Annotated in this window: 219 protein-coding genes, 2 tRNA genes, 5 pseudogenes and 3 riboswitches (1 of these 229 only partly in view); of the genes and pseudogenes, 171 read left to right on the top strand and 55 right to left on the bottom strand. The window is 37.8% G+C overall.

Going from position 1 to position 230,686, the window contains the following annotated elements:
• Positions 1 to 211: 211 nt before the first annotated feature.
• From IGI47_RS06040 to celB, 4 genes are all read right to left on the bottom strand, one after another.
• Positions 212 to 814: an alpha/beta hydrolase gene (locus IGI47_RS06040; RefSeq protein ID WP_438783628.1), complete on the bottom strand. Its 603-nt coding sequence runs from the start codon at positions 812 to 814 to the stop codon at positions 212 to 214.
• Positions 815 to 847: 33 nt separating this feature from the next.
• Positions 848 to 1,822, bottom strand: a complete 975-nt coding sequence (locus IGI47_RS06045; protein WP_438783629.1) for a ring-cleaving dioxygenase — start codon at positions 1,820 to 1,822, stop codon at positions 848 to 850.
• Positions 1,823 to 1,988: 166 nt separating this feature from the next.
• Positions 1,989 to 2,708: a GntR family transcriptional regulator gene (locus IGI47_RS06050; RefSeq protein ID WP_413120137.1), complete on the bottom strand. Its 720-nt coding sequence runs from the start codon at positions 2,706 to 2,708 to the stop codon at positions 1,989 to 1,991.
• 268 nt (positions 2,709 to 2,976) lie between these two features.
• Positions 2,977 to 4,248: a PTS cellobiose transporter subunit IIC gene (gene celB / locus IGI47_RS06055; RefSeq protein ID WP_438783631.1), complete on the bottom strand. Its 1,272-nt coding sequence runs from the start codon at positions 4,246 to 4,248 to the stop codon at positions 2,977 to 2,979.
• Positions 4,249 to 4,403: 155 nt separating this feature from the next.
• Between celB and IGI47_RS06060 the strand changes: the two genes are divergently transcribed.
• The 3 genes from IGI47_RS06060 to thiD all read left to right on the top strand — a co-directional run bounded on the left by IGI47_RS06060 (position 4,404) and on the right by thiD (position 7,548).
• A complete protein-coding gene (locus IGI47_RS06060; protein WP_311929683.1) occupies positions 4,404 to 5,795 on the top strand; it encodes a glycoside hydrolase family 1 protein in 1,392 nt (463 codons plus the stop codon).
• 268 nt (positions 5,796 to 6,063) lie between these two features.
• Positions 6,064 to 6,504 carry a universal stress protein gene (locus IGI47_RS06065; RefSeq protein ID WP_438783632.1) on the top strand — a complete coding sequence of 147 codons (441 nt, stop codon included), beginning with the start codon at positions 6,064 to 6,066 and terminating at the stop codon, positions 6,502 to 6,504.
• 213 nt (positions 6,505 to 6,717) lie between these two features.
• On the top strand, positions 6,718 to 7,548 hold the full coding sequence (thiD, locus tag IGI47_RS06070; RefSeq protein ID WP_311930007.1) for a bifunctional hydroxymethylpyrimidine kinase/phosphomethylpyrimidine kinase: 831 nt from the start codon (positions 6,718 to 6,720) through the stop codon (positions 7,546 to 7,548).
• Between the two features lie 177 nt (positions 7,549 to 7,725).
• Here thiD and cls read toward each other — a convergent pair whose 3' ends face one another.
• Entirely contained in the window at positions 7,726 to 9,177 is a 1,452-nt protein-coding gene (gene cls, locus IGI47_RS06075) for a cardiolipin synthase (protein WP_438783633.1), read from the bottom strand.
• 347 nt (positions 9,178 to 9,524) lie between these two features.
• Here cls and IGI47_RS06080 point away from each other — a divergent pair, with 347 nt between their 5' ends.
• On the top strand, positions 9,525 to 12,191 hold the full coding sequence (locus IGI47_RS06080; RefSeq protein ID WP_438783634.1) for a cation-translocating P-type ATPase: 2,667 nt from the start codon (positions 9,525 to 9,527) through the stop codon (positions 12,189 to 12,191).
• A 214-nt stretch (positions 12,192 to 12,405) separates the two neighbouring features.
• Positions 12,406 to 13,197, top strand: coding sequence for a Cof-type HAD-IIB family hydrolase (locus tag IGI47_RS06085; protein ID WP_438783636.1), 792 nt, complete (start codon positions 12,406 to 12,408; stop codon positions 13,195 to 13,197).
• A gap of 252 nt (positions 13,198 to 13,449) precedes the next feature.
• Here IGI47_RS06085 and IGI47_RS06090 read toward each other — a convergent pair whose 3' ends face one another.
• Positions 13,450 to 13,647 carry a hypothetical protein gene (locus IGI47_RS06090; RefSeq protein WP_438783638.1) on the bottom strand — a complete coding sequence of 66 codons (198 nt, stop codon included), beginning with the start codon at positions 13,645 to 13,647 and terminating at the stop codon, positions 13,450 to 13,452.
• Positions 13,648 to 13,923: 276 nt separating this feature from the next.
• Between IGI47_RS06090 and IGI47_RS06095 the strand changes: the two genes are divergently transcribed.
• Positions 13,924 to 14,643 (top strand): class I SAM-dependent methyltransferase, encoded by a 720-nt coding sequence (locus tag IGI47_RS06095; protein WP_438783639.1) that lies wholly within the window; start codon positions 13,924 to 13,926, stop codon positions 14,641 to 14,643.
• Positions 14,644 to 14,846: 203 nt separating this feature from the next.
• Here IGI47_RS06095 and IGI47_RS06100 read toward each other — a convergent pair whose 3' ends face one another.
• Complete coding sequence (locus IGI47_RS06100) at positions 14,847 to 16,001, bottom strand: hydroxymethylglutaryl-CoA synthase (protein WP_438783640.1); 1,155 nt, start codon at positions 15,999 to 16,001, stop codon at positions 14,847 to 14,849.
• A gap of 185 nt (positions 16,002 to 16,186) precedes the next feature.
• Here IGI47_RS06100 and IGI47_RS06105 point away from each other — a divergent pair, with 185 nt between their 5' ends.
• Entirely contained in the window at positions 16,187 to 18,625 is a 2,439-nt protein-coding gene (locus IGI47_RS06105) for a hydroxymethylglutaryl-CoA reductase, degradative (RefSeq protein WP_438783641.1), read from the top strand.
• Between the two features lie 94 nt (positions 18,626 to 18,719).
• Here IGI47_RS06105 and IGI47_RS06110 read toward each other — a convergent pair.
• A pseudogene (locus IGI47_RS06110) lies at positions 18,720 to 18,839 on the bottom strand (DUF3788 family protein); the annotation flags it as partial.
• A gap of 349 nt (positions 18,840 to 19,188) precedes the next feature.
• Between IGI47_RS06110 and IGI47_RS06115 the strand changes: the two are divergent.
• Positions 19,189 to 19,917, top strand: coding sequence for a hypothetical protein (locus IGI47_RS06115; RefSeq protein ID WP_438783643.1), 729 nt, complete (start codon positions 19,189 to 19,191; stop codon positions 19,915 to 19,917).
• 140 nt (positions 19,918 to 20,057) lie between these two features.
• Here IGI47_RS06115 and IGI47_RS06120 read toward each other — a convergent pair whose 3' ends face one another.
• Complete coding sequence (locus IGI47_RS06120) at positions 20,058 to 20,303, bottom strand: hypothetical protein (protein ID WP_438783644.1); 246 nt, start codon at positions 20,301 to 20,303, stop codon at positions 20,058 to 20,060.
• 20 nt (positions 20,304 to 20,323) lie between these two features.
• The gene (locus IGI47_RS06125) at positions 20,324 to 21,175 is read right to left on the bottom strand and encodes an aldo/keto reductase (RefSeq protein WP_438783646.1); all 852 of its coding nucleotides are present in this window, start codon (positions 21,173 to 21,175) and stop codon (positions 20,324 to 20,326) included.
• Between the two features lie 170 nt (positions 21,176 to 21,345).
• Here IGI47_RS06125 and IGI47_RS06130 point away from each other — a divergent pair, with 170 nt between their 5' ends.
• Entirely contained in the window at positions 21,346 to 22,350 is a 1,005-nt protein-coding gene (locus IGI47_RS06130; RefSeq protein ID WP_005878643.1) for a nucleoid-associated protein, read from the top strand.
• Between the two features lie 96 nt (positions 22,351 to 22,446).
• On the opposite strand, the gene IGI47_RS06135 is transcribed toward IGI47_RS06130, so the two are convergent.
• A complete protein-coding gene (locus IGI47_RS06135; protein ID WP_311929699.1) occupies positions 22,447 to 22,791 on the bottom strand; it encodes a YxeA family protein in 345 nt (114 codons plus the stop codon).
• 198 nt (positions 22,792 to 22,989) lie between these two features.
• Here IGI47_RS06135 and IGI47_RS06140 point away from each other — a divergent pair, with 198 nt between their 5' ends.
• The 8 genes from IGI47_RS06140 (at position 22,990) to IGI47_RS06175 (ending at position 28,867) form a co-directional block, all read left to right on the top strand.
• Positions 22,990 to 23,343: a PadR family transcriptional regulator gene (locus IGI47_RS06140; RefSeq protein WP_438783647.1), complete on the top strand. Its 354-nt coding sequence runs from the start codon at positions 22,990 to 22,992 to the stop codon at positions 23,341 to 23,343.
• Entirely contained in the window at positions 23,340 to 23,687 is a 348-nt protein-coding gene (locus IGI47_RS06145; RefSeq protein ID WP_311929703.1) for a DUF1048 domain-containing protein, read from the top strand. The genes IGI47_RS06140 and IGI47_RS06145 overlap by 4 nt, the downstream gene beginning before the upstream one ends.
• Before the next feature lie 10 nt (positions 23,688 to 23,697).
• Positions 23,698 to 24,006: a DUF1048 domain-containing protein gene (locus IGI47_RS06150; RefSeq protein WP_438783648.1), complete on the top strand. Its 309-nt coding sequence runs from the start codon at positions 23,698 to 23,700 to the stop codon at positions 24,004 to 24,006.
• 471 nt (positions 24,007 to 24,477) lie between these two features.
• Positions 24,478 to 24,858, top strand: a complete 381-nt coding sequence (locus IGI47_RS06155) for a VOC family protein (protein ID WP_438783650.1) — start codon at positions 24,478 to 24,480, stop codon at positions 24,856 to 24,858.
• 73 nt (positions 24,859 to 24,931) lie between these two features.
• Positions 24,932 to 25,336: a GNAT family N-acetyltransferase gene (locus IGI47_RS06160; RefSeq protein ID WP_438783652.1), complete on the top strand. Its 405-nt coding sequence runs from the start codon at positions 24,932 to 24,934 to the stop codon at positions 25,334 to 25,336.
• A 377-nt stretch (positions 25,337 to 25,713) separates the two neighbouring features.
• The gene (tuf, locus tag IGI47_RS06165) at positions 25,714 to 26,901 is read left to right on the top strand and encodes an elongation factor Tu (RefSeq protein ID WP_005878630.1); all 1,188 of its coding nucleotides are present in this window, start codon (positions 25,714 to 25,716) and stop codon (positions 26,899 to 26,901) included.
• Positions 26,902 to 27,162: 261 nt separating this feature from the next.
• The gene (locus IGI47_RS06170) at positions 27,163 to 28,074 is read left to right on the top strand and encodes an ABC transporter ATP-binding protein (protein WP_438783653.1); all 912 of its coding nucleotides are present in this window, start codon (positions 27,163 to 27,165) and stop codon (positions 28,072 to 28,074) included.
• Between the two features lies 1 nt (position 28,075).
• On the top strand, positions 28,076 to 28,867 hold the full coding sequence (locus tag IGI47_RS06175) for an ABC transporter permease (protein WP_311929709.1): 792 nt from the start codon (positions 28,076 to 28,078) through the stop codon (positions 28,865 to 28,867).
• A gap of 270 nt (positions 28,868 to 29,137) precedes the next feature.
• Here IGI47_RS06175 and mprF read toward each other — a convergent pair whose 3' ends face one another.
• Both mprF and IGI47_RS06185 read right to left on the bottom strand, forming a co-directional pair.
• The gene (gene mprF, locus IGI47_RS06180) at positions 29,138 to 31,726 is read right to left on the bottom strand and encodes a bifunctional lysylphosphatidylglycerol flippase/synthetase MprF (RefSeq protein WP_311929711.1); all 2,589 of its coding nucleotides are present in this window, start codon (positions 31,724 to 31,726) and stop codon (positions 29,138 to 29,140) included.
• A gap of 22 nt (positions 31,727 to 31,748) precedes the next feature.
• A complete protein-coding gene (locus tag IGI47_RS06185; protein ID WP_005878622.1) occupies positions 31,749 to 32,465 on the bottom strand; it encodes an alpha/beta fold hydrolase in 717 nt (238 codons plus the stop codon).
• Between the two features lie 210 nt (positions 32,466 to 32,675).
• On the opposite strand from IGI47_RS06185, the gene IGI47_RS06190 reads away from it, so the two are divergent.
• The 20 genes and pseudogenes from IGI47_RS06190 (at position 32,676) to IGI47_RS06285 (ending at position 54,471) form a co-directional block, all read left to right on the top strand.
• The gene (locus IGI47_RS06190; RefSeq protein ID WP_438783654.1) at positions 32,676 to 33,308 is read left to right on the top strand and encodes a lysozyme family protein; all 633 of its coding nucleotides are present in this window, start codon (positions 32,676 to 32,678) and stop codon (positions 33,306 to 33,308) included.
• Positions 33,309 to 33,429: 121 nt separating this feature from the next.
• Positions 33,430 to 34,212, top strand: coding sequence for a DUF368 domain-containing protein (locus tag IGI47_RS06195; RefSeq protein ID WP_311930008.1), 783 nt, complete (start codon positions 33,430 to 33,432; stop codon positions 34,210 to 34,212).
• 159 nt (positions 34,213 to 34,371) lie between these two features.
• Positions 34,372 to 36,717: a cation-translocating P-type ATPase gene (locus tag IGI47_RS06200; protein ID WP_438783655.1), complete on the top strand. Its 2,346-nt coding sequence runs from the start codon at positions 34,372 to 34,374 to the stop codon at positions 36,715 to 36,717.
• A 211-nt stretch (positions 36,718 to 36,928) separates the two neighbouring features.
• Positions 36,929 to 38,773 carry a DNA primase gene (gene dnaG / locus IGI47_RS06205; protein WP_438783656.1) on the top strand — a complete coding sequence of 615 codons (1,845 nt, stop codon included), beginning with the start codon at positions 36,929 to 36,931 and terminating at the stop codon, positions 38,771 to 38,773.
• Between the two features lie 23 nt (positions 38,774 to 38,796).
• Positions 38,797 to 39,906 carry an RNA polymerase sigma factor RpoD gene (gene rpoD, locus IGI47_RS06210; protein ID WP_016176834.1) on the top strand — a complete coding sequence of 370 codons (1,110 nt, stop codon included), beginning with the start codon at positions 38,797 to 38,799 and terminating at the stop codon, positions 39,904 to 39,906.
• A gap of 14 nt (positions 39,907 to 39,920) precedes the next feature.
• Positions 39,921 to 40,007 (top strand): annotated as a pseudogene (locus tag IGI47_RS06215) (DUF3788 family protein); the annotation flags it as partial.
• 345 nt (positions 40,008 to 40,352) lie between these two features.
• Positions 40,353 to 42,410: a cell division site-positioning protein MapZ family protein gene (locus IGI47_RS06220; protein ID WP_438783657.1), complete on the top strand. Its 2,058-nt coding sequence runs from the start codon at positions 40,353 to 40,355 to the stop codon at positions 42,408 to 42,410.
• Between the two features lie 208 nt (positions 42,411 to 42,618).
• The gene (locus IGI47_RS06225) at positions 42,619 to 43,482 is read left to right on the top strand and encodes a CvfB family protein (RefSeq protein WP_311929720.1); all 864 of its coding nucleotides are present in this window, start codon (positions 42,619 to 42,621) and stop codon (positions 43,480 to 43,482) included.
• Positions 43,483 to 43,586: 104 nt separating this feature from the next.
• The gene (fur, locus tag IGI47_RS06230; RefSeq protein ID WP_438783658.1) at positions 43,587 to 44,060 is read left to right on the top strand and encodes a ferric iron uptake transcriptional regulator; all 474 of its coding nucleotides are present in this window, start codon (positions 43,587 to 43,589) and stop codon (positions 44,058 to 44,060) included.
• Positions 44,061 to 44,153: 93 nt separating this feature from the next.
• Complete coding sequence (gene xerD, locus IGI47_RS06235) at positions 44,154 to 45,041, top strand: site-specific tyrosine recombinase XerD (protein WP_311929724.1); 888 nt, start codon at positions 44,154 to 44,156, stop codon at positions 45,039 to 45,041.
• Between the two features lie 18 nt (positions 45,042 to 45,059).
• Positions 45,060 to 45,431: a GNAT family N-acetyltransferase gene (locus IGI47_RS06240; protein WP_438783659.1), complete on the top strand. Its 372-nt coding sequence runs from the start codon at positions 45,060 to 45,062 to the stop codon at positions 45,429 to 45,431.
• Entirely contained in the window at positions 45,428 to 46,198 is a 771-nt protein-coding gene (locus IGI47_RS06245; protein WP_438783660.1) for a segregation/condensation protein A, read from the top strand. Before IGI47_RS06240 ends, IGI47_RS06245 begins: the two co-directional genes overlap by 4 nt.
• Positions 46,182 to 46,757, top strand: coding sequence for an SMC-Scp complex subunit ScpB (gene scpB, locus IGI47_RS06250; RefSeq protein ID WP_438783661.1), 576 nt, complete (start codon positions 46,182 to 46,184; stop codon positions 46,755 to 46,757). Before IGI47_RS06245 ends, scpB begins: the two co-directional genes overlap by 17 nt.
• A complete protein-coding gene (locus IGI47_RS06255; protein ID WP_438783662.1) occupies positions 46,757 to 47,473 on the top strand; it encodes a pseudouridine synthase in 717 nt (238 codons plus the stop codon). The genes scpB and IGI47_RS06255 overlap by 1 nt, the downstream gene beginning before the upstream one ends.
• Positions 47,474 to 47,555: 82 nt before the next feature.
• Positions 47,556 to 47,677, top strand: a riboswitch (FMN riboswitch).
• A 127-nt stretch (positions 47,678 to 47,804) separates the two neighbouring features.
• On the top strand, positions 47,805 to 48,413 hold the full coding sequence (locus IGI47_RS06260; protein ID WP_115235483.1) for an ECF transporter S component: 609 nt from the start codon (positions 47,805 to 47,807) through the stop codon (positions 48,411 to 48,413).
• Between the two features lie 350 nt (positions 48,414 to 48,763).
• Positions 48,764 to 49,360 (top strand): hypothetical protein, encoded by a 597-nt coding sequence (locus IGI47_RS06265; RefSeq protein ID WP_438783664.1) that lies wholly within the window; start codon positions 48,764 to 48,766, stop codon positions 49,358 to 49,360.
• Positions 49,361 to 49,373: 13 nt separating this feature from the next.
• On the top strand, positions 49,374 to 49,820 hold the full coding sequence (locus IGI47_RS06270; RefSeq protein ID WP_438783665.1) for a hypothetical protein: 447 nt from the start codon (positions 49,374 to 49,376) through the stop codon (positions 49,818 to 49,820).
• A 694-nt stretch (positions 49,821 to 50,514) separates the two neighbouring features.
• Entirely contained in the window at positions 50,515 to 52,038 is a 1,524-nt protein-coding gene (locus IGI47_RS06275; protein WP_311929736.1) for a YfcC family protein, read from the top strand.
• Between the two features lie 160 nt (positions 52,039 to 52,198).
• The gene (locus IGI47_RS06280; protein WP_311929738.1) at positions 52,199 to 53,539 is read left to right on the top strand and encodes a M20 family metallopeptidase; all 1,341 of its coding nucleotides are present in this window, start codon (positions 52,199 to 52,201) and stop codon (positions 53,537 to 53,539) included.
• Positions 53,540 to 53,742: 203 nt separating this feature from the next.
• Positions 53,743 to 54,471: an alpha/beta hydrolase gene (locus IGI47_RS06285; RefSeq protein WP_438783666.1), complete on the top strand. Its 729-nt coding sequence runs from the start codon at positions 53,743 to 53,745 to the stop codon at positions 54,469 to 54,471.
• A gap of 255 nt (positions 54,472 to 54,726) precedes the next feature.
• Here IGI47_RS06285 and IGI47_RS06290 read toward each other — a convergent pair whose 3' ends face one another.
• On the bottom strand, positions 54,727 to 54,945 hold the full coding sequence (locus IGI47_RS06290) for a ferredoxin (protein WP_104660876.1): 219 nt from the start codon (positions 54,943 to 54,945) through the stop codon (positions 54,727 to 54,729).
• Between the two features lie 31 nt (positions 54,946 to 54,976).
• Between IGI47_RS06290 and IGI47_RS06295 the strand changes: the two genes are divergently transcribed.
• The 10 genes from IGI47_RS06295 (at position 54,977) to IGI47_RS06340 (ending at position 65,842) form a co-directional block, all read left to right on the top strand.
• A complete protein-coding gene (locus IGI47_RS06295; RefSeq protein WP_438783667.1) occupies positions 54,977 to 56,002 on the top strand; it encodes a helix-turn-helix domain-containing protein in 1,026 nt (341 codons plus the stop codon).
• Positions 55,986 to 57,392, top strand: coding sequence for a RecQ family ATP-dependent DNA helicase (locus tag IGI47_RS06300; protein WP_438783668.1), 1,407 nt, complete (start codon positions 55,986 to 55,988; stop codon positions 57,390 to 57,392). The genes IGI47_RS06295 and IGI47_RS06300 overlap by 17 nt, the downstream gene beginning before the upstream one ends.
• A 69-nt stretch (positions 57,393 to 57,461) precedes the next feature.
• Positions 57,462 to 58,097: an SAG1386/EF1546 family surface-associated protein gene (locus IGI47_RS06305; RefSeq protein ID WP_311929746.1), complete on the top strand. Its 636-nt coding sequence runs from the start codon at positions 57,462 to 57,464 to the stop codon at positions 58,095 to 58,097.
• A gap of 185 nt (positions 58,098 to 58,282) precedes the next feature.
• Positions 58,283 to 58,960, top strand: a complete 678-nt coding sequence (cmk, locus tag IGI47_RS06310) for a (d)CMP kinase (RefSeq protein WP_311929747.1) — start codon at positions 58,283 to 58,285, stop codon at positions 58,958 to 58,960.
• A 135-nt stretch (positions 58,961 to 59,095) separates the two neighbouring features.
• A complete protein-coding gene (rpsA, locus tag IGI47_RS06315; protein ID WP_438783669.1) occupies positions 59,096 to 60,328 on the top strand; it encodes a 30S ribosomal protein S1 in 1,233 nt (410 codons plus the stop codon).
• Positions 60,329 to 60,660: 332 nt separating this feature from the next.
• Positions 60,661 to 61,971 (top strand): ribosome biogenesis GTPase Der, encoded by a 1,311-nt coding sequence (der, locus tag IGI47_RS06320; protein WP_311929751.1) that lies wholly within the window; start codon positions 60,661 to 60,663, stop codon positions 61,969 to 61,971.
• Positions 61,972 to 62,215: 244 nt separating this feature from the next.
• Positions 62,216 to 62,491, top strand: a complete 276-nt coding sequence (locus IGI47_RS06325) for an HU family DNA-binding protein (protein ID WP_002290178.1) — start codon at positions 62,216 to 62,218, stop codon at positions 62,489 to 62,491.
• 461 nt (positions 62,492 to 62,952) lie between these two features.
• On the top strand, positions 62,953 to 64,002 hold the full coding sequence (locus IGI47_RS06330) for a hypothetical protein (RefSeq protein ID WP_438783670.1): 1,050 nt from the start codon (positions 62,953 to 62,955) through the stop codon (positions 64,000 to 64,002).
• Complete coding sequence (locus IGI47_RS06335; protein WP_311929756.1) at positions 63,999 to 65,258, top strand: tetratricopeptide repeat protein; 1,260 nt, start codon at positions 63,999 to 64,001, stop codon at positions 65,256 to 65,258. The genes IGI47_RS06330 and IGI47_RS06335 overlap by 4 nt, the downstream gene beginning before the upstream one ends.
• A gap of 5 nt (positions 65,259 to 65,263) precedes the next feature.
• A complete protein-coding gene (locus IGI47_RS06340) occupies positions 65,264 to 65,842 on the top strand; it encodes a ReoY family proteolytic degradation factor (RefSeq protein ID WP_438783672.1) in 579 nt (192 codons plus the stop codon).
• Between the two features lie 89 nt (positions 65,843 to 65,931).
• Here IGI47_RS06340 and IGI47_RS06345 read toward each other — a convergent pair whose 3' ends face one another.
• Positions 65,932 to 66,807, bottom strand: coding sequence for a YitT family protein (locus IGI47_RS06345; RefSeq protein WP_311929758.1), 876 nt, complete (start codon positions 66,805 to 66,807; stop codon positions 65,932 to 65,934).
• 151 nt (positions 66,808 to 66,958) lie between these two features.
• Between IGI47_RS06345 and IGI47_RS06350 the strand changes: the two genes are divergently transcribed.
• The 8 genes from IGI47_RS06350 (at position 66,959) to IGI47_RS06385 (ending at position 75,567) form a co-directional block, all read left to right on the top strand.
• Positions 66,959 to 67,294 (top strand): nucleotide pyrophosphohydrolase, encoded by a 336-nt coding sequence (locus tag IGI47_RS06350; protein WP_146895631.1) that lies wholly within the window; start codon positions 66,959 to 66,961, stop codon positions 67,292 to 67,294.
• A 22-nt stretch (positions 67,295 to 67,316) separates the two neighbouring features.
• Positions 67,317 to 68,528: a CCA tRNA nucleotidyltransferase gene (locus IGI47_RS06355; RefSeq protein ID WP_438784453.1), complete on the top strand. Its 1,212-nt coding sequence runs from the start codon at positions 67,317 to 67,319 to the stop codon at positions 68,526 to 68,528.
• A 302-nt stretch (positions 68,529 to 68,830) separates the two neighbouring features.
• The gene (locus IGI47_RS06360) at positions 68,831 to 69,286 is read left to right on the top strand and encodes a hypothetical protein (RefSeq protein ID WP_438783674.1); all 456 of its coding nucleotides are present in this window, start codon (positions 68,831 to 68,833) and stop codon (positions 69,284 to 69,286) included.
• 245 nt (positions 69,287 to 69,531) lie between these two features.
• Positions 69,532 to 69,807, top strand: a complete 276-nt coding sequence (locus tag IGI47_RS06365) for a hypothetical protein (RefSeq protein WP_311929763.1) — start codon at positions 69,532 to 69,534, stop codon at positions 69,805 to 69,807.
• 12 nt (positions 69,808 to 69,819) lie between these two features.
• The gene (locus IGI47_RS06370; RefSeq protein WP_142421814.1) at positions 69,820 to 71,919 is read left to right on the top strand and encodes a cation:proton antiporter; all 2,100 of its coding nucleotides are present in this window, start codon (positions 69,820 to 69,822) and stop codon (positions 71,917 to 71,919) included.
• A gap of 269 nt (positions 71,920 to 72,188) precedes the next feature.
• A complete protein-coding gene (locus IGI47_RS06375; protein WP_311929764.1) occupies positions 72,189 to 74,075 on the top strand; it encodes an ABC-F family ATP-binding cassette domain-containing protein in 1,887 nt (628 codons plus the stop codon).
• 10 nt (positions 74,076 to 74,085) lie between these two features.
• Positions 74,086 to 75,033, top strand: coding sequence for a thymidylate synthase (locus tag IGI47_RS06380; protein WP_311929765.1), 948 nt, complete (start codon positions 74,086 to 74,088; stop codon positions 75,031 to 75,033).
• A gap of 18 nt (positions 75,034 to 75,051) precedes the next feature.
• The gene (locus tag IGI47_RS06385) at positions 75,052 to 75,567 is read left to right on the top strand and encodes a dihydrofolate reductase (RefSeq protein ID WP_438783676.1); all 516 of its coding nucleotides are present in this window, start codon (positions 75,052 to 75,054) and stop codon (positions 75,565 to 75,567) included.
• Between the two features lie 75 nt (positions 75,568 to 75,642).
• Here IGI47_RS06385 and trhA read toward each other — a convergent pair whose 3' ends face one another.
• On the bottom strand, positions 75,643 to 76,296 hold the full coding sequence (gene trhA, locus IGI47_RS06390; protein WP_438783677.1) for a PAQR family membrane homeostasis protein TrhA: 654 nt from the start codon (positions 76,294 to 76,296) through the stop codon (positions 75,643 to 75,645).
• A 127-nt stretch (positions 76,297 to 76,423) separates the two neighbouring features.
• On the opposite strand from trhA, the gene IGI47_RS06395 reads away from it, so the two are divergent.
• From IGI47_RS06395 to IGI47_RS06425, 7 genes are all read left to right on the top strand, one after another.
• Complete coding sequence (locus tag IGI47_RS06395; RefSeq protein WP_438783679.1) at positions 76,424 to 77,266, top strand: DegV family protein; 843 nt, start codon at positions 76,424 to 76,426, stop codon at positions 77,264 to 77,266.
• Between the two features lie 146 nt (positions 77,267 to 77,412).
• Positions 77,413 to 78,303, top strand: a complete 891-nt coding sequence (locus IGI47_RS06400) for an SGNH/GDSL hydrolase family protein (protein WP_311929771.1) — start codon at positions 77,413 to 77,415, stop codon at positions 78,301 to 78,303.
• A gap of 2 nt (positions 78,304 to 78,305) precedes the next feature.
• Positions 78,306 to 79,004 carry a YpmS family protein gene (locus tag IGI47_RS06405; RefSeq protein WP_438783680.1) on the top strand — a complete coding sequence of 233 codons (699 nt, stop codon included), beginning with the start codon at positions 78,306 to 78,308 and terminating at the stop codon, positions 79,002 to 79,004.
• A 21-nt stretch (positions 79,005 to 79,025) separates the two neighbouring features.
• Positions 79,026 to 79,544, top strand: coding sequence for a peptide-methionine (S)-S-oxide reductase MsrA (gene msrA, locus IGI47_RS06410; RefSeq protein ID WP_311929774.1), 519 nt, complete (start codon positions 79,026 to 79,028; stop codon positions 79,542 to 79,544).
• Positions 79,541 to 79,762, top strand: coding sequence for a YozE family protein (locus IGI47_RS06415; protein ID WP_005878529.1), 222 nt, complete (start codon positions 79,541 to 79,543; stop codon positions 79,760 to 79,762). Before msrA ends, IGI47_RS06415 begins: the two co-directional genes overlap by 4 nt.
• Before the next feature lie 389 nt (positions 79,763 to 80,151).
• Entirely contained in the window at positions 80,152 to 80,703 is a 552-nt protein-coding gene (gene lepB, locus IGI47_RS06420) for a signal peptidase I (protein WP_311929776.1), read from the top strand.
• A 346-nt stretch (positions 80,704 to 81,049) separates the two neighbouring features.
• The gene (locus tag IGI47_RS06425) at positions 81,050 to 82,075 is read left to right on the top strand and encodes a lipoate--protein ligase (RefSeq protein WP_438783681.1); all 1,026 of its coding nucleotides are present in this window, start codon (positions 81,050 to 81,052) and stop codon (positions 82,073 to 82,075) included.
• 364 nt (positions 82,076 to 82,439) lie between these two features.
• Here IGI47_RS06425 and IGI47_RS06430 read toward each other — a convergent pair whose 3' ends face one another.
• Positions 82,440 to 82,841: a VOC family protein gene (locus IGI47_RS06430; RefSeq protein ID WP_438783683.1), complete on the bottom strand. Its 402-nt coding sequence runs from the start codon at positions 82,839 to 82,841 to the stop codon at positions 82,440 to 82,442.
• Between the two features lie 820 nt (positions 82,842 to 83,661).
• Between IGI47_RS06430 and ylqF the strand changes: the two genes are divergently transcribed.
• From ylqF to IGI47_RS06480, 10 genes are all read left to right on the top strand, one after another.
• Positions 83,662 to 84,522: a ribosome biogenesis GTPase YlqF gene (gene ylqF, locus IGI47_RS06435; protein ID WP_311929779.1), complete on the top strand. Its 861-nt coding sequence runs from the start codon at positions 83,662 to 83,664 to the stop codon at positions 84,520 to 84,522.
• Positions 84,515 to 85,282: a ribonuclease HII gene (locus IGI47_RS06440; RefSeq protein ID WP_311929780.1), complete on the top strand. Its 768-nt coding sequence runs from the start codon at positions 84,515 to 84,517 to the stop codon at positions 85,280 to 85,282. Before ylqF ends, IGI47_RS06440 begins: the two co-directional genes overlap by 8 nt.
• A gap of 56 nt (positions 85,283 to 85,338) precedes the next feature.
• On the top strand, positions 85,339 to 86,196 hold the full coding sequence (gene dprA / locus IGI47_RS06445) for a DNA-processing protein DprA (RefSeq protein WP_311929781.1): 858 nt from the start codon (positions 85,339 to 85,341) through the stop codon (positions 86,194 to 86,196).
• Positions 86,197 to 86,317: 121 nt separating this feature from the next.
• Positions 86,318 to 88,396 carry a type I DNA topoisomerase gene (gene topA / locus IGI47_RS06450; RefSeq protein ID WP_438783685.1) on the top strand — a complete coding sequence of 693 codons (2,079 nt, stop codon included), beginning with the start codon at positions 86,318 to 86,320 and terminating at the stop codon, positions 88,394 to 88,396.
• A gap of 21 nt (positions 88,397 to 88,417) precedes the next feature.
• Positions 88,418 to 89,740 (top strand): FADH(2)-oxidizing methylenetetrahydrofolate--tRNA-(uracil(54)-C(5))-methyltransferase TrmFO, encoded by a 1,323-nt coding sequence (trmFO, locus tag IGI47_RS06455; protein ID WP_438783686.1) that lies wholly within the window; start codon positions 88,418 to 88,420, stop codon positions 89,738 to 89,740.
• Between the two features lie 356 nt (positions 89,741 to 90,096).
• Positions 90,097 to 90,996 (top strand): tyrosine recombinase XerC, encoded by a 900-nt coding sequence (gene xerC, locus IGI47_RS06460; RefSeq protein ID WP_438783687.1) that lies wholly within the window; start codon positions 90,097 to 90,099, stop codon positions 90,994 to 90,996.
• Positions 90,997 to 91,034: 38 nt separating this feature from the next.
• Positions 91,035 to 91,583, top strand: a complete 549-nt coding sequence (gene hslV, locus IGI47_RS06465) for an HslVU peptidase proteolytic subunit (protein ID WP_005878157.1) — start codon at positions 91,035 to 91,037, stop codon at positions 91,581 to 91,583.
• Positions 91,584 to 91,596: 13 nt separating this feature from the next.
• Entirely contained in the window at positions 91,597 to 92,997 is a 1,401-nt protein-coding gene (gene hslU, locus IGI47_RS06470) for an ATP-dependent protease ATPase subunit HslU (RefSeq protein ID WP_311929787.1), read from the top strand.
• A gap of 15 nt (positions 92,998 to 93,012) precedes the next feature.
• Positions 93,013 to 93,804: a GTP-sensing pleiotropic transcriptional regulator CodY gene (gene codY / locus IGI47_RS06475; RefSeq protein ID WP_005878161.1), complete on the top strand. Its 792-nt coding sequence runs from the start codon at positions 93,013 to 93,015 to the stop codon at positions 93,802 to 93,804.
• A gap of 112 nt (positions 93,805 to 93,916) precedes the next feature.
• Positions 93,917 to 94,792, top strand: a complete 876-nt coding sequence (locus tag IGI47_RS06480; RefSeq protein WP_311929788.1) for an aldose 1-epimerase family protein — start codon at positions 93,917 to 93,919, stop codon at positions 94,790 to 94,792.
• Between the two features lie 232 nt (positions 94,793 to 95,024).
• On the opposite strand, the gene plsY is transcribed toward IGI47_RS06480, so the two are convergent.
• A complete protein-coding gene (plsY, locus tag IGI47_RS06485; protein ID WP_311929790.1) occupies positions 95,025 to 95,663 on the bottom strand; it encodes a glycerol-3-phosphate 1-O-acyltransferase PlsY in 639 nt (212 codons plus the stop codon).
• A 106-nt stretch (positions 95,664 to 95,769) separates the two neighbouring features.
• On the opposite strand from plsY, the gene IGI47_RS06490 reads away from it, so the two are divergent.
• The 7 genes from IGI47_RS06490 (at position 95,770) to IGI47_RS06520 (ending at position 106,240) form a co-directional block, all read left to right on the top strand.
• Positions 95,770 to 96,207: a CoA-binding protein gene (locus tag IGI47_RS06490; RefSeq protein ID WP_311929792.1), complete on the top strand. Its 438-nt coding sequence runs from the start codon at positions 95,770 to 95,772 to the stop codon at positions 96,205 to 96,207.
• A 182-nt stretch (positions 96,208 to 96,389) separates the two neighbouring features.
• Positions 96,390 to 98,420 carry a DNA topoisomerase IV subunit B gene (gene parE, locus IGI47_RS06495; protein WP_311930009.1) on the top strand — a complete coding sequence of 677 codons (2,031 nt, stop codon included), beginning with the start codon at positions 96,390 to 96,392 and terminating at the stop codon, positions 98,418 to 98,420.
• An 11-nt stretch (positions 98,421 to 98,431) separates the two neighbouring features.
• Positions 98,432 to 100,882: a DNA topoisomerase IV subunit A gene (gene parC, locus IGI47_RS06500; RefSeq protein ID WP_438783688.1), complete on the top strand. Its 2,451-nt coding sequence runs from the start codon at positions 98,432 to 98,434 to the stop codon at positions 100,880 to 100,882.
• A 277-nt stretch (positions 100,883 to 101,159) separates the two neighbouring features.
• Positions 101,160 to 103,391, top strand: a complete 2,232-nt coding sequence (pflB, locus tag IGI47_RS06505; protein ID WP_438783689.1) for a formate C-acetyltransferase — start codon at positions 101,160 to 101,162, stop codon at positions 103,389 to 103,391.
• 102 nt (positions 103,392 to 103,493) lie between these two features.
• A complete protein-coding gene (gene pflA / locus IGI47_RS06510) occupies positions 103,494 to 104,255 on the top strand; it encodes a pyruvate formate-lyase-activating protein (protein ID WP_005878174.1) in 762 nt (253 codons plus the stop codon).
• 85 nt (positions 104,256 to 104,340) lie between these two features.
• A complete protein-coding gene (locus IGI47_RS06515) occupies positions 104,341 to 105,267 on the top strand; it encodes a manganese-dependent inorganic pyrophosphatase (protein ID WP_311929796.1) in 927 nt (308 codons plus the stop codon).
• 106 nt (positions 105,268 to 105,373) lie between these two features.
• Positions 105,374 to 106,240, top strand: coding sequence for a DUF1803 domain-containing protein (locus IGI47_RS06520; RefSeq protein ID WP_311929797.1), 867 nt, complete (start codon positions 105,374 to 105,376; stop codon positions 106,238 to 106,240).
• A gap of 175 nt (positions 106,241 to 106,415) precedes the next feature.
• Here IGI47_RS06520 and IGI47_RS06525 read toward each other — a convergent pair whose 3' ends face one another.
• A complete protein-coding gene (locus tag IGI47_RS06525; protein ID WP_311929798.1) occupies positions 106,416 to 107,054 on the bottom strand; it encodes a hypothetical protein in 639 nt (212 codons plus the stop codon).
• A 142-nt stretch (positions 107,055 to 107,196) separates the two neighbouring features.
• Complete coding sequence (locus tag IGI47_RS06530) at positions 107,197 to 107,739, bottom strand: DUF2179 domain-containing protein (RefSeq protein ID WP_005878182.1); 543 nt, start codon at positions 107,737 to 107,739, stop codon at positions 107,197 to 107,199.
• 154 nt (positions 107,740 to 107,893) lie between these two features.
• Between IGI47_RS06530 and IGI47_RS06535 the strand changes: the two genes are divergently transcribed.
• From IGI47_RS06535 to IGI47_RS06550, 4 genes and pseudogenes are all read left to right on the top strand, one after another.
• Positions 107,894 to 108,283 (top strand): hypothetical protein, encoded by a 390-nt coding sequence (locus tag IGI47_RS06535; RefSeq protein ID WP_311929800.1) that lies wholly within the window; start codon positions 107,894 to 107,896, stop codon positions 108,281 to 108,283.
• 4 nt (positions 108,284 to 108,287) lie between these two features.
• Positions 108,288 to 109,039: pseudogene (locus IGI47_RS06540) on the top strand (alpha/beta fold hydrolase).
• A gap of 192 nt (positions 109,040 to 109,231) precedes the next feature.
• Positions 109,232 to 110,179 carry a LacI family DNA-binding transcriptional regulator gene (locus tag IGI47_RS06545; RefSeq protein ID WP_438783691.1) on the top strand — a complete coding sequence of 316 codons (948 nt, stop codon included), beginning with the start codon at positions 109,232 to 109,234 and terminating at the stop codon, positions 110,177 to 110,179.
• 96 nt (positions 110,180 to 110,275) lie between these two features.
• Complete coding sequence (locus IGI47_RS06550; RefSeq protein ID WP_311929803.1) at positions 110,276 to 110,989, top strand: hypothetical protein; 714 nt, start codon at positions 110,276 to 110,278, stop codon at positions 110,987 to 110,989.
• Between the two features lie 90 nt (positions 110,990 to 111,079).
• Here IGI47_RS06550 and IGI47_RS06555 read toward each other — a convergent pair whose 3' ends face one another.
• A complete protein-coding gene (locus IGI47_RS06555; RefSeq protein WP_438783692.1) occupies positions 111,080 to 111,742 on the bottom strand; it encodes a YitT family protein in 663 nt (220 codons plus the stop codon).
• 107 nt (positions 111,743 to 111,849) lie between these two features.
• On the opposite strand from IGI47_RS06555, the gene IGI47_RS06560 reads away from it, so the two are divergent.
• The 8 genes from IGI47_RS06560 (at position 111,850) to IGI47_RS06595 (ending at position 120,019) form a co-directional block, all read left to right on the top strand.
• Entirely contained in the window at positions 111,850 to 112,137 is a 288-nt protein-coding gene (locus IGI47_RS06560; protein ID WP_311929807.1) for a hypothetical protein, read from the top strand.
• 460 nt (positions 112,138 to 112,597) lie between these two features.
• Positions 112,598 to 114,136, top strand: coding sequence for an ABC transporter permease/substrate-binding protein (locus tag IGI47_RS06565; protein WP_438783693.1), 1,539 nt, complete (start codon positions 112,598 to 112,600; stop codon positions 114,134 to 114,136).
• Positions 114,133 to 115,098, top strand: coding sequence for an ABC transporter ATP-binding protein (locus IGI47_RS06570; RefSeq protein WP_438783695.1), 966 nt, complete (start codon positions 114,133 to 114,135; stop codon positions 115,096 to 115,098). Before IGI47_RS06565 ends, IGI47_RS06570 begins: the two co-directional genes overlap by 4 nt.
• A complete protein-coding gene (locus IGI47_RS06575; protein ID WP_438783696.1) occupies positions 115,085 to 116,404 on the top strand; it encodes a dihydrolipoyl dehydrogenase family protein in 1,320 nt (439 codons plus the stop codon). Before IGI47_RS06570 ends, IGI47_RS06575 begins: the two co-directional genes overlap by 14 nt.
• Positions 116,405 to 116,451: 47 nt before the next feature.
• Positions 116,452 to 116,556: riboswitch (TPP riboswitch) on the top strand.
• 79 nt (positions 116,557 to 116,635) lie between these two features.
• Entirely contained in the window at positions 116,636 to 117,379 is a 744-nt protein-coding gene (locus tag IGI47_RS06580; RefSeq protein WP_438783697.1) for an ABC transporter permease, read from the top strand.
• 198 nt (positions 117,380 to 117,577) lie between these two features.
• The gene (locus IGI47_RS06585; protein WP_438783699.1) at positions 117,578 to 118,564 is read left to right on the top strand and encodes an ABC transporter substrate-binding protein; all 987 of its coding nucleotides are present in this window, start codon (positions 117,578 to 117,580) and stop codon (positions 118,562 to 118,564) included.
• A gap of 11 nt (positions 118,565 to 118,575) precedes the next feature.
• Positions 118,576 to 119,310, top strand: a complete 735-nt coding sequence (locus IGI47_RS06590; RefSeq protein ID WP_438783701.1) for an ABC transporter ATP-binding protein — start codon at positions 118,576 to 118,578, stop codon at positions 119,308 to 119,310.
• Positions 119,303 to 120,019 (top strand): TatD family hydrolase, encoded by a 717-nt coding sequence (locus tag IGI47_RS06595; protein ID WP_438783703.1) that lies wholly within the window; start codon positions 119,303 to 119,305, stop codon positions 120,017 to 120,019. Before IGI47_RS06590 ends, IGI47_RS06595 begins: the two co-directional genes overlap by 8 nt.
• Positions 120,020 to 120,215: 196 nt before the next feature.
• Here IGI47_RS06595 and IGI47_RS06600 read toward each other — a convergent pair whose 3' ends face one another.
• The 4 genes from IGI47_RS06600 to IGI47_RS06615 all read right to left on the bottom strand — a co-directional run bounded on the left by IGI47_RS06600 (position 120,216) and on the right by IGI47_RS06615 (position 123,333).
• Positions 120,216 to 120,608, bottom strand: a complete 393-nt coding sequence (locus tag IGI47_RS06600) for a VanZ family protein (protein WP_438783704.1) — start codon at positions 120,606 to 120,608, stop codon at positions 120,216 to 120,218.
• Positions 120,609 to 120,867: 259 nt separating this feature from the next.
• Positions 120,868 to 122,061: an ABC transporter permease gene (locus tag IGI47_RS06605; protein ID WP_438783705.1), complete on the bottom strand. Its 1,194-nt coding sequence runs from the start codon at positions 122,059 to 122,061 to the stop codon at positions 120,868 to 120,870.
• 14 nt (positions 122,062 to 122,075) lie between these two features.
• Positions 122,076 to 122,951, bottom strand: a complete 876-nt coding sequence (locus IGI47_RS06610; RefSeq protein WP_438783707.1) for an ATP-binding cassette domain-containing protein — start codon at positions 122,949 to 122,951, stop codon at positions 122,076 to 122,078.
• On the bottom strand, positions 122,920 to 123,333 hold the full coding sequence (locus IGI47_RS06615) for a GntR family transcriptional regulator (protein ID WP_311929825.1): 414 nt from the start codon (positions 123,331 to 123,333) through the stop codon (positions 122,920 to 122,922). The genes IGI47_RS06610 and IGI47_RS06615 overlap by 32 nt, the downstream gene beginning before the upstream one ends.
• 426 nt (positions 123,334 to 123,759) lie before the next feature.
• Here IGI47_RS06615 and IGI47_RS06620 point away from each other — a divergent pair, with 426 nt between their 5' ends.
• The 7 genes from IGI47_RS06620 to IGI47_RS06650 all read left to right on the top strand — a co-directional run bounded on the left by IGI47_RS06620 (position 123,760) and on the right by IGI47_RS06650 (position 130,117).
• Positions 123,760 to 125,223, top strand: coding sequence for a helix-turn-helix domain-containing protein (locus IGI47_RS06620; RefSeq protein WP_438783709.1), 1,464 nt, complete (start codon positions 123,760 to 123,762; stop codon positions 125,221 to 125,223).
• 356 nt (positions 125,224 to 125,579) lie between these two features.
• Positions 125,580 to 126,890: a helix-turn-helix domain-containing protein gene (locus IGI47_RS06625; protein ID WP_438783710.1), complete on the top strand. Its 1,311-nt coding sequence runs from the start codon at positions 125,580 to 125,582 to the stop codon at positions 126,888 to 126,890.
• Between the two features lie 9 nt (positions 126,891 to 126,899).
• Positions 126,900 to 127,052 (top strand): hypothetical protein, encoded by a 153-nt coding sequence (locus IGI47_RS06630; protein WP_438783711.1) that lies wholly within the window; start codon positions 126,900 to 126,902, stop codon positions 127,050 to 127,052.
• 219 nt (positions 127,053 to 127,271) lie between these two features.
• Positions 127,272 to 127,619, top strand: coding sequence for an LPXTG cell wall anchor domain-containing protein (locus tag IGI47_RS06635; protein WP_224784393.1), 348 nt, complete (start codon positions 127,272 to 127,274; stop codon positions 127,617 to 127,619).
• A 32-nt stretch (positions 127,620 to 127,651) separates the two neighbouring features.
• The gene (locus IGI47_RS06640) at positions 127,652 to 128,254 is read left to right on the top strand and encodes a hypothetical protein (RefSeq protein WP_311929831.1); all 603 of its coding nucleotides are present in this window, start codon (positions 127,652 to 127,654) and stop codon (positions 128,252 to 128,254) included.
• Positions 128,255 to 128,449: 195 nt separating this feature from the next.
• Positions 128,450 to 128,977: a hypothetical protein gene (locus IGI47_RS06645; protein WP_311930011.1), complete on the top strand. Its 528-nt coding sequence runs from the start codon at positions 128,450 to 128,452 to the stop codon at positions 128,975 to 128,977.
• Between the two features lie 402 nt (positions 128,978 to 129,379).
• On the top strand, positions 129,380 to 130,117 hold the full coding sequence (locus IGI47_RS06650) for a plasmid recombination protein (RefSeq protein ID WP_438783713.1): 738 nt from the start codon (positions 129,380 to 129,382) through the stop codon (positions 130,115 to 130,117).
• 38 nt (positions 130,118 to 130,155) lie between these two features.
• On the opposite strand, the gene IGI47_RS06655 is transcribed toward IGI47_RS06650, so the two are convergent.
• Together IGI47_RS06655 and IGI47_RS06660 are read right to left on the bottom strand one after the other, a co-directional pair.
• Positions 130,156 to 130,764, bottom strand: a complete 609-nt coding sequence (locus tag IGI47_RS06655; RefSeq protein WP_311929833.1) for a LysM peptidoglycan-binding domain-containing protein — start codon at positions 130,762 to 130,764, stop codon at positions 130,156 to 130,158.
• 486 nt (positions 130,765 to 131,250) lie between these two features.
• Positions 131,251 to 131,460: a DUF378 domain-containing protein gene (locus tag IGI47_RS06660; RefSeq protein WP_438783714.1), complete on the bottom strand. Its 210-nt coding sequence runs from the start codon at positions 131,458 to 131,460 to the stop codon at positions 131,251 to 131,253.
• Between the two features lie 345 nt (positions 131,461 to 131,805).
• Between IGI47_RS06660 and IGI47_RS06665 the strand changes: the two genes are divergently transcribed.
• From IGI47_RS06665 to IGI47_RS06675, 3 genes are all read left to right on the top strand, one after another.
• Entirely contained in the window at positions 131,806 to 132,081 is a 276-nt protein-coding gene (locus IGI47_RS06665) for a hypothetical protein (protein ID WP_311929835.1), read from the top strand.
• A gap of 453 nt (positions 132,082 to 132,534) precedes the next feature.
• On the top strand, positions 132,535 to 132,732 hold the full coding sequence (locus IGI47_RS06670) for a cold-shock protein (protein ID WP_005876389.1): 198 nt from the start codon (positions 132,535 to 132,537) through the stop codon (positions 132,730 to 132,732).
• Positions 132,733 to 133,046: 314 nt separating this feature from the next.
• Positions 133,047 to 133,379: a putative quinol monooxygenase gene (locus IGI47_RS06675; protein WP_438783715.1), complete on the top strand. Its 333-nt coding sequence runs from the start codon at positions 133,047 to 133,049 to the stop codon at positions 133,377 to 133,379.
• A 189-nt stretch (positions 133,380 to 133,568) separates the two neighbouring features.
• On the opposite strand, the gene IGI47_RS06680 is transcribed toward IGI47_RS06675, so the two are convergent.
• A tRNA-Leu gene (locus IGI47_RS06680) sits at positions 133,569 to 133,652 on the bottom strand.
• Positions 133,653 to 133,767: 115 nt separating this feature from the next.
• Between IGI47_RS06680 and IGI47_RS06685 the strand changes: the two genes are divergently transcribed.
• The 6 genes from IGI47_RS06685 to IGI47_RS06710 all read left to right on the top strand — a co-directional run bounded on the left by IGI47_RS06685 (position 133,768) and on the right by IGI47_RS06710 (position 139,954).
• A complete protein-coding gene (locus IGI47_RS06685) occupies positions 133,768 to 133,923 on the top strand; it encodes a hypothetical protein (RefSeq protein WP_167592120.1) in 156 nt (51 codons plus the stop codon).
• Between the two features lie 170 nt (positions 133,924 to 134,093).
• Positions 134,094 to 135,311, top strand: coding sequence for a pyridoxal phosphate-dependent aminotransferase (locus IGI47_RS06690; RefSeq protein WP_005876395.1), 1,218 nt, complete (start codon positions 134,094 to 134,096; stop codon positions 135,309 to 135,311).
• Positions 135,312 to 135,506: 195 nt separating this feature from the next.
• Entirely contained in the window at positions 135,507 to 136,343 is an 837-nt protein-coding gene (locus IGI47_RS06695) for a helix-turn-helix domain-containing protein (RefSeq protein WP_438783716.1), read from the top strand.
• A 74-nt stretch (positions 136,344 to 136,417) separates the two neighbouring features.
• Positions 136,418 to 137,566 carry an N-acetylglucosamine-6-phosphate deacetylase gene (gene nagA / locus IGI47_RS06700; RefSeq protein ID WP_311929841.1) on the top strand — a complete coding sequence of 383 codons (1,149 nt, stop codon included), beginning with the start codon at positions 136,418 to 136,420 and terminating at the stop codon, positions 137,564 to 137,566.
• Between the two features lie 511 nt (positions 137,567 to 138,077).
• Positions 138,078 to 138,497 carry a MarR family winged helix-turn-helix transcriptional regulator gene (locus IGI47_RS06705; RefSeq protein WP_438783717.1) on the top strand — a complete coding sequence of 140 codons (420 nt, stop codon included), beginning with the start codon at positions 138,078 to 138,080 and terminating at the stop codon, positions 138,495 to 138,497.
• An 80-nt stretch (positions 138,498 to 138,577) separates the two neighbouring features.
• Positions 138,578 to 139,954, top strand: coding sequence for an MATE family efflux transporter (locus IGI47_RS06710; protein ID WP_438783718.1), 1,377 nt, complete (start codon positions 138,578 to 138,580; stop codon positions 139,952 to 139,954).
• 240 nt (positions 139,955 to 140,194) lie between these two features.
• Here IGI47_RS06710 and IGI47_RS06715 read toward each other — a convergent pair whose 3' ends face one another.
• Both IGI47_RS06715 and IGI47_RS06720 read right to left on the bottom strand, forming a co-directional pair.
• Positions 140,195 to 140,572 (bottom strand): hypothetical protein, encoded by a 378-nt coding sequence (locus IGI47_RS06715; protein ID WP_311929846.1) that lies wholly within the window; start codon positions 140,570 to 140,572, stop codon positions 140,195 to 140,197.
• Positions 140,573 to 141,259: a DNA/RNA non-specific endonuclease gene (locus IGI47_RS06720; RefSeq protein ID WP_311929847.1), complete on the bottom strand. Its 687-nt coding sequence runs from the start codon at positions 141,257 to 141,259 to the stop codon at positions 140,573 to 140,575.
• A 141-nt stretch (positions 141,260 to 141,400) separates the two neighbouring features.
• Between IGI47_RS06720 and IGI47_RS06725 the strand changes: the two genes are divergently transcribed.
• Together IGI47_RS06725 and IGI47_RS06730 are read left to right on the top strand one after the other, a co-directional pair.
• A complete protein-coding gene (locus IGI47_RS06725) occupies positions 141,401 to 141,925 on the top strand; it encodes a hypothetical protein (protein ID WP_438783719.1) in 525 nt (174 codons plus the stop codon).
• A gap of 14 nt (positions 141,926 to 141,939) precedes the next feature.
• Positions 141,940 to 143,421, top strand: coding sequence for a flotillin family protein (locus IGI47_RS06730; RefSeq protein WP_438783721.1), 1,482 nt, complete (start codon positions 141,940 to 141,942; stop codon positions 143,419 to 143,421).
• A gap of 112 nt (positions 143,422 to 143,533) precedes the next feature.
• Here IGI47_RS06730 and IGI47_RS06735 read toward each other — a convergent pair whose 3' ends face one another.
• On the bottom strand, positions 143,534 to 144,136 hold the full coding sequence (locus tag IGI47_RS06735) for an FUSC family protein (RefSeq protein WP_438783722.1): 603 nt from the start codon (positions 144,134 to 144,136) through the stop codon (positions 143,534 to 143,536).
• A gap of 109 nt (positions 144,137 to 144,245) precedes the next feature.
• Between IGI47_RS06735 and IGI47_RS06740 the strand changes: the two genes are divergently transcribed.
• Entirely contained in the window at positions 144,246 to 145,199 is a 954-nt protein-coding gene (locus IGI47_RS06740) for an aromatic acid exporter family protein (RefSeq protein ID WP_438783723.1), read from the top strand.
• A 206-nt stretch (positions 145,200 to 145,405) separates the two neighbouring features.
• On the opposite strand, the gene IGI47_RS06745 is transcribed toward IGI47_RS06740, so the two are convergent.
• The gene (locus tag IGI47_RS06745; protein ID WP_438783724.1) at positions 145,406 to 146,365 is read right to left on the bottom strand and encodes a Gfo/Idh/MocA family protein; all 960 of its coding nucleotides are present in this window, start codon (positions 146,363 to 146,365) and stop codon (positions 145,406 to 145,408) included.
• 186 nt (positions 146,366 to 146,551) lie between these two features.
• On the opposite strand from IGI47_RS06745, the gene IGI47_RS06750 reads away from it, so the two are divergent.
• From IGI47_RS06750 to purB, 9 genes are all read left to right on the top strand, one after another.
• Positions 146,552 to 147,088 (top strand): hypothetical protein, encoded by a 537-nt coding sequence (locus tag IGI47_RS06750; protein WP_005876441.1) that lies wholly within the window; start codon positions 146,552 to 146,554, stop codon positions 147,086 to 147,088.
• Positions 147,089 to 147,101: 13 nt separating this feature from the next.
• Entirely contained in the window at positions 147,102 to 147,905 is an 804-nt protein-coding gene (locus tag IGI47_RS06755) for a M15 family metallopeptidase (protein ID WP_311929854.1), read from the top strand.
• Positions 147,906 to 147,914: 9 nt separating this feature from the next.
• A complete protein-coding gene (locus IGI47_RS06760; protein WP_438783725.1) occupies positions 147,915 to 148,529 on the top strand; it encodes a glycoside hydrolase family 73 protein in 615 nt (204 codons plus the stop codon).
• A gap of 21 nt (positions 148,530 to 148,550) precedes the next feature.
• Complete coding sequence (locus IGI47_RS06765) at positions 148,551 to 149,234, top strand: hypothetical protein (protein ID WP_005876447.1); 684 nt, start codon at positions 148,551 to 148,553, stop codon at positions 149,232 to 149,234.
• A gap of 355 nt (positions 149,235 to 149,589) precedes the next feature.
• A riboswitch (purine riboswitch) is annotated at positions 149,590 to 149,687 on the top strand.
• A 135-nt stretch (positions 149,688 to 149,822) separates the two neighbouring features.
• Complete coding sequence (locus tag IGI47_RS06770) at positions 149,823 to 150,404, top strand: xanthine phosphoribosyltransferase (protein ID WP_438783727.1); 582 nt, start codon at positions 149,823 to 149,825, stop codon at positions 150,402 to 150,404.
• A 2-nt stretch (positions 150,405 to 150,406) separates the two neighbouring features.
• On the top strand, positions 150,407 to 151,723 hold the full coding sequence (locus tag IGI47_RS06775; protein ID WP_311929857.1) for a nucleobase:cation symporter-2 family protein: 1,317 nt from the start codon (positions 150,407 to 150,409) through the stop codon (positions 151,721 to 151,723).
• A gap of 162 nt (positions 151,724 to 151,885) precedes the next feature.
• Complete coding sequence (purE, locus tag IGI47_RS06780; protein WP_311929858.1) at positions 151,886 to 152,374, top strand: 5-(carboxyamino)imidazole ribonucleotide mutase; 489 nt, start codon at positions 151,886 to 151,888, stop codon at positions 152,372 to 152,374.
• Entirely contained in the window at positions 152,367 to 153,491 is a 1,125-nt protein-coding gene (gene purK, locus IGI47_RS06785) for a 5-(carboxyamino)imidazole ribonucleotide synthase (protein ID WP_311929859.1), read from the top strand. Before purE ends, purK begins: the two co-directional genes overlap by 8 nt.
• 13 nt (positions 153,492 to 153,504) lie before the next feature.
• Positions 153,505 to 154,800, top strand: coding sequence for an adenylosuccinate lyase (purB, locus tag IGI47_RS06790; RefSeq protein ID WP_005876456.1), 1,296 nt, complete (start codon positions 153,505 to 153,507; stop codon positions 154,798 to 154,800).
• A 144-nt stretch (positions 154,801 to 154,944) separates the two neighbouring features.
• Here purB and IGI47_RS06795 read toward each other — a convergent pair whose 3' ends face one another.
• Positions 154,945 to 155,319: a hypothetical protein gene (locus IGI47_RS06795; protein WP_311929860.1), complete on the bottom strand. Its 375-nt coding sequence runs from the start codon at positions 155,317 to 155,319 to the stop codon at positions 154,945 to 154,947.
• Between the two features lie 254 nt (positions 155,320 to 155,573).
• Between IGI47_RS06795 and purC the strand changes: the two genes are divergently transcribed.
• The 34 genes from purC (at position 155,574) to IGI47_RS06965 (ending at position 196,260) form a co-directional block, all read left to right on the top strand.
• Positions 155,574 to 156,290 (top strand): phosphoribosylaminoimidazolesuccinocarboxamide synthase, encoded by a 717-nt coding sequence (gene purC / locus IGI47_RS06800; RefSeq protein WP_438783729.1) that lies wholly within the window; start codon positions 155,574 to 155,576, stop codon positions 156,288 to 156,290.
• Positions 156,291 to 156,319: 29 nt separating this feature from the next.
• Complete coding sequence (gene purS, locus IGI47_RS06805; RefSeq protein ID WP_438783730.1) at positions 156,320 to 156,574, top strand: phosphoribosylformylglycinamidine synthase subunit PurS; 255 nt, start codon at positions 156,320 to 156,322, stop codon at positions 156,572 to 156,574.
• A 1-nt stretch (position 156,575) separates the two neighbouring features.
• Positions 156,576 to 157,250, top strand: coding sequence for a phosphoribosylformylglycinamidine synthase subunit PurQ (purQ, locus tag IGI47_RS06810; RefSeq protein ID WP_311929862.1), 675 nt, complete (start codon positions 156,576 to 156,578; stop codon positions 157,248 to 157,250).
• Between the two features lies 1 nt (position 157,251).
• Positions 157,252 to 159,474 (top strand): phosphoribosylformylglycinamidine synthase subunit PurL, encoded by a 2,223-nt coding sequence (gene purL, locus IGI47_RS06815; RefSeq protein WP_311929863.1) that lies wholly within the window; start codon positions 157,252 to 157,254, stop codon positions 159,472 to 159,474.
• Positions 159,459 to 160,898: an amidophosphoribosyltransferase gene (gene purF, locus IGI47_RS06820; protein WP_123862460.1), complete on the top strand. Its 1,440-nt coding sequence runs from the start codon at positions 159,459 to 159,461 to the stop codon at positions 160,896 to 160,898. The genes purL and purF overlap by 16 nt, the downstream gene beginning before the upstream one ends.
• Before the next feature lie 23 nt (positions 160,899 to 160,921).
• On the top strand, positions 160,922 to 161,968 hold the full coding sequence (gene purM / locus IGI47_RS06825; RefSeq protein WP_438783731.1) for a phosphoribosylformylglycinamidine cyclo-ligase: 1,047 nt from the start codon (positions 160,922 to 160,924) through the stop codon (positions 161,966 to 161,968).
• Entirely contained in the window at positions 161,965 to 162,555 is a 591-nt protein-coding gene (gene purN, locus IGI47_RS06830) for a phosphoribosylglycinamide formyltransferase (protein WP_311929866.1), read from the top strand. Before purM ends, purN begins: the two co-directional genes overlap by 4 nt.
• Positions 162,552 to 164,087 carry a bifunctional phosphoribosylaminoimidazolecarboxamide formyltransferase/IMP cyclohydrolase gene (purH, locus tag IGI47_RS06835; protein ID WP_438783732.1) on the top strand — a complete coding sequence of 512 codons (1,536 nt, stop codon included), beginning with the start codon at positions 162,552 to 162,554 and terminating at the stop codon, positions 164,085 to 164,087. The genes purN and purH overlap by 4 nt, the downstream gene beginning before the upstream one ends.
• A 16-nt stretch (positions 164,088 to 164,103) precedes the next feature.
• Complete coding sequence (gene purD / locus IGI47_RS06840; protein WP_311929868.1) at positions 164,104 to 165,378, top strand: phosphoribosylamine--glycine ligase; 1,275 nt, start codon at positions 164,104 to 164,106, stop codon at positions 165,376 to 165,378.
• Between the two features lie 114 nt (positions 165,379 to 165,492).
• Positions 165,493 to 166,407 (top strand): aldo/keto reductase, encoded by a 915-nt coding sequence (locus IGI47_RS06845; protein WP_438783733.1) that lies wholly within the window; start codon positions 165,493 to 165,495, stop codon positions 166,405 to 166,407.
• Between the two features lie 69 nt (positions 166,408 to 166,476).
• Positions 166,477 to 166,656, top strand: coding sequence for a hypothetical protein (locus tag IGI47_RS06850; RefSeq protein ID WP_438783735.1), 180 nt, complete (start codon positions 166,477 to 166,479; stop codon positions 166,654 to 166,656).
• Positions 166,657 to 166,752: 96 nt separating this feature from the next.
• Entirely contained in the window at positions 166,753 to 167,751 is a 999-nt protein-coding gene (locus IGI47_RS06855; protein ID WP_438783736.1) for a hypothetical protein, read from the top strand.
• A 228-nt stretch (positions 167,752 to 167,979) separates the two neighbouring features.
• The gene (gene guaC, locus IGI47_RS06860; protein ID WP_311929871.1) at positions 167,980 to 168,957 is read left to right on the top strand and encodes a GMP reductase; all 978 of its coding nucleotides are present in this window, start codon (positions 167,980 to 167,982) and stop codon (positions 168,955 to 168,957) included.
• Positions 168,958 to 169,199: 242 nt separating this feature from the next.
• Entirely contained in the window at positions 169,200 to 170,633 is a 1,434-nt protein-coding gene (locus IGI47_RS06865; protein WP_438783738.1) for a PLP-dependent aminotransferase family protein, read from the top strand.
• Positions 170,634 to 171,077: 444 nt separating this feature from the next.
• Positions 171,078 to 172,187 (top strand): pyruvate dehydrogenase (acetyl-transferring) E1 component subunit alpha, encoded by a 1,110-nt coding sequence (pdhA, locus tag IGI47_RS06870; protein WP_311929873.1) that lies wholly within the window; start codon positions 171,078 to 171,080, stop codon positions 172,185 to 172,187.
• Positions 172,188 to 172,189: 2 nt separating this feature from the next.
• Positions 172,190 to 173,167, top strand: coding sequence for an alpha-ketoacid dehydrogenase subunit beta (locus IGI47_RS06875; protein ID WP_104660269.1), 978 nt, complete (start codon positions 172,190 to 172,192; stop codon positions 173,165 to 173,167).
• A gap of 22 nt (positions 173,168 to 173,189) precedes the next feature.
• Entirely contained in the window at positions 173,190 to 174,827 is a 1,638-nt protein-coding gene (locus IGI47_RS06880; RefSeq protein WP_438783740.1) for a dihydrolipoyllysine-residue acetyltransferase, read from the top strand.
• A gap of 7 nt (positions 174,828 to 174,834) precedes the next feature.
• Positions 174,835 to 176,241, top strand: a complete 1,407-nt coding sequence (lpdA, locus tag IGI47_RS06885) for a dihydrolipoyl dehydrogenase (RefSeq protein ID WP_311929875.1) — start codon at positions 174,835 to 174,837, stop codon at positions 176,239 to 176,241.
• 237 nt (positions 176,242 to 176,478) lie between these two features.
• Positions 176,479 to 177,048, top strand: coding sequence for a hypothetical protein (locus IGI47_RS06890; protein ID WP_438783742.1), 570 nt, complete (start codon positions 176,479 to 176,481; stop codon positions 177,046 to 177,048).
• 467 nt (positions 177,049 to 177,515) lie between these two features.
• Positions 177,516 to 178,262 carry a hypothetical protein gene (locus IGI47_RS06895; RefSeq protein WP_438783743.1) on the top strand — a complete coding sequence of 249 codons (747 nt, stop codon included), beginning with the start codon at positions 177,516 to 177,518 and terminating at the stop codon, positions 178,260 to 178,262.
• A 423-nt stretch (positions 178,263 to 178,685) separates the two neighbouring features.
• Positions 178,686 to 179,162, top strand: coding sequence for a hypothetical protein (locus tag IGI47_RS06900; RefSeq protein WP_438783744.1), 477 nt, complete (start codon positions 178,686 to 178,688; stop codon positions 179,160 to 179,162).
• A gap of 40 nt (positions 179,163 to 179,202) precedes the next feature.
• Positions 179,203 to 180,477, top strand: a complete 1,275-nt coding sequence (locus IGI47_RS06905; protein ID WP_438783745.1) for a hypothetical protein — start codon at positions 179,203 to 179,205, stop codon at positions 180,475 to 180,477.
• A gap of 345 nt (positions 180,478 to 180,822) precedes the next feature.
• Entirely contained in the window at positions 180,823 to 182,436 is a 1,614-nt protein-coding gene (locus IGI47_RS06910) for a hypothetical protein (protein ID WP_438783746.1), read from the top strand.
• A 163-nt stretch (positions 182,437 to 182,599) separates the two neighbouring features.
• Complete coding sequence (locus IGI47_RS06915; protein ID WP_438783747.1) at positions 182,600 to 183,169, top strand: hypothetical protein; 570 nt, start codon at positions 182,600 to 182,602, stop codon at positions 183,167 to 183,169.
• A gap of 641 nt (positions 183,170 to 183,810) precedes the next feature.
• The gene (locus IGI47_RS06920; RefSeq protein ID WP_438783748.1) at positions 183,811 to 184,086 is read left to right on the top strand and encodes a UPF0223 family protein; all 276 of its coding nucleotides are present in this window, start codon (positions 183,811 to 183,813) and stop codon (positions 184,084 to 184,086) included.
• A 4-nt stretch (positions 184,087 to 184,090) separates the two neighbouring features.
• Complete coding sequence (locus tag IGI47_RS06925) at positions 184,091 to 184,873, top strand: inositol monophosphatase family protein (protein ID WP_438783749.1); 783 nt, start codon at positions 184,091 to 184,093, stop codon at positions 184,871 to 184,873.
• Between the two features lie 151 nt (positions 184,874 to 185,024).
• Positions 185,025 to 186,854, top strand: a complete 1,830-nt coding sequence (gene typA, locus IGI47_RS06930; RefSeq protein WP_104661573.1) for a translational GTPase TypA — start codon at positions 185,025 to 185,027, stop codon at positions 186,852 to 186,854.
• Positions 186,855 to 187,554: 700 nt separating this feature from the next.
• The gene (gene recQ, locus IGI47_RS06935) at positions 187,555 to 189,318 is read left to right on the top strand and encodes a DNA helicase RecQ (protein ID WP_438783750.1); all 1,764 of its coding nucleotides are present in this window, start codon (positions 187,555 to 187,557) and stop codon (positions 189,316 to 189,318) included.
• Positions 189,319 to 189,446: 128 nt separating this feature from the next.
• Positions 189,447 to 189,749: a DUF1507 family protein gene (locus tag IGI47_RS06940; RefSeq protein ID WP_005876504.1), complete on the top strand. Its 303-nt coding sequence runs from the start codon at positions 189,447 to 189,449 to the stop codon at positions 189,747 to 189,749.
• A 2-nt stretch (positions 189,750 to 189,751) separates the two neighbouring features.
• Positions 189,752 to 190,918, top strand: a complete 1,167-nt coding sequence (locus tag IGI47_RS06945) for an FtsW/RodA/SpoVE family cell cycle protein (protein WP_438783752.1) — start codon at positions 189,752 to 189,754, stop codon at positions 190,916 to 190,918.
• Between the two features lie 21 nt (positions 190,919 to 190,939).
• Complete coding sequence (locus tag IGI47_RS06950; RefSeq protein WP_438783753.1) at positions 190,940 to 194,368, top strand: pyruvate carboxylase; 3,429 nt, start codon at positions 190,940 to 190,942, stop codon at positions 194,366 to 194,368.
• 15 nt (positions 194,369 to 194,383) lie between these two features.
• Positions 194,384 to 195,511, top strand: coding sequence for a CAP-associated domain-containing protein (locus tag IGI47_RS06955; RefSeq protein ID WP_311929886.1), 1,128 nt, complete (start codon positions 194,384 to 194,386; stop codon positions 195,509 to 195,511).
• Entirely contained in the window at positions 195,498 to 195,944 is a 447-nt protein-coding gene (locus IGI47_RS06960; protein WP_438783754.1) for a YlbF family regulator, read from the top strand. The genes IGI47_RS06955 and IGI47_RS06960 overlap by 14 nt, the downstream gene beginning before the upstream one ends.
• Positions 195,919 to 196,260 carry a YlbG family protein gene (locus IGI47_RS06965; protein ID WP_311929887.1) on the top strand — a complete coding sequence of 114 codons (342 nt, stop codon included), beginning with the start codon at positions 195,919 to 195,921 and terminating at the stop codon, positions 196,258 to 196,260. Before IGI47_RS06960 ends, IGI47_RS06965 begins: the two co-directional genes overlap by 26 nt.
• A gap of 421 nt (positions 196,261 to 196,681) precedes the next feature.
• Here IGI47_RS06965 and IGI47_RS06970 read toward each other — a convergent pair whose 3' ends face one another.
• Positions 196,682 to 197,254: a hypothetical protein gene (locus IGI47_RS06970; RefSeq protein ID WP_311929888.1), complete on the bottom strand. Its 573-nt coding sequence runs from the start codon at positions 197,252 to 197,254 to the stop codon at positions 196,682 to 196,684.
• A 967-nt stretch (positions 197,255 to 198,221) separates the two neighbouring features.
• Between IGI47_RS06970 and rsmD the strand changes: the two genes are divergently transcribed.
• The 7 genes from rsmD to holA all read left to right on the top strand — a co-directional run bounded on the left by rsmD (position 198,222) and on the right by holA (position 205,703).
• Entirely contained in the window at positions 198,222 to 198,782 is a 561-nt protein-coding gene (gene rsmD / locus IGI47_RS06975; protein ID WP_438783756.1) for a 16S rRNA (guanine(966)-N(2))-methyltransferase RsmD, read from the top strand.
• Positions 198,779 to 199,270, top strand: coding sequence for a pantetheine-phosphate adenylyltransferase (coaD, locus tag IGI47_RS06980; protein ID WP_438783757.1), 492 nt, complete (start codon positions 198,779 to 198,781; stop codon positions 199,268 to 199,270). Before rsmD ends, coaD begins: the two co-directional genes overlap by 4 nt.
• A complete protein-coding gene (locus IGI47_RS06985; RefSeq protein WP_311929889.1) occupies positions 199,260 to 200,303 on the top strand; it encodes a SepM family pheromone-processing serine protease in 1,044 nt (347 codons plus the stop codon). Before coaD ends, IGI47_RS06985 begins: the two co-directional genes overlap by 11 nt.
• 451 nt (positions 200,304 to 200,754) lie before the next feature.
• The gene (locus tag IGI47_RS06990; RefSeq protein WP_438783758.1) at positions 200,755 to 201,453 is read left to right on the top strand and encodes a helix-hairpin-helix domain-containing protein; all 699 of its coding nucleotides are present in this window, start codon (positions 200,755 to 200,757) and stop codon (positions 201,451 to 201,453) included.
• A 373-nt stretch (positions 201,454 to 201,826) separates the two neighbouring features.
• Complete coding sequence (locus IGI47_RS06995; RefSeq protein WP_005878694.1) at positions 201,827 to 202,360, top strand: ComE operon protein 2; 534 nt, start codon at positions 201,827 to 201,829, stop codon at positions 202,358 to 202,360.
• Entirely contained in the window at positions 202,353 to 204,623 is a 2,271-nt protein-coding gene (locus IGI47_RS07000; protein WP_438783759.1) for a DNA internalization-related competence protein ComEC/Rec2, read from the top strand. Before IGI47_RS06995 ends, IGI47_RS07000 begins: the two co-directional genes overlap by 8 nt.
• 36 nt (positions 204,624 to 204,659) lie before the next feature.
• Positions 204,660 to 205,703, top strand: a complete 1,044-nt coding sequence (gene holA / locus IGI47_RS07005; RefSeq protein ID WP_311929892.1) for a DNA polymerase III subunit delta — start codon at positions 204,660 to 204,662, stop codon at positions 205,701 to 205,703.
• 136 nt (positions 205,704 to 205,839) lie between these two features.
• Here the strand turns inward: holA and IGI47_RS07010 are convergent.
• The 9 genes and pseudogenes from IGI47_RS07010 to IGI47_RS07050 form a co-directional block, all read right to left on the bottom strand.
• Positions 205,840 to 205,959: pseudogene (locus IGI47_RS07010) on the bottom strand (DUF3788 family protein); the annotation flags it as partial.
• A gap of 55 nt (positions 205,960 to 206,014) precedes the next feature.
• Positions 206,015 to 206,269 carry a 30S ribosomal protein S20 gene (gene rpsT, locus IGI47_RS07015; RefSeq protein WP_005878687.1) on the bottom strand — a complete coding sequence of 85 codons (255 nt, stop codon included), beginning with the start codon at positions 206,267 to 206,269 and terminating at the stop codon, positions 206,015 to 206,017.
• Between the two features lie 398 nt (positions 206,270 to 206,667).
• Positions 206,668 to 206,937 (bottom strand): hypothetical protein, encoded by a 270-nt coding sequence (locus IGI47_RS07020; RefSeq protein ID WP_005878685.1) that lies wholly within the window; start codon positions 206,935 to 206,937, stop codon positions 206,668 to 206,670.
• Between the two features lie 269 nt (positions 206,938 to 207,206).
• Positions 207,207 to 207,335, bottom strand: a complete 129-nt coding sequence (locus tag IGI47_RS07025; protein WP_005878682.1) for a hypothetical protein — start codon at positions 207,333 to 207,335, stop codon at positions 207,207 to 207,209.
• A 67-nt stretch (positions 207,336 to 207,402) separates the two neighbouring features.
• Positions 207,403 to 207,858: a DUF441 domain-containing protein gene (locus IGI47_RS07030; protein WP_005878680.1), complete on the bottom strand. Its 456-nt coding sequence runs from the start codon at positions 207,856 to 207,858 to the stop codon at positions 207,403 to 207,405.
• A gap of 82 nt (positions 207,859 to 207,940) precedes the next feature.
• Complete coding sequence (locus IGI47_RS07035) at positions 207,941 to 209,860, bottom strand: heavy metal translocating P-type ATPase (RefSeq protein ID WP_438783762.1); 1,920 nt, start codon at positions 209,858 to 209,860, stop codon at positions 207,941 to 207,943.
• A 275-nt stretch (positions 209,861 to 210,135) separates the two neighbouring features.
• Positions 210,136 to 210,969, bottom strand: a complete 834-nt coding sequence (locus IGI47_RS07040) for an undecaprenyl-diphosphate phosphatase (protein ID WP_005878677.1) — start codon at positions 210,967 to 210,969, stop codon at positions 210,136 to 210,138.
• Between the two features lie 318 nt (positions 210,970 to 211,287).
• Positions 211,288 to 211,992 (bottom strand): histidine phosphatase family protein, encoded by a 705-nt coding sequence (locus IGI47_RS07045; protein WP_438783763.1) that lies wholly within the window; start codon positions 211,990 to 211,992, stop codon positions 211,288 to 211,290.
• 24 nt (positions 211,993 to 212,016) lie between these two features.
• Positions 212,017 to 212,649 (bottom strand): MBL fold metallo-hydrolase, encoded by a 633-nt coding sequence (locus tag IGI47_RS07050; RefSeq protein WP_142421745.1) that lies wholly within the window; start codon positions 212,647 to 212,649, stop codon positions 212,017 to 212,019.
• Between the two features lie 298 nt (positions 212,650 to 212,947).
• Between IGI47_RS07050 and IGI47_RS07055 the strand changes: the two genes are divergently transcribed.
• Complete coding sequence (locus tag IGI47_RS07055) at positions 212,948 to 215,299, top strand: helicase C-terminal domain-containing protein (protein WP_438783764.1); 2,352 nt, start codon at positions 212,948 to 212,950, stop codon at positions 215,297 to 215,299.
• Between the two features lie 272 nt (positions 215,300 to 215,571).
• Here IGI47_RS07055 and IGI47_RS07060 read toward each other — a convergent pair whose 3' ends face one another.
• Positions 215,572 to 216,063: a YajQ family cyclic di-GMP-binding protein gene (locus tag IGI47_RS07060; RefSeq protein WP_438783765.1), complete on the bottom strand. Its 492-nt coding sequence runs from the start codon at positions 216,061 to 216,063 to the stop codon at positions 215,572 to 215,574.
• A gap of 171 nt (positions 216,064 to 216,234) precedes the next feature.
• On the opposite strand from IGI47_RS07060, the gene IGI47_RS07065 reads away from it, so the two are divergent.
• Positions 216,235 to 217,155, top strand: coding sequence for a YitT family protein (locus tag IGI47_RS07065; RefSeq protein WP_025481339.1), 921 nt, complete (start codon positions 216,235 to 216,237; stop codon positions 217,153 to 217,155).
• Between the two features lie 140 nt (positions 217,156 to 217,295).
• On the top strand, positions 217,296 to 217,640 hold the full coding sequence (locus IGI47_RS07070; protein WP_005875052.1) for a metal-sulfur cluster assembly factor: 345 nt from the start codon (positions 217,296 to 217,298) through the stop codon (positions 217,638 to 217,640).
• Positions 217,641 to 217,964: 324 nt separating this feature from the next.
• On the opposite strand, the gene IGI47_RS07075 is transcribed toward IGI47_RS07070, so the two are convergent.
• The 3 genes from IGI47_RS07075 to IGI47_RS07085 form a co-directional block, all read right to left on the bottom strand.
• Positions 217,965 to 218,300: a hypothetical protein gene (locus IGI47_RS07075; protein ID WP_438783766.1), complete on the bottom strand. Its 336-nt coding sequence runs from the start codon at positions 218,298 to 218,300 to the stop codon at positions 217,965 to 217,967.
• Between the two features lie 210 nt (positions 218,301 to 218,510).
• Positions 218,511 to 219,086: a helix-turn-helix domain-containing protein gene (locus IGI47_RS07080; RefSeq protein ID WP_311929899.1), complete on the bottom strand. Its 576-nt coding sequence runs from the start codon at positions 219,084 to 219,086 to the stop codon at positions 218,511 to 218,513.
• Between the two features lie 630 nt (positions 219,087 to 219,716).
• Entirely contained in the window at positions 219,717 to 220,196 is a 480-nt protein-coding gene (locus IGI47_RS07085; RefSeq protein WP_095443829.1) for a DUF3955 domain-containing protein, read from the bottom strand.
• Between the two features lie 451 nt (positions 220,197 to 220,647).
• Between IGI47_RS07085 and IGI47_RS07090 the strand changes: the two genes are divergently transcribed.
• Positions 220,648 to 221,412: a class I SAM-dependent methyltransferase gene (locus IGI47_RS07090; protein ID WP_311929900.1), complete on the top strand. Its 765-nt coding sequence runs from the start codon at positions 220,648 to 220,650 to the stop codon at positions 221,410 to 221,412.
• A gap of 307 nt (positions 221,413 to 221,719) precedes the next feature.
• On the opposite strand, the pseudogene IGI47_RS07095 reads toward IGI47_RS07090, so the two are convergent.
• Positions 221,720 to 222,544, bottom strand: a pseudogene (locus IGI47_RS07095) (dihydrodipicolinate synthase family protein).
• 164 nt (positions 222,545 to 222,708) lie between these two features.
• Positions 222,709 to 223,446 carry a D-amino-acid transaminase gene (dat, locus tag IGI47_RS07100; protein WP_438783767.1) on the bottom strand — a complete coding sequence of 246 codons (738 nt, stop codon included), beginning with the start codon at positions 223,444 to 223,446 and terminating at the stop codon, positions 222,709 to 222,711.
• Between the two features lie 219 nt (positions 223,447 to 223,665).
• Here dat and IGI47_RS07105 point away from each other — a divergent pair, with 219 nt between their 5' ends.
• On the top strand, positions 223,666 to 224,196 hold the full coding sequence (locus tag IGI47_RS07105; RefSeq protein WP_438783768.1) for a ClbS/DfsB family four-helix bundle protein: 531 nt from the start codon (positions 223,666 to 223,668) through the stop codon (positions 224,194 to 224,196).
• 162 nt (positions 224,197 to 224,358) lie between these two features.
• On the opposite strand, the gene IGI47_RS07110 is transcribed toward IGI47_RS07105, so the two are convergent.
• Positions 224,359 to 225,345: a hypothetical protein gene (locus IGI47_RS07110; RefSeq protein WP_438783769.1), complete on the bottom strand. Its 987-nt coding sequence runs from the start codon at positions 225,343 to 225,345 to the stop codon at positions 224,359 to 224,361.
• Positions 225,332 to 225,940, bottom strand: coding sequence for a LysM peptidoglycan-binding domain-containing protein (locus IGI47_RS07115; RefSeq protein WP_438783770.1), 609 nt, complete (start codon positions 225,938 to 225,940; stop codon positions 225,332 to 225,334). Before IGI47_RS07115 ends, IGI47_RS07110 begins: the two co-directional genes overlap by 14 nt.
• Before the next feature lie 343 nt (positions 225,941 to 226,283).
• On the opposite strand from IGI47_RS07115, the gene IGI47_RS07120 reads away from it, so the two are divergent.
• Positions 226,284 to 226,718 carry a universal stress protein gene (locus IGI47_RS07120; RefSeq protein ID WP_142421735.1) on the top strand — a complete coding sequence of 145 codons (435 nt, stop codon included), beginning with the start codon at positions 226,284 to 226,286 and terminating at the stop codon, positions 226,716 to 226,718.
• Between the two features lie 18 nt (positions 226,719 to 226,736).
• Complete coding sequence (locus IGI47_RS07125) at positions 226,737 to 227,033, top strand: hypothetical protein (protein WP_438783771.1); 297 nt, start codon at positions 226,737 to 226,739, stop codon at positions 227,031 to 227,033.
• Positions 227,034 to 227,263: 230 nt separating this feature from the next.
• On the opposite strand, the gene IGI47_RS07130 is transcribed toward IGI47_RS07125, so the two are convergent.
• Positions 227,264 to 227,521 (bottom strand): glucose uptake protein, encoded by a 258-nt coding sequence (locus tag IGI47_RS07130; RefSeq protein ID WP_167592146.1) that lies wholly within the window; start codon positions 227,519 to 227,521, stop codon positions 227,264 to 227,266.
• Positions 227,522 to 227,686: 165 nt separating this feature from the next.
• Here IGI47_RS07130 and IGI47_RS07135 point away from each other — a divergent pair, with 165 nt between their 5' ends.
• The 3 genes from IGI47_RS07135 (at position 227,687) to IGI47_RS07145 (ending at position 228,829) form a co-directional block, all read left to right on the top strand.
• The gene (locus tag IGI47_RS07135) at positions 227,687 to 227,950 is read left to right on the top strand and encodes a hypothetical protein (protein ID WP_005877059.1); all 264 of its coding nucleotides are present in this window, start codon (positions 227,687 to 227,689) and stop codon (positions 227,948 to 227,950) included.
• Between the two features lie 19 nt (positions 227,951 to 227,969).
• Positions 227,970 to 228,158 carry a hypothetical protein gene (locus IGI47_RS07140; RefSeq protein WP_438783772.1) on the top strand — a complete coding sequence of 63 codons (189 nt, stop codon included), beginning with the start codon at positions 227,970 to 227,972 and terminating at the stop codon, positions 228,156 to 228,158.
• A gap of 299 nt (positions 228,159 to 228,457) precedes the next feature.
• A complete protein-coding gene (locus IGI47_RS07145) occupies positions 228,458 to 228,829 on the top strand; it encodes a YxeA family protein (RefSeq protein ID WP_438783774.1) in 372 nt (123 codons plus the stop codon).
• 151 nt (positions 228,830 to 228,980) lie between these two features.
• Here the strand turns inward: IGI47_RS07145 and IGI47_RS07150 are convergent.
• From IGI47_RS07150 to IGI47_RS07160, 3 genes are all read right to left on the bottom strand, one after another.
• A tRNA-Gln gene (locus tag IGI47_RS07150) sits at positions 228,981 to 229,053 on the bottom strand.
• Between the two features lie 48 nt (positions 229,054 to 229,101).
• Positions 229,102 to 229,527 carry a hypothetical protein gene (locus tag IGI47_RS07155; protein WP_311929908.1) on the bottom strand — a complete coding sequence of 142 codons (426 nt, stop codon included), beginning with the start codon at positions 229,525 to 229,527 and terminating at the stop codon, positions 229,102 to 229,104.
• 59 nt (positions 229,528 to 229,586) lie between these two features.
• On the bottom strand, positions 229,587 to 230,339 hold the full coding sequence (locus tag IGI47_RS07160; protein ID WP_438783775.1) for a C39 family peptidase: 753 nt from the start codon (positions 230,337 to 230,339) through the stop codon (positions 229,587 to 229,589).
• Between the two features lie 315 nt (positions 230,340 to 230,654).
• Between IGI47_RS07160 and IGI47_RS07165 the strand changes: the two genes are divergently transcribed.
• Positions 230,655 to 230,686, top strand: partial view of a hypothetical protein gene (locus IGI47_RS07165; RefSeq protein WP_005877067.1) — the beginning only. 166 nt of this gene lie beyond the right edge of the window; only the first 32 of its 198 coding nucleotides appear in the window; its start codon is at positions 230,655 to 230,657; its stop codon lies beyond the right edge, outside the window.

A 230,686-nucleotide genomic window follows, 5' to 3' on the forward strand; every position in this document is an offset into this window, starting at 1 on the left:
GTTGGACGAGGCTGGACCAAAAATGTTTAACTCCGAGAAATACATCTGTTTCAACTTTTTTGTACGAATGTACCAGCCACTAAATTTTTCTGTAGCGTTTCAAACCAATAATATTAAGGAATGACTTCACATCAAAAAATTCGCCAGAAGAAAACAGGGTTAGTTGTTTTTCTTCTGGCGGATCATTCTTAGTAATTCCCTATTCTAGGGATCAACTATTTTTATCTAGCCACTCTTTAGCAATGGTTAACTCTTCCATTGTCAATTGATGTCCTGTATTTGTGTTGGTTACCTTAAGTTGGGCATGACGAGTTTCAAATTCGTTGATTAAAGTCGAAATAGCTGTGGAAGAGACAATAGGATCGTCTTCACTGTAGGAAAGCCAGATTTTTTTGTCCGTCAATGAAAAGGATTGCTGATGGTTACCTAATGACATTGGATGGAAAAAGAGACCTTTTTTTAGACCCGTTTGACTTTCTAACATCAAATGTGCAGCAATATTTGCACCGTTTGAGTAACCGACAACGATCCAGTCACTCAAAGGGATTCGTTCGTTTTCACTGATTTTTTTGATTTCTTCGTGCAAGTTTGTTGACTCTTCTTCTAAATTTTCATAATCAAATTGATTCAATCCATTTCGTTTGAAAAAACGATTCATACCGTCTTCATTAATGGAACCGCGAAAAGAGAGAAGTGTGCTATTGGGAGCTAAAAAGTGGGCGATATCAATTAAAGAGTATTCATCTCCACCTGTACCATGAAGCAAGAGTAACTTTTTGCCATTAGGGCTATCTTTTTCGAATAAATAGTGCATGGGGTGCCTCCTTTTTTCACTCATAGAAAATAGTTACTCACGTTTTTTATTGGCATCGCTAGTATCGAATGGACGGACATATTCTTCGATCTCTGCTCGTTTCTCTTCTAAGAAAGGTGGTAAGGACAATATTTCTCCTGCGGTTTCAGTTGGTTCATCCCAAAAAAATCCAGGACCATCTGTAGCTAATTCGAATAACACGTGAGAAGCGGCTAAGAAATATTCTGATTGGAAATAAAAACGGTCAACAAAGCCTGAATTTGGTAAATCAACTTTATTGATCAAGCGAATCCAGTGTTCCAACGCTTCTTTATCTGCGACACGTAAAGCTAAGTGATGAATATTGCCAAATCCTTCTATTGCATCTGGAAGATCAGTCCGGTGTTCGATGATGATACTAGCCCCATTACCACCTTCGCCTACTTCAAATTGATAAAAAGCATCTGAATGAGCTGTTTCTTTAAATCCTAAGATGTTTTCTAGGATCACGCGGAGATGGTCTAAGTTTTTGACCCGAACAAAAACAGGGCCTAATCCAGTAATTCCATATTTTGATGGAACGTTACTGTTTTTCCATGGGATACCAGAAGCGACTCCGTGGTTATTTTCGTCTGAGATCAGTTGGTATGCTTGACTGTCAAAATCTTCAAACTCTAAATACTTTTTAGAAAAGCGTTCGTTGATCTCAGAATGAGTGATACCATATTTTTCAAATCGCTCGAGCCAAAATGTTAATGCTTCATCGTTTGGAACTCTAAACGAAGCTCTTGAAATCGTATCAGTACCTTTTTTTCCTTTTGCCTGATTTGGAAAATCAAAAAAAGTCATATCAGTTCCTGGTGTTCCATGTTCATCTGTGAAGTAAAGATGATAAGTTTCGATGTCGTCTTGATTGACGGTTTTTTTCACTAAACGCATACCCAAAATGTCAGTAAAAAAACGATAGATTTTTGTGGCACTAGAAGTCATTGCTGTAACGTGGTGAATTCCTCTGATTTGTGTGTCCATACTGCTTCCTCCTGTCAACTTACAAAAAGTAAGTAAATGATGATAGATACAGTATAGTGGGAGAGGGGAGTTAATGCAATTATTTTGTCTTTGTGTTTTATTGGCTGAATGATATAAAAAAAGTCCCTTACACGAAACGGCTGTTTCTTGCAAGGGCTATATGATTTTAATTAGAACGGACATCAAGTACAGAATAATTACGAACATCGAACCGATTACGACTTGAGGAATATTCAATAGGTTGGCCGTCTTTTAAGTAGACGACTTGTTGGACTTCCAGTACAGGATCGGTTTCACTACAATTTAAATATTCTTGGTCGAAAGTGGTGCTTTTATCTGCAGAGATTGCGCGATAGGCTCCAGCAAAGTGAATATTCAATTCTTTATGCAAGTAATCATAAATAGAAGAAAGCAAGTGTTCTCTTTTTAAACCAGGTACTAAGTTAACAGGCATAAATGTGTGTTCCAAAATGTAAGGTTCATTGTCCAGTATGCGTAGGCGATGGATGTTATAAACGGGCTGTTCCGCATCGACCATCAAGCGCTCCTGGATATATTCATTCGGAAATTCCACGTCGAAATGGATCACTTGACTTGTTAGAGAACGATGGCGTTTATGCATTTGATAGCTTAGGCCTTCGTATTCATTGGCAGGAGAAGTATCTTTTTCCATAAAAGGATGATTCAATATTTTTGTCCCAGAACCTCTTTGAGAGTAAAGTAAACCTTCCATTGCTAGGATATTGATTGCTTTTTTGATCGTCATGCGGCTGGCGCCGAATTCTTTCACTAAGTCCACTTGATTCGGTAAAAAACTATTAGGCGGGTATTGTTTTGAACGAATCCGTTCTCTTAATATATGGGCTATTTCTTCATATTTTGGCACGTTATTCACCTCACAATTGAGTATAACTAAAGATATGTTTTTCGACAACAAGTAATCGAAAAAGAAGGTCGATAGTTAAAAAAGCTGTGGGAAAAATTTGAAAATCAGTTTTACTACAGACTCTCGAATAAACGGTGTCCAAAAGTCTGGCTTTTCGGAAATTAAAAAAACGAGCAATACAAAAAATGTATTGTTCGTTTTTCTCCCCAATTTCTCAAACCTAAATGACTTTTGTCTCGACCTTTTTTCAATGTAGTAAAAGTAGTTATTACAAGACATCCAAGTCTGGTTGTTTATCCAAGATTTTAAGGAACGGATACCAAATGAAAGCTACAATCACGAAGTCAACAACTTGAAGGAGCCCGCCTAACCAAGAATTGGTTGCTAGCACACCACTTGCGATGATTGGAACAGTCCAAGGCACCGAAACTCCGGTTGGTGGTGGTACGATCCCAGCTGCCATGATCAAGTAGTTGAACGTAGTGACAATCAGTGGTGCAATTACCCAAGGAATCAAGATCGTTGCGTTTAAAACGATTGGTAACCCAAAGATCACAGGTTCATTCACATTGAAGATCCCGGGAGCTAGAGCAAGACGACCAACATCACGATATTGTTTTTTCTTCAAAATAAATGCCATCAAAAGGACAACGGCCAGTGTCATACCTGAACCACCGATACCAACGGTAAATGTTTCCATGAATGGTTTAGTGATGATGTGTGGCAATTCTTTCCCTTGTTGATAAGCTTCAAGGTTATCAAGCATCAAAGTGTTCCAGATTGGATCCATTACAGAGTTGACGATGATTTGACCATGAAGTCCGAAGAACCATAGGAATTGAACAAAAAACAAAGCAATCAATGTAGCTGGTAAGCTACTTCCCAATCCAGTCAATGGTTTTTGGATTACTTCATAAACCACATCATGAAGATTTGCATGGAAGACACCAGTCATAATCGCGTTGATAATTAAGAAAACAGTTAATGTCACAACGGCTGGAATCAAAGCAGCGAAAGATTTTGATACTGCTGGTGGTACACCGTCAGGCATTTTGATCTGCCAACCGCGTTTTGTGATACGGCAGTAGATTTCACCTGCAATAAATGCAGCAATCATACCAATGAACATCCCTTTAGCGCCAAGTCGATCAAGCGACAAGACACCAGAAACCTCTTCGCCTCCAGGTGTAGTCATGACAAAAGGAGTGAGAATCAAAAAGCTCGCAAAGGAAACTGCTCCGCCAAAAATACCTTCAACGTCATAGGATTTCGATAAATAATAGCCGATACCAAAAGTAACAAAAATAGACATGATACTCATTGTTGCATTTTGACCGTTTCCAAATAGAGTGGTTAAAGTTCCTTTCGTGCTATCACTGAAAAATGGAAGATTATTGATAACTACCACTATAGAACCAAACATCGTTAATGGAAAAGACAGCATAAATGCGTCTCTTAAAACCGTCAAGTAACGATTTCGCCCCAACATATTTGCTAGAGGCATGATTTTTTGAGCAAGCTTATCCATAAAACCGTTCATTATTTTCACCTCAAATTTATTTTTGTAATCGATTACAAAAAATAGTATAACCGGTATTTTATTAAATGTCTAGTCATTTAATATAAAAGTGTTGATTTATTTTTTAGTATTCGTTATCATAACGGTATCAAAAGAAAATAAGCGAGGGCAAAAAAATGAAGAAGTATAAATTTCCAGAGAATTTTTGGTGGGGTTCGGCAGCTAGCGGGCCACAAACAGAAGGAAGGATCCAAGGCGATCACAAAGGAGAGAATATTTGGGATTACTGGTATGAACAAGAACCAGAAAAGTTTTTCAATCAAGTTGGGCCGGAAAAAACGAGTCAGGTTTATACTAAATACCGTGAAGACGTACAATTGATGAAGAAAACAGGCCATAATACTTTTCGGACGTCTATCCAATGGAGCCGTCTACTACCAAATGGAACTGGGGAAGTAAACCAGACTGCAGTTGCTTTTTATCGTGCGTACTTCAAAGAACTATTAGACAATGGTATTGAACCTTTTGTGAATCTCTATCATTTTGATATGCCGCTGACACTTCAAAAAAATGGTGGTTGGTTAGACCGAAAAACTGTCGATGCATATGTCGATTATGCGACTACTTGTTTTGACTTGTTCGGTGACCTTGTAAAAAAATGGTTTACCCACAATGAGCCGATCGTTCCAGTTGAAGGAGGGTACCTGTATCAATTCCATTATCCAAATCATGTCAATATGAAAGAGGCTATTCAAGTTGGCTATCATGAGAACCTGGCGAGTGCCAAAGCGATCAAGGCATATCACCAATTGGCACAAGATGGAGAAATCGGGATCATCTTAAATCTGACACCAAGCTACCCGAGAGATGAAACAAATGAAGAAGATGTGAAAGCCGCAACGATCGCGGATGCTTTCTTTAATCGTTCGTTCCTTGATCCAGCTGTAAAAGGCGAGTTTCCGCAAGACTTGATCAAGATTGTCAAAGAATTGGATTTATTACCTGAGATAAAAGAAGGTGATCTGAAAACAATCAAAGAAAATACGGTTGATCTATTAGGGATCAATTATTACCAACCGCGACGGATCAAAGCGAAAGAAACCCCAGTGGATACAAAAAATAGTCCTATGCCAGATGATTATTTTGATAATTATGATCTGCCAAATAAAAAAATGAATCCTTATCGTGGATGGGAAATCTATGAAAAAGGAATTTATGATATCTTGACAAATACTAGAGAAAATTATGGAAATATCAAATGCTATATTTCCGAAAATGGTATGGGAGTTGAAGGAGAAGAGCGTTTTATCAATGAAAACGGCGTGATTGAAGATGATTACCGCATCGAATTTGTTACGGATCATCTAAAATATGTTCATCAAGCAATCGAAGAAGGCACAAATTGTGTCGGTTACCATATGTGGACGTGCATGGACAACTGGTCATGGACAAATGCATATAAGAATCGCTATGGTTTTATTGCGGTAGATCTTGCTCAAGATGGAAAACGGACGATCAAGAAATCTGGTCATTGGTTCAGCGAAGTCGCTAAGAACAACGGATTCTAGAAACGAACTTCTAATAAAAAGAAACAAGGACAGAAGTAAAAGCGTTTCTCGTATGCAAGAAATTTGAATAAATGGTGGGAATAGAAATTACCTCCTAAAAAATAAACATGAATCTTCAAAAATTTGAAAAATGATTTTCGTGAGATTTGGCTTATTTCTTGAGGGTAGGTTCATTTCTGTTCTGGCCTTTTTTATATAAAAATGATACAAGTAAATATTTGTTATGGGCACTCAATAGTGCTAGAATTAAAGCAAGGAGGCGGTTACAATGTTAGATGCGTATAAAAATATTTTAGTTGCAATTGATGGTTCGGAAAAAGCTGAAAAGGCTTTTATGGAGGCAATTGCAGCTGCTAAGAGAAATCAAGCAACTTTGCACATTTTGTATGTCAATGAGGTGACTGGCAACTATTTCGGTGACTTTGGGTTCCTGACACCAAATCTTCAAGAAGAATTAGATGAAGTAGCGGAAAAACAAATGAATGAGCATCGAAATCTGGCAATTGAAAAAGGATTGACAGATAACGAGACATATATTTTATATGGTTATCCAAAAACATTGATCGCAAACTTCAATGAATCCAAAGAACCAATCGATTTGATCGTGATGGGTGCGACAGGATTAAATGCAGTGGAACGAGCGTTAGTTGGTTCAACAACTTCCTATGTAGTAAACCATGCACCATGTAATGTGCTCGTAATTAAATAACATTATCAATTAATACTAATGCTTTTAAGGAATTGCTTCTTGCTCTTCCTTAAAAGTTTTTTTAGTGTCTACTTCTTTATCATTGGTATGAAAACGCTAAATACAAAGTATTTTCAAATAAATTTGATTGTAGGAGTAAAGTAGTGGTATAGTAACTGCAAAAGAAAAAATCAATCAAAAATGATAGATAAAAGAACGAAGGGAATGATCATGATGGAAGAACAATATTTACAAGTAATGACCATCGCTGGTTCAGACAGTGATGGTAGTGCCGGGATGCAAGCAGATATGCATACTTTTTTTACTCGAGGCGTTTATGGTGTCTCTGTAATGACTGCTTGCGTGGCAGGAAACTCATATGGCATTGGAGCAAGTGTGACGCTGCCAACTGACTTTATTGATAAAGAGTTTGCATTGATTGCAGAAGATTACCAAGTAAGAGCAGCAAAAACAGGGATGTTAGCTGATTCTACATTGATCGAAACAGTTGTTGAGAATTACCAAAAGTATGACTTCGGTCCTTTAGTCGTTGATCCTGTGATCGTGACCAAACATGGCAATCTGTTATTAGAGGAATCTGCTTTACAAAGCTTGAAAGACAAACTTTTACCTTTAGCAACAGTTTTGACGCCTAATTTTTATGAAGCAGAAAAATTGACTGGTCGATCATTGTCAGAAGAGGAAGATTACGTTCAAGCAGCAAAGGAACTCCAACAAATGGGGGCAAAAAATGTCATGATCAAAGGGCATCATTTAAAGGATGCAGACCAAAAAGACGTAAAAGATTATGTCTTGCTTAAATCCGGAAAGTCATTTTGGTTAAGTGCACCTTTTTATCCTACTGATCGTATCAACGGCACAGGGGATTCTTTATCCGCTTGTATTGCAGCAGAATTAGCTAAAGGAAAATCTGTTGAGGAAGCCATTCGTTTTGCGAAAGAATATGTGAATGTTGCGATACGAGAAGAAATCAACGTAGGGCATAAATATGGACCAATCAATCATTGGGCAGCTGGATCATTGAAGGAATCTGCAGATTTCTAACATATATCTGGGTCGAAAATGAAAATAAACCAATAGAAAAAAGTTGACTACTTTGAAAATAGGCTTTCCTATTTTTTTGAGTAGCCAACTTTTTTTACGAACAGCTGATCGTTTTGATACGTGATCTATGAGAGCCAAGAGTATTAGATAAAAAATACTGGGGATAACTTATCCAGACTATAAAATTGGTGAGAACAAACGTGAAATTTGTTGTTTGAACAATAACCACTTGGACATTTCTTTGACTGTTTCAGTTGTCATCGGTGTACACTTTTCTTCATCAACCAAAAATTGGTCTGCTAATTGGTTCAAGAAATCTGCATCATAAATGACAGCACTAGTTTCAAAGTTCAGACGGTAACTACGAATATCTTGATTGGCAGAGCCCACCATACAGATTTCATCATCCATGATCAGTGTCTTTGCGTGTAGAAATCCATTTTCATACACTAGGATCTGCACATTCTCTTTGATCAATTGTCTAGCATAATATTGAGTAGCACGATAGATGAAGGGATGATCTGGTTTATTTGGAATCATGATCTTGACTTCGACACCTGAGGCAGCTGCAATTTTTAAAGCTGCAAGTACACTTTCATCAGGTACAAGATAGGGCGTTTGGATCCAAATCTGTTTTTTCGCTGAAGTGATCAGTTTAATGAAGGATAACTTAATCTGCTCACGTTCATTATTCGGACCGCTTGACACTAATTGAATAGATGTATTTTCATGTTTATAGTCTTTCCCTGGTTCTTTTTGGAAAAAGTAATTAAGATGATAACCGACTTTTTTCTGTTCAGGAACTGAAACATTCCAATCTGTTAGAAAGCGTAATTGCAAGAGCGATGCTGCGGCTCCATAGATTCGAAGATGTGTGTCACGCCAGTACCCAAATTTTTTGGTGACGTTGACGTATTGATCAGCGATATTGAAACCACCGATATAACCGATTTTTCCATCGATCACTACAATTTTGCGGTGATCATGATAGTTTAGGCGAAAACGGAGCAATGCACGTTGAGAAGTAATAAATGTGTGAACGTGTCCACCATTTTTAATTAGTTTATTGAAGTCCTTTGGTTTTGTTCCGTTGGAGCCAAAGGCATCATACAGTAAACGGACTTCTACTCCTTCTGCAGCTTTTTCTTCAAGTAACGACAAAATCTGCTGGCCAATATTGTCTGTTACAAAGGCATAATACTCAATATGGACGGAATGTTTGGCCGCTTTGATATCTTTTAATAGAGCGTCCAGTTTTTCTTGTCCATCTGTCAATAAAGTGACCGAATTTTTTCGAGTCAGTGGCATACGATTGAGGGAAGAGAAAAAATCAACGAATTGTTGATGTTCCAGATTTTCCATCAATGGATCGTAGTGATCGATCGTGTCTCCTTTGAAATCTTGAAAATTTTCTAATTCTTTCAAGTCACTTTGTCTTAAATAGAATTTTTTCTTATCTGTCAGGCCACGCCCAAAGAAAAGGTAGAGTACAAACCCAATACCGGGAAGCGCAAAAAGCACAAGTAACCATGCCCAGATAGCAGCGACATCACGTGGTTTGATCAAAATAATAACTAAAGCAATGATGACATTGATCAAATAAAGGACATAAATAATATTTGTTCCCACAGTCAAATCCTCCTTTTTTACTATAACAATAGTATAGCATGAGAACAAAAAGAAGCCTACAAATGAAGAACGCTATTTTTGTAAACAAGGTTGAAAATATCCAGTAAACTAAGCTAAATTGGTTGCTTTTTGGCATATATTCAGGTAGGATAATAGTACAGTTGAATATCTCCTTAGGGGAGTAACCGACAACATTTGTTGTGATAATATCAACAGTAAGTTAACCAAATGGTTATCTGGTATTGTATGAAATGGTGAGACCTAAGACAAATCCGCATTTGTCTTAGGTCTCTTTTTTTCAGTCAGGACAATTGCCGATAACTAAAAATCAAAATGGGGGATGAAATTTGGAAAACAAGGAACAGGCTCAGCAAGCCGTCTACAAGGAATCAATCGACTCGCTGATGCAAAAAACGCAGAGCTCGACCGAAGGATTGAGTACGACGCTCGCAAAAGAAAAGTTAGAAAGAGATGGATTGAATCAGCTAAAGGAAGCACCTAAGAAACCGACATGGAAATTGTTCTTAGAAACATTCAAAGATGCTATGGTCATCGTGTTGCTGATTGTCGCATTGATCCAAATGGTCATGGGTGACTACATCGAATTCTTAGTTATTTTTGCCGTGTTGATGTTGAACTCCGTGATCAGTGTTATCCAAACAAAAAAAGCAGAAGGCTCTTTAGAAGCATTAAAAAGTCTTTCCGCACCTGATGCGCGTGTTATCCGTGACGGAAAAGAACGGACGATTCCAGCAAATGAGTTAGTTGTTGGGGATATCGTCTTATTAGATGCAGGGGATTATGTACCTGCTGATGGGCGGCTGTTAGAAGCTGGTTCATTAAAAGTAGATGAAGGAATGCTTACTGGTGAATCGACAGCTTCAGAAAAAGAGGTTGTGTCGATTGAGCAAACAGTACCAATCGGCGACCGTATAAATATGGTGTTTAGTGGAACGATCATCACTTATGGCCGCGGGAAATTCTTAGTAACTGCTACTGGGAACAATACAGAAATCGGAGAAGTTGCTGGGCTTCTTGAATCAACAACGGAACAAGTCACTCCTCTACAACGCGGATTAGACAAATTCAGTAAAAAATTAAGTTTGGCAATCCTAGCTTTATCACTAGTTATTTTAGGTATCCAATTGTTCCGTATCTATTTAGGTGAGGGAACAGGGGATCTAACTGCAGATATCGTTAGTGCAGTCATGTTCGCAGTTGCTGTTGCCGTAGCAGCTATTCCAGAGGCATTGCAATCGATCGTAACAATCGTTTTGTCTTTAGGAACAAACAAAATGGCAAAACGTCATGCGATCATTCGTAAGCTACCTGCGGTCGAAACACTTGGATCAACAAGTATCATTTGTACCGATAAGACTGGTACGTTGACTCAAAATAAAATGACCGTGGTTGATTATTATTTGGCAAATGGCGCTACAGGAGACTTCACGAATGATCCAGCGAAATGGTCCGATGATGAACGCCGTTTGATTGAGATCAGTGTCTTAGCAAATGATGCTTCGATCAGTGAAGATGGTACAAAACTAGGTGATCCAACAGAAGTGGCATTCATTGATTTCAGTGAAAAGCTGAATCAGCCTTATCAAGAAATCCGAAATACCTATCCAAGACAAGCAGAATTACCATTTGATTCTGACCGTAAATTAATGTCAACAGCACATAACATTGACAATGACCAATACCTATTTGTCAAAGGTGGACCGGATATCGTCTTTGGTCGCAGTAAAAAAGCTTTAGTTAATGGTGAAGTTGTGCCAATGACAGAAGAACTGATGACAAAATTCAAAGAACAAAATGAAGCTTTTTCAAATCGTGCGTTACGTGTTTTAGCTTTTGCGTATCGTCCAATCGAAAGCACAGAACTTTCATTTGAAGATGAAAATGACTTGATCTTAGTTGGATTGCTTGCAATGATCGATCCGCCAAGAGAAGAAGTGACACAAGCCGTCAAAGAAGCAAGAAGTGCTGGTATCAAGACGATCATGATCACAGGTGACCATAAGACGACTGCTGTAGCAATCGCCAAAGAAATCGGCATCTTTGAAGAAGGCGATCAAGCGTTGACTGGTACAGAATTAGATGATCTGACAGAAGACCAACTGAACGAAGTACTAGAAAAAGTGACCGTATATGCGCGCGTTTCACCAGAAAACAAGATTAGGATCGTACGAGCATGGCAAAATAAAGGCCATATTTCAGCGATGACCGGTGATGGTGTCAATGATGCGCCAGCCTTGAAACAAGCAGATATCGGTATTGCAATGGGAACAGGTACGGATGTTGCGAAAGATGCTGCTGCAATGGTCTTGACTGATGACAACTTTGCATCGATCGTCAGTGCCGTTGAAGTAGGACGAAATGTCTTCGATAACATTAAGAAGGCCATTTCTTACCTATTTTCAGGTAACTTGGGTGCAATCATTGCGATTATCTTTGCTTTAGTTGCTGATTGGTCAAACCCATTTACTGCATTACAATTACTATTTATCAACTTAGTGAACGACTCTCTTCCTGCTATTGCTTTAGGAACAGAAAAAGCGGAACCAGCAACGATGGATAGACCACCAAGAGATCCAAATTCCGGTATTTTTACGGATAAAACGTTGATCTCAGTAACTTATCGTGGGGTGTTGATCGGGATCGCCGTTATTTTTGCTCAATGGTTAGGAATGCAACACTCACCGGAATTCGGTGTAGCAATGTCCTTTTCTACATTGATTTGGTGCCGAACGTTACAAACATTTCCAGCACGCTCCAATACACAAACAGCGATTCAAGCTGGATTCTTCTCAAACCGTAGTGTCTTGTTAGCTGTTGTCGTATGTAGTGCGCTATATTGTTTGACCATGATTCCTGGGTTAAAACAAGTCTTCTCAATTCCAGCTGCTTTTGGCTTGACTGAAGTCTTTACATGTATCGGAATTGCTTTAGTGACGGTCATTTTGATGGAGATCACAAAAATGATCCTTATCCACGTACAAAAGAATAAATAAAATAAAAAAGAGACTGAGACAAGTTTTGTCCTAGTCTCTTTTTTTAAACAAAGAGAGAAAAACGAATCGCCTTTGATAAGCTGATTGCTAAGACAATTTTCAATTCCCATTTATCAGCCAGTTTGTGTTAAAATTATTTAAATAGAAATCGAAATAAAGGCATAGAATTAGTAGAAGTTTAGATTTACGACTATGTCAGAAGAAGGTGAGCAAGATGAACGACGTGAAAATTATTTTTTTTGATGTTGATGGTACTCTGATTGATATGAACAAAAAACAAATTTCAAGAAAGATGCTAGCAACGCTGAAAGCACTAAAAGAACAGAATATTATTCTCTGTATTGCAACAGGTAGAAGTCCAATTGCTTTACCACAGTTTGACGACTTGACATTTGATGCTTTTTTGACTTTTAACGGGTCATACTGCTTTGACCAAAAAGGAAGTATTCATAAAAATCCAATTCCACAAAAAGATGTAGAACAGATCATCAAAAATTCGAGAGTCTTGAATCGCCCAGTAGCTATTGCAACGAGCAATCAGACCATTACAAACGGTAAAGATGAAGATCTAGCTGAATACTTTTCTTTTGCTCATCAAGAGATAATTGTGTCGAAGAGCTTCGATGAGGTCATGAAGAATGAGGAAATTTTCCAATTAATGCTAGGTGCTCGCCGAGAGGAATATGAAGAAGTAATGAAGAATACTACTGCGTCAAAGATTACTGCATGGTGGGATCGTGCGGTTGATATTATTCCTAAAAGTAGTGGTAAGGGAATCGGCATAAAAAAAATACTAGACTATTATGGTTTCGATAAGAACCAAGCTATTGCATTTGGAGATGGGAATAACGATATTGAGATGCTAGAAGCGGTTGGTTGGGGAATAGCAATGGCCAATGCTTCCGAGGATCTAAAGAAAATTGCTGATGAAGTGATTGGTCATGTAGCAGAAGAGGGAATCTATCATTATTGCCTAAAAAGAGGATTAATTGTAGAAAATGAATAGAAACCTTTGAAGTAAAAAAGTATGGAACTCTCTGCTTGGCGTAAGGAATTGAGAGTAGATTAGCTAAACGTCATAAACAAAATTTTTATGAGATGACTTAGATAACTAAGATTTATATGCGTGACTGTTTTATGAGGTTCGATCGTCTTAAGTGGACGATTGGGCTTTTTTTACTAAGAGTACCAAATATAAATTATGAGAAAAGTATAATAGAAAATTGCAAAAAATTGTACGGTTTACTTCATTTCAATTTTACATTCGAGAGCCATCAACCTTATGTCCACCAGATAATTGAATCGCATCAAGAGAATAAGCAAAAAAAACAAACAACAAAGTAATTTTTTCGTTAAGTACTTCTTCAAAATAAATATTTTTCTTCATTCGGCTGATTCTTAGTTGTTTAGAAAGCAAAAATCCATTTATATCTTTGTGTACCCAATAGTCTAGCATAAATATTTGTACCACTTCGCAAGGAAGCTATGTTGCTAAGAATAACAATTTAGTTGTAGTACATAAACTGTATAAGGGGATAGCCAATTTTGTCTAACGCGATGAACTAGGGAATGAAGGCAATAAACGCAATATTTTTAATCTTTATATGATTGATTTTTTAGATTATCTTTTTGAAAAATAGATCAATGTGTTAGAATCTCAAGATAAGAATGGAATTTGTTAAGAGATATTATTTATTCCGAAATGTGAAAATTTTAAATAGGAGAATCAACTATGGACGAATTAGATTGGGATGAATTTGCCCCAGCGTATTATCAAAATCAACTGGAATCACGCACGACAGTCGTAGAAGATGTGATCGCCTTTTTAAGAAGCAAGAAAGTATTACCCGTATCAGACTTGATAGATGTAGCAGGTGGTGCTGGGCGCTATTTACCTATGGCGAAAGAAGTAGAAAGTTACAAATTGCTTGATTTTTCAACCGAAATGTTGAGGTTTGCTCAACAAGAAGCAGATAAGTTAGGTGTGAAAAACGTCCAAATGATGAAGCGTTCTTTCGAAGATTTTTTAGAAAATGAAGAAAGTGTTGAAGTGATTTTTACTGCTGCAAATCCTGCATTAGATAATACCCAAAAATTAGAACGTATGCTGAAAAAGATGGATCAGGCATGTGTCATCATCAGAGTCGTGAGTTCAAAAGATGACTTGTTTTTACCCTTGGAAAAACGATTAGGGATATATGAAGATGATCCTATGACTTCTAAAGATCTGATGGATCAATTTGAAGCATATCTAGATCAAAGCGACTATTCTTATCAGGTCAAAGAATTTATGTATGTTCTCAAAGAAAGAATCACTCGTTCCTTAATGGAGGTCTACTATGAGGGGTATGAAGAAGACCAACGATTGGCTGATTTTCTTGACCAACATTTTCTCCAAGATGAACAAATCAGTACAACCCGTTTGACCTACCGCTTGTTGCTGATCCAATAAAAAGTAAATTGAGATAGCAAAAGTAGTACTGGATACGTAAAAATTGGAGAAGTTACCCCCATTATGCAAATAAACGATCAGCCGGAGGAGCTCAAAATAAAGAATATTATTTTGGTTTCTCCGGCTGATCGTAGTCATTTATTTTAGAATCTTTGGTTTTATACAACTCACTGCTTTAATTGATAAAAGCCAAGTCTTACGTATTACTGTTTGTAGTAGCGGATATCATTTTCTACTTTATAGATTGAAAAAGGTACATCAGAAGTATATTCTGCAGATTCGCCATTTTCTGGTAATTTTTCGCTAAAGATCGTTTCGTATTCAGCAACAGTGACTTGTTTTCTTGCATCTAGCATTTCTTGATGGCTCTCGGTCATTAGGAATTCTTGGTAGCCTTCGACTAGATAGCCTGTAAAGAATTCACTGACTGCGCCAGAACCGTAACTGAATAGGCCAATACGATCACCAGATGATAAAGTTTGAGAATTTTCCAAAAGAGAAATCAAACCTAGATAGAGCGAGCCAGTATATAAATTACCGACTCGGCGACTATACTGAATGCTTTCTTCATAACGTTCTAATAAACGCGTTTGGTTTTCTTCGTCTGTCTGATCTAATACACTTTGCAACGCTTTTTTTCCCATTTTTGTATAAGGGATATGGAAACTCAATGCGTCATAATCTTCTAGTTTAAGACCAGTGAGTTCTTTATGATGATTCCAGACTTTTTGGAAGGATTCAATATAAGTTGAATTTGATAATGGCCCGTCTACTATAGGAAATTCACTATAATCTGGGCGCCAAAAATCGTAGATATCTTCTGTCAAGAAGGTACTATCATCTTCGATTGTAAGGATTCTTGGATCAGCAGTGACCATCATTGCAACAGCACCAACGCCTTGTGTGACTTCGCCGCCACTTGCCAAACCATAACGAGCCATATCACTAGCAATGACCAAAACTTTACGATCTTGATGATTTTTCACATATTCTTTTGCCATATGCAAAGCTGCCGTTCCGCCGTAACAAGCTTCCTTGACTTCAAAGGAACGAGCAAAAGGTTGGACTTTAAGCAAATGGTGGATGATCACAGCACTTGCTTTTGAGTGATCGATACCTGATTCTGTTCCAACGATCACCATATCGATGAGTTCGCGGTCTTGTTCCGTCACGATTCTGCTGGCAGCATTTGCACCCAATGTGATGATATCTTCTGAAATGCGGTTAAGAGCCATCTGATCTTGACCAATACCGATATGGTATTTAGCAGGATCATCCCCACGATGGTTGGCTAATTCTGTCATATCTAAATATAAATTTGGAATAAAGAAGGAAAGACGATCGATCCCTATTTTCATTTCAACACCTCTTTATTTATGATAAAAAAACTTACTTTACTAAAGTATCATAAAATGATTAAAAGAAATACAAAAAAGCGAATATTTAAGGATTGTTAAAATTTGTTTCTCGTTTATTTTGAAGAAGTAATGTACTATTTGTTTTTAGCGAAAACAATGGTATATTTTTGTAGGAGGTGGCTTACTTGAAGGAAGTCGTAATTATAGATGCTGCAAGAACGCCAATTGGTAAATATAAAGGTAGTTTGAGCAGTTTTTCTGCAGCTGAATTAGGGACAATGGTTACTAAAAAATTGCTAGAAAAAGCAAGTATCAAAAAAGATGAGATCAACCAAGTGATTTTTGGAAATGTCTTACAAGCGGGAAATGGACAAAATGTTGCCCGTCAAATCTCGATCAATAGTGATATTCCTGTAGATGTTCCTGCAATGACTATCAATGAAGTCTGTGGTTCAGGGATGAAAGCAGTGATTTTAGCGCGTCAGCTGATTCAATTAGGTGAGGCAGATCTAGTAATAGCTGGGGGAACAGAGAGCATGACCCGGGCGCCTTTACTACAACAATTTGATTCTGAAACCACTTCATATAATGGACCAATTTCAAGCATGGTCAACGATGGTTTGACCGATACTTTTTCAAACACGCATATGGGTTTAACCGCTGAGAATGTGGCAGAACAATTCGGAGTGACTAGAAAAGAGCAAGACCAATATGCATTAGACTCACAATTGAAAGCAGCCAAGGCAACGGAAAACAATGTATTCAAAGAAGAAATCATACCTGTTTTACTACCGAATGGAACATTGATGGAAAAAGATGAAGCAATACGTGGCAATAGTTCATTAGAAAAACTTGGAACATTAAAAACGGTATTCTCGGAAAATGGGACGGTCACAGCTGGAAATGCTTCTCCTTTAAATGATGGTGCATCAGTAATGGTTTTAGCTTCAAAGGAGTATGCACTAAAAAATGATCTTCCGTATCTAGCAACGATCAAAGGTGTGGCGGAAATCGGTATTGATCCTAGTATTATGGGAATCGCACCGATCAATGCGATCAATTCTTTGTTAGAAAAGACAGAGGTTCCATTAGGTGCGATTGATCGATTTGAGATCAATGAAGCATTTGCTGCCTCGTCCATCGTTGTCAATCGTGAACTTCAACTTGATCCAAAAAAAGTAAATAGTGATGGTGGAGCTATTGCTCTAGGACACCCGATTGGCGCTAGTGGTGCAAGAATCCTGACGACATTGAGTTATGGACTGCAGAGAAATGAGCAAAAATACGGCGTTGCTTCTTTATGTATCGGTGGAGGTCTGGGACTAGCAGTCTTACTTGAGGCAAATCAAGAAAAAGCAGGATCATTTGACGAAAAAAAAAAGTTCTATCAGCTGACACCAGAAGAACGTAGAAGTCAGTTAGTTCGCGGAGGCGTGATTGCTGAAAAAAGTGCGGATCAACTAAAAAATGAACACTTGTCTGAAGACATTGCGAACCATTTGATTGAGAATCAGATAAGCCAAGTGGAGATTCCTATGGGCGTTGCCCAAAATTTTCAGATCAATGGTGAAAAAAAATGGGTTCCCATGGCAACAGAAGAACCATCCGTTATAGCAGCAGCTAGCAATGGAGCAAAAATTTGTGGGGATATCACTGCAAAAACGCCACAAAGACTGATGAGAGGCCAGATCGTGTTGACAGGTAAGCCTGAATATCAGGCAATCATCGAAGCAATAGACACACGAAAAGATGAACTGTTTTTGTGTGCAAACAATAGCTATCCCTCCATTGTTAAACGCGGTGGAGGAGTCAGGGATATTTCCACGAGAGAATTTATGGGAAGTGACCATGCGTATGCGTCAATTGATTTCTTGATCGATGTTAAAGATGCAATGGGGGCGAACATTGTCAATACGATTTTAGAAGGAGTTGCCAACCAATTACGAATCTGGTTCCCAGAAGAAGAGATTCTATTTAGTATTTTGAGCAACTTAGCAACTGAGTCTCTTGCTACTGCTTGTTGTGCGATCCCTTTTGAACGCTTAGGTAAAAGTAAAGAAATTGGAAGACAAGTTGCCGAAAAGATCCAACAAGCAGCGGAATATGCAAAGCTAGATGTTTATCGGGCAACGACGCATAATAAAGGCATTATGAATGGAATCGAAGCAGTTATTTTAGCAACTGGTAACGATGCCAGAGCGGCATCCGCAGCTATTCATGCATATGCTTCAAGAAATGGCTTTTACCAAGGATTGACAGATTGGAAGATAGTTGATGGACAGTTAGTGGGTAAATTGACTGTACCTTTAGCTGTTGCGACCGTAGGAGGCGCTTCAAAGATTTTACCTAAAGCGAAACTTGCGATTGAAATACTTGATGTCTCTTCTGCAAGAGAATTGGCACAAGTAATTGCGGCTGTGGGCTTAGCTCAGAATTTAGCGGCATTGAAAGCTTTAGTAACAGAAGGCATTCAAAAGGGGCATATGTCCTTACAAGCACGAGCATTAGCCATTACTGTTGGTGCAACTGGGGATGAAATCGAACAAGTTGCGGCATATTTAAGGAAAGCAGATACCATGAATCAACAGCTTGCAAGTGATTATTTGCTAGAAATCCGTTCTTGATTGTCTAGTAAAATTTATATGGATTGGGCGTCGATTAGCGTGTTCGTATGGGGGAATGTGGGACAAATCTAAAAATCAGTTTTGTTACAGACGCTCGAATAAACGGCGGGAGCAAAAGCAAATCCTTCTTAAATAAGCCGAAATTCACAAAAATTTGAAAAGCAATTTTCGTTCCTTTCTTCTTATTTCTCGGAGTTAAACACTTCTGTCCCAGCCTCTCTCAAATAAACGGCGTCCAAAAGTCAGTCTTTTCGGAAATTTCAAAAAAAAACGAGCAATACAGAAAACGTATTGTTCGTTTTTTTCTCCAATTTCTCAAAACTAAACGACTTTTGTCTCGACCTGTTTGAACTGTTACATGAATGAGAAAGCGTTGTTTGACACCTGTCCAATCAGAGAGCCGAGGCAAATAAATGCCTTAGGTTCTTTTTTCTTAAAAAATAGTTGGAAAACGGCTTATTTTTAATGATTTTGCGTATATATCTAAGTTTTTTTTGTATAATCCTTTTCATTTGTCTTTTTTTTTCTTATAATCGTAAAGGTATGAGCGAAGGAGAGAACATATGAAGAAAAAACAAAAGCAAAAATTACTCAATCAATTCCGTCCTTCTTTAGACGGCATCAGAAGTCAATTGTTCCATTCTTTGGAAGAGGAAAGCTTACGACGTTACGGATTACCTTTACAAGTGATGCTTGATCCTAAAAATCGACAAATATTGACTATTGGGTTAGCAGGACAATCAAACGAAGATACACGTATCAATGTACCTATCGATGATAATTTTACTACTGTGTTAAAACGTATTCGTTCAGGTGAAAAGGATATTTTTGATCGCTTCCGCGACAACTTATTGATCGAAATCGTTTCTTACTGGAACGATCAACGTCTTAAAAATGATGAGCCAACTGCTCAAACCGTTTCTACACCAGTAAGCGATAAGACTGTCGAAGAAACGAACACAGCCAAAATGGAAGAATCAGTGAAAGAAGCAGAAGACAAACCAACAGCGGAATCAACTGAAAAAGAACGCTCAACGAACACTACCGCTTTGACTTTTGCTGATTTTTCAAGTGAAGTAGCTGAATATCCAAAATTCTATACAGAAAAAACAGAGCAATCCGTAGTGATTTATGAAAAAGCAGCGGATGAACCTCGCAAACTAGCTGAGATCTCTATGACAGCTGAAAACGAGTTTACGATCGAAAAAGCGTTAGAACGTAAATATAAAGTGAAATTGACTTTGATCCCACTGATCGAACAATTTGCGGCAACAGCTATCAATGATCGCTAAGCAATGAATGAGGGTAAAATAAAATGAGGTGCCTTGAAGAAGTAGCGCATATTGCGAACTTCTTCAAGGCACCGTTTATTCGTTTTTAAAGAAAGAATGAGACAAAAGTGTTTCTTACTTTTGTCCCACGCTCTACATCATTATCCTCTTGGGATCAAAGCGAATTGTTCAAGGTCAGGGGAATAAATCACTTTATGACCTTGCCAAGACTTGACCATCAAAGAATGATCGAATCTATTTTTAACTTCTGCTAATTTTTGTTCATAAGTAGCATTCCTCAATGGAAAATGCTGGATTTTGTCTGGTGTGATCAAAAAAACAAAATCAGGATGAAACGTTCGTGTGATTTCTTCAGGAAGAGCGTCTAAACGTTCGATTGGGTCCATAGCTATCTAACTTCCTTAACTTAGAATTGAGCAGTATCTGGATCTTTTGCTTTTCCAACTACGCCGTCCAATTGATCGATTTGTTTCATTTCTTCTTCTGACAATTCAAAATCAAATAGTTCAGTATTTTCTTTGACACGGCTAGGTGTTACTGATTTAGGCAATGGTAAAAAGCCGTGTTGTAAAGACCAGCGAAGAGAAACTTGAGCGATGCTCTTGTCATGTGATTTTGCAATTTCTTGCATTTCAGGAACATCGAAAATTTTCCCAGTTCCTAGTGGGCTGTAAGCCTCTAAGATCATATCGTATTTTTTAGCATAATCCACGACTTCAGGTTGTAACTCTCCTGGAGCAAGGAAGATCTGATTGACCATTGGCATTATTTTTGCTGTTTTAGCCAAAGTGTCTAAATGGTGAGGTAAGAAGTTGCTGACACCAATCGCTTTGATTTTCCCAGCTTCATATAATTCTTCAAATGCACGCCATGTTTCTGCATTTGCTTCTTCCCAATTGTCTCGAAATGCAACGGGATTAGGCCAGTGGATCAAGAATAGATCAACATAGTCTGTTTGCAATTTTTTCAAGGATTCTTCAAAGGAAGACATCACTAAGTCATAGCTGTGATTTGCATTCCACAATTTTGTAGTAAGAAAAATTTCTTCTCTAGGAATGCCACTTTCTTTTATTGCTTGTCCTACACTTTCCTCATTTTTATAGCCTTGTGCAGTATCGATGTGACGATACCCTGCTGCTAATGCTTCTTTTACTGATGCAACGGCAACATCTCCATCTGGTGTTTGCCATGTGCCAAAACCAACGACTGGGATCTTATAGCCGTTTGCTAAACGATACGTACTTGTTAATGAATCCATACTCTCAACTCCTTAATTTTTATTTCTTCTTAATTCTAGCTCATTTTTCCAAAAAAAGAATCCATTTTGTTTCTTCTTTTTTTATTTTAGTAAAATCAATAAAAAAATGTTTTTTCATTCTAGTATTTTGCCGGTAAATTACGTAAACTAAATCAGAAGGGAATGAGAGAATGGATATCTATTTAAAAAAAGCAATTTTGCATATTATTGATCGCGAAACTGGTTCTCCAGTTTTTTCTCAAAAAGAATTGGATTTGACAAAAGATTTTACCCGAGAGTTTTTACAAAAGAAAATCCAAAAAATTTCTTCTGCACAAACAAAGACCGGCCAGTTGACACAAGAAAGTGTAATCGGTACGCATTTAAAAAACTGTGAAGAAAATTTTGTTGAAGCGAGTGAATTGATTGTACAACGGTGGTTTGACGTCTATCAAGAAAGTGAAGAGGCACCAAGCGCGGATGTTTTTGTTGTCTTGTACGAGATGGATACCGTCATGTATTTAGCTTTGCTAAAAGTAAATTATCGGGAATCGTATACTCACTTTGTCGAAGCAGATGAAACAGGAATCGATAATCGTTTGATTTTGAACAGAGCGATCCTTGGTTCAAAATCACAGAAAGCGGATGAAGCACTTGCTGTGAACTTAACTGACTTGACGTATGAATTGATCGAAAAGAAATATGAATTCTCTGGGAAAAAAGAACTTTACTTTTCTGGAAGAGTGATCGAGAGTGTTCCCGCTCCCTCATTAGAAGAAAACGTCAAGGTTATCCAAAAGGTTGCCAAGAGTCTAGGTAAAAAATTTGAAACGGAAGAGTTTGATATCATGGCAGATTTGAAGGAAGCCGTTTATGATACGATCGAAGAAAAGGGCAGATTAGATCATGAAATGATTGCCGAAAAGGTGTTCAAAGAAAACATCACAGCAAAATTGGCGTTTCAAGAAGAAGTACAGGAACAAGGTTTTGTTCCAGAAGCGCCACCTGTTAAAGAAGTACAAGAAATATCCGAGAAAAAATTTGGAAAACAAAAATTTAAACTATCAAATGGAATCGAATTGATTGTCCCTGTCGATGTTTACCGCAATCCTGATTTGATCGAATTCGTAAATAATCCAGATGGAACGATTTCAGTCATGATCAAAAATGTCGATGAAGTTTTAAATCGTTTATAGGATACGACTGAGCGATTCAAAAAATCGGTTAAATTTTCAACAAATAAGCCAGAACACTGCGGAAATACTTATTTTCGTAGTGTTCTGGCTATTTTATCATTCTAACTGTTGCGCTGCAGCTTTTGGAATCTCATTGACCTTTACTTCTTCCCAATTCAAAACGCCTTTTCTCTCGTTCACTTCTAATTTGAGATATGCATTCATCTTCAATGGTCTTTCTCTTAGTTCGTTAAAAGAAACTTCTTTTTCTTGACCTTCTTCATTATAACCCGGTTGTTTATACGTATAATACGTGTTTTTTCGGTCGCCCTCTGTATGTCTTTCGCCATTTGTCGTGATCTTTGTATAATAGGTTTCTCCCATGTAGTAATAACGATAAGTAGCAAAACTACCGCCTAAAAAAATCGCAACTACGATGAGTGCGCCAAGCCATTTTTTCATCATCCATTTCACCTCAATCTTATTATTCATGAAAATAGTCGATTCGTCTATTGAATCAATTGGAATGTAAAATTTTATAAAGAAAAATTAAATCTTCTACTTTTTAATACTAGGTAGTTGTTTCTTTTTGATGATGGTGTTATGATACTCCAGTACTAAGTGTTACAAAGTATTTTTACACATAGAAGGTGACAGAAGTTGAAAGGGATAACCGAGTTATTAAAAGGCTCATTAGAAGGTATCGTCCTGCAAATCATCAAGAACAAGCAGGAAACATATGGATATGAGATCACGAATGAGCTAGTGGCTACTGGCTTTTCAGAAATCGTGGAAGGAACAGTGTATACTGTTTTATTGCGATTGGAAAAGAAGGGGTTAGTAACGACTGAAAAGAGAAAATCAGAACTTGGTCCAGCACGGAAGTTTTATCAGTTGAATGATAAGGGTGATAGATATCTAGAAGAATTTTGGGAAAAATGGCGTTTCTTAGTCTCTCAATTGGCAAAAGTAAAGACAAATGAAGCAAGTGAAGAAAGAAGAGATGAAAAATGAAATTTTATGACAAAATCACAGGTAATGATATTAGAAGAGCGTATCAGGAATTTGATGTGCGTTCAGATAAACTGCCGCTAGATTATCAGATAGCATGGAAAGAGATCCAAAGTAGTTTATGGGACTATTCGAATTTTTCCGGTAGGAACCTAGTCCCTATTTTAGATGGGATTCTGGGACTGCTAGAGGAATCTGCAATGGATGGAATTCCAATCGATCAAATCGTTGATGGGGATGCGAAGAAATTCAGTGCAGCGGTCGCAGGAGTTGAAGGTGTAGAAAATTACCGCGATAAATGGCGGAAGCAATTAAACGAATCTGTAGCTGAAAAACTGAAGAATTGAGGGATAAACTATGGGAATCCAAGAAATGATCGATGAAAAAAAAGAGTGGCGTGTCCACATGATCCGTGTCAAGAGTTTACCGAAAGACTATCAAATCGTTTATAAAGAGATCCAAAAATATTTTTTTAAAGTAGCGCCGATTGGTGTAACTGAAAAGGATGGTGTACTTTCTGAATTAGTAGAGTTATTCGAAGAAGGGGCACAAAGCGGGAAAGCAGTTCTTGATATCACAGGAGAAGACGTCGCTTTATTTGCAGATCAATTAATTGAAGGAAAACCAACATTGATCGAAAATCGTCAAATGAAACAAATACATTAGATAGAGCGATAATCCGTGTAACTTTTGTATTACATTAGTAGATAGGAAGAGGCCGAGACAAAAGTCGTTTAGGTTTGAGAAATTGGAGAGAAAAACGAGGCTGAGACAGAAGTGTTCAACTCCGAGAAATAAGAAGAAATGAACGAAAATTGCTTTTCAAATTTTTGTGAATTTCGGCTTATTTAAGAAGGATTTGCTTCTGCTCCCGCCGTTTATTCGTTTTTAAAGACTGAGACAAAAGTGTTTCTTACTTTTGTCCCACGCTCGTTTTTTTGAAATTTCCGAAAAGCCTGACTTTTGGACTTTCGTTTATTCGAGCGTCTGTAGCAAGCCTAATTTTTAGATCTGTTCCACATTCTTGTTCATTTTAGTTTATCATAGAAAAATAGAATAGGAAGATGACGCTTTATGGGAATTATCAAGCGTGGTATAAATAATCATATAGATTTAAAATATAAAGGAGTGGAATTCATGCATATCGAGCATATTGCGATTTGGACAAAGGATTTAGAAAAAATGAGAGCGTTTTACGAGTGCTATTTTGGCACAAAAAGTTCAGAAAAATATACCAATCCCAAAACGAGGTTCCAATCTTATTTTTTAAGTTTTCCTACTGGTGGCAGAATCGAATTGATCACTAAACCATTTTTATCTGATCGATCGGTAGATACGTTAGGCTATGCGCATCTTGCATTAGCAGTCGGAACAAAAGAAGATGTGGATTCATTTGCGGAACGATTCATCGCTGATGGTTATCCACTACTAAGTGGTCCAAGAACGACGGGAGATGGTTATTATGAGGCAGTGGTCCAAGATCCAGAGGGGAATTTTATTGAACTTACAGCTGATTGAGAGTTCGAAAGTCGTTGAAGGTTTTTCGCTAAGCACAATAAATAATGGTATATACGATGAAGGAGGTGTAGTTATGCATTTTCATGAACAAAAATGTATTGGTGAACAATCATTACTAGAACTTTATGGCGCTGTAGGCTGGACGGCATATACAACAGATAGCAAACGACTACTGAAGGCGGTGGAGCAGTCACTTAAGGTCATCACTGTTTGGCAAGAGAAAGAATTGATTGGACTGATCCGCAGTGTGGGGGATGGTGAAACAATTCTTTACATTCAAGACTTGTTGGTACACCCTGCCTATCAAAAGCAAGGCATTGGGACAGAACTGATGAAGAAGATGGTAGAAGCTTATACAGATGTGAGGGAAAAAGTATTACTGGCAGAAAATGACCCTGTGATAAAAAGATTCTATGAAAAAAATGGGCTCCACCTAGCAGAGCAACAAGAAGCAGTTTGCTTTTATAAAGAATATTAAAAAGAATATTAAAAAGAATATCAGTATTCAGTTGATCCCAACGAACCGATCAGTGTGTTTTTGTCACAAGCAGATTTGGTAATCACGAAATACCCCTTACTTTTCCAAGTGATCATTGATGAATGGCAAGGTTATTTTTAAACGACTTAATTGCTGAAAATTCAACGGTTGTGTCTGTGTGCTCTTCGAATACTGAACTGGTCAACAAGGCGAGTGTTCTTAGTTGACTTTGACCAATTTTGACGTATAATAGGGTTCGTTCGATGCTTATAAAAAGTAAGGCGGACATAATCTTTTTTATTTAAGCTAAAAAAGACTATAATAAACAAGTGAGAGCGAAAAATCGAGCTCTAAAACATTTAGGAGGTTTGTTAATTATGGCAAAAGAACATTATGATAGAAGTAAACCACACGTAAACATTGGGACTATTGGTCACGTCGACCATGGTAAAACCACTTTGACTGCTGCAATCACTACAGTATTAGGTAAAAAAGGCTTAGCAAATCCTCAAGACTATGCTAGTATCGATGCGGCACCTGAAGAACGTGAACGTGGGATTACAATCAATACTGCGCACGTAGAATATGAAACTGAAAAACGTCACTATGCACACATCGATGCACCAGGACATGCGGACTATGTGAAAAACATGATCACAGGTGCTGCTCAAATGGACGGAGCCATTCTAGTTGTATCTGCAACAGATGGACCAATGCCACAAACACGTGAACATATTTTATTGTCACGTCAAGTAGGTGTTAAATATTTGATCGTCTTCTTGAACAAAATCGACTTAGTAGATGATGAAGAATTGATTGATCTTGTCGAAATGGAAGTTCGTGAATTATTAAGCGAATATGGTTTCCCAGGTGACGATACACCAGTCATCAAAGGTTCAGCATTAAAAGCTTTACAAGGAGATCCTGATGCAGAAGCAGCTATCATGGAATTGATGGATACTGTTGATGAATATATCCCAACACCAGAACGTGATACAGACAAACCATTATTGTTACCAGTGGAAGATGTCTTCTCAATCACAGGTCGTGGGACTGTTGCCTCAGGTCGTATCGATCGTGGTGCAGTTCGTGTAGGTGATGAAATCGAAATCGTCGGTATCAAACCTGAAACACAAAAAGCTGTTGTAACTGGGGTCGAAATGTTCCGCAAGACATTAGACTATGGTGAAGCAGGTGATAACGTTGGGGTATTGTTACGTGGTATCCAACGTGAAGATATTGAACGTGGACAAGTAATCGCAAAACCAGGTTCAATCACACCACATACAAAATTCAAAGCAGAAGTGTACGTATTGACAAAAGAAGAAGGTGGGCGTCATACACCATTCTTCAATAACTATCGTCCACAATTCTACTTCCGCACGACTGACGTAACAGGAACAATCGTTTTACCTGAAGGCACTGAAATGGTTATGCCTGGAGATAACGTAACGATCGATGTTGAATTGATCCATCCAGTTGCCATCGAAAACGGAACAACTTTCTCTATTCGTGAAGGTGGCCGTACAGTAGGTTCAGGTATCGTAACAGAAATCGAAGCCTAATTTGGTCATTAAAGAGAATCTATTTAAATAAAAGACTGCAGACAAAGAAAAAATTCTTTGATCTGCAGTTTTTTTGTTATAATAAAAGATAACGTTTGCTTTTTACGAACAGCCAGTTCTGTTCAAGATGCGCAGATCAAGATTGTCGTTTACAGCTTGATCCAGGTGTATCCAGTCAGAGTGAATAGTTTTATAGAATAAAAAGCAATGATGAACGTAGGATGCGGAGGAACTCAAAATAGTTGCAGGAGGGAAGAAACGATGAAAGCAGTTTTGCTTGAGAATGTATCAAAAGTATTTCCTGATAAAAATAAAGCGATAGACAATATAACGATTAGCATTGAACCAGGAGAAGTGTTTGGATTCTTAGGTCCGAATGGTGCGGGGAAAACTACTACTGTGAAGATACTCAATGGTATGCTTCAACTATCAGGAGGGCAGTGCCGGGTATTCGATATCGATCCTATGGAAAATCCTGAAAAAGTACATGCGTTGGCCGGTGTAGTCACAGAGCATGCACAAATGTACGATAACTTGTCAGGTATTGACAATCTTATGTTTTATGGAGCAGCATTCGGTATAAATAAGAGTGAGAGTTTCATGCGTGCTACTGCACTTTTGGAAAGACTGAATCTGACTGAAGCAAAAGATCACAAGCTAGGGTCTTATTCTACTGGGATGAGACAAAGACTTTCTCTTGCGCGTGCAATGATCCATCAACCTAAAATTTTGTTTCTAGATGAACCCACTTCTGGGTTAGACCCTGAAAGTGCCCAAAGTGTCAATCACATGATTCGAAAATTGGCCCAGGAAGAAGGGATGACGATTTTCTTATGTACACATCAATTGCGTTATGCTCAGGAGATTTGTACTTCTTATGGTTTGATTGACAAGGGATCACTACTTGCAATAGGCACACTTGAACAGCTTCGCGTAAAGATCCATTCTGGTATGACGGTAAAAATCGAGACGAATTATATGCCGGATAGTGTGTCTTATCGAAAAATCGAACAAGGGATGTTTGAAGTTGACGTTCAGACAGAAAAAGAAATCCCTTCACTTGTGAAGCAGATCGTGGAGGTAGGTGGAGATATTTACCATGTTTCTGCCGAGCAGCCAACATTGGAAGATATCTATTTCAGCTTGATCGAAAAACGAAAGGGGAACGAGTAAAATGTTGCATACTATGCAGTGGGCCATCATCAAAAAAGATTTGCAAAGTATCATGACCAACAAACAGGTATTTGTTACCATATTGATGGTTCCTTTGGCATTGACGATTGTTCTACCCACTATTTTTATTATGATGGTCCATTTTGTCCCATTAGATTCTCTCAATTTACAAGCACTATTAGAGATGATCCCAAGCACGGGTGTAGATCAGGATGTCAAACAGAGTTTGATCAAGCTATTGATGAATAACATCATGCCTGTGTTCTTTTTGATGATACCCATCATGGCTTCGTCTGTTATGGCGGCAAGCTCATTCGTGGGAGAAAAGGAAAAACAGACCTTGGAAACATTGCTTTACTGTCCTCTTCCACTAAAAAAAATTTTCCAATCAAAAATAGCGGCAGCATTTCTATTAAGTATGATCGTTTCCTTTACTTCATTTTTTGCCATGCTGATCGTGACGCAAGTTGAAATACTTGTGTTGATGGGTACCATGTTCTTACCTAGTATAAGTTGGCTAGTCATTCTGTTATTGGCGTCACCTGCAATATCTTTTATCGCAATCACGATTACTGTACGCGGTTCTGCAAAAGCGCAGACTGTAGAAGAAGCACAGCAACGCGCTGTTTTTCTGATTTTACCTATCTTACTTTTTATCATTGGACAGTTTATGGGAATCATGCTTGTAAACACTTGGATCACATTAGGATTGAGTATTGCTTTGATCCTCCTTGCTTGGTTGCTTGTACGAGGAGTTACGAGGAAGTTAAGCTATGAAATGTTATTGAAGTAGAAGCATCTTTCAAGGAGATTAGTTCAATCAAGAATGAAACTAGAAGTGACGATTAGGATCAATAGAAGATATTCTGCGGAGTGAAATGAGAGGAGTGCGCTAGAACGAATAGTGACGGGGGATAGTAAATAGACAAAAGAGGCTGGGACAGAAGTAAGAAACACTTCTGTCCCAACTTCTTTTGATTTACCGTCTCCTATGGAAGGCGGTAGATATTTTCAAAATGAAGTTTTTGAAAAACAATACTTTTTAGATTTCTTTCTATTCACATCAACGTCTGCGCAGCCATTTCTTTAATCCGAATAATCGGTTTTTTGGAGTTTCAACAGGCGCATTATCGATGATCAACAAGGCAATCATGACATAAGCGATCCAACTATCTCTTGAGTAAAGCGTATAGCGTGGAATCCAGTTGGTTGCATATTTATCTTTGTATTCACGTAACCCATGGAATGAGTAGAAGTGAGAACCAAATTCATAGACAAGATAAGCAATTCGTTCTTGAATGAAACTTTTTCTAGAAGTTCCTACATTTGCTAAAGGTGCCATTCCCAAATTAAAGTACTCGATCTGTTCTTCTTTCATATACTCGAAGAGATGTAAGAAGAGAAAATCCATACTTCCAGATGGTGCTCGGTCTAGATCGTAACGCATCAAATCGATCGTGCCGATTCTATTATCTGTATAGGTAGGCATAATGGAGGCGAAAGCGACCATTTCTCCTTCTGGGCTATTCACAATAGCAATCGGTGCTCGTTGCAAGTAATCTTCTGAAAAGAATCCTAAGGAAAAACCTTTTTCTTTTCGTGTACCTAACCAACTATCAGAAATTTTCTTCAAGTCAGCCATTTGACTAGCTGAAAAGGGTGGTTGGATGACTTCAAAGGTAAATCCTTCACGTTCGATTCGGTTTAAGATTGCCCGAGATCCCTTCATTTTTTTGCCGGAAGTAGTGAAATCGGCTAATTTTACGTGAGCTTCTTCGCCCATTTTAATGAAGTCGTACCCAAATTCATGAAGGATCATCACGATCTCTTCACTTGTCTCATAGAAAACAGGGAGGTAGCACAAGCGGTCTGTTTCTTCGATAAATGCCTCGATTGCTTCAGCAAAATCTTCTTTTTTCCCAGAAGGATCACCCATCACGATACATTTATTGTTATAGCAAGCAAATTGCAGTAAGACAGTTGGCTGCCCATCTTTTTCATAAATGAACATCCGCTTGTCTTTTAAGAAAATCAGTTGACTATCTGAATTTCCGCCAAAAGAATGTAATACTGACAATGCTCGTTCCTCGTTAAATGGTTCGCCGATCTGCTGTTTCTTCCCTTGTAAAAAATGAACGAGGAGAATGATGATGAAACTTACAGCGATAATTGCAAGTAATCCAGAGAACCAAATCTTTTCAGAAGGGAAAAGGAAAAACGAGATAAAGTGATGCTTCCGATGGGGAAATTCCGGCATGTTGTATACCCCAATAATAATGTAAAGAAGGGATAAGGTGCCGGTGATCAGACCATCTACTGTCAGCCATTCCCAAGAATAGATGATTTGTTCCCGAAATAATTCATTTTTGGAAGCAACGATGATCAACAATAGGATCGTTAGAAAAACAACTGCTGTTAGGCTAAGATCTGTGATACCAACGTAGATCAGTGAAAGGAGGATCAAGCCAATCGTTGGCCAGTAAGCTCTTTTTACGCGAGCTGCCATTGCTCTTCCCATGACTACAAATAAAAAGCCTAATAAGATACTTGGAAATTGAATGATCAAGTGCAACCTCAAAGGATTCAAGCTGTGCAACCAGCGAAACTCAGTAAAAGCTTGTGGGATCGTTGCAGAGAGAACCAACATGATTCCTGAAAAATATAAAAGAACAACAACGATTTTATGCGCGATTTCTGTCGCTAATTGCCTTGGGATACCTGAGTAACGTTTATCAAAAGTTGAGCCGATATTTTTAAAGAAAAAGACGATTCCGATCAAGAAAGGGATAATATAATAAAAGACCCGATAAAGTAAGATCCAAACAACGACAGTTTCTTTAGGTACGCCAATCGCGGATAAGCCGATGATCATCATGACGTCAAAACTACCGATTTCACCTGGTATCATGGAGACGATCCCGATAACCGAAGCGGCAATAAACAGAGGAATCGTTTGCCAAAGATCGATCCTGATTTCCATCAAATAGCCTACTGCTAGGAAACTAAATAATACCCCTGACCATTCAAGAAAAGATACGAGCAATAATTGACCTTGTGTTTTTAAGGAAAGCCCGCCGACATAACCTTCTTTTTTCAGCGTAGTGACAAGGAACACGATCGGGAAATACAATCCTCCGCCAATCAACCAGATCCAGTATTGTTTAAGGAATGGAGCGACAGGACTAAATAAGACCATGAAAAAGGAAATCAGACTGTAAACCGAAAGACCAGCCATCAAGAAAAGAAAGATCTTAGAGAGGGCTTGCATCAACTGTTTACTTTCTTTTTTGTTGCCATAAAGTTCAGAACGCAAGCCGATACTGACGAATCCGCCAAATCCTGCGATATTGTTGATGGTATTGATCAGCCAACTTGTCTCAAATAAATATTGCGGTTTTTGCTTTTGTCCAAGTAATCGATTTAAAATAAGATCATAACCAATCATAGGAAGTACCGCGACTAAGCCGATGAGTAGCATCAATCCGGTTTTCCAAAGAGGAATGGTGGCGAATGTCTCTGCTAACTGGTCAACAGATAATGTTTTTCCAATTGAAATTAGTTCACTAACGATAATTACGATGACTGAAATCAAAAATATCATTTTAAAGAGACCTAAATGGTTTTTGATCCACTGCACGGTCTGTTTTATCAAAAAAATCACCTACTATTCTTTATTATTCAGCTAAAAATTCTAGTACTTCTTGATTAAATCGTTCTGGATCTTTTCTAGCGAGTTGATGCCCTTGCTCTTTTACAAGAACGAAGGAAGCATTTGGGATCGTTTTGGCTAAGTAAAGTGAATGCTTTAATTTGATCACATCTTTTTTCCCAACAATGATCAATGTCTTCGATTTGATTTTTTCCAAATCTGCTGTAGAAAGTCCCACATCTTGCAATAATAGATTTATTACTAGTAGATTTCTTCTAAGCGTTGGACGAAAGATCGATAGCAGCCAAACCCATGCATAATGCAAGTAACTAGCTATTCTTGCAGAAAAAAGAACACCTTCTACTAAAGTATTTCCTGAATTTAAAATCAGCCGATGCACTTTTTCGGGATAACAACTTGAAAATACTAAAGCGAGGTTTGCACCATCACTAAATCCTAAAATGTTTGCCTTTGTAATCCCTTCTAACAACATGATGGTATAAAGATCTTCAGCCATTAAACGGAAGCTCAAGGTATTTGCATTGTTCGTTGATCGACCGTGTCCGCGACTATCGATCAGATATACTGTATAAAACTGTTTAAAAACAGGTACTTGTTCTGAAAAAAAGCGGCCACTGCCGTCATTACCATGAAGTAAGAAAAGCGGAAATCCTTTACCGCATTTTTCGTAATAAATCTCACTACCATCTGCCATTTTTGCATATTTCTTTTCATTTTCCACATAATCACCTACTGGTTAAATTATAACGACTTTTCTTTGATAAGGACAATGCTTTTCCTAAAAAAACAACGATCAATTTCGTAAGATAAGAAAAAATAGTGAATTTTTCATTTTTTATTAAGAGAAGCAACGAATTTTCTCTCTTAAATAGCCAAGGAAGATAATAAATAGTAAGATAAATAAGATGTCAAAATAACTAGGTGAGTTTTTATGAAGAAAAAAAGAAAATCGATTTTTCGATGGCCGCTACGGTTGCTTGCCATTGCGGTGCTTGTAGGTATCCTTTTTATCGGAGGAAGAACCTATACATCCATCAAGCAGGTGGAACAATACGATTCTGAAATTGCGGTAGCTACAAAAAAATATCAAATGGAAAATTACAAAAATCTGATCAAAGGGATCATTCTCACAGAATCAAAGGGTAAGGGTACTGATTTGATGCAAAGCTCGGAAAGTGCCTATGGAAAAGCAAATATGATCAACAACCAAGAAGAAAGTATTGATCAGGGAGTTAGCTATTTGGCCGAAATGATCACTGAGGCAAACGAACAAGGCTGTGATCTTGCTACGGCTATCCAGGCGTATAACTTTGGCAAAGACTATATTGCTTACGTCAAAAAGCATGGAGGCAAAAATAGCATAGAATTAGCAGAAGAATATTCCAAAAACGTACTAAGCCCGTTACTAGGTAACAATGGGAAGACGAAATATCGTTATTGGCGAGTCCAGTCCTTGCTTTACAATGGTGGGTATCTCTATCATAATGGAGGTAACATGTTCTATTCAGATGTTGTGGATATGAATGGAAAACTAATCGAATTATATGAAAAAGTATGGAAATAGTTCCAAGTATTGAATAATTAAGAAAGAAGGAGTGCTACTATAGGTGGAAAATAGACAAGAAGCAACAGAAAATGTCACTAGAAATGGATCAAAGGATTGGCTTTTACGTTTTATCAAAGGAATGTTTATTGGCTCTGGATTTATTTTGCCAGGGGTAAGTGGTGGCGCATTAGCTGCTGTTTTTGGTATGTATGAACGGTTGATTTCTTTTTTGGCTCACATCACGAAGACTTTCAAAGAAAATGTTTGGTTCTTTTTGCCTGTGGGACTTGGAGGTGTCACGGGTGTTTTCTTACTTTCATTTTTAGTTAGCTTTTTATTAGGGGCGTACGAAACAACCATTCTCTGGTTTTTTGTCGGGTGTATCGCTGGAACAGTTCCTACGTTGTGGAAAGAGGCAGGGAAAAAGGGACGGCAAACGACGGATGTCGTGATCATGGTCGTCACTTTTGTAGTTGCTTATCTTTTTCTATTTTATGGGGCACAACTTTTCGATGGTCAAGTGGAGCAAAATACGGTTACTTGGATCATCGCAGGCGGACTGATCGGTCTTGGAATGATCGTTCCTGGACTTAGCCCTTCTAATTTCCTTGTATACATGGGTCTTTATAAAGCAATGGCAGATGGTTTTAAAGAGATGCGTTTAGACGTGATTTTGCCGATTGCATTGGGCGGAATTGTTTGTGTGTTGGGATTATCAAAGATCATGGACTATATTTTCTCTAAAGCCTATAGTAAACTGTTCCATTTTATTCTAGGTGTCGTCTTTGCTTCAACGATCATGATCATTCCAACAGATTATTCTGGACTTGGACTCTTGGGAATCTTACTTTGTCCAGTTTTATTCATTGTCGGAGCACTGCTCGGTTGGTGGATGAGTCGTCTGGAAGAACGATATAAATAGAAACGGTTGCTTTACACATGATTGGTCAGACCAGCAACAAATGCTTGGTGTTCGATCGTGTGTTTTTGTTTTGTTTAAAATATAAAAAAATAAGTTGTTTTTGCTACTGGAACAAGCTAGACTTAATTACGTTGATTATTTTTTGAAAGTTGGCTAAAAATGGAAAATAAAGAAATAAGAGGTCTCTCTCAGAAAGAAGTGAAAGAAAGAATTGCCTCTGGACAACAAAATGATTATCAAGAGGATGCTACGAAAAGTACTGGGCAGATCTTTAGCGATAATATTTTGACGCTTTTTAATTTTTTGAACTTTGGTATTGGGGTATGTTTACTCTTTGTCGGTGCGTACTCGAATATGGCATATCTAGCAATCATCATGGTAAATATCATCATTGGTATTTATCAAGAAATCCATGCCCGAAATCTCGTGCGAAAATTATCGATTGTTTCACAATCGGAAGTCTTAGTTATCCGCGAAGGAAAAGAGTTATCCCTTAGTACAAAAGAATTGGTATTAGGTGATATCGTCAAAATCGGTGCAGGGGAACAAATCCCGTCAGATCTGCGGGTGGTATCTGGTCGCGCTGAAGCAAATGAAGCGTTATTGACAGGTGAATCAGATTTGATCGTAAAAACAGCAGGTGATGAATTACTGTCAGGTAGTTATCTGACAAGTGGCTCCGTCTTTGCAGAAACGATTCGAGTTGGTGCAGACAATTATGCAGTCCGCCTGACCAGTGAAGCAAAAACACACAAAGCAATCCATTCAGAATTGGTGGATTCGATCCGTAAGGTTTCAAAATTCACTAGTTTTGTCATTATCCCACTAGGTATTATTTTATTTTTAGAAGCATTGTTCATTCGTGATGCATCGATCAAAATATCAGTTATTGCATCGGCAGCTGCTTTATTAGGAATGTTGCCAAAGGGCTTAGTCCTTTTGATCAGTATTGCCTTAACGACTGGTGTCACAAAACTGGCAAAAAAGAGAATCTTAGTCCAAGATATGTATTCGATCGAAACACTCGCACATGTCGATACGCTTTGTCTAGATAAGACAGGAACGATTACAGAAGGTAAAATGAGTATCCAACGAGTTGAAGCACTTCATCCTGTCTATGAAAATGCCATTTCTGAGATCATGGGTACTTATTTAGCTGAGAGCAGCGACAATAATATCACGATGCGCGCATTAAGAGATTATTTTGCCGTTTCAAATCGCTACGATGTAACGGAAAAATTAGCTTTTTCATCTGACCGTAAATGGGGGGCGATGGAATTCCCTGAGTTAGGAGTCATTTATGTTGGGGCGCCTGAGCGTTTAGTTACAGAGGAACAACTACCAGAAAGTTTATTGTCGGCACAAGCCAACGGATATCGTGTACTAATGCTTGGACTTGCACCAAATCAGCGGCTGACGGATGATGCACCACATGGCGTGGAGCCACTCGCATTGTTTGAAATTGATGATCCGATCCGTAAAAATGCTAAGCAAACTTTGGCTTACCTGCATAATGAAGGAGTCGATCTAAAAGTCATCTCAGGTGATAATCCATTTACAGTATCGAATATTGCCAGACGTGCAGGCCTACCAAACTATGATTCTTATATTGATCTTTCAACGTTGACGGAAGAATCAGAAGTTCGAAACGCCGTACATGAATATTCCGTCTTTGGACGAGTGAGTCCGCAACAAAAGAAAATTTTAGTGAACGAACTAAAAGAAAGTGGACGTACAGTTGCCATGACAGGCGATGGCGTCAATGATGTTTTAGCTTTGCGAGAGGCCGATTGTAGTATTGCAATGGCGGAAGGTGACGGTGCAACTCGTCAAATCGCTAATTTGGTCTTGTTGGATTCCGATTTTACTACTTTACCAGAAGTTTTGTTTGAAGGGCGACGAGTAGTGAATAACGTGACGAAAGTTTCAGGGATCTTCTTCATCAAGACGATCTATTCGTTTATCTTGTCTATTATATGTGCAGTGACAGCGATTGGTTTTCCTTTCATCCCAATCCAAATCACTCTGATCGATCTAGCCATTGAAGGATATCCTTCTTTCTTCCTTTCGTTTGAACAAGATCGAAAAAAAGTCACTTATCGCTATTTACCAACCGCTCTGATCAATGCATTACCGAATGCGTTGTTAGTTGTATTAAATATCATTGTGGTGTACTTGTTAGGCGACATTTTATCGTTTACGAATATGGAAACAACGACACTGATGTATTATTTGTTGATAGGGATCAGCTGTATGGCAGTAATCAAAGCTTGCTACCCATTCAATCCGTTACGTATATTCTTAGCAGTCACGACAGTGATCGGTATATATGTTGCAGCAATGCTTTTCCATCATTTACTAGAAGTCAATCTTGGTCTAGGAACGACTTGGCCATACTTTGTCGGGTTCATGGGGATAAATATCGTCTTACGTTTGTTTTATTGGAAGGCAGATATTCAAAGTTATTTACTCAATAAATTTGCAACAACTAAAGTTTTTGAGTAAGCAATAGTGCTACTTTCTGTAGGAGTAGATGGGCAAAAAATGAATCGTGAGTATAATGCTTGAAAAAGTATTGGATTATGGTACAATGAATGATGTATAATTGTGTCCTTTAAAATCGCACTGATTTTCGTTAGTGCGATTTTTTACCGGTTATTCTCCTGAGAGTATCTCTCTTAAGATACTACAAGTATTGCTTACAGGGGGTGAAAACATGGCTCAGCGAATACCTCAAGAAGTCATTGAATCGATCCGAAGTCAAACGAACATCGTTGAGGTAATTGGGCAATATGTCCAATTAAAAAAATCTGGAAAAAATTACTTAGGGTTATGTCCATTTCATGAAGAAAGAACGCCATCTTTTTCAGTGGCTGAAGATAAGCAGATTTTTCATTGCTTTGGTTGCGGAAAAGGAGGAAATGTCTTTACCTTTTTACAAGAGCTAGAGGGGCTTAATTTTCCGGAAGCAGTGATAAAAGTTGCTGATTTTGAACAAATCCCTTTGGAAGAACAGTGGCGTAATCAAACGTTACCTGTTGAAAACAGTGACTCAATAAACGGAAAACTGATTTTAGCCCATGAAAAAGCAGAAGAAGTGTACCACCACATGTTGCTTCATACAAAAGCAGGTGAACAAGCTTTGAACTATCTGCTCCAACGAGGGCTGACAGAGGAACTGATTGCCGAGTTCAAAATTGGATTTGCACCAAATGAGCGGTCATTTTTAAATCAAGTATTTAAAAATGAAAACTATGATCAAGAAGTTTTGGAACGTTCTGGTTTATTTGTATCCCATGATGATGGCCGATTATCAGATCGGTTTTATCAAAGAGTCATGTTTCCGATCAAGAATCCACAGGGACGAACGATTGGTTTTTCTGGGCGCTGGCTCGCACCGGAAAAAGGACAAGAAAAAGACCAGCCTAAGTACTTAAATAGTCCTGAGACAGAGTTGTTCAATAAAAGACAAGTGTTGTTTAATTTGGACAAAGCCAGAAGTGAAATCCGAAAAAGTGGTGAAGTTCTTTTATTTGAAGGTTTCATGGATGTGATTGCAGCATGGCAAGCAGGCATAAAAAATGGCATTGCTTCTATGGGGACCAGTTTAACAAATCAACAGATCCAGCATATCGAACGTTTAACAAAAGAGCTAATCTTTTGTTATGATGGTGATAAGGCAGGTTTTGAAGCAACAAATCGAGGAATTGAATTGCTTCGGCAAAATAGTCGATTACGCCTATCGATCATTGTGATACCAGAAAAACTTGATCCGGATGAATATTTACGTAAATATGGAAACGAGTCTTTCAATGAATTGCTTTCTCATGGTCGAGAAACGGTATTTACATTTAAAAGCCGCTATTTGAAGCAAGAAAAGAATTTAGATAATGAAAAAGATAAAATAGAATATCTTGAAGATGTGATCACTGAGTTAAGTAAGGTCGTATCACCGATCGAACAAGATATGTATCTCTCGCAATTAGCAGCTGAATTTCAAGTGAACCGTGAAACGATCCAGACGCAATTGAGAGAACTTCGACGAGAAAATCAGCGAAGTCGTACAGAACAACAGCCAACGGTGGTCCCAGAAAGACAAGCTGTCAAAACAAGTACAGCGAAAAAAAGACCACTGACCCAGGTTGAAAAAGCAGAACAAATACTTTTGTATCGGATATTCAAAGAGGTTTCTGTTCGTAATCTTCTAAAAGAGCAGAATTTCCAGTTTATCCATGATACTTATGCAGAGGTCTATTTTTTATTCGATGCATTTGTATCACAACATGATGAATTCAACCTTGCAGAATTTTTAGACTTTTTGCAAGATGAAAAATTAAGGCGGTTAGTGGTGGAGATCGAATACTTGCGCGTGTCAGAAGAAAGTACGCCAAGGGAGATCCAAGACCTATTGCGAGTGATCAGTAAATCTGGTTTAGCTGATGAAATAATGATAAAAAAACAGATGCAGCAAGAAGCTAGAAGAACTGGTAATAAGCAGTTGGAGTTGGAATTGACGATTGAAATCATTGATTTAACAAAACAGTTAAAAAAAGCCGAATAGCTACTCAAGGGGGGCCTTCTTTTATGGCAAATGTAACAGAAAAGAAAAAGTATGAAGCAGCGGTAGCAGCTTTTATCAAAGAAAACAAACCAAAAAAACAAGTTGTATATGATGATCTTTCAAATAAACTTGCGACACCATTCACGTTGAATGCAGACGAAATGGATAAATTGATCCAAAAAGTGGAAGATGCAGGAATCAGTGTCGTTGATGAAAATGGCGAACCATCTGTTCACAGTTTAAAGAGTGCAGAGAAAAAAGCAGAACAAGCGAAGACCGAAGATCTATCTGCGCCAACGGGTGTAAAGATCAATGATCCTGTAAGAATGTATTTAAAAGAAATCGGCCGTGTGTCCCTTTTAACAGCAGAAGAAGAAGTAGCTCTAGCACTGAAAATCGAAGAAGGCGACCAAGAAGCAAAGCAGCGTCTAGCTGAAGCAAACCTTCGTTTGGTTGTAAGTATTGCTAAAAGATATGTAGGACGAGGTATGCAATTTTTAGACTTGATCCAAGAAGGTAACATGGGCTTGATGAAGGCTGTTGAAAAATTTGATTACCGTAAGGGATTTAAATTTTCTACGTATGCTACTTGGTGGATCCGTCAAGCAATCACTCGTGCCATCGCTGACCAAGCGCGTACGATCCGTATCCCAGTGCATATGGTTGAAACGATCAACAAATTGATCCGTATCCAACGTCAATTACTGCAAGACCTTGGAAGAGAACCAACGCCTGAAGAAATCGGTGCAGAAATGGATCTCCCTACAGAAAAAGTACGTGAAATATTGAAAATTGCGCAAGAACCAGTTTCTTTAGAAACACCAATCGGTGAAGAAGACGATTCACATCTAGGTGATTTCATTGAAGACCAAGAAGCAACGAGTCCTGCGGAACATGCAGCGTATGAATTATTGAAAGAACAATTAGAAGATGTATTAGATACCTTGACTGACCGTGAAGAAAATGTTTTGCGTTTGCGTTTTGGCTTAGATGACGGACGCACTAGAACATTAGAAGAGGTCGGAAAAGTGTTTGGGGTTACAAGAGAACGTATCCGTCAAATCGAAGCGAAGGCATTGAGAAAACTACGCCATCCTTCTCGCTCAAAACAATTGAAAGATTTCTTAGAATAGTATCCGCAACAAGGTTGGGACAGAAGTGTTTAACTCCGAGAATTTCGTCTTATTTTCGAAGGAGTTGCTTCTGCTCCCACCGTTTATTCGTTTTTAAAGAATGAGACAGAAGTGTTTCTTACTTTTGTCCCATACTCTTCGTGGAATTCATTCAAAGTAGAGCAACCAGGACAGAAATTATACATTTCTGTTCTGGTTTTTTGCTTTTTTGCTTCAGTATTGAATATCCATCTTTACTGAATAAATAAGAATTTCTCGATCACATACCATCAAATTACATCAAGCATTTTTTAGAATCAATTGTTGGAAAAACCAATAATTCTAAAAAAGAAAATAATTATTTGCAGCATTTTTATGGAAATCATAAAAATAGGCTATTGGCGTGAGGTTCAGAATATGGTAGATTTAATGATAGCGTAAACCTAACAAAAGGAGCCGATCCCTAAGTGATAAAAAAATGTCCAAAGTGTGGATCAGATAAAATCGAGGACAAATCAACTTGTCCTGATTGCGGTTATCAAATCGAAGAGATAGATCAACACACCAATGAAGAAAACGAATCAATTTCCCAGTCACACGAGGGTTCTTCAGAAGAAGTTTTTCCAGATAGTGAATTAAATGATCCAATCGAGTGGTCAGAACTAAAAGATCTACCTTTGGAATCTGTGATGGAAATCTTTAAAAATGATGTAACCCCTAAAGAAAACACAATGTCGCAAACGGCAACGAACATGAAGGATAAAGAAGAAAAGCAACCGCTGACGATAGATAAAAAGCTGGTGAAAGAAGAACAAACAAAAAATCAGCCAAAAGACCAGTCTCTTGAAAAAACAATAGATAATGAACAGAAAAAACGAGTGGCTGAACTAAAGGAATTTGTGGATCAGGAAGAAGAAAATTCCATCTTAGCTGCCTACATCAAAGCCCATCGTGAAGATACGACTGAAGAGCATGCAAAAGAATTGATGAAGATGATCAACGATAAAATCGCAGCAAAAGAGGGTCAATCGTCAGATCAAATGCAAGAAGTCACAGATGCATCTGTATCAGAAAAAGCAGAAGTATCAAAACCGCTAGAAGCAAAAGCTCGGTTGGAAGAAGATGTGTCGCCAATAATCGAATCCATAAAGGAAGAGGAAAAGGCGGAAAAAGAAGAAAATAGTGAACCAGCAGAGCCAATAAAAACGAATAAGCCCCTCTCTGATTTGGAAAAAGAGATTGACACACCTATTGCTGCTTCTATCAAGACGAGCGAAGACGCAACTGATACGAAAGAAAATGAAATACAACAGCCGACTCCTGAAACGGTGATTCCTGAAACAGAGCCTCAAAAGGAAGAAATTCCATTACCAGAAGAAAATGAGGATAACAAAAAAGCGGCTAAAACGAAAAAATCAAGAAAAATCCCGTATATAGTATTGGCGGTTGCGGTACTGATTGGAGCAGGTGGTTGGGCGTATTATGATCACCAGCAAACGGTTCAAGCACAAATTGCAGCAGAAGCGAAAAAGCAACAGCAAAAAGTGAATGAGTTGAAGAAGACACTCGCTACTTTTTACTATGATGGGGCGCATCAGTTTTTACGTACTTCTATGATCAATCAAGATTTGACGAAGTTAAAAACAGCGTTGAATGAGGTCAAAGGAGAAAAAGGCTATGCTGATCTAGAAAAAACGTATGAAGATATCCAAACAAAGGTAAAAGATATCAAGGGTGTCAACGAACTGTTTACTACTGAGGCGATCATTGATGATCACTTAGCTGATGATCTGAAATTAAAAGCGGACCAAGAAATCCAACGTTTCGCAACAGACGATTCTGATTTTGGACAACTGCTGAAAAAAGCGCAAGATGAAGCTGAGGCACAATACGATCAACTGCAAACAGCAAAAGAGAAAACCAATATCGTTTTCGCTGATGATAAAGTCGCAGACTCTGCAACTCGTGAGCAATATACAGATGCACAAAAGACTGTAGATCAGGTGAAAAATCAAGAGCTAGCTGTGACTCTAAAAGATCAGTTAAAACAAGTAGATGATATATTGACCAAGAAAGAGGAACAACAGAAAAAAGAAGAGGAAGCGAAAAAGGCAGAAGAATCGAAGAAAGCAGCAGAGGCAGCAGAGGCAGCAAGAAAAGCACAGGCTGTGGCACAAGCTGCACAGCAAGCAGCGAATTCTTCTTCAGTAAATAAAAATTCTGCGAATCAGCCAATCATGGCTACACGTCCAAGTGATGTAGCAGATACAGCAAATGCAGCTTGGAATTGGGCACCCGGTGTTCAAGAAAGCGTGATTAATACATGTATTCAGCGAGGCTACATCGTTCAAGGCGGTTATCGGTTGGAAAAAGTTAGAATTGAAAATGGCCAAGGGTATTACAATCTTTATGCAACTTCTACCAAATCTTCATTAATGAATGGAATCGGTGAAAGTGCGTTACCATTTTATATTGTGACGATCAACTGTAAAACAGGCTGGTTTGGCGGTAACGGCAGTCGTTAAAAGGATACGCAGAACAAAAACTTAGGTTTACTTTATTTTTCTATTCAACATGAGTAGGGGATCTCTATTCAGTATGTTGGGAAATGAGGGACCTAAGTTTTTTTGTAGTTATTGCCGGGTAACACGCTACTAATCAAAGTGACATTATGGTATGATAGCAAAGAAAGTTGGCAGAGATAACCTGTTTTTCGTATAAAGGAGAAATAAAATGAATGAATTATTAGCAACGATATTTACCGGTATGGTAATTGATGAAAATGAAAAAAATTATTTTGTTCAAAAAAATGGACAAACTTTTGGATTAAGTAAAATGGAAGGTGAACATCGGATCGGTGAAACAGTTGAGGGATTCGGCTACCAAAATCAAAAGCACGAAAACCGTTTTACAACAGTGATCCCGAAAAGCCGGATCGGACATTACGCGTTTGGCACAGTCACTTCTTCCAGAAAAGATCTAGGGGTTTTTGTAGACATTGGCTTGCCTGATAAAGATTTTGTCGTTTCACTAGATGAATTACCTACAATGACAGAACTCTGGCCTAAAAAAGGCGATCGTTTGATGATTTCTCTAAAAGTGGATGCGAAGGATCGTATTTGGGGTAGTTTAGCGGATGAAAAAATCTTTAAATCATTAAGTAAATTTGGAACAGAAGAAATGAAAAACAAAGATATCACTGGGACAGCTTATCGCTTAAAATTAACTGGTACCTATATATTGACAGATGATTTTTACCTAGGATTCATCCATCCATCTGAACGATACAATGAACCAAGACTCGGAGAACAGGTAAAAGGCCGGGTAGTCGGTGTCAGACCAGATGGGGTACTAAACATATCTTTGAAGCCAAGAGCATATGAAGTAATTTCTGATGACGCACAAATGATTTTAACGATCATCGAACGATCTGCCGATCAGCAAATCAATTTTACAGATAAATCAGATCCAGAAGAAATCATGAAAGCATTTGGAATCAGCAAAGGAGCATTCAAACGTGCACTAGGTAATCTATTGAAGCAAGGATTGATCAAGCAAGAAGATGGTGTAACGAAACGAAATAAAAATTCTAATTGAGAATGGCTTGCATGTTTTTCTTAACTAGCTTATAATTATTTTAATTTAGAGAGTAAAAATAGTCTGGTTAATTATAATTATTATAAATTGTTGGGGTTGAAAAAATGGTTATGAACGCTATGTCAGTAATGAAAAAAACAAAACAGCAATTACACGAATCTGGGTTTAAACTGACCCCACAAAGAGAAGCAACATTGCTTGTTCTGTTAGAAAATGAAAAAGAACACTTATCCGCAGAAGAAGTTTTTTTTCTAGTAAAAAAGAAAAGCCCAGAAATTGGTTTAGCTACAGTGTATCGTACATTAGAAATATTAACTGACCTAAACGTCATTGATAAGGTGAACTTTAATGACGGTGTTGCACGATATGACTTGCGAAAAGAAGGGGCTAAACATTTTCACCATCATTTATTATGCTTGAAATGTGGAACGATCGAAGAAGTGGAAGAAGATCTATTGATTCAGGTAGAAGAAGTAGTAGAGGACCGCTATCACTTTTTGGTAAAAGATCATCGCTTAACTTTTCACGGTATCTGCCAAAAATGTTACAATCAGGAAAAAGAAAGTAAAACCGTCTAATGGAACAGACGGCTTTTTCTTTGTCTGCACTTAAAAGAGACTATCGAAAATGAAGGCTATCTGATATGATAGAGTAGCACGAGGTGGATTATTATGAAAGAACAACTCAATGATTATCTCCACTATCTGACGATTGAACGAGGATTATCATTAAATACTAGAAAAAGTTATGAACGTGATTTAGCACAATATCTTCATTTTTTGGAGGAAAAAAAAATTACTGCATGGCAAGATGTCGATCGTTTCATAGTGATCAGTTATCTAGAGAAGATGCATGATGAAAAAAAAGCACCCGCGACTGTCACACGGATGATCACAAGTTTAAGAAGATTTCATCAATTCTTACGCCAAGAACGTATTACTGATCATGATCCGATGCAGCATATCGATACACCTAAAAAAGCCCAAAAGTTACCTAGCACACTGTCTTTGAAAGAAGTTGAACGTCTGATCGAAGCTCCGGATACAACTAAAAATCTGGGGATCAGAGATCGCGCAATACTGGAAGTCATGTATGCTACAGGAATGCGGGTAAGCGAACTGATCGGTTTGAAATTGAGCGATCTGCATTTATCTTTAGGGTTAGTACAGACGATCGGTAAAGGAGATAAAGAAAGAATCATTCCTTTAGGTGATTATGCAATCCAATGGTTGGAACGTTATTTAGACGAAGTGAGACCATTACTTGTCAAAGACACTACTGAGGTCCACGTTTTCGTGAATAATCATGGTTCAGGATTATCACGGCAAGGTATTTGGAAAAATTTGAAACAATTAGTGCGTGATGCCGGTATCACAAAAGAAGTGACGCCACATACTTTACGCCATAGTTTTGCTACTCATTTACTTGAAAACGGTGCGGACCTCCGAACTGTTCAAGAATTGCTAGGCCATGCGGATATATCAACGACACAAATCTATACACATATCACGAAGAAAAGAATGACGGATGTTTATAAGCAGCATTTTCCAAGGGCTTAGTCATAGGAAGGTGAAAAAATGTTAACACATTACCGAAAAGAAAATCGCAAAATCGCTATGGGACTTTTAAGTTTCCACAAGAAATTAGCGGATAAAGAAAACCGGCTGAAAGAGATTGATACGTATGAAACAGAAGAAAAGTATGAGATTTTCTTCTTCACTCCTGAAGGCTCAACCAATATTCAAGGGATCATTGGCGTTTATTGGGGAGATGAAAAGGAACTAGTCATTCATGATGTAGCGCTGAATCCTTCTTATCGTGGAGAAAAGATGGGCTTTCTAATGTTGGATGAACTTGAACAGAAATATCCTGAAAAGAAAATTCGTGCCACAGAGATCACAGAATCCTATTTTACCAAATGGCTGAATGAGAAAAAGAAGAAAGAGTGAACACGGTGACAGAGATCAATATCAAATTAGATGTATTTGAAGGACCATTGGATCTCCTTCTTCATTTGATCCAGCAGATGGAAATCGATATTTATGATATCCCTATTGCGACGATCACGGAACAATACATGAATTATATTCATACCATGAAGACGCTAGAACTTGCAGTTGCGGGAGAATACCTAGTGATGGCTGCTACCTTGATGGCTATCAAAAGCAAGACTTTACTGCCTGTTCAAGAAACAATCATTGAAGAAGACGGCTATTGGGAAGAAGATCCGCGTGAAGAGTTAGTGAATCAGTTGCTTGAATATCGGAAATACAAATATGCCGCTGAAAAACTAACAGAAAAAGCACAGGAAAGAAGCTTATATTTTACAAAAGAACCACTAGCCGTTGATGACTTGATCGGACAGGAAAGGCCGTTGAAACGTGGACAAGTGAAGCAAGTCGATTTGTTTCGTGCAATGCAGAAGATTTTGGAACGAAAGCAATTTTCGAAAAAAATTGAAAAGACCATTGCGCCAGATGATACAACGATCGAGGAGCGGATCATCTTTGTTGAAGAGCGTTTAAAGAGAAACAAACAAGGTTGCACTTTTGCTTCTTTTTTTGAATCGCCCTCAAAAACAGAGATCGTGACAACCTTTATGGCAATATTAGAGATGATGAAAAATGGCCAGATCGTTGCCCAACAAGAAGAAAATTATGAATCAATCATGCTTTATCCAGCAATAGGAGATACCAAAAATGACGAAATTAAGTGAACTTGAAGCGATTCTTTTTATAGTCGGTGAACAAGGAATCGCCTTAGATGAAATCAGCCATATTTTAGCAATCGACAAAGTGGAAGCACTACGACTGGTCGCAGAGCTAGAAGAGAGATATGAAAATGACTCAACGAGTGCATTACATATTTTGGAGACAGAGGCGCATATCGTTTTGACGACCAAAAAAGAGCTAGCACCGTTGTTGAAACGGTATGCTCAAGGAACGTCAAATACGCTTTCGCAAGCAGCTGTTGAAACTTTGGCAATCATTGCCTACAAACAGCCAATCACAAGAGTCGAAATCGAACAAATCCGAGGTGTACAAGTTTCAGGGGCCGTTCAACGTCTATCTGCCCACAATCTAATTGAGGAAAAAGGGAGAGTAGAAGGACCGGGACGTCCGATATTATACGGGACAACTTCTTATTTCTTAGATTACTTTGGTCTCAAATCGCTGAAAGAATTACCGGATATACAAGAAATGGAACTTTCATTAAAAGAAGATGCACCATTAGATCTATTTTTTGATGGAACGAATGAAGGAGAACAATCGTAATGGAAAGACTACAAAAAGTAATTGCCCATGCTGGCATAACTTCACGACGCAAAGCAGAAGAATATATTTTAGCTGGCAGAGTGAAAGTCAATGGCCAAGTCATCAAAGAACTAGGGGTCAAAGTAGCGAAAAATGATGTGATCGAAGTAGATGAAGTGCCGATCTATCAAGAAGAATTTGGCTACTATCTATTGTATAAACCAAGAGGGGTCATTTCAGCAGTCGCTGATGATAAAGGACGTAAAGTTGTGACCGATCTTCTTCCGATGGTCAAGGAACGGATCTACCCAGTTGGACGTTTGGATTATGATACATCAGGCATCCTATTATTGACAAACGACGGTGATTTTGCACAACGTTTGACCCATCCAAAACATGAAGTAGATAAAGTATATGTTGCTAAAGTAAAAGGTATTGCCACGAAGTCAAACCTAGCACCGATCACTAAAGGTGTCAAAATCGAAGGAAAATGGACTTCTCCAGCTAGATATCAAATCTTGTCTGTAGATCCAAAGACGAACCATAGTATCGTGGAATTGACTATCCATGAAGGCCGCAACCACCAAGTCAAAAATATGCTACAGGCAGTAGGGCTTCCTGTCCAAAAACTAAAGCGTGAAAAATATGGTGATTTGACGCTTCAAGGCTTGCGTCCTGGAGACTATCGTGAGTTGAACAAAAAGGAAGTAAGTAGTTTATTGAATCACTCAAAATAATTACTTACTAATTATAAGTATAAAAGATTGCATTTTTTCTAAAGGTATGTATAATGAAAGGGTAAACAAAAAATCATAAATGGTTCGTCTTCAGGGGCAGGGTGAAATTCCCGACCGGTGGTTAAAGTCCACGACCTACTTTTCAAGTAGCTGAACCGGTGAAATTCCGGTACCGACAGTACAGTCTGGATAAAGAAGATAGAGCTTATTTGACGCAGACTTTTGCCAAATAACTCTAACTCTCCCTGTGCTAAGGAGAGTTTTTTTATTTGCAAATGGTCGAGTCGTTAAAAAAGTTCGCTGAAGAGGAGTCCTAACAGGAGGATTTCAAATGAAGAACACCCGTGTACAAAAAATGGTCGCTGTAGCAATGTTTGCTGCGATCGGTTTGGTTTTGCAATATTTTGCATTTCCAATCATGCCAGCTTTTGGTTTTCTAAAGATCGACTTTAGTGATATCCCAGTACTGATCAGTATGTTTTTATTTGGGCCACTAGCAGGCGTAGTCACAGCATTCTTGCGTTCAATCCTACATCTAGTGACCACTGGCTTTTCACCAGATAATCTAGTAGGAGATGTGGCAAGTTTCTTAGCAACATCGATCTTTACATTACCGATATTCTACTTCTTTAGAAAGAAAAAAAATGAAGGTAGAAATAAATTTGCTGGAGTGATTTCTGGTACTCTTGCGATGACTTTGTTCATGAGCGTAGCCAACTATTTCGTGATTACGCCATTATACCTGATGTTTCTTGGTTTAAATGCGAATCAGATGTTGGGGATGCCTTTAACAAATTACGTGTTGATTGGTATCGTACCGTTTAATTTGATCAAAGGATTTATCGTTAGTGCAGCGTTCCTAGTGTTGCACGCAAAACTACTCCCTTGGTTAAGTCGCAAACAGCACAAACTGGAACAGCGACATACGGTAATAAAATAGCTGCTCAATTATTAAATAACTTATAAAATATAAAGCTTGGAAGAATCTCATGTAGATAATGATGTTTCTTCTAAGCTTTTTTGCTATTTTTAAATTACATATGCCTTGTTATTATAGTAAAGATACAGAGGGTGAATTATACTGTACATATAAACTTGATAAGGGAAAGATCAGATAAATTCTATTTTAAATAACGACTATTTCCTTTGGCTGGTGATTAGCATTCTTGAAATAGTCATTCGAGGTACGAGGAATGGTTGAACTTAGCTAAATTGAAAAAATAAATCAGGAAGGAGTATAGCAAAAAGAAGTAGCTAATGACAATAAATTGGGTAAGTGGAAGACTTGTTATGTCAAAAATAAAAGGAATCATCTTGATTTGTTTAAACTTTTTGATTATTGGTTTTTCAGAGTATGCGTTTGCAGATATCGCTATCAGTGAGAGAGGACAAAATCGAACGATGACGAAGAAACTAACGATTGAAGAAACAATCAATGAAGTAAGCCAAACATTTTTCATTGATTCAAACGTGCCACTAACAGAAACAGAAAAGCACGAGTTATTAGAGAAATTAAATGAGCGGAGAAGACAGCTCTTACCGAGAGCAACTGGTGTTGCCTTGACCTATTTCATTATTCGCAGTGGCAATACAACAAATTGTGAGCTACTAACAAGATTTAATGCGACTAGTCCGATCAAGACTCTTTGGTGGGACCAAGTAAAGGTGCAAAACATGAATTTGATCAATAAACAAACGTACGCTACCTTCCGTTCAGTACTACGAAGTTTAACTGTAGATCGTTATGGAACGGAAAGAATCGGCTATTTGTCCATACCATTAGGAGAAACAAGAGGGGATGTGACAACTACAGGTACGATGGTTGAATCAATGAAAGATGGCTGGGGAACCTTAATGAACTTTTCAGGCGGAGCAACGATCAATTAAGGAGGGACGATACATGAAGGGACTTGTGCCACAGGCATTAAAAATTTTGAACGAGCGATTTACCTTAACAGAGATCAACTCAGAGATGATTCCAAAGTCTACTTATGAAGGAGAATGTTTCAACGCTCTTGTCTCAATGAAAAATACGCAAAAACTCTCGTGGATGGAGCTACATGTCAAAGTGTATCAAATCAAACGAGAAACAGCATCAGAACTGTATTTTTCGGTTGGTCAGAGTCATTTTAATCCGATTCCTTCATTGGAAAATAAGGAAGAACTTTTATTGGTTTTTGTGGAAGAACAAGTCGACTACTTTCACCTCAACTGTGTACGTCTTTTTCTAGAAACATATGTAGCGATCGGTGTTACAGAAAAAGATCGGCAAGAAAAAAATGATTGGTATTTAGAATATCAGCGCAGTAAAGAACTATTGGATAATTTTCATTTGTATACGTATTGATCGGAAGAATTACCGACAGTGAAAAAAACGATAGCAAGATTTGAGAAAAACATGAATAAACGTAAAGACCAACGTTTTTAGTGGACCCAAGCAGATCTCCCGGTGAGCGTGAGACAAAAGTAAGAAATACTTTTGTCTCATTTCTCATTCTTTAAAAATGAATAAACGGTGGGAGCAGAAGCAACTCCTTCTTAAATAAGCTGAAATCCACAAAAATTTGAACAGCAATTTTCGTGAATTTATTCTTATTTCTCGGAGTTAAACACTTCTGTCCCAACCTCAATTTTTTTGTTGGAATTGTGAATAGAATAGTTATCAACAAATAAAATGAAAATTTTCTCGCATTATTTTTATGAAAAAAAATACATTATACAAAATAATGTAAGCGTTTTATAGACGGTGTTTGAGTATTTTCTTCTTTAATGTATAAAAATGTATTTTATGCAAACAAGTGTGAAAATCCTCACTTTTTGAATGATAAATAGGTTTATTTATTAGCTGAAAGAAACCGCTACAATAAAGTTGAAAAAGCTTTCCAATAATTTTATAGAAGGAGGTATAGAAAAAACGAACCTTTTTGAATAAAACTTTTCGATTCCACGAGTTATTATTTTTGTTATTCAGCTATTTTTGATAAAATAACATTTGGATCGAAACTAAAAAGATTCTAAAGAAATAAGAAAGGAAGAAGAACATGGAACAAACAAAAAAGAAAAAATTTCAGATGCCTTCAGCGTATACGGTCTTATTCATCATTATTGCGATTATCGCTGTATTGACATGGTTCATCCCGGCAGGACATTATGCTGTTGATGCTGATGGGAATATTATTGCTGGATCTTATGAACGAGTGCAACAAAATCCCCAAGGACTATGGGATATTTTCATGGCACCAATCAATGGAATGTTAGGGGTTCCTGCTGGAGAACTAACAAAAGAAACACCAGCGGCTATTCCGATTTCTTTCTTTATCTTGGTTGTTGGGGGATTCCTAGGGATCATCAACAAGACAGGGGCACTAGATGCAGGGATTGCTTCTGTAGTGAAAAAATTTAAAGGCAAAGAAAAAATGTTGATTCCTGTATTGATGATCTTGTTTGCTCTAGGCGGATCAACTTATGGGATGGCAGAAGAAACGATTCCATTTTATGCGTTGCTTATTCCAGTAATGATGGCAGTTGGTTTTGATACTGTAGTTGCTGTTGCAATCGTTTTAGTAGGCTCACAAGTGGGTTGTTTGGCTTCAACAGTTAACCCATTTGCAACAGGGGTTGCTTCACAGGCTGTAGGTATCTCTATGGGTGAAGGAATTGGCTTGCGTTTCTTGATGTTCGTTGTATTAATCACGATTTCTATTCTATATGTTTATCGTTATGCATCAAAGATCGAAAAAGATCCGACAAAATCACTGGTTTACAACCAACGCGACGAAGACATGAAACATTTTGATATCGATTCGATCGGTCGCCAAGAAACGATCACGAAACGTCAAAAACATGTAAACGTTCTATTCTTTATTACATTTGGTATCATGATCATCAGTTTGATTCCTTGGACGACTTTGAATTCAAACTTCACTATTTTTGAATCGTTGACAAAATGGATAACAGGTATACCTGTTGTTGGTACAGTTTTAGGTAAGAACATGCTTCCGCTAGGTGATTGGTACTTCCCTGAAATCACAATGCTATTCTTAGTAATGGCAATCGTTGTGGCATTTACTTATGGGATGAAAGAATCAGATTTTATCTCTGAATTTTTAGCTGGTGCTTCTGACTTGATCGGTGTAGCGATCGTTGTAGCAGTCGCTCGCGGTATCCAAGTCGTAATGAACAATGGTTTGATCACAGATACGATCTTACATTGGGGCGAACAAGGACTAAGTTCATTATCATCAAGTGTCTTCTTGATCTTGACATTCATCTTCTATATCCCAATGTCATTCTTGATCCCATCAACTTCTGGTTTAGCAGCTGCTACGATGGGAATTATGGGACCAATGGGTGAATTTGCTGGAGTCGGAAAAGACTTAGTTATCACGGCTTATCAATCTGCATCAGGTTTAGTCAACTTGATCACACCAACTTCTGCAATCGTGATGGGTGCGGTAGCAATTGCCCGCTTCGATATCTCAGTGTGGTGGAAATTTACTGGTAAGTTGATTGCTATCCTTTTTGTAGCCATTTGTGTTATCTTAGGTGTAGCAGCAATGTTATGATCCTCTCCTAACAAATTTTAGATTTGTAGAGGAAATATGGGGTGTAGCAATAACCTACACGTTACAAGATCCAAGCTCTTGTAGACTAATTATTTTTGAAAAAAGAGGTTGTGTCTGTTGTTTTGACATGACCTTTTTATTATATTAGGAGGCTAAAAACATGAAACAATTTGTAACTGAACAACATCGTGAACAAGCAGTAGAATCTTTAAGTGAGTTGATTCGAATCCCGTCTGTTTTAGATGAAGGGGATTCTGGTGAAGGTCATCCGTTTGGTAAAAAAGTTGTTGCGGCTTTAGACAAAGTGTTAGAAATCGCCGAAAGTTTAGGATTCAAATCATTTAAAGATCCTGAAGGTTACTATGGCTATGCAGAAGTTGGTTCCGGAGATGAACTATTCGGTATTTTATGTCATATGGACGTGGTGCCTGCCGGAGATGAAAATAACTGGAAAACAAAACCATTTGATCCAACTGTAAAAGATGGTTTCATCATCGGACGTGGATCAGAAGACGATAAAGGGCCTTCTATGGCGGCGATGTATGCTGTTAAAGCTCTGATGGATGCAGGTGTTGAATTCAAAACGCGTATTCGTTTCATTTTCGGAACAGACGAAGAAAATCTATGGCGTTGCCTAGAAAAATACAATGAAAAAGAAGAAGGCGTTACACAAGGTTTTGCGCCAGATGCTGTTTTCCCATTGATCTATGCAGAAAAAGGTCTATTACAAGCTTATTTAACTGGACCTGGAACAAGTGAATTCTCTGTTCATGCTGGTGGAGCATTAAATGTTGTTCCTGATGAAGCACCTTATTCAGGTGAAAAATTAGCGGAAGTTAAAGAAGCATTGAACAAACATCACTTCGATTTTGAAGACAAAGGTGATGGCATCGTGGTCCTTGGTAAGAGTATCCATGCAAAAGATGCGGCAGAAGGCGTCAATGCTATCTCACGTTTAGCCATTGCTCTTTCAGAAGTATTTGATTTTGCACCTATCCAATTTTTAGGTCAATTAGTACAAGAAAATGCGACTGGTGAAAAAGTGGTAGGTAAAACAATCGATGAACAGTCAGGCGAATTGACAATGAACTTTGCTAATTTGGAAATCACACCAGAACATACAAAAATTGGTGTAGATATGCGTATCCCTGTTTCATTCAAAAAAGAAGATCTTGTTGAAAAAATGAAAGAAACTGTTGAAAAATATGATTTGACATATGAAGAGTTCGACTTCCTTGATTCACTTTATGTTCCAAAAGATAGCGAATTGATCCAACAATTGTTAGGAACGTATCGTGATATCACTGGAGATATGACCGAACCACTTGTGTCTGGTGGAGCTACATTTGCGCGGACGATGAATCAATGTGTAGCCTTTGGTGCCTTATTCCCTGATACTCCAGACCTAATGCACCAAGCAAACGAAAAATGGGAATTAAGCAGTATGTATAAAACGATGGAAATCTATGCAGAAGCGATTTATCGTTTGTGTGGGAAATAAGTTTCACTAGGTTTTCTTGAAAAATAGTGTGAATCAGAAATTTCTTGAAGTGATCTTCAAAGGTTAGTGCAAAATCTAACACTTGAGGATCGCTTTATTTATTTACCTCAGGAATCAGTAAAAAATAGTTGCATTTTCAGCGTAATTTCCTTAGTGTAACTCTATAATGATCAGACAAAATTGATTGATAAAGGGGAGAGACAGTGAAACTATTTAAACGAATACTTATAGGTTTAGTCATCATATTAGGCATAGCAGGCGGCGCTGGCTATTACTATCTGCAACAGAGTACGTATGAGCCTTCCACGCAAGCAACTCAAGCTTCTCAACATGGCAAAGATAAAGGAGACTACTTATTATTTGGACAAAAGAATAATAAAAAGGAACCTTTAGTGATCTTTTACCCAGGTGCATTAGTAGAACCAAAAAGTTACAGTATTTGGGCAAATGATTTAGCAGAAAACGGTTATACTGTTGCTATTGCCAAAATGCCGCTAGATTTAGCCATTTTGAGTGGAAACCGCGCAGATAAAATCAGAGAAGATTTTCCCGATAGAAATTACGTGATTGGTGGCCATTCGCTGGGTGGCGTAATGGCAAGCCGTTATGCGAATGCGAACTCAAAAGAACAACAATTAAAAGGAATCTTTTATTTAGAAAGTTACCCTGACAAAAAAGGAACACTTGCAAAAAGTAAGCTACCTATCTTGAGCATCACTGCTTCCAACGATCAGGTATTGGACCAAGAAGCATATGAGTCAGCGAAAGAATACTTGCCAACACAGACAGAATATGTTTCGATTGCAGGTGGAAATCATGGGGGCTTTGGTAGTTATGGCGAACAAAAGGGAGATGGAAAAGCGGAGATCACGAACGCAGATCAACAAACGGCAATCGTCAACACTCTACTGAATTGGTTAGCTGGGCTATGATCTGCTCAGTCGCTGTTTAGGGTCAAATAAGACACAAGAAGAAGGAGCGTAGGACAAAAGTAAGAGACACTTTTGTCTCATGCTTTAAAAATGAATAGACGGTGGAAGCAGGAGCAGATCCTTCGGAAATAAGCGAAAATTCACAAAAAATTGAAAAGAAATTTTCGTGAATTTCGGCTTATTTCTCAGTGTTAAACACTTCTACCTCGGCCTCTCCTTTCTTCTAAATTTTTTCTTGTTAATGAGATAGCTGTATTATGATCTTTCTAGTAAGATTGCTCTTACCGGACATTTTTGGTAGGCTTTTTGTATGGGTTCTTTTTCTTTTTCAGAGACGAATTGTTGATGGGCTTCTGGTTCTTGTGCAAATAGCACGATGCCCTCTTCATCATAATCAAAAATATCTGGCGCCTCGATTTGGCAAAGTCCACAAGCGATACAACGCTCAGGGACGAGTTTACATAGTAATGACATTTCTAACCATCCTATTCTTAAGGGGATTAATATGACTGAATTTATTTTATCTTTATTTTTATCAAGAAACAAGCTAAGGGTATCTAGCCTATTTCAACTAATTAGTGGGAAGCGTACGACGTCTGTTTTGATTTATAGTTTTTTGAATGATCTTTTATTGGTTCATGGGAGTTTTCCAGCATTGAAGCAAGAAGAATTTTTGACGATCATTACTCGCCTGGAGCAAGAAAAGCTGATTGTTCTGATTGATAACCACGCGTCAATCACCACACTTGGAGAGAAAAAATTAGAAAAAAACGATTTTTCTTATCAAGGAGTGCACTATGATCGATATGGCAGAACCTATTTGACTTGCTGGCGTCTCCTTAAGTTTGCTGTCCAAGTAGTCTCAAATCTGAAAAATGGTACAGCAAATTATTTACCGATTGAAACAAGCCCGTTTTATACATTCCAAATAAAAAGATGGTTAGCTAGTGTAAAGTTGAACCGAGAAGAATTATCAGAAAAAATCTATCAGGAATTTGTAGCGTTGTTTACTGGGATGCCAGAAGAATTGGCTGACTTTCTAGCCAATCAGTTTTCAGGAGAACATGACTTGGGGCTTTTACCTTATCAATTGACGGATAAACAAGAAACTCAAGCAACGTTATTCGAAGCAAGAGCAATTCATGTCATGTTACAGAATCTCGAAAAAAGAAATGATTTCTTGCTTTTTAAATTACTCAAGCCGCTGTTTGATCAGAATCTAAATCAGAGTATGCTGATTACGCGAAAGCTTATTTTAGAAGGATATTCTGTTGAGCAAGTGATGTCTGTGCGTCAACTAAAAAAAGGAACAGTCACAGATCACTTGATTGAATGGTTGCTTTTTTTTGATGATTTTCCTTACACAACGATGATTTCAAAGAAAACAGTGGACTCTCTTAGTCGATTGAATGATGTCCGTTCTTGGAATTATCGAGAAATAAATGAGCAGTTCTCTTTAGATTACGGAGAATTCCGATTTTATCAACTTGGTCTATTGAAAGGAGAACTTGAACATGGAACTGATCGATGAGCTACGCAAACGATTTGGTTTTTCATCTTTTCGACCAGGTCAAGAAGAAATTATCCAAGCCCTTTTGCAAGAACAAAATGTGCTAGCTGTTTTACCAACTGGCAATGGGAAAAGTCTATGCTATCAGTTAACTGGCTGTTTGAGGGAAGGGCTAGTAGTCATCGTCTCCCCGCTCCTATCGCTGATGGAAGATCAGGTCACACAGCTTCAAAAGCAAGGAGAGAAAAGAGTAGTCGCATACAATAGTTTATTGTCTAAATCAGAAAAAGCATATGTGTTGCAACATCTAGCAGAATATAAATTTTTATTTTTAAGTCCAGAGATGTTGACTCAAAAAGAGCTTCTGAATGTTTTGCAACGACAAAAAATCGGTTTATATGTCATTGATGAAGCCCATTGTGTTTCTCAGTGGGGGGTGGATTTTCGTCCGGAATATCAGCAATTGGGAGTGATTGGTAAACGGTTAGGATCACCCGTGACGCTCACGTTGACGGCAACGGCGACAACGGTTGTTCAACAGGATATCGAAAAGGTACTTTTTGATTTGCCACCGCAAGTAGTGAGACATTCTGTCAATCGTAAAAATATTTCTTTATTTGTCAGAAAAACGGAAGACAAAGATGAAGAATTAGCTACTTTGATGAAACAGGCGAATGGCTCAATGATCATCTATTGTGCGACTAAAAAAGAAGTGGAACGACTGTATCAATTGTATCGAGGATCATTTTCAGTTGGCTATTATCATGGTGGACTAGATGCTTCACAAAGGAGACAGTTGCAGTTACAGTTCAGTCAAAATAAATTACAATTTTTAGTCGCTACCAATGCTTTCGGAATGGGTATCGATAAACCAGATATTCGAGCAGTCGTCCATTATGATCTGCCAGACAGTTTAGAAAATTATGTCCAAGAGATTGGTCGAGCCGGCAGGGATCAGCAACCAAGTAAAGCAATTTTGTTATACAAGAAAAACGATGAGCGTATCCATTATTTCTTTAACCAATTGTCAAGAGAGCAACGTCAAGTATTTGAATTTTATCTAGAAAATGATCTTGATAACAACGAATTTTTTGATGAAGTACAGCAAAAGTGGTTGGAGGTCGTTGAAGAAATGACTGATCCGCAACAATGGGTGGATCGATTAAAGGCACAAGAAAAAGCAAAGCAGTATCGCTTACAGCAAATGCTTCATTATATCAATAGTGAAATTTGTCGAAGAGAATTGATTCTTGATTATTTTGGTGAAAAATTGGTCGACAAGCCAATACAATGTTGTGATAAAGACGGAGCAGAGTTATATGGAGAAGCAAAAACAATAACACCACCAATTGTACAGAAAAGCTCGTGGCAGGAGATTTTACTAAATTTATTTAAAAAAAACAACGGATAGCATTTTTTTAAGACAATGGAGTTCTTACTATGGTATAATACTCACGAAAGAATTTAGGAGGTTAACAAGGTGAGCAGAAAAGATCGACATCAATCATCAGAAAATAACGAAACACAAGAACCATGGGAACAACCGATCTATGATACGGAAGATGAATTTTCTTCAAGAAGTTCTCAACGACAACAAAAGAAAGGCAATACATTATTCTTGTCTCTCTTTTTAGTTCTATTAGTTTTATGTATCGCGATTCCAGCAGGAGCTTATTTCTGGATCAGAAACGGTTCAACGAATAGTGCATCAAGTGCATCATCTTCTTCGACAACATCATCATTGGTTGAAAGTTCTTCCACAAAAGAAGAATCTTCGGCTGTAGAATCAAGTAAAGAATCTGAAAGTACTTCTGAGAGTAAAGCAGTAGTGGAAACTACTCCTTCCAGCAGCAGTGTTAGTCAGGGAGAAGCAACTCCTTCTTCATCTGTTGTAGATCAAGAGGAAGTACAACCTTCAAGTAGTGCGGCGGCTGAAACAACGCCATCTTCTTCATCTACTGCGCCAGCAGGTTCAACTACAACGGTCCAATCAGGTGAAGGTCCTAAACAAGTTGCAGAGCGTGCAGGTATTACGATCGATCAACTGTTTGAATTAAATGGAATCGATCCAAACAACTACTTCCTTTACCCAGGACAAGAATTACGAATTAAATAATCATGAGACATGTTAGAAAAAGAGTCATCTGATACTCAAGACTCTTTTTCTACAGTCTCTTTTTGTATGAAGGTAGATAAAAAAAGAGTGCATCCATGAAGTTGTTTGCACTGTTGACTGTAAAAAAAGAAGGCGCAGTGACTTTGGTCGCAGCCCCTTCTTTTTTGAGAAAAGGGAGTTAGAAAATGAAAAGAATCAGTATTGCAATAGACGGACCTGCTTCTTCAGGAAAAAGTACTGTTGCGAAAATTTTAGCAAAAGATTTCAACTATATTTATACTGATACAGGAGCAATGTATCGCGCAGTGACCTATCTGGCTATTACTCATCAGATTGCTTTTTCAGATGAAACGAAGCTAGTAGAATTATTGAATCACTATCCGATTTCTTTTAGTCAAGAAGTTAATGGGCAGCATGTATGGGTAGCAGACGAAGATGTTACAACAGCTATTCGCCAACCAAATGTGACTCGAGCTGTTTCGGAAGTTTCAGCACATAAAAAGCTACGTGAAGCGTTAGTGGCGATCCAACGTCAAATTGCTAAAGACGGAGGAGTCGTGATGGATGGACGTGACATCGGAACTTCAGTATTGCCACAGGCAGAAGTGAAGATCTTTTTAGTTGCCAGTGTCACTGAACGAGCACAGCGACGATATAAAGAGAATCTCGAAAAAGGTATCCCTACAGATTTAGCGAGATTGACGGAAGAGATCCAAGCACGTGATCATTATGATTCCACCAGAAAAGTATCACCATTGAAACAAGCAGAAGATGCAGTTCGAATCGATACTACTGGTAAATCGATCCCGCAAGTCGTGCAGGCAATCAAAGATGTAGTCAACGAAAAAGGCTATCGTTTGTAAAAAAATGAAAAATTACGAAAATTCCGCTTTTTTTAGAGTAAAACAAACGAAATCGCTTTATTTTTTTTAAATAATCAATTAAACTTAAAGCAGTACCGTGGTTACGGCAGAATGTTGGTTAGGAGGACAAGTGTTATGACAGAATTTGAACAAAATCAAACAGATAACAATCAATCGATGGAAGATGCAATGAATAGCGTCCAAGAAGTAAATGTCGGTGATGTTGTCAAAGGCGAAGTGTTAGTAATCGAAGACAAACAAGTGGTTGTAGGGATCGAAGGGGCTGGAGTAGAAGGCGTCATTCCTGCAAAAGAGTTGTCAACTTCACCTGTCGAAGAGATCAACGATATAGTAAAAGCTGGAGATGTCTTGGATCTAGTTGTTATCAGTACGATTGGCAAAGATAAAGAAAACGGGAGCTATTTACTTTCCAAACGTCGTTTAGATGCGAAAAAAGTATGGGAAGATATCGAAAAAGATTTCCAAGCTGGAAATGTGATCGAAGCACCAGTGACAAACGTCGTGAAAGGCGGATTGGTCGTTGATGTAGGCGTTCGTGGCTTTGTACCAGCTTCAATGGTGGAAGACCATTTTGTTGCTGATTTTTCAGAATACAAAGGGCAAACGTTGACGTTCAAAATCGTTGAAATCGAACCTTCAGAAAATCGCTTGATCCTTTCACATAAAGTAGTTGTCGAAACTGAAAAAGAAGAAAAGAAAAAAGCAGTTTTAGCAAATATTCATGAAGGCGACACGATTGATGGTCGTGTAGCACGTCTTACTGATTTCGGTGCTTTTGTTGACTTAGGCGGAATCGATGGACTAGTCCATGTATCTGAGATTTCTCATAGCCATGTTGCTAAGCCAAGTGATGTCCTAGCTGTAGGCGATGAAGTAACAGTGAAAGTACTATCTATCAACCCAGAACAGGAACGTGTATCATTATCGATCAAAGATACGTTGCCTGGACCTTGGTCAGATATCGAAGAAAAAGCGCCAGCTGGATCAGTCTTAGACGGTAAAGTGAAGCGTTTGACAAGTTTTGGTGCCTTTGTGGAAGTATTCCCTGGGGTAGAAGGACTTGTTCACATTTCTCAAATCTCACATAAACATATCGCTACACCTCATGAAGTTCTTCATGAAGGTGATGATGTGAAAGTGAAAGTGCTAGAAGTAAATCCTGAAGAGCATCGTATTGCTCTTAGCATCAAAGCTTTAGAAGAAAAAACAGCTTCTGAAGAAGAACCTAAAGATGTAGAATCTTATGAATTGCCAGAAGAAAACACTGGATTTACAATGGGAGATCTTTTAGGGGATGCATTAAAAGAAGAAGTAGAAGGAAACACATCAGACGATTCAGAAAAATAATCGTATTGTTTGGTAAAATCAAAAGCAAGCGGATCGAAAATCTTAAAAAGGTTTTTGATTCGTTTTTTGTTTTTGATGGTTGTTTGAAGTTAGCGGTAAGTAGCGGAAATAGTAAATATGAATCCGTAACCAAGAGAGAACTTTTTAGTATAGTAGGCCAGAATAGGCGTTTTTTTGATTTTACCTTTCAAATAGGACAGTTTTTACGATCAAAAAGCTGTTTTTGCCTGAAGGAAGATAAATACTTTGTTTATTTGTCAGTCTATGCTTGAAAGTTAGTGAGACATTCGTTAAACTGAATAAGATTGGAAACTTGTGAGGAGGAAATAACTATGGCAAATCCAACAATTGCAATCGTTGGCCGCCCGAACGTCGGTAAGTCTACGATTTTTAACCGCATCGCTGGTGAGCGTATCTCGATTGTCGAAGATACTCCTGGAGTAACTCGCGATCGCATTTACGCAAAAGGTGAATGGTTAGGTCGTGAGTTTAGCGTGATCGATACAGGTGGGATCGATTTAGGTGATGAACCATTTATGGATCAGATCAAACACCAAGCTGAGATCGCCATCGAAGAGGCAGATGTGATCATCTGTGTGGTTAGTGGACGTGAAGGTGTCACTGATGCGGATGAGGTCGTTGCAAAAATATTATATCGTAGTAACAAACCAGTGATATTAGCTGTTAACAAAGTAGATAATCCTGAAATGAGAAATGACATCTATGAGTTCTACTCATTAGGGTTAGGTGATCCATACCCAGTATCTGGGAGCCATGGATTAGGTATTGGCGACATCTTGGATGAAGCAGTGAAATTCTTTTCTGATGAGAATGAAGAGGAAGAGGATGATACGATCAAGTTTAGTCTGATTGGTCGTCCAAACGTCGGTAAATCTTCTTTGATTAATGCAATCTTGGGAGAAGATCGTGTCATTGTTTCTGATATTGAAGGAACTACACGTGATGCAATCGATACGCACTTTGTATCAGAAAATGGTCAAAAATTCTTGATGATCGATACCGCTGGAATGAGAAAGCGTGGCAAAGTTTACGAAAACACTGAGAAATACAGTGTAATGCGTGCGATGCGTGCCATCGATCGTTCTGATATTGTTTTGATAGTATTGAACGCAGAAGAAGGAATCCGTGAACAAGATAAACGAGTAGCGGGCTATGCTCATGAAGCTGGTCGTGGTGTGATCATCGTGGTAAATAAATGGGATCTTGTCAAGAAAGAAACGAATACGATGCGTGATTTTGAACAAGAAATCCGCGAAGAATTCCGCTATCTAGATTATGCACCGATCGTTTTTGTTTCTGCAGTCACAAAGCAACGGCTTGAACGTTTGCCTGAAATGATTGAAGATGTAAGCATGAATCAAAACTTACGGGTATCATCTGCTGTTCTTAATGATATCATCATGGATGCGGTGGCCATCAATCCGACACCAACGGATAAAGGAAAACGTTTAAAAATCTTCTACGCAACTCAAGTAGCTGTTAAGCCACCGACCTTCGTTGTTTTTGTCAATGAAGAAGAGTTGATGCACTTTTCTTATGAACGTTTCTTAGAAAACCAAATTCGAAAAGCATTTACCTTTGAAGGGACATCAATTCGCATCATTCCTAGAAGAAGAAAATAGGCATTTTAACACATCAAGTGGAATTTTTCAAAAAAAATAGTTGGTTTTAAATATTACGTTTTCATGACTAAAAAAAGCATGTGAAAATTGGTAAAAACCTTGCTATTAAGCGGTTCATATGATATCGTGATAACAGAATATTGAACTTGATCAATATTTCTTTTAAACTTCTGGACCACTCAGAATGTTTTTAACTAAACTGATGTTTTACATCATATCTCTTGTGGAGGAGGTGAATCTATCCATGGCAAACAAAGCAGAATTAATCGAAAAAGTTGCTTCAGCTACTGACTTAACTAAAAAAGATGCAACTGCAGCAGTAGATGCTGTATTTTCAACTATTCAAGATGCTTTAGCTAACGGCGAAAAAGTTCAATTAATCGGTTTTGGTAACTTTGAAGTTCGCGAACGCGCAGCTCGTAAAGGACGTAACCCACAAACTGGTGAAGAAATCGAAATCCCAGCTAGCAAAGTACCTGCATTCAAACCAGGTAAAGCATTGAAAGATGCTGTTAAATAAGACAGCTAAAAAGCACTTGTAGCTCTCATGCTACAGGTGCTTTTCTTTATACATGACGTGGCTTAAGCAAAAGAAATGAGAAAGGCTCCTCGTTCGCTCTCGTAAGTTGTAGGAACTAGTCAAATTTCGTGGAGCGGGTCTTTTTACAACTTAGCCCATAGTGTTCAAAGGCTTGCATCTTCAACAATAAGCCTAAACAGATGAAAAACATGAGAAGCTGTTTCGAAAAAATCCATTCTTATTGTCGGCGGAGCTGAACGGTCTTATCACAACCTTATCCACGGTGTTCAAGAAGCAACTCCTCAGCAATAAGCTCTAGATTTCCAAAATATGAGAAGCTATTTTAGAAATCTAGTTCTTATTTGCTCGGAGCTGTGCGCTTCTTTCACAACCTTTATACATATCTTATCCTTTTTCGTTTTTACTTACTAATGGTAAAATAAGGGAAAGGAGGGATGCACATGGAGTTGGATTATGAGTTGCATGGTGAAACAGCTAAAATCTTTTATGCAGAAACTTTAGTTAGTCAGTTAAAGTCGCTGAAAATCGAGCAATCTGTACTGTTTTTGACGAATCAGCGGTATTATGACTTATTTGCTGATAAAATCAATCAGTTGTTTGCGAATCCTCGTAAGATTGATTGGTACATCTGTGCAAACACGCAATGCAATCATTTGATCGAATTAAGCAATCTACTTACTTTTGCCAAACGTTATAATGAAAATGAAGCATTCCTCATTATTGGTTTTGGAAACGAAGGGATTATGGACTTGGCTGGCTTTTTTCAAAAACATACACATCTGGAATCGAAGCTATGGCTTATTCCAGTATCTATTCGCTCGATGGCTCGGGCATTGACACCAGAGCGAATCATTTTGCAGCTGCCTAACCAAGTTGTTCTTCAAACGCAGACCCTCCCAGAACGAATCGTCTACGATCAAACCATCAGTGAAAAACAAATCAGTGGTAAACAAATCGATTTTTTGACTTTTGTTTTTTGTGGGATCCTATGTGATCACTCATTTTTACAGACATTATATAAAAATTATCCAACTACGCAGCAGTTATACCATCGACCGTTTACTGGGATGTTGGAAGAAATGATCTATTTTTATCAAGAAGAGGCTGACAAACTCGTAAATTATGGTAAACTGTTTGAACAAGCTTTTTATTTGTCAGAAAACGGACATTTATTATCTGCTAGTATGAAAAAATTACTAGGGATGCTTTTCCAATTTGTTTGGAATGTGGAAATCACAAAGATGCCTTTTCAAATTAAAAATTTTTTTTTATGGTTAAAGCATCTCAATTATCCGATCGATTGGCCAGAGCAGCTATCGAAAACGGATTATTTAGAAAATGTTCTGCAATTAGCTGAAAAAAGCAAAAAAATTCTCATTTTGGAAGAAATCGGTATAGTAGGTGGTTATCAATCACCAAATGAGAAAGAATTATTGAAAACTATGGCAACTTACGAAAAGATTGTCACTGAGATAAGAGGGATTAAATGAATACAAATAGTGAAAAGATGCTACAAGCATTATCAGAGGAAGACTTAACGCAAGCACAGCTATATCTAGCACAGGCTCTAAAAGAAGATCCAGCAGATGTATTAGCTGAATTGGGAGAAGAATTATTAGCGCTCGGTTTCTTAGAAGAAGCGAAACAAATCTATGAGCAGTTACTCGTACAATATCCTGAGAATGACGAGTTAAATATTCCATTAGCGGAGATCGCGATCGAAGACAATGAGATCGATCAAGCATTTGATTATTTAGAACGAATTTCTAAAGACAGTGAGTATTACCCACAAGCTTTATTAGCGATTGCTGATTTATATCAAGTAATTGGCATACCAGAGGTCAGTGAAGCAAAATTGAAGGAAGCAGCAGTGTTATTACCAGAAGAACCACTGATCCAATTTGCTTTAGCAGAACTTTATTTTTCAGTTGATCGTTTTAAAGAAGCAACAATGATCTATGAACGTCTGCTATCTTCTGACATAGATGAAATCTCTGGTATCTCTATGCAAGAACGCGTGGGTCAATCGCTTAGCATGCAAGGAGAATTTGAAGCGGCGATCGAACCCTTAGAGAAAGCACTCCAAGAGGAACGAACAGATGACCGTCTTTTCCAACTTGCTTTTACAAATCTTCAACTAAAAGAAAATGAAAAAGCCATCAATTACCTCCAAGAATTGCGAGAAGTCAATCCGCAATATCAGTCTTTATATCTTTATTTAGGACAAGCATTACAGGAAGAAGAACTGATCGAAGAGGCTCAAAAAGTTTTAGAAGAAGGAATAAAGGAAAATCCATATCAAGTAGAACTTTATCATTTGGCATCAGAGAATGCGTTTCGACTTCATGATAAAGAAAAGGCTGAAAAGCTACTGTTAGAAGCGCTTGAGTTAGGAGAAAAACAAGATGAAACGTTATTGACGTTAAGTAATCTTTATCTAGATGATGAAAGATATGAAGATGTGATCGAAGTCGTGAACCAGATGGAGGAAACAGCTAATCCTTATGCAGAATGGAATCTAGCCCATGCGTATAATGAACTAGAAGATTTCGCTGTAGCGGCTGTCCATTATGAACAAGCTTATCATGAACTAGAACATGAACCAGACTTTCTGAAAGAGTATGCCTTTTTCTTACGTGAGGAAGGACAACTAGAGCGAACACGAGAATTACTTACCCATTATTTAGAACATGAACCTGGAGATTTGGAGGCATTGTCAGTCTTAGATGATCTAGCAGAGAGGTGAGAAAGATGCTGATAGATGTAAGAGAAAAAAAGAATTTTTTGACTTGGATGGTGAATCACGTCTCTTTTAGTCGAAGGGAAGTTTTTTGGATCTTAAATTATTTAGCAAACCATGAAGCGATATTGAGTAATGTTCACTTCGTGGAGGGAGCCAACCAAGCAAACCGTGGCTTACAGATTAGTGATCTGTCCTTCGATGGGGAACCAATGAAGCTGTTTTTGGAAGGAAAAGAATTTACCGATACAGATCAAATTTTTCATGAGATCCGTTTGAATTGGAAAAGACCATTATATGTAGAATGCTTATTTGAAAATGCGTGGCAAACACGAGAGTATTTAATGATATTGGAAGATAATCCTTTTGCTTCATGGGATGATTCGATCAGTGAAGAAGATGCAGAATTGATCGAACATTACTTTAAAGAAAAAGAGCAAGAAGCACGGTTGAAGATGCTCTATGCACAAATCGATCAAGCATTAGAAAAAAAAGACAAAGATGTATTTCTTGCATTGTCAGATGAGGTCAATCGGCTCATTCTCAAAAATAGTTCGGAAATGAGCGAGCATACACGAGAACGTCCGTAACAAGGAGTAAAAAAGTATTTTAAAACCCCGTATTTCCTGACTTTGGAAATACGGGGTTATTTTGATGGTGAAACCAGAAAATTTGATTATTATAAACGCTTCAACAATTTTGTTTGAGGTTTAAGGTAAGTGAACCCTTCTCCTTCTACTTCGTGGACGTTGATCACAGAAACAAATGCTTTTTCATCAATATCATGGATGATTCGCTTCACTTCGGTTATTTCACTTGAACTAACGACGATGTAGATGATTTTCTTCGACTGTCCAGAGAACCCACCTTCACCAGATAAAAATGTCACACCGCGTTCTAAACCTGTCATAAGGAGTGGGGCAATCTCTTCATTTTTATTCGATACGACCAAGATTCCCTTAGCAGCGTAGCCACCGTCTAAAATCGAATCAATGACTCGACTAAATACGTAAGAGACGATCAAGGTGTACATCATTCGTTTTAGATCAATATAGGAAAGGGAAGCAAGTAGGACAATGACATCTAGCGCCAACAACGAACGCCCCATGGAGATGCCATAATTTTTCTCTAAGATCCGTGCGATGATGTCACTACCACCGGTTGTTCCACCCATCCGATAAACAAGACCACTACCGATACCAGCAACTAATCCAGCAAGTAACGATACGATCAGCAGATCATGTTGTAGATTGATCTGTAAAGGCACACGTTGCCAGATCCAAAGAAATGCAGACAGTGAGAGCGTACCTAAGATGGTGTAAGCCAAGGAACGTTTACCTAGGATCTTACCACCGATAAGGATCAACGGTATATTGATAAATAAGGTAGAATAGGCGGGGTCGATCCCAAAAAGTGCTTTAAGTATCAAGGTGATACCTGATACACCGCCTTCTGCTAATTGATTAGCGATATTCAAATAAACTAGACCAAAAGCATAGATGCTTGTCCCGATAATGATAAGCACTATCTCTTTGATTGTTTTTAATGAAGTCATCAAATCCCTACTTTCAAATGATTAATTTTTCAAAATATTTCAACTTTTTACATTTCTTTACATAATGTAGCATGGAATATTCATTTTCACAATTGCTCTTGCCTAGGATTTGGCAGAAAATTTTGGTAAGATAGTGTGTGAGGTGAAACAGATGAGTGACGAACGTTCATTAAAAAGTATGCAAAAAGAAGTAGATGACTATATCCAACAATTCAAGGTGGGCTATTTTTCACCGCTGGCGCAGATGGCTCGATTAACCGAAGAAGTAGGCGAACTAGCACGAGAAGTGAACCATACATATGGAGAAAAAAGTAAAAAGGACTCTGAACCTGACAATTCTGTTGCGGAAGAATTAGGAGATGTATTATTTGTGACGATGATCATGGCGAATTCTTTAGAAATAGATCTAACGGAGATCTTTGAAAAGAATATGGCGAAATTCAATCAGCGAGATCATGATCGATTTGAACGAAATGAAGAGAAATAAGAGACACGGAAGAGGGAAAATGATGAAATTAAAAGAATTACCACAGGAGTATGAAAAAGCCATCCCAGTATTAAAAAAACTAGAGAATGCAGGTTTTGAAGCATATTTTGTGGGAGGAAGTGTCAGAGATACCCTTTTGAAACAAAATATTCATGATGTGGATATCGCTACAAGCGCATTTCCAGAAGAAATCAAACAACTTTTCCCGAAAACAATCGATATTGGTATCGAACATGGCACAGTGTTGGCTCTAGTTGACGATGAGCAATATGAAATCACCACCTTTCGTACGGAATCGACGTATCAGGACTATAGAAGACCTGATAGTGTTGAATTTGTCCGTTCATTGGAAGAAGATCTCAAGCGACGGGATTTTACCATCAATGCATTTGCATTAAAGGAAGATGGACAAATCATTGATTTATTTGACGGACTATCTGATTTAGAGAATCAGGTCCTTCGAGCTGTGGGAAACCCCCATGAGCGATTCCATGAAGATGCGTTGCGCATGATGCGTGGCTTGAGATTTGTTAGCCAGTTAGGATTCGAACTTGAGGCAGAGACAGCACTAGCAATCCAAGAAAACCATCATCTATTAGAAAAAATCTCTGTAGAACGTATCAATGTCGAGTTTGTCAAGATGTTGCTAGGACAAGAGCGTTCGGCAGGACTTCGTGCCTTTGTTGAAACAGAATGCTACGTTTATTGTCCAGGACTGAAGGAATATGGTGAAGCATTATTGCGTTTCGCTGATTTACCTAAAAAACTGTTGAGAACAGAAAGTCAGGCATGGACATTGCTGATCGATCAATTAGGTCTTGAAGAAAAAGAAATCCGTTCATTTTTAAAACAATGGAAATGTTCCAATCAGATGATCAAAGAGGTCCAGTTATTAGTATATGGATTGAAACAACGTAAACAGCACTCTTTAGAGGCACTTGATTTATATCGTTTGGGAAGAGAATCCGCTTTGAACGTAGAGGAGCTGATCCGCTATTTTGCTGAAACACCTGAGTTGCAACAAGTGACGGCAAATTATGACAAGCTTCCTATCAAATCGTTAAGTGAACTTTCTATTGATGGAAATCTATTGTTAGAAATAAGTCAAAAAAAGCCTGGAAAATGGGTAAGTGAAGCGCTGCAATTAGCTGAACGTGGCGTTATTACAGGAGTAGTTGCTAACGATAAAGATGAACTACTTGTTTATTTGAAAGAGCAAAATATAGGAATCTGACAATTCAAAGGTATTGCTCACGAGCGTGGGACAAAAGTAAGAAACACTTTTGTCTCATTTTTTAAAAAAGAATAAATGGTGGGAGCAGAAGCAACTCCTTCTTAAATAAGCCGCAATTCACAAAAATTTGAACAGCAATTTTCGTAAATTTCTTCTTATTTCTCGGAGCTAAACACTTCTGTCCCAGCCTCATTCCTGTAGAGGATTTTCTGATAAAGAAACGTTAGATGTGACCATGAAGCGATGTTTATGCTAAACTAAAGGTGAACCAGAATAAATGACGTCAAAAAGGAGATTTTTTAATGAGTAAAGAAATGACAGCGCTAAAATTTTATTTCCGAAACGGCGAAACTTGGACAATCAACCGTCGTCATATCGGGGACTTGTGGATCAAACAAATTACAACTAGCTTTGGTCGGATCAACGGCAGTGAGTTCATGGAGATTCATCCATGTGCTGGATTTAAAATCGAAATCTTTCATGAAGGAGATTCAGTGGCAACGCATGATATCAATTTGGGCGGCCTTGAGATGGGAATGTTCAATCGCGCATTGAAATATGAAGATATCGAACGCATGGAAATCCTATACCGTAATGGTACACCAGACCTTGTTTATTTCCCATACCTTGATAAAGGAACAGAAGGTCTAGATAATCAATATCAATCAACAAAAATCAGTGAAAAAACAGGCAATCTTTATATCGTAATCAATCCAGAGCAACGAGTAGACGATATCTATGGAGAATTTTTTGAATAGATCCGTCATGTAAGCCGGACGATCATAAGCCAAGAAGGGAGGACAGTCGCGTATAAATGTCCATTTTCTTGGTTTTTTTTCTGTACTTGCTATTTTCTGTTTTTTGGAATAGAATAAGCTTCGAAAATTGAAGCAAACTTATAGACAGCTAAAAGTATAGAATAGCTTAAGAGAAACTTGGTTGTTTTTCATTTACAGTAGCTTTTGTTATAATGGTAAAAGTTTGTATATAGGAGATCTTAAAAATGAGAGAGAGTTTTGAACAACAAAAAAAATTGTTGTATGATCGTTACGGCGTGTTTTCAATGGAAGATCGTCGTCAAATTCTTTGTAATCTGCGTAAAAGAAATATACTCATGTACCGCCAGTTAGAGCGCTTGAAACATGATCTATTGCGTTTGGAATCCAAACGCGTCCAGTGTGAACTGGAAGGAAATGCGATTCAAGTCGAAGCGGTAGAAAATAAAATATTGAAAAAGAAAGAACAATTTCTAAAGGTACTTGCTCAAAATAAAAAATAAAGGGGATGGACCATGGAATTTGCAGAGTTAGTTATTGTATTTGCAGTAACGATTACGCTATCTAATATAGCTAGCCGCATCTTACCAATGATTCCAGCTCCACTGATACAAATATTCCTAGGAATTGTCTTAGGCTTGACTAAATGGGGGCAATCCATCAATTTTGAACCGGAATTATTTCTGGTCATGATCATTGCCCCATTGCTATTTAGAGAAGGTGAAAAAGCAGATATCTCTTCGATACTTAAAAACTTCGATACGATTTTGTTTTTAGCTTTCGGTGGTGTGATTTTAACACTGGTCGGAGTTGGAGTGACCTTATCTTTTCTATTACCAAGTGTCCCGATTGCCGCTTGTTTTGCTTTTGGCGCAGCACTCGGTCCAACCGATGCTGTAGCAGTCAGTTCATTGTCTGGACGAGTAAATATCCCTAAAAAGGCGATGCACATTTTGGAAGGTGAAGGATTGCTGAATGACGCATCTGGCGTTACCGCGTTTCAATTTGCGTTAGCTGCTTTGATCACCGGTTCATTTTCAGCAGTCCATGCTGGATTTAGTTTAGTGATCTCAAGTATAGGCGGAGCAGTTGTGGGTTTCTTACTTGTGTGGGTCAAAAGAAAAGTCATCAACTTGATTGAAAAAGCTTCGGCTAGGGATGTCACAGGCTATTTATTGATTGAATTGTTATTGCCATTTTTAGCGTATGTTTTAGCAGAAGTATTTGATGTTTCAGGAATCATTGCCGCAGTGGCAGCCGGAATACTACAGGCTTCCGGTTTTAGAAAAATCACGGTGTTTGATGCAGAATTATCGAGTTTATCCAATAGTACATGGACAACGATTGCTTTTACCCTTAATGCGTTAGTGTTCATTTTTCTAGGGATCGAACTTACACAAGTCTTTTCACCTGTTTGGGGAGATGGTGTCTATCCAAACGGCTTGCTCTTAGCAACGATTTTGTTGATTTCTGTTATCTTGTTTGTGATCCGCTTTGTATCGATCAGCCTCTTTTATATCTTCAAAGATGGTTTTGAAAATTGTAAAAAACAGTTGAACGAAATATTGATCTTGACGTTTGGTGGAGTAAAAGGAACAGTGAGTTTAGCAACGATCTTTATCCTACCTTTTTCGATCAATAACATGATGTTCTACCAACGATCGTTACTTTTGTTTTTGACCGCCGGAGTGATCTTGGTTACTCTGATCGTGGGTATCGTTGTGTTACCAATGTTGACTGAAACAGAAGAAGCGAAAAGCACGGATCTGAATGCATTGATGATCTTAGAAGAAGTTGTTGCTATATTGAAATCAGAAATGAAACAATTAGACAAGGATTCCAAAGAATTTTTAGCGACAGATGCGGTGATCGAAAACTATCAGGAACGGATTCGTGATTTATATTTAGCAGATCTTTCTGACGATGAGAAACAAGAAGTACAGGAGATCCAAGCACTCATACTATCGATTGAACGTGATGGATTAGATGAAAGTTTTCGTTCAGGAAAGCTTTCTGCTAATGGATATCGTTTTTATTCTCGTTTTCTTTCGAACTTCGAGCACTCGATTACTAGTCAATTTCTCTCATTCATTGGTTTTTGGTTTATCTTCGTTCGTCGATTGATCCGGATCATTTTGCATCCTAAAATGTTTTGGGAACGACGCCATTCTGATCGACAAACATTTATTTCAGAAAAAGATATACAGGAAATCCGAAATACCTATCAAAAAAATACACAATTGATCATTGAAAGTTTAGAAAACTTAACAGATGTTTACGATGAAACAATGGTTGATTTTTTTATTCAACAAAGAAAAATCCAAGGAATCAAAATGGTTTCAGGAAATCTTATTTCAGCGTGGCTGATCCAACAAGATAGTCTGTTTTCAAAAAGGATGTTGCGCGGCTATTACCTTGAACGTAAAATCGTTGATGAGTATGAAGAAGCAGAAAAGATAACGACATTTTCTGCGAACATTTACCGTAAAAATATCAACTTATTAGAATCCTATACAATGAATAAACCAACCGATAATTTTTCGTTTAGATTTGCTTTAAGAAAGAGGAGAAAACCTTTATCTGAATCAGAAATGAACGATAGTAATGAAAAATGAATCCGTTGATTAGCAGCGAATAGTTGAAAACTTTCTTTCGGCTATCCGCTGTTTTTTGTACTATGTTCTAGACAAAACTGGAAAGAGCAAAGAGCTAATCCATCGGAAAATAAATGGAAATTCACAAATACTTGAAAAGCGATTTCCATGAATCCCTTTTTATTTCTTGGCGTGAAATATTTCTGTCTCGACCGCTCCTTTTTTATTAGAAAAACATATCTATAAACAAATTGTTTATGATACAATGTCCAAGACGAGGAGGGAATGCATTGAAAGAATTAAAAGTAACTGACCTCAAAAAAACTTATGGAGAAAAAGATTTGTTCGATGGGATCTCGTTTTTGATCCATGAAAAAGATCGTATTGGTCTGATCGGGACAAATGGGACTGGGAAAACAAGTCTATTAAATATTTTAGCGGGAATCGATACAGGTGACGGAGATCGTCAGACTGTTTTTTATCCGAATGATTACCGCATTGGTTATCTTTCGCAAGCATCAGCATTGGATGAAGGATTGACGGTGCTACAAGCTGTTTTTCAAGGGAATAGCCCGATGATCCGTGTAGTAAGAGAATACGAAGAGGCGCTGATTGCTCTGTCTGCAAATGGGGATGATCCAGCAATCCAAAAACGTTACTCAAAAGCCGAAGAACAGATGAACAAAGAAGATGCTTGGACGACTGATACAAATGCTAAAATCATTTTACAGAAATTAGGCATCAGTGAATTAGAGAAAAAAATCGGTGAACTTTCTGGTGGGCAAAAGAAACGCGTAAGTTTAGCTCAAGTATTAATCGATGAACCTGATTTATTATTATTAGATGAACCAACGAACCATCTTGATTATGAAGCAATCGAATGGTTAGAAAATTATCTTAGACAATACCGTGGCGCATTGCTGATGGTCACACATGATCGTTATTTCCTAGACCGCGTGACAAATCGAATCTTTGAACTTGCGTTTGGAAAACTCCATGAATACAAAGGAAATTATGAAGCCTATGTACTAGAAAAGGCAGAAAGAGACCGTGTGGAAGTTGAACAGGAAGAAAAACGAAAACGTCTTTACAAACAGGAATTAGCTTGGATGCGTGCTGGAGTACAAGCAAGGGGAACAAAACAGCAGGCACGGATCAATCGATTTGAGGACCTCAAAGAAAATCTCTATCAAGTGAATCACGAAGAAGATCTTGAGTTGAATATCGCAACAAAACGTTTAGGGAAAAAAGTATTAGAAATAAAAGATGGTAGCTATGCTATTGACGGCAAACAGCTATTGGATCATTTTGAGTTATTGATCCAATCAAAGGAACGACTAGGGATCACTGGGAAAAACGGTGCTGGAAAATCAACTTTACTGAATATCTTAGCAGGCCGTATCCCATTAGACAAAGGAACACTGTCGGTAGGAGAAACAGTACGTTTCGCTTACTACACGCAGGAAAATGAAGAAATGAATCCTGAAAAACGGATGATTGCTTATTTACAGGAAGCGGCAGAGGAAGCACAAACGGCGGATGGTACGCAGATCGGTGTAGCAGAATTACTCGAACGATTTTTGTTTCCACGATTTATGCATGGAACGTTGATCAAGAAACTTTCTGGTGGAGAAAAACGTCGCTTGTATTTATTGAAATTATTGATCCAACAACCGAATGTGTTACTTTTAGATGAACCAACGAATGATTTGGATATTGCGACTTTAACGATTTTAGAAGATTATTTTAGAAGTTTCCCAGGAGCTGTGATCACAGTTTCCCATGACCGTTATTTCTTAGATAAAGTTGCAGAAAAACTGTTGGTGTTCCAAGGAGATGCAAGACAAGAATTATATTATGGAAATATGTCGAGCTACTTGAGCAAACAAAAAGAAACAGAGCAAACAAGTGACAAAACAAAAAGAAAAATAGAACCAGTAAAAGAAGCGGTAACGAAAAAGAAGCTTTCTTATATGGAACAAAAAGAATGGGAAACTATTGAAGATGAGATCGCTGTACTTGAAGAAAAAATCGACCAGCTTCAAGAAGAAATGAATCATCAGGGAGATGATTTTACTCGCTTGCAGGAATTGCAAACGGAGGTTTCACAGACTGAAAGTAAACTAGAAGAAAAGATGGCACGATGGGAATACCTAAGTGAATGGGCAGAAGAATAGGAGGAGTAACATGGAGCAAGCATATCTCGATTTAGGAAGAAAACTACTCGAAGAAGGACATGAAAAAGGCGATCGTACGGGTACAGGTACACGGAGCATATTTGGGTACCAAATGCGGTTTGATCTGCAAAAAGGTTTTCCATTACTTACGACTAAACGTGTTCCTTTCGGATTGATCAAAAGCGAATTGCTTTGGTTTTTAAAAGGAGATACGAATATCCGTTTTCTGTTGCAAAACAATAATCACATTTGGGATGAGTGGGCATTTGAACGTTATGTCAAAAGTGACGAATATCAAGGTCCTGACATGACAGACTTTGGTCATCGAAGTTTGACTGATCCAGTATTCAACGAGCAATACAAAGAACAACATCAGCTATTTTGTGAAAAAGTCTTGACTGACGATGAATTTGCTAGAAAATTTGGTGATCTTGGACACATCTATGGATATCAATGGCGTCATTGGGAAACAAAAGAAGGGGGCTTCATTGATCAAATCAAAGAAGTGATTGAATCAATCAAAAAAACACCCGATTCAAGACGTTTGATCGTTTCAGCATGGAATCCAGAAGACGTACCAAGTATGGCATTACCACCGTGTCATACAATGTTTCAGTTCTACGTTGCTGACGGTCGTCTCAGCTGTCAGTTATACCAACGGAGTGGCGATGTCTTTTTAGGAGTACCATTCAATATTGCAAGTTATGCGTTATTGACACATCTGATCGCACATGAAACAGGTCTAGAAGTCGGAGAATTCATCCATACTTTAGGCGATGCACACTTGTATTCCAATCATGTCGAACAAATGAAAGAACAATTATCACGCGAGGTTCGTGCATTTCCTACATTGAAATTGAATACAGAAAAAGCCTCTGTTTTTGATTTTGATATGGAAGATATCAAAGTAGAAGGGTATGATCCACATCCTTCTATCAAAGCACCTATCGCAGTATAAGGTAGAGAGGATGAGCGTATGTTAGCTGCAATCTGGGCACAAGATGAGAATGGTTTGATTGGAAAAGAGAATAAGCTACCTTGGCGATTACCCAACGATCTGAAATTCTTCAAACAAATGACTGAATCGAACACTCTGGTCATGGGCAGAAAAACGTTTGAAGGAATGGGGAACCGTCCGCTACGAAATCGTCACACGATTGTATTGACGCACAATCGGGATTATACAGCAGAAGGTGTAATGGTGATGCATAGTATAGACGAAGTGTTGGCGTATGAAAAGGAAACGGATGGAATTATTTTTATTGCTGGAGGATCAACAATCTACAAGGAATTTCTCCCTTTTTGTACAGTCCTATATCGTACAGTGATCCATCACACGTTTGAAGGTGATAGCTACTTTCCTACGCTTGACTGGGAGGATTGGTCAATGATCAATGTCAGTCAAGGAGAAACAGATGAAAAAAATCGTTACAATCACCAGTTTGAAACCTATCAAAGAAAAGAAACCCAATCAGAAGAATCTCCCGAATAAAAAGATGAGCGTGAATATACGACCGAAACAGAAGTGACTTTCACAGAGTTCACTACTTCTGTTTCGGTCTCTTTTTTAGGTATAAAACAAGACTGAAAAGTAAATAAAACCAGCACCAAACATAACAAAGAGATGCCACACCACATGCATAAAACGAATGGAATGCAAACTATAAAAAAAGGCACCAATTGTATAGGAGAGACCGCCAGCAACCAGCAAAATCACCCCAGTTAGACTTAACGAGTGGTACAAAGGACCCGCTGCCACTGCACAAAGCCATCCCATCAAAATATAAATAAGCGTAGAGAATTTTGAGACTCGCTGTTGCTTATGAAGTGTCAATGATTTATAAATGATCCCCAAAATCGCAAATAGCCAGATGGCCCCAAACAAAGTCCAACTTAGCCAGCCCCGAATACTGATCAAACAAAAGGGAGTATAACTACCAGCAATCAACAGAAAAATCGTGCTGTGATCCAGTACTTGAAAGACTGTTTTTGCTTTCGTAAAAATCAGCGCATGAAACAAGGTAGAAGTCAAAAATAGCAAAATCATCATAGAGCCATAGATGGCATAGGAGACGACATGGACGGATGAATGGAGTCTAGCACCCTTCACTAAAAGAATCGCTAAACCAGCAATACTTAGCCCAGTTCCGATACCATGTGTGACAGCATTGAAGACTTCGTTTAAAATACGATAGGTACGATTAAATTTTGTGTTTTCCATGAAAACGAATCCTTCCCGAATGTATTTAATGAAAAAACCAGACTTGTCTGTTATACTAAAAAGAGTAATTGCCTTTATTTTAGTTTACCACGAAGAAGGCATCTTGTTAAAGGAAGAGTGAGATAGAATGACAAACGTAAAAATCGTAACAGATTCTTCTTGTACAATCGAAAAAAGTGTGCGAGATAATTTAGATATCCACGTGATGCCGTTAGCGATAATGATCGACGGTGTGGTTTATCCTGATGATGATCAGTTAAGTGGAGAAAAGTTTATGGAAATGATGGTACAAGCAAAGTCATTGCCAAAAACGAGTCAACCACCAATTGGGGAGTTTATTTCGATGTATGATTCTCTTGGAGAAGATGGCAGCGAAGTCATTTCGATCCATATGACAAAAGGATTAAGTGGCACTGTTGAAGCTGCTCGCCAAGCAAGTAATCTAACGAAAACAAAAGTAACGGTGATCGATAGCGATACCACCGACCAAGGGCTGTCTTTTCAAGTTATCCGAGCAGCAGAATTAGCAAAAGAAGGAAAATCAGCAGCTGAGATCCTAAAAGAGGTCCAAAGAGTGCAAGAAAATACAACACTTTATATTGGAATATCTACTTTAGACAATTTGGTCAAGGGTGGCAGAATCAGTCGGACCACTGGGCTACTTTCTAGTGTCTTGAATATCCGCGTTGTCATGAATTTTACCCATGGTGAATTGATCCCAGTTGCAAAAGGCAGAGGCAAAAAGACATTTGATAAATGGTTCAACAATTTGAAAAAAGAACTAAAAGCTTTGCCAAATGTTCGACAAATCGGTATCTCTCATGCTGATGCCGCAGAACTCGCTCAAGAGTTTAAGGAAGGGCTGCAAGAATTATTCCCAGATATGAATATCCCCGTTTTGCACACAAATCCGGTTATTGCTACACATACAGGTAAAAACGCCTTTGCGATCATGTATTACGTCGATTGATTTAATTTGAGAGGATAAGACAGTGGCCGATCCATTGTGTTATCCTTTTTCTTTTGGAAAAATTATTTATTTTGTTCGTAATTACTACTTTTTTAGTGGAAAGTTTGATAACATAAGAAACAATCGAATAATATGAGGTGAAAAGAATGAAATTTACAAAACGACAGGTATTGCTCGTTTTGTTCCCGCTACTGATTGCTGTTATCGTTTTTGCGGGATTGTCGTTATCGATCCCAAAAGCGGCGCCTTTGTTAAAACCAGTAGCAACTGGTAATAAGGCGACCGATCACAAGGAAAAGATCCATTATGTAGCAATCGGTGATTCCTTAACCGAAGGAATCGGCGATCAAACGAAACAAGGTGGTTTCGTTCCATTGGTTGCAAATGATTTGCAAGATCGATATGATTTGACAGCTGTTGAAATCGAAAACTATGGAGTAAATGGTGAACGAAGCGACCAGATCCTAAAAAGAGTGAAGAAAAAAGAAGCAATCCAAAAAAATATCGAATCTGCAGATTTTATTACATTGACAGTAGGCGGAAATGATTTGATGAAGGTCATCCAAAATGATCTTTTTGGAATCAGCATCAATTCGTTCAAGAAGCCAATGAAAAAATACCAAGAGAACGTAACCAAATTGATCGAAGAAATCAGATCTCTCAATGCACACGCGCCGATATACGTGCTGGGTATTTATAATCCGTTCTACTTGAATTTCCCAGAAATAACGGATATGCAAACAATTGTGGACAACTGGAATGCTAGTACAGAAAAAGTTACTAAAGATTCTAAAGATTGCTACTTCATCCCGATCAATGATCTGCTCTACCAAGGATTGAATCAGGAAGTTGGAGTGGCTGAAGAAGGAACGACCCAATCTAGCACAGGTGAATCTTCTTCTGGCACAAAGAATAATGTGCTATATGAAGAGGATCATTTCCATCCCAATAATCTAGGCTATCAGTTAATGGCAAATGCTGTTCGTGATAAATTGATAGAAACGCAAGAACAATGGCTGCCAAAGGAGGATAAGTAGTGATGGAAAAACGCTCAAAAGATGTATCAACGGAATCAAAAAAGAAGAATTACTGGAAATTCGCTTTCTTGATCCTTTTAGGAATCGTACTCGGTTCGTCTATATTTTTAGGTACTCGGATTTTTGCTAATCGAGAGCCTGAGTTTGCCAAAGTACCGGAAATCACTGAACGACAAGGCGATCCAGTCTTAACGATCAATACGAATAAAGAAAAAGTTAATCAGATGATCAGCTTCTTTTTATCTGACTATCAAAAAGATCAAGATATCCAGTATAAATTTTATTTAGAAAATGAAGCAATGTTGAACGGTACGTTTGAAGTACTCGGTTTTCCAATCAATTTTTATCTTTATTTTGATCCTTATGTGATGGAAAATGGGAACGTCCAGTTAAAAGCTCGAAGCCTTTCAATCGGGACACTCAGCTTGCCAATCAAAGATGTCATGAATATGATCAAACGTAATTACAAATTACCTGATTGGATCGAAATCAACACGGATGAACTAACGATCATGCTTCGTTTAGATCAGTTCCGTATGCAAAATGGCATGTATATCAAAGCGAACAAAATCGATCTGGTCAATGATGACATTCGTTTTAGCTTATACCTTCCTAAAGATACGAAACAAAAATCAACAAAAGAATCAACGAATGAAAAAACAACTGATAATAAAAGTACAACACAGAGTAACAAACAATAATGATTTTTAGGGGGAATTGAAATGGAACGAGCTATTTTCGCTGGCGGATGTTTTTGGTGTATGATCCAACCCTTTGATACATTACCGGGAATCCACACGATCATGTCAGGCTATACAGGAGGACATGTCCAAAATCCAAGCTACGAACAAGTAAAGGCTAAGATAACAGGGCATACAGAAGCAGTAGAGATCATCTATGATCCGAAAAAGATCACATATGAAGAATTGTTGGAAATCTATTGGCAACAAACGGACCCAACGGATGCTTTCGGACAATTTGAAGACCGAGGAGAAAATTATCGACCTGTTATTTTCTATACTACAGAGGAGCAACGTGTGATTGCTGAAAAAAGTAAGCAAAAATTAGCTGAAAGTGGACGATTTTATGAACCGATCGTTACCATGATCGAATCTGCGAAGCCTTTTTATTTAGCAGAGGATGAACATCAAGATTATTATAAAAGAAATCCTGAAAATTATGAACGAAACCATGCAAGAAGAGCAGCATTCATAAAAGATAACTGGGAGGAAAAAGAGTGAACCGAAGCTTTTACCATTATTTGATGACACTACGTGGAGGAAAACATACGGATATGATCTCCTCTTTTGCAACCGATGCTGGGAAGGATATTCAATTCCCAAAACACAGTACAAGCTACGAAGAAATTTCAGATTACTTAGAATTGAATGTTGATTATCTACCTTCAATGGATATTTTTGATGAAGTATGGGAAAAATATTTAGAAAATAGTCATTGAGCAGGTTGTCTGCGTAGATAATTGGATGAGCTCTTTGGGTCACATGAACATCGTATCGTTTATTGTAACTGGACATCGTGTGGATGTTTTTGAATCATTTGTAAAAAGAGACTGGAACAAAAAAAGTGTGCAACTTTCTAGCAAGAGATGCCTTTTGTTTCTGTCGTTTAAGCGTGTTTTGAGTGTGAGGCAAAAGCATTCCTTACTTTTGCCTAGCGCTCTTTTTTTGTAAAGATAGTTTTTTCAAAAGAGAACTCATGAAAGAAAAAAGCTGCGACTGATCACAATTTGTTAAAAATTTAAAAAAGCTACTCAGCTAGTCGCATTTTTCGGTTAGATTTTCTATAATGGAGAAAGAAGGAAAAAATTAAAGGATGGATTGATGGATATTGATAAAAAAACAACAATATATAGACCGTTTTTGGCTTGTATTTAAATATGTCCTCTGCTCCATTTTTATTGTATTCATCATCAGAGGATTTGTTCTGATTCCAGTTCCAGTTGAAGGAAATTCAATGGAGAACATACTGAAGCAAGGCGATATGGTAGTAATGGAAAAATTTTCAACAATTAAACGGTTCGACGTTGTTGTTTTTCAATTGGCAGATGGAACGATTTACATCAAACGAGTGATTGGCTTACCTGGTGAAACAATTAGCTACGAAAATGATCAGTTAAGAGTAAATGGAAAAATAGTCAAAGAACCTTTTTTGACAAAAAATATCAAAACAGACCATGAAAGTTTGCCTTATACGACAGATTTTACTTTAGACGAATTGATCAATCAAAAAAAATTGCCAGAGAATAGCTATTTTGTTTTAGGAGATAATCGGCGGGTCTCAAAAGATAGTCGATCCTTTGGTACGATTTCGCAAGAAGATATTTTAGGGAAAGCTCGGTTCGTTTATTATCCATTACACGAGATAAAATGGATTGGCTGAATCTGGCTATGTAATGAGAAAAGCGAATGAGCAGAAGTGTATAACTCCAATAAATAAGAAGAAAGTAATGAAAATCACTTTTTTGATTTTTGTGACTTTTTACTTATTTATGAAGGAGTTATTTTTGTTTCCGATAGTTATTTTATGCTCTTTCTTTCAAGGCTGTTGTTCTCCATAGTGTCTATCGCAAGCGGGTGGAAATGCCCTAATCTTTACGTAAACTAAAAATAAATTTTAGTACAGATATTTGAGGTGAATAATACAGTAATTAGTCAAAATAGTTGCCATTTTGAAGGAGAAAAGAGAAGATAGAACCAACAATTACATCAGATAAGAGGGGTTGCTCATGCGTTACCATATCATGGAAAGTCGAGATATCCGTAAAAATTTAGCCACTGAAGAATACTTAATGAATCATTATGCTGGCAACGAACCATTATTGCTGTTATACATTCAGGAACCATGTGTGATCATCGGCAGAAATCAAAATGTTTACGAGGAAATCAATCAAACTTACGTACAACAGAAAAAAATCACGATCACACGGCGAACTTCTGGCGGCGGAGCGGTGTATGATGATCTTGGGAATCTTAGTTTCAGCTTTGTCACAAAGAAAGATCAGACAGTATTTGGCGAATATAAAACTGTTACCTCACCTATTGTACAAGCGTTAAAAAACATGGGTGCCACAACTGTCGAAGCTAGTGGACGCAATGACCTGTATGTTGATGGTATGAAGTTTTCAGGTAATGCAATGTATACGAAAAAGAATCGGTTATATTCCCATGGAACATTGATGTATGATGTGGATTTATCTGTACTAGATAAGATATTGACAGTCTCAAAAGAAAAGATAGAGTCCAAAGCAACGAAATCAGTACGAAAAAGCGTCACAAACATCAAGCCATACTTAAGTCCTGAATTCCAATATGTGTATATTGAAGATTTCCGTGATGCGCTTTTAAAAGAACTTTATCATGTCACTGATTTAGCTGAAATTGAAGATAAAAAATTAGTACTGACTTCTGCAGATAAGCAAAAAATCAGCAAATTAGTGAATGACCGCTACGGCAATGATGAGTGGATCCACGGTGAGACACCAGTGTTCACTTTAACTCGACGTACACGCATTCCAGCAATAGGGATCATCGACATCCGTTTAGCAACAAAAAAAGGGAAAATCACAGATATCCGCTTTTTCGGCGATTTTTTTGGACAAAAAAATATCAGAGAGCTTGAAGAATCTCTTGAAGGTCAGCCATTTCTATATGAATCGCTTAAAACTAAGCTGAATGAGGTGAATGTTTCGGAGTATATCACTCATTTTAGTACGGAGGGGTTGCTTGATTTACTCTTTGGAGAAGTTGTTTAGAAATAGTTGCGTTGTCCCTTGACTGGCAAAAATCAAAAAAGTAAATATGTATTATATTGAATAAAAATAAAAAAACTCTCAATATGCAAATAAACACGTTAAAAGAAGGCTGGGACAGAAGTGTTTAACTCCGAGAAATAAGCCGAAATTCACGAAAATTGCTTTTCAAATTTTTGTGAATTTCGGCTTATTTAAGAAGGAGTTGCTTCTGCTCCCACCGTTTATTCGAGAGTCTGTAGCAAACCTGATTTGTCCCACTCTATACGCTTAAAAGAGCATTAGAGGGGAAATTCATCCGTCGATGAATTTCCCCTCTAATCTTAGTACGTTTTTGCTTGTGTAGATTGCTACGAGAGCTTTTTTGTTAAGGCATCTTCATCCAAACTGGTTCTAAAGTGTTTCCATCTAAGTCTTGGACTTCCAACGAGAACATTTCTTCCTCTGGTATCCCCATATCGACTGCATGATAGTTACCACCGTTTGCTTTTGCAATTTCTGCAAATTCTTTGACAGCATCTGCATTTTCTACACTAAACGAAATCAAGGTCCCGCTAGATTTGTGATTGTCTGCAATTTCTTTATCTTTCAAGAACTTTTTATAAAAATCGTGAGAAAGTAGCATGATCCAAAAGGTATCATCCCAAACCATCGAACTTGCCTGTTCATTTGAAAATTCCTCGTTTTTTGTAAAACCTAATTTTTCATAGAAAGCGACAGAAGCATCCACATTCTCCACTGGAAAATTAACAAAAACCATACTATTCATTTTCAACAGCTCCTTTCTTTTACACATCATCCGCTTTTTTGTAAACGTTGTCAAAAAATTTCAACTATTTGTTTAAGGAATGTATACGAATTTACCTGAAAGTTTTTTGCTTGTACTCTTTTATATGCTTTTATAAAAATGTATATTAATTCTTGATTAGTATTATTTTTGTATGATAATTATCAATGTATATAAATCTTCAATGGTCTGTACTATAATTAAGAAGAATGTGTGGCAAAAGTAAAGAAGCTTCCACCACAGCCTCTTTACATTATAGCTGCTAATGTTATTATTAATATTCTTCGTATTCAGAACGTTTACAATGAAACCAACAAGTTGTTACAAGAGTTGACGAGTAAATGGGGGTCACCAGCAAATTGAAGTTTAACGTTAGACAAATTTTGATCCTTTTAACATTCTGGATTGTCGAAGTCTTTGAAATGAATAGATTGTTTGGATACTCAAGGGCAACTATATGTTGAAAAACTTAATTGTTTTTTTTAAATAAATAATTATCATTAAGTCGCTGTTAAAAAGCTGGTATGATAAAATAATGCTCGTAGAGAAACTACTATATATGGTTTAGGTATCAGTAACAGTATCGAAGGTTATTGGTTATTAGTAGCTAAAGTGAAGGGTAGACGTCATTTGATATTGAAACGTTTTATGGTAAAATGCAAAAGATGCTTGGTTATAAGATCACGTATGGGAATAACTTCTCCTTTAAATGAGAAAAGGTGTCCCATGCCACATAATCAACTTGGATTTGTAGAAGTTGAACCTCTTAAAACCTTGATACGAAAGGAGTTTATTTCACACTATGACTATCCAATGGTTCCCAGGACACATGGCGAAAGCACGCCGTGAAGTATCTGAGAAAATGAAATATGTAGACATCGTTTTTGAATTGGTTGATGCTCGGTTACCTTTATCTTCAAGAAACCCGATGCTCGACCAGATTATCCAACAAAAACCTCGATTAGTATTACTGAATAAAGCGGATTTGGCAGATCCGCAACAGACAAGATTGTGGCAAGACTATTTTAAAAAACAAGGTCATTCAGCACTTGCAATCACGGCACAGGAAAGTAAAGGAATCAAAGCACTGATTCCTACGGCAAAAGAAGCCTTAAAAGAAAAACGGGAACGTGATGCAGCTAGAGGGATCAAGCCTCGTGCGATACGGGCAATGGTCCTAGGAATCCCCAATGTGGGGAAGTCAACATTGATGAATCGACTAGTTGGGAAAAAAATTGCACAGACAGGGAATAAACCCGGTGTAACAAAAGGTCAGCAATGGCTGCGTTTAGGCAGCGAACTAGAATTATTAGACACCCCAGGGATACTATGGCCTAAATTTGAAGATGAAGAAATCGGCAAAAAATTGGCATTGACTGGTGCAATCAAAGATCAACTTGTGCATTTAGATGATTTAGCGATCTATGGTCTAGATTTTTTTGCGCGCTATTATCCAGGAAGAATAGCAGAACGCTATAACATATCGGAAGATCAAGAACAGAAATTAGGTTCTGAACTCCTGATGGATATTACCGCTAAACGGGGCTATAAGGATGACTATGAACGTGGGAGTGAAGTCGTCGTATTCGACATCCGTCAAGGAAAATTAGGACGCTACACATTAGACCGTTACGAAGAACTGGGTCAAGAAGAACATGAGTGAGTCGATTCAAAGTATCAAAGAGCGCTTAAAAGCCATTCATTCGCTAACAGATCCAACTATTGAAGAATTTCGGCAGGACTCACGTAAAGGCGTAAAGCAAGCATTGGTTGCTTTTGAGAATCGCTTAAAAAAAGAAGCATCGATTAAAGAAAAATATCAAGAAATGTCGATTTTTGAAAAAAAGGGGTATGAAAGTGGTCATGAATGGATCGCAGGGATCGATGAAGTAGGTCGCGGGCCATTAGCTGGACCAGTTGTGGCTGCCTCAGTCGTTTTGCCTAAAAATGAAGAAATACTTGGTTTAAATGACTCCAAACAATTGTCAGAGAAAAAACGAGAATTGCTTTATGCGCAAATCCAAGAAAAAGCGATTGCTATCGGGATCGGGATAATTGATGAAAAGACGATTGACGAGGTCAATATTTACGAAGCAAGTAAACTTGCGATGATCCAAGCAGTTGAAAAACTAGCTGTAAAGCCTACGTATTTATTGATTGATGCGATGACGCTTGATTTACCGATCCAACAAGAAAAGCTCATCAAAGGGGATGCACGTTCTGTATCGATTGCTGCGGCAAGTATTATTGCCAAAGTTTATCGAGATGATCTGATGAAACAGTATGACAAGTTGTATCCTGGCTATGGTTTTGATCACAATGCAGGCTACGGCACGAAAGAGCATTTACTTGGTTTAGCAGAAAAAGGCGTGACACCGATCCATCGCAAAACATTTGCGCCTGTAAAAAACTATTTGATTTAAAATAATTGATCGCCTCTTGCGCATGTTATTTATGAGAAAGAGAGGCGATCTTTGTTATGTATAAAATAGATTTATTTTTGGTAAAATTAGCGTGCGTAAAAGGGTTGAGCATCCAAAGAAAATGGCAAGTGATTCAAGAGCTACTGAAATCTGGGAAAAAAGAATTATCCCTAACAGAAATCATTGCTATTGCAAAAATCGGCGACTCCCGTCACCTATTTGAAGAGAGCTGGGCAGAGATTTGTGCAAAACAGGCGGATCGCTTGTCAAAGCAATCAGTCGTGACATGCCTAGATAAAAAGTATCCCTCGCAACTACTGCATCTTGCAGCGCCCCCTATTGCACTTTTTTACCAAGGTGATCTTTCGTTGTTGGAGAGAAAGATGATCAGTGTTGTTGGTGGAAGGAAAACATCTGTTTTAGCAAAAAAAGTAGTGCACCATCTGCTGGCTCCAGTCGTTGAAGCAGGAGTTGTGATCGTTAGTGGCTGTGCAAAAGGTATCGATACCTATGCACATCAAGCGGCAATCAATTACTCTGGCAAAACAATTGCAGTCATTGGCACAGGGATGAATAAAGTCTATCCTGAAGAAAATCGTGCATTACAAGCAGAGATAGGAAAAAATCATTTACTACTCAGTGAATTCCTTCCTGATACAGGTCCGAAGAAATATCATTTTCCGATGAGAAACCGACTCATTGCAGCTTTATCAGAAGGAACCTGTGTGATTGAGGCAAGAGAAAAGAGTGGTTCTCTGATCACTGTCCAGCACGCTTTGGAGTTGGGAAAACCCATTTTTTCTGTTCCAGGAAATATTTTGACAGAACATTCGAAAGGTTCCCATCAATTGATACAAGATGGCGCAGTTTGTGCGGTTTCTGGTCAAGATATATTGGCTGAATTAAAAGAATAACAACGGATTTATCATTGGCTTTTCTTGACAAACGTTTTCTGAATGGATATGATAAGCTACGATTTGTATGAATCCTATATATATAGTAGGAACACGACAATGGAAAGGAGTCCATTCAGTAATGGCATATAAATATTTAGTGATCGTTGAATCACCTGCAAAGGCCAAAACGATAGAAAAATATCTTGGTCGTAATTATAAAGTAATGGCTAGTGTTGGCCATATACGTGATCTACCTAAAAGCAAAATGGGGATAGATGTTGAGAACAACTATGAGCCTCATTATATTTCAATTCGCGGTAAAGGCGATGTCATCAAAAGTTTGAAGTCTGCTGCCAAAAAAGCACAAAAAGTTTATCTCGCAAGTGACCCGGATAGAGAAGGGGAAGCAATTGCATGGCATCTTGCTTATTTATTAGGATTAGACTTAAATGACAAGAATCGGGTGGTTTTTAACGAAATCACAAAAGATGCGGTTAAAGCAGCCTTCAAAGAGCCACGAACGATCGATGTTGATCTAGTCGATGCCCAACAAGCACGAAGAGCATTGGATCGTCTAGTAGGTTACTCGATCAGTCCGATTCTTTGGCGCAAAGTGAAAAAGGGGCTAAGTGCTGGCCGAGTTCAATCCATAGCTCTGAAGATCATCATTGATCGCGAACAGGAAATCCGTGAATTTATTCCAGAAGAATATTGGAGTATTGATGGAAATTTCAAAAAAGCGCGTAAAAAATTCAAAGCGAATTTTTGGGGAATCGATGGGAAAAAGAAAAAATTACCAGACGCACAATCTGTGAAAGAAGTCACTGAGCGAATCGATGGACAAGATTTCACTGTTCAAAAAGTTGAGAAAAAAGAACGGAAGAGAAATCCAGCCAATCCGTTTACGACCAGTAGTCTTCAACAAGAAGCTGCCAGAAAACTCAACTTTAGAACACGTAAAACGATGATGGTCGCTCAACAACTATACGAAGGCATTTCTTTAGGAAAACAAGGAACAGTTGGTTTGATCACTTATATGCGTACTGACTCGACACGTATTGCTGAAACAGCGAAAGCGGAAGCGGCTGATTTTATCGAAGAAACATACGGAAAAGAATTTTCTAGTCATGCCAATCGTAAAATCAAAAACGCTCAAGGGGCACAAGATGCCCATGAGGCAGTACGACCAACGAGTGTATTGCGTACACCAGATGAAATCAAGCAGTATCTAGATAAAGATCAATTGAAACTTTATACATTGATCTGGTCACGGTTTGTAGCAAGCCAGATGACACCGGCGATCTTAGATACAATGAAGGTAACCATTGAACAAAACGGTGTGATTTTTATTGCGAATGGCTCAAAGGTTAAATTTAAAGGGTTCATGCAAGTGTATGTTGAAGGACGTGATGACGGCAAAGAAGATAAAGAAAATATTTTGCCAGATCTTGCCGAAGGAGATGTTGTCCAATCTACTGATATTGAACCAAAACAACATTTTACTCAACCACCAGCAAGATTTAGTGAAGCAACGTTGATTCGTGCATTGGAAGATAATGGAGTAGGACGTCCATCCACGTATGCACCAACTTTAGATACGATCCAACGTCGTTATTATGTCAAATTGACGCAAAAACGTTTTGAACCAACAGAACTTGGTGAAATCGTCAATTCATTGATTTGCGAGTTCTTCCCACAAATCGTCGATATCCACTTCACCGCTGAAATGGAAGGCGATTTAGATAAAGTAGAAGAAGGAAAAGAAGCTTGGGTCAAAGTAGTTGACCGTTTCTATAAACCTTTCGAAAAAGAACTTACAAATGCAGAAGAAAAAATCGAGAAGATCCAGATCAAGGATGAACCTGCTGGGTTTGATTGTGATATTTGTGGACATCCGATGGTTATAAAATTAGGTAAGTATGGTAAATTCTATGCATGCAGTAATTTTCCAGAATGTAGAAATACCAAACCAATCGTCAAAGAAATCGGTGTAACTTGCCCAGTTTGTCATGAAGGACAGGTCATCGAACGTAAATCTAAGAAAAATCGTATTTTTTATGGCTGTTCTCGTTTTCCAGAATGTGAGTTTACTTCATGGGATAAACCTGTCGGCAGAAATTGTCCAAAATGTGACCAATATCTTGTAGAGAAAAAGGTTAAAGGCGGCAAACAAGTCGTTTGTGTGAATGGCGATTACGAAGAAGACATCCAAAAATAAGAAATGAAAAGAGGTCAATCATTGAAAACTGTTAATGTTGTAGGAGCAGGTCTTGCTGGAAGTGAAGCTGCGTGGCAGATTGCGCAAGCAGGAGTTCCTGTTCGTTTATATGAAATGCGTCCAGTAAAATCAACTGAGGCACATCACACAAGTAATTTTGCTGAACTAGTCTGTTCCAACTCTCTAAGAGGCAATAGTCTAGCGAATGCGGTAGGTTTGTTGAAAGAAGAAATGCGTCGCTTGAATTCCGTAGTCATTACTTCAGCTGATGAAACAGCTGTTCCTGCTGGAGGTGCTTTAGCGGTTGACCGTAATTCCTTTTCTGAAACCATTACGCGAAAAGTCAAAGAACATCCTTTGGTAACAGTCGTCAACGAAGAAATAACTGCCATACCAGAGGGCGTCACGATCATTGCAACAGGTCCGTTGACTTCTCATCCTTTAGCAGAAAGTATTAAAGAATTCAATGGATCAGAAGGATTTTATTTTTATGATGCGGCTGCACCAATCGTCGATAAAGCAACGATCGACATGGACAAAGTCTACTTGAAATCTCGCTACAATAAAGGGGAAGCAGCTTATTTAAACTGTCCAATGACAGAAGAAGAGTTCAAAGCTTTTCATGAAGCATTAACGACAGCAGAAGTTGCCGAGTTGAAATCTTTTGAAAAAGAAAAATATTTTGACGGCTGTATGCCGATCGAAGTGATGGCACAAAGAGGCTTCAAAACAATGCTGTTTGGTCCTATGAAGCCAGTTGGATTAGAAGATCCAAAAACGGGCAAAAGACCGTATGCAGTCATTCAGCTACGCCAAGATAATGCGGCAGCATCTTTGTATAATATCGTCGGTTTTCAAACGCATTTGAAGTGGGGCGAACAAAAACGTGTTTTCCGGATGATCCCTGGATTAGAAAATGCTGAGTTCGTGCGTTATGGTGTGATGCACCGTAACAGTTTCATGAATTCACCAGAATTATTGAAGCCTACGTATCAATCGACAAAACGCGAAGATCTATTTTTCGCGGGACAAATGACGGGTGTCGAAGGGTATGTTGAAAGTGCCGCCAGTGGTCTACTTGCAGGTATCAATGCCGCTCGTTTGGCAAAATCTGAGGAGCCAATTGAATTTCCACGGGAAACTGCTATCGGCAGCATGGCATACTATATCACACACGCAGAAGGCAAACATTTCCAACCGATGAATGCAAACTATGGATTGTTCCCTGAGTTACCGAAACGTATTCGTGATAAAAAAACACGTTATGAAACAATTGCTCAAAGAGCATTGGAAGTGGGCGAACAATTCAAACGTGAATTATTTGAAGAAGTTTCCGCCAATTAGACAAAAGAGGGTAGAAGCGTTTAACTACGAAAAATAAGAAAAATTTCATGGGGATTTCTTTTCAAATTTTTGTGGATTTTGATTTATTTTCGAGGGAGCTTCTTCTTTTTCTACCCTCTACTCGTGTTGAGAGTGTGAGACAAAAGTGTTCCTTACTTTTGTCTCACACTCTTCTTTTGGTGGGGAACGTTTTCTTTTCAATGGTCGTTAAATAAAAGAAGACGCCTCCTTTTTGTCAAGATAATTGTTTTAATTGTGAATAAACTTAGAAATATTGGTTAAATTCTGACAATTTGTTTGTCTTTTTATTTTGGCTATGCTAAATTTATTTCTGGGATCAAAAGGAAGGTGATGAAGTGACAGAACAACCATGGAAAGAAAAATTTTTACGTTATTTAATCGTTGAACGAGGATATTCCGAAAAAACAAGGGAAGCGTATGAAGAAGATATCAACAACTTCCATCAATTTTTGGCTGACTCTGGTGATGACGATTTGTTAAAAGTAAAACATATAGATGTACGCGTATATTTGAGCTACTTGACTGATGAGATGTACAGCAGAAATTCGATTAGTCGAAAGATTGCCAGTCTACGTTCATTTTATCAGTACCTTTTAAAAGAAGAGCTGATCATTGAGAACCCTTTTTCCTATGTGCACCTCAAAAAGAAAAATTTAAAATTGCCCCGCTTTTTTTATGAAGATGAAATGCAGGCACTATTCGATAGTGTAACGGGAGAAAAACCGTTGGAACTGAGAAATCGAGCATTATTAGAGATTCTCTATGGTTCGGGTATCCGTTTAAGTGAATGCAGCAATCTGAAAATGTCGGATATCGATCTTGATTCGGAAGTCATGCTGGTCCATGGGAAAGGAAACAAAGAACGATATGCGCCGATTGGATCATTTGCACATGATGCTTTAATGGAATATGTTGAAAATGGCCGTCATGTCTTGATGACGAAGTATCAGAAAGAGCATGATATCGTTTTTGTCAATCATCATGGAGAACCAATCACACCAACAGGCATTGAATATGTTCTAAACCAAATAATAAAAAAAAGCAGCTTAGATAGTTCGATTCATCCCCATATGCTTAGACATACATTTGCAACCCATCTATTGAATAATGGTGCAGATCTGCGTACGGTGCAAGAATTGCTTGGTCACGCGAACCTCTCAACGACCCAAATCTATGCGCATGTAACCAAAGAAAGCTTACAAAAAAATTACCGTTCTTTTCACCCAAGAGCGTGAGATAAAAGAGAAAGTTAACTATTTAGGAGGAAATAACTATGGTAGAATCACAATTCCATTCAACGACAATCTGTGCTGTTGAAAAAAACGGCAAGTTCGCAATGGCGGGCGATGGTCAAGTAACGATGGGAGAATCTGTTGTTATGAAAGGCACTGCCAGAAAAGTGCGACGCATCTACAATGATGAAGTGGTTGTCGGTTTTGCTGGAAGCGTGGCAGATGCTTTTACTTTAGAAGAAAAGTTTGAAGGAAAGCTAAATGAATATAACGGCAACTTGCAAAGAGCAGCAGTAGAATTGGCGCAAGAATGGCGCACACAACAATCGATGCAAAAATTAGAAGCAATGCTGATTGTTATGAATGATAAAGAGATGCTTCTAGTATCAGGGACTGGTGAAGTGATCACACCTGATGATGGTATTTTGGCCATCGGTTCAGGAGGCAACTTCGCATTAGCTGCCGCCCGTGCAATGAAAAACTATGCTCAAAATGATATGAGTGCAAAAGAAATCGCAGAAAATGCATTGAATATCGCAGCAGATATTTGTATTTTTACAAATCATAATATCATCGTGGAAGAAATATAGAGGTGAACAAACTATGAATGAATTAAAACAAACACCAAGACAAATCGTCAGCGAATTGGACCAATACATCGTTGGTCAATATGATGCTAAAAAATCAGTTGCTGTAGCATTACGTAACCGCTACCGCCGTCTACAACTGGATGAAAAAATGCAACAAGATATCACACCTAAAAACATGTTGATGATCGGACCGACTGGGGTAGGTAAAACAGAAATTGCCCGCCGTTTAGCGAAAATCGTCAATGCACCTTTTGTCAAAGTCGAAGCAACTAAATTTACTGAAGTGGGATATGTGGGACGCGATGTCGAATCGATGGTGCGTGACCTAGTTGAAAATGCGATCCAAATCGTAGAAAAAGAACAATATAGTCGTGTATATATGGATGCGAAAAAGAATGCTGAAAAACGCTTAGTAAAAGTGTTGGTCCCTGGTATCAAAAAAGAACAAAAACAATCTGGTAATCAATTTGAACAGATGATGAATATGTTCAATATGGCACAGCAAAATAATGCAGAACCTCAAGAAGATGTTACTGAAGACATCCGAGTGAATCGCAAAACGGTATTGGAACAGCTACAAAAAGGTCTTTTGGATAACCGCGAAGTAACGATTGAAGTGGAAGATCAAAAGAAACCAGCGCCAATGATGAACAACGGATTAGAGCAAATGGGTATCGACTTGAACGAAACACTAGGAGCTTTGACACCTAAGAAAAAGGTCGAACGCACAGTGACAGTCAAAGAAGCCTTAGAATTATTGACAAAAGAAGAATCTGCTAAACTTGTCAAAGATGCGGATATCCATAGTGAAGCAATCAAATTAGCAGAATCAAGCGGGATCATTTTCATTGATGAAATCGATAAGATCACGTCAAAATCACAGCAATCCGGTGAAGTATCAAGGGAAGGGGTCCAACGTGACATTTTACCAATCGTTGAAGGCTCACAAGTAAATACGAAATATGGTACGATCCAGACTGATCATGTCTTGTTCATTGCTTCAGGAGCGTTTCATCTATCAAAACCTAGCGATTTGATCCCTGAACTACAAGGACGTTTCCCGATCCGCGTTGAATTGGATGATCTGACGGCAGAAGACTTCATCAAGATCCTGACTGAACCAAACAATGCGTTGATCAAGCAATATGTGGCTTTGATCGGTACAGAAAATGTTTCGGTAACGTTTACAAAAGAAGCAATTGAGAAAATTGCACAAATCGCTTATGACGTGAACCGCGACACAGATAACATCGGTGCTCGTCGCTTGCACACGATTCTTGAAAAACTATTGGAAGATCTACTATTTGAAGCACCTGATATGCAGATGGGGGAAATAACCATCACAGAAGCATATGTGGATGAAAAGTTGGGTTCAATCGCGGCAAACGAAGACTTAAGCCGCTATATTTTATAAAATCGGAGGAAGAAAATGACGGATTTATTGACAAAGACCCGCAAGATAAATAAACTCTTGCAACAAAAAAATACTTTTGATATGCAAGCAGATTTACCTTACGATAAGATGGCTGTTACTCTAGGTGCTATTTTAGATAGTAATGTATATATCATCGGTAGTGATGGTGTACTTTTAGGATATAATGAACGTCACGATGTAAACAACGATCGTGTAAAAAGCATGTTTGTTGAAAAACAATTTCCCGATTCTTATACAGACACTGTTGGTCAACTAAATAAAACAGAAGCGAATATTCCTATCACCAGTGAAATCACTGCTTTTCCTTTTGAAACCAGAGAAAAATATCCCTTTGGTTTAACTACTGTTGTACCGATTTTTGGTGCAGGCGAACGTTTAGGAACGATCATTCTTGCAAAAATGGAACAAGCTTTCAATGATGATGATCTAGTATTGGCTGAATACGGCGCAACAGTAGTTGGGATGCAGATCTTGTATCAAAAATCTCGAAGTATCGAAGCCGACGTTCGCAGTGCGACTGCGGTCCAGATGGCGATCAATACGTTATCATACAGTGAGTTAAAAGCGGTGCAAGCGATTTTTGATGCATTAGAGGGAGATGAAGGCCGTTTGACGGCTTCAAATATTGCTGACAAGATCGGCATCACTCGTTCAGTGATCGTAAATGCATTACGCAAATTAGAGTCAGCCGGTATCATTGAATCTCGTTCTCTGGGGATGAAGGGCACGTATCTAAAAGTTTTGAATTCTCGCTTTAAAGAAGAATTAACTAAGCACAGCTATTAACTGATTCAATCTAAAAAAGCAGTTCAACATTTATTCAAATAGAGGAAAAACTTATAGACCTGAGACACAGCTATCGTCTCAGGTTTTAGGATTTAATGATGGAGGAATTACTATGACTGTTATCATTCAAAATGATCAATTGATTGCTGAAATCGCTGAACATGGCGCAGAATTGATTAGTTTAAAATCAAAAGAATCAAATTTGGAATACATTTGGCAAGGTGATCCTGAATACTGGGGACGCCATGCGCCAGTATTATTTCCATTTGTCGGTCGTCTTAAAGATGATGAATATACTTATCAAGGGAAAACTTATTCGATGGGGCAACATGGCTTTGCTAGAGATATGGACTTTGAGGTCATTGAGCAAGGCGAGGAATTAGCTAGTTTTATGCTAAAAAGTACTCCTGAAACAAAGAAAAATTATCCATTTGATTTTGAACTCGTCATTTCTTATGAACTAGGTGGGGATGGGATCACTGTTCATTACCAAGTAGCGAATGTTGGAGAAGAAGAAATGTTCTTTTCGATTGGCGGGCACCCTGCCTTTAACGTTCCACTTGAAGAAGGATTGACTTTTGAAGATTTTTATCTTGCATTTTCACCAAGAAAATCTAGATTGCGTTTACCTCTGAATGGTCCATATATCGATATGGATCAAAAAACATTGGGCCAGACAAATACGAATCTTGCATTGATGCGTGAATTATTCGATCAGGATGCGTTGGTCTTTGAGACAAAGGGCTTGAATGCTTATGCTATCAGAAGCGAAAAATCGAGTCATAGTGTGACTTTGAGCTACAAAGATATGCCTTACGTTGGTATTTGGTCTCCTTATCCCAAAGAAGCGCCGTTCGTATGTATCGAACCTTGGTGTGGGATCGCGGATACAGTGGACAGCACAGGGAAGCTGATGGAAAAAGCCGGAATCAATCAATTAGGGGCCCATGAAATCTTTAAAACAAAATATTCGATTACAGTAAAATAGAACAGAATTTCAATAAATATTTTAAAAAACAATGAAAAAAAGAGGTCGAGACAAAAGTCTTTTAGGTTTGAGAAATTGGAGAAAAAAACGAACAATACGTTTTTTGTATTGCTCGTTTTTTTGAAATTTCCGAAAAACCTGACTTTTGGACTTTCGTTTATTCGAGAGTCTGTAGCAAACCTGATTTTTAGATTTATCCCAGCCTCTTTTTATCTCACTTGCTCTCTGCTTTTTAATTATTTTTTTTGCTGCTATTCAAGCCAAAAGGGACTCTACTTTCAGTTTTATCTTTGATACGTTTGATATTGTCTTTGTGACGATAAAAAATAAAAGCTGATACTAAGAAGGCAATGATCGTAAGTAACCAGTTAGGCTCAGGTAAAATATTAGGGGCAATATAAGGCAAGAAGATTGTGGATAATGTGATCAACACTGCACTGATCATACTGCTCAAACTAACCATGCTTGTACAAAAAAGACTAACGATGAAAATAATACACGAATAAACGAAAAAGAGTGGATTGAATCCCAAAAGCATGCCGGCACTTGTAGCTACAGCTTTTCCGCCCTTAAATCCTGCAAATATCGGGAATGTGTGCCCTAAAATCGCACAAACACCAAACCAAAGCGGATTAATGCTCGTAACGTGGAAAATAAACGGCAGACAAGTTGCCAATGTTCCTTTCAGGATATCCATGAACAAAACAATGGTTCCTGCGGTTTTACCTAGTACTCTGAATGTATTCGTCGTGCCAGTATTACCGCTGCCGTGTTGGCGAATATCTTTTTTAAAAAACAATTTGCCTACCCAAACGCCCGAAGGAATCGAACCTAAAAGGTATGCTACAATAAATAATAAGATCAATTTCATTTTTAACCCTCTTTCAAGTTGAAAACTAAGGTTTATTTTAGCATGAATAGTAAGCAGGAACAATCGGAAAAACTTGAAAGATTAGACGAAAGGAAGCGTAAAAGAGATGGCATTTGAAAATCCAATGCAAGAAAGAATTTTTGATTATTTAAAAGAAGCGAAAACGATCGCGGTCATAGGATTAAGTAATAAAGAAGAGCGTACGAGCTACAAAATTGCTCAGTTGCTCCAAGACAAGGGATATCGAATTTTACCAGTTAATCCTATTTTAGCCGAACAGGAAGTCTTAGGAGAAAAAGTATTTGCACGTCTTTCAGATATAGATGAACCTATTGATATTGTCGATATTTTTCGTCGCAGTGAATTTTTACCAGAAATCGCCGAAGAGTTTTTACAGACGAATGCAAAAGTTTTTTGGGCGCAGTTAGGGATCCAAAATGACGAAGCAGCGAATATACTCCAAAAAGCAAATCATAAAGATATCGTGATGGACCGTTGTATCAAGATCGAATGGAACAAAATGCACGAACAAAACAATATTTAGAAAAAAACAAAGAAGAAAGAAATGAACAAATAAAAATGGCTCAACAAGAGCATCTATGGACAGAAAACGAGGGATTAAATAGTTTTTAATTCGCTTCTACCCTCTTTTTTTTCAGGAGCTTTTCTAGTATGATTATCGTGGTGCGGTTTTTACCGCAAAGTATTATTGAAGGAGCGTTTGCCTTGGCAAAAAAAGTAAAGAACGAATATAATGATGCGTCAATCCAGGTTCTTGAAGGATTAGAGGCAGTCAGAAAAAGACCAGGGATGTATATTGGGTCGACTGACAGCCGAGGCTTACATCATTTAGTCTATGAAATCGTCGATAATGCTGTAGATGAAGCGTTATCAGGATATGGAAATGAAATTGGCGTAACGATACATGAAGACAATAGTATCACCGTCGTAGATAGCGGACGTGGAATGCCAGTAGGAATGCATTCGTCAGGTATCCCAACAGTCGAAGTGATTTTTACGGTATTGCATGCCGGCGGGAAGTTCGGCCAAGGAGGATATAAAACCTCTGGTGGACTCCATGGTGTAGGTGCCAGCGTTGTAAACGCATTGTCAAAATGGCTAATTGTCACGATCGTACGTGATGGCATTGAATATCAACAAAAATTCAGTAATGGCGGAAAACCAAACGGCACACTGAAAAAAATCGGCAAAACTAAAAAAGCAAATGGCACGACTGTCCATTTCTTGCCAGATGATTCGATTTTTTCTACCACAAAATTTTCTTATGAAATATTATCAGAACGTTTGAGAGAATCAGCTTTCCTATTACGCGGCGTACGGATCACTCTCTCTGATTTACGTGGAGAAGAGCCAGTTAATGAAGTCTTTCATTATGAAGAAGGAATCAAAGAATTTGTCGATTATTTGAATGAAGAAAAAGATACGTTGACACCAGTTGTTTATTTCTCTGGTGAAAAAGACGGAATCGAAGTGGAAGTAGCTTATCAATATAATGATGGCTATTCTGAAAATGTCTTGTCTTTCGTTAACAATGTTCGAACAAAAGATGGTGGTACCCACGAAGTAGGAATGAAAACTGCTATGACAAAAGCATACAATGAATATGCTAGAAAAGTGGGCTTGCTGAAGGAGAGAGACAAGAACCTTGAAGGTAGTGATTTTAGAGAAGGTCTCGCCGCTGTCCTTTCAATTCGCGTGCCAGAAAATCTGCTTCAATTTGAAGGACAAACAAAAGAAAAACTAGGGACACCAGTAGCACGGACCGTCGTAGATAACGTCATTGGTGAACAAATGGGCTTTTATTTACAAGAAAATAGTGAAATGAGTCAAATGCTTGTTAGAAAGGCCGTAAAAGCCAGAGAAGCGCGAGAAGCAGCACGGAAAGCGCGAGAAGAAAGCCGCAACGGCAAGAAGCGTAAAAAAGGGGAATCTCTCTTATCAGGGAAATTGACGCCTGCGCAATCACGTAATCCTAAAAAGAATGAATTGTATTTAGTCGAAGGGGATTCAGCCGGTGGTTCAGCGAAACAAGGACGAGATCGCAAGTTCCAAGCTATTTTGCCGCTTCGAGGAAAAGTTATCAATACCGAAAAAGCGAAGATGCAAGATATTTTAAAAAATGAAGAAATCAATACCATGATCTATACGATCGGTGCGGGTGTCGGTCCAGAATTTTCGATTGAAGATTGCAATTATGACAAGATCATCATCATGACCGATGCAGATACGGATGGTGCACATATCCAAGTATTGTTGTTAACTTTCTTCTATCGCTACATGAAACCTTTGATTGAAGCCGGGAAAGTCTACATTGCTTTACCGCCATTATACAAAGTATCTAAAGGACAAGGGAAAAAACAAGTAATCGAATATGCTTGGACGGACGATGAGCTTGCAGCAACGATCAAGAAGATCGGTAAAGGCTATATGCTTCAACGTTACAAAGGACTTGGAGAAATGAATGCGGAACAATTATGGGAAACAACGATGGACCCAACATCACGTACGTTGATCCGCGTTCGGATCGATGATGCAGCCCAAGCGGAGCGTCGTATTACCACATTGATGGGAGATAAAGTCGAGCCACGTCGTAAATGGATCGAAACCCATGTCCAGTTTACTTTGGAAGAAGATGGAAGCATCCTTGATAAAAAAGAAGAAGTCGAGATCACACCATCTGTTTCAAACGAATTGCTGGATGAAGAGAAACAAACAGATCAAATTGTTGTAGAATAGGAGGTCACCTGATGGAAAATCGTCAAGAAGTACAAGAGCTAACGCTAGAAGAAGTAATGGGTGACCGCTTTGGGCGTTACTCAAAATATATTATCCAAGAAAGAGCATTGCCAGATATTCGCGATGGCTTGAAACCCGTTCAAAGACGGATTTTATTTGCCATGAATAAAGATGGGAATACTTTTGATAAAGGCTTTAGAAAATCTGCTAAATCTGTCGGGAACATCATGGGGAACTATCACCCCCATGGAGATAGCAGTATCTATGAAGCAATGGTTCGTATGAGTCAAGACTGGAAACTAAGAGAAGTCTTGATCGAGATGCATGGAAACAATGGGAGTATGGACGGTGATCCACCAGCTGCCATGCGTTATACAGAAGCCCGATTATCACAGTTGAGTGGTGAAATGTTGGCAGACATCGAAAAAAACACAGTGGATCTTGTCTGGAATTTTGATGATACAGAAAAAGAACCCACTGTCTTACCTGCCAGATACCCTAATCTGCTGGTCAATGGATCGACAGGGATTTCAGCAGGGTATGCGACAGAGATCCCCACGCATAATTTATCGGAAGTGATCGATGGAACGATTTATATGATCGACCATCCAAAAGCCAGTTTAGACAAGTTGATGGAATTTATCCCAGGACCAGATTTCCCGACTGGCGGAATCTTACAAGGAAAAGATGAAATCAAAAAAGCCTACGAAACAGGACGTGGCAAGGTCATACTTCGTTCAAAGACAAAAATCGAGGCCATCAAAGGGAACAAACAACAAATCGTGATCTCTGAGATCCCATATGAAGTAAATAAAGCAACGCTTGTCAAGAAAATGGATGAGATCCGTTTGAATAAAAAAATCGATGGAATCGCTGAGGTACGGGATGAAAGTGACCGAACAGGGTTACAAATCGTTGTGGAACTAAAAAAAGATGCAAATGCACCTGGAATCTTAAATTATTTATTCAAAAATACAGAACTGCAAATCAACTACAATTTCAATATGGTCGCTATCGATCATATGACACCTCATCAAGTTGGCTTGGAAGATATCTTGAGTAGTTATATCGACCATCGAAAACAGGTGATCACGAAGCGTAGTCAATTTGATTTGGAAAAGGCACAAAAACGTCAGCACATCGTTGAAGGATTGATGAAAGCTTTATCGATCCTTGATGAAGTGATTGCGACGATCCGTGAAAGTAAAGATAAAAAAGATGCAAAGAAAAATTTAGTGGACGTTTTCCAATTTACTGAGGAACAGGCAGAAGCAATCGTGACACTGCAATTGTATCGTTTAACGAATACAGATATCACGGAGTTACGTGCAGAGTCAGAAAGCCTGATCGCTCAAATCACTGAATTGAATAAGATCTTGTCTGATGACAAAGAATTATTCTCTGTGATGAAAAAAGAACTTCGCGAAGTCAAGAAAAAGTACGCGAATGCTCGTATGACGAAGATCGAAGATGAAATCGAAGAAATCAAAATCGATACCAAAGTATTGGTGGCACAAGAAGACGTTGTTGTCAGTGTGACCAGAGAAGGCTACGTGAAACGAACTAGTCTACGTTCATATAGCGCCTCTAAACCTGAAGAAATCGGGATGAGAGAGGGCGATTACTTACTGTATTCAGGAGAACTGAATACATTGGATCATCTTCTCCTTGTCACGAACAAAGCCAACGTTATTTATCGTCCGGTCCATGAGTTGCCTGATTTGAAATGGAAAGATGCGGGGGAACATATCTCGCAAACGATTTTAAATCTTTCTGTAGATGAGTCGATTTTGGCAGTCTTCCCTTACAAAAAAATCGATCCGGAGAAAACATTTGTGTTCATCAGTAAACAAGGATGGATCAAACAAACGAGAATGACAGAATTCGAACCGTGGCGTACGTACAAGAGCCGTCCGCTTAGCGGGATGAAGCTGAAGAGCGAAGACGATGAATTAGTCGCCATTTACCTTGAAGACGGTCAGACAGGCTTAGATGTCTTTTTAGTCACACATCAGGGAATGGGACTACGATACCCGCTCCAAGAAGTACCGGTAGTTGGTACCAAGGCAGCTGGTGTCAAATCGATCAATCTTAAAGAAGAAGACACTGTGGTCAATGGACTCGTAGTGATTGCTGAAGGAGATACACCGATCGTGATCGTTACTCAGCGTGGAGCCGTGAAACGAATGTTAGCACAAGAAATCAGTCAAACCTCGCGTGCGAAGCGTGGCGTCACAGTCTTGCGTGAATTAAAGAAAAATCCGCATCGTATCATTTACATGTCGGAAGGCAAATCGAAAGAGATGACAGTGATCAACCAAAAAGGACAAGAGCTAGTCATCGATCCAACGGACTATCCGATTGGCGACAGAACATCAAATGGTTCCTTTGCAATGGATGAAAAAAGCGGTGGCGAAGTCCTCAAAGTAATTGATTCACCAGAGATTTCGATTGACGAGTAAACTGTTATGGTATTTTTTGATAAGAGGGTTATCTGTACTAATACAGGTAACCCTCTTATTTTATGTTTGTTAATAAAATATTAATAGATATCGTTCAAAAATATGAAAGTGTTCACAATAGCTAAATACTGGTAAATCAATGTTATTTCAACGTCTATACTAAAAAGCTTTTATTTTGTTAAATAAAAAACAAGAAAACCCTTGCAAAGGTCTGCTTCTGTGTTATACTAATCACGTAAAAACTGTTACATTAAACAGAAAATAGGAGGTCCATACAATGGAGCAATGGAATGGATTTAAAGGAACGAAATGGAAAGAAGGCGTGGATACACGCGATTTTATTCAAAATAACTACACGGAATACCGTGGGGATGACAGCTTCTTAGAAAAACCAACAGAAGCAACAAAAAAGTTATGGGCAGAACTACAAAAATTAAATGATATCCAATTCGAACGTAATGGTGTTTACGATATGGATACAGAAATCGTATCAACGATCACTTCACATGACGCTGGCTACTTGGATAAAGACTTAGAAAAAGTTGTTGGTTTACAAACTGACAAACCATTGAAACAAGCATTCATGCCTTTTGGTGGAATCAACATGGCAAACAATGCACTAAAAAGTAATGGCTATACACCAAATGATGAATTGACACATATCTTTACTGATTGGAGAAAAACACATAACCAAGGTGTTTTCGATGCATACACTGCTGAAATGCGTGCTGCACGTAAAAACAAGATCATCACTGGTTTACCAGATGCTTACGGTCGCGGACGTATCATTGGTGACTACCGTCGTATCGCTTTATATGGAATCGACTATTTGATGGAACAAAAGAAAAAAGATCATGATATGACTGGTTACCATACAATGAGTGAAGACGTGATCCGTCTTCGTGAAGAAATCACAGAACAATATCGTGCATTAGCTCAAATGAAAGAAATGGCTGCAAAATATGGCTATGATATTTCAAAACCAGCAGCAAATGCAAAAGAAGCTGTACAATGGTTGTACTTTGGTTATCTAGCTGCAATCAAATCACAAAATGGTGCTGCGATGTCTATCGGTCGTATTTCTGCTTTCTTAGATATCTACATCCAACGTGACTTAGACAACGGTGTGATCACTGAACAAGAAGCACAAGAATTGATCGACCATTTAGTGATGAAACTTCGTATGGTAAAATTTGCTCGTACGCCAGAATATAACCAATTATTCTCAGGTTTCCCAATCTGGGCAACACTTTCCATTGCAGGTATGGGCTTAGATGGCCGTTCATTAGTAACGAAGAATGATTTCCGCCTATTGCATACATTGACAAACATGGGACCTTCTCCAGAACCAAACTTAACTGTTTTGTATTCAGAACATCTTCCAGAAGGATTTAGAACTTATGCAAGCAAGATCGCTATCGAAAGTTCTTCGATCCAATTTGAAAATGATAATCTATTACGTGAACAATGGGGTTCAGATGACTGCGCGATCGCATGTTGTGTATCTGCAACAGTTGTCGGTAAAGACATGCAGTTCTTCGGTGCCCGTGCAAACTTAGCTAAAGCTTTATTATATGCTATCAATGGTGGTGTAGATGAAGTCACAGGCGCACAAGTTGGACCAGAATATCGTCCGATTTCTTCTGAAACATTAGACTTTGAAGAAGTAAAACATAACTTCATGAATGTGATGGATTGGTTGGCTGAATTATATGTCAATACATTGAACATCATCCACTACATGCATGATAAATATTCTTATGAAGCAGCACAACTTGCATTGATGGATTCAGATTTGAAACGTACGTTTGCAACAGGTATCGCTGGTATCTCACATGCTGCCGACAGCTTGGCTGCAATCAAATATGCAAAAGTAAAACCAATCCGTAATGAAAAAGGAATCGCTGTAGATTTTGAAGTAGAAGGCGACTTCCCTAAATATGGTAATGACGATGATAATGCAGATAAATTAGCAGAATGGATCTTAGAATACTTCATGACACAGATCAAACGTCATAAAACTTACCGCAACTCTACACCAACAACATCATTGTTAACTATTACTTCAAATGTAGTGTATGGTAAAAATACAGGGAATACTCCGGATGGGCGTGAAGCTGGAAAACCTCTTGCACCAGGAGCAAACCCAAGTTATAATGCAGAACAAAATGGATTATTAGCAAGCTTGAACTCAACAGCTAAAATCAATTACGCATATGCTCGTGATGGTATCTCAAATACACAAACGATCAACCCAACTGGACTTGGTAAAGATGAAGATACAAGAATCGGTAACCTACGTAATGTATTAGATGGTTACTTCTCTAAAGGAGCTTACCATTTGAACGTGAATGTATTCAGTAATGATCTATTGCGCGATGCGATGGAAAATCCAATGAAATACCCTAACTTAACAATTCGTGTATCTGGCTATGCTGTTAAGTTCCGTGATTTGACAAGAGAACAACAACTAGACGTCTTGATGAGAACATCACACGATAGAATGTAATCAACTTGAGGGCAGGACGACTCATTGTCCTTGCCCTCATCTTTTAGCTTTGCTCAGAAGAATATTTTTATAAAATGAAATCAAAGAAAAGAAGTGATCCCTATGGTAGAAAAAACAATTGGCTATGTCCATTCGATTGAAACGTTTGGTTCAGTAGATGGCCCTGGAGTTAGATTTGTCGTTTTTATGCAAGGCTGTCGCATGCGCTGCGAGTTTTGCCACAATCCTGATACGTGGAATATCGGCGGAGGAAAAGAATATACGGCAGATGAGATTTTAGATCAAGCTGAACGTTATCGTTCTTATTGGGGCTCAGAGGGCGGTATCACTGTTAGTGGAGGAGAACCGTTGTTACAGATTGATTTCTTGATCGAACTATTTCAAAAAGCAAAAAAACGCGGCATACACACCACACTAGATACATGTGGTAAACCTTTTACACGTGATGAACCTTTCTTTTCTCGTTTCCAAGAGTTGATGAAATATACTGATTTATTACTGTTTGATATCAAACATATCGATAATGAAGAACACAAAAAATTAACGCATTGGGGCAATGAAAATATTCTGGACATGGCTCAATATCTCTCTGAAATCGGCAAATCAGTCTGGATCAGACATGTGTTGGTCCCAGAGCGAAGCGACTATGATGAATATTTGATCCGCTTAGATGCATTTATCAAAACATTGACGAATGTAGCAAAAGTAGAGATCCTTCCTTATCACACGATGGGAAAATATAAATGGGAAACACTTGGCTTGAAATATCCTTTAGAAGGTATCGAACCACCAACAAAAGAGCGTGTTGAGAATGCCAAGCGCTTGCTTCATACCGAAGAATACAAAGGATATCTTACAAAATAGCGAGAGGCGGAAAGGAAGATAAGTATTGCTTCTTTTCCGTTTTTTGCTATTATTAAATAGGAGAAATCACAAAGGAGCGAAAAAAATGGCAAAAATTTTAGTTTTTGGACACCAAAATCCGGATACAGATGCAATTGGAGCAGCGATTGCTTTCTCACATTTGCAAAATCAATTAGGTAAGGACACTGAAGCTGTGGCTTTGGGAGAACCTAGTGAAGAAACACAATATGCATTAGACTATTTCAAACTTGCTGCCCCTCGTGTCGTAGCTTCTGCGAAAGACGAAGCTGCACAAGTGATGCTTGTCGATCATAACGAATTCCAACAAAGTATTTCTGATATTGCCGATGTTGAGATCTTGTCAGTTGTCGATCATCATCGTATCGCTAATTTTGAAACAGCAAACCCACTTTACTATCGTGCAGAACCAGTCGGATGTACAAGTACGATCGTATTGAAGATGTACAAAGAAAATCAAGTGGCTATTCCGAAAGAAATCGCTGGGATCATGTTGTCTGCAATCATTTCAGATACACTGTTATTCAAATCACCAACTTGCACATCAGAAGATGTAGCAGCAGCGAAAGAACTTGCTGAACTAGCCGAAGTTGAGTTAGAAGCTTATGGATTAGATATGCTAAAAGCTGGTACGAACTTAAGCGATAAAACAGCATCAGTCCTTCTAGACTTAGATGCAAAAAGCTTCCCAATGGGTGAAGCAAATGTACGGATCGCTCAAATCAATACCGTTGACCTAAACGAAGTCATGGATCGCCAAACGGAGCTTGAAGAAGCGATGACTGATGAGATGGCTAGGAATGGGTATGATTTGTTTGTACTAGTTGTTACAAATATTTTAGATAGCGATTCTGAATTATTGGTAGCAGGAAATGCAATCGATAAAGTCGAAGAAGCTTTCCAAACAAAATTAACAAATAATCGGGCACTATTGAAAGGCGTTGTTTCTCGTAAGAAACAAGTTGTCCCTCAATTGACAGCGGCATTTAACTAAAAAATGATCAAATAGTGGCCAATGAGTGAAAAGGTGGGGTGAAAGTCAATGCGACGATTCTCCCGCCTTTTTTATTCAATGAGAAAACAATGAAGAAGGGAACTAAATGAATTATTTCTATTCAATTAGCAAGAAAAAAAAGCTAGGAAAAATAATTGAGCAACCTATTTTTTCAGAATTTGTGGCATATATGTATGAAAATCAACAGCACGAAATTATTTTAAGAGAACTAAAAACAAAATTTCCTCAGAAAAAATTTGAACATTTTTTAGATCAATTGATTGAAGAAAAATTGGTGCTCCGTGAAAATAGACGATATATGTTGAATTTTCCGATCTTCAACAATGAAAAAGACCTTACTGAAAGTCAAAACATCACAAATGAACTCCTGCCACAACTGCGGGAATTATCACAAGAAGAACAGCAATTAGCTATGGGAGAAGAGGTTTGGCGTTATTGTTTTGAAGGTGAAGAAGATTATTTTTATGGAACAACTTCGGATATCCTTCTTGTCAACAAAGTAAGTGCTGGAAATGAAGAGTATCAGTTTATTTCAGTGAACCATGAGAAGGAATTACCAGTCACCTTGGCAAATTATTTTTACATTCAGAAAGAACAACTACCAATGCCAAAGAATTTTACGGACTTAGCACATACCATTGGTGATGTGAACGAATCCTATTTCTTCGACCAGATCGAGGTCATCTTAGAACGTATCCAAAAACAAAAATACAAAAAACGCCGACCAAGCATCTTTTTTGATGCACTTGTTTTATCGGCTACTATAGAAACGAATGAAATCGAAGAAATACGATTGCCAATCTTTCATCCAAGTGAAGAAAAAATCGTTTCCCCTGTTTTGGACCCCAAGATCGGTCCAGCAGAACGGGCATATATAAAAAGAAAAGTATATGAATCTTTGATTGCAGAATTATCTTTGACTGACTACTCTTATATTTTAGAAAAACGATAAAAGAGTTCGAGACAAAAGTGTTTCTTACTTTTGTCCCACGCTCGTTTTTTTCGAAATTTCCGAAAAAACTGACTTTTGGACACCGTTTATTCGAGAGTCTGTAGCAAAACTAATTTTTTTAGATTTGTCCCAGACGCTCTAAATAAAAAAAGGCGGGAGCAGAAGCAACTCCTTCTTATTTCTCGGAGTTGATGACTTCTGTTTCCGCCTCTTTTTTCACTTTCCACATCATCCACCCAAGACTCAACATGAATAACAAATCTAAAAAGTTGCTGGTGGTTTGAATATTTTCTGGGTCAAAGGTTGGTGCTAACGCTAGAATAAAGAAAGAAAACATGCTATAACCAAAACAAAAAAGTGGGATGAACTGGATATAACGCGGTAACTTTAACTTTTTAAAAACCAATGAGAAAATAAAATAGGTGAAAATAGATAAGATGACGACTAATCCATTGATTATAAAAAAGAATAATGAGGACTGATTAAACGAATAAAAGAAAACACTGATCAAAGAAAGAACTTTCAATGCAGTGAAAACTCCGGCAGCCTCATTCATCGTCCCTGGCAATTGGTAAAATACATAAGCTTGAAAGTAAACAGAAAACAAAAAACCGCACAGCGATGAAAGAATCAATAGATAAGGAAATTCTTCTATCTGAGCAAGTTCAGAGTGGTCCGATAATAACCAACCGAACGCATTGCAGGGAGTACTAGATGTTTTCAAACAAGCGTAGCTTAAAAATAGGATAGTAGTTAATAAAACAAAAGTAGAGCCTGTCAGTAAAAATCTAGTGGTTCTTTTTTTTATATTCATAGGTTCTCCTGAAAATAGATTGATATGAATATAATAACAAAATGATGAGTATATGTCGATAGGTTTTAATCAAAATGAAAAGAAACGACTAATAGGAACAGACTAATTTCATTTTATTTCTTTTGATTGTTGAAAGAAACGCTCAATGTGATTGACGTTTACGTACTTTTTTCGTCCAGAATCCACCAGAAATGTATTTTGGTTCATAAGAGATGATAAATGCTCGTGCTTCGATTTCTTTTATCAAATGATAAAGTTCTCTTTCATTTTTTCTAGGAGAAAGAATTTCTAGTACAACACGTTCTCCTTCAAGACCCATAGCGGAACTTTGAGTAACGCCATACCCGTGTTGTCGTAAGATGAGCGGTAGATGTTGTTCTACTGTACTGCTAGTTGGCAAGATCGTAGTGACCATGATATAACCTAGTGCTAACTTGTCTTCAATCAAGATGCCAACGCTGATCCCAACAGCATAGCCTAGTGCATAGACAAATAGATTCAAAGGATTGTCTAGACGGTCTAACACAAGAGATAACCCGAGAATATAAATCGTGATCTCGACCATGCTGACTAATGGGGCAATCAGACGGTACCCCTTCATTGTTAACATAAAGCGTAGCGTATTAAGTGTGATATAAGCAAAATTAATAAAAAAAATCATCAGTAACATACGTGTATCGACCATAGTAATCTCCCTTCAGTTCGTTCTAAAGTCCATATTATCCTAAAAATTATAGAAAAAATTAAAAAATGAGTTTTAAAATACGCAAAAAATGATAAAATGATTATAATAGAATTATAGAAAAATATAATACAGGTACAGGAAGATGGTGATAGAAATGAAAACAATCAATCGAATAATCAGTATAACTCATATAGCTAGTATTGTCGCTTGTGTATATCTCGGTGTATATTCCATACAACAACCGATCGAAACAAACGATCTACTATTCCAAATATCGTTGACTGATGGATTGATTTTAAGCATTTTTTTGTTTGCAAGCATATTTATCGGAAATATTTTCGGAAGTATTGCAAGTTTCTTGAATTTCTCTATTTATCCTCTTCTTTCTTTAGGATTAGGTGTGACAGGAACTTGTGCACTTCTTTTATTTTCTAAATCTTTTAATTTATTTTTAATAATATTTGGTATAATCAGTTTATTCCAAATTGTAGTTAGTATCTGGCTATTATTTCGGTATGTGACACTTATGAAGATAGGGGAGTAAACACTTGAGTCCACTCATATTGAAACGAACAGTAAAAAATATTCCACTTCTAGAGGTCGTATTGGAAGAGTTAAGAGATGAAAAGATTCCGATAGTCATCTATTATCATGGTTGGCAAACCAGTAAAGAACTTGTACTGACACAAGGAAGAAAATTTGCTAAGAAGGGCATTCGTGTTTTATTACCAGATGCGATGAACCACGGTGAGCGAAAACAGCCAGTGTCTTCTGTCCCATCCTATACTTTTTGGAGTAGTATTTATGGGAATTTAGTACATTGATCGAACATTTAGATAAAAGAGGAGTACTCCACGAAAAGGTAGCGGTAGGTGGTGTATCGATGGGTGGGATGACCACTTGTGCCTTGTTGACTCGACATCCACGTTTGGTTGGCGGTATCTGTTTGATGGGGTCACCAGCACCGATTCAATATGGAAAAGAAATCCAAAAAAGAGCAAATGAATACCATTATAAATTGTCCGCAGATTACTTTGATTTGATTTCTTGGGTCGAAAAATACGATTTGTCCTTACATCCAGAAAAATTAGCTGGACGCCCATTGTATTTTTGGCATGGTGAAAAAGATGAAAAGATCCCATTTGCCCATACGAAAGAATTCGTTGATGAAAACCGAGATACAGCGTTTGGTGAGAAGATCGTTTTTCGTTCTTCTATAACCGAACGACATATGGTGAAGGTACCCTTGATGGAAGAAGCTGCTGATTTTCTAGGTAAGATGATGGATAAAATAGATTGAGGATGCAACAGATTTATCTATAAAAGAATAGCACAAATAAATCGAAATGCCATTTCTTGTTCTAGATATGGATTTTGGTTTATTTGTTTGATCTAAGTTGCTGTATTTTTGATTTTTTGCATAATTACGGGTGGAAATTTGCTATACTATTCTTAATGAATAAAACGTTTTTACCATGGAGAGGAGTTTTTTATGCCGACTTTAGCCGATGTTGCCAAAAAGGCCAATGTTTCCAAAATGACTGTTTCCAGAGTAATCAATCATCCTGAACAAGTAACAGACGAACTGAAAGAGTTGGTTTTTTCTGCAATGGCAGAACTAGATTATCGTCCGAATATAGCTGCTAAAGCACTTGTTTCAAACCGTTCCCAAATAATCAAATTATTTATCTTGGAAGAGATCGATACCACCGAACCTTACTATATGAATTTGCTGATGGGAATCGCAAAATGTATCGGAAAAGCCCATTACTCTTTACAATTAGTGACAAACGATGCCTTCGATGTGGGCTCCTGTGACGGCTATATCATTACTGGTGTTAGAGAGAAAGATTTTGATTGGATCGATCGTTTGGAAAAGCCTGTGGTATTGTTTGGCGAAAATCGTTTTGGGTACGACTATGTAGATAGTGACAACCATTATGGAACGGCAAAAGCTACACAATATGCGTTAGATAACGGTTATCAGACGATCGTTTATATTGGTATCGATGAAGATGAGCCTTTTGAGTTATCAAGAGAGGACGGCTATCTTTCCATAATGAAGGATCAAGATCTTCCATCTAAGATTTTACGGTTTCCGAATCATTCAACGATGGCTGAAAATTATTTGACAGAAAATTGGCAGGATTTTCAAGAAAAAACTTGTTTCATCTGTAGTTCAGATCGATTAGCCCTAGGTATCGTCAGAGGAATCACCAAAGAAAAAGGGCGAATACCAGATGATTTCGGCGTGATTGGCTTTGATGGTGTATTTCTTGATCAAATCAGTTCACCAAAATTGACTACAGTGAAGCAAGACATTGTTCGAATGGGAGAAGTATGTGGTGAAATGCTGTTGAAAAAAATTGCTGAAAAAGGTGAGAGTCAAGGATATCGTCGTTTTTTCCCTGAGTTGATATTAAGGGAAACAACTCGCTGAATGAGAAAGTAGTGGATTTTAGAAGAGGTTACTATTGAAAACAACAAATTTATGCTATTATTTAGAAAAGCTCCATTGATGAGAAGGATGGTTTAAATGAAAGAAATTAGACGAAAGCATTTTCGTTTTCCTGCCTACGATGATGTAACAGGTGTAAAGCTACCGAAAAAAGAAAAACGTGTCTTGTTTGATGGACATGATGAGCTATTGACAGAAATAACAAAGCAACCAATGTTTGAACCAATGCAAGAATTCCATTTTGCAGAGTATAGTGAAAAAGAACAACGCAAACGCCGCAAAATAGGTCATTCCAAGAAAACAACTGTCGTCAAAGAAGATTTGGAAAAATACAAAGAACATCTTCCTGATTACACAGGACACAACGAAGTGGGAAAAACGTTACCGAAGACCCAAAACCGGTCATTTTCAGCGACTAGATCTTCAAATGAAGGACGTACGCAAAGGACAACGGAGACGCATAGAACTAGAAGAGAACGTTCTTATTTTGTACCAAAATATGTCCCAGCGTCGATTATTTCCGAACCGAAAGAGCAAAGGATTCCAGATAGCGAATTGATCCAATCAATGAAGAAAACGGGAGATTCTTATTTATTATTTGATAATGAACAAGTACCTTATCAAGAAAAAAAAGTAGATGAACCTTCTGTCAAACCTTTCCATAAGGCAGAAAAGAGCACACCAGAACAAAGTAAAAAAGAGCGTAGCCACGGTATTTTGGAACGATCTTTACAAGGATTGATCGAAGACCAAGGGAATTCGTTAGGTGAAAACAGTTATTTCAAAAAATAAAAAGAGGTCGAGACAAAAGTCGTTTAGGCTTGAGAAATTGGAAAGAAAAACGAACAATACGTTCTTTGTATTGCTCGTTTTTTTTGAAAATCAGTCAAATTGTTCGGTAGAATCCAATCCTTCAAATGGTTCAGGGGATGTTCTCTTGAAAGTTTTGAATGAAAGTGGGATCTCCAGATACTTCACTTTGTTCAAAGTGTATGAGAGGATCGAGCAGCTGATCAATGTATAGAAGAAATGCCGCAGGTCCAAATAGAGCAAGGAAACGACTAAGATACTAAAAGTGATCAAAAATAAACTTTTTCCGATTTTTATCTGAAAATATTTTTCAAACGCTTGGTAGAGGATGTCTGTTCCACCAGTACTTCCACCAAAGCGAAAAACAAGCCCACAACCAATCCCAGAAAGGAGCCCAGTCATCAGACTATTCATCAAAAGATTCTGCACCGCAAAATGTATATGAAGACTTTCCCATGTACGTAAAAAGAAAACCAAAGCAAAAGTACCAACAATTGTCCGTAAAAATGCTTGCTTCCCAAAAATGAACAATGAGAAAAGTAATAAAGGTAAATTGATCATCAAAGAAGTGATAGATGGAGCAAAGCCAAATAAATTATTTAATAAAAGTGCGATACCAGTAACGCCGCCATCTGCTAACTTTGATGGGATATTGATCCCTGTCACGGCTAAGCTATAAAGTGCAGCCCCCAGAGTAATACCAACTAGATCAACCAATAAATTGTTTTTTTTCATGTCTAACCTCTTTCCTTTTGAAAATTTTCAGCAACTTCTTTATTATACTGATAGATACTTATTCTTCAATAGGAAAAATAAAAAAATAGTCAGAAAGAGGAAAAAAGATGCGCGCTGCAGATTTGTTGACAGTTTTGTCAAATCCACCTACAAAAAAACCTTACGAAAGTATCGAATTAACAGTCAACAGTCAATCCTATCCCTTGACCGGTGTCGAAATAACTGAAACTGGGCAATGCAATTTTTTATTTATCCAAGGGCAAAAACAACTTCCGATGAAAGAACTATTGGTTTTTTTGATGAAAAATCGTGAGAAAGAAATCTTTTATCAAAAAGATAAAGAAAAATTACCTTTATATGGAATAAAAGAGAAGGATCAACAATTAATCATTTAACAAAATATTTTTATTTTATTTAAGAAATAAGGGGAAAAGTACAACGTTTATGATCTCAAAACAACTGATTGTTACATTTTTAGTAAAAATAGCTGGTTTTCCAGTATAATAATCGTTGAACAAGCCAGTAAAAAAAATCTCCCCCACGAGGTCCAATATTTACTGGCTGTTTTGATTTATATTCGATAATCGCGCACTTTATGTCTTAGAACATAAGGTGTGTATTTTTTTGCCTTTCTCTAAAGAACCATCTTCAAAGAAAGAATACGAGGAAGTCGGAAGAAACCTTGAAGAGGTCCGTATAAATGTATACTTTTTGTACCAGATTCTCTTCCCGTAAATGGAAATGTTTGAGGAAAGCAGAAAGTATTTATCCGTACTGTTTTTGTACGAGGTCAATTTAGTTGGGGAATTGTTGTTCGTTGTTTATACTTGAATTATAGCTAGAAAGGAAGGTCTTATGAATAATTTTATACAAATGCTCAATGAGCGAAAAGGTGAGTTACTGACAGCTACCTTTCAACATTTATCCATATCACTGATTGCGTTGTTGATTGCGATCTTGATAGCCATACCAATTGCTATTTGGTCAGTCAGCCATAAAAAAATGGCTGAAGTACTACTACAAACGACAAGTGTTCTTCAAACAATTCCTTCATTAGCGTTATTGGGGTTGTTGATTCCATTCGTCGGGATCGGTACTTTACCAGCATTGATTGCTTTGGTCATCTATGCGCTATTACCGATTTTTCAAAGTACGTATATTGGTCTGAGTGAGATCGATCCGTCAATAGAAGAGGCAGCTCGCGCATTCGGTATGTCTAGAATGAGGCGGCTGATCAAAGTAGAACTTCCTATTGCGCTTCCTGTCATTATTTCAGGTATTCGAACAGCTTTAGTGTTGATCATTGGTACGGCTACATTAGCAGCTTTGATCGGGGCTGGTGGTTTAGGAACATTCATTTTATTAGGTATCGACCGTAATACACCTGTCTTGACGTTGATTGGTGCGATCAGTTCAGCGTTACTAGCCATTGTCTTTAGTAGTCTGATCCGACTTCTGCAACATTTAAAGCCTAGATACACAGTGATTACATTGATCGTTATCCTGTTAGGAATCGGTGGTGCTTCATTGGCTCAAAGTGAGATATTCAAGGAAGAGAAGGTCACTATTGCCGGTAAACTCGGGGCGGAGCCAGATATATTGATCGAGATGTATAAGGAACTGATTGAAGAAGAAACAGACACTAAAGTTGAGCTGAAGCCTAATTTTGGTAAAACAAGTTTCTTGTTCAGTGCTTTGGAGAATCAACAAATCGATATTTATCCTGAATTCACAGGAACTGTTTTGGAAAGTTTAGTGAAGGTTCCTGACAGTTTAAAAAATAAAAAATTAAATGAAGAAGAAACCTATGAGCAAGCCAATACTTTATTGAATGAACAATTCAAGATGCGTTTGTTGCAACCGATGGCTTACCAGAATACGTATGCACTAGCGGTTAAAGCCAGCTTTGCACAGGAAAATGGACTAAAAACGATTTCTGACTTGAAGAAAATAGAAAATCAGATCAAAGCAGGATTTACTCTAGAATTTATTGATCGATCGGACGGTTATAAAGGCATTCAAGAAACGTACGGATTGGATTTTCCAAGTGTACAGAGTATGGAACCTAGTCTAAGATACCAAGCAATCAATAATGGTGATGTGAACATCGTAGACGGTTATTCGACAGATAGTGAATTGAAGCAATATGGACTAATCACCTTAGAAGATGATCTAGGGCTGTTTCCAGCTTACCAAGGGGCACCTTTGATGACAACTGAATTTGCCGATACACATCCGAGGATCGTTAAAGCGCTAGAGAAACTTTCAAACAAAATCACTGAAGAACAGATGATCGACATGAACTACCAAGTAAACGTGGAGAAAAAACAACCTGCAGAAGTCGCTCATGCATTCTTGATAGAAGAGGGACTACTGAAGGAGGAAAGCAAATGACCAAGCTGATTGAATTTCATAAAGTCAAAAAAAAATATGGGGACAAATACGCAATTAAAGAATTAGATATAGCAATCGAAGAAGGGGAAATCTTTGTGCTCGTTGGCCCTTCTGGTAGTGGAAAAACGACTTCATTGAAGATGATAAATGGCCTTTCTTGGCCTACTTCAGGTGAAATCTCTTTCAAAGGGAAAGCATTGAAAGACTATGATCTGCAAAAAATGAGATGGAATATGGGATACGTACTGCAGCAAATTGCGCTGTTTCCGAATATGACGGTCAAACAAAACATTGAAGTCATTCCAGAAATGCTAGGTTGGGAAAAAACGAAAAGGGAACAGACGGCAGATCGTTTGTTAGAAAAAGTTGGACTTGACCCCACTAGCTATAGAAACAGGATGCCTCAGGAATTATCAGGAGGAGAACAACAGAGAATCGGGATTATTCGAGCATTAGCAGCAAATCCAGAGGTGCTTTTGATGGATGAGCCATTTAGTGCGCTAGATCCTTTGTCACGGGCCTCTTTGCAGGATCTGGTATTGTCTTTACATCAGGATCTAGGAACGACGATCGTTTTTGTTACGCATAATATGGATGAAGCAATCAAACTAGGAACAAGGATAGCGGTAATGAAGGATGGGGAGTTGATCCAATGCGAGACACCGGAACAATTACTGACCAATCCGAAGAACGAGTTTGTGCGAAGATTTTTTGATGATTCTCTTTCTCAAAAAGAACAAACCGTAAAAGAGATCCTCTTGGCCAAGAATTACACAAAAGGAATCAGCGAAAAAGATCGTCCTATAGTTCAATTTGATACACCATTGAATGAAGTTTTTGCATTGTTGGTTGATCATGAATCTGTAAATATTCAGGAAAATGAACGTATTTCTGGTGAGATCACGAGAGGAGATATGTTTGCTTTTCTAAGTAGAAAGGAAGAAGACCATGAAAAAGTATGATGCGGTCGTCATCGGTTCAGGAGTTGCTGGGTTAAGTGCTGCATATGGGTTGAAAGCGGCAGAAAAACAGGTGCTTGTCGTGGAAGAAAACCTTTGGGGCGGAACTTGCCCCAATAGAGGGTGTGACCCGAAGAAAATTCTATTAAATGGTGTTGAAGCAAGAAAAAGAATCGAACAACTCACTGGTAAAGGTTTCTCGGATGTACCTCCTGTTGATTGGGCAGAATTGCAAGCATTCAAACGAACATTCACAGATCCTGTTTCTAAAAATCGCCAAGAAGAACTAGCGGCTGCAAAAATCGATCATTTATCTGGTACTGCTCAGTTTATCGATCCACAAACGATCAAAGTGGGAGAAGAAACCATCACTGCTGAGCATTATGTCCTTGCGACTGGGCAGCGACCAGCTATTTTACCTATTGAAGGAAAAGAATTTCTGCAAACTAGTACGGACTTTTTAGCGTTGGAAAAATTGCCAAAAGAGATTATTTTTATCGGTGCAGGTTATATTGCATTTGAATTAGCAATGATTGCTTGTGCTGCTGGAAGCAAGGTAACGATCGTTCATCATAATCAGCAACCTTTAAAAGGATTTGAAGAAGAGTTGGTCAACAGCTTAGTTGAGCAAATGCAAAAGGCAGGGATCACTTTCATTTTTGACTTTGAGTCACAGCGTGTCATTCAAGAAGCATCTACGTATCGTCTTGTTTCAAAAGACAAAGAGTTACAGGCAGATGCAATTTTCGTTGCGACTGGTAGAAGACCGAATATTGAATATCTGCAACTTGAGCAGGCAGGTGTACACACAGTGAAGCAAGGAATCGTCGTCAATGAGTATTTACAGACAAGTAACCCGAATATCTTTGCATGTGGGGATATTATCGCAAAAAATGAACCCAAACTAACTCCTGTTGCGACGTTTGAAGGGACATATGTTGCTGATTATTTAACGGGGAAAACAGCACCTATCCACTATCCGGTAATCCCAACGATCGTTTACAGCAGTCCGAAGGTGGCACAGGTCGGACGAACAAAAAAACAGGCAACTGAAAAAGACCAAGTGACCGATGTATCAATGACAGATTGGTTTACCTACCATCGAGTAAATGAACCTTTAGCGAAGGCTCAACTTACCTATGATGCGAATGATTTTTTAGTTGGTGCTGCTGTTATCAGCGAACAAGCAGATGATTTGATCAATGATCTAACTCTATTGATCAATCAAAAAGTAAAAAAAGCAGAGCTAGATCAATGGATTCTCGGATATCCAACTTTAGCTAGTGATCTTTCCTATTTGCTGAAGTAAAGTACCTTGTTACTAAAAATAAGTTGTGTTACACTAAACGAAAATAAAGATTGTTTCTGGGGATGTCGTCGACGACATGAGAGTAAGTTGTGAACTTAGACCCATCGAACCTGTCAGTTAACACTGGTGAAGGGAGAAACGTAGTAAACGCTTGAAGTTGGGCTTTCTATGTTGCGCCCGATTTCAGGCGTTTTTGATGTGCCCTTGAAACATGTGAAAAGGAGGGGAGAAATGAAGAAAAAAATTTGTCCAGTCGTAAGTATTATTTTCTTACTAGCCCTTTGGCAACTACTAGTAACGATTTTTCACACGCCTGCATTTATTTTACCAAGCCCGCTAAATGTCCTCTCAGCACTATTCGCAGATGGGGCTACGCTCGTTTATCATTCTTTCGTAACGTTAGAAGAAGCAGTCATCGGTTTGGTCATTGCGGCCTTACTTTCTTTTGTGACAGCTATTGCTATGGACCACTGGAAAATTTTTAAAAATTCTTTGTATCCACTTTTAGTCGTCTCACAAACATTACCGATTATGGTCCTTGGACCGCTTTTGGCGTTATGGTTCGGGTTTGGTCTGTTTCCTAAAGTGATTTTAGTTATTTTGATGAGCTACTTTCCTATTGTGGTTGCTTTTGCCGATGGGTTAAGTAAAGTTTCAAGTGAGCAGATCAGCTTTTTTAAAACAATGGGAGCGAATGAATGGCAGCTGTATCGGATCATCAAGATTCCGCAAGGATCAAATGATTTCTTTTCAGGATTGAAAGTAGCTGCGACCTATTGTGTAAGTGGCGCAATCGTTGGAGAGTGGCTAAGTGCGCAAGCGGGTTTAGGGTATTATATGATTCGTGTAAAAAATAGTTATCAAATCGATAAGGTATTTGCAGCTATTTTGTGTGTGATCATCCTAAGTCTATTGTTAAATATGCTCACTGTACTGTTAAAAAAAGGATATTACTATATCTTATATCGTTCATAAAGAGGCTGGGACAGAAGTGTTTAACTCCGAGAAATAAGAAGAAATGAACGAAAATTGCTTTTCAAATTTTTGTGGATTTCGGCTTATTTAAGAAGGAGTTACTTCTGCTCCTACCGTTTATCCGTTTTTAAAGAATGAGACAAAAGTGTTTCTTACTTTTGTCCCACGCTCTTATATCGTTCATAAAAGGAGAAAAAAATGAAAAAAATTTGGTTACTCATTCCTTTATTATTTGCTTTAACAGCTTGTAGTACAGGATCAAAAGCAGCTCCGGAAGAAAAAGGATTAAAGAAAGTTACAGTAGTACTTGATTATGTGCCGAATACAAATCACACCGGTATCTATTTGGCAAAGGAAAAAGGGTATTATAAAGATGCAGGCTTGGATGTGAAGATCATCGAACCAGGGGATGATTCAACGAGCATCGGTCTAGTCGGTGCAAACAAAGCTCAGTTTGGTGTCAGTTATCAAGAGGATGTGACGTATGCACGTGTGGATGGTCAAAATATTCCTGTTAAGGCGATCGGCACGATTATCAAACATAACACATCAGGATTTGTTTCGCTAAAAAATAGTGGAATCAACTCACCCAAAGACTTTGAAGGAAAAACGTATGCAGGGTGGCAAAGTCCAAGCGAAGAAGCTGTACTGAAAGCCACGATGAACAAAGAGGGAGCAGATTTTTCTAAATTGACGATCATTGGCAGCAATGGTGAAGGCCCTCAAAGTTTGGGGAAGGAAGCAGATATCCAATGGTACTTTGAAGGATGGGATATGATCAAAGCAAAAGAGTTGGGGATCGACTTGAATTATATGCCTTTAAGAGAATTGGATAAACGGTTAGACTATTATACTCCGCTGATCATCACGAATGATCAAATGATCGAAGAGGACCCTGATACAGTCCAAGCGTTTATGGATGCTACTAAAAAAGGCTATCAAGAAGCGATGGAAAATCCTAAAGAAGGCGCAAAAATCTTACACAATTACGCAAGTGACTACGAACAATCCTTTTTAGATGCTTCACAAGAATTCTTATCGAAAAATTATACGGATGATCCTGCTAAGTGGGGAATGATGGATGCAAAAGTATGGGATAACTATACTGACTTTATGAAAGAAAATGGTCTGATCAAAGAGAAAATATCTGCGAAAGAATTATTTACGAATCAGTTTATCGAATAGGAGAAGGAAGCATGTCGATAGAAGTTGAACACCTCAGCGTAACCATCAACCAACTTGAAATTTTAAAAGAGATTGATCTGTCTATCCCCAAAAATACATTTACGTCGATCATTGCTCCAAGTGGTGCCGGAAAATCAACTTTATTGAAAGTGTTGACAGGAATTCTGGAACCTTCCTCTGGCAAAATTCTGATAGATGGTCAAGAAACAAGTAAGTGGAATACACTATTTAGTTATATGCCACAAGAAAATATGCTATTGCCATGGCTAAGTGTCTACCAAAATGTGACGTTATATCAAAAAATCAACCATAAGACAATTGATAAAAAACAAGTATTGGATGATTTAGCACTTTTTGGGTTAAAAGACTACCAGCATTTTTTGCCACCGCAACTTTCAGGTGGGATGCAGCAACGGACAGCGCTACTGAGAACAATGCTAAATCCGGCACCCTACCTTTTATTAGATGAACCATTTGGCTCGTTGGATGCGATGACGCGATCACAGATGCAAGATTGGTTACTTTCTCTTCCAGAAGAAATGAAACGGACAACTATCTTAGTCACCCATGATATCGAGGAAGCAATCTATCTTTCAGATCAGATTTTTGTCTTGTTGCCACGACCGGCGAAAGTTCTGACCACTATCAAGATTCCATCGGTGGAAAGAACACGTGCATGGCTGATTGGTCAAGCTACTTTAAAACAAGAAATCTACCAATTATTGGGAGGTGATTCGATTGCTTAGTGATGCCCATTGCCATTTTGAAGGAAACCAAGAACTTGCAACACTCCAACAAGAAAATGATGTCTTGACGATCATCAATTGTGATTCTCCCGAGGAATGGCAAAAGAATCAGCAATTAGCTGTTGGTCGTCATCAATATCTAAGTTTTGGTCTCCATCCCTGGAAAATAGAAGACTATACTTTTGAAGAAATCTACCCTTATCTTCAACAAGCAGCCATCATTGGTGAAATAGGGCTTGATCGTGTTTGGACCAATATTCCTTTAGCACACCAAGTCAAATTATTCCGAAAACAACTAGCGTATGCCGCATTAACGGATAAACCAGTTGTTTTGCATACCAAAGGATGTGAAAGAGAGATATTGACGTTCATCAAAGAATATCCGAATCGCTATCTTATTCATTGGTACTCTTCTCTGGAATTACAAAAGGAATATATCGAAGCAGGTTGCTATTTTACGATCGGTTTTGATTTAAAAATAAATCAGGCAGTGCAACAACTAGCAAAAGGAGTCCCTTTCAATCGTCTATTAGTCGAAACAGACGGATTAGGGGCGATCGAATGGGCATTAGGGACTCCTGCTCCTACAAAAGAATACTTAATGCTACTTGAAGAGCATTTCCATCAGATCAGTAAAATTAGGGAAGTTTCTCAAGAAAAGTTAGAGAAACAAGTTCAAACGAATTTGTTCGAGTTTTTAAGGATTTAAACATGCTTATGATTTCTTTTTGTTGAGCCTATGCAATGTACTGTCCTTGCATAACGTGTTGATTTTGACAGCGAATTTTTAAGTCAAAATGGTGCTCTTTATCAAAAAATGATTGCAAAAAAAGAGTCAAACTTCTGTCCGCTGAATTGCGAATGATGAAGTTTGGCTCATTCTTTTTCTTAGAAATTCTGGAATTTTAAAAGAAAGTTACCAGACCACCCAATATAAGAATCATGATTGGCAGATAGCGTGGTTTAGCAGGCGAACCTTCCTTGTTGGTAGTAAAAATCTTGGCCAATAACCAATAACAAGCAAAGCCACAGATGCCACCAAAGGTATTTGCGATCAAATCATTGATATCAGTTGCTCGATACAAGGTAAACAGTTGGCTGATTTCAATCGCAAGCGAGGCACAAAAGACCAACAAACAAGTATTTTTCAGCTTTTGAAAAACTGGGCTAATCCAAGGGGCTAAAAATCCCATAGGCATAAAAATGAGGATGTTCAAAATAAAGCTGCGGGAAAAGCCATCTGCGAGAAAGCCCCATTCGATGTTAGGATTGAAAATTTTCTCATCTAAATCATGCAAGCGGAAAAATTCCGCTAAACTTGGGGTACCAAAGATATTTGTTACGGAAATCACCCAAAAAATACAAGCAACATGATGCCAGGCTGACGCGCAGTTTTTGCTTCCAATTGGCGTTTACCAACGAGAAGTACAAGGAAACGAGCAAAACGAGCAAGCCCAAGATGCTGAGTGGACTGATAACAAATAAGTCCAAAATTGAATCTAGTAAAGAAAGCTGTTGTTGCATCACGTCATCCTCCTTTAAGGGTTATTTTGGATACTAACGCGCCAATCTTCGAGCTTTAATTGAGCGGAAAAAGCGCTTGATGCTGGAAAAGAAAACGACCACAAAACAAATCCCCCCACAAATGACAATTATAGAAAGTGTTGTCATCATCGTATTCATAAATGACACTTCAAAGTTGTACTGCAAGCCGCTCAGATAATAAGGCCAAGGATTTTTTATGGCAAACACTAGGACAAAACTTGTAAGTACGGTCATGAAAAGCCAAATTTGCCAACGTGATTCAGGTGTTAAAAGATACTCGCTTTCATGTTCCAAACTGATGACCTGGAACTTGCGGTATGCCCAGTAGATGAAAGAAACACTGATAAGTAAAAACAACAGGCTCATATACCAATGTCCAGTCGTTTTGCCGATTTCAAAAATAAATAAAGTGTTGAAGTCGAAATCACGTAAAAAAGGTGAGTATATCAGGCTGACAATATACAATAGACCATTTACGGCACTTGGAATTTGACATAAAAAAATCAAAAAGACAAACCAAGTCAATGGGCCAAGTACCAAATTACCTACTATTACTCCAACAAAGAGACTTAGGCAAAAGAACACCATGATCAACGAAAAACTATTCACAACAGAGGCGAACATATCTCCTAGACTCGCATTTAAGTATGGTTGTGGGATTCCTAAACGAAGAATCACCAGATAGAGTAGTTGACCAACGAAAATCGTTGCTAAAAATGGTAAGGCAAGGTAGAGCAGCTTTTTGGCGAATAATTCTTTCCGACTGACAGGTAAGCTAAATAAAAAGCGTGTGAAATGGGTTTTCAGATCGACAAAAAATAAGCAAAAACCAACAAAAGAGGCTAAAAAAAGTGCGAACAGTGTAGCTACGTTGCTCGATTGGTTGAAATAAGTTTGATTTGGGTCGGTTTTTTGCGATATTTTGTCTGAAAAATCATTTTTATGGTAGACATACAGTTGGTGTTCGATATATTTTTCAAATGAAGCGTAGGGAATCTGTTCTTGTTTTTTCTCATCCAAATAAGTGTAGTGCTCCGGATAGGCGTTAAAATCTGCTTTTAATTCTTTGTCGGTAGTTAGATAGCGCTCGTTATCATGCCAATTTTTAACATTACTCCAAGCATTGAAGGCAAACATGAGAACTATCAAACCAATCAATGGCAACAAGATTTTACTGTAACGCGTGAGATAGATATTTTTCACCATGTGATTCTTCCTTTCTAGCGGGGCATTTTTTCTTTTAAGTTGGCTTCGAACAAATCTTCTAAACTTAAGGGCAGCTCTTCAAATAAAACTGGTTGAAGTGTTTGGATCTTATTAGCCAAATCTTGATTAAAATCTTCAAAAATCGCAGTTATGACACGTCCTTGAATGGTCAATAATCTTGAGTGTTCTTTGACAAGTGATGGAATTTTTTTTGTTTTGAAAACCATTTGGATTTTTTTTGCGGATTCTCGCATTTCTTCCAGACGATAATCTTTAATGATGGTTTGATTTTTCAACAATAAGACACGATCAGCTAAATTTTCAAGTTCATTTAAATTGTGTGAAGCGATCAATGCGGTGCGATGATTGTCGCTGATATGTTCTAATAATAAGCCGATGACATCTTTGCGTACAATCACGTCCAAGCCATCAAAAGGTTCATCAAGCAATAAAAATCGCGCGTTTGAGCTGATGGCTAAAATCATGTTAAATAAACCTTGCATACCTTTTGACAAGCCGTGATAATTCACGTGCAAGGGGAGCTGATGCGAGCCTGTCAATGTAAGAAATAAATCTTGGTTAAAATTCGGATAGGCAGTACGGTAAAACTGATTGATCGTTTTCAACGTGTAGGGTGCTAAAAAATTTTCTGCTTCATCAATGTAAAACAATTCTGATTTTGACTGTGTTGCGGTCAACAGCGAGATACCATCAAGTTCGACCTCTCCTTTGTCGGGTAAATATTGACCGGTTAGTGTACGAAACAAAGTGGTTTTGCCAGACCCATTACGACCAATCAAGCCGACGATTTCGTTTGATTTAAGTTCAAAATGAATGTCGTTGAGAATTTGTTTACCTTCAATCATTTTGGAAAGTTTCATGACTTTCATGTTCAGGACCTCCTAGGGCTGCTTGAGTTTGTTCAATCCAAGTAATGAGTTCTTCTTCTGTGACTTTTAGATGTGTTGCTTCGATGACCAGATCGTTCATCTGGTCTTTTAACTGTGCAATGCGAAGTTCATCGCGCGGCAATTTTGCAAAATCTTTGACAAAGGTTCCTTTGCCTTTGATTGTGATTAAAACTTGCTCGGTTTCCAAAACTTTGTACGCTTTACTGACTGTGTTAGGATTCATCAACTGTTGTTTTGCCATTTCACGTACTGAGGGGATCTTGTCACCGGGCTGTAAAATACCTTGGAGAATCGCTTCTTTAATGCTAAGCATCAGCTGTTCGTAATAGGGTTTGCTGCTGTTTTTATCAATCGTAATCATGGCGTTGCTCCTTCCATTTGATACCGCACCCTAGTGTACTAGTATACGTAGTACACTAGCGGATGTAAAGTTTTTTTCTAAAAAAGTTTCATAGAATACTGGACGATAAGGCAGCAATTTGAAGTGAATGGTGCCGAAGCGTATTAGTTCGTGAAACGAGAAGAGATCGAGACAGAATGGTCGGCAGTTGAAACGGTTTTGTCCAGTTTTTTATAATAGAAACTAATTTGAAATAGTTATATTTGTTATTAATAAATTTAGGACTGTTATTCAGACATAATTGTACACATTGGTGTAATTATAAAATGATTTTTAATATTACTATGTTTATATTTTAATCTAGTTATAGACATCTTTCGTTTAGTAAATTAAAATTGAATTATGAGGGAGTAATAAAATGACAAATAGTTCTATCAGGAGGGGAAAATGGAGGAAGTATTAAATAAGCAGAGTTTGAGACAACTCGCTTTATTAGAGTTGTTGTGGAACAAAGAGTGGGTGACAGTTTCAGAAATAGTCAAGGAAATCGGTGGGGTTGAGAAAACGATCCGCACAGATATCAAACAGCTAAATGAGATCATTGAACCATTAACAATAGAGACATCCTTTAAACATGGCGTCTTTTTAAATAAAGAAATGTGTATTTCTAAGACACACCTGTATGCGCTCTTTTTACAAAAGAGTGTTGAATGTCAGCTACTTGAAATGATTCTTTTTAATCCCCATATCACGAAAGGAGAAGTGTGTGATCGACTGTATATTTCTGAAACGCAATTGAATCGATTACAAGTGAAACTAAATAAAGAGGTTGAAAAATATGGCATAAAAATCACCACTGATTTAACAATTGTTGGGGACGAAAGGAATATCCGTAAATTACTTTCAAGTCTATTTTATGAGAAATATCTTTCCCCAGACCATTTTTTCAAAGAAAAAGAATTTCAATTGATTGATCAGGTGATCCAAAAATTCTATAAAGCAAATACGGCGATCATTGCTGCGAACAATCAATATCATTTTTTATTGAATAAAATGCGTATGAAAATACTTGTGGCGATCTATCGTTGTAAATCAGACTATTTTTTAGAGCAAAAGCAACATTTCTTCGATTACACGATGATTACTGAAGACAAAGAATTGAATAAGCGGTGGCAAGTTGTCTTTGGAATCTCATTGACAGAAAAAGTTTTGCATAACATTTTTGAACATTATTATGCTCCTTTTAAAGTCACTGAAACTTGTCTTGAGTTAGGAACGAGCCAGTTTGCTTTAAAGACTAGACTTGAACAATTGATTGGTATGATTTGTCAGCAACTGAAGATCGAATGCCGAAACCAAGATGCTTTGATCCATGCAATTTTATGGAGTAGTTTTCTAAAAGTTGGTCCAAGTTATATTTTGCACAATACGAAAGAAGAATTCGTATTGGAATTATTGAGAGATAAACAAGCTATCGCCAGTGACTTACAAAAATATTTTGCCGACATTTATTCTGACCTATCCCTATCTGCTGAGGATAAAAATAATATACTTTACCAGTCTATTTATACATTAGTGACCCAATGGCATGAGTTTCGCGTAGAGATTCGTAAGACGATCATGAAAATCAAAGCAGCATTACTACTAGATGCGCCGGAAGAACATATGATCATGTTAAAAGAAGAAATCGAATATCACTTTAGAAATATGTACAAAGTAGATATTTTATTACCAGATGATCCAATCACTTTTTCCCGCTTGAATTGCTATGATTGTATTTTAACCAATTTATTAAATATCGATGAGCTGGGAGAAGTAAGCGTGATTGGTATACCAAACTATTTTGGAGAAGAGTTCATAAAAAAATTGCATCTTTTTTTAATAGTAAAAAAAAATGAGCGAAGGATTTAAAGCAACACTTTTGACATAGGTCGTGGGGAATAGAAGAATAAATAAGATACATAAAGAGATACGTTCAATCAGGCCTATCTCTATTTTTTTTGAGTTTTTTTCTTTGACACGATTTTTATGTATCCTATTTTTATTATTTGAAAAAAACAGATGAAAAAAATGCAATCCCAATTGGAGTTATTCATAAATGATCGACTAGGAAATGTAAGAAGTCTTGACATAGAAAAAACTAAACTGTAACGTTGCTAACGTTATTTTACCAGGCGCTCGGTATATTACGGTTATTTTTAGGCGAGCGGTTGTGCTAAAAATTATGTTAGAAGAGTTTTTTCGTTAAGACGAGAGGTGGAAGAAAAATGAGGGAAATATTAGACGGGCGCTTGAAACGTCAATTAAATATTTTAGAGATACTTTGGGAAACAGAATGGATCACGACTTCTGAATTAGCAGAAAAAGCTGATAGCTCGGAGAAAACGATCCGAAATGATCTTTCTCAAGTGAATGAGATGATTGCTCCGTTGTCTATCGAAACCTCTTTTCGATCAGGTGTCATTTTAAAGAAAGATTTGATGACCCCAAAGTCATTTATTTATTCTAAGATACTCGAAAAGAGTTTAGAGTACACACTTTTAGAAACAGTATTTTTTGGAATTGTCCATTCTAAAGAAGAGTTAAGTGACATCTTGTATGTTTCAGAAACACAGGTGGCACGTGTCATTAACCGTATCAATCATGAGTTGCGCTTTTTTGATTTTCAAATAACTAAACAACTGGAAATTGTCGGTAATGAGGGAAATATTCGGGATTTTTTTGCAGTCTATTTTTCGGAAAAATATAGTTTGCCTGAGAAGTTGATCCAGAAAGACGAAATCAATTTGATCTCAGATATCATTGAATTGTTTATTAAAGAAAATATGATCTGGGCAATAGTATACAATGACAATCATCTATTTTTAGGAAATATAAAATTCCAATTATTTGTTTGCTTAACCCGCTTGAAGCAAGGATACAAGATGCCCTCAGATATTATTCCGTTTAGTTTTTCACATCTATCAAACAAAAAGAAAATAATTACCAATATACATAATATATTTGATGTAGAAATCAAAGAAGAGAATCTTCCACAATTATTCTATGAATTTTATCAACCAATCCATCCCACAGCACGATTCAATTATGAAGGAATCGATATTGATTCTGTAGCTATCAAAAACGAAATCAAAGCTGTCATCACTTTACTAGAAGGACAGTTCCATCTCCTTTGCGAGAATAAAGATAAGCTTGTTCATGATATTTATTGGACTACGTTAAGTGCTGCCAGGCCAACTTACGTCCTACATAATAAGAAGGCAGATTTTTTTGAAAATACGTTGAGAGATAGTCCAGATTTGATCAATGCATTAAGAGATGAGTTCTTTGATATTTATTTTTCGTTAGGAAATCCGTTTCTTTCTTATTTGGATGAAATGATCCATCAATCTGTTTTTAAATTGCTTACTTCCTGGTCTGAGTTATGGGTCCAAGTAAGAGCCAGCAAAGTCAGCATAAAGGTCGCCTTTTTATTGGATAGTTCGTATGATCACATGAGGATGCTGAAAGAAGAAATCCAGTTTTATTTTAGACACAATATCAAAATAGAGATAATGAATCCTTCAACGAGAATCTAAAAAGATTATTTGCAAAAGTTCGACTGTATTTTAACAGATATCTATTCGCAAGATTATTTTGGTATTCCTACCATTGGTATCTCAGACTATCTTGATGAAGATGTGATCAATAAATTAGTTGATTATTATCACACTAAATTGAATGCAGGAGCCAGAGTATGAACAGATGAGCGCTCAAGAGATAGTAAGTATGATCTGGATGACTGACGTTCTGTTGAAGCGTTTTTTACATTTTCTAACAGCGTGATTAAGTGAGTTTTTCGTCAATTTACCAACCTATCGGTAAAACTTGGTTTTAATTATTTTTCGCTTTTTAGCATAATTATAGATGTGGAAGTTGTGTCATTAAGTAATGGAGGTGAAGAATAAATAAAAAAATTTTTGTATATTTTGACAGGTATTATACTAATCAATTTAGGTATTACAACAAACTGTCATGCGCAAGCTACAGATACACAAAATGTTCGTGTCGAAGCAACGATAGGACCATGGGATGTCAGTTCAAACAATCAAGGAAATGGCGCTGGAACAAAAGAAAAACCAACTATAGCAATTCCACCATCTGATTCAGGTTCTTCTGCAAATCTTCCACAAACTGGCGTAAAAAAACAAGGTCATATTCTAGCAATCGGATTGCTGCTTTCTATTTTTTCGGTAGTGATGTTTGTCACTGTGAATCGGGAAAAAGACAGTTGGGTCAAAGTAGGTATCGCTATCAGAACGAAATAATTCACTATTTCAAAAGGAGAGAAAAAAGAAAAATGAAAAAATTGACAAGTATGATTCTTTTATCGTCTGTTTTACTAGGCGGCTTGGCTGTCGGAACGATGAATGCTAGTGCAGAAGATTTAGGTTGGATCCCTGGTCAACCAGATCCTGCACCAGGACAAACGATTAAAGGTGAAGACAATGCAAGCGTTGCTGTTTCTGGATGGGTCGGAGAGTGGACGCCAGTAGATCCAGAAGATAAAACTTATGTAGATATCACTGTTCCAACAACAGTTCGTTATGCGAATGCGATGTCTGAAGACGGAAAAATTCTTCCAGATATCTTATCTCCGCTATATACGATCACCAATAATTCAAAAGTACGTGATGTGATGGTTGAGGTAGCAAGTTTTTCTGAAACAGGAAATTCAGGTGTCAAACAAGACTTGTTCTTTACACCAGTCAATGAGGCAGGCGTACGTCTGCAAAGTGCTGCAGGACAGTTCTTAGATACACCGACCCATTTAGCGACTATCGGTATGGGACAAAGTAAATATTTGAAATTCGAAGGTAAGATCGCTGAAGGATTCAAAGCGGATGAAGTCATCAAACCTTCTTACACAATGACGTTCAATTTTACAGCTTTAAAAAAATGAGTTGACACCAAGTAGTTAAATATAGCATAGAGTTATTTTGGAAACCCGTGATCAGGTGTTTTCGCACATATTTTTTAGGTGAACAACGAGTCTATAGAGCAGTAAGATTACTCGAAATGAACATCAACTTAAAAATGTCAGTATTTGAAAAAATCAAAGCAAAAGCAACAACTTTCAGCAACGACAGAGAAGGGAGTGTTTAAAATAGCACATAGTAACAATGCAACGCAAGACAAGAATAAAAAAAGAACATATATCCTCATAGCTCTAGTAGTGTTGTTTTTCGCACTCGGAGTTGGTGGATACTATTATTTTAATCAATCTCCCCCAAAGGTCGTTACTGGACTTCCAGAATTAGACAAGAATATTTCTAAATTGAATAACGACGAACTATTGAAATTGATGCAAACTGAAGTTGATAAAGACAATATTCGGATTACATTAAAACATGAGATTGAAGTAGACAAGAACGGGAAAGCAAATGTCGATATTCGTAATAGTGGAGAGAATGCGTACAATATCCAAGTAGAATATTATTTAGCCACTAATCAGAAAAAATTGTATGTTTCAGGGTTAGTACCGCCAAATAATGGAATCGCCTCTGTTCCTTTTGAAAACATACCGAATAAAGGGGAGCATACTGTAAAAATCTATTATAAAATGTATGACAAACAAGAATTGATCAACACAACAACGATTGATGGAACCATAATCGTAAGTTGATGATTAAAAATAATGGGTAACATAGACTTTGGGGTAGTTCTAGTACACATTGATTGCTCATTTTGGCTAATGATAAAAGAGGGTTTCTTTTGGGGAAGAAGTCCTCTTTTTTATGGCAAGGCGGCTTATATTTTTACCTAGAGGTAGGAAGATATAGGTTTGTTTTTAAGATCGACATTTCATAAAATAAGTATATAAGTAATTTGATGTTAGAGGAGGGAAGAAGATCAAGCCAATTAGTTTAGAAAGAAAAAATTATCGTTTTTATGAATTAGAAAAGGTCCAAATCCACAATCAAAGAGAAATTTGCGAGTCACTGATCGTTCATTCTGAAAAGACCCTTTTGAATTATGATGTCTTGAACAAAAAAATATAAACTATAAGAAAGCTATTAAACGTTGGTTGACGCATCTATCTGCATCTAAGTCAGTCTGCTCTAATTGGACAGTCTTAGTTGAATGGCGTGTCTTGTTCGAGGAGTACTCTTTACAAAAATTATCAAGTAGAGAAATGAAATTATTCTTTTTACAAGTCGTACAGACATTTCAAAAATTTTATGGTATAGCAAATATTATTTATGCAAGTGTACATTTTGATGAAGAGCAACCACATCTACATATCGGTCTGATTCCAATGAAAGAAGGACGTTTTAATTCTGCTCAAATGATCACTAAATACAAAAAGAATGAGTTGGAAACTGAACTTTCTTTGAAGCTTGAGATGATTCTCAAACAAAAAAAGGCCGCAATTTCTGGAAACAACACATCCAGAGCACATATTTCTTTAAATACGAATAGTCAGCGTTTAGAATACAAACAGCTTTATGACAAAATCGTGAATACATCTATTTTGCCCTCAGAAATTGGAATAAAAAAACCAGAGCAGAATAAACGAGATCCACAGAGCAAGTTTATGAGAAAAAAGAATAAAACAATAGAAGAATTTCAAAAAGAAAATGATTATTTGGAATATTTAGTAAAACAACTAAAAGCAGAAAAAAATTATTTAGTGAAGGTCATTCGAGAAGCTGAGAACAATATCCAACAATTGGAAAAGCAATTGTTTTCGACCCAAGAGCCCAATCAGAAAGTAACAAAGTTTCAACAAACAAAATACGCAAAAAAATTGGCTGAAACCTAAGGATTCCCGCCAATTTTTTTATTTTCTATTTGTACTTCTTAGTACCAACCGTTAGCTAACCAGAATGCTTGGGCAGCTTCCCATGAACCATAACGTGAAGTAACATATTGATCGGCTACACGTTCTTGGTTAGCAGCAGAGTAGTCACCATTCAAGTATGAAGCATCTAATTGGTAACGTCCGATGTAACGGCCATTAGTTGCTGTGTAAGAACCGCTTGATTCTCTTTGAGCGATCCATTCTTTCGCTGAGCTTGTGCTTGTAGCTGGTGCTGCAGTTTCAGTCACAACAGGTTGTGCTGCTTCTGCAGGAGCAGATTGCACTGCTTCTTGTTGGACAGGTGTGGCAGCTGGTTGTGCTTGTGTTTCTTGAGGCGCAGAGTAAGTTGTTTTTGCAACTGCTGCTTGGTCTCCTGTAGGAATCGTTAATTGTTGACCTGAATAGATCAGGTTAATATTTGAAATCGAATTATGTTCTGCAATAGTTTGGATCAAGGAGTTGTCACCAACGTATTTTTGAGAAATCGTTGATAGTGTATCACCTGATTGAACGGTATAAGCTTCGTCCGCATGTGCAGATGTACCCATAAAGAATAGAGCGCCGGCAGCCAAAGTTGTTCCAAAAAGTAATGTTTTAAGTGATTTCATGTAAAATCTCCTTCGTCGTTTTAAAAAGTATTTGTTGTGTTCAACGAGGAATACTTTAACACGTGGAAATATTTCATAGGTAATAGCTTCGTGACACTTTGTGACAAATCTACGTTTTTTGTAATAAATGAAGTAATATATGTAATTGAGAAAGCTTTCTTTGCCTTTAAAACAAGAAACTGGCTTTATGAAATTCACAAAGCCAAACTATTAAGAAAAGTTAAAATAGGTAGGTTAATTATATTATTTGCACTGATTTTAGAGAATCAGCATAAAAAAGCAGAGTTCGATACCTAAGGATTTATTTTCACAAAAATAAAAAAGAAGCTACTATTTCTAATCCTTAAGAAATAGTAGCTTCTTTTTAAGTAGGATACCACTGTTTATCTAAGTTTAGAGGGTAAGATAAAAGCAATATCACTTTTATCTTACCCTCTATGATTTATTTAGTGTTTCTATTACACTCTTTTGTTTATATGAATGGGTCTATCGTTCGACTCTATTTGTAAGTAGCGGAAAGAATTTCAAACAATAAACAGCACAAATACCTACGACAATATAGATGACTTTCGCTAAAATTGTTGTAGAACCGCCAGCAATTGTAGCAACTAGATCAAATTCTAATAAACCAACCAATAACCAATTCAATCCCCCAACGATCAATAGTGTTAAAGCAATTACGTCTAATGTTTTCATTGTTATTTCTCCTCTCCTATCTGACATAAGTTCATTATAAACGAATCTAGAGGCTACGGCTAAAATACTGCTTGTGAGGATCTTAGTGAGGGAGCAATCGATTGAAAAATATGCTATTTTTCGAATAAAGTTTGTGTGCTGCTCGTACTCTAACAATGGTAACGCCGATAAGAAAAGCATTCTTGGAGTATAAGGTGAGTAGATCATATAAGAGTTGAGAGGGAGGATTAATAGGTGAAGGTGAAAAGTTTCGAACAAAGTAAGAAACTTTTATCAGATAAGTAGCAGATAATTCTTGCAAAAAAAGAACATAAGTTCGTATGATTGCTGCAAGAGGTGAGTAAAATGGAACATAAATATGGAACTGTAAGTAAAATCAGAACACTCAAACTTAATGCCCGTCCATTGATCCGTTTTACCTTAGATAACGTGAACTGTTTGATTGCTTCTCATAGTCTAAACTTCTTGGCAGAAGTCGACAAGGGAATGAAGCTGTATGTGAAAGGCTACTATAACCAGCGAAATCAATTCGTTGTCAAGAATTATACGGTCATAGGTAAATCCAAAATTGCTGTGATTTTCGAAAAGAGCAAGTATCCAAAGAGAAATCATTCAAAATAGATGATTGTAAGGAACATAGCTTTTTTATAGAAAACGTATCGTCTAGAATGACATGGTTAGACTATTTTCTTCTATATAATATAATTTTTGAGAGAGAGATTCTCTTTATAGATGAAGAGGAATAGGAAGAGGGAATTAAAAGTTATCAAAAAAAGCGAAGTTAACTATAAACGCGTTTCTCACATGGCATTCCCCCGCTTTACTGAATACGATGAGGTGGTTATATCAGTAAGATTGGTCTTCTACAGGTACGATCTATTATTGCTCAATTGATATTTTGTGGAACCTAGAGAAGATAATCCTTGCATTGTTTAGATATCCATGCTATATTAAGTAAGTAATCTAATTTGAAACGTAATCTGAGCGATATATTCACACTATAAAAACTCCTTTTACTAAGTAATATTAATTGCAACAAAACACGTATAATATACGTATTAGGAGGAAATATATATGAATAACGGTACAGTAAAATGGTTTAACTCAGACAAAGGTTTTGGATTTATCACTGGTGAAGATGGACAAGATGTATTTGCACATTTCTCAGCTATCCAAGGCGAAGGTTTCAAAACATTAGACGAAGGTCAAGCAGTGACTTTTGATATTGAAGATGGTCAACGTGGCCCTCAAGCAGTAAATATCGTAAAATAATGTTGAACTTTAACCACCTCTTATGGGGTGGTTTTTTATTTGTGGTAAAACTGTCTCTATACAATACATGTGAAAATTGACAGGCTCAAAAAGTGTGGGTAAGATATTTATATTACCTTATACTTTATTAGGGCTGTTTTTTATTTTTTACTCTATCTGTAAGCTGAATAGTGAGAGGTGCCTGTTTTTAAGCGGTTGCTATCTAGCTGCAAAGTGTTCTCATTATGGAGTCAGCTAGCTCAGGGAGTTTACAGCACTCAGGCATAGGATTTAGTCTTATAGGAATTTCAGATAAGAAGTGAGGAGGCGGAAAAATGGCGATTACTGTGAATATCTATTATAGTGGCGAAAATGGCAACGCAAAAAGATTTGCAAAAGAAATGATTTCAACCGGGACTGTCAATGCGATTCGTGCAGAAAAGGGTAATCTTAAATATGAATACTTTTTCCCTATGGATGATGAAGAAACGGTCCTTCTGATTGACAGTTGGACGGATCAGCGCGCAATTGATCATCATCATGATTCGCCTATGATGACCCGTATTGCTGAATTGAGAGAAAAATATGATCTGCATATGAAAGTAGAACGCTATATAACAGATGAAAATGGAATTCCTCAAGAAGATTCAACATTTATCAGAAAGTAGATAGATAACTGAAAATACTATTACGTTTTTTTATAAGATTCCTTATACATCTTTTAGAGAGTCATTGTTGCTCTTCTGGTGGGGCGTGTATTCCTCCTATGAGAAAACAAAAAAGAATCAAAATGAACTTTTTATAACAAAAAAGAGGGCAAGAAAAGCTGATCACTTTTCTCTAGCCCTCTTTTATTATGCAGATGATGGGACTCGAACCCACACGAGCGTTAGCTCACATGACCCTCAATCATGCTTGTCTGCCAATTCCAACACATCTGCGTGAATCTAAAAATTATAGTCTTACCAATAAAAAGCATGCCTACGTTATAATGGAAACAACAATTAATGATAGCGAGAAATGAGTTAAATGTCAAGCTGAAAAAGGAGTAGAAACATGAAGAAATACGATGGTGAATTTGCTTTATTGGGGATGCTTATCGGGATTCCAATTGGGATGATTTTCGAAAATCTGATGTTTGGTATCGTACTTGGAATCATCATTGGCATCGCGATGGATTGGTTAGCAAATTTATGGGATAAATATCGCTAAAACAAAAGAAAATGACAATAAAAATTTTAAATAAAAAACAAATTTTATTTTGGTTTTATGAAAAATATAGCAAATTTGGAAAGAATAGAGTATGATATTGGAATAAATATGTAAACAATAAAAAATCAGAAATTTCTAACTTTTTTTGAAAAGAGGGATTGGATAGCGTTATGAGAAAATTTGAAAAATCCAATAAACTAGAAGGTGTCAGTTACGATGTACGTGGCCCGGTTCTGGAAGAAGCAGAACGTATGCAAGAAGAAGGGGTCAGCATCTTAAAATTAAATACTGGGAATCCAGCTCCCTTTGGCTTTGAAGCACCAAATGAAGTCATTCGTGATCTGATTATGAACGCCCGCGAGTCAGAAGGTTATTCTGATTCGAAAGGGATCTTTTCGGCAAGAAAGGCAATTCAACAATATTGTCAAGTCAAGAAATTCCCTAATGTGACTATTAACGATATTTATACTGGAAATGGTGTCAGTGAATTGATCACTATGTGTATGCAAGGGTTGTTGGATAATGGAGATGAAGTCTTAGTTCCAATGCCAGATTACCCTTTGTGGACAGCCTCTGTTTCTTTGGCAGGTGGTAATCCTGTTCATTATATTTGCGATGAAGAAGCAGAATGGTATCCAGATATTGCAGATATCAAAGCGAAAGTGACAAGTCGGACGAAAGCAATCGTCATCATCAATCCTAACAATCCGACTGGGGCGCTCTATCCAAAAGAACTTTTAGAAGAAATCGTAGAAGTAGCAAGACAAAACAATTTGATCATTTATTCAGATGAGATCTATGATCGTCTCGTTATGGATGGTAGGGAACATATCCCAATTGCGACCCTTGCACCTGATCTTTTTGTCGTTACCTTAAATGGGTTGTCTAAATCACATCGAGTGGCAGGATTTCGCGTTGGCTGGATGGTGTTAAGTGGCGACAAATCAAATGTACAAGGCTATATAGAAGGACTAAACATGCTTTCTTCGATGCGTCTTTGTTCGAATGTCCTTTCGCAACAAATCATCCAGACCGCATTAGGTGGGTACCAGAGTGTGGATGAATTACTTCTGCCGGGTGGTCGAATCTATGAACAAAGAGAATATATCTACAATGCAATCAATGATATTCCAGGGCTTTCAGCAGTAAAACCTAAAGCAGCATTTTATATCTTTCCAAAAATCGATACAAAACGGTTCAATATTTTCGATGATGAAAAATTTGTACTAGACTTTCTCCATGAACACCATATTTTACTTGTTCACGGTGGAGGATTCAATTGGCCTCAGCCTGACCATTTTAGAATCGTTTATCTACCAAAAATGGATGATTTAAAAACAACCGCTGTTAAAATGCGTGAATTTTTATCAACCTATCGACAACAATAAAATTCAAAGCAAAGTGTTTACCTGAAAAGAGCCAAACGCAAAGGTTTAGGCTCTTTTTGGTGTGAAGGCTAATAGAGTGAGGAGTAGAAACTAGCGAAGACTAAAATATTATAATGGGTCTTTTCTTGATGTTTCATCAGTCGTAAAGTAAAATACTTGTATAATGCGAATATGCATATTTTGAGGAGGATACTTATGGAAACGTTAGTCGATTCCTTTGGTACAATCATAAAAGAAATTCGAAAAGAACAGAAAATGACACAAAAGATGCTTTCGCAAGATATCTGTTCACAAAGCGTTTTGAGCAGAATCGAAAATAACGAAGAATTGCCAAATGTTGTTGTAATGGCACAAATCTGCCAGCGACTAGGGGTAACGATCGATCATGTCATGAATTTATCAAAGGGAAAAGTTCGTTCTTCCTTGAAGCAATTCGAATTAACAGATTTGTACTTCCAGCAGCGAGATTATCGAAAATTAGAACAAGTGATCAAATCTTCAATGATGATCGAAAATCTCTATGATGCAGCAGATTATCAGAAATATTACTATTATTTAGGTGTGTGTGAGTTCACTCTTCGAAAAAATATTACTCAAGCACTTAATTATTTAAAAGAAGCGTTAACTTATTCAAGCCAAAAAGATCGTATCCAAGTGTCAGATGTAGAGATCCAATTGATCAGTTGCATTGGAAAAATTTACGGTGTAGCTGGAAAAAGTGGTGAAGCAAGGTATTATCTGAGCCGCAGCATCCAATTGTTCCATGAATCGATCCAGGATCGAACAAAAAGCGAATTTACGCAGATTTTTTATAACTATGGAAGCTTTTTATTGCATCAAGGAGAAATCGAGGCTGCCTTAGAACAGGTGAATCAGGGAATCAGATGGGCGCAAGAAAAGAACAGTTATTACTACTTGAACGATCTATTTATTTTGAAAAGTTTGATTTTTAAAAACAAAGGAGAAATAAATAAGGCATTGTTCTATGAGGAATTAGCGCAAGCGGTGAAAAAAATCTCAAAAAGTTTATAAATGGTTTAGACCATTATTGACTTCTCTCTGAAATAAGAGTACCTTAAAGGTAGCAAATCAAAGGAGAGAGTAGAATGAGAACATTTATCTATGCAGACAAATTCTTTTTGGCATCTGGTGTCAAAAATGCAGGTTATCTTGAAATCACTGATGGACTTTTTGGAGATTATTCACAAAAAACACCAGAGGGAGAAGTCAATATCATCGACCAAAGCGGAAAATGGATCGCACCTGGTTTAGTGGATACACATATCCATGGTTATATGAACCATGATGTGATGGATAACGATGCAGAAGGCGTGAAAGCGATGTCTGAAGGCCTGTTGTCTTGTGGTGTTACATCATTCTTGCCAACAACGTTAACATCAAGCAAAGAACGCTTACGTGACGTTGCGGAAACGATCGGTAAGATGCATCAAGAAGCTCCAGGAGCAAAAATCAAGGGTATTTATTTTGAAGGACCTTTCTTTACAGAGGAACATAAGGGTGCGCAAAATCCAAGTTACTTTGGTGACCCAGATTTGAATACTTTCCATGAATGGCAAGAAGCTTCTGGCGGTTTGATCAAAAAGATCGCATTAGCTCCTGAACGTAATGGTGTAGAAGAGTTTGTTAAACAAGTAACTGAAGAAGGCGTGGTTGTTTCTTTAGGTCACAGTAATGCAACGCTTGACGAAGCACAAAAAGCAGTTGAAGCTGGTGCAAGTGTCTTTGTTCATGCTTATAACGGTATGCGTGGGTTGAATCATCGTGAACCTGGTATGGTTGGGGCATTATTGTCACTTGAACATGTTTTCTCAGAATTGATTTGTGACGGGCATCATGTCCATCCAAATGCTGCACAAATCCTAATCGAAAAAGCTGGCCATGATCATGTGGCATTGATCACTGACTGTATGATGGCTGGTGGGATGCCAGATGGAAACTACAACCTAGGCGAATTTCCTGTAGTAGTAAAAGAAGGTACAGCACGTTTAGAGTCTGGTAACCTTGCCGGAAGTATTTTAAAATTAAAAGAAGCAATCAAAAATGTCGTTGACTGGGGATTAGCTACACCAGAACAAGCAGTGATGATGGCAAGCTTAGTTCCAGCTATCAGCTGTAAGATCGATGATACTTGCGGAAAAATTGCTAAAGGACGCGATGCTGACTTTATCGTATTGAATCCTGATATGACGTTAGATGCCACATATTTAGATGGTGTAGAACGTTTCCACGCTTAGATTCCTATCGCTTAAGCTGAATGGAACAGTTAACAGCAAAATAAAGTAGAGCATAACCGATTGGAGAAATAAAGTAGACTCCAATTCAAGGACTATAAATAAAAAATGTGAGCGTGGGACAAAACTAAAAATCAGTTTTGCCACAGACTCTAACTCCGAATAAACGGTGGGAGCAGAAGTAACTCCTTCGGAAATAAGCCGAAATTCACAAAAATTTGAAAAGCAATTTTCGTGAATTTCTTCTTATTTCTCGGAGTTAAACACTTCTGTCCCAACCTCGGCTGGGTCGTAGAAGGCGTTTCAGTATGATAAAAAGTGGGGCGATGATCAAAAGACAATTTGATTATTGCCCCGTTTTTTTTAGAGAAGAACTATTGGCTCTAAGTATTTTCTTCATTGTTAGATATCTAATGATTAGAAATGTAATTATTTTGTTGACAATTTTGTATGATGCGTGTATATTCATTTCGAATAGTTAGGTATCTAATTATTTTGAAAAGGGGGATTCATTTTGGATAAAATGGTCGTTTCCAATTTACTACGGTCAATCATGAACAAATCTCGCGAATCGATGGAGCAACGTGTCAAGGATATGGATATTAGTCCGCAACAAGGGCGAATGATCTCTTATATTGCGCAAAATGAAGACAAGGGTTTAATTCAAAAGGACTTAGCAGAAGTATTTCAACGTCGTGGAGCAAGTATCACGAGTATGTTACAAGGGTTAGAGAAAAAAGGGTATATCGAGCGACGCATTCCTGTAGATAACGAGCGACAAAAAAATATCTATGTTCTACCAAAAGGAAAAGCGTTAGTTGATGAAACAAATGAAGCCTTTTATGCAGCTGAGGAAGAATTGGTCCATGCGCTGAATGAAAAAGAAGTCCAACAATTGACGGAGTTGTTAAGAAAAATCGATCGCAGCCTCTAATCAACAAGCAGTGTTTACCTGCTTGTAGCAAAATAGTTAGAAATCTAACATTTAAAAATCTAACAAAAGAAGGAATTACCATGGAAGAATTTGAAGTGAATGAATCAAATATTTGCTATTTAAAAGAAAGTCCGATTCGCAAAGCTATTGCTCATTTATCGATTCCAATGATGGTCGGGATCTCAGCGACAACGATTTACAATTTGATCAATGCGTACTTCATTGGTTTGATCCACGATACGAATATGATGTCCGCAATTACCTTAGCGATGCCTATCACGATTATTTTAATGGCTGTTGGAAATATGTTTGGAGTCGGTGGAGGCAGCTTTATCACACGGTTGCTAGGTAATGGGGATACCCAAAAAGGGAAGAAAGTTGCTGGCTATTCTTTCTACGCAAGTATCATTTTGGGGATTATCATCGGTATCGTAGCGATTATTTTTATGAATCCCATTGTTCATGTACTAGGTTCGGATGGTCAAACTATGCTTTATACTAAACAATATATCACAATTTTATTTGTTGGTGGCGGGGCTTTTATCTTGAACTTTGCCTTAGAACAATTGGTTCGTTCAGAAGGGGCTTCGAAAGAATCAATGTACGGTATGTTCATTAGTGTTGCGGTCAGTATCATATTAGATGCCTTGCTGATTTTAATCTTTAACCTCCATGTAATCGGTGCAGGGATATCGATCGTGATCGCAAATCTTGCCTCTACAATTTATTATATTTGGTTTTTGGAGAATAAAAGTGAATCATTGCAAGGTTTTTTAAAGCATTTTAGACTTTCATTCAAAGATCGGTTAGAAGTCTATAAAATTGGTATCTCTGAATTGTTTAAATCGGCGTTTATGATCGTTACAACTTTATTATTGAATAATTTCTCTGTTGAATATGGTGACAATGTTGTTGCCAGTTTTGGTATTGCTGTTCGTATCACTCAGTTGCCAGAATTCTTGACAATGGGTTTATTCCTAGGAGCAATGCCGCTATTTGCCTACAGTTTTTCTGCCCATGATACAAAACGTTTAAAAGAATCGTTGAAAGAAGTTTCATTGTGGATCGGAGGTATCTCCATTTTCTTTGCGCTCATTGTTTACCTATTCCGAGTGCCTGTATTGGAGTTATTTACTAGTGATCCAGGTGTCATCCAAGTAGGATTGGCAATCCTGGCTGCACAATTGGTCTCTTCAGTGTTCAACGGCTTCTCAGGTCTATTTACGGGCATCTTCCAGGCCTCTGGTTATGGATTTCAGACAGTAGTGATGTCAACGATCCAAGGAACTTTCTTTATTCCAGTTGTTTTGCTATTACATCACTTTTACGGCTTGCATGGTTTGATCTGGTCAATGACGATTACAGAAGGTATCGCGTTTATTGCTGGTGTAATCATGCTTGTTCCCTACTTGAGGAAATTGAGTAAAAATGAGCTACCGGCCTTGCAAGTACAATAAGAAGAGTAATCAAAAAAGAGGTCGAGACAAAAGTCGTTCAGGTTTGAGAAATTGAAAAAAACGAACAATACGTTTTTTGTATTGTTCGTTTTTTTTTTTTTGAAATTTCCGAAAAACTTGACATTCAGACGCCGGTTATTCGCGAGTTTGTAGCAAATCTGATTTTTAGATTTGTCCCAGGCTCGATTTTGGTTTATTTGAAGTAGTACTCCTTTGTACTGACGAATCGATCAAATGATTTTATTTAGAGAAAAAACAAGTGATCGATTGAGTAGAGTTTGCGTATTTAATTAGTAGATAGGTGAAACTATCATGAAAGTGAAGAATCTCATCTGGAAAATGAGAACGTGGAAGCAACAATACTTGTTCTTCATTCGCAAATAAATGATCGCCATCGATCGTTCGAGCCACCAACCGATAGTTAGTGAATAGTTGCTCGAAAAATAGGGTATCTGAAGATTGGTCAGCCATTGTTGAAAAGATACTATTTTTTAAATGCGGTAGTGGGGGGAAGAACACTAATTCTTCGAAAGCATCGATTTGTTTTTTTCTTAACCATTCGAGTGTCTCGTCAAGGGAATATTTTTTTTTGGATAACTGCTCAAACAGAATAAACACCTACTTTTTATTTGGGATAACTACTTTGAAATCGATTGTTGTGTTAGAAGCCAGTCCTTTTGCCTCTAAAATGATGATTTCAGGGATCAATTCTTGTCCTGAATATTGAGGAATCACACGGTAGCGGATCGTTTCACCTTTATTCAAAGCATGACGAATTTTTAATTCATAATAGTTCATATATGGATCATTTACAGGATACTGATATAAAGTGACCAGATTTTTAGGGTCATCACCGCTACCACCAAATTGTTTTGCGATCAAATGACCACGGGAATGATCGTATTTTGGACCAGAGATGAAACCAGGTGGGCGTATTTTTCGATTAGCACTGGTTCCAGTATTGATCATTGCCTTTTTCAATAAAGCTTCTGCGCCAGTTGGTCGTTTCAAATGATCAAGCGGATCGTAGCTGATCCAGCCTTCTGACGTATCCTTTAGCTCGCTGTTGGTAAAAGTGGCAGGACCTGATTCTTGAGGCCCACTGTTGGTTCCCACGGGTTTTATGTCTGCTTTAGTGGGTAATGCAGAAGTTCGGTGTCCAATTGAACTATCCGTGATTTTCGTATTCTCAGATACTTGATTTTGCGAAGTATCGTGAGTGGATGGAACAAGTCCATACCAGCTGGCTGCGCCAACAATCAGTAGGGTGACCAATGTTCCCCACAGTTTAGTTAAGTTTTTCATTTTTTCACCTCGATTATTAGTATAAACGATAATCAAATGCAGGCAAAGAAGAACAAATAAATCGATGTTATTTGCGAAAGAAGCTATACAGGAAATTCTTCTATTGGTATGATAGACGTAGAAGATGAAGGAGGCGATAAAATGATAGGGGGAGTGTCACTAGAAGTTATCTATTGGTATACCTTGTTGGTGTGCGCTGGAATAGCAATTATTCTAGTCGTTTTTGGAGATATATTTGATTTTGATGGGCCAATCGACCCGATGCTTATCGTTCCTTGGTTAACGTTTACTAGTTTGTTTGGTTTTTTAGGAGAACGTTTAACACTGTTGCATTCCGTACTAATACTTATTATTAGTGGCGTTATTGCAACCGCTTTAGTTTTTTTGCTTAATTTTTACGTGCTGATGCCGATGAAGAACGCTGAATCAACCTTATCTGCGTCCGAAAAGACATTGGAAGGGCAAATGGCTGAGGTGGTCACACCGATACCGGTAAAAGGAATGGGTGAGATCAGCCTAAAAAGTGTCACTGGTTCGATCAGCCGACCTGCTTGTTTTTATGCACCACAAGATTCACCTGCTGAACGTGGCGAACGAGTACTTATTATTGAAGTGAAAGATAGGGTCTGTTACGTCACGCCTTATGAAGAGATGTTAAAAATGTAAAGGAAGTGTATTGAATGGTAGTACCAGAGATTTTTGTAGTAATAGGTGTTGCAGTGTTAGTGTTATTGATGTTGTTGATTGTTTTTGTCGCAAAATACCAAACAGCTAAACCAGATGAAGCACTGATCATCAGCGGTAGTTACTTAGGAAGTAAAAATGTTCATACCGATGACAGCAACAATAAGATCAAGATCGTACGAGGCGGAGGAGCATTTGTTTTACCTGTGTTTCAGCGTTCGAACCGCATCAGTTTGCTTTCTAGTAAACTGGATGTATCCACGCCAGAAGTCTACACGGAACAAGGGGTCCCTGTGATGTGTGATGGGACTTCGATCATCAAAATCGGTTCATCTGTAGAAGAAATCGCTACTGCTGCTGAACAGTTTTTAGGCAAAACAAAAGAAGAACTAGAAAATGAAGCACGAGAAGTATTAGAAGGACATCTGCGTTCTATCTTAGGTTCAATGACTGTGGAAGAGATCTATCAAAATCGTGATAAATTTAGTCAAAGTGTTCAAGAAGTCGCCTCAGTGGATCTAGCAAAAATGGGGCTGATCATCGTTTCCTTCACAATCAAAGAAGTACGAGACAAAAATGGATACTTAGATTCTTTAGGGAAACCAAGAATCGCTCAAGTGAAGCGTGATGCAGATATTGCCGAAGCCGAAGCGTTTAAAGAAACGCGTATCAAAAAAGCTGAAGCAGAAAAAGAATCACAAGCTGCTGAATTACAACGACAAACTGAAATCGCTGAAGCGTTGAAAGAAAAAGAACTGAAACTTGCTACTTACAAACAAGAACAAGATATAGCTAAGGCCAAAGCAGACCAAGCCTATAATTTGGAAAGCGCACGTGCGCAACAACAAGTTATTGAACAAGAAATGCAAGTGAAAGTCGTTGAAAGACAAAAACAAATCGAATTAGAAGAAAAAGAAATCATCCGCCGTGAAAAGCAATATGATTCAGAAGTGAAGAAAAGAGCAGATGCAGACCGTTATGCTAAAGAACAAGAAGCTCAAGCTCAAAAAGCCAGGGAAGTAGCCGAAGCGGAAGCTGAACAGTTCCGAGTAGAAGCATTAGCACAAGCCGAAGCGAATAAAACACGATTGGCAGGGCAAGCCGAAGCGGAAGCAACGTTAGCCAAAGGAAAGGCAGAAGCCGAAGCAAAACAAAAAATTGCAGATGCTTTCAAAGAATATGGAGAAGCTGCTGTGTTGAGTATGGTGATCGAAATGTTGCCACAATTGATGCGAGAAGCTGCGCAGCCTTTAGGGAATATCGAAAAGATTTCTGTAGTGGATACAAGTAGCGGTACTGGAGAAAATAGTGGGGCGAATCGAGTAACAAGTTACGCAACAAATCTTTTATCATCCACTCAAGAAACATTAAAAGAAACGACTGGGTTAGATATCAAAGACATCATTGAGAACTTATCCAATCGCGGAACGATGAAACAAGTTAATCTATACGATACAAAAGCAGACTTAGAAGAATAACATCGAATTAATGGATAATGAAAAAACTAGTGTCTCTATCTGACAGATTCCCTTTATCTTTAAAGAAATATTTAGGGATATCTGATGGGGAGACACTAGTTTTTTATATGTATTACTGGTCAAGATGATTGTTTTGTTTCTTGATCTGTTCCTCGACTTTTGCTAGATCCTCACGCAGTCGTTCTTCTCTTTTTTTTAGTTCAACAAGGTCTTCTGCTAATTCTTCTTTCTTCTCGATTTCTGGCGGGCGCAAGAAGAAATTGATTCCGATTGCAATAAATGTTCCGATAAAAGTATCTAGGACTCTCTGAATCGCATACAAGGAGGATTCACCTTGCGGAATACTTAAAGAAATCAAAAGTAGCGTAGCGATGGCGGAAATGATACCTGAATTATTATCGATTCCGTCAGATACAACAATGACAACGATAACTAAAAGAGGAAGGAAAAAAAGTTCTACGAGAAAATCATTGTGAAAATAGTTTTTGACAAAAAAATAGAAAATCCCTAAGAGTCCTCCTAATGTATTGCCGATGATTCGTGAACGGCCAAGGGAAACTGTAGTAGTCAAATCTTGTCTTAATGAGAAAACAGCAGACAAAGCGGCGATCATAGGAAGGCCGCGATTAGATACATGAAAAAACAAAATACATAAGAAAACGGCTAAAGCAGTTTTTGTGGTTCGCATACCGAGGCGAAAACGACCAAATTGCATAAAGTGATCTCCTTCTTCTCCTTTTTAATAGAATAACTAATTTTCGGGAAGATTGCTAGTGTTTCGTTGTTGCTTTTAGTATAATCCTAAGAAAAGGAAGAGGTGACTTATGCGTATTGGATTACGAACAGTGAAAACGGTTTTGAGCAGTATGTTGTCGATGACGGTTGCCCATGCCTGTTCCTTGTTGTTTTGGCCCTCAGCAGGGATCATTGCATTATTGAGTGTTGGGAATACGAAACGGTCGACTTTATATACAGGCATCTATCGAATCACGGCCTTTATTCTTGCTACATTGGTTGCCTTTATTAGTTTTTCTGTTTTAGGATATACGATTCTAGGTTTTGGGTTATTTTTATTGTTGTTCATACCTATGACAGTTTATTTTAAATTGACCGAGGGAATCGTTGTCAATTCAGTATTAGTTACACACTATTTAAGTGAACAAAATATGAGTTGGTCTTTGATCGGCAACGAAGCAGGATTGATGGCAATTGGCGTTTTATTTGCGCTGCTTGCAAATGTCTATATGCCGAATACCAAACGAAGACTTCAAGAAAAACAATTGGTGATCGAAGAAAGATTTCGCATGATCTTAAAGAATATGGCTCAGTTTCTTCTTTCAGGTGAGCAGATAGAGAATGAAAAAGCCTGTGAAGAATTGCTTGTTTTTATTCGTACCAGTCAAACAGATGCCAGAACACACCAAGAAAACTTTTGGTTGAAACAGACACAATATTATGAGACTTATTTTTCGATGAGACGTGCGCAAGTGAATGTGATTAGAGATATGCAGGATACGCTTCAAAGAATCAAGCGCCCAGATTTATATGGTAAACATATCTATGGTTTATTGATCTATACTGCAGAGACTTTTTCTGAAAGAAATGATGGGAAAGAGTTGCTAGAACGAATTGAAGCAGTGTATGACCTATATCGTGACATGCCATTACCAAAAGATCGATTAGAATTTGAGGAACGTGCAGAGTTATTCCAATTTCTACAATCTTTTAAGAGTTTTATTGAACTAAAAGCAGAATTTTCGCAACAAGTTAGTTTTTAGAAGAGAAATCACTGGATAACAGACGGAGAAACAGTGCATTTCTAGGTGGATCACTAATGTAGCTTGATGTTTCTAAGATTTATGGAGACGCGCAAAAAAAAAGAAAACCTCCAGTTTTTGTTGTAACCAATGTGGAACAGAAGCGATATACGCGACAGTTGGGTTTACTGATACTGGAGGTCCATATTTTTAATGTGTGGTAGAGCCTACTTTTCTTTTTCCCAAAGTTTTTGCATGTCATCAAGGATAGCGATGACATCTTTCGTTAAGAAAAGTGATTTGTTAGGGCGCTCATCGGCGATTATTTTAGTCATATTTTCAATTTCATAGTTCATTGCCTGTGCAGTATAACCACTTTCGATCCATTCTTTGGTACCATCGTTATAGGTTATTTCTGCACGATCAGCACGAGGGTAATCGGTGATCGTTAAGTAACCATTCTCAAAGGCAACGATCCCAACTTTCGGCATTTTTGCTTGGAATGTAAGACTGATCGTCGCCATTTCATTTTCTTTGTTTCTTAAAAGAGTGACAGATTGTTCATCGACGCCAGTCTTAAAGGGAACCATGCTGGATGCGATGACTTCTGGTTGAGAACTTAAAAAGAAACGAGCGAAGGACACAGCATAGGTACCGATATCTAACAAAGCTCCACCAGCAAGTTCTGGATTAAAAAAGCGATTGGTTGGGTCGGGTTCTTTGTGACTGCCAAAGGGTGCTTGGATCATTTTTAACGCTCCTAGTTTTTGGGAGTCGATAAAGGAGCGTAATTGCTGATAAAGTGGCATATTGAAAATGGTCATAGCTTCCGCTAAAACTAACTGCTTTTCTTCTGCCAATTTCATGGCTTTCGCTAATTCATCTTTATTCATTGTGATTGCTTTTTCGCACAAGACGTGTTTGTTTGCATGCAGTGCTTGCAAAATATAGTCGATATGCTGCCGGTTAGGAACAGCGATATAAATGATATCGATTGCTTCATCATTCAAAAGTTCTGCATAACTGCCATATGCTTTAGGAATAGCGTAGCGTTTGGCGAAAGCTTCTGCTTTTTCTAATGTTCTTGAGGCAACTGCTGCCAATTCGCTCGTTTCTTGTTCAAAGCTGTTGGCAAATTCATGGGCGATCGAACCTAGACCGACGATGCCCCATTGATACTTTTTCATACTTCAAAACTCCTTCTCGTGTTATATTTAATAGAGAGTCTCATCATTTAGCGCTCTGTGTTTCCTGACTTGATTATAGCAAATATCTCTTTGTTTTTTCAGTCAAAACACTTTAGTAAGAAAGAATAAAGAAGTAGTGATTTTTTTAGGAAGTTTAAGTAAAATAAATTAGAGGAGGAGATTATCGTGCATCAAGTATACGTTGATCTTATTATTAGTGTATTACTCGAACAATTTGAGACAGAAAAGAATTTTTTAGATGATTATTTACTGATTAGCGAGGAGCAGTGGCAAGGTTGGAAAACTGGAGAAAAGAATCTTCCTTCTGAAGCTATGCAAAAGATCAAAAATCTCTTTACAGATTATGAATGGATGCTGACACAAAAGATTTTACGTCAGACGATCATTTTCCCTGAAAAAAGGACGACCGCTGTAGCAGAATATAAACAAATCAAAACGAGGATCGCTCAAAAATGGTTAGGAGCAGGGATCGCTAAAGTAGAATTGATCCCATTGAAAAATGATCAATATCTCAGTCGGTTTCTTGACTTGAAAGTAAGTATTAACTATGATGAATGGGGTTATGATGACATCTTGAATTTCCGTCTGCCTGCTGATATCCAAAAGCAAATCGAAGGAGAAAAGGTGGAACTCCTGGATTGGGTAAACGAAAATTTAGAAGAAACTTATGTTCATGAAAAGGAAGAACCAAAAGAAGAATGAAAGGATTTTTTAATTGAATAAAGTATTAGGATTTGCAGCGGTCGTGATCATGATCGGGGCTATGGGGTATGTCATAGTCAGTGAGCAACATACATCAACTGCCGTAGAAGCTGAAAAACAAACAACGGAGAAAGTTCAGACCACAACTTCATCCAGTAATGAAAAGAAGATAAGTACTTCAACTAAGAAAACAAAAAATAATCTACCAGATGTTAAGGCTGAGGATTGGGAGTTGATTCTTGTCGGACCCGATCATAAGCTCGATCAAGAAATTGATGAAGCAACACAATTGACTGCTTTAGACAATGGGTATATGATCGATAAACGCATCAAAGCAAATTACGAGGAACTTGAGAAAGCAGCTGAAGCAGCGGGGTTTCCGTTAGTGATGGTCTCTGCTTATCGTTCAGTTTCTTCTCAACAAGCTGTCTTTTCCCAAAATGTACAGCAAGTGATGAGTAGTAAAGGTGTTTCTGAAGATGAAGCAACAAAAATCACAAAGCAGACGATCACAGTTCCTGGGTATAGTGAACATCATACGGGCCTGGCTGTCGATGTAGTAGATCACAATTGGTACAACAATTATACTTCTCAACTGCTAGACGCAAGTTATGGCGACCAGCCAGGTGCGAAATGGATCGCTGAGAATGCGCCGAAGTTTGGGTTCATCGTTCGATATCCAAAAGATCGTCAGGATATAACGAAAATCACTTATGAGCCATGGCATTTGCGTTATGTAGGAAAAGAAAGTGCGGAATATATCACGAAGCATGATCTGACGTTGGAAGAGTACTTGGATCAATTGAAAGAAAAATAGGAGTATCCGATGGCCAAAAAAAAATGGAAAAAGCAAAAGCGTAAAAATGTCCGTATTATTGCTGTTGTTTTGGGTGGCATATTGATTATGATGGCTTTTGTTCTTTCTTTACGAAGTTTGTCCACACCGTTTTCAGATCAACCACAAGAAACTGAAGCAAAAAGCCATCAACAGTTTATTGATCAGCTTGCTCCGCATGCGAAAGAATTACAAAACGGTTATGGAATCTTGCCTAGCATTATTTTAGGACAAGCGATCCTTGAATCGAATTGGGGAAAAAGCACCTTAGCTAGCGAATATCACAACCTTTTTGGGATCAAAGCATACGGGGATCAAAAAAAAGTAAATCTGGAAACCAAAGAATATGTGAATGAAGAATGGATCACGATCCAAGGCGATTTTCGCGTATATGATTCTTGGGAGGAATCGATGGATGATCACACACAACTTTTTGTGAATGGCGTGGACTGGAACCCCGCATTATATGAAAAAGTAATTACAGCAACGAATTATCGTGAAGCCGCACAAGCACTGCAAGATGCAGGGTATGCGACGGACCCGAACTATGCACAAAAGATCATTCAAGTCATTGAGACATATCATCTGGATCAGTACGATCAATAACAGAGAAAAGGAAGTGGCACTATGGCGGAACAATTTATTCCGGAGATCATGACAGAATTACGTAAAGATATCGTAAAAGTACCCGAAGTAATCATGGAAGCAAGTGGAATCAAGATTTTTGGGAAATTGATCCGCTCAATCATCTTTACCACAGATATAGCAATTGTCAGAAATACAAATGCAAATGCGGTCATTGCCGTCTATCCATTCACGCCACATCCAGCAATTACTAAAAGTATTATTGAAGCAGCAGATATCCCAGTATTCTCTGGTGTGGGCGGTGGTCTTACTCAAGGTGCGCGGTCTTCTTATATGAGTCTGTTTGCTGAAGCGCAAGGTTCCCTCGGGGTAGTACTTAATGGTCCAACGCCATTAGAAACGGTCCAAGAAGTATGCCAAGTGGTGGATATTCCTGTAATCAGTACGGTCACATCGAAATATACAGAAATCGATGAGAAGCTTGAAGCAGGAATCACGATCATTAACATTAGTGCAGGAAAAGAAACTGCTGAAACAGTCAAATATTTTCGAGAAAGATACCCAAAGCTGCCTATTATAGCTACAGGAGGGCCTACTGAAGAAAGTATCAGAGAAACGATAGAAGCAGGCGCCAACGCAATTACGTACACTCCGCCAAGTAATGGTGAGCTATTCAGTCGGAAAATGGAAAAATATCGAAAAATCGAAAAAAATGATCAATCTTGACATTCCTAAATAAAGTTGGAAACAAAAAAGAGTGGGATAAACAGTCTTTATTGCTTCTGACTTTATTTTTTTAGTTTGATCTTTAAGAAAACCTGAACAAAATCGATATTCAAAATTAGAAATATTAGATTTTAGAAAAAAACGATGAAACTTGGTTGTCAGTTTCAGAAACAAATGTTAGAGTATTTTCAATATTTGAAACATAACAGTCGTTCAAGTACTTGGATGACTACGAAAAAAACTATTTTGATTTATCCGCCTATTTTTGGCATTTTTCCTAATAAAAGTCAGAAAAACGATTGTTTGATCATGTAAGAGCTAGCGTATGCTTCGTTCTAGTAGTTGGTTATAATTGTTTTTCTGATCATCCTCTACTTATATATCGTCATGATAAGGTTGACAGTATCTAGCCAGTACCGTAAATACTGGACTATAAGTAAAAGAGTGTTTTGTACACCCTTTTTTACTTGTCGTTAAGTAAAAGGGTGTTTTTTATTCACGCTGAACCGAGCGGAAAATAGGAATAATTGGACTTTTCTGTGAAAAGTGGTTATTTTTGTATTAATAAATGAAAAAGGAGCAAATAAAGTGAAAGAATTAGTTGAACGTATTCAAAAAGATGGACATGTTTTGGGTGAAGGAGTGTTAAAAGTTGATAGCTTTGTCACACACCAAGTCGATCCAGTATTGATGGAACAAATGGGACAGTGTTTTGCAGAAGTATTCAAAGAAAAAGGAATCACAAAAGTAGTAACGATCGAAGCTTCTGGTATCGCCCCAGCTTTATTTGCGGCAAAAGAGTTGAATGTACCGATGATCTTCGCCAGAAAAGCGAAAAGCTTAACAATGGATGAAGAATTACTGACAGCATCTGTTTATTCATTTACGAAACAAGTAACCAGTACAATCTCTATTTCTCGTAAGTTTTTGTCTGCAGAGGATAAAGTATTGATCATTGATGACTTTTTGGCGAATGGACAAGCGGCGAAAGGGTTGATCGAATTATGTCGTCAGGCTGGAGCAGAAGTCGAAGGTATTGGCATCGTCATCGAAAAATCTTTCCAAGATGGTCGTCAATTATTGGAAGAGATAGGATTAAGAGTTGTTTCACTTGCGCGGATTGCTTCTTTATCCAATGGGCAAGTCGAATTTCTTGAGGAGGACGCATAATCGTGGAAAAAGAAACACAAAATGGCAAAGCCGCTGTCCTAGGCTTACAACATTTACTGGCGATGTATGCAGGTGCTGTAGCTGTTCCATTGTTGATCGGTACAGGCTTAGGGTTTAATCAAGAACAAATGACTTATCTTATTTCCATCGATATCTTTATGTGTGGATTAGCCACACTGCTACAATTGACTGTCAACCGCTTTTTCGGTATTGGCTTGCCGGTCGTGCTAGGATGTGCGATCCAAGCAGTGGCACCCTTGATTTTGATTGGTAGTAGTAAAGGTGTTGGTGCCATCTATGGTTCAATCATCGCTTCGGGGATCTTCGTTGTTTTGATTGCCGGTTTCTTTTCTAAAATCAAAAAATTATTTCCGCCGATCGTTACTGGAACAGTTATCACTGTTATTGGGCTAACATTGATTCCTGTTGCTATTGAAAAAATGGGTGGTGGGGATTCAGCTGCCTCAAACTTTGGCGATAAAACGAATTTGTTATTAGCGTTTGTGACCATCTTATTGATCGTGGGGGTTCAAATGTTAGGAAAAGGCTTCATTCGTTCGATTGCTGTCCTGATCGGGTTAGTTGGTGGCAGTCTTTTGGCAGCGTTCATGGGATTGATCGATCTGAGTGCGATCGGTCAAGCACCATTATTCCATTTTCCGCAACCTTTTTACTTTGGTAAACCAACCTTCGATGTTTGGTCGATCCTATTGATGATCATCATTTCGATGGTCAGTATGGTTGAATCAACAGGTGTTTATTTTGCATTAGGGGATATTACAGGCAAAAAAGTCGGAGAAGAAGAATTGAAAAAAGGATATCGTGCAGAAGGTCTAGCTGTGATTTTGGGTGGGATCTTTAATACATTTCCTTATACTGGTTTTTCTCAAAATGTTGGTTTAGTTCAACTTTCAGGTATAAAAACGAGAAAACCGATTTATTTTTCTGCCTTTTTCTTGATCATTTTGGGTCTGTTTCCTAAAATCGGTGCATTGGCACAGATCATCCCTGAACCAGTATTGGGCGGCGGTATGCTTGTCATGTTCGGTATGGTTGCTGTCCAAGGAATCCGTATGTTATTAGAAGTTGATTTTACAAATGATAAAAATCTTTTGATTGCCGCGGTTTCGATTGGTTTTGGCCTAGGTTTCAATATCATGCCGAACTTATTCAGTCAGTTGCCTGAAACAGTACAAATGTTTACAGGAAACGGTATCGTCATGAGTAGTGTGACTGCAATTATTTTAAACTTGATCTTTAATGGGTTCAAAAAAGATGAAGAAATACTGGAAGAAGCGATAACAAGAAAAAATAAATAGAAAAGATCAAATATAGAGGAATATGTAAAAATGTTCCTCTATATTTTTACTTTAGATAAAAAACGAACATTTTTGCAAAACATTTAGATAATATTCGAAAATTCTTTGACAACAAAAAAACTCATTGCTAAAATATGGATGTAAAAGAGAGAGGAGAAAGACATGAGTGCAACGGTTTCTGTGATTATGGGAAGTACCTCCGATTGGGAGACGATGAAAAATGCTTGTGACATTTTGGATGAATTCGAGATTCCTTACGAAAAAAAGGTGGTGTCTGCACATCGGACACCTGATTTGATGTTTCAATATGCGAAAGAAGCACGTGCGAGAGGAATCAAAGTGATTATTGCGGGTGCAGGTGGTGCTGCTCATCTACCAGGGATGGTGGCTTCTCAAACGACACTACCAGTTATTGGTGTGCCGGTACAAACACGAACATTGAATGGATTGGATTCGCTACTATCGATTGTTCAGATGCCTGGAGGAGTGCCGGTTGCAACGACGGCAATCGGAAAAGCAGGGGCAATTAACGCTGGACTACTTGCGATAGAACTGCTTTCAATGTATGATTTAAAGTTGGAGGCTAAATTAGCGCAACGACGCTCAATGTTAGCAGAAACTGTTATAGAAAGTAGTGATCAACTTGGTTAAACCTTTGTTGCCTGGATCAACGATCGGGATCGTCGGTGGCGGTCAGCTTGGCCGCATGATGGCGATCAGCGCGAAAGAAATGGGCTTTAAAGTAGGTGTTCTTGATCCTGTAATTGATTGTCCAGCTGCACAAGTGGCAAATTGGACGATTCAAGGAACCTACGATGACACGTTTGCACTAGAAGAACTTGCTAGAAGAACAGATGTTATCACTTATGAATTCGAGAATGTCAGTGTCGAAGCACTTAATGCGATTTTACCAATGTCATTTATCCCCCAAGGAACGGATCTATTGGCTATCACACAGGACCGGCTGTTAGAGAAGTCCTTTTTGGAAACAAACAACATCGTCATCGCTCCTTATGCGACAATCGTTAGCCCAACGGATATCCAAGATGCAATTGACGGGATCGGGTATCCTTGTGTATTGAAAACAACGCGAGGAGGATACGATGGAAAAGGACAATATGTATTGAGAAGTCGTACAGATCTTGCTCCAGCGATGGATCTGTTAAGAGAAGGGACTTGCGTATTGGAAGCATGGATTCCTTTTGAAAAAGAAATCTCGATCATGGTAGCAGGGAATGGTCAAGGAGAATATAGTACATTTCCAGTAGTTGAAAATATCCATCGTAACAATATTTTACACGAAACGATTGCACCAGCTCATGTTTCTAGTGAAGTAATCGAAGAAGCAGAGCGGATCGCTCGAGTAATTGCCGAAGCGGTGAGCTTGTCGGGCGTTCTAGGTGTCGAGTTGTTTTTGACGAAATCAGGTGGATTATACGTGAATGAACTAGCACCACGTCCGCACAATTCAGGACATTACTCCATCGAAGCTTGCTCGATGAGTCAGTTTGATGCCCATATCCGTGGAATTTGTGGTTGGCCGTTGAGTGACAAAGTTCGTTTGCTCAGCGATGCAGTCATGGTAAACGTATTAGGAGAACAACTGCTTGAAAGTTATCATCTCATCGATAAAAAAACTGACTGGCAATTTCATTTTTATGGGAAATCACAAGCGAAAAAAGGACGTAAAATGGGACATATCACCATTTTGACTGAAGATATCCAACAAACATTGGATGAAATAAAGAAAACCAATATTTGGGATTAAAGGAGAATAATTGATGCTAGAACGGTATACACGACCTGAAATGGGCAATATCTGGACAGAACAAAATAAATATCAAGCATGGCTTGAAGTGGAGATATTAGCTGATGAAGCTTGGGCCGAATTAGGAGAAATCCCTAAAGAAGATGTACAAAAAATCAGAGAACATGCTTCATTCGATATTGACCGGATTTTAGAAATCGAAAAATCGACACGTCATGATGTTGTGGCCTTCACACGTGCAGTTTCGGAAACGTTAGGTGAAGAGAGCAAATGGGTCCATTACGGATTGACAAGTACAGATGTTGTCGATACAGCTTATGGCTATCAGATCAAACAAGCAAATGATATTTTAAGAGAAGATTTGAAACGTTTTACAGCAATTATTGGCGAGAAGGCAAAAGAACATAAGTTGACAGTCATGATGGGGAGAACGCATGGGGTACATGCTGAACCAACGACTTTTGGTTTGAAATTGGCTACTTGGTATTCTGAAATGAAGAGAAATATCGAACGTTTTGAACATGCTGCCAAAGGAGTGGAAGCTGGCAAAATCTCTGGTGCAGTGGGTACGTTTGCCAACATCCCGCCTTTTATCGAAGAATACGTTTGTGACAAGTTGGGTATTCGCCCACAAGAAGTGTCTACACAGGTTTTACCACGGGATCTACATGCAGAATATTTTGCAACAATGTCCTTGATCGCAACGAGTATCGAGCGTTTTGCGACGGAGATACGAGGATTGCAAAAATCTGAGACACGAGAAGTAGAGGAGTTTTTCGCTAAAGGTCAAAAGGGATCCTCTGCAATGCCTCATAAGCGAAACCCGATTGGATCAGAGAATATGGCTGGGTTGGCGAGAGTGATTCGCGGTCATATGGTCACGGCGTACGAAAATGTGTCATTGTGGCATGAAAGAGATATCTCACATTCTTCAGCAGAACGCATCATTTTACCTGATACGACGATCTTATTGGATTATATGTTGAATCGTTTTGGGAATATTGTTAAAAATCTAACGGTTTTCCCTGAAAATATGAAACGAAATATGTCTGCTACATTTGGCTTGATCTATAGCCAACGTGTCATGCTTAAATTGATCGACAAGGGTATGACAAGGGAAGAAGCTTATGACTTGGTGCAACCAAAAACAGCATATGCTTGGGACAACCAGGTACAATTCCGTCCGTTATTAGAAGAAGATCCAGCCATTACTTCGGTTTTATCGAAAGAAGATATCGATGACGCGTTTGATTATCGTCATCATTTGAAAAATGTGGATGTGATTTTTAAACGGGTAGGATTAGAATAAACAACGAACAGTTGAATATGAAAAAAGTTACTGCAGTGCAACGATCACTAGAACCGTTGCAAACCTATCAGAATAACCAAAAAAAGGTACGACAAAGGGATTGTCGTACCTTTTTTTGGTATCTATGACTGCAAGGTTCAAAAACTACGCGTAAACAGCGTGATCTCCATAAGCAAAATGTTGTGTATGAAGTAGCTGTAATAATTCTTCAATAAAAGTATAAGTGAATTCTTGTTGATCGTAGGTTACTTGAATTCGATAATGGTTTTTAAAAAGTCTTTGTTCATGAATTTGGCAGATGACCAAATGATGCTTCGTGTTTGTTTGGAACTGAAACGTTCTTTTCCGGCATTCCGTTCGTCGTTTAGCCGCACGGCGGATTTTACGGAAGGTATAAAAGCTCGTATCTTTGTTACATAAATAGACATCTTTGATTGAGAGCAAGTCATTATACAGACGGGCTTTCTCTTCTGATGATAATTCAGATAAAAAACGTTTGGCATAGGTTGACTCTTCCATTCAATTACCTCCTTGAACAAAGTATCCAAGTTTATTTAATTCTACTATAGCACCATTTTTTATCTGTGTAAACGCTTGTCAAGATTTTTCATCAGATTTAAAAGATAAAAACACGAACATTAGACAATTTTAATGGTTAAAATGTACATTTTTTTGTTGATTGATCTGACAAGCCTTGTTAAAATCAAAAGTGAAAACACGAACAAAAAGAAGCGGTTTGCTGATGAATGTAAAGTAACTAAGGAGATGGAACTGTGGATAAAAGAGATTTGCTCTATGAAGGAAAAGCCAAGAAAATGTATCGTACTAGTGATGAAGAAGTGATTTGGATCGAGTATCTCAATCAAGCCACTGCGCTTAACGGTGCAATGAAAGATGAGATCGTTGGTAAAGCAGAACTGAACAATCAAATCACAAGTAAGATATTCAATTATCTAAACGAGCAAGGTATTGAGAATCATTTTATTAAACAACTATCAAAACACGAACAATTAGTAAAAAAATTAAATATCATTCCTTTAGAAGTAGTCGTGCGTAATGTCGCTGCAGGGAGCTTTTCTAAACGTTTGGCGATACCAGAAGGACAAAAGTTACCTCAGTCCATTGTTGAATTTTATTACAAAAATGATCAACTAGATGATCCGTTTATCAATGATGAACATGTTTTGTTTTTGAAGGTAGCAACGATGACGGAAATTGCTGAATTAAAGGAACAAGCAAAACGAGTGAATGATGCTTTGGTACCATTGTTCAAACAGATCGGCTTACAATTGATCGACTTTAAATTGGAATTTGGCAAAACCAGTGATGGAACTATTCTTCTAGGAGATGAGATTTCTCCTGACACGTGTCGCCTTTGGGATCTAGAAACGGAAGCCCACATGGACAAAGATGTTTACCGCCGAAAAATCGGTGAGATCGTCCCTGTATATCAAGAAGTATTGAATCGCTTAGAAAAAATCAACCAATAAAAAAATAATGGGTAAAAGGAGAAAAGCACATGTATTTTGTAAAAGTCTATCTCACCTATAAAGATTCTGTTTTAGATCCTCAAGGAGAAGCGGTCAAGAATGCCGTTCATCGTTTAGGGTATGACACTGTAGAAGAGATTCGAATCGGCAAATACTTCGAGATCCAAGTCTCAGCAGAGAAACAGGCAGTTGAAGAAACGATCGAAGCAATCTGTGACAAATTGTTGGCGAATGTCAATATGGAAACGTATCGTTATGAAATCGAACAATTGGAGGAAATCTAATATGAGATTTGCTGTGGTCGTCTTTCCTGGATCGAATTGTGATGCAGATATGTTATGGGCAATACGTGAAATCATGGGTGTCGAAGCCGATTACGTTCGTTATGATGAAACTTCATTAGCTGGTTTTGATGGTGTTTTACTTCCTGGTGGATTCTCCTATGGTGATTACTTGCGTTGTGGAGCGATTGCTCGTTTTTCATCGATCATGGAAGAAGTGATTCGTTTTGCAAATGAAGGAAAACCAGTTTTTGGCACCTGTAACGGGTTCCAAATATTGACGGAAGCAGGCCTACTTCCAGGTGTCTTGAGAAGAAATGATTCTTTACGCTTTATCTGTAAGTCAGTGCCGTTAAAAGTGAATAACCAGACACCTTTCACTTCGGAATATGGGGCCGATGAAGTCATTCAGTTACCTGTAGCACATGGGGAAGGAAATTATTTTTGTGATGAAGAGACCTTACAGGAATTGAAAGAAAACAATCAGATTGCCTTTACTTATGCTACTGAAAATATTAATGGCAGTGTAGCACATATTGCAGGGATCACGAATAAAAAGGGAAATGTACTAGGGATGATGCCTCATCCAGAAAGAGCGATGGAAGAATTGTTGGGCTCAGAAGATGGAAAACGATTTTTTGCTTCAATGATCAAGAACTTTGGAAAGGTGACTGTTTGAAATGAAAACATTAAGTGAACCAAGTGCTTTAGAAATCAAAGAGAAAAAAATCTATTCACAGTGGGGATTAACTGATGAAGAATATCGCATGATCGAAGAAGATATTCTAGGAAGAATGCCTAACTATACAGAAACAGGTTTGTTCTCTGTGATGTGGAGCGAACATTGTTCTTATAAAAACTCGAAACCCATCTTACGTAAATTTCCAACAAGCGGTCCGCAAGTCTTACAAGGTCCTGGTGAAGGGGCTGGGATCGTTGATATCGGTGATGGTCAAGCAGTTGTTTTTAAAGCGGAAAGCCATAACCATCCTTCAGCAGTTGAACCTTATGAAGGTGCAGCTACAGGAGTTGGAGGAATCATCAGAGATATTTTCAGTATGGGCGCACGACCAATCGCCATTCTAGATTCATTGCGTTTTGGTGAGCTAGATAATTCTCGTACGAAATATTTATTAGATGAAGTTGTATCTGGTATCAGCGGTTATGGAAATTGTATCGGTATCCCAACTGTTGGTGGTGAGATTGCTTTTGATCCATGTTATGAAGGGAATCCATTAGTTAATGCAATGTGTGTAGGCTTAATCGATCATCAAAATATTCAAAAGGGACAAGCTTCAGGAGTCGGGAATTCAATCATGTATGTTGGTGCAAAAACCGGTCGCGATGGTATCCACGGTGCGACATTTGCTTCTGAAGAATTCAGCCAAGAAGAAGAGCAACAACGCTCAGCTGTGCAGGTAGGCGATCCATTTATGGAAAAACTTTTACTAGAGGCTTGTTTAGAACTTGTTTTAGATCATGCTGATATTCTAGTGGGGATCCAGGATATGGGGGCTGCTGGCTTGGTCTCTTCAAGTTCTGAGATGGCGTCTAAAGCTGGTTCGGGTTTGGTACTGAGTTTAGACGATGTCCCACAACGAGAAAGTCATATGACACCTTATGAAATGATGCTTTCTGAATCACAGGAACGGATGTTGATTTGTGTTAAAAAAGGCGCAGAAGCACAAGTGAAAGAGTTATTCAAAAAATATGATCTAGATGCTGTGACGATCGGTAAAGTGACAGATGATGGACTTTATCGTCTATACCATCATGGGAAAGAAGTAGCAAATTTACCAGTGGATGCGTTAGCAGAAGACGCACCAGTCTATGAAAAGGAAGCAAAAGAACCTGCCCGGATCAAAGAATTCAAAGAATTAGGTCAATATCAGCCAGTGCTCACTGATCCTAACGAAGTATTACTTGATCTATTACGTCAGCCAACGATTGCTTCGAAACATTCGATTTATGAAACGTATGATTCACAAGTACAAACGAATACAGTGGTCAGACCGGGAAGTGATGCGGCAGTTTTACGGATTCGTGGGACAGAAAAGGCATTAGCAATGACTACTGACTGTAATGCTCGCTATATCTATCTGAATCCTGAAATCGGTGGGCAGATCGCTGTAGCAGAAGCAGCAAGGAATATCGTTGCAAGCGGTGGACAACCACTAGCAATTACAGATTGTTTGAATTATGGCTCTCCAGATAAACCAGAAGTATTCTGGGAATTAAAAACATCTGCTGAAGGTATCTCTGAAGCGTGCAAAGTGTTAGGGACGCCCGTTATTTCTGGGAATGTTTCTCTCTATAACGAAACAGATGGTCAAGCAATCTATCCAACACCGATGATCGGAATGGTCGGTTTGATTGAAAAACAACAGAATATCACGACACAAGAATTCAAAGAAGCAGGGGATCTTATCTATCTGCTTGGTGAAACTTACGAGGACTTCAATGGCAGTGAACTCCAAAAATTACAATTAGGAAAAATCCAAGGAGATATCGAACACTTTGATTTGACGATTGAAAAAGAGAACCAACAAATAGTGTTAGCAGCGATTAAGGCTGGAGTAGTCGCAAGTGCGCATGATTGCGCAGAAGGCGGGGTGGCTGTTGCCTTGGCAGAAGCAGCTTTTCCTAAAGAATTCGGCTTAGACGTACGGACGACAATGACAACAGCGAAGCTGTTCTCTGAAACACAGTCAAGATTCGTTTTGACGACTTCGCCAGAGAATAAAGCAGCTTTTGAAACAATCGTAGGCGAAAAAGCGACATTGATCGGGCAGGTAACCACGGAAAAAAGAATCACCATCCAAGCTTCTGATGGGAAAATCGATGTGGCTACTCAAGTTGCCTATAGAAACTGGAAGGAAGCGATCGAATGCCTTATGAAGTAAAGAGTTTAAATGAAGAGTGCGGGGTATTTGGCGTATGGGGGCATTCAGACGCTGCGAGTATCACTTATTTTGGTCTTCATAGTTTGCAACATCGTGGGCAAGAAGGAGCCGGGATCGTATCGAATAATCAAGGGAAACTGTTAGGTCATCGAGATCTCGGATTGCTTTCGGAAGTGTTCAAAGATCAAAGAAAATTAAAGGCATTATCGGGTGAGGCTGCGATCGGTCATGTCCGTTACGCAACGGCGGGAAATGGAAGTGTCGATAATATCCAGCCTTTCCTATTTAAATTTTATGATCAGTCAGTTGGTCTAGCGCACAATGGTAACTTAACGAATGCGCGCTCACTACGAACAGAATTAGAAAAAGATGGAGCGATTTTTCATTCTAATTCTGATACAGAAATCCTGATGCATTTGATACGCCGAAGTGGTGAGCAGACCTTTCTTGGCAAACTAAAATATGCGTTGAATGAGGTGAAAGGTGGGTTTGCTTATCTTTTACTGACAGAAGACGCCATGATTGCGGCTCTTGATCCTAACGGGTTTCGTCCGCTTGCGATTGGACAAATGAAAAATGGTGCGTATGTGATTGCTTCGGAAACTTGTGCTCTGGAGGTAGTAGGTGCCAAGTTTGTGCGTGACGTTCGTCCAGGAGAAATCGTGATCATCGATGATTCAGGTTATCGTGTCGAAACGTATACAAAAGATACGCAACTAGCCATCTGCTCAATGGAATATATCTATTTTGCGCGCCCTGATTCCAATATTGCAGGAATCAATGTCCATACAGCACGTAAGAACATGGGACGGAATTTAGCAAAAGAAGCGTTAGTCAATGCTGACATGGTAGTTGGTGTTCCTAATTCATCTTTATCTGCTGCTAGCGGCTATGCTGAAGCAAGTGGTATCCCTTATGAAATTGGTTTAGTTAAAAATCAATATATTGCACGCACCTTCATCCAACCAACCCCTGAACTGAGAGAACAAGGAGTCCGGATGAAACTCTCAGCAGTTCGCGGTGTAGTCGAAGGAAAAAGGATCGTGATGGTCGATGATTCGATCGTTCGAGGAACGACGAGTCGGCGGATCGTTCGTTTGCTGAAAGAAGCGGGAGCGAAAGAAGTCCATGTGCGGATTGCTTCACCACCATTGAAATATCCTTGTTTCTATGGCATCGATATCCAAACTAGAAAAGAGCTGATTGCAGCGAATCATAGTGTAGAAGAAATCAGACAATGTATTGAAGCTGACTCACTTGAATTTTTAAGTGAAGAAGGATTAATCCAAGCAATCGGTCTAGCGGAGGATGCTCCATATTCTGGTTTGTGTATGGCTTATTTCAATGGAGATTATCCTACTCCACTCTACGATTACGAAGAAAAGTATCAGGAATCATTAAAAGAAAAAGTATCGTTTTTTTGATTATTAAGGAGGGCACGAACGAGATGAGAAATGCTTATGCGAATGCGGGTGTGAATGTCGAAGCAGGTTATGAAGTAGTCGAAAGGATCAAAAAGCATGTCAAAAGGACAGAACGACTTGGTGTAATGGGGGCTCTTGGCGGTTTTGGCGGGTGTTTCGAGCTTGGCTCATTCAGCCATTTGAAGGAACCGGTCCTAGTTTCTGGTACAGACGGTGTGGGAACGAAATTACTCTTAGCGATCGAATCTGGGATACACGATACGATCGGAATTGATTGTGTAGCGATGTGTGTGAATGATATTCTTGCGCAAGGTGCTGAACCACTCTATTTTCTGGATTATTTGGCAACAGGAAAGAATTCTCCGGAAAAGTTAGAAAAAGTCGTAGCGGGAGTAGCTACTGGCTGTGTTGAGGCCAATATGGCTCTGATCGGCGGCGAAACAGCGGAAATGCCGGGGATGTACACGGAAGACGAGTATGATCTTGCTGGTTTTGCGGTAGGTATCGCTGAAAAAGCGCAATTGATCACAGGAAAAGCAATCAAAGATGGGGATGTCCTTCTTGGCTTGCCCTCTAGTGGTATTCATTCTAATGGCTATTCATTGGTGCGCAAAATTTTCTTTGAGAAACACGCTTTTGCATTATCTGATACGATCAGCGGATTATCAGAACCGCTGATCGCAGAATTGCTAAAACCTACAAAAATCTATGTTTCTTCACTATTACCGATCATGAAAGAGCAAAAAATCAAGGGCGCAGCTCATATCACTGGTGGCGGTTTTGTTGAAAACATCCCTCGAATGCTGCCTGAAGGAACAGCGGCTCACATCCAACTAGGTTCTTGGCCGACATTACCAATCTTCGATTGTTTGGAAAAATACGGGGAAATACCAACGAAAGAAATGTATGAAATCTTTAATATGGGCATCGGGATGGTATTAGCAGTAGAAGCTACCGAAGCTGATGAGATCATGGAGAAAATACAAAAACAAGGGGAAGCTGTTTATCGTATTGGAGAAGTCGTGCCGTTAGAAACAGAAAAAGTGGAATTTGCTGAGGCAACAAGATGAGGATCGCAGTATTTGCTTCGGGAAATGGCAGTAATTTTCAAGCGTTGGTCGAATATTTCCGTGAAAAAGGGTTAACAGATCAATTTGTGTGGCTTTTTTGTGATCAACCGAATGCATACGTTTTAGAACGTGCGAGTAAACTGGATATTTCGACAAGTGTGTTTTCTCCAAAAGAATTTCAGACGAAAAAAGCATACGAAGAAAAAATATTGGAATGTTTGTTGGACAAAGAAGTAGATTTGATTGTTCTAGCAGGATATATGCGGATCATCGGTTCTACTTTACTAGACCAATATGAATCACGGATCATCAATATCCACCCTTCTTTATTACCTGATTTTCCAGGATTACATGGTATTCGTGATGCGTTTGAAGGAGGAGTAAAGAAAACAGGAGTGACGATCCATTACATTGATAAAGGTATTGATACTGGTCCGATCATTTGTCAAGAAAGTGTAGAAATCAAAAAAGAGGATACACTGGAAGAGTTAGAAAGACGGATTCATCAAGTAGAGCATCGAATCTACCCAAAAGTGATTGAACAAGTTGTAAAAGAAATGAAGACGATGGAGGCTCATATAAAATGACAAGAGCATTAATAAGTGTGTCAGATAAAAAAGGCGTTATTGCGTTTGCTGAAGGGCTGATAGAAAATGGCATTGAGATCATCTCTACTGGTGGGACGAAGAAAGTGCTTGATGAAGCAGGTATCCCCACGATTTCAATTGAAGAAGTAACGGATTTTCCTGAGATGATGGATGGTCGTGTCAAAACCCTTCATCCAAAGATCCATGGGGGATTGTTGGGCCGTCGAGATCTAGCTAGTCATATGGAGGCCATGGCAGCTTCGCGGATCACGCCAATTGATTTTGTCTGTGTCAATTTATATCCATTTAAAGAAACGATCATGAAATCCGGTGTAACTGAAGAAGAAGCAATTGAAAATATCGATATTGGTGGACCAAGTATGTTGCGTAGCGCAGCTAAAAACCATCAGTTTGTGACAGCAGTCGTTGATCCTGCAGACTATCCTGTGGTTCTTTCGGAATTGAAGGAACAGGGGGGGACGTCGCTTGCAACGAGAAAAAAATTAGCTGCAAAGGTATTTCGCCATACTGCTGCATATGATGCTTTGATCGCACAGTATCTAACCAGTCAAGTAGCTGAACGCGAACCAGAAAAATTGACGCTTACCTTTGATCGAAAACAAGATCTTCGCTATGGAGAAAACAGTCATCAAAAGGCAGCGTTTTATGAAACGGCATTGCCGGAAAGTTATTCGATTGCCCAAGCACAACAACTTCATGGAAAAGAATTGTCCTTCAATAATATTCGTGATGCGGATGCGGCGCTACGGATCATGCGAGAGTATCAAGAACCGACTGTTGTTGCGTTGAAACATATGAACCCTTGTGGGATTGGTTCTGCTTCAACGATTTTTGCTGCTTGGAATGCTGCTTATGAAGCAGACCCCGTATCGATTTTTGGCGGAATCATCGTTCTCAACCGAGAAGTAGATCTGCCTACAGCTGAAGCGATGCATAAGCTTTTTCTAGAAATCATTATTGCACCATCGTTTACACCAGAGAGTTTAGAAGTATTGAAGAAGAAGAAAAATATTCGATTGCTGACTGTTGATTTTACCTTGAAAGAGTCCAGGTATACGAAAGAAACGGTTTCTGTTTTAGGTGGATTATTAGTCCAAGACGAAGATGTTGCGATGGAAGAGAAACAAGATTGGCAAGTAGTGACTGATCGAAAACCGACTGAAGAGGAACTAGCTGCTATGGCTTTTGCATGGCGAGCAGTGAAACATGTGAAGTCAAATGCGATTGTTTTGGCAAATGAACATCAAACAGTAGGAATCGGTGCGGGACAAATGAATCGTGTGGGTTCTGTTAAGATCGCTATTGAACAAGCAGGAGCTAAGACCAAGGATGCAGTATTAGCAAGTGATGCTTATTTCCCGATGGATGATTCTGTCGAATATGCCGCAAAACATGGAATCAAAGCGATCATCCAGCCAGGGGGAAGTATCAAAGACCAAGCATCCATTAATATGGCAAATAAATATGGTGTGGCAATGGTATTTACTGGTGTACGTCATTTCAGACACTAATACAAAGGAGTAGCAGATGAATATATTGATCATAGGTGCTGGTGGCAGAGAGCATGCGATAGGAAAGAAAATAAAACAGAGTCCGAAAGTTAACAAGGTCTATTGTGCACCTGGTAATCCAGGTATGACCATTGATGGCATCGAACAAGTAGATATCCATGAACTGGATCATCAAAAGTTGATTGAATTTGCCGAAAAAAATCAGATTACTTGGACGTTCGTTGGTCCAGAACAGCCATTGTTGAATGGGATCGTCGATGACTTCCAAGATGCTGGGCTAAAAATTTTTGGCCCAACTCAATCTGCGGCGATAATCGAAGGGTCGAAAAGTTTTGCAAAAGAGTTGATGGAAAAATTTGGCATTCCCACAGCTGAATCAGAGAACTTTACGACTTTTGCAGCTGCAAAAAAATATATCGAAGAACAAGGGGCACCTATCGTGATTAAAGCGGATGGATTAGCTGCTGGTAAAGGTGTCGTAGTTGCTTTGACAGTGGAAGAAGCAGTTCAGGCTGCGAAAGAAATGTTAGAAGATCATCGCTTTGGAGACAGCGGAAAATTGATCGTTGTTGAAGAATTTTTATCGGGAGAGGAATTTTCTTTACTGGCATTCGTCAATGGGAATGAAATATATCCGATGCCGATCTCACAAGACCACAAACGAGCATACGACGAGGATCGAGGTCCAAACACAGGCGGAATGGGGGCATATTCGCCAGTGCCACAAATCGCCGACGAGTTAGTGGAAGAAGCGATTCAAAAAATCCTTCAACCAGCCGTTGATGGCATGGTAGAACTGGGACGTCCGTTCGTTGGTATTTTGTATGCAGGGTTGATCGCAACATCAACGGGACCCAAAGTGATTGAATTCAATGCAAGATTCGGAGATCCTGAAACGCAAGTCGTTTTATCCCGTTTGAAAAGTGACTTTGTCCAAGTGATTGATGAATTGCTTAAAGGGCAAGCGCCAAGTGAACTTGTATGGGAGAATGAGGGGTATAACGTGGGTGTAGTTGTTGCAGCTGAAGGGTACCCGGGCGACTACTTAAAAGGCATGTCACTCCCTGATTTTTCATCTGAGGATGTGACTGTCTATTATGCAGGTGTAGGGAAAGAAGATGGAAAATTGGTGGGATCAGGTGGGCGAATCTACTTGGTGGAGAGTTCTGGTGAAACCTTGACTGAGGCAAGAACAAACATCTACACAGCGCTTGCGGCAAAAGATACGAATCAGACATTCTATCGGACGGATATTGGAGCAAAAGGGCTACGCGTAAAATCGAAAAGTTGAGAATAGGGCAAGACACCGTATTTTTCTGGTGGATAGAAAAATACGGTGTCTATTTTTAAAGCCTTTTCATTAAAGTTGTGGTAAAATTATCCCGAAAAGAAAGGAAGTTTTGAGATGAAACAGATTCAATTGGGTGCATCAAGTCAGGTGGTTTCCTCTGTTATTCTTGGTTGTATGCGAATAAACGGAGCAAAGGATCCAGTAAAAGTGATTGAAACAGCTTACGATAATGGAATCAATTTTTTTGATCACGCCGATATTTACGGAGGCGGAGAATGTGAATCGATTTTTGCTGATACGTTAGCAAAAACGTCGCTTAAACGAGAAGACCTATTTATCCAGACGAAGTGCGGGATAGTTCCTGGTGTTATGTTCGATTTTTCAAAAAAACATATCATTGAATCGGTGGAAGGAAGCCTTCAACGTTTGAAAATGGACTATGTAGATGCGCTTTTACTCCATCGTCCAGATACTTTAGTCGATCCTAGCGAAGTGGCTGAAGCTTTTGATGAATTAGAAAAATCAGGGAAAGTTCGCCATTTTGGTGTCAGCAATCAAAAACCGATGCAAATCGACTTGCTTAAGAAGTATGTGAAACAGCCATTACTAGCCAATCAATTGCAATTTGGCTTAAAGCATTCTGGAATGATCGATCAAGGAATCCATGTCAATATGACTGATGATGGAAACGTTGACCATGACGGTAGTGTATTAGATTACTCACGCTTGAATGATATGACTATCCAGGCGTGGTCTCCTTACCAATACGGATTTTTTGAAGGAGTATTTATTGGAAATGAAAAATTCCCTGAGTTGAATCAAGCATTGGATAACTTAGCTGAAAAATACGGAACGACTCCGACCGGTTTAGCAGCGACGTGGATCTTGCGTCATCCTGCGAATATGCAAGTAATTGCTGGGACGATGAATCCTGAAAGGATCGAAGAAATTGCGAAAGCGTCAGAAATCCAATTAACGCGCGAAGATTGGTATGAACTTTATCGTGCAGCAGGAAATATTTTGCCTTAGAAATGATGAAGCCGTTAGTCAGTTGAAGTTGATTTGACGGCTCTTTTACATAGGAAGAACACATAAAAAATGAATGAAGAAAGGAAGAAGAATATGCCGACATATATGGATCTGTTAAAGGCGGAGAAAAAAGCATTGAATAAGCTTTTTGTGAGGGAGTTTACCAATGCCAGAAAAGAATCTCAAGAACTTGAGCAATTAAAACAAAAAATCACGAAGCAGATTGATTATGGGAATAGTAAAAATTGACCGAAGATAGAACAAAAATACGTGGACGGTCAGGTCGTTACTTTATTGAATCAATATGAAAAGAAGATAGAGAAACATTTAAAGAGATTACGCAGGATGAATCAAATTGAAAAGGACATTAATTACGCCAAAAAATATTCATATTATCTAGGTAGCCATACATTTAAAAGGTTGAACTATGAACCAGAGTCGGCTAAACGAAAAATGGAGAATGCTGAAGGAATATACTACCCTCCTCAGTTGAAAAAGTATATCGAGCGATTAAATAGCACTTATGAGGACATCCAACTGAATGCCGTTCTATCTACAAACCCAATGAAAAACAAATTATATCCAGGTACATATACAAAAAACAATTCTCTTTGTCGGAAAGTCTTACATACACAGAAAGCTCGATTAAATAAAGAAGTGACCGAACAGGTGAAACTGATTGAAAAAAGTAAAAATGAGTTAGATGGAATTACCGCAACTATTCTCAACAAGTGCGAAGATACTGGACGAACTATCAGTAAAGAAAAAGCATTCGAGTATCAGCAGTTGTGCGTCAAGCACAGCCAACTTTTTGCTACATACATCAATCAATTTGTGGCTCTGGATCAAGTAAGAACTAAGCTTCACCAAACAAGAATAGCGTTGGTACATCATACATCCTTGAATACAGAGAATAAAATAAAGTATATCAATGCTAGTCAAACACTCAAAAAAGTCAACTACACACAAGATTCGTTTACTGGAAATCTTCAATTGGCGCTTAGAAAGTATCAAGCTCCCCAAATCTTTGATTTTTATGATGCTTATACGAATCGGAGCAGTCGAGAGAGGATAGCTGATGCGTTAAGAGAAATGGGTAAGCTCTTAGCGAAAGTCGAGAAAGAAAAAGAAGTTGTCGAGAATACACAACCGCCAAAAATAGAGCAAGGAACTCTTAATCATCCGGTGATAGAACGTGCTCAAAGTAATCAGTCGATCAACTCTCGGCGACTTGGTGTCGTCATCAATCAAGCAGTCGCTAACAGCACGAATGAGTCCTATATAAAAAGAAATCGGGAAACGGCTAAAAAAGTTGACCAACCTGATAGGAGCCCGACGCTCTAAGAGCAAGGGTCGCTCATTTTTATATCAACTATATAAATACCCTTAAAAACGAACAATAGGCAAAAAAACAAAATCAGTGGAAAAACACCGATTCTGTTTTTTTGTTTGCTTTTTCTCTTGATTTTTTATTTCAATTAGGTTAAATTACATAGGGCGCTAAAAATAAGTGCTTTGAAAGTAAATAATGTTCGTGTTTTACTGTATTCGAACATCAGGAGGATCATGTCAATGAAAGTATTTGATTACGAAGATATCCAACTAATTCCTAATAAATGTATCGTGAATAGCCGTTCAGAGTGTGATACGAACGTTACTCTAGGAAAACACACATTCAAGATGCCTGTAGTACCGGCGAACATGCAGACGATCATCGATGACTCGATCGCAGAATTTCTAGCAGAAAATGGCTATTTCTATATCATGCACCGTTTTGATGAAGCGGCAAGAATCCCATTTGTCAAAAAAATGAAGGAACACCAATTGATTAGCTCGATCAGTGTTGGGGTGAAAAAGGAAGAATATTCTTTTGTAGAAGAGTTAGCCAAACAAGGATTAGCACCAGACTATATTACGATCGATATTGCACACGGTCATTCAAATTCTGTTATTGAAATGATCCAACATATCAAAGCGCATTTACCAGAAACTTTTGTGATTGCTGGAAATGTTGGTACGCCAGAAGCAGTCCGTGAATTAGAGAATGCCGGTGCTGATGCTACGAAAGTCGGCATTGGACCTGGGAAAGTATGTATCACTAAAATCAAAACAGGCTTTGGTACTGGTGGTTGGCAATTGGCGGCTCTTAGATGGTGTGCAAAAGCAGCAAGAAAACCGATTATTGCAGATGGTGGTATTCGTACGCATGGTGATATTGCGAAATCAGTACGCTTTGGTGCAACGATGGTAATGATTGGCTCGCTTTTTGCAGGACATGAAGAATCACCTGGAGAAACAAAAGTGGAGAATGGTGTCGTGTATAAAGAATATTTTGGTTCTGCATCAGAGTTCCAAAAAGGTGAAAAGAAAAATGTCGAAGGTAAGAAAATTTGGATCCAACATAAAGGATCACTAAAAGATACGCTGATTGAAATGCAGCAAGATCTACAGTCTTCGATCTCATATGCAGGTGGAAGAGACCTTGAAGCTATTCGAAAAGTAGATTATGTAATCGTGAAAAATTCGATTTTCAACGGAGATACGATCTAAAGAAGATCGATGAAATAAAAACGGAGATAGCAGAAAGTGGTCTTCAATAAATAAGAAAAAATTCAGAGGAGTTGTTTTTCAAATTTCTAAGAATCTTATGTTATTGACACAAAGCAGTGGTTAGCTTCGATTTAGAGGGTGCGAGAAAGGTGACTTTTCCTTTTGTCGTGCTCTTATTTTTTATTTTCTGTTTCTTTCTACGGAAAATCCGTTAAAATAAAGAAAAAAACTGGAGAAAAAACATGTGGAAAGAAATAGATAAAATGAATGGACCGATCTATCGGCAAATGATGGATCAGATAATGAAAAACATCGAAAATGGCAATCTAGCTTCTGGGGAAAGATTGCCTTCTGAACGAAAATTGGCGGCTGCTTTTAGGACGAATCGGACGACAGTGGTACGTGCGTTGGATGAATTACGTGATTTGGGAGTTCTTACTAGTCGACAGGGAAGCGGACGCTATGTCAATCAAACGGAATGGGGAAAGTTTTGTGTTCCACGAATCAATTGGCGTGAACTTTTTTCTCAGCGCTATGAGCAAGTAGATGACTGGTATGAAGAACGGATCAAGGAAGCAAAAAAACAACCAGATTTTCTGGATCTTTTCTCCAGTGAAATGCCGAATAAACTATTGCCTGATGTACAATTTCCGGCACATACGATGGCAGAAATGATCACTGAAGAGCAAAAAATGACGGATCTAGGTTATCTTCCATTAGTAGAAAAAATTGAAGGATATTTAAGTGACGAGTTTCAATTTGATTTTTCCCGCACACAGCTATTAGTGACGGTGGGAGGGCAACAAGCTATTTTTTTGATTTTACAAACACTTCTCTCCAATGGAGATGCAGTAGCAGTCGAATCACCTTCCTTTTTCTATCGTTTAGCTTTGTTTAGAGCAACAGGGACTCGGCTATTTGGTATTCCAATGGATGATGAAGGGATAAATTTGGCTATTTTAGAAAAGTCCATCCAAAAAAATAAAATCAAAGCTGTACTAGTCAACCCTAATTTCCAAAATCCTACCGGGAAAGTCATGTCGCAAAAACGGCGAAATGATCTAGTCGTACTGTGTAGGAAGTATCAGGTCCCGATTGTTGAAGATGATGTTTTTAGTGATCTTTCGTTTCAGGAAGCTGAAAAAAGCCCTGTTTCTATCCATTCACTCGATCCTGAAAATGTTCTATATGTTGGTTCTTTATCTAGACTACTTGGTAAAACGACAAAAATCGGTTGGATAATCGGCCCCCAAACGTTGATCTTTAAATTAGCCAAAGCACAACAAATGATGGAATTCTCCATGAGTATCTTTACACAAATTGCTGCCACTGCAGTTTTCGAAGAAAGTTATGATGCGAAACTAGTACTTGTGCGTAAAAAACTGCAGGAAAAAAGTTTGTTGTTGCAGAAATGGGAACAGAAGCAGAACTTTTTCAATGTCTGGCCAATCAAAGGTGGATATTATGCCTGGGTAACATGGGAGGGAAAGAAAATGTCGGCAGAAATTGCAAGTGAAGCGGTGGCAAAAGGGTTGGGCGTAGCACCTAGTTGGTTATTTGGTCGGGAGACGAATGGGATAAGGATCAATTTCAGCAGACTTGACCAAGATCGAATGATTGTTTTTGCCAAACGAATGGAAGAATTGGCATGTTGGTTGCAAGCACAAACAAAATGAAGAAATAAATAGTGCAACAGTTTGGAAAAAACCTGACTGTTGCTTTTTAGTTGAAAAAAATGCACATATAGGAGTAAATTAGAATATAAGTGTTTGTTTATTTTATCACTAGTATCTTTAGAAGCTTTTGCTTGGTTCGTTAAAAAGGTATAACAATAAGCTTTGTTAATAGTAACAGTTAGTATAGTGAAGGCGAAAAAAACAAGCGATAATGGCAAAAAAATGTGAACCGCTTTCTTGATTGTGATTTGCTTCACTAATGTTGTAATAAAGCGGATATCCGTAATTTTTTTAAATCGTGAAAATTTGGGCTTTAAGCTTGTGTTTCTTAATGATACGTGATAATTTATAAATGAAGACGGTTAAATAGTGATACAGATTATATCACTGTTTCAATCGCAGAAAGATGAGATTTTCTTATAGATGAGAGAGGAATGTGTGATAATGGCAAACAAGAAAGCACCTATCGACTTCAATGCATTATTAGAAGAAGTCAATTCAGATTTTCCAGTATACCAAGCACTAGACCAAGATGGTAAAGTAGTAAATGAAAAACTTGTTCCTGATTTATCAGATGAACAATTAGTTGAATTGATGACGAATATGGTTTGGTCTCGTGTTTTAGATCAACGGTCAACCGCTTTGAATCGTCAAGGACGTTTAGGATTTTTCGCCCCAACAGCAGGACAAGAAGCAAGTCAGCTTGCAAGTTCATTTGCATTTGATAAAGAGGATGTATTGCTCCCAGGTTATCGTGATGTCCCTCAATTGGTTAAACATGGTTTACCTTTATCACAAGCATTCTTGTGGTCACGCGGACATGCGGCAGGAAACTTTTATCCAGAAGAATTGAAAGCTCTACCACCACAAATCATCATTGGCGCACAATATGTTCAAGCGGCTGGTGTAGCACTTGGCTTAAAGAAACGTAATAAGAAAAATGTAGTGTTCACTTACACAGGTGATGGCGGTTCTTCACAAGGAGATTTCTATGAAGCAATCAACTTCGCTGGTGCTTACCATGCCAACGCAGTATTCTACATTCAAAATAATGGTTTCGCTATCTCAACGCCTCGTGAAAAGCAAACAGCTGCTAAAACACTAGCACAAAAAGCTGTCGCTGCTGGTATTCCAGGTATCCAAGTTGATGGCATGGACCCATTAGCAGTTTATACCGTATCTAAGATGGCACGCGATTGGGCAGTAAGTGGTAATGGCCCTGTGTTGATCGAAACGTTAACTTACCGTTACGGACCACATACATTATCTGGAGATGATCCAACACGTTACCGTACGAAAGATACGGATGACGAGTGGCAGAAAAAAGATCCATTGATCCGTTTCCGTAATTATTTGACTGAGAAAGGATTATGGTCAGAAGAAAAAGAAGAACAAGTCATTGAACAAACAAAAGAAGAAATCAAAGCAGCAATTGCAGAAGCTGATAAAATGCCAAAACAAAAAGTATCAGATTTCTTGAAAAATATGTTTGAAGTTTCTCCTCAAACAATCAAAGAACAAATTGCAATCTATGAAGCGAAGGAGTCGAAATAATCATGGCACAAAAAACAATGATTCAAGCAATCACAGATGCCTTAGCGTTGGAACTAGAAAATGACGAAAATGTTGTCGTTTTTGGTGAAGATGTCGGTAAAAACGGTGGGGTATTCCGTGCAACAGAAGGATTGCAAGAAAAATTTGGTGAAGAACGCGTTTTTGACACTCCTTTAGCGGAATCAGGAATCGCTGGACTTGGATTTGGATTAGCTCTTGAAGGATTCCGTCCAGTACCAGAAATCCAGTTTTTCGGATTTATTTTTGAAGCAATGGATGAAGTTGTTGCACAAATGGCACGTACAAGATACCGTATGGGCGGAACAAGAAACTTACCGATCACGATCCGTTCACCATTCGGCGGAGGTGTCCATACACCAGAACTTCACTCAGATAATTTGGAAGGATTGATCGCTCAGTCACCAGGAATTCGCGTAGTCATCCCATCAAATCCGTACGATGCAAAAGGACTATTGATTTCAGCTATCCGCAGTAATGACCCAGTCGTCTACTTGGAACATATGAAACTATACCGTTCGTTCCGCGAGGAAGTGCCAGATGAAGCGTATGAAGTACCTTTGGATAAAGCTGCTGTCACACGTGAAGGTTCCGATGTTTCGATCATCACATATGGTGCAATGGTTCGTGAAGCAATCAAAGCAGCAGACAATCTTGCAAAAGAAGATATTTCAGTAGAAATCATCGATCTACGTACGGTTGCACCATTGGATGTCGACACGATCATTCAATCTGTTGAAAAAACTGGTCGTGTTGTAGTTGTGCAAGAAGCACAAAGACAAGCTGGCGTAAGTGCACAAGTGATTTCTGAAATCTCAGAACGCGCGATCCTTTCTTTAGAGGCACCAATCGGCCGCGTTGCAGCACCAGACACTGTCTTTCCTTTTGGACAAGCAGAAAATATCTGGTTACCTAATGCTGCTGATATTGAAGCAAAAGTGAAAGAAATCGCAGAATTCTAAGAAGAGGGGACGTAATTAAATCATGGCATATCAATTTAAATTACCTGATATCGGTGAAGGTATCGCAGAAGGTGAAATCGTCAAATGGTTTGTTAAAGCAGGAGATACGATCAATGAAGACGATACTTTATTAGAAGTACAAAATGATAAATCAGTTGAAGAAATTCCTTCTCCAGTAACAGGGACAGTCAAAAATGTTCTTGTACCAGAAGGCACAGTAGCAAATGTAGGGGATGTATTGGTAGAAATCGATGCTCCTGGACACGAAGATAACGAGGAAAGCGGTGGTGATGCTGGTGTAGCAGCCAAAGAGCAAACACCAGAACAGCCTGCAGCTGAACCGACTGCTGACACTGAAACACAAGGGACAGACGGTGGCGTGTTTGAATTCAAATTGCCTGATATCGGTGAAGGTATCGCAGAGGGTGAAATCGTCAAATGGTTTGTTAAAGCAGGAGATACGATCAATGAAGACGATACTTTATTAGAAGTACAAAATGACAAATCAGTTGAAGAAATTCCTTCTCCAGTAACAGGGACAGTCAAAAATATTCTTGTACCAGAAGGCACAGTGGCAAATGTAGGGGATGTATTAGTTGAAATCGATGCCCCTGGTCATAACACTGCTCCATCAAGTGCAAAACCAGCTGCACCTACTTCTGAAAAAGTCGAAACATCGGGATCAGCCACTGTTGTCGAAGCTTCAGATCCAGATAAACGTGTGTTAGCGATGCCGTCTGTTCGTCAATTCGCTCGTGAAAAAGATGTTGACATTTCTCAAGTGACGGCTACAGGAAAAGGCGGACGTGTGACAAAAGAAGATATTGAAAACTTCATTTCTGGTGGTGGGACTCCTGCAAAAGCAGAAGCAGCACCTGTAAAAGAAACTGCTCCTGCTGAAAAAGCTGAAACAAAACCAGCGAAACCAGCTCAAGCATTCAAGTCAAATCTAGGTGATCTAGAAGAACGCGTAGCATTGACTCCTACACGTAAAGCTATTGCGAAAGCCATGGTCAACAGCAAACAAACAGCGCCTCATGTGGCGTTACATGATGAAGTTGAAGTTTCTAAATTGTGGGATAACCGCAAACGATTCAAGGAAGTTGCAGCAGCCAATGGAACAAAACTTACTTTTTTGCCATACGTGGTGAAAGCATTGACAGCTACAGTGAAAAAATTCCCTATCTTGAATGCTTCGATTGATGATGCAAAACAAGAAATCGTGTATAAAAATTACTATAATATCGGTATCGCTACAGATACAGATCATGGGTTATATGTGCCAAACGTGAAAGATGCAGACCGCAAAGGAATGTTTGCCATCGCTGACGAAATCAACGAAAAAGCAAAACTAGCTCATGATGGAAAACTATCCGCTGATGATATGCGTAATGGAACGATCACTATCAGTAATATCGGTTCAGTTGGTGGTGGCTGGTTTACTCCAGTAATCAACTACCCAGAAGTAGCGATCTTAGGTGTCGGTACAATTGCACAACAACCGATCGTGAATAGTGAAGGTGAAATCGTCGTAGGTCGAGTAATGAAACTTTCTCTAAGTTTCGATCACCGGATCGTTGATGGTGCGACAGCACAACAAGCAATGAACAATATCAAACGTCTTTTAGCTGATCCAGAGCTATTAATGATGGAAGGATGATAAACAAATGGTAGTTGGAGATTTTGCTGTAGAATTAGATACAGTTGTAATCGGTGCGGGACCTGGCGGCTATGTAGCAGCTATCCGCGCTGCTGAAATGGGTCAAAAAGTTGCAATCATCGAAAGAGAATATATCGGTGGCGTTTGTTTGAATGTCGGCTGTATTCCTTCAAAAGCATTGATTGCTGCAGGACATCATTATCAAGAATCACTTGATTCCACTATTTTTGGTGTAACAAGCGAAAATGTTACTCTTGATTTTGAGAAAACACAAGATTGGAAAGAAAACAAGGTAGTTAAAACACTTACTTCCGGTGTTGGATTCTTACTAAAAAAACACAAAGTAGAAACGATTGAAGGAGAAGCTTTCTTCGTGGATGATCATACATTGCGTGTGATCCATCCAGATTCAGCACAAACGTATTCATTTAACAATGCAATCATTGCTACTGGTTCACGCCCTATCGAAATTCCAGGATTCAAATTTGGCGGACGTGTACTTGATTCAACTGGCGGTCTAGCATTGAAAGAAGTACCTAAGAAGTTTGTGATCATCGGTGGCGGTGTCATCGGCGCGGAACTCGGTGGTGCGTATGCAAATCTTGGAGCCGAAGTAACGATTCTTGAAGGTTCGCCACAAATCTTACCAACTTATGAAAAAGATTTGGTGAGACTAGTGGAAGACGACTTTAAGAAAAAAGGAGTAACCGTCGTAACCAATGCCATGGCAAAAGAAGCAGTGGATAACGGCGATAGCGTAACAGTCAAATATGCTGTTGACGGGAAAGAAGAAACTGTGACGGCTGATTATGTCATGGTAACAGTTGGTCGCCGCCCAAATACTGATGACATGGGCTTAGAACAAGCTGGTGTTGAAGTTGGCGAACGCGGATTGATCAAAGTGGATAAACAAGGGCGTACGAATGTTCCGAATATATATGCGATCGGCGATATCGTACCCGGTGCAGCATTAGCCCATAAAGCAAGCTATGAAGCGAAAATTGCAGCTGAAGCTATCTCGGGCAAAAAGGTAGCTGTCGACTATAAAGCAATGCCGGCAGTTGCATTTACAGATCCTGAATTAGCTTCTGTTGGAATGACGATCAAAGAAGCCAAAGAAGCTGGACTAGAAGCGACTGCTTATAAGTTCCCATTTTCCGGAAATGGTCGTGCCTTGTCACTTGCAAAAACTGAAGGCTTCATTCGTTTAGTCACAACAAATGACGATAATGTGGTCATTGGCGCACAAATCGGTGGTGTTGGTGCCAGCGATATGGTGTCAGAATTAGCTTTAGCCATTGAATCAGGAATGAATGCGGAAGATATTGCTTTAACTATCCATCCACATCCATCCCTTGGAGAAATCACTATGGATGCGTCCGAACTAGCATTAGGGTTACCGATCCATATTTAAAAATCAATAAGAAATCACTTTTTCATTGGATGATCTAGTGTTGAATATCAGTAAAGCAAGTGTCTAATTCGAGTGAGTTAGGCACTTGTTTTTTTTGCGTACACGTTAATTCTAAACGATGAAAAAATAGGACATCTGCTTTCACTACCACATGATAGACTAACGAGTATATTCCGTAAGAATATATCATTAGCTTTCGGCTTTTGATGATCGAATACATGAAGAGGAGTGGAGAAAGTGAATAACCCAGAAAAAAATCCTGAAGAGGTTTATGTAGCACCAACGACTAGAGATTTTAGAAATCATCCTCAAAGTGATAAGATACGGCAGATATTTGTTCGAAGTGAGGAAAATTTCTTTCGTCATTTATCGGATCTCTTTGTAAAAGAACCCGAAGTTTACGCTAAAGTTGAAGAAATCATTTTTGATAAGTTCCAATTGTCTGTTCCTTCGTTATTAGTAATGGTTGAACGAAAAGGAGAAAACATTCTACGTGCTCCATTACTCTTGCCAGAATATGAAGAACAGCGAAAAGAAGCAGTAAAAAAACTATATCTTGCCTGTCGAGATGAAGCGGAAACTGCAATCTTCAATGCCTATCATCGAAATGGATATTGCATCGCTGAAATTGTTTCGCCAAGTTTCAACCGCCTTATTGAAGAAACGAAGAACTTTGAAAGAAGAAGAGACAATGTGCGTTTTGCCGCTCGTGCGCTTGAAGCTTGTCTTAAAAATTTACGTAGAGATAAGCCTATCAATCTGATCAATTTTTATACAAAACCGGCGAGACAGGGAAATGATAGATGAGTTGTGGTTGTTCTTTAGTTACAAGTGAACAGAAACTGATCATAGTAGGAGGTATGTTGGTAAAAAAAGAAGAGAAAATCATGGAAATACAGCAAAAGTGGCAAAGGCAATATGGCTTGGACATGAAATAAGAAAGCCAGCGTCTTTAGGCGCTGGCCGGAGTTAAGGGCTTATAGCCCTGGTGCAAACCACCCTTTTGAAGGGGGGATGATTATTAAGAACTTTAATTTAAAAATATATAAAAAATAGGTCAGTTGCTTACTTACTACGATGGTAACATGTTTGTAAATTAAACCACCAATTTAAGAAAGCGCTTTCTTTCTGCTGGTGAGATTGAGCAAAAAGTTGACAATGAAAACATATAGATTTATATGAAAAATAACGTGAAATTGAAAGGAACGACTATCTAGAAAAATTGGATCATTGAAGATGCGCTATGTACTCTAAAATCATTGGAGGGAAAACAAATGGACAAGAAAGAAACAGAGAAAAAAGTTTTACGAAATTTTTTTGTAGGTGGTTATAATGATAGCCATGAACATGCAAAAAAAAACCATATGTCGATGCAAAGTTTGCAAAATATACTAGTAAGTAATGTAGCAACACCTAAATTGAAAGCTGAAAGATATGTTGAACGATTAGCAAGGCAATTGCCTGAATTTTTATCTCAAAATTCTAATTGGGAGTTGATTGTTCGTAAAATTTTTCAGGAGGACAGGCAGTTGCCATTTTCTGAAATAGAACAGGAAACTTTAGAATCAGTTCATAGAAAAGTCGACTTTGAACAAATAAATCAATTTGATGAGTTGTTGCCTGTTGCATTGATGTCTAGTGAAAAAAGTCTTACTTACCTTTCGGATAGGACGGGACAATCTGTAAATGAAATAAAAGAAAAATTGGCTAATGGTATTTTAGATCGTTTTTTAGAGCCATATGTAAATGAATATGGGACAGAAAGAATCAAGCAATCAATTAATAATTTATTAACGAATGAGCAACGGAACTTTTATGTTGACCATATTCCAGGTGATGTAATAGCATTTATTATTTCGCAAACAGATAGTAAAATTCAAAAAATTAAGCAAAATTATCTAGGATCGGAACACTGGCTAAGTAAGCTATTTGAAGAAAATAAAGACAATGTTAAATTTAAAAATTTAAAAACGGGGTACTTTTCTTTTAAGAATAGTCACGAGAATGATCGCTCTATTTGAAGGGAGATGAAGGCATAAGTAAATGAATGCAACCTTTTAGAGAAAAATATGAAACAAAATTTATTTACTCCGGTTATCTTATTAACGAGATTGAACTGTATCAAATCAACTAATTTATCAATAAATATAGTAGTTCTAATTATTGTAAGGACTTGGCAATAAAGAGATATCATGTCATACAGACTATTGCGATGATTTACAAACTAATAAAAAAATGAAGAGCGTCTATGACACTTTAATATGACGATAGCTGTAAATTTGAGCTTGCTTCATTTCCACGAGAATGTTTTATAGGGAATGTACGTTATTCATTGGACGGTGACTTAATAACTGATGATTGACTTTGTTAAATTTCTATAAACAGTATAATGTTTATAGAAAAACTCAAAAGGAAGTTGAGTGTACTGAAAGGAGTTGGAGAAAATGAGCAAAGAAAACAGGGTAATTATCTACGATAATTCGGAAAATACACCAACTGATCTGTTTACGCATGAACCGCATGAAATAAAAACAACTTTTCAGAATGAATATATAGAAGCAATTCATCGAGCATATAATCAATTTTATTATGAGTCGCTGATTACTTTCCGACAACTATTTCAAAAAAAATTACCAGATCAAATGATACAAGAAGTAGATCTAAGAAGCCAAAGCAATTCTTTTATAAAAAATGAAGTTACTAAACTCTATGACTATTTAGATACAGTTTTTATGAATAGGCAAATTGGTTATTTTTGTGGTGAAGAATTTAAATCTCTGGATAAAATGGGGGAATGTTTTTTTGGAAATTTCACTACATTTTTAACTGCGGATGAAAAAAAATTGCCTTATTGGAAAGAATTTGTGGAAGTAACAAAATGGTACAAAGACTTTAATCTATCAGAAATCAAAAAAAAATGATTTAACTATAGTTGAGTTGTTTAAGCGTTCGGAAGATCGATTGAGTCTTGATATGGTAAGGATTACTAAAGATATCCACATTGCCGTTTTTTGTGATGCGGGGATTGATCATGAAAAAATCGTTTCAGGCAAAGACATTTCGCCATTTGCTAATATGCTTCGTTATATTTATCTTGTGCCAGAACTACAAAACAAAGTGAAATTTTATAAAAGCAACCAAGAAATTGAGGCTCCATGGAAACAACAGCCAGAAGTGTGGAGAACATGTGCACATATATTTAATTCTGGACTCGTAGTAGATCATGATTACGTAGGTAAAGGAATTGAAAGTGGAGGAAAAGGGAATGATTCGAACAAATTAGGAGCAAAAAAAGATCATTTTAACACCTCTATGAATAAAGTATTACTTCATGACAAAAGTATAGAGCCCAATCAATACCCGATTAATGGTTTTGGTGAGATTTGCAGATTAAAAAAAGAAAGAGAAAAAGTTAAAATCAGCTTTTCTAATGAATATTGTGAAGCCTTTTTAGCGGCTCTCACAAAGAGTCTGGAGAATATGGGAGGAGGAGTTTCAGGTAAACCATTTGCTTCAAATAGTGCAAATGGATCTAATGGAAATTTTGACATTCAAGATCTTTTATTAAAATATTTTACTAAGGAACAAAAGTCGTATCCTTATTGGAATAATTTTTTTCAAGTAATTGCATATTATGAACAATTTAATTTACAACAGTTGTCAAGCTATGATATCGATAAATTGCCCCAACTCCTTAAAAATTCTGAATGGCGGATATTATTAGATATGGTAAATTTATGCCAAAATGAAAGAATTTGTTTTATTTGTGAAAAAAATTATGATTTCGACAATTGTGTAATAAAAGGGAATACTTATTCTAAGCTAGCCAATGCAATGAGGTATGTCTATCATCATCCAACTCTAAAGGAAAAAGTTAGATTCTATGATGGTGAAAATTTTTTCGAAGCACCTTGGGAAAAAAATCAGCTAGCTTGGGGAAAATGTCTAAAAAAATTCTATTCAGATTTATCAATTTCAACACTTTTATACGGCCATTCTAGCAATGGCCAGAAAGCACAAAATCAAATCAGCAAACTAATAGAAGAAAAAAAAGTGGAATTTGAATTAAAACCACTGATTCAGCCACATTATTCATCAGATAAAAAACAGATAAATGAGCTACGAGGGAGAAAGCTTGATGTTATAGTGGAGGAACAAGAAAATAATACGAAAAAAACAGGTAAAACTACAAATTTAAAATTATATAAAAGCCAAAAATACCGTGCAACTCGCTAGAATAAAAATTTACTGAAATCTAATAATTAGAAAAATAGAAGAGTTTTTATCCTTTTATAAAAACGATTTCATTAAAATGCAAGTAAAATTTAATCAAATTTTACTTGGTCTAAAAAATTCAATTTTAGGAAGATAAGTTTAAAAAAATGGGAGATCGTTAGTAGAATTAGCTACTAGAAATCATTTCAAGCAGAAGAATTATGAAGAAAATTTGTAGTAAGATTTTTGGTAGTTTATAAAATATATAGAGTTGTCGAAGCTGAAAATAACTTTGAGTGATTTTTAAGCAGAATGATTAGTAAGTAGTCAAATTGAAAATAACGAAAAAGGAGAGAAAGATTATGGATGACAAATCATGCAAAAAAAACAAACGTGAACTATCCGATAAAAGTAAGAAAAAAAATTCTAGATGAATTTTTTGATGGTCGTTTGAGAAATATTAGAAAACTTGAAGCTAAATACAAGATAGCTAGAAACAAAATTTCTACGTGGGTGAAAGATGAGTATAGAAAGGGGAGGAAGCTTGAGAATATTGAAAGTAAAACAGAACCTCCAAAAATCTATGCTAAAAAAGATAAAGAGGCAATTTTAGTAGCTTATTTAAATCATCCTAATATTACGATTCAGGACTTTGCAAAACAGAATAATATTGAGATTACAACGTTCTCTAAGTGGTTATATGCCTATCGTGGTGAACACGGAATAAAAAAAAAATATTCTAAACAAGAAAAATTAACATACATAAATTTATACAAGCAAACTAACGGACAAATTACAGTCCAAAAATTTTCTGAACAATATGGCATAGCTAGAACTACATTTTCTTCATGGCTCCAACAGGATAGAGATGGAGGATTGGAACAAAAGACGATTCATCAGATACTTAACGAAAATAGAAAAGAATTTACTGCAAATCGACTAACTTCAAAAAACGATTTAGAGTATGCTAATCGTAAGCAACAAGTACCAGAAAATCAGAACGATACTAGTAGGCCGCCAACAAGTCAAGTTACGCAACTAGTGAGTGAGAACTCCCAAAGGAGTAGGAACAGCAGTGTGTCAACACCAAGTGAAATTTTGCCACTAAGTGTAAATGCAGAGGAATGGCCGAAGGACATGCTAAGTATGGAAGAAATAATGAGTATGTATGAACCAACAACGACTAACGAAGGTCAGCCAACTAGTAGTGTGTCAACACCAAGTGAAATTTTGCCACTAAGTGTAAATGCAGAGGAATGGCCGAAGGACATGCTAAGCATGGAAGAAATAATGAGTATGTATGAACCAACAACGACTAACGAAGGTCAGCCAACTAGTAGTGTGTCAACACCAAGTGAAATTTTGCCACTAAGTGTAAATGCAGAAGAATGGCCGAAGGACATGCTAAGTATGGAAGAAATAACGAGAATATATGAACCAGCAACAACGACTAACGAGGGTCAGGCAACTAGTAGTCGAATTCCCTTCGCTGATCATTCCATTGATAAGGAAGGTGCACCTAAGGTCCTAAATAATGTAATAAATAAGAACGAACAGGTTCTTGTGAAACGCAAAGCTATACCAATTTTACCCAAAATGCAATCTAATAATCCATTGGTTGTTGTGAATATTAATGGTCCAATTGTCTTTTTTAATATGAATTCTAAAACGGAGGGATCAGAAACAATAAGTAGCCTAAAGGATAACCTATTTGAAACTTTAGCAAAGTGTTTCTCCAATTCTAATAAAGAAGCCGAAATTTATTCAAACAATACAAATGTTTTAGAAAATAAGGAGAAAAGTTGTGAAAAGAAAGTAGATCCAGTGAACAGTTTGCAGGCAGCGCAAAGTGAGTTCTCAATGAATATTTCACATGCAAAAGAGAAAGCGTCAGACATGGAAATGCAACAAAAACAGAATAGTACTCCGAAAACAACAAATACGAAATTATATAAAAGTAGTAAGTATCGCTTGAAGTAATTTCATTTAAAGTGGGTATAAGTCTATAGATGGGCGGTGAGTGCTGTTTGGTATGGGATTACCATTTATACTTTAAGATTGAGGACTTATAATTATCAATAGACCAATATTTTAACTATCACTTTATAGATGTGTCATTAGTGATAAACAAGGAGTGTAGAAAATGAATGGCCCAGAAAATCAATTGGAAGGAATTTATGTGAATCCCGCTGTTTGTAATTTTACGAATCATCCTCAAATGAACGAGATTCATGAAATTTTCAGAGAAAGCGAGTGGTGCTATTTTCATCAGTTATCAGAAATTTTTGAAAAAAATCCGCAATTATATGCTAAGATTGAAAACATAATCTTTCAAAAACACCAACTATCAGGTCTATCTTTGTTAGAGGTTCTTAATAGACAAGGACAAGACCTGTTACATAGCATGTTAATTTTTCCAAACTATGAAGAGCATCGAAAAAAAGTACTTTTTGCATTATTTAGTGAGTGTCAAAAAGAAGCTAGGATAGCAATCCGAAATGCTTATTATCAAAATGGTCATCGAATAGCTAAAATAATCGCTCCTGACTTTACTCGATTCATCAATGAAGCAAGTAAAAGAGAAGAGCGAGTTAATAAGGCACGATTAAATGAACGGCTGTTAAATTCTTACATTAAAAATTTTGATAGAGAAAAACCTATAAATTTGATAAACTCTATGACAAAATTACGTAGACAAAAACGTACACGATGAAGACCTAAATGTAGCTCATTAAAGTGTAATAAGGACTTCAAATCATATTAAGTATTTTATTCAACATTCTAAAGAAAGAGTTGTTTGAAGAAACGAAAAAATGAAAAAGACTTTTATTAAAAACAACGCAATGTTTCCAAAAAAATAATTGTTACTTGCTTAAACTAGTTAAAGAAAAAAATCGGTGATGAATATCCCTATCATGTACAAGGAGAACAGTATTTTTTATTGAAAAAGAAATCACAGGAGTTAGATTAGAGCGATTTACTTTTGAACACAGCCACCTATCAAAAGAACCATGGTCATCAAAAAATAGATGATAAAAATTGATCTGTCACTGACTGTAGATTTTCGAAGAATAGAAAATCCGGAACTAAATATAGAAAATTTGCTTAGCTAAGAAAATTGTAAACAAATAATTAAAGTAAGATTGGGCGACAAACTTAGTTGCTCAATTTTTTTGTGTAGGTAAAAGAGAAGTAGCTGTTAATAAATAACGCTAGCATCATTTTCTTTTCAAGTACGAAACAATCCAATGTTTTTTATAAAAATATTATGTAAACTAGAAAGTGAAAATAATTGGTTGCTTCTTCTTTTCTATGATACACTGATTTTGATTATGATGAATAGGAGAATAAGAGATGCAAGAGTATCAATATCCAATAGACCTTGATTGGACGACCGAAGAAATGGTGATCGTCATGAAAATGTGGGAGGACCTAGAAACTGCAAACGAAAAAGGAATCGCGAACGATCAGTTTCTAAAAACCTATCAAAACTTTAAAACAGTGATCAAATCGATCGGAGAAGAAAAACGACTAAGCAGAGAATTTGAGAAAGTTTCTGGCTATTCCTTATATCGAACGGTTCAGGAAGCAAAAAAGAATACGAAAAAAATCTTGAAGATAAATGGGTGAAGACATGGAAAAACGAATCAGTGTGATCAAAGAGTGGCTTTATGAAGCAGGAGAAAAAATAACAAATGCTGAAAATAAAAAGTTGACGATTGATCAAAAGACTAGTCGAAATGATCTCGTCACTAACATGGATCGTGAGATCCAAGCTTTCTTGATCGACAAAATCCACAGATTCAATCCAGAAGCCAAAATCCTTGCAGAAGAAGATGGATACAGTAAGGTAAACGATTTTACAGGACAGCTTTTTGTGATTGATCCAATCGATGGCACACTTAATTTTGTCGTAGAACGTGAGAACTTTTGTATTATGTTAGGAGTCTACGAAGATGGGAAAGGTCAGTTAGGGTTTATTTACGATGTCGTCAAAGAAGAACTTTACTGGGGTGGTAGTGGAATAGGAGTGTATAAAAACGAAGAAGCATTGCCAAAGCCTCCCAACAGTGGATTATCTCAAGGATTATTAGGAGTAAATGGTTATTTGTTTAGTCATAACCGATTCAATGTCCGAACGATTGCAGAAAAAAGTATGGGAGCCCGCCTTTATGGATGTGCTGGTCTAGAATTGATCGCGATGCTAAAAGGGCATCATATTGGCTATATCTCTAATCTAAGTCCTTGGGATTATGCAGCGGGGAATATCTTACTAGAAGAGTTCGGAATGAAGTACAGTGGCATACTAGGTGATAAATTAAAGTTCGCAGGACGTGAATATTATCTCGCTGGAACAGAGAAGGCTTATGAAGAAATGCGACGATTGATAACCGATTCACAATCCTCAGAATCATAAAAAAACCGTAAGTTTAAGAGGAAAATGACGAGAATATTAATTTTCTCGAAAAAATGAAAACATTTTACTATATTTCATGAAAAAAATTTGCTATAATAAACAGTCGAGTAAAATTGCACTGTCATAAAGAACCGAGAAGGAGTTAGTTACATTGAACTATAGAAACGATATCCGTAACGTAGCAATCATCGCTCACGTCGATCACGGAAAAACAACATTGGTTGATGAATTATTGAAACAATCCGATACATTAGACGCACACACACAATTACAAGAACGTGCGATGGATTCAAATGCTTTGGAAAAAGAACGTGGAATCACTATTTTAGCGAAAAATACAGCGGTTGATTATAAAAACTACCGTATCAATATCATGGATACCCCTGGACACGCGGACTTCGGTGGCGAAGTTGAACGTATCATGAAAATGGTAGATGGCGTTGTACTAGTTGTTGATGCTTATGAAGGAACGATGCCACAAACACGTTTCGTATTGAAAAAAGCATTAGAACAACATATTACACCGATCGTCGTTGTGAATAAAATCGACAAACCATCTGCACGCCCAGAGTTTGTTGTTGATGAAGTACTAGAATTATTCATCGAATTGGGTGCTGATGATGATCAATTAGATTTCCCAGTTATTTACGCTTCAGCATTGAATGGAACTTCAAGCTTGTCTGATGATCCTGCTGACCAAGAACCAACGATGGCACCGGTTTTCGATACGATCGTTGAAAAGATCCCGGCTCCAGTAGATAACAGCGACGAACCTTTACAATTCCAAGTATCATTGTTAGATTACAATGATTATGTTGGACGTATCGGGATCGGCCGTGTTTTCAGAGGGACCATCAAAGTAGGGGATCAAGTAGCCTTGATCAAACTTGACGGTTCAGTTAAAAAATTCCGTGTAACGAAATTGTTTGGTTTCTTCGGTCTGAAACGTTTAGAAATCCAAGAAGCAAAAGCTGGAGATTTGATTGCTGTGTCAGGTATGGAAGATATCTTCGTCGGTGAAACAGTTACACCTGTAGATAACCAAGAAGCATTACCGATCTTACACATTGATGAACCAACTTTACAAATGACATTCTTAGTAAATAATTCACCATTTGCTGGGCGCGAAGGTAAATTCGTCACTGCACGTAAAATTGAAGAACGCTTGATGGCTGAACTTCAAACAGACGTTTCACTACGTGTTGAACCAACAAACTCTCCAGATGCTTGGACTGTTTCTGGTCGTGGGGAACTACATTTATCGATCTTGATCGAAAATATGCGTCGTGAAGGCTATGAATTACAAGTATCACGTCCAGAAGTAATCGAAAAAATCATCGATGGTGTAAAATGCGAACCATTTGAACGTGTTCAAATCGATACTCCAGAAGAATACATGGGTAGTGTAATCGAATCATTGAGCCTACGCAAAGGCGAAATGCAAGACATGATCCATACTGGAAATGGTCAGATCCGTTTGACATTCCTAACCCCAGCACGTGGCTTGATCGGTTATTCTACTGAATTCCTTTCTATGACACGCGGATATGGAATCATGAACCATACCTTCGATCAATATTTACCAATGTTACCAGGACAAATCGGTGGACGCCACCAAGGTGCTCTTGTTTCGATCGATGCAGGGAAAGCAACAACTTATTCCATCATGAGTATTGAAGAACGTGGAACAGTCTTTGTTGAACCAGGTACAGAAGTATACGAAGGAATGATCATTGGCGAAAACAGCCGTGAAAATGACTTGACTGTCAACATTACAAAAGCAAAACAAATGACCAATGTACGTTCTGCTACGAAAGACCAAACATCTGTCATCAAAAAACCAAAACAATTAACATTAGAAGAATCATTAGAATTCTTGAATGATGATGAATATTGTGAAGTAACACCAGAAAGTATTCGTTTAAGAAAACAAATCTTGAACAAAAATGTTCGTGAAAAAGCGTCTAAAAAGAAAAAATAATGCGTGATCAAGCATCATAGGAGGAGGGGATAAAATCCCCTCCTTTTTTAGTTTGTCAGTCACAGCGGTGAACGAAACTGACTCTTTAGGCGATGCTATAAAAGTACAACTACAATCGAAACCGATAAATCTAGCTGGTTTTGTATATAGCTGAAAATAACTGATTCTCTAGTAATGTTGTTCAAATATAAAAAGTTCGTAGCATGGAGTGATCTAGTACATCAGGTTAAGTGTTATTTATCTAAAAAAAATATTTTTGATATGCTTAAGATAACAAGTGTGTAATTGATGCTATCACTGTCGACTAAGTAGGATAAAAAGCCTTTAGCTATGCTATTTTACAAAGAGGCTACAAAAATCAAAGGGCGTGATGAAGTGCGCGTTTCAGCTAATGTGTCACCTAGCATGGAAAGAAAATAGTTTATTCTAAAAATTTGATTGTGGTGATTATGCTCAGCTGTTTCTGTGGAGAAGTAGATTTAGAAATAGAGAAAAACACACGAAATAGCGGAAAAAGTCTATTAAAAGACTTTTTAAAAACTCAAAATGAGTTCTCTGGTGTTTCATAAATGCATTTTGTTTCACGGATAAAAGGGTTGTTCTGAGTGACAACGAGAAGTAAAATAGTTCTTGCGTAATCTATTTAAATGAATGAAATATTGCCATCATTTTCTTAAAATATGTATAAAGTAGGGATAAGATGAATGAATTACTAAAAAAATATTTTGGCTACGAAGAATTTCGCCCAGGGCAAAGGGAAATCATTCAAAAAGTGATGGAACATGAAGATGTGCTGGGTATCATGCCGACAGGAAGTGGGAAATCAGTGTGCTATCAGTTGCCAGCATTGATGCTAGATGGTTTGACAATCGTCGTTTCACCCTTGATATCCCTCATGAAAGATCAAGTAGATGCGGCTAACCAGTTAGGGATAGCTGCAACATTTATCAATAGTTCGTTGAATGGCTATGAAACAGCAAGACGTTTCCAAGAACTTGAACATAGGGAGATCCAGTTGCTCTATGTTGCGCCTGAACGCTTTATCATGCCAGATTTCATTCGTTCGATGCAACATTGGAATGTCCAACTGCTTGCCATTGATGAAGCACATTGTATTTCCCAATGGGGACATGATTTCCGGCCTAGTTATCTTCAAATGGCAGAAAAGTTGAATGAGTTAATCCAACGGCCGATCATTGTTGCATTAACAGCAACTGCAACGATAGCTGTAGCCGAAGACATCAAAAGACTTTTAAAGATTCCGGTCAAAAATCATATCCAAACCGGGTTTGCTCGCGAAAATCTACGGTTGCAAGTAATCAAGGATCAAAAAAAAGAACAATATTTGGTCGAATATCTGCGTATGAATCAGAAACAATCCGGCATCATCTATGCGGCAACACGCAAAGAAGTTGACCGTATCTATCATTTATTAAAAAAATTTGGTTTCAATGCTGGCAGGTACCACGGTGGCATGAGTGAACGGGAACGAACGGAAATGCAAGAAGCTTTTCTGTATGACCGCATGGAGCTATTGGTGGCTACCAATGCTTTTGGAATGGGGATCAATAAAAGCAATATCCGCTTTGTCATCCATTATCAAATACCAGGTTCTTTGGAGGCATATTATCAAGAAGCAGGTAGAGCGGGAAGAGATGGTCTTCTAAGTGATGCTATCTTGTTATTTGCACCGCAAGATATCCAGATCCAGAAATTTTTTATCCAGCAATCACAACGGGAAGATTCTCAAAAGCAAAAAGAATATGAAAAATTAAAAGCTATGACCGAATATATCTATATTGAGGATTGTTTGCAGAAATATATCTTAGCTTATTTTGGAGAAGATGGTGTAGCTTGCGAGCGTTGCGGGAACTGTTTAGATGATCGAGAGTTGATCGATGTTACGAAGGAAACACAGATGGTTTTATCCTGTATCAAACGGATGGGCGAAAACTATGGGAAGCAGATGTTGATGAAAGTGTTAGCTGGATCGAAGGAGCAAAAAGTGAAAAACTTCGGATTTGATCGACTTTCTACGTACGGTTTATTAAAGAAATACGCGCAAAAAGATATCTTGCAGCTGATCGAATTCCTTATCTCTGGTGGTTACTTGCTCTCTGTGAGTGGAGAGTACCCCGTTTTGAAGGTCACAGAGTCAGGTATCGCTGTTCTCACTGGAAAAAAACAAGTATTTAAGAAAGAACCAAAGAAAGTAGTTCAACTTTCAGATGAAGCTGCAGACAGTCTGTTTGAAGCATTACGAGAACTGCGAACAGACTTAGCTTCTGAAGCTGGTGTTGCACCATATGTCGTTTTTTCTGATTCAACGTTAAAAGAAATGAGCCAACAAAGACCACAAAACCGACTGGCATTTCTGCAAATAAAAGGTGTCGGTCAAAGTAAATTAGATAAATACGGAGAAGCATTCTTAGCAGTTATCAAAGAAGCACAAAGCGAAAAATGAAAAGTGAGTCCATCGTGCAAAACAAAAGGATAAAAAAAGGGAAAATCACCTTACGAAAACCGTGATTTTTCCCCGTTGGATTTTTAAGTATGTTATAATAAATAAACTTAGAATGGGGGTAGGCGTAGATGGATTCTCTGTCAAATGAATTTGCAGTCCAAGTATTGAAAGATGAAGCTGAACGGATCAAACGCTTGATCAAAAATCAAAAAAACAGCTTATGTATCTCGCAATGTAAAGCATTTGAAGAAGTAGTGGATACGCAAATGTATGGATTCTCACAACAAGTCAATTTTGCGATACGTGTGGGGATAGTCGAAAAAACAGAAGGTCAGCTATTGCTGAGTGAATTAGAGCGTGAACTGAACCATTTGTATAGTGAAGTTTACCAAGAAAATTATGATAAAAAAGAAATTGGCAAGGAGGAGTAAACTTGCCTAAGAAAGTTAAAAAAAGGCATTTATTAGACTATAGCATATTGATCCCATATTTGATTCTATGTGTATTGGGATTGATCATGGTCTATAGTTCTTCATCATATTTATTAATGGAAAACGGGACAAGCCCTTCCGCATCATTTTTGAATCAAAGTATTTTTTGGGTCCTGAGCCTAATTGTAATCGGGCTGCTTTATAAAATGAAAACCGATGTTTTGAAGAATCAGCGGTTGATCATGGCAGCAATCGCTGTGCTGACGATTTTACTTTTGATCGTTTTATTTTTTGGTAAAGAGATCAATGGTGCAAAAGGATGGATTCAGATCGCTGGATTTACGATCCAGCCTGCAGAGTATTTAAAGATCATCGCAATCTGGTATTTGTCTTGGACTCTTTCCAAACGACAATACAGCATCCAAAAAGATTTTATCGGCACGGTCAAACGACCTCTTGCTTTGGTATTGGTATTGACGGCTATCGTTGCAATCTTGCCCGATTTTGGGAACGCAACTGTCATCTTTTTGATTACGTTGGTTTTGCTTTTAGCAAGTGGTATCAACTATGTATATACATTGATCGTTGGATTTGGCGGAGTTGGTCTAAGTGTGTTTACTATCTGGCTAGTCAATATCACTCACGGGAAATTTCTTCCTGAACGATTGCAATATATCTATAATCGTTTTGCTGTTTTTCAGAATCCTTTTTCCGATGAACTCAATAGAGGGCACCAAATGGTCAACGGCTATTATGCGATGTTCAACGGCGGTCTATTTGGCCGAGGATTAGGGAATAGTATCCAGAAAAAAGGCTTCTTACAAGAAGCACAAACCGATTTCATCTACGCGATCGTAGTAGAAGAACTAGGTGTTATCATGGGGATCCTGATCCTTGCTCTACTATTCTTTATGATCACTCGGATCATTTTAGTAGGGACGCGCTCAAAAGATCCATTCAATTCATTATTGTGTATCGGGATCGGAGCAATGTTCTTAGTTCAAGTATTTGTAAACCTTGGAGGGATCACTGGTGTTATCCCATTGACAGGTATTACTTTCCCATTTTTGAGTCAGGGCGGTTCTAGTCTCTTGATGCTCTCGATCTGTATTGGTTTTGTATTGAATATCAGTGCAGATGAGAAAAGAAAAAGCTTAGGTTTATACTAAAAAAGATGTAGGAGTGGTTCGATGGAAAAAGTTTTAGTTGCTAACAGAGGAGAGATTGCGGTACGTGTGTTCCGTGCTTGCACAGAATTAGGAATTAAAACTGTTGGTATCTACGCTGAAGAAGATGAGTATTCAGTACACCGATTCAAAGCAGATGAAGCATATTTGATTGGTCAAGGGAAAAAACCGATCGATGCGTATTTAGATATTGAAGGGATCATCTCGATCGCAAAACAATGCGGAGCTGATGCTATTCATCCAGGATATGGATTACTATCTGAAAATTTAGGTTTTGCACAACGTTGTAAAGAAGAGGGGATCACTTTTGTCGGGCCGGATTTACATCATCTTGATATTTTTGGAGATAAAATCAAAGCAAAAGCAGCAGCGATTGAAGCTGGGATCGCATCGATTCCTGGAACAGATGGCCCGATTGCGAGTGTAGAAGAAGCACTAGATTTTGGCGAACGCTATGGTTATCCAATCATGATCAAAGCAGCTTTAGGTGGTGGCGGACGTGGGATGCGTGTTGCTCATGATGAAAAAAGCGCTCGAGAAGGATATGAACGTGCTAAAAGCGAAGCAAAAGCAGCGTTTGGTAGCGATGAAGTCTATGTAGAAAAATATATAGCGAACCCTAAGCATATCGAAGTCCAAATTCTTGGAGATAAGCATGGCAATGTGATCCATTTATTTGAAAGAGATTGTTCTGTTCAAAGACGACACCAAAAAGTTGTAGAAGTCGCACCTTGTGTGTCCATGAACGAGGAACAGCGTCAGCGGATCTGTGAAGCTGCTGTCCAATTGATGAAATATGTGGGCTATGTCAATGCTGGAACAGTCGAGTTTTTGGTTGAAGGAGACGATTTTTACTTTATCGAGGTCAATCCTCGAGTGCAAGTAGAGCATACGATCACTGAAATGATCACAGATGTCGATATTGTAACGACACAATTATTGATTGCACAAGGAAAAGATCTGCACAAAGAAATCGGTTTGCCAGAACAATCAGGGATCAAGCTTAATGGTTCGGCGATCCAGTGCCGAATCACGACAGAAGACCCGTTGAATCATTTTCTTCCTGACACAGGGAAAATCGATACTTACCGTTCTCCAGGTGGATTCGGCGTCCGTTTAGATGTCGGTAATGCTTATTCTGGTTATGTCGTTACTCCTTATTTTGACTCTTTATTAGTTAAAGTTTGTACGCATGCAGCTGATTTTGACACTGCGATCCAAAAAATGACACGTTGTCTGAAAGAATTTCGGATTCGTGGAGTAAAAACCAACATTCCATTTATGTTAAACGTTATTTCTCATCCTGTGTTCCAATCCGGTAATGCAAAAACGACGTTTATTGATAATACAAAAGAACTATTTGAATTTCCTCGTTTGAGAGACCGTGGCAATAAAACAATGAAATACATCGGTGAAATCACTGTCAATGGCTTCCCTGGAATCAAAAAAGGGGAAAAACCATTCTATGAAAAACCACGTCTACCTAAAAAACTGATCACTCGGGATGAGTATCTCACAGCGAAAAATGTTTTAGATAATGAGGGAGCTGATGGATTAGTCCAGTGGATCAAGAATCAAGAAAATCTGCTAATTACTGATACGACCTTTAGAGATGCGCATCAAAGTTTATTGGCAACTAGAGTACGGACAAAAGATTTCAAAGAAGTTGCCCGTTTAACAGGCGAGGGACTTCCAGAACTTTTCTCAAGTGAGATGTGGGGAGGAGCCACTTTTGATGTGGCCTATCGTTTCTTGAATGAAGACCCATGGCAAAGACTAAGAAAAATCCGTTCCTTGATGCCTAACACTTTATTGCAGATGCTGTTCAGAGGATCAAATGCAGTAGGATACTCGAATTATCCAGATAACGTGTTAGTGGAATTTGTGAAAGAAGCGGCGGCACAAGGAATTGATGTCTTTCGGATTTTTGATAGCTTGAACTGGACACCTCAAATGGAAAAAAGTATTCAAGCAGTCCGAGATACAGGGAAAATCGCAGAAGCCGCAATCTGCTATACTGGCGATATCAACGATCCAAGTCGCGCAAAATACAATGTGCAATATTATAAAGATATGGCAAAAGAGCTTGAACAACTAGGGGCGCATATCATAGCAATCAAAGATATGGCTGGATTATTAAAACCTCAGGCAGCCTATCGTTTGATTAGTGAATTGAAAGAAACAATTGATTTACCGATCCATTTGCATACACATGATACTAGCGGAAATGGGATCATCACCTATTCAGCAGCAACCAAAGCTGGGGTGGACATTGTCGACGTAGCCATGAGTGCGATGAGTGGAAATACGAGTCAACCGAGCATGAGCAGTTTATATTATGCGTTAGTCAATGGTCCTCGCTTACCTGAGATCAATATCCAAAATGCACAACAATTGAACCATTACTGGGAAGATGTACGTATGTACTATAAACCATTTGAAAATGGGTTAAACGCCCCTGAAACAGAAGTCTACATGCACGAAATGCCAGGGGGACAATATTCAAATCTCCAACAACAGGCAAAAGCGGTCGGTCTAGGACACAAATGGGATGAAATCAAACAGATGTATCATACGGTCAATTTAATGTTTGGTGACATCGTTAAAGTAACACCGTCATCAAAAGTGGTGGGGGATATGGCGTTATTCATGGTCCAAAATGATTTGACGGAAGACGATATCTATGAAAAAGGAGACACGTTGAGTTTCCCAGAATCAGTTGTCACTTTCTTCCAAGGTGAGTTGGGACAACCAGTTGGTGGATTCCCTGAAAAATTACAAAAGATCATTTTGAAAGGAAGACCTGCAATCGATGTCCGTCCAGGTGCTTTAGCTGAACCAGTCGACTTTGAACAAGTCAAAAATGAGTTAGCTGAAAAAATTGGTTATGAGCCTAAAAATGGAGAAGTTTTGAGCTATTTGATGTATCCTCAAGTCTTTTTAGATTATCAAAAAGCATACAATCAATTTGGCGATGTGACTTTATTAGATACACCAACGTTCTTCCAAGGGATTCGCTTGGGTGAAACAGTGAATGTCCAAATCGAAAGAGGAAAAATCTTGATCATTCGGTTGGATGAGATCGGTGAACCAGATATTGAAGGAAATCGCGTGTTGTTCTTCAATCTGAATGGTCAACGCCGCGAAATATTGATCAAGGATACTTCGATCATCAGTTCAGTTCAAACACGTTTGAAAGCTGAACCAACGAATCGCGAACAAATCGGGGCAACGATGTCAGGTTCTGTGCTAGAAGTGTTAGTGAAAAAAGGCGACAAAGTAAAAAAAGGAGACACTTTGATGATCACAGAAGCGATGAAGATGGAAACGGCGATCGAAGCGCGTTTTGACGGAGAAATTGCCCATATCTATGTGGCAAATGGTGATTCGATTGCGTCAGGTGACCTCTTGATCGAAGTGACTGAAAAATAAAGGTGGTGGGTTAGCATGAAACGGCTAGGATTATTTATCTTGATATTGCTATCAGTGATCGTCGCATTCTACATGCAGCCGGTATTGTTCCCACCCGTGCTAGAGGCAAAAAAAAGCCAAGAACAACAGACACAAAACCAGATGACGACGTGGAAATACCAGGAGCTTAAAGCAACTGGTATTTCCACCTATATCGGAAAGCCAATCGAAGAGTTAGAACAGCATTTTGGAAAACCATATGATCGCTTAACTTCTGGCTTTGGCTTTGAAACTAGATACTATCAGGATACCCAAGGACAATGGTCTTTCGAAGCAAATATCCAAGATGATAAAGTAGAAGCCGTCAAAGTATTAAAAGCAGATCATGAAACGATCGCACCTTTTACGCTTGGTATGACGATGCAAGATTTAACGGATATCACGACCATTTATACAAATTTCACATTTGAGTATCAAGATACAGAAGTTGGTATTGAGTTGATGGAAGAGGATATGAATTATCGACCACTGCTCGCCTTTGACAATCAGACTTTTGGTATTTTGTTTTTTGATCAAAGTACAGGTGATTTGTTCTCAGTAGTATATTTGAGTAAAGATAGTTTACTGAAATTGTTGCCTTATCAAGTGTTTGGTGAAGGGTTACCTCATTATCAATTAGAGGATGATGCAGATTGGGAAGAAATCAATCAATCCAAGGAAAATAAAAGTTTTATTTTGTTGAATTCTTTGAGAAAACAAGATGATTTACCACTTTATCGAAGAAACATCAATTTTTCCGATAAAACGAATTTATTACTACATGATTATTTGAAAAAACCAGAAGAATTTCTTTCAGAAGATCGGTTAACAGAATGGAAGCAAACATTGGGTAGTGCAAAAACGGCTACAAAATTCACTCTAGCCAAAGACGAACTGGATAAGTTAACAGGAAAAGGCAAATTACAGCATGTCAATGGCGTATTTACTCACCCTGTCATCGACCCCACGTTCACTTTTTTATTTTTGTATAGCGATCCGTACTACCATGATCGTTTCTTGCTTGATTCCCCTGATCAGTTAGGAATTGCTTTTTCTAAAGAAAATATGATAGTCTTGATGCAAGAAGAAGTTGAGGAGAGTAGCGATAGCAGTGATAATCAATGAAGAATTATTTGTTTTAGAAGATCAATGTAAACGTTTGGCGAATTGTATCATTGAAAGTCATACAATGAGCGAATACATGAAAACAAAAAAACAGATGGAGCAATCGAAAGAAGTTGCGAAGTTAAAAGCTGATTTTTTCAAAAAAAAAGAAGACTATGAAAAGATTGCGCCCTACAAAGAGTATGCGCCAGGGTACAAAGAAACGTATTTGGCTGTTAGAAAAGCCAAAAGACAACTTGATTTAAATGACTCAGTCGCCGCCTTTCGGATACAAGAAACCCAACTTCAAAATATACTCGATGAAATCAGTCAGGAACTTGCACAAGCTGTTTCTTCGGAGATCAAGATCGATGCAGGCAATCCTTTCTTTGAAAAAGGAAGGCATGCTGGATGTGGAGGAAACTGTCATGGAAACAGAAAACAATCAATTTGAAATAACGAAGCGACGTGGACTGATCGTATGGGTCTATAGCCTGAAACAACTAAAGAATCTCAAGAAGTTTGGTTTGCTTCATTATGTTTCAAGAAAAATGAAATACGTGGTCATCTATTTGAACGAAGAAACATTCGATCAAACAGAAGAACGAATCAAAAAATTACATTTTGTACGCAACGTAGAGCGTTCATATCGCCCAGATATTGAAATGAATTTTGCAGAAAAAATCGGATCAAAAGCACAAGTGAAAGATGATGGCTTCGAAGTAGAAGAAGCCAATACTAAAATTCGCTTGGCAGACCATATTTTTTAACTTTTTTACAAGTTTAGACGAGGTCGAGACAAAAGTCGTTTAGGTTTGAAAAATTGGAGAAAAAAACGAACAATACGTTTTTTGTATTGCTCGTTTTTTTTTTTTTGAAATTTCCGAAAAACCTAACTTTTGGACGCCGTTTATTCGAGAGTCTGTAGCAAAACCGATTTTTAGCTTTGTCCTACATTCACTTTTTTGTCTTTGCGGAAATCAGTAAAGGGAATGTGAACATATGTATAGATCTTTTTTAGGGAAAGAACATGAAGGTTGTGCCGTAACAAAGCTGAAAATGCATTATTGTAAGTTTTACGAAACTAGAAAACTCCTTTGACTAAATGAATAGTTGTAACCATTCATTGATCAAAAGGAGTATCTATCTTATCTCTATCATTTTTTGAGAAAGTATTGAGAATCTGCAGCTCTAAAAATATAGGTAAGAAATTATATAGGCTATAAAAAATGCGTAGAGGCCACAAATAAGATTTAAAATACCTAGTAGTCTGGCTGATCTAACCATTTTATTCACTGTTTCAAGAGGATGCAAAACAACCATCAGTGGGTTATCGGGATGGGTTTCCAAATAGTCCATCCAGAAAGCTTGCTCTTTATCAGGATTTGGCGTTGATAAAGAGATGATTGAAATGTAGACGAAGAGTATGCCTAAACAGATATACTCACCAATTAAATTATCGGAAATGACTAATCCTATGGCTACTCCAAGCGTAATGAGAATCAGAAATGCTAAGAAAACTACGAGTTTCAAATTAGAGTAACCGTTGAAATAAATTTTAGAATAGGCTGTAATACATTCTTTTCTGTATTTCAAATCCTTATCAGATAAATCAGGATATTTCTCTTTCAATACGGCTTTTTCTTTATCTGATCTAGTTTTATTTCTTCTTCCTCGAAGAATCACAAAAACAAAATTTAGAAATAAAAGTACACAAAAAATGATTAAAAGGATGTCTGGGTTTAGATAACTGTCAATTTCCATAGGGATACCTCGCTTGATGTTTAGATTTTTCTTTAAAATAATCTTGTCTCGTAAATCTTAAGAATTATGTTTTAAATTTCTTATGTTGGTATTATATCAATCATAGCGGTATGTTCAGAATTATGAGATGTAGATTTGAGCGCCAAAGATGACCGTGGAAGTTCTCTTTTTGATTGATATAATCTTGTCAGAGACTTTCGCTCCTTTCATTTTGAAGGTATTTTCTAAATCGATGAAGTCTAGAGCGAGAGTTGAAAGTGACGAGAAACTGTTGTTTGACTCTTACGTAGTTTCTTCCAATTTCTGAAACATTAAATGATTACTGGAAACCTTCATTTTAAATTTAGTACCAGTTTTAATTTTAGCCATAGCTTTTGTCTCATTGGACTTATCGACGCATCTATTTAATAACAGAAAACCAATTAGCCAATAGTTATGATATAATTCTTTATTTGCTGGGAGTAAATCAGCTCACCACCCTTGACAGAATGGTAACTAGTTCTAAGACTTAAATATAGTTTAGTTATTTTAATGGAAAAGTCAAGACAATATAATGACAAGAAACTGAAATTGTCTGTATATTGTAAAAAATGTATCGCAGTTTCATAGACAGAAGAAGTGACTCTAGCCAATGGCTTTTTGCTTTAGAACCACCCATTTGGAAATTTTGATCTTATCGTTGATTGAACCCATACCAGTTTTTGGAAAAGGATGAGAGAATACCAGGTGATGAATCAACTGCTAATCATCGTGTAATACGTTCGTTCAAATTGTACATTTTACGGTAACGTTTGATGAAAGAGGAAAGAGAATATGAAACCTTGTTCTACGAAGAATCACATATTCGTAATTGCCCTAGGCATGAGTAACATACTTGTTGTTTCCACTAATTTAATGGGAATCCAAGTTTTTTTTTCGCTTTTTTTGGTATACTAGTAGCAGTACGATTTTTAAGAGGAGTGAGTAAATGCGAGTCATTTCAGGAGAGTATGGAGGACGGCGCTTGAAGAGCCTGTCTGGGCCTAACACACGTCCGACAACAGATAAAGTAAAAGAATCAATATTCAATATGATTGGCCCTTATTTCGATGGAGAAGAAGTATTAGACTTGTTTTCCGGAAGTGGTGGTTTAGCCATCGAAGCAGTATCTCGAGGTTGCTCGCATGCTGTTTGTGTAGATAAAAACTACCAAGCTTTGAAAATCATCAAAGAAAATATTGCAATAACAAAAGAGCCAGAAAAATTTACCACACTAAAACTTGATGCAGACAAAGCAATCGAAAAATTAGCGCAACTTGGGGAAAAGTTTGACTATCTTTTTCTTGATCCACCTTATGCTAAACAACAGATTATCGAACAAATCGAAAAAATGTCGGCACTTGATCTTTTCAAAGAGGAAGCTGTCATTGTCTGTGAAACAGACAAAGCAGTGGAATTGCCAGAAAAAATCACTTGTTTCGAGCAAATCAGAAAACAAACTTACGGAATCACTTCTGTGACAATATACCGAAAAGAGGACGATAAATGAAAAGAGCGCTATTTCCAGGAAGCTTTGATCCATTGACAAATGGACATTTGAATACGATTGAACGAGCAGCAAAACTATTTGATGAAGTAGTGATTGGCGTGTTTGTGAATACCTCAAAGAAAAGCCTATTTCCTGCTGGGGAACGAGTGGCATTGATCAAACAGTCAGTCCTACATATTCCGAATGTCAAAGTCGTTCATCAGGAAAGTCAATTGACTGTAGAGACGGCCAAAGAATTGGGTGCAACTGTGTTGATCCGAGGAGTTCGCAATATCAAAGATTTTGAATATGAAAGAGATATCGCACAGATGAATCGTCATTTGTCTAACGAGCTTGAAACAGTCTTTCTGTTGGCTGAACCAAAATATAGCCATATCAGTTCTAGTTTATTGAAAGAGGTTCTTTATTTTGGTGGAGATGTAACAGAATATTTACCAGATGCAATCAACGAAGCACTAGCTAGAAAGCGTGAATCTAATGAACTTTAAAAAGTGGTTAAAAACGATTCTCGTTATTTTTCTGGGAATCTTTATCGTTGGCTTCGTAGTCGTTCCTCTGCCTTACTATGTAGAGTCACCAGGAGCAACGATCAACTTAAAGGAACTGATTACAGTGAATGATCAACAGGACAAAGCATCTGGTTCATTCTCTTTGACTTCTGTCGGCATTCGCAAAGCAACAGGTTTTCTTGCAGTAAAAGCAAAATTATCTAGATTTGAAGATTTGATTAGTGAAGAAAAATTGACTGGTGGTGCGACGAATGAAGAGTACAATCAGATGCAGCGTTATTACATGGAATCCTCTCAAAATGCAGCAATCGAGCAAGCATTGAAGTTAGCAAAGCTCCCTTATGAGATGGAGTTTAAAGGTGTGTATGTCATGAGTGTAGAGAAAAACTCTAATTTCTATGGTAAATTATCTGTAGGAGATACAGTGACAAAAGTTGATGGACAAAGCTTTAAGAGTGCAGAAGCATTTATGGAGTATGTGAAGAGTCAAAAAGTAGGGGACACTGTCAGCATAACCTATCTGCATAATGGGACAGAAAAGGAAACTTCAGGGAAACTGATCAAACTTCCAACTGATAAAAAAGCAGGTATCGGAATCACTTTGACAGATCATACAGCCATCAAATCTGATACACAAGTAACAATTGATTCAGGCTCGATTGGCGGACCATCTGCCGGTTTGATGTTTACACTTGAGATTTATGAACAATTGACAGGAAAGAATCTTCGTCAAGGCAAAGAAATCGCTGGTACTGGCACGATCAATAGCGCAGGGGAAGTTGGTCGGATCGGTGGGATCGACAAAAAAGTTGCTAGTGCAGATCAAGCAGGTGTCGAAGTATTCTTTGCACCAGATGATGAGATTTCTAAGGAAATGAAAAAAGAATATCCAGAGTTACAATCAAATTATGAGGAAGCTAAAAAAGCAGCGAAAGAACTCAATTCATCAATGAAAATCGTTCCTGTAAAAACAGTACAAGATGCGTTGGACTATTTAGAAAACATGAAATAGTCTGCCTTTATTCATAGAGTGAGGTTGAGACAAAAGTCATTTAGGCTTGAGAAATTGGAGAGAAAAGAGGCTGGGACAGAAGTGTTTAACTCCGAGAAATAAGAAGAAATTAACGAAAATTGCTTTTCAAATTTTTGTGAATTTCTGCTTATTTAAGAAGGAGTTGCTTCTGCTCCCACCGTTTATTCGTTTTTAAAGAATGAGACAAAAGTGTTTCTTACTTTTGTCCCACTCTTTTTTTGAAATTTCCGAAAAACCTGATTTTTGGACGCCGTTTATTCGAGAGTCTGTAGCAAAACTGTAGAGTTGTCTCATATTCTTTTTTTATGAAAGAATGATCGTTTGAATGATAAATCCCACCTTTTTACGTATTTGATTGTGAAGAGCAAAGTAGCACTTATCACTAAGAAGACAGAGGCATTCGCTATATTCAGTGAAAGGAGTTGAATGAATGAAAAAAATCTACCAACATATCATTGATTCGCCTAAGCTTATTATCAGTGTTTTATTGAGCGTAGCTCTTTTATTTCTTGGAGCAGGGCTATTAGCGGGGAGGATCATTAGTCAAAAGGACGATGGACATGTGCCATTGAACCTTTCCGTAAATAGTTCTAATAGTTCTATAGTTACAGAAGAAAATATGCGGGAGGAGAAGAAAACGTACAAAGAAACAAGTAAAGAAACTATTCCGGTGATCAATTATGTAGATGTAAAAGGGGCGGTGAACAGGCCAGGCATCTATTCCTTTTCTTTGGGAGAAAGAGTCCATGATGTAATAGAAAAAGCTGGGGGGGTAACGGATACAGCTGATGGGAATCAAATCAATCTAGCAGCAAAGTTGATAGACCAACAATTGATTTATGTACCCGTAATTGGAGAAGAGATACCTGAAGCAGCTAAGGGCCAACAGTCTCATCCAGTAGAAGAGACTGAAAAAAACGGTCAGGAAGAAAAGATAAATCTCAATACAGCAGACTTGGCACAATTACAGCAGATACCTGGGATCGGTAACGTAAAAGCGCAAGAGATCATTCGCTATAGGGAAGAAAAAGGTTCCTTTCAAAAAATAGAAGAATTGCAAGAAATAACAGGAATAGGTGCAAAGACAGTCGAACAGCTTAGAAATTGGGTCACAGTCACTGGTGAATGAACTATTCAAACACGTACGGTCCACAGTTTTGCATACTTTTATTTCATTAGAATGGATCATATGATTTGCAGTTGTCTAAGTATATATTTAGCAGCACATATACCAAAAATCGAGGGAATGTGGTAAAGTTTCAGTAGATGATTTACCTATAGTGATTAATAGATTCCCATGACTCAAAAAAATGTTCAAGAAACTAAAAATAGTTTCGCAACTAACGTATGTTTTAAGTGAAGACTAGATCTCATTCAGTGAGTAAGTACGGCTGAATAGTTTTAACAGGTGGGAACGCAATCAGTAAGCTATACGAATCAAAGAATCACTATTTATTAAAAATGTAAATAACTTTCACTTTGAAAATGCGAGGTGCTAATGGATGATGGAAAATAATGAGAGATTAGACCATACAAACAATGAATCAGGAAAACAAACAAATGAGCGTATCCCATGGGATCAGTATTTTATGGCTCAAGCAGTGCTGTTATCTTTGAGAAGTACGTGTACTAGATTAGAAGTAGGTGCTACATTGGTTAGAGAAAAGCGGATCATCGCAGGTGGCTACAACGGAGCTGTCAGTGGCGATGTCCATTGCATCGACGAAGGGTGTTATGTAGTAGATGGTCATTGTTTGCGTACCATCCACGCAGAGATGAACGCATTGTTGCAATGTGCTAAGTTAGGTATCCCGACAGAAGGCTCGGAAATCTATGTGACACATTTTCCTTGCTTGGCTTGTACAAAAGCATTGTTACAAGCGGGGATCAAAAAAATCAATTATCTTCATGACTATCGAAATGATCCTTACGCACAAGATCTGATCAAGCAACTAGGTGTATCCGTTCACCAAGTGTCTTTAGATTCAACTCATTTTTCAAAATTACAAAAAGAATTATCAGGGGAACATGTTTAACGAATATTGCGATCGATTGCAAAATCGGTTGATTTTTCCAGCGATTTCTTCGATTTTTATCTGTTTACTTTATTACGTAGACCAAGGGTATTATCGAATGATTTTCGCTGGCTTTTTTTGTTTTTTTCTGATGAAAGAAGGAAAATGGGTTGCATCCATCTGTATGTTATGCAGTATATTGGTATTGGTTTCTTGTTGGATCAGAGAAACAGAAGCGATTGATCTTCGAAAGAAAATAGAAATTGTTGGAGTTATTTCAGACTCCATCAAAATAAATGGCGATAAAGTGACCTTTTTTGGAAAGACAGCAAAGCAACAAAAAATCCAATTAGACTATCAGCTAGACACACAGCAAGAACGGCATTCATTTATCCAAATGACCAAACAAACCGTTCAACTAAAAGTAACTGGTGAATATCAAGCCCTTGAGAGGAAGAGCAACGAATTTGCTTTTGATCAGACAGTATATTTTAAAAGTCATCGAATAAGTGGGCGTTTTAAAGTGGTAGCGATCCAAAATGTCAGACAAAAGACAACCTGGAAAGACTTTCTAACACGAAAAAGGAGAGAATTTACTAGTGGTATCGAGGAAAGATTCCAGCCAAAAACAAGTGTTTATATGAATGCACTTTTATTTGGTTATAAAGATCACCGTTTTATAGAATCGGAACCTCTTTTTAGAGAAACAGGCCTGTTACATCTTTTTAGCCTATCAGGAATGCATATCCAATATTTTTTGGGGTGTATGTATTATCTTTTTCGTAGGGTTGGGGTTAGACTATCGGTCAGCTTTCTTCCGTTAGCGATGTTAACTATGGGATATGCTATTTTAGCAGGAGGCTCGATTTCTGTTTTAAGAGCAAGCAGTCTTTTTCTAATAAAACTAGTCTTGAAGCTTTTGAATATCCAACTGTCTTCATTAGATTGTTTTTCACTTACACTTTGGATCATCTTATTGATTGAACCACTTGCACTTTTTCAAGTAGGTGGGCAACTCAGTGTGCTGATCAGTTTTTTCTTTGTTCAATTAACTAGCAGTACACAAAAATATCAAGGAATCAGAAGGCTGTTGCTATTTACTTTAGCAGTCTTTCCGCTAACTGCTTGGCATTTCTATGAGTGGCCTATTCTAGGGAGTTTCTTTACGGTTCTTTTTTCTCCTTTATTTATTTCTTTTTTTCTTCCTTCTTTTGTCTTGCTTTTTCTCTTTGGTCATTCTTTTCCGAGTGAGTGTCTTGATTGGCTTGAAACTGGCATCCAGTTGTTCGAACATTTGCTTGGATCATTGGATTTTTCCAATGTGATCACTGGACGTCCACCGTTACTATTCGTTTTTTTCGCTATTGTCTATATTTTATGGCTGAATGAAAAGAAGTCGGAGAAGCTACCCCCTTTGTTTGCAAAGGCATGGATTGTACCAACTCTCCTATTAGGAATGCGTTATTTTCGATTAGAGTCTAGTATCTCCTTTATTGATGTTGGGCAAGGTGATGGGATGGTGCTGACTGCGCCACATCATCAAGAAACAATAGTGATTGACACTGGAGGCATGTTTACATTTGAAAAAGCGGATTGGCAGAAGCGTACTGTGAGGTCGTCTGCAGAATACAATTTGGTTCCATTCTTAAAAGGAAAGGGTATCAGTCGGATTGATAAATTGGTTTTAACCCATGATGATATCGATCATATAGGTGAACTGGGAACACTTGTTAAGCATTTTAAGATCAGTAAGGTGTACATCGGTTGGGGAGCAGGAAGGACTGACCCTCTTAAAACCCACCTCATAGATTTAGAAAAGGCTGGAACGATGATCGCTGAAGTCAAACAAGGGGACTATATCGAAGGGTACTTCAACTTGTTCGTAGTATCGCCTGATAAGAAGGGGGATGGGATGAATGAAGATTCCATTGCATTATCTATGCTACATAAAACGCACTCTTTTCTTTTTCTGGGAGATTTAGATAAACAGTCAGAAGAGCGTATAGGAGACAGGTATCCTGAATTGAGAGCGGATGTGGTGAAGTTAGGTCATCATGGGAGCCAGACGTCTAGCAGTAGTAATTTTATAGAACAGTTGAATCCAACCTATGGGATCATTTCTTGTGGTCAAAACAATCGATATGGGCACCCACATAATGAAGTGTTGCAGGAGATGGATCGTTTACAGATAACGATTTTAAGAACAGATACACAGGGGAGTATTTCCTATACCTGGCATCCATTTTGGGCACCTAAAGGCAGGGTAGGAACAATGCTGGACTAGCATTTCATTCGCGCACATGGTAGGATAAATTGGAAAGTGGTGAGTGAGATGAGTATCCAAGCAGATTTACAAAAAATCCGAAAAGAAAAGCTTGCTCCTTGTTATCTTGTCTTAGGTACAGAAAAATTTTTACAAGATCAAGTGAGAACTGAAATCCTGAAAAAAATAAAAATTGATGGAGAGGATGATCTGAATTTTTTAAGTTTCGATATGGAAAATTCAAGTATTGATGAGGTCATCGCTGAAGCTGAAACCTTGCCTTTTTTTGGGGATCAACGGTTGGTTTTTGTTGAAAATCCCTATTTTTTAACTGGAGAAAAAGGAACGAATGGCATCGATCAAAATACGGACCTATTAGTGAATTATCTGAAAGAGCCATTAGAAACAACTGTATTAGTCATCTTTGCCCCTTATGAAAAGTTAGATGAACGTAAAAAAGTGACGAAACAGCTAAAGAAAACAGCAATCACAATTGATGTAAAACAATTAGATGAAAAAGCAGTGCGACAGTATTTATTGAATACTTTAGAGAATTCGGAAATCAAGATGGATCGACAAGCCATCGATTTCTTTTTGCGGCTAACAGACCTTGATCTGTCGAAGATGATGCGAGAATTACAAAAAATCTTACTTTATGGGCAAGAACAAGAAGTGATCACTGTTAAAGAAATTGAACAATTAGTGCCAAAAACATTAGAACACAATTTGTTCGACATGACGCAATATATCTTATCCGGCCGTACGGAACAGGCATTGCAGCTTTTTCAGGACTTAGTGACTCAGGGTGAGGAAACAATCAAAATCAATGCGATTCTTCTTTCTCAGATACGTTTGTTCTTACAAACAAAATTCTTGGTAAAGATAGGTTATCAGCAAGCGAACATTGCTGAAACATTGAAGATCCATCCTTATCGAGTAAAATTGGCGATGCAAGAGGTACGGAAATTTGATGAACAAACCCTGAGAAGGTTATTTGATGAATTGGTGGAAATGGATTATGAAATCAAAAGTGGAAAGATCGAAAAAGAATTAAGCTTTCAACTTTTTGTATTACGGACAGGGGAATTATTGAAACGATAAAAGAAAATAGGTGGGCTTTGGTTTTTATGAAGGAAATCGAGTCAATCGAAGAGGTCGAGACAAAAGTTGTTTAGGTTTGAGAAATTGGAGAGAAAAGAGGCTGGGACAGAAGTAAGAAACAATTTTGTCGCATACTCTAAAAACGAATAAACGGTGGGAGCAGAATCAACTCCTTCTTAAATAAGCCGAAATTCACAAAAATTTGAAAAGCAATTTTCGTGAAATTCTTCTTATTTCTCGGAGTTGAACTCTTCTGTCACAGCCTCTTGCTTATTTTGATAAAATAAAAAAACCGGCCGCAGCCGATTTCCTTATTTAGCGATTTTTTTGCTTAAACGAGATTTGTCGCGGTTAGCTTTGTTTTTATGGATTAGACCTTTTGATTCAGCCATATCAACAGCTTTAACAGCTTCTTTATATAACGCATCTACGTTGTCAGCACCTGAAGCTACAGCATCTTCAAATTTTTTGATTGCAGTACGCATAGCGCTTGTTTGAGATGAATTTTTTACATTCGCGTTTTCGCTTGTACGAACACGTTTGATTGCAGATTCAATGTTTGGCATTAGTTTCACCTCCGATAAAATAAGTTCTTACGCGTGTTACCGCATAATTCAACATTCATTATTATACCTAAATCATGCTATCTTTGCAATATCAACATGACAAGTTTTTTTCCTTAACACTAAAAGAAAGAAAGATTTAATAAATTGGTGCCTGTTACGAAAGAGTCGCACAACCAAAAAACGCTATTGTGGGAGACAATAGCGTTCAACCAAACGAGATAAGATTATCTTTTTAAACAAAATTTGAATGGGACTGTTTGGTACCAAAACATTATATAACAAGGATAATCGTTTGCAAAGCTTTTTTTGAAAAGGGATACGAACCTTGTTGATAAAGGAATTAGAACGATACCATACTAAAGTTATTTTATAACCTGTAACCGTTGGCATTACTGGTATTATTCTGGAGTGCCGATAATTTTAATATATTCATCGATATTTTTGATCATCATTTTTTTGATGACTAATTGATTCCGGCGATTCCATTTTCCACTAACTTCTAAAACATATTTGTTTAATGGCAAGCGTAAAATATATTTCGCAAGATAACGATCCTTCAAAAGACCATTGATCACTCGATCTTCAAGCTGAAGATTCAACCCAGTCAACATCATTGGTTGCTCTTGTAAAACATACGTATCAATTAAAAGACCTTCAAAAGTTTCCATGAGCGTCTTCCTTTCTATAGCTGAAACATAGGAACAATCTTTTTACACAAAAAGAGATAAAGTTGTTCTGCAGTCTAGTATAACAAAAAAAGGAAGAAGGAGGCAAAAAGAAACAATAATTTCTTCTGTAGTGCCTTTCGCATCAAGCAAAAAGTAAAAAAAACTACCAGACAGAATTTTTGTCATATCTAGTAGTTTTTTGTAATTTGTCTGTTTGATAGAAAGAATAAAAATAGCATACACGTCATAACTGCCCATCAGCTGACAAGCTAAAAATAGGTATTAAATACATTTTGGATCAAATCGGGGAATAGGAGATAAGCTAATCCTAAAATCAATAAAATAGCTAATAAAAACCAGCCAATCGTACCGAAAAAATATCTTAATTTTTCTAACATGTAATCACCTCTGGATAATTATAGCACGAACGGCTCGAATCACTCAGCCAAAACACTTTAAAAATAGCTATTTCCCAAATGCAAACAATTGCAGGATACAGTAGGCAATCCCAGAAGCAATTACTGGACCTGCGGCAATCCCTTTTAAGAAAACAACACCTAAGATCGTACCAAAGACTAAGGCTACAGTAATCTGCGGATCAGAAGCAATCAGTCCAACTCCTTTTGATGAAAGGACTGCTACCAAACCACCACAAAAGATGGCAACCCAGCCCATCGGTGATTTAAATGCATCTAACAAATCTTTTAAACTGATCTCCCCAGTAGCGATAGGAACTAAAATTGCAGCCGTAATGATCGTAACGCCAATATTGATCCCTTTCCCTTGGAGCCAAGTCAAGATTAACTTTGATGAGGGAAGTAACTTGAGTAACAAAACAAAGCCTGTGGCGATGATCAAACTTTGATTTTTAGCTAATAATGCGACGAGCATGATCAGTCCTAAAAAAAGCCAACTTTCCATAAATAAAGAACCTCACTTTCCTTCAATCCATCATATCATTTTTTTATATCAGACAAAAGGGAAGGAGGTAATAACAGGATGATCAAGTTAGGTGAACTTTATATAAAGGACAATTTGCACAACGAGTGGTAGCTTCTTTCGAATCCTTTAATGGTTTTAATAAGCGTAGTCCATTCAGTATGACCAAGATCGTACTACCTTCATGCCCAATCACGCCAAAGGGTAGCGTTAGAAATTGGAAAAAATTAGATAAAATCAACAAGCAGATCACCGCAATAGAGAAAATGATATTTTGTTTGATGATTTTTTTCATTTTTAAGGACAACTGGTGTGCATAGACTAACTTATCTAAGGCGTTATGGACCAACACGATATCCGCAATCTCCATCGCTGCATCTGTTCCTTGGCCCATGGCGATCCCTAAAGATGCAGTAGCAAGTGCAGGTGCATCATTCACTCCATCTCCCACCATCGCATTTGTCTGGTATTTTTCTTTTTCAGTTTGGATATAGGCTGTTTTTTCAGTGGGTGTAGAATTCGCATAGAAAGAGTCGATTCCGACTTGAGAGGCAATTGCCTTTGCAGTACCTTCATTGTCACCAGTTATCATGCTAGTATGGATCTTTTGTGAACGGAAGTAGGCGATTGCTTCACTCGCATTTTCTTTTGGTACGTCTAGTAAACCGAGTACCGCCATCAATTGATCGTTTTTAGTCAGAGCAATCACTGTTTTTCCTTGTTCCTCTAACTGCTGGATCGTTTTGATTTTGTCTACATCTTCGGAAGAAAGAGCTGATTTATTTAATTTGCCAACAGCCCAATGTTCGTTTTGATAGATGGTTTGGAGACCCAAACCTGTGATTTCTTCGATGGACAGTTGTTGTATATCTTGTGGCAGTTCCAAATCGAAATGAGCAACGATTGCTTGGGCCAATGGGTGAGTGGTCTTTTTCTCCATTGAAACAAGGAGTTGGTGAGAAAGCTCTTTTTCTGCAAAAAAGTAACTATCTGTGACAACTGGTTTGCCTTTGGTCAACGTACCAGTTTTATCAAAAGCGATTGCTTTTAACTCAGCTAACTGTTCTAAATAGATGCCGCCTTTTATCAATACGCCTTTTTTAGCCGAGTTAGACAGAGCGGCTAAGGTAGCTGGTGTGGCTGATGCTACAAGGGCGCAAGGGGAGGCAACGACTAATAACACCATTCCACGATAAAAGCTTTCTTGAAAACTCCAACCGAAAATAAAATAAGAAATGGCGATCATCAAAGGGACAATCAACAAGACTAGTTTGACATACGTATTTTCGATACGTGAAATGAAGGAGGCAGTTTTAGTTGGTGTATTTTGTGCAGCTTCGACTAGTTTGATGATTTTAGCAAAAACGGTATCGTCACTTTTCTTTGTGACAGAGATAGTTAGAGGATTGCCTTGATTTAATGTACCCGCTAAAACTTCATCTTGAAAAACTTTTTCTACTGGAATCGATTCACCGCTGATCGTTGCTTCATCGATTATTGCTTGTGGGCTTTCTAATACGCCGTCGATAGGGATCGTAGCGCCTTTTGCAACAAATACGCGATCACCAATAGACAAGTTTTCGATTCCCGTTTCTTGGATCTCACCCGAATCGGTCAAACGTTGTGCGATCCGCGGCTGGATATTCATCAAAGCAGTGATCTCTTTTTGACTCTTACTTGTAGTATATTCTTCTAATGCACCACTGAGACAGAAGATGAATGTCAGCATGGATCCTTCAAAAAAGTTACCGATTAAGCAAGCACCAATGGCAGCAAGTGCCATCAATAGATCCACATTCAACGTTCGGTCATTCCATAGCTCTAAGAGACCTTCTCGTGTTTGCTTGAACCCACCGACAATAATGGCACTTAGGTAAAGATATGGTGCCAGACTAGCAATAAAGTGATCGGAAAGCCAACCTGTAACCATTAGTAAAAGACAAGCGATTGCTAACATAAATGGATTGTATTTTATCTTGTTCATTGTTCTCCCTCCTTGGCAAAATCAATATAACATATAATGAATCTAATTGATAATAAAATTAGCTAATTGAGAACGATAATGGTTATCAATTAGCTATGCTCCGTTAATTCATCGAATTTAAATTATAATTATTATAAATATGAGAGCAAAAATAAACCGGCTTATCTCGGAAATAGTGAAAACTATTTTCTGATAAGCCGATTTAAAAAATATAGTTGAATAGGTAATACCTGATTCTAAAAGCAGAGAAATATCTGCTTATTCATGAGAGGCTACTACATGGCAATGAACCAGTATCCAATCAAAATAACACCTAAAATGATTCGGTACCAACCGAAAGCAGTAAAGTCATTTTTCTTCAAGTAATTCAGTAAGAATTTGATAGCTAATACTGAAACAATAAATGAAACTAAAGTACCTACAAGTAGGACGATCGTTTCTTCTGTCTTGAAAGAATTTCCTTCAGCAAGATATTTGACGATCTTCAAACCACTTGCACCGAACATTACCGGTATACCTAAGAAGAATGAGAACTCAGTTGCGACAAATCTTGAAGCGCCAATCAAAATAGCTCCTAGGATCGTTGCCCCAGAACGTGAAGTGCCAGGCACTAGTGCTAGTACTTGGAATAATCCAACTAACAATGCTGCTTGGTAAGTAAAGTCGTTAAGGGTGGTCCAACGCGGTTTTTTCGTTTTATTTCTTTTTTCCACAATGATAAAGGCAATCCCGTAAACAATCAAAACGATTGCTACTGGCAAGAATTTATGGAAATGTTCTTCTAACCAATCATCTAATGGAAGACCAATAATAATAGCAGGGATACAAGCGACAACGACTTTAAACCAAAGAGTCCATGTATCCTTTTTTTCAATTGTTGTCTTGCTTGGTGAAAAGGGGTTTAACTTGTGGAAATATAACACGACGACTGCCAAGATCGCTCCTAATTGGATCACGACATTGAACATCGACATGAACTGTGTGCTAGCATCCAGTTTGATAAACTGGTCGGCTAGAATCAAATGACCCGTACTACTGATTGGCAGCCATTCAGTAATCCCTTCGATAATACCAAGAATTGCTGCTTTAATGATATTTGCAAAAAACATAGTTTTCTTCCTTCCCAAATAAAAATACATCATTTAGTATACCGTTCTTTGTTTCTAAAACCAAATTGTTTCTCAAAGTTAAGAAAAATTTGAGAAATTCCAATGAAAAAAAGAAGAGCTTGAACAAAAGTAAAGAACACTTTTGCTTCAAGCTCTAAAAACGGAATAAAAGGCGGAAACGAAAGGAGCTTCTTCAAAAAATAAAGCAAAATCCCCAAAAATCAAAACGAATTTTTGGAGAGTCCGTCTTGGTCATCAAAGTTAAATATTTCTGTTCTAGCTTCTTGCTACGACAAGAGAAGCGCTCTGATCGCCTTTTTATAGGGATGATTCCTTCGTATGCGTTTTTCCTTGTTCAATATAGTGGACGTCATTGATCCCAGCAATAGAAAAGGTCCCATCTTCATAGGTAACTGTTGTGACACTACCATTTAGAAGTCCTGCACGTACTGGTTGTTTGGCATCGATTAAGTTCAGTAGAAAACCAATAGTCAAACCGTGAGAAACGACTAACACGTTTCCGCCGCCTTGTTTCTCACATTGATGGGCAATATCTTCGAAACCAGACCAAACCCGCGCTTTCAAAGTTTCATAAGGTTCTGCCCAACCAGCTGTATCGAGATCGTAAATCGCATGCGCAATTTGTTCAAATGTGACATCTGTAGTAAACATATCATCATATGTTTTGAAGTTCAAGACACGAGGAATGACTCCCCACATCTCCATATCATAGCCGCCTTCTAAAGAACCAAAGCACCATTCACGAATACGCTGATCGATAAAGTAAGGGATCTCTTTTCCTTTGGTATGTTCACTTAAAATGATTCGAGCAGTTTCGATTGCCCGTCCGCTGTCACTGGAATAGGCCAGAGAAAAATCGACATCTTTCAATCCTTTCCCAAGATAGTGGATTCCTTCTTGTCCTTGTTTCGTTAATGGCGTATCACACCAACCTTGTACTCGTTCGATCGTATTGAACATCGTTTTTCCGTGTCTGACGATATAAAGGGTCGTTTTAGTCATGTTTATTCCTCCTTGAATGTTAAATTAGTAGGTTGCGTTGAAAAATGGATTCGTACGTTTTTCATGCTCGATCGTTGTTGCTTCTCCATGCCCGGGATAAACGATAAATTCATCGGGTAAAATGAATAATTGTGTTTGGATACTGTGTAATAATTGTTCTAAATTGCCAGAATACAAATCAGTTCGACCAATGCTACCTCTAAATAATGCATCTCCTGATACAACGAAATCATCAAAAATGAAGCTGACACTACCGATCGAGTGGCCAGGGGTCGGTACGACCCGAAAGCTCATATTCCCCAGACGATAAGTTTTCATCTCAAATTCATATTCGGCAGGAGAGACGATGATGTTTTGGATGTCATCGTGGCGGCCTAGCCCAGAGAGGTTCAAAATTGGATCACCCAGCCATTCTTGCTCCAAAGGACTAACATAGACTGGAATTTGATAGAAGTGGCGAAGTTCTTCAACTGCTCCAATATGATCATAATGGGTGTGGGTCAGTAAAATAGCGACTGGTTGTTGCTGTGTTTTTTCGATTTGATTTTTGAGCATATTTGCATCTTCTCCTGGGTCGATGATCAACAATGCTTCGTCATTATAGACGAGATAGCAGTTTTCCTCGATCATCCCAGTTTTCAATCTTTGAATGTGCATAGACGTTCCTCCCAATGCGTTCTTTGTTTTAGTATAACTCAATTGATGAGAGGAAACAAAAATGCTCCCTTCATTTGAAGATTATCTGAATTATCAGACTATATGAAAAGTATTTATAGATTTTAAACGTAAGGGAAGGAAGTTTTCATTGCTTTTTAATATGTACTTGTTACAGTTAACTCATCCAAAAATCCAAATTCTATATCCTATATCCCTGCCTAATCAGCAGGGTGTTTTTTTGTATCTTTGCGTAACTTTCTTTTTTCAGGTAATCTTATACACAAAGGAGGCGGAAGGGGTGAAACAGTCAAAAATCTCGGTACGAAATCTAGTAGAATTCATCTTGAGGCGCGGAAGTATCGATAATCGTAAAAAAAGTAACCATACCGCATTAGAGGGCGCCAAGATCCATCGAAAATTACAAAAAGAAGCAGGGGAAACCTACGAAAAGGAAGTCTTTTTAAAAACAACTGTAGAGTTAGACGATGTTCAATTAACAATCGAAGGTCGCGCAGATGGTATTTTTCAAAAAGATGGTCTTTATTATATAGATGAAATCAAAACTTCAGAACCTCGATTCGAAGATCTAGAACAGGAACAAGTTGATCTATTTTTTCATCAAGCGCGAGTTTATGCGTATATTTATTGCCATAAACAAGAATTAACAGAAATCAATTTACAATTGACGTACTTTCAAACAACAGAAGAACAGATCACCAGAAAAACGGAGTATCAAACTATTGAACAGTTAGACGAGTTTTTTAAAAAACTGATAGCAGACTATGAAGAATGGCTGATTTTTCGAGAAAACTGGCGGACGGTTAGAAATGCCTCGTTGATGGCTCTGAAATTTCCCCATGATAACTATCGAAAGGGGCAGAGGGAACTGGCTGTAGCAGCGTATAAAACGATCAAGACAAAGCAAAAGCTATTTGCTGAAGCACCAACAGGAACAGGGAAAACAGTTTCGACTTTGTTTCCTACGTTGAAGGCAATCGGTGAGGAATCAGGTGAACGGGTATTTTATTTGACAGCTAAAACGATCACGAGACAAGTCGCAGAAGACGCGATGGTCGCATTCAATGATGCGGGTGCTGAAGCTAAAAGTGTGACGTTGACCGCAAAAGATAAGATCTGCTTTTTAGACGAAACCACCTGTAACCCCGATCAATGCCCGTATGCAAATGGTTATTATGACCGCATCAATGAAGGACTCTGGGATCTATTGAATCATGAAAATCAGATAACTAGAGAAGTCATTGAAACGTATGCCAAAAAACATACATTATGCCCATTCGAATTGTCTTTAGACGTTAGCCTATGGTGTGATGTCATTATCGGTGATTATAACTATTTATTCGATCCCACTGTTTATTTAAGAAGGTTCTTTGAAGAAGAAAAGAATGAGGACAATATTTTCCTCATTGATGAAGCACATAATCTAGTCAATCGTTCAAGAGAAATGTATTCAGCTGAGTTATCCTATCGAGGTGCGAAGAATGTCTATACGATCGTGCCAAAAGAATTTAAAAAGCTTCGTCGGCGCATCAATAAATTGTTGAAAGAATTTGATAAGATCCAAGAGCTATCCAATGAAGACGGTTGGGACTACCACCACCAAAAAGCGCCAGCCGAATCCTTGATCACAGCGGGGTATCAGCTGAGCGAAGTCATACAGGAATGGTTGGCAGAATATCCTGAGCATGCGATTCAAGAAACGATCCTGCCATTCTACTTCGCTCTCCTACATTTTTTAAAAATCAGTGAATTCTATGATGATCATTATGAAACGACGGTCGAGAAGACGTACCATGATTTTGTCATCAAAGAATTTTGTATCGATCCTAGTTTATTTTTAGAGCAATCGTTAGATAAGGGGAGAAGCAGTCTGCTTTTTTCTGCTAGTTTTTCACCGTTGTCTTATTACCAAGAAACGCTAGGCGGAAAGGAAAGTTTAGCTTATCGTTTACCGAGTCCTTTTCCAGAAGAAAATCAACAGGTATTGATTGCTAATTATATCGAAACGACTTATCGAAAAAGAGAAGAAAGTTCACCTAGGTTAGTTGAAACGATTAACCAATTTATATCAGGGAAAAAAGGAAACTACTTTGTCTTTTTTCCATCGTATCAATATCTAGATCAAACAGCAGCGGCATTTAAGGAACGTTACCCCGAAGTTCGTCTGTTGATCCAAGAGACTGTGATGAATGAAACAGAAAGGGAAACTTTTTTAGCAAACTTTAAAATTGAGCCTGCAGAGACCTTAGTGGCATTTTGTGTACTAGGAGGCATTTTTTCGGAAGGAATCGATCTAAAAGGAACGCGTTTGATTGGTAGCATGATCGTCGGCGTAGGATTACCACAAATGAACCATGAACAAGAATTGATCAAAGAGTACTACAATGAAAAAGACAATCTTGGATTTGCCTATGCCTATCAGTTACCAGGCATGAACAAGGTATTACAAGCAGCAGGCCGTGTCATTCGAGATACGACAGATGAAGGAATCGTCGTCTTAGCTGATCGACGGTTCGCAACCAGAAATTACCGTCAATTGTTCCCGAACCATTGGCATGGGGCTAAAAACGTCAATAATGTAAATGAACTATCTAGTGAAATCCACCGATTTTGGACAACTAGAAAGGATTGAATCTCTGAAATATCGATTGTGGGACAAAAGTAAGAAATACTTTTGCCTCATTCTTTAAAAACGAATAAACGGTGGGAGCAGAAGCAACTCCTTCTTAAATCAGCCGAAATTCACAAAAATTTAAAAAGCAATTTTCGTTAATTTATTCTTATTTCTCGGAGTTAAACACTTCTGCTCCAAACTCATATAAAAAATGATCTGGGTCCTAGAAGAAGCATTAACTTCTCTGGAATCCAGATCATGCATTGTTGTGTCATTAACTTGATTCTCACTCAACGGTAGTTCGTGAATTGTAATTCGATCGGCAAATCTAACTTTCTCAACAAAGCAATAACAGCCTGCAAGTCATCACGGTTTTTACCTGTTACACGGATTTGATCTTCTTGGATCTGTGCTTTGACTTTCATTTTAGAGTTCTTGATTTCTGTAGTGATTTTTTTCGCATTTTCACGATCGATGCCACTAATCAATTCAGCCGTTTGGCGAGCTTTTCCACCTAGTGCATGTTCAGAATCAGAAAAATGGATATTTTTGATCGGGACATTCCGTTTAATCAATTTTCCTAAAAGGACATCCTTGATCTGCTCAATTTTAAAATCATCGTCGCCAACGACTACTAGTTGATTATTTTCTAGCTTGATTTCAACTGTCGATCCTTTAAAATCGAAACGATTCGTTAATTCTTTGATGGTTTGTTGGATCGCATTTTTTACTTCCTCCATCGATACTTCAGAAACAATATCGAAACTTGCATCCTTTGCCATATAAGTTCTCCTTTTTATTTTTTTCTTTTATTGTATCATAGCAAGAAATTTTTTTTGAATCTTTACTAAAATTCTTCTCATTTATGTGCGAAGTATTTTCATTTAATAAAGAACCTGTTATTCTTACATTTGGAATAACAATGAAAGGAAGAGGTGCTTGTGAGCAAGATCATGACTGTATATCAAAGAAATGAAAAATTGAAAAAAATAGTGGTCGTTTTAGTCACCGGACTGACCGCGGCGATTGCCTTGAATTATTTTTTGATTCCTGCAAACGTCTTTTCTGCAGGGATGAATGGGATCGCCCAGATCATTGCCTCGCTATTATCTGAATGGTTCCACATACAAGTGGATACAGGTGCCTTTATCTTTATTTTGAACATCCCTGTTTTTATCTTAGGTTTTCTGAAAGTTGGGAAACGGGCAACGATCCTGAGTTTTGTCAATGTCGTCGCAGTCTCAGTAATGACTACAATATTACCCACGGGACAGGTCACGGATAATATATTGATGAATGCATTAGTAGGGGGAGTTTTACTAGGTGTGGGAGTTGGTTTGTCGCTAAAGATGGGATTTACGACTGGTGGCATGGACATCATCTCATTAGTTCTGTCACAAACTACAGGTAAAACAGTTGGAAACTATATGTTGCTACTGAATGGGATCATTGTGGTGATCGCCGGATTCCTCTTTAACTGGGAAAGTGCATTATATACGATTATTTCGATTTATGCCATGACACAAGTGATAGATGCTATCCATACGAGCCATCAAAAGGTCACGGCAATGATCGTGACAGTCAGACCCGATTTAGTGACCGAAGCTATCTCACAAAAAATGGTACGTGGAATGACTTTGCTACCATCAGTCGGTGGATATTCTAAAAAAGAAGGAAAAATGATCATGATGGTGATCACACGTTATGAAATGTATGATCTAGATCAAATCGTACACGAAATAGATGATGATGCCTTTATCAACATTTTGCCGACCCATTCTGTTTTTGGCCGATTTGCAAATGAATCCGAACAAAAAATGTACCGGTCAACGGGTGTTTTTCCAGAAATCAAAAATACTGCACGAAAAAAATAAGCAATGCACTTATTTTAGATTAGCGGTAGTTTTTACTGTTGAGGAAGCAAGCTAAATGAGAATAGATGTTCTTGATTCTCATTTACAAACATCTAAAAAAAGAGTATGATAAATGAAAATCGCATGAAGGAGTGTGCAGAATGAGCGAAGCGAACCGAGAATGGTCAGCACAAGAAGTTGAAGCAATCAAAGAACAAATCTTAGCCGCATTAGAAATGGTCATCGATCCAGAGTTAGGTATCGATATCGTCAATCTAGGCTTGATATATGAAGTAGATTTTGATCCAGAAAATGGAGAAACAGTCATCAAAATGACATTGACAACGATGGGGTGCCCATTAGCTGATATCTTGACTGATTCTATCCACGATGCATTGAAAGAAGTACCAGAAGTATCTAAAGTAGAAGTCAAACTTGTTTGGTATCCAGCTTGGACGACCGATAAAATGAGTCGTTATGCACGGATTGCTTTGGGTATTCGATAGGGAATAATGTTGATTTAACAGCGTTTTTCACTCATTTAGTATGTAGTCTGAGCCAATTTTTTGGATTTCGGATACCAGATAAAATGAGAGTATTTTCGATACGGATAACATATCCAATGAGGAAATAAATTCTGAACTCTTTTATTGACTTTTAGACAAAGTTGATAAGGGAGTTTTTTTGTTATGTAGAATTTTAGGATAGGTGAACTATTAGAAAAAATGTTATTCAACGAAAAAGCCGGAGGAATCTCATAAAAAACGCTAAAGAAATATCAAAAGTTTTTGAAACGGTTATTTGAATTTTTGAAAAAAGAGCAGATAGCCTTATTTATAGCAATCTTCTTCATATTTCAAAATCATTGGTTGATACACTTCTCCTGTTTTTTCACTAGACACTAGTTCTCCATATGATTTAAACCCGTACTTTTCATAAGATCGAATCACTTTTGAGCAATTAACGCTATCTAGAATCACTAATTTACCACCTATATGACATCTGATGGTTTCAATAGCTACTAGACAATAACTCATCAATAAATTGCCATTAAAAAAATCAGCAAATTTATCATTTTTAGCGAGTTGTCCCGATAATATTGAGGGGATAGAGTTGATATGTTTTCCTGATGTTTGTCGAGCAAGGTATTTTTTCTTCTGATTCATCGCTAATAAAAAAAGTTCTACTTAAGTGTCTATACTCATTTATAAGTTCAGTGTCTTTTAGAGCACAGTCAACTAGTAACTAAGATGCTATTTCCACTTTCCATTTAAAAAGTGCCTCTTACTGGGTTAAAGTCATCCAGCAAGAGACACGTTTTATTCTGTTTCAAGTTATTGGGTAAGTCTCCAAACTGATTGGACTTTTTCATTTACTTAACGACTCAATATAAAAGGGATACACATGATCAATACAATGATACCGAAGATGAGCGAGTACATAGATACAATGAAAATTTTTGACATAAGATCTTTTTTCTTGTTTCTTAATTTTCTAACTGAATCAACATCTTTATTTTCGATAAATGCCACGATTTCTTTATACGTTTGAACATCGCTTTCTTTTTTTATTTTTTCGATTTTCAATGCTGCATACATAGAGATCAACCATAGTATAAGTGGTGGGACGATCCACCAATAATTTGGTAAAAATAAGGATGGTCCAATCGAGATAGCAGCTAATATACTAAAAATCATCATGATTTTAGTATACTTATCCATGTTTACTGCAGAAATTTTTTCTTTCATTTTTTCAACATCTCCTTTGACTAATTCATCTAAAGAAACATCAAAAAGAACACTGAGTAATAACAGGTTATGGACATCAGGATAACTACGCTCGTTCTCCCAGTTGGAAATAGTCTGTCGTGAAACAAATAACTTCTCGGCTAATTCTTCTTGTGAAAAATCACATTGCTTCCTAAATTTTTTGATTTGTTTACTTAGGTTCATTTTATTCGCTCCTTCTTCCTACAGAATAGATCAATCGTGTTTTTTCAACTATCAAATATCTTTATTTTAGTTGAAAAAACAGTGTAAAAGTTCTTTTACATAGTTGAAAATACTGATTTAACAGCATTTTAAAATTTTTTTGCTTGATTATTAGAGAGTGTGATTTAAAAAAATAGTAATCATTAGAAAGACAGTGGGAGTAGATCAATGAATCACTGTGATGGACTAGATTTTTTTAAGTAATGATTTACATTTTATTATAGCAAAATAGTTTCTGCTATCTTTCTACAAATAAGTAAAAATTATTCTTTTATTTTTCTAATCATATTTATAGTTAGAAGAAACACATTAACATTATCACAAATTTGAGTTTCCAAATTGAATTCTTTAGACAAGTAAGTGATGATTTTACCTGTTTTTTAGAATGTCTAACGATATAAATTGACGATGGAATAAGGAGCAGAGTGCAATTGAGAAGGTATTGAATCAAAATAAGGGATGTAGTGAGGATATCTGATTTGCATATGAAATAAAAAGTTACATTTCCGCAATAAACTAAGTAATTTACCACAAAGGTCTGATTCGATGATAAGTTACTTAGTTTATTTTCTATCTATTTTTATAGAAATGCTAGGATCGTTTTTTTACAACGGCTAGAAGATAGCTGATTCCCGTTCCTAGAAAAACTAGGATACCGGAGAACAAAAAGATGTAGCCAAGCCCAAGTAAATAAAAGTTTTCATGTAGGATTCCTGCAGTGTCAATATATTCAACTGAGGTGGATTTGATAAAAAAGCAGAAGAATCCTAAGAATAATAACAAGGAACCAATGAGAGCAGTAATCATATTGTACTTTGCTCGTTTTGTTTTACTACTGTCGTTGATCAATTTTTCTGTCAGATGATTCATGTTGTTTCCCCCTAAAATCAATTCATCAAGTGAAAGATGAAAAATAGTGGAAATCAAAATCAACATTTCTAGATCAGGTAAGTTTCGATTGTTTTCCCAATTGGATACCGCCTGTCTAGTAACAGTTAATTTTGTTGCAAATTGCTCCTGTGTGAGTTTATTTTGTCTACGTAGTTCTTTGATTTTATCGCCAAATTCCATTTTTTATTTTCCTTCCTTGATGTGAGTTCATCATAAGAATTTCCTCTTTGTTTTTCAAGAAAGCATGACTTGCATACTGAAAAATCAGAGGACAGCATTTCTTGCATACCTTGTTTTCTTGATATCTAGCACCATTTAACGTGTTTAAACAGTATATGTTTTTATACGCCATTATAGCAATGAATAAATTCTAAAACTAAGATTATGGGATAGTTAAATAGAAGTTTTAAATTTTAACGAGGACTTGTTCTGGCTTAAGTTAAATAGACATATTGTAGAAAGCGGTTTCGTGATATGATAGTTACATAAACAAATAAGGAGAAAGCAAATGGCAAAACGTCGAAGTAACTACTCGATATAGTTGGTTGGATAGAACTATATCGAGTACTGAAGTTATCCAACCAATTGATATCGACCCTAAAACAACTCAAAAACTAAGGGAGCTAATCAAATGGATGAACAACGATTAAAAAAAGAATGGTTACAAAGTGAAAAGAGACAAAAAGAGTTTTCTGGCTGGGATTTTTCCTATTTAAATGATCGGTGGTACTGCGAAGAGCCAGTTTGGAATTACCGAGAGTTGGTTTTAACACATTTAAGTAAAGAAATGATGCTTTTGGATATGGGAACTGGTGGAGGGGAGTTACTACAGACTTTCCATCATCCTTATAGAAAAATTGCTGTAACAGAAGGCTATTTACCTAATTATGAATTGTTAGTAAACACTTTACAGCCCAAAGGTGTGACAGTTCAATTTGTAGAAAAAGATGGATATTTAGCGTTTCCTGATGACTCATTCGACTTAGTCATCAATTCTCATGAATCATTTTCGCTAACAGAAGTAAAACGCGTGCTTAAAAAAGATGGCTTGTTTATCTCGCAGCAAGTGGGGGATTTCAATGGAGTAAATCTAGCTTCGCGGTTGCTTAAAGGGTATAAGAAGGAAAGTTTTGATTTTCATCTTGCAACTGTAAAAAAAGAATTGGAAAAAGCTGATTTTGACATTTTACGGGAGGATGAAGCCTATTTAAAACAACTTTTTTTCGATATGCCTGGTTTGATCTATTATTTACGAACGATCAAATGGGAATATCCTGATTTTTCAGTAGAAAAAAATTTTGAAGAGCTACTTTCATTGTATGAAGAATTGTTGAGGCATGGTAGCATTTTTAACATGCAACACCGCTTCGTGTTTGCTGCTAAAAATAGAAAATAGGTATCTGGCATGAACGCCTGTAAAGTGTAAAGAATAGTCTGTTCATAGCAAATGAAAAATCAAAACGAATGTGGGATAAATCTAAAAATCACGTTTGCTACAGACTCTCCAATAAACGACGTCCAAAAGTCAGGATTTTCGGAAATTTCAAAAAAAGCGTGGGACAAAAGTAAGAAACACTTTTGTTCCAGTCTCTTTGCCACGAACTTGATAGAAGGATAAGAACGCAGTAAGTCACTCTCGAAATAGATGAATGAGTGATTGGAGTGAGATTATTTTACAAGTATTTATTGTTGGTTAATCTACATTATTCATTATTTCCTAATGGTCGGCGACAGATTCCAAAAGAAATACCTTCATTTTCGCTTATTTTGCTTTTTACGTAAGGAAGTGGGGAATGGGCGTATAACTCCTCGATTTTTGTAGCAATCGTTTGATCAGAGGAGGGTTGCTTATTTTTCAATTCAATAAACCATTGCTTGATTTCTGTGGGATAAATATTTCCAGCAATAGAAGAAATAGAATTGAATCCTAAAGCTAGTTTTTCTGTTACAGCTGATTCACCACCCATGTAGACTTTTAAAGTTTTTTTTATTTCAGCGAGAATTTTAGGAAGATGAGCTGGATTTCCGGCTTCTTTTATTCCGATGACCCGATCGTCTTTTAAAAGTGTCAAATAGGTGTCTATAGTGATGTCAAAGCCGGTACGACGCGGATTGTTATAGAGTATCGTTGGCTTATTGGCGAAAGAGATCACCGATTTGGCATAGGAAATAGCTTCCTGTTGTGAAGGAAGAATATAAGGGGGAAAACCCAATAAGATTCCTGTGACTTCATTCGAAGTATTGATTTTTTTGGCGAGGATCTCTGCCTCTTTTTGGCGAATACTAGATAGACCAAAAACGATTTCCAAGTCATTATACATATTTAGTTTTTATAGCGCGTCAAGCAACTGTAATTTTTCTAGTAACGTCAATGAATGTTGTTCGCCAGTTGAGCCGCCTACTAAAACTGATTGAATACCTTGAGTAGCCAAATAACCAATATGTTGTAACGTGGCTTTTAAATTTAAGGTTTCATCTTCATAAAAAGCAGTAGGAACAGCTACTTGATAATCTTCATTTAATACCATGACATTTCCTCCAATTTTTATCCTGAGTTACGATCAATGAATAGATTGAAAAATCAATGTGAAGTGCGGATAGAGTCAATATAAAGTGTTTGTAGTTTCTTGGTGATTGTTCCACACTGGCTATCAGCAATCTGTTTACCGTCGATTGAAATGACTGGTACGATTTAATAAATACTATTGGAAATAAAACATTCAGTGATTTTATCTAACTGAGTGACAGAAAAAGGAGTTTCACAGACTTTTAGTCCATTTGCACGAGCTAATTTTAAAATCTGCATTTTAGTGATACCTGGCAAAACAAGGTTGCCATCAGGGTGGGTATATAAAATGTCGTCATCGACAAACCAGATATTTGAGGCAGATGCTTCTGTGATCTTTCCGTCTCTTTGTAAAATAGCGTCATCGAATCCTTTTCTGGCAGCTTCATCGAGTGAGAGGATATTGCCAATCAGACTTAATGATTTGATGTCACAATGTAACCATCGGGTGTCTTCAATGACCGTTGCACGGATTCCGTTTTTTTGCATTGCAACGGGTCGTTCAATGGGAATCGTATAGGCGAGATAAATCGGTGTTGTCTCCTTAGAGTCTGGGATCAAATGTTGTCTAGGCGATACGATTCCTCGAGAAATTTGAAAATAGATTTCTCCTTCACTCACATGGTTTTTCTGGATAAGTTGTTGAAATTGTTCTTGAAGTTCATGTTTGTCGAATGGAAGAGTTAAATGGATTTTCTCAGCCCCAACCTTTAAACGATCGAAATGTTCTGAAAACATGAACATCTGTTGATCGTAAACACGGATTACTTCATATAGACCATCCCCGAAATGATAGCCGCGATCATCAGGTGAAATAGTGATTTCATCTTTGGGAATAAGTTGACCATTAAAAATTGCGTTCATAAAAATACCTCCTAAAAGTTCTGAACAGACGAGAAATGAGTTTTTTAGTCAGAATATTCATACATTTCATCCGTTTGAGACGTACTTTAGCAAAAGATCATGGGAATTACAATGCTTTTTTCCAAATACCTGTAATCATTCGCTGGATCTGCGAGTGTTTGTTACAATCAAAATATAAAAATAAAATGTGTTAAGACAGAAAATAATAGGAGGAAGTATATGAGACCAAAATCAAAAGATGAATTGATTGCAGCAGCGAATCAAAAATTTGCTGAATTATGGGAAGAGATTGCAAAATTGAGTGAAGAAGAACAGCAAGCATCATTCTTATTTGATGAAGCGTTTTTAGCGAAGAAAAAAGAGGCCCATTGGCGAAGAGATAAAGACTTAAAAGATGTTTTGATCCATCTTTATGAGTGGCATCAGCTTTTACTAAATTGGGTCCAAAAGAATCAGAAGCAAGAGAAAAGTCCGTTTTTACCAACACCATACAATTGGCGAACCTATGCACAAATGAATGTTGAATTTGTTGCAAAGCATGAAAACACGCTGTTGTCTGATGCAAAATCCTTCGTGCATCAAACACATGAACAAGTGATGTCATTAGCAGAGAAATTTGATAATGCTGAGCTATTTGAAAAGAAAAAATTTGAATGGACAGGGAACATGACCCTAGGGAGTTACTTTATTTCTTCGACAGCTAGCCATTATGACTGGGCAATCAAAAAAATAAAGCAATCCCAGAAGTAGTAAGTGCTAGTCTAGTTTGGAATCGAAAAAAAAAACGAATATCTCACTATCAATTGTTTCATCCTGGATGGTTATCAGATACTCAGAAATGGAACGAATTTTTAGGTAAGAAAGGACAAAAGTGATTGATTACGGAAGGGAAGTGATACCTGTTCCTATCATTTATTCACGGTTGGAATGTGAGACCAAAGTATTCCTTCCTTTTATTAAATGTTCCTTATTACCTGGTGCCATTTTTTGACTTTCTGACCAATAAGGCTGTGATATTGTTTCGTTTCTGGGCTGTTGAATGATTTTTGTTTCTAAAGAAAATCTGTCTTGGATTTTTTTCATGCTGATTTTTTCGATTTGAGAGGATGTATGGCTTAAGTTTTTATGTATTTTTCTTTGTTGGCTGGATAGATGTGACAGCTTCTTTTTTATTTTATAAATTGTTTTAGTGGACATATTAAACTCTTCCTGGAGTTCTTTATAAGTGGCATTTGGATGTTCCCTTAATTTTTGTTCAACACGTTGGAATTTCTCAGCACGGTAGGTAGATCTCACTCCTAGCTGTTTTTTGATGTGGGTGATAGTTGTATATGAAATCTGATATTCTTTAGCAATCTCTTTGTAGGAGTGGTTAGGGTTAGTCAAAAGTGCGTGGGCTGCTTTTTGTGTTCGCTCAAAGCGAAACGGTCTTTTGCGATTATTTTTCCCGACTGGTATTGTTGGATTGATTTCTTGTTGATTTAAAGATAGAGGTATTGTATTTTCTACCCGCAAACTGCTATATGAGTCATTTTGAGGTACGAAGTTAAGGTCTGCGAAAAGCTGATACTCTTCTGTGGCAATGTAATGTTCTGAATGAAAATCAGACGTGCAGGGTGTATCTACGAATGAAGAGGAAGGCCATTTCATTTGTGATTGAAAATCCGGACTGTTTTGGAAATTATTGACTTGAGAAAGTAGCTTATCTTCTATCTGGGCGGATAATATGGTTGAATCGGTGCGCTCAATGGGCATAAAGAAACCTCCTAAAAATGTTTCTTTTATTTTACTTCTGTTAGTACGAAGATGGAGGACCAGTTTTTCTGAAAAAATAAAAAAAGATAGATAACCTGTTAAAAGGCTATCTATCTTTTTATTTTTTAGCTTAGTACCAACCATTAGCTAGCCAGAATGCTTGGGCAGCTTCCCATGAACCATAACGTGAAGTAACATATTGATCGGCTACACGTTCTTGGTTAGCAGCAGAGTAGTCACCATTCAAGTATGAAGCATCTAATTGGTAACGTCCGATGTAACGGCCATTAGTTGCTGTGTAAGAACCACTTGATTCTCTTTGAGCGATCCATTCTTTCGCTGAGCTTGTGCTTGTAGCTGGTGCTGCAGTTTCAGTCACAACAGGTTGTGCTGCTTCTGCAGGAGCAGATTGCACTGCTTCTTGTTGGACAGGTGTGGCAGCTGGTTGTGCTTGTGTTTCTTGAGGCGCAGAGTAAGTTGTTTCTGCAACTGCTGCTTGGTCTCCTGTAGGAATCGTTAATTGTTGACCTGAATAGATCAGGTTAATATTTGAAATCGAATTATGTTCTGCAATAGTTTGGATCAAGGAGTTGTCACCAACGTATTTTTGAGAAATCGTTGATAGTGTATCACCTGATTGAACGGTATAAGCTTCGTCCGCATGTGCAGATGTACCCATAAAGAATAGAGCGCCGGCAGCCAAAGTTGTTCCAAAAAGTAATGTTTTAAGTGATTTCATGTAAAATCTCCTTCGTCGTTTTAAAAAGTATTTGTTGTGTTCAACGAGGAATACTTTAACACGTGGAAATATTTCATAGGTAATAGCTTCGTGACACTTTGTGACAAATCTACGTTTTTTGTAACAAACAGATTATCGGAAAATGTGAATAAAAATGAGAAAAAAGCCATAAAGTTTTATTATAGGGGCGGATGTGGGCTATTAAAATTAGAAATTAATCAAAGGTAAAAGTTCAATAAAACACTTTTTTTCTAAAAAAGTTGAGTAAAAATAGTCAAAACAGCGTATTTTTTTTTTAATTTGAAGGAGGATGTTACAATGAAAGAAACAAGGAGGCGATGATATGAGTAATAGATATTCAAAGATAATGGTAGCGGTGGATGGATCAAAGCAAGCAGAAAAGGCATTTTTGGAAGCCCTTGATTTAGCGAAAGATAATGAAGCAGAGTTAATCATTGTTTCTATTATCAATAAAGTGGAGTTGACTCATAGTGCTTATGCCTTCTCAAAGATCTATGCAGAAGAGAAACAAAAGATCGAAGTTGAAATGTTAAAAAAAATTCACGATGCAAAAGAATATGGTTTGACGGAAATCCATGCGATTGTTGAGACAGGTGATCCACGACAGTTGATTGGTACTGTTTTTCCAACACAAGAAAATGTGGATTTGATCGTGATGGGGGCTACCGGAAAAGGTGCAATCCAACAGGCATTGGTTGGATCGACAGCTTCCTTTGTTGTTGCCCATGCCTCTTGCAGTGTATTAGTAGTGAAATAAAAGAGGGAGGGAACTATCATGGTACGTCCACAAGAAATAAAGGCCCCAAAGGAAAAGATCGAAGTGCTTACTATTTTAGAAGATGGCACAAAAACAAGAAAAGGCTATTCCGTTGCTTTAGTCAAATGGTATGCAAAAAAAGCAATCGCTATAAGATGGGATGGGGATGATGCACAGGACAAAGGATTCCCAGTAACAGTAAATGGGTACCATCCTGCATGGTTCGTTTTAACAGATAAATTAACGGAACTTTATAGTAAAGATTACAAAGAATTGATCAATACGATGCGATTTATTGAGGATTTGGACAAATAGAAAAGAAGAATGTGGGACAAAAGTAAGAAACACTTTTGTCCCACATTCTTTCAGGAGTAAAAAATGAAAAAAAGGTTATTTGGGATGAGTAAACTATATGGATCCAACCTTAAATCTAGCTTAAAAAAAGTTCGTTTTAAGAATGAAAAAATCTATTGTTATACGTAAAAATTAGTTAGATGTCTTGGATCAAACAGGCCCATCCAACTACTCTTTGAATTTGATATATATTACTTTTGCTTTTTATATAAGTAGAAAATCCAAAGAATCAGAAGTAAAGAAGATATCAATAGTCCTGCGGTATTCTTCATCAGGGCAATGGGTGTTTCCCAATGTCGAAAGGAAAAGATTTGATAAGTGAAGTAAGCACAAGGGAGGCTGGCAATTAAAATGGAAAATTTTTTCTTCGTCCATTTTATGTAGTAAAAAAGGATGCTCAACATGATAAAAAAAGGAATATAAAATATCAGTTGTCCGATTGCAATCATATAACGCCTCCTATTATTTAAAATCCCTGATACAAAATAACACTTTGTGAGATTATACGCAAGCGATACGTGGAAGTTTTCTTTATAAATGTTGTTTTTTTTCGTTCTTTTGATTATCTCCTCTGTTCTTGCTATAATTATGTCGAAAGAAAGGATGAAAATTTCATGGATCAAGTAATGTTAGAAGTCGATTTACATTTAGTAAACAATATCCGCGTCATTTACTATCTTGTAAGTAACAGCGTAGAAAAGAGAGTATTAATCAACAAAATCAACGGGATATTAGCCAAAAAAGATGTTCATCATTTTAGTAATGGAGAAGATAGCTATTATAGTATTCCAGTTGAGAAAGTACTTTACACAACGGTGAATGTAAGGAAGGATCTCGACACAAAAACAGTCCACGACCCAATTTTTACCACTTATTGATGGGGAACGGAGGAAAACGATGAATCCATATGAAGCACTTATCCAGGATTTGATTAATGGGAAAATTGAGAAAATAGACGTCAATAGAGAAGATGTCATGCTCTTTCGTGAAGCATGGCTCAAATTAGAGGATCGTAAATATGTTGTAGGTAAAGCGCTGCTCAATGGCAATGTAACTTATCATTATGATCCAACACGTTTATACTAAGTAAGCTATTCGAAATAATCAGTACGAAAAAAGAAGATCCAACTGCCACAAAATGTTTCCTAATTTGTGGCAGTTGGATTTTTTTATATGGAGATCGGGTTGTACATCTGTCTGTTTTTTTGTTCTATGTCATCATACATACCATCTTTTTGACAACAAACATCTGAATACATTTGTTTTTTTATGGAGTATCTACTATTTTCTGAGCCAAAGTATGAGAGAAAATTACAACCATAGACGGATGAGCCTTTGTTGTTTTATTTATATAATGGAAAAGTAATCAACTAGGAGGGAAAAAAATGAAGGTATTAAAGATTTTAGTCGGCATTACTTGTATGGCCGGTGTTATGTTATTTAGTTTAAAAATATATACGCAACATTCTCATAGCGAGATGGCAGGAGTCATGGATCAGCTAAATCCCCTTGTGACTAGGGGAGAAGTATATGTGAAAACCACGAAACCTGAAGAAGTCAACTCTTACGGTACAGCTAAATATGTCCAGACGGCTGCCGACAGTGATGGAAATAAACGGACAATCGAATATAATGGCATTTCAGTTTTAAAAGAGAACTGCTATTTAAAAATCACGAATAAAGGCGCACATGTTGAAACATACGAAGAAATAGACAAACAAGCAGTACCAGAAAAAGCATTAGCAATTATTGGATAAACTATATTTTTATTATGTAAACCTTCGAATGGTTAAATTATAAAATCGTTGTTTTTTTGAAAAAACAAGCCAAATCATCTAAGAAATAGACGAAGCTATTTCGGATGATCTGGCTTGTTTCGCGTAGTGGTGTGCTTTTACACTATTTTTATTGGGATGGCAGGGTTCGAACCTACAATTGCTTGATTCAGAGTCAAGTGCCTTACCAGTTTGGCTACATCCCATTCAATCAACAAAAATAGTTTAGCACTTAATTAAAAAAACGCAAGTTATTAATCTTTTGTGTAGAGCACTTCTTTAAGTAAGACTACTCGTTTCTCTATTTTTTTGATCAAACTGGACGGAAGAGAAATCAACGTTGCTGCAGATAATACTGTAGTAAGAAGCAGATATTCTTCCTGTTGGTTGCCGAGTATTTGATAAATTGTAGCTAAGCGTTCAATATACTCAAAGCGCGTATAACCAGTTCGAATGATCAGAAATTTTAAAAGATCGATCGCTTTTGAATAGTCTTTCTCAGAATAATAGCTGAGAGCTTGACGATAAAGTTTTATTTCTAGCTCATTGAGAGAAGCAGGGCTATAGCGGTTTGTCCATTCTTTTACTGATACTTTTCGTTGAACATTCCCTTTGGTATCTCTAACAAAAATAATCGGCATGTCATTTGGGTCTATCTTTTTATGGATAAATCGTTCCATTTCCCTTGCTCCTTTCTCTTTTTCTTTAGCTAGAGTATAAGATACTTTCAAAAAAAATACTAGCTTTTCTTTAAAGTCAGCATTTGGCCGCCCATTGCCGTAAAAATTTTATTGAAATCGTTTATTGGAACAGCTCGATTTTTTTCTCCATAAGGATCATTGACATAGATCGTTGTATCATCATAACCTGTGACCACACAAGCGTGTATTAAAGGGGTTACTTTGACTTCACCATTATTGGTTGTCCATGTTGTGAAATCACTGTCAGTAGGTACCTGAAAATCAATAGTGACAGAAGTCCATACAGGTTCTTCTTTTTGCAACGCTTTTCTGATATCTTTCAAGTTCGCGTCTGTTTTTGGTTCAGTATAATAATCTGTGCCGACGATTTTTTGAGCTAAAGCAGCAATAGGAGGAACATAGACGCCCATTGCCCAATCGCCGCCAGTAATGTCACCAACGAAGCCTTCATTTGGATCACCGTGAGTACCGTCTGCATTGAAGACAGGGACATAAGTCAACTGATCTGCTAATTGGTTTTTCGTCGTAGTGTATCCATAATAGGATAAAAGCATCGAAAGGGAAGTTACTTCACATCCATTTTCTAAAGCGGGTGCATCAAATTGATTTTCTAAAGGAACATCAAGCAAGACTTCTTTTTTTTCTTTTGAGGGGGAGTTGCTGACTTGTTCTGCTGTGGAGAGAGAGGCTTTCTCACCCTCGTTTCGATGCAGGATATAGTACGTGCTAGAAAGAAAAATCAATGTCAGACTACCTAAAAACATGATTTTTTTTGCGTTTTTCTTTTTCATTAGAATACTTCCTTCGTCTAGTCTGTCATATAGTATAATGGTTTTTATTTAAAAACAAATTAAATTTGACTTTTCTAATTAAAAAAGAACAAGTTTTTCTTAAGGAATAACTATTGTTCTGTAAAATGAATAAAATATTTTAACTTGCCAACTGTTTTAATTGTGAAAACGAAATCAATACGCTATAATGCCAATAAGGTTAAAGAACAATTAATAAAAAACGAACTTTTAAAGACAATGAAAATTGAGATAGTACTACTACTTTTTTTAAGGATTATTCGTCTGTAAGAGTTTTAGCAGTTTAGGAGGATTTTGATGACGGAAGAAATGATCAATTTAGGAGAGCA

The organism is Enterococcus sp. AZ191 (assembly GCF_051713845.1).
Lineage (GTDB): Bacteria > Bacillota > Bacilli > Lactobacillales > Enterococcaceae > Enterococcus_B > Enterococcus_B durans.

Coding starts and splice junctions, on each gene's coding strand:
- IGI47_RS07035 (WP_438783762.1), bottom strand. CDS start 209,860: ATGAACAAGATAAAATACAATCCATTTATGTTAGCAATCGCTTGTCTT.
- IGI47_RS06225 (WP_311929720.1), top strand. CDS start 42,619: ATGAATGAATTATTAGCAACGATATTTACCGGTATGGTAATTGATGAA.
- IGI47_RS06855 (WP_438783736.1), top strand. CDS start 166,753: ATGAATCAAATTGAAAAGGACATTAATTACGCCAAAAAATATTCATAT.
- IGI47_RS07090 (WP_311929900.1), top strand. CDS start 220,648: ATGGATGAACAACGATTAAAAAAAGAATGGTTACAAAGTGAAAAGAGA.
- IGI47_RS06880 (WP_438783740.1), top strand. CDS start 173,190: ATGGCATATCAATTTAAATTACCTGATATCGGTGAAGGTATCGCAGAA.
- IGI47_RS06385 (WP_438783676.1), top strand. CDS start 75,052: ATGTTAGCTGCAATCTGGGCACAAGATGAGAATGGTTTGATTGGAAAA.
- IGI47_RS06740 (WP_438783723.1), top strand. CDS start 144,246: ATGCGTATTGGATTACGAACAGTGAAAACGGTTTTGAGCAGTATGTTG.
- cmk (WP_311929747.1), top strand. CDS start 58,283: ATGAAAAGAATCAGTATTGCAATAGACGGACCTGCTTCTTCAGGAAAA.
- IGI47_RS06150 (WP_438783648.1), top strand. CDS start 23,698: ATGGGAATCCAAGAAATGATCGATGAAAAAAAAGAGTGGCGTGTCCAC.
- IGI47_RS06130 (WP_005878643.1), top strand. CDS start 21,346: ATGGATATCTATTTAAAAAAAGCAATTTTGCATATTATTGATCGCGAA.
- IGI47_RS06720 (WP_311929847.1), bottom strand. CDS start 141,259: ATGAAAAACTTAACTAAACTGTGGGGAACATTGGTCACCCTACTGATT.
- tuf (WP_005878630.1), top strand. CDS start 25,714: ATGGCAAAAGAACATTATGATAGAAGTAAACCACACGTAAACATTGGG.
- purN (WP_311929866.1), top strand. CDS start 161,965: ATGAGGATCGCAGTATTTGCTTCGGGAAATGGCAGTAATTTTCAAGCG.
- IGI47_RS06745 (WP_438783724.1), bottom strand. CDS start 146,365: ATGAAAAAGTATCAATGGGGCATCGTCGGTCTAGGTTCGATCGCCCAT.
- coaD (WP_438783757.1), top strand. CDS start 198,779: ATGAAAAGAGCGCTATTTCCAGGAAGCTTTGATCCATTGACAAATGGA.
- codY (WP_005878161.1), top strand. CDS start 93,013: ATGACGGATTTATTGACAAAGACCCGCAAGATAAATAAACTCTTGCAA.
- fur (WP_438783658.1), top strand. CDS start 43,587: ATGGTTATGAACGCTATGTCAGTAATGAAAAAAACAAAACAGCAATTA.
- rpoD (WP_016176834.1), top strand. CDS start 38,797: ATGGCAAATGTAACAGAAAAGAAAAAGTATGAAGCAGCGGTAGCAGCT.
- IGI47_RS06095 (WP_438783639.1), top strand. CDS start 13,924: ATGGACGAATTAGATTGGGATGAATTTGCCCCAGCGTATTATCAAAAT.
- IGI47_RS06970 (WP_311929888.1), bottom strand. CDS start 197,254: ATGGAAATTGACAGTTATCTAAACCCAGACATCCTTTTAATCATTTTT.
- trhA (WP_438783677.1), bottom strand. CDS start 76,296: ATGGAAAACACAAAATTTAATCGTACCTATCGTATTTTAAACGAAGTC.
- IGI47_RS07105 (WP_438783768.1), top strand. CDS start 223,666: ATGAGACCAAAATCAAAAGATGAATTGATTGCAGCAGCGAATCAAAAA.
- purD (WP_311929868.1), top strand. CDS start 164,104: ATGAATATATTGATCATAGGTGCTGGTGGCAGAGAGCATGCGATAGGA.
- celB (WP_438783631.1), bottom strand. CDS start 4,248: ATGAACGGTTTTATGGATAAGCTTGCTCAAAAAATCATGCCTCTAGCA.
- IGI47_RS07065 (WP_025481339.1), top strand. CDS start 216,235: ATGACTGTATATCAAAGAAATGAAAAATTGAAAAAAATAGTGGTCGTT.
- IGI47_RS06240 (WP_438783659.1), top strand. CDS start 45,060: ATGTTAACACATTACCGAAAAGAAAATCGCAAAATCGCTATGGGACTT.
- IGI47_RS07000 (WP_438783759.1), top strand. CDS start 202,353: ATGTTTAACGAATATTGCGATCGATTGCAAAATCGGTTGATTTTTCCA.
- plsY (WP_311929790.1), bottom strand. CDS start 95,663: ATGAAATTGATCTTATTATTTATTGTAGCATACCTTTTAGGTTCGATT.
- IGI47_RS06040 (WP_438783628.1), bottom strand. CDS start 814: ATGCACTATTTATTCGAAAAAGATAGCCCTAATGGCAAAAAGTTACTC.
- IGI47_RS06300 (WP_438783668.1), top strand. CDS start 55,986: ATGGAACTGATCGATGAGCTACGCAAACGATTTGGTTTTTCATCTTTT.
- IGI47_RS06760 (WP_438783725.1), top strand. CDS start 147,915: ATGGCCAAAAAAAAATGGAAAAAGCAAAAGCGTAAAAATGTCCGTATT.
- IGI47_RS06575 (WP_438783696.1), top strand. CDS start 115,085: ATGAAAAAGTATGATGCGGTCGTCATCGGTTCAGGAGTTGCTGGGTTA.
- dat (WP_438783767.1), bottom strand. CDS start 223,446: ATGAACGCAATTTTTAATGGTCAACTTATTCCCAAAGATGAAATCACT.
- IGI47_RS06170 (WP_438783653.1), top strand. CDS start 27,163: ATGAAAGCAGTTTTGCTTGAGAATGTATCAAAAGTATTTCCTGATAAA.
- IGI47_RS06625 (WP_438783710.1), top strand. CDS start 125,580: ATGAGGGAAATATTAGACGGGCGCTTGAAACGTCAATTAAATATTTTA.
- IGI47_RS06195 (WP_311930008.1), top strand. CDS start 33,430: ATGTTTATTGGCTCTGGATTTATTTTGCCAGGGGTAAGTGGTGGCGCA.
- dnaG (WP_438783656.1), top strand. CDS start 36,929: ATGGCTCAGCGAATACCTCAAGAAGTCATTGAATCGATCCGAAGTCAA.
- IGI47_RS06425 (WP_438783681.1), top strand. CDS start 81,050: ATGCGTTACCATATCATGGAAAGTCGAGATATCCGTAAAAATTTAGCC.
- IGI47_RS07025 (WP_005878682.1), bottom strand. CDS start 207,335: ATGTTAGAAAAATTAAGATATTTTTTCGGTACGATTGGCTGGTTTTTA.
- pdhA (WP_311929873.1), top strand. CDS start 171,078: ATGGCAAACAAGAAAGCACCTATCGACTTCAATGCATTATTAGAAGAA.
- IGI47_RS06850 (WP_438783735.1), top strand. CDS start 166,477: ATGAATGAAGAAAGGAAGAAGAATATGCCGACATATATGGATCTGTTA.
- IGI47_RS06940 (WP_005876504.1), top strand. CDS start 189,447: ATGGATTCTCTGTCAAATGAATTTGCAGTCCAAGTATTGAAAGATGAA.
- IGI47_RS06340 (WP_438783672.1), top strand. CDS start 65,264: ATGCTGATAGATGTAAGAGAAAAAAAGAATTTTTTGACTTGGATGGTG.
- IGI47_RS06200 (WP_438783655.1), top strand. CDS start 34,372: ATGGAAAATAAAGAAATAAGAGGTCTCTCTCAGAAAGAAGTGAAAGAA.
- IGI47_RS07075 (WP_438783766.1), bottom strand. CDS start 218,300: ATGAATCAGAAGAAAAAATACCTTGCTCGACAAACATCAGGAAAACAT.
- IGI47_RS06520 (WP_311929797.1), top strand. CDS start 105,374: ATGAATTATTTCTATTCAATTAGCAAGAAAAAAAAGCTAGGAAAAATA.
- IGI47_RS07020 (WP_005878685.1), bottom strand. CDS start 206,937: ATGGAAACTTTTGAAGGTCTTTTAATTGATACGTATGTTTTACAAGAG.
- rpsA (WP_438783669.1), top strand. CDS start 59,096: ATGACAGAATTTGAACAAAATCAAACAGATAACAATCAATCGATGGAA.
- IGI47_RS06660 (WP_438783714.1), bottom strand. CDS start 131,460: ATGAAAACATTAGACGTAATTGCTTTAACACTATTGATCGTTGGGGGA.
- IGI47_RS06265 (WP_438783664.1), top strand. CDS start 48,764: ATGTCAAAAATAAAAGGAATCATCTTGATTTGTTTAAACTTTTTGATT.
- IGI47_RS06620 (WP_438783709.1), top strand. CDS start 123,760: ATGGAGGAAGTATTAAATAAGCAGAGTTTGAGACAACTCGCTTTATTA.
- IGI47_RS06190 (WP_438783654.1), top strand. CDS start 32,676: ATGAAGAAAAAAAGAAAATCGATTTTTCGATGGCCGCTACGGTTGCTT.
- IGI47_RS06690 (WP_005876395.1), top strand. CDS start 134,094: ATGAGAAAATTTGAAAAATCCAATAAACTAGAAGGTGTCAGTTACGAT.
- IGI47_RS06915 (WP_438783747.1), top strand. CDS start 182,600: ATGAATGGCCCAGAAAATCAATTGGAAGGAATTTATGTGAATCCCGCT.
- lpdA (WP_311929875.1), top strand. CDS start 174,835: ATGGTAGTTGGAGATTTTGCTGTAGAATTAGATACAGTTGTAATCGGT.
- IGI47_RS06675 (WP_438783715.1), top strand. CDS start 133,047: ATGGCGATTACTGTGAATATCTATTATAGTGGCGAAAATGGCAACGCA.
- IGI47_RS06735 (WP_438783722.1), bottom strand. CDS start 144,136: ATGCAATTTGGTCGTTTTCGCCTCGGTATGCGAACCACAAAAACTGCT.
- IGI47_RS06480 (WP_311929788.1), top strand. CDS start 93,917: ATGACTGTTATCATTCAAAATGATCAATTGATTGCTGAAATCGCTGAA.
- IGI47_RS06125 (WP_438783646.1), bottom strand. CDS start 21,175: ATGGATTCATTAACAAGTACGTATCGTTTAGCAAACGGCTATAAGATC.
- IGI47_RS06295 (WP_438783667.1), top strand. CDS start 54,977: ATGACTGAATTTATTTTATCTTTATTTTTATCAAGAAACAAGCTAAGG.
- IGI47_RS07045 (WP_438783763.1), bottom strand. CDS start 211,992: ATGACTAAAACGACCCTTTATATCGTCAGACACGGAAAAACGATGTTC.
- IGI47_RS07085 (WP_095443829.1), bottom strand. CDS start 220,196: ATGGAATTTGGCGATAAAATCAAAGAACTACGTAGACAAAATAAACTC.
- scpB (WP_438783661.1), top strand. CDS start 46,182: ATGACGAAATTAAGTGAACTTGAAGCGATTCTTTTTATAGTCGGTGAA.
- IGI47_RS07050 (WP_142421745.1), bottom strand. CDS start 212,649: ATGCACATTCAAAGATTGAAAACTGGGATGATCGAGGAAAACTGCTAT.
- IGI47_RS06530 (WP_005878182.1), bottom strand. CDS start 107,739: ATGGTCGATACACGTATGTTACTGATGATTTTTTTTATTAATTTTGCT.
- IGI47_RS07160 (WP_438783775.1), bottom strand. CDS start 230,339: ATGAAAAAGAAAAACGCAAAAAAAATCATGTTTTTAGGTAGTCTGACA.
- topA (WP_438783685.1), top strand. CDS start 86,318: ATGGCATATAAATATTTAGTGATCGTTGAATCACCTGCAAAGGCCAAA.
- IGI47_RS06875 (WP_104660269.1), top strand. CDS start 172,190: ATGGCACAAAAAACAATGATTCAAGCAATCACAGATGCCTTAGCGTTG.
- IGI47_RS06950 (WP_438783753.1), top strand. CDS start 190,940: ATGGAAAAAGTTTTAGTTGCTAACAGAGGAGAGATTGCGGTACGTGTG.
- purL (WP_311929863.1), top strand. CDS start 157,252: ATGAAAACATTAAGTGAACCAAGTGCTTTAGAAATCAAAGAGAAAAAA.
- IGI47_RS06380 (WP_311929765.1), top strand. CDS start 74,086: ATGGAGCAAGCATATCTCGATTTAGGAAGAAAACTACTCGAAGAAGGA.
- IGI47_RS06090 (WP_438783638.1), bottom strand. CDS start 13,647: ATGCTAGACTATTGGGTACACAAAGATATAAATGGATTTTTGCTTTCT.
- IGI47_RS06765 (WP_005876447.1), top strand. CDS start 148,551: ATGGCGGAACAATTTATTCCGGAGATCATGACAGAATTACGTAAAGAT.
- IGI47_RS06845 (WP_438783733.1), top strand. CDS start 165,493: ATGAAACAGATTCAATTGGGTGCATCAAGTCAGGTGGTTTCCTCTGTT.
- ylqF (WP_311929779.1), top strand. CDS start 83,662: ATGACTATCCAATGGTTCCCAGGACACATGGCGAAAGCACGCCGTGAA.
- IGI47_RS07130 (WP_167592146.1), bottom strand. CDS start 227,521: ATGATTGCAATCGGACAACTGATATTTTATATTCCTTTTTTTATCATG.
- IGI47_RS07120 (WP_142421735.1), top strand. CDS start 226,284: ATGAGTAATAGATATTCAAAGATAATGGTAGCGGTGGATGGATCAAAG.
- IGI47_RS06555 (WP_438783692.1), bottom strand. CDS start 111,742: ATGAAAAAAAACAATTTATTGGTTGATCTAGTTGGTATTACTCTGGGG.
- IGI47_RS06655 (WP_311929833.1), bottom strand. CDS start 130,764: ATGAAATCACTTAAAACATTACTTTTTGGAACAACTTTGGCTGCCGGC.
- IGI47_RS06695 (WP_438783716.1), top strand. CDS start 135,507: ATGGAAACGTTAGTCGATTCCTTTGGTACAATCATAAAAGAAATTCGA.
- pflA (WP_005878174.1), top strand. CDS start 103,494: ATGGTAGAAAAAACAATTGGCTATGTCCATTCGATTGAAACGTTTGGT.
- IGI47_RS06900 (WP_438783744.1), top strand. CDS start 178,686: ATGAGCAAAGAAAACAGGGTAATTATCTACGATAATTCGGAAAATACA.
- IGI47_RS06160 (WP_438783652.1), top strand. CDS start 24,932: ATGCATTTTCATGAACAAAAATGTATTGGTGAACAATCATTACTAGAA.
- IGI47_RS06685 (WP_167592120.1), top strand. CDS start 133,768: ATGAAGAAATACGATGGTGAATTTGCTTTATTGGGGATGCTTATCGGG.
- IGI47_RS06175 (WP_311929709.1), top strand. CDS start 28,076: ATGTTGCATACTATGCAGTGGGCCATCATCAAAAAAGATTTGCAAAGT.
- IGI47_RS06665 (WP_311929835.1), top strand. CDS start 131,806: ATGGAACATAAATATGGAACTGTAAGTAAAATCAGAACACTCAAACTT.
- IGI47_RS06640 (WP_311929831.1), top strand. CDS start 127,652: ATGAAAAAATTGACAAGTATGATTCTTTTATCGTCTGTTTTACTAGGC.
- recQ (WP_438783750.1), top strand. CDS start 187,555: ATGAATGAATTACTAAAAAAATATTTTGGCTACGAAGAATTTCGCCCA.
- IGI47_RS06430 (WP_438783683.1), bottom strand. CDS start 82,841: ATGAATAGTATGGTTTTTGTTAATTTTCCAGTGGAGAATGTGGATGCT.
- IGI47_RS06260 (WP_115235483.1), top strand. CDS start 47,805: ATGAAGAACACCCGTGTACAAAAAATGGTCGCTGTAGCAATGTTTGCT.
- IGI47_RS06985 (WP_311929889.1), top strand. CDS start 199,260: ATGAACTTTAAAAAGTGGTTAAAAACGATTCTCGTTATTTTTCTGGGA.
- IGI47_RS07070 (WP_005875052.1), top strand. CDS start 217,296: ATGAGCGAAGCGAACCGAGAATGGTCAGCACAAGAAGTTGAAGCAATC.
- IGI47_RS06325 (WP_002290178.1), top strand. CDS start 62,216: ATGGCAAACAAAGCAGAATTAATCGAAAAAGTTGCTTCAGCTACTGAC.
- IGI47_RS07115 (WP_438783770.1), bottom strand. CDS start 225,940: ATGAAATCACTTAAAACATTACTTTTTGGAACAACTTTGGCTGCCGGC.
- IGI47_RS06155 (WP_438783650.1), top strand. CDS start 24,478: ATGCATATCGAGCATATTGCGATTTGGACAAAGGATTTAGAAAAAATG.
- purM (WP_438783731.1), top strand. CDS start 160,922: ATGAGAAATGCTTATGCGAATGCGGGTGTGAATGTCGAAGCAGGTTAT.
- IGI47_RS06335 (WP_311929756.1), top strand. CDS start 63,999: ATGAATACAAATAGTGAAAAGATGCTACAAGCATTATCAGAGGAAGAC.
- IGI47_RS06100 (WP_438783640.1), bottom strand. CDS start 16,001: ATGAAAATAGGGATCGATCGTCTTTCCTTCTTTATTCCAAATTTATAT.
- IGI47_RS06255 (WP_438783662.1), top strand. CDS start 46,757: ATGGAAAGACTACAAAAAGTAATTGCCCATGCTGGCATAACTTCACGA.
- IGI47_RS06570 (WP_438783695.1), top strand. CDS start 114,133: ATGACCAAGCTGATTGAATTTCATAAAGTCAAAAAAAAATATGGGGAC.
- IGI47_RS06865 (WP_438783738.1), top strand. CDS start 169,200: ATGTGGAAAGAAATAGATAAAATGAATGGACCGATCTATCGGCAAATG.
- IGI47_RS06585 (WP_438783699.1), top strand. CDS start 117,578: ATGAAAAAAATTTGGTTACTCATTCCTTTATTATTTGCTTTAACAGCT.
- IGI47_RS06995 (WP_005878694.1), top strand. CDS start 201,827: ATGATGGAAAATAATGAGAGATTAGACCATACAAACAATGAATCAGGA.
- guaC (WP_311929871.1), top strand. CDS start 167,980: ATGAAAGTATTTGATTACGAAGATATCCAACTAATTCCTAATAAATGT.
- IGI47_RS06395 (WP_438783679.1), top strand. CDS start 76,424: ATGACAAACGTAAAAATCGTAACAGATTCTTCTTGTACAATCGAAAAA.
- IGI47_RS06405 (WP_438783680.1), top strand. CDS start 78,306: ATGGAAAAACGCTCAAAAGATGTATCAACGGAATCAAAAAAGAAGAAT.
- nagA (WP_311929841.1), top strand. CDS start 136,418: ATGAGAACATTTATCTATGCAGACAAATTCTTTTTGGCATCTGGTGTC.
- IGI47_RS06990 (WP_438783758.1), top strand. CDS start 200,755: ATGAAAAAAATCTACCAACATATCATTGATTCGCCTAAGCTTATTATC.
- IGI47_RS06280 (WP_311929738.1), top strand. CDS start 52,199: ATGAAACAATTTGTAACTGAACAACATCGTGAACAAGCAGTAGAATCT.
- IGI47_RS06580 (WP_438783697.1), top strand. CDS start 116,636: ATGAAGAAAAAAATTTGTCCAGTCGTAAGTATTATTTTCTTACTAGCC.
- IGI47_RS06550 (WP_311929803.1), top strand. CDS start 110,276: ATGAAAGAAATTAGACGAAAGCATTTTCGTTTTCCTGCCTACGATGAT.
- purH (WP_438783732.1), top strand. CDS start 162,552: ATGACAAGAGCATTAATAAGTGTGTCAGATAAAAAAGGCGTTATTGCG.
- rsmD (WP_438783756.1), top strand. CDS start 198,222: ATGCGAGTCATTTCAGGAGAGTATGGAGGACGGCGCTTGAAGAGCCTG.
- purS (WP_438783730.1), top strand. CDS start 156,320: ATGTATTTTGTAAAAGTCTATCTCACCTATAAAGATTCTGTTTTAGAT.
- IGI47_RS06560 (WP_311929807.1), top strand. CDS start 111,850: ATGCGCGCTGCAGATTTGTTGACAGTTTTGTCAAATCCACCTACAAAA.
- purQ (WP_311929862.1), top strand. CDS start 156,576: ATGAGATTTGCTGTGGTCGTCTTTCCTGGATCGAATTGTGATGCAGAT.
- hslV (WP_005878157.1), top strand. CDS start 91,035: ATGGTAGAATCACAATTCCATTCAACGACAATCTGTGCTGTTGAAAAA.
- IGI47_RS06065 (WP_438783632.1), top strand. CDS start 6,064: ATGTTAGATGCGTATAAAAATATTTTAGTTGCAATTGATGGTTCGGAA.
- IGI47_RS06145 (WP_311929703.1), top strand. CDS start 23,340: ATGAAATTTTATGACAAAATCACAGGTAATGATATTAGAAGAGCGTAT.
- IGI47_RS06115 (WP_438783643.1), top strand. CDS start 19,189: ATGAAGAAAAAACAAAAGCAAAAATTACTCAATCAATTCCGTCCTTCT.
- IGI47_RS06045 (WP_438783629.1), bottom strand. CDS start 1,822: ATGGACACACAAATCAGAGGAATTCACCACGTTACAGCAATGACTTCT.
- IGI47_RS06615 (WP_311929825.1), bottom strand. CDS start 123,333: ATGATTACGATTGATAAAAACAGCAGCAAACCCTATTACGAACAGCTG.
- purF (WP_123862460.1), top strand. CDS start 159,459: ATGCCTTATGAAGTAAAGAGTTTAAATGAAGAGTGCGGGGTATTTGGC.
- IGI47_RS06895 (WP_438783743.1), top strand. CDS start 177,516: ATGGACAAGAAAGAAACAGAGAAAAAAGTTTTACGAAATTTTTTTGTA.
- IGI47_RS06920 (WP_438783748.1), top strand. CDS start 183,811: ATGCAAGAGTATCAATATCCAATAGACCTTGATTGGACGACCGAAGAA.
- thiD (WP_311930007.1), top strand. CDS start 6,718: ATGGAAGAACAATATTTACAAGTAATGACCATCGCTGGTTCAGACAGT.
- IGI47_RS07145 (WP_438783774.1), top strand. CDS start 228,458: ATGAAGGTATTAAAGATTTTAGTCGGCATTACTTGTATGGCCGGTGTT.
- IGI47_RS07080 (WP_311929899.1), bottom strand. CDS start 219,086: ATGAACCTAAGTAAACAAATCAAAAAATTTAGGAAGCAATGTGATTTT.
- IGI47_RS06525 (WP_311929798.1), bottom strand. CDS start 107,054: ATGAATATAAAAAAAAGAACCACTAGATTTTTACTGACAGGCTCTACT.
- IGI47_RS06120 (WP_438783644.1), bottom strand. CDS start 20,303: ATGGACCCAATCGAACGTTTAGACGCTCTTCCTGAAGAAATCACACGA.
- IGI47_RS06370 (WP_142421814.1), top strand. CDS start 69,820: ATGGAATTTGCAGAGTTAGTTATTGTATTTGCAGTAACGATTACGCTA.
- IGI47_RS06440 (WP_311929780.1), top strand. CDS start 84,515: ATGAGTGAGTCGATTCAAAGTATCAAAGAGCGCTTAAAAGCCATTCAT.
- IGI47_RS06490 (WP_311929792.1), top strand. CDS start 95,770: ATGGCATTTGAAAATCCAATGCAAGAAAGAATTTTTGATTATTTAAAA.
- IGI47_RS06590 (WP_438783701.1), top strand. CDS start 118,576: ATGTCGATAGAAGTTGAACACCTCAGCGTAACCATCAACCAACTTGAA.
- IGI47_RS07125 (WP_438783771.1), top strand. CDS start 226,737: ATGGTACGTCCACAAGAAATAAAGGCCCCAAAGGAAAAGATCGAAGTG.
- IGI47_RS06330 (WP_438783670.1), top strand. CDS start 62,953: ATGGAGTTGGATTATGAGTTGCATGGTGAAACAGCTAAAATCTTTTAT.
- IGI47_RS06515 (WP_311929796.1), top strand. CDS start 104,341: ATGGCAAAAATTTTAGTTTTTGGACACCAAAATCCGGATACAGATGCA.
- IGI47_RS06060 (WP_311929683.1), top strand. CDS start 4,404: ATGAAGAAGTATAAATTTCCAGAGAATTTTTGGTGGGGTTCGGCAGCT.
- IGI47_RS06965 (WP_311929887.1), top strand. CDS start 195,919: ATGGAAACAGAAAACAATCAATTTGAAATAACGAAGCGACGTGGACTG.
- msrA (WP_311929774.1), top strand. CDS start 79,026: ATGGAACGAGCTATTTTCGCTGGCGGATGTTTTTGGTGTATGATCCAA.
- IGI47_RS07060 (WP_438783765.1), bottom strand. CDS start 216,063: ATGGCAAAGGATGCAAGTTTCGATATTGTTTCTGAAGTATCGATGGAG.
- IGI47_RS06955 (WP_311929886.1), top strand. CDS start 194,384: ATGAAACGGCTAGGATTATTTATCTTGATATTGCTATCAGTGATCGTC.
- IGI47_RS06085 (WP_438783636.1), top strand. CDS start 12,406: ATGAACGACGTGAAAATTATTTTTTTTGATGTTGATGGTACTCTGATT.
- IGI47_RS06355 (WP_438784453.1), top strand. CDS start 67,317: ATGAAATTAAAAGAATTACCACAGGAGTATGAAAAAGCCATCCCAGTA.
- der (WP_311929751.1), top strand. CDS start 60,661: ATGGCAAATCCAACAATTGCAATCGTTGGCCGCCCGAACGTCGGTAAG.
- IGI47_RS06910 (WP_438783746.1), top strand. CDS start 180,823: ATGACAAATCATGCAAAAAAAACAAACGTGAACTATCCGATAAAAGTA.
- IGI47_RS07135 (WP_005877059.1), top strand. CDS start 227,687: ATGGATCAAGTAATGTTAGAAGTCGATTTACATTTAGTAAACAATATC.
- IGI47_RS07110 (WP_438783769.1), bottom strand. CDS start 225,345: ATGGTTGGTACTAAGCTAAAAAATAAAAAGATAGATAGCCTTTTAACA.
- IGI47_RS06270 (WP_438783665.1), top strand. CDS start 49,374: ATGAAGGGACTTGTGCCACAGGCATTAAAAATTTTGAACGAGCGATTT.
- xerD (WP_311929724.1), top strand. CDS start 44,154: ATGAAAGAACAACTCAATGATTATCTCCACTATCTGACGATTGAACGA.
- IGI47_RS06925 (WP_438783749.1), top strand. CDS start 184,091: ATGGAAAAACGAATCAGTGTGATCAAAGAGTGGCTTTATGAAGCAGGA.
- IGI47_RS06565 (WP_438783693.1), top strand. CDS start 112,598: ATGAATAATTTTATACAAATGCTCAATGAGCGAAAAGGTGAGTTACTG.
- IGI47_RS06360 (WP_438783674.1), top strand. CDS start 68,831: ATGAGTAAAGAAATGACAGCGCTAAAATTTTATTTCCGAAACGGCGAA.
- IGI47_RS06795 (WP_311929860.1), bottom strand. CDS start 155,319: ATGGAAGAGTCAACCTATGCCAAACGTTTTTTATCTGAATTATCATCA.
- IGI47_RS06535 (WP_311929800.1), top strand. CDS start 107,894: ATGAAAACAATCAATCGAATAATCAGTATAACTCATATAGCTAGTATT.
- IGI47_RS06135 (WP_311929699.1), bottom strand. CDS start 22,791: ATGAAAAAATGGCTTGGCGCACTCATCGTAGTTGCGATTTTTTTAGGC.
- IGI47_RS06400 (WP_311929771.1), top strand. CDS start 77,413: ATGAAATTTACAAAACGACAGGTATTGCTCGTTTTGTTCCCGCTACTG.
- hslU (WP_311929787.1), top strand. CDS start 91,597: ATGAATGAATTAAAACAAACACCAAGACAAATCGTCAGCGAATTGGAC.
- purE (WP_311929858.1), top strand. CDS start 151,886: ATGAGTGCAACGGTTTCTGTGATTATGGGAAGTACCTCCGATTGGGAG.
- IGI47_RS06670 (WP_005876389.1), top strand. CDS start 132,535: ATGAATAACGGTACAGTAAAATGGTTTAACTCAGACAAAGGTTTTGGA.
- purB (WP_005876456.1), top strand. CDS start 153,505: ATGCTAGAACGGTATACACGACCTGAAATGGGCAATATCTGGACAGAA.
- pflB (WP_438783689.1), top strand. CDS start 101,160: ATGGAGCAATGGAATGGATTTAAAGGAACGAAATGGAAAGAAGGCGTG.
- IGI47_RS06610 (WP_438783707.1), bottom strand. CDS start 122,951: ATGAAAGTCATGAAACTTTCCAAAATGATTGAAGGTAAACAAATTCTC.
- IGI47_RS07040 (WP_005878677.1), bottom strand. CDS start 210,969: ATGTTTTTTGCAAATATCATTAAAGCAGCAATTCTTGGTATTATCGAA.
- IGI47_RS06345 (WP_311929758.1), bottom strand. CDS start 66,807: ATGACTTCATTAAAAACAATCAAAGAGATAGTGCTTATCATTATCGGG.
- IGI47_RS06710 (WP_438783718.1), top strand. CDS start 138,578: ATGGAAGAATTTGAAGTGAATGAATCAAATATTTGCTATTTAAAAGAA.
- IGI47_RS06275 (WP_311929736.1), top strand. CDS start 50,515: ATGGAACAAACAAAAAAGAAAAAATTTCAGATGCCTTCAGCGTATACG.
- IGI47_RS07030 (WP_005878680.1), bottom strand. CDS start 207,858: ATGGAAAGTTGGCTTTTTTTAGGACTGATCATGCTCGTCGCATTATTA.
- IGI47_RS06350 (WP_146895631.1), top strand. CDS start 66,959: ATGAGTGACGAACGTTCATTAAAAAGTATGCAAAAAGAAGTAGATGAC.
- dprA (WP_311929781.1), top strand. CDS start 85,339: ATGTATAAAATAGATTTATTTTTGGTAAAATTAGCGTGCGTAAAAGGG.
- rpsT (WP_005878687.1), bottom strand. CDS start 206,269: ATGCCAAACATTGAATCTGCAATCAAACGTGTTCGTACAAGCGAAAAC.
- IGI47_RS06365 (WP_311929763.1), top strand. CDS start 69,532: ATGAGAGAGAGTTTTGAACAACAAAAAAAATTGTTGTATGATCGTTAC.
- IGI47_RS06605 (WP_438783705.1), bottom strand. CDS start 122,061: ATGGTGAAAAATATCTATCTCACGCGTTACAGTAAAATCTTGTTGCCA.
- IGI47_RS07155 (WP_311929908.1), bottom strand. CDS start 229,527: ATGGAACGATTTATCCATAAAAAGATAGACCCAAATGACATGCCGATT.
- parC (WP_438783688.1), top strand. CDS start 98,432: ATGGAAAATCGTCAAGAAGTACAAGAGCTAACGCTAGAAGAAGTAATG.
- IGI47_RS06545 (WP_438783691.1), top strand. CDS start 109,232: ATGCCGACTTTAGCCGATGTTGCCAAAAAGGCCAATGTTTCCAAAATG.
- IGI47_RS06290 (WP_104660876.1), bottom strand. CDS start 54,945: ATGTCATTACTATGTAAACTCGTCCCTGAGCGTTGTATCGCTTGTGGA.
- IGI47_RS07140 (WP_438783772.1), top strand. CDS start 227,970: ATGAATCCATATGAAGCACTTATCCAGGATTTGATTAATGGGAAAATT.
- IGI47_RS06730 (WP_438783721.1), top strand. CDS start 141,940: ATGGTAGTACCAGAGATTTTTGTAGTAATAGGTGTTGCAGTGTTAGTG.
- IGI47_RS06725 (WP_438783719.1), top strand. CDS start 141,401: ATGATAGGGGGAGTGTCACTAGAAGTTATCTATTGGTATACCTTGTTG.